Consider the following 162760-nt stretch of genomic DNA (forward strand, 5'->3'; position numbering starts at 1 on the left):
TCACCGTTGAGGGAGCGCAGACGGATGAAATCATAGATCGGCGTATCGGCGTTAATCATCAGGGACGACTGCTCTTTCTCGTTCGGGAAGCGCAGCTCGAAATGAACCACTTTGCTGCTCACCGTCCCGAGATGTTCCCAGGTTTTGGTCGCACCGAAGTAGTCGCTGCCGGAGAGGTCCCACTGGGAGAGTTGCAGGAAGTTTTTACGGATAAAGGTCCCCTGCCCCTGGCGCGTATAGACGAGTCCTTCCACTATTAGCTGGCGCATCGCCTGCTGGATGGTCATCCGGCTGGTGCTGAACTCCGCCGCCAGCGCAAACTGGTCTGGCAGCGGTTCATTGGCGGCATACTGCTGGCTGATAATGCGTTTCTTAATTTCCCGCGCGATGGTGATGTACTTCGCCGCCATGCCTTTTCCTTTTGATTAATCCGCTATCACACTGTTTTTCAACGCCACCCTCTCGGCAATCTTGAGGAAAGGCAGGTAGAAGAATACACCAAATACAATGATTGCCAACTGAACCACTACCGCCCGCCAGTCCCCTGCCGTCGCCAGCCAGGCGCTGAGTATCGGCGGCGTGGTCCACGGGATCATCACCACGCAGCGCGACATCAGCCCGAGCGTGGTGCAGAGCCAGGCGAAGTAAATTCCGATCGCCGGAAGCAACACAAACGGGATCATCAGCGGCAGGTTGAAGACAATCGGCAGACCGAAAATCACCGGCTCGTTGATGTTAAACAGCCCCGGCGCCAGCGACAGCCGCGCCACCTGTTTGGCCGATTTCTGGCGCGAGAAGATGAAGATGGCAATCAGCAGCGAAATAGTGCTGCCCGTCCCGCCAATCATCCCGAAGGTCGGGACAAAAATATTGTTGATGATATGCGGGATTGGCTGACCGTTGGCGAAGGCCAGCATGTTCTCATTGGTGTTGATTAACAGGAAAGGTTCCAGAATCACGCTGTTCACCACCGACTGGTGAATACCGAGCGTAAACAGGAAATTCCCGAAGCTGTAGATAAAAATGGTGCCGGGCAGACTGGTGTTAATCAGTCGGAGCGGCTGCTGGATGAAATGAGTGATCAGATGGATCAGATCCGTGTGCAGTACGTTCGCCAGCAGCGCCGCCACAATGGCGAAGAGCGAAAGCGTGATGATGGTTGGGATCAGCGCCGTAAAGGATTTGCTCACTGCAGGCGGGACGTTCTCGCCCAGCGAAATGTGCAGCGCTTTCAGGCGCGAAATCGCAATAAACACTTCCGTTGAGATCAGACCGATCAGCACCCCGGCAAAAATCCCCGTCGAGCCGATGTTACCGAACGTCAGCACCTGGGTGACGTTCACCGCAGTCTGGCTGCCGACGGGCACCAGTTGCAGCTGCATCGGCATCATAATGATAAAACTGCTCACGGCGATAACCACTGCCGAAACCGGGTTGTCGAAATCTTTGTTGCGCGCCAGCGACCAGGCAATCATTGGCGCCAGCAACAGCGCCGCAATGTTCAGCGTGCCGTTGATAATCGCCTCGCCCCACACCTTGAACTGGGTAAGGGTTTCCCCCTCCAGTACCCACGGAAACACCACGTTATTCACCAGTACCGCAAGACCGGCAAGAATGAAGATCGGCATCACCGTGGCGAAGGCATCGCGCAGGGAGCGTAAGTGCACCTGGTTGGCCAGGCGCGCGGAGAACTCAACAAATCTGTCGACAAACGACTGCATCGCAGGTGTAATTTTTGTATCAGACATAGCGGATATTTCCCATCAATCAGTCACAAAAACCGGTCCGGCAGCGTACGACTTACAGCTCGCTTCCGTTGCTATGAATAGCCTGTTTTAACCACGCATAGCTCTTTTTCGGCACGCGTTTCAGGTCCTTGAGATCGTGGTTCTCGCGGTTGACGTACACCACGCCGTAGCGTTTGCGCATGTCGCCCTGGGAGCTGAGAATGTCGATCAAACCCCAGCCGAGATAGCCAATCACCTGCGCACCGTCTTCGAAGATCGCTGCTTTCATCGCCTCGAAATGCTTGCGGTGATAGTCGATGCGGTAATCGTCTTCGATTTGATTCACGCCGTCCCAGGACTCAATGACCCCGATACCGTTTTCAATCGGGAACACCGGCATACGCCAGTCGTTGTAGTAGCGAGTGATGATGGTGCGAAAGCCAAGCGGGTCGATCTGCCAGTTCCATTCGGTGGCTTTCAGGAACGGATTGTTTTTCTCGCCGTGCGTCAGGTAGTAGTTGACCGGCGTGCCTTCCGGGATCGGATCGCTGTCGAGGGTTTTACTCGCGTAGTAGCTGAAGGCCATGAAGTCGTTTTTGGTGCGCGCCAATAGGGCCAAATCTTCCGCGCGATAAATATCGCCGAAGCCTTGCTGCTCAACCACCGCCATCACCGCCGGGCTGTAGCCTTGTCCTGCAAAGACGCGCAGCAGGTTCTGGTTGAGGAACTCGTCGTACTGCTGGGCGCAGAAGATGTCGCGCGGCTTGCAGGTTGCCGGGTAAATCAGCTGATGCGCCAGCATACCGCCCATCATTTGGCCCGGTTTCGCCTGATGCAGATACTCCGTCAGCGCCATGTGCGCCACCATCGTATGGTGCTGAACTTCATAAAGTTCACGCAGAGTTTGCTCGCCTTTCATGTAGCCTGAAACCCGGAACGCTTCCGGCATGTGGAAAATGTTCTGCTCGTTAAAGGTCAGCCAGTACTTCACGCGGTCGCCGTAGCAGTCGATCATCTTTTTGCCGTAGCGCACGAACGCATCCAGCACCCGGCGGTCGTTAAAGCCGTTGTACTCCTGGGCCAGCGCCAGCGGCATGTCGAAGTGATACAGGCAGACCATCGGCTCGATACCGCGCGCGATCAGATCGTCGATGAAACGATCGTAGAACGCGATGCCTTCTTCATTGAATTCGCCGTCACCCTGAGGGCAGACACGGCTCCAGGAGATCTGGAAGCGGTAGCAGTTCATGCCCAGATCCTGCATTAAATCGAAATCTTCTTTGTAGCGATGATAGGAGTCGGTGGCGACTTTCCAGTCGGAGGCATTTTCACCGGCTTCACGGATGTCGTACACCGACATCCCTTTTCCGCCCTCGTTCCACGCCCCCTCGGTCTGCATGCTGGACACCGAGTTACCCCATAAAAAGTTAGCTGGCAGTGATTGCTTCATGGTCTCTCCCTATATGACTAGTCATTTAAATTTCATGACTAGTCATATAGCTAAAGATGAAAAATCAAGCAAAGGGAAGGATCGTTTTTTGTGAGCGGGATAGAAATAAAAAAGCCGGATGGCGCTTCGCTTATCCGGCCTACGGGGGATCAAATTGAGGATGTTTTGTAGGCCGGATAAGCAAAGCGCATCCGACCAAGGGGGATCAAATTGAGGATGTTTTGTAGGCCGGGCAAGCAAAGCGCATCCGACCAAGGGGGATCAAATTGAGGATGTTTTGTAGGCCGGGCAAGCAAAGCGCCGCCCGGCGATGGAGGGTTAACCTTTCAGCTGTTTCTGGCGATATTCGCCCTGACGCTCCAGCATCCAGCCCGGATATTCCCGTGGCAGGGCGCTGACGGCGTCGAGCTGTTGCAGTTCATCCTCGCTTAAGCGAATCGCGGTCGCGGCGATATTATCGTCCAGCTGATCGACGCGTTTAGCGCCAATGATCACGCTGCTCACCACTTTTTGATGTAGCAGCCACGCCAGCGCGATCTGCGCCACCGACACGCCTTTGCTCTCAGCAATGGTGCGCATCACATCGACACAGTCGAACGCGCGATCTTTGTCCACCGGCGGGAAGTCAAACTCCAGCCGACGACCGCCCGCTTCGCTCTGACCGTCACGCCCGTATTTTCCGCTCAGTAAACCGCCGGCCAACGGGCTCCAGACCATCAGCCCGACGCCTTCACTTTGCATCATCGGCACCAGCTCACGTTCCAGATCGCGCCCGGCGATGGTGTAATACGCCTGCAGGGAAGCAAACCGCGCCAGCCCGAGACGCTCGGAAATCCCCAACGCTTTGGTGATTTGCCACGCCGCCCAGTTCGACACGCCGATGTAGCGCACGTGGCCGTGCTGCACCAGATTATCCAGGGCGTAGAGCGTCTCTTCGATCGGGGTTGCCGGGTCGAAACCGTGCAGTTGATAGAGATCGATATGATCGAGCTGCATGCGGCGCAGGCTCTCTTTGACGCTGTTAATGATGTGATAGCGCGAACTGCCGCGCGAATTGACGCCCGCCGTGCCGGTTTCGCCGAAGACTTTGGTAGCGACGACCACATTTTCACGCGGGATCTTAAGATTTTTCAGCGCCTGGCCGGTGATCTCCTCCGAGCGCCCTTCCGAATAAACGTTGGCGGTGTCGATAAAGTTAATTCCGGCATCCAACGCGCGACCAACCAGCTTTTCCGCATCGCTCTGCTGAAGCTGACCAATTTTCCCCCACATGCCGCCTTCACCGCCAAAGGTCATGGTGCCGAGGCACAGTTCAGAAACAAACAGACCGGTATTGCCCAGTTTTTGATAACGCATATGACGTTCCTCACAATGTTCGTTTGATGGGTGCCGGATAGTTATACTCCGCCCCTGCAAAACGCGAATGTGGCGTTTCTGTCTGTTTCTTGCCCAATCCTCTGAACGTTATCCGCGCGGGGCGTCGCCAAACACCGAATAATCCGGCAAATTCACCTGCTGATACGGCTCCCAGCCCCCGCCGAGCGCCTTGTAGAGCGCCACCAGATCGAGTGCACTTTGCACCTGGGCCTGCGCGCGCTGCTGCTGCGCCTGAGCCAGCTGGCGCTGGGCATCCAGCACATCGATAAAGCTGGCGATACCCTGGCGATAGCTGTCGCTCGCCAGATCAAAGGCGTTTTGCAGCGCATCGATGGTTTTGCCTAAACCGGCCTCACGCTGCTGATCCGTGCGATAGCTGACCAGCGCGTTTTCCACATCCCCCAGCGCGGTGAGTACCGTCTGACGATAGTCCAGCACCGCAGCGCCCTGCTGCGCACGCGCCACTTTGACGCTGGAGACCAGCCGTCCGCCCTGGAAAATCGGAATCGAAACCTGCGGTCCGACGCTGTAAAAATGGCTGCTCCAGTCCGTGAGCCAGTTGGTTTCACTGTTGCGCAGACCAAACTGCCCGGAGAGCGATACGCTAGGGAACAGCTCGGCGACGGACACACCAATTTGTGCCGTTGCCGCGTGAAGATTAGCCTCCGCCTCGCGCACATCCGGGCGACGGCGGGCGAGGGTTGACGGGATGCCCGTCGGCACAATCTCTGGCAACGCCGGGAGTGGCTGAACAGAACGCAGCTCGCTGTCGAGCGCACCCGGCGGTTTGCCAAGCAAAATAGCCAGCCCGTTCATCGCCTGACGCTCCTGGGCCTGATATTGCGGGAGCTGAGCTTCCAGATTGCCCAATTGTGCGCGGGCGTTTTCCACGTCCATCTGCGGCGACAGCCCACCGCGCTGGCGGCTCTCAGTGAGATCGAGAGTTTGCTGCGCGCTCTCAATTTGCGTATTGAGCGTCGCCATCACGCTTTGCGCGCCGCGCAGTTGCAGCCAGGCGCGCGCCACTTCCGCTTCCAGGGACACCAGCGCGTCGTTACGCTGCTCAATGGCCGCCCGCTGCTGCGCCTCTGCGCCTTCCACCTGACGTCGCACTTTGCCCCACAGGTCGAGCTCCCACTGAGCGTCAAAGCTGCCCTGATAGAGGTTCACCGGCTGGGTGAGCGGACCCAGCGCGCCTTTCAAATCGGGGTCGACGTTATCTATCTGATCGTAAACTCCGTGCGATTTCAGCTCTCCTTCCAGACCCAACTGCTGGCGGGTAGCCTGTAAGTTGCCGTTCACGGAAGGATAAAACGCCCCGCCCGCCTGGTTAATCTGCTCGCGGGCTCCAGCGATGCGCAGAACCGTTTGTTGCAGCGAGAGGTTTCCAGCAATCGCCCGTTCAATCAGGCTGTCGAGCTGCGCGGAGCCAAAGGTTTTCCACCAGCGCGGATTCACCGCCGTGCTCTCGGCTTTCGATTTCACTCCCGTATCGCCCGGATCGTTCCACTTCGCGGGCGTAGTCGGCGCGGGCGGCTGATAGTCCGGCCCCACGGCGCATCCGGCTAACAACAACACTAAAAACAGGGGGGACAAACGTGTGTAGATCATCAATGTGCTCCTGCACTGCCTTCGCTTTTCACCGGCGAGAGCAACAAACAAAACGGGATAAGCAGTAACGCAACCGCGCTCAGGATCGTGAAAACGTCCACGTAGGCCAGAAAACGCGACTGTTCAATCATGGTCTGGTACATGCGCCCGGTGGCAATATCCAGCGGATTGCCGACCTGAGTCGTGAAGTTCTGGATTGCCTGCGCCGACTCCCGCAGCGCCAGCTGGAATTGCTCGTTAAAGGGCGAGGCGTGATAGGCCAGATGCGCGCTATGCGTCTGGGCGCGCTCGGTGATGGCGGCGGTCGAGAGAGAAATCCCGATCGATCCCGCGACGTTACGGAACATGGTAAACAGCGCGGCGGCGTCGCCGTTGAGCTGCCTCGGTATCGAAATAAAAGCGATGGTGGTGAGCGGAACAAACAGGAACCCCAGCCCGAAAGACTGGGCGCTACGAAAGAGCACCAGTGTTTCGAAATCAATATCCGGCGTCAGGGTTCGCGACCAGAAGAACGATACCGCCAGACAGGCGAAACCAAAGGCGATGATCCAGCGCGTTTGCACGATGGGCATCAGTTTCAGCACCAGCGGGATGGTCAGGACAATCAGCACCGCGCCGGGCGAGAGCACCATCCCGGACCAGGTGGCGGTGTAGCCCAAATCCTGCTGCGCCAGCTGCGGGATCACCACCGAACTGCCGTACAAAATCATCGCCATGCCGCCCATCAGCAAACAAGCTACGGCAAAGTTTTTGTCCTTCATGCAGCGCAAATCCACCACCGGTTTTTTGGCGTAAAGGAGCCAGTAAATCGCGCCGATGATGCCAATAAGTGTCAGTACCGCGAAGGTACGGATAAAGTTCGAGTAGAACCAGTCATCGTCTTCGCCGCGATCGAGCATCACCTGCAGACAGCCAAGCCCGAGGGCGATCAGGCCAATCCCCGTCCAGTCGATAGACAGTTTCTCTTCGGATTTACGCTCCCACGGCGGATCTTCCAGTAACTGGTAAATCGCCAGCACCGTCATGATCCCGACCGGTATATTGATAAAAAAGACCCAGCGCCAGGAGTAGTTATCGGTGATCCAGCCACCGAGCGTTGGCCCCAGCACCGGAGCGACGATGATCGCAATCGACGACAGGCCAAAGGCTTTGCCGCGATCCTCGGGTTTGAAGTAGTCGAGCAGTACCGACTGCTGCGTCGGCTGAAGGCCACCGCCAAAAAAGCCCTGCATGATGCGAAACAGAATGATTTGCCACAGTTCCGTGGCAATGCCGCACAGGAAGGAGCAGATAGTGAACATCACAATGCAGATCAGGAAGAATTGCTTGCGGCCAAACACCCGGCTGAGAAACGCCGAGATGGGCAGCACAATCCCGTTGGCGACCAGATAGCTGGTGAGCACCCAGGTCGATTCATCGTAGCTGGCTGAGAGCGAACCGGCCACGTGCGGGAGCGCCACGTTGACAATAGTGGTGTCGAGGATCTCCATAAACACCGCGAAGGTGACAACAATCGCCACCGCCCACGGATTACTGGCGGGCCGCCAGTTTTCGTGGCTGTGATCCGTCATTCCAGGGTGACCTTCGGCTCAACGGAGAGGCCCAGTGGCAGAGGCATGTTCGGGTCCAGTCCTTTGTCGATGAGGATTTTGACCGGAACGCGTTGCACGATTTTGACAAAGTTGCCGGTGGCGTTTTCTGCCGGGAAGGCTGAGAAGCGCGCGCCGCTCCCCTGCTGGATACTGTCGATGTGACCTTCGAGTTCCATGTCCGGCCAGGCATCGACGGTGATCGCCACTTTGTTACCGGGGCGCATGCGTTCAAGCTGCGACTCTTTGAAGTTAGCCACCACCCAGATGTCCGGCGAGACCAGTGAAAAGAGCGCCGTGCCGGCCTGCACCAGGGTGCCCGTCTGAACGTTACGCTTAGTGACAAACCCATCGAACGGGGCGCGTACTTCGGTGTACGAGAGATTCAGGTTGGCGGTTTCGAGCTGGGCTTTTGCCTGATCGACTTGACGTTCACGCGCTTCGACGTTGGTCTCCTGCTGGCGGATCTGGAGTTGAACCTGCTCAGCAACTTCCAACTGAGCCTGCGCACTGGCAAGGCCAGCCTGCGCGCTACGCAGTTGGGCATTCGCGGAATCAATGCTTTGTTGGGTGGTCGCGCGCGGGTCGACACCGCGCTGGCGGCGATACTCGGCCTGCGCATTCGCCATATCTGCCTGCGCTTTCAGGACCTGAGCTTTCGCTTCGTCGCGCTGAGCAGGATATTGCACTTTCGACAGCGCCAGCTGCGCCTGCGCCTGATGAAGCTGCGCCACGGCCAGGCCCAACTGCGCCTGCGCCTGGTCGCGTTGAGCGGTGGTATCACGCGGATCGATAACCACCAGCAGATCGCCCTTCTTCACCCGCTGGTTGTCGCGCACGCGCAAATCTGTGACATAGCCCGCCGCTTTCGGGGCAATGGTCACCACGTCCGCATCGGTGAAGGCGTCATCGGTAGTCTCTTCATTACGGGTGAGAAACCACCACACCAGCGCCGCGACGACCATGACGACCACGACGATCCCAAGGATAATGAGCGGTTTTTTCCCAGGACCTTTGCGCTCTGGTTTTTCGTTTTGTTCTGAGGTTTCGTTTGTGTCTGCCATATGCCAACAACGTTCCTGTCAGTGAACGGCATCACATTTATGCCGTTCACTAAAGTTAGGACGTTGCTATACATTTGCCAGGAAAAGCTGACAATTAGCGCACTATATGAGAAGGAATAATCCGAAACCTACCGCAGCCGCCCAGACCAGCATTGGCAGGGACCAGAGATGGAATCGCCACCAGATCCGGCGGTTGTTTGCCATGCGCAGGGCGATCAGATTAGCGAGCGATCCCGGCAGTAAGCCGAATCCGCCTACGTTCACAGCCCAGGCCAGCAGCGCCGTCGGCGGGACGTAGTTGATCAGCAGAATGGTCGATGGGACATTGCTGATAAATTGCGACAGACCGATGGCTGTCAGCCACAGGCCGAGCGGTGACAATCCGCTGACGCTGTGCAGAGAACTCTGTAGCACAGGCAGTTGAATCAACAGATGTACATCGATAAACATCGCCATAAACACCAGTAGCAGCGTCCAGTCGACGCTGATCAGCACCCGGCGTGCCAGCAATAAAAAGCCACCTGCAACCAGCAACGCGCCCCACAGCGCCAGCTTCAGTTCGAGCGCCGTCAGGAAAACGAGATACAGGACCAGGCAGCCCCAGACCAGACGCGGATTCCACCCAGTAGCCTGCGTGCCGCTGTGGTAGTTGAGCGCTTTATTCGGAAATGCGAACCAACAGACCACCAGCAGGGAGAGCATCATGACCAGGGCCAGAGGTGCCATCTGCCAGGTGAACGCCGCAAATGACAGACCTGACCGTCCCCAGAGGAGAATATTTTGCGGATTGCCGATCGGCGTCAACAGCGATCCGGCGTTAACCGCCAGCGCCTCAAAGATAATCAGCCGGTTAACCGGAATTTCGCACAGCTTGCGTAACGTCAACGTCAGCGGCACGACGATAAACAGCGCCACGTCGTTGGTCAGAAAGGTTGAAAGCAGCGCAGCGGCCAGCACCATAAACAGCGACAGTTTTCGCTCAGTGGCAAAGCGGCGCACCATTTTGCGCCCGATAACGTCGAAATAACCGCTCTGTTCCACCCCTTTGGTGAGCATCATTAACCCGCTCAGGGTAATGATGGTGTGCCAGTCGATGGCTGCCGGCCAGGCTTTTGGCGCGAAGGGAACGAAGAAACTTAGTCCAGCGCCGATCAATAACAGAAGGTGGAAAAAGCGATCGCGGGCGAGCGCCCGCAGCCCCGGAATATTCATTCAGCTGGCGATCCAAACTTGAGGGTAAATTCGCGGAATTTCTCCAGCGTCTCTTCGCTAACGTGGTGTTCAATGCCTTCCGAATCGCGGCGGGCGATATCTTCACTCACGCCCAATACCAGCAAAAAGTTTTCGACTATCTGATGACGTTCGCGGCTCTCCTGCGCCAGTTTTTCGCCTTCTGGCGTCAGGAACACGCCGCGCCACGGGATCATTTCAATCAGTCCGACCGAGGCCAGGCGTTTTAACATTTTGGCGACAGTGGGCTGTGAAACCCCCAGACGTGCGGCCATATCTACCTGACGCGCTTCCCCGACCTCACGAAACAGATCGGAAATCAGCTCAACGTAGTCATCAATCAGCTCGCGACGGTGCGCCTCACGCACCTGACGAAACCCTTCAACATGCTCTTCAACATTCACCAGTTGCGTCTTTTTTTTTGTAGTTGGCTTACCTGCGCGACGGTTCATTGCACTTCCTCAGTGGGTTGACGCCCCTGGCGTCCTGTAACGAGAGCGCACAGTGTAAACCATCCCTCTACAAGCACAAAAAATTAACGAATTAGCCATAGCTATACAATATAGCCTGTGCTATATCTGTATGTAATGCAGTCACCCTTCACGGATCGAAGGGATCCGAAATCAGGAGGTCACATGAACGAATTCAAGAGGTGTATAAAAGTGTTTAGCCACTCTCCCTTTAAAGTACGGTTAATGCTGTTGAACATGCTGTGCGACATTTTTAACGGCAAACCACAGCAGAACGACAAACCAACCCACTAAGCGGCGTCGCGGTACGCCGCTTTCATTTTTCCGTCATCATTTCCCTGTACACTGGCCTTCAGGCCCCCAATTCCCGATCTTTTTTACGGATTTGTAATCCCTCTCGCAAAACATCTTCTTAGCAACTGTTGACCTAATTGCCGACTGGCTCTATCTTCTTGCAGCCCTGCACCAATTGCGGCTCGCTGAAGCGGACCCTTATTCCCTCTCCACGCACTGTCAGGCAGGCTTTGACCCTCGACGCCAGGGTGAGCACATGGCGTTTTCATGATAGTGACCTATGAATTTAACCCTGAAAGACACATTTATTACCCGCAGCCGGGCCTTAAGCCCGTGGACCGGATTCTACTTTCTACAATCACTGCTGATTAACTTTGCGCTGGGCTATCCTTTTAGCCTGCTGTACGCCGTGGCATTCACCTGCCTGCTGCATCTAATGTGGCGTAGTTCACCGCGCGCGCAAAAAGTGGTGGTGGGGATCTGCTCTGTGGTTGCTGCGATGTATTACCCGTTTGGTCAGGCTTACGGCGCGCCTAACTTCAACACCTTGCTGGCGCTGCACTCCACCAATATGGAAGAGTCGACGGAAATTCTGACCATCTTCCCGTGGTACAGCTACATCATTGGCCTGTTTATTTTTGCGCTCGGCGTCATTGCCGTGCGTCGTGCGCCACAAGAGAAAAAGCCGTGGAGCGTGACTGAAAATCTGTGCCTGATTTTCAGCGTCGTCGCCTTCTTTGTTGCGCCGGTGCAAAACCTGGCGTGGGGTGGCGTATTCAAGCTGAAAGACACCGGTTATCCAGTTTTCCGCTTCGTCAAAGATGTCGTGGTCAACAATAAAGAAGTGCTTGATGAGCAGACGCGCATGGCTGAGCTTTCGAATATGAAAGACACCTGGAACGTGCTCGCGGTAAAACCGAAATATCACACCTACGTAGTCGTGATTGGCGAGAGCGCGCGCCGCGATGCGCTGGGCGCATTTGGCGGCCACTGGAACAACACGCCGTTCGCCAGTTCAGTCAACGGTACGCTGTTTACAGATTACGTGGCGGCAAGCGGATCAACGCAAAAATCGCTCGGTCTGACGTTAAGCCGCGTGATGGATGGTAAACCGCAGTATCAGGATAACTTCGTCACTCTGGCGAACCGCGCTGGTTTTCAGACCTGGTGGTTCTCCAATCAGGGACAAATTGGTGAGTACGACACCGCCATTGCCAGTATTGCCAAGCGTGCGGATGAAGCACAATTCCTGAAAAATGGGGATTTTGAAGCGGATAAAAATACCAAAGACGAAGCCTTGCTCAAGATGACGTCGCAGGTATTTGCCAGCCAGCGCACTCAACCGCAGCTGATTGTTTTGCACCTGATGGGCTCACATCCACAGGCCTGCGATCGTACTCAGGGGAAATACGCGGAGTTCGTGCAGTCGAAAGAGACCTCTTGCTATCTCTATACCATGACGCAAACCGACGACTTGCTGAAAAAACTGTATACCCAGTTGCAAAACACCGGTGACAGTTTCTCGATGGTTTATTTCTCAGATCACGGGCTGGCGTTCAAAGAACGCGGGAAAGAGGTGCAGTACCTGGCGCATGATGATAAGTTCCAGCAAAACTTCCAGGTGCCGTTTATGGTGCTGTCCAGCGATGACAAAACCCATCGCATCATTAAGGCGCGTCGTTCGGCGAACGATTTCCTGAGCTTCTTCTCGCAGTGGACGGGGATTTCAGCGAAAGAGATTGCGAACAGTTACCCGTTCATTTCTAACAAGAAAGCACCGCCGGTTTACATTACCAACTTCAAGTTACAGAAGGTGGAATATACCCATCTGGGGACGGACATTTTCACTACAAAATAGCTGCCTGATGCAGAATAAAAAAAATCCGCCACAGTGGGCGGATTTTTTATTGGCTCACCGGAGTGATTAGAAGCGGTAACCCACGCCTGCGATCCAGGTGCCAACGTCAACGTTGCGGATGCGGCTCTGCTCATAGGAGAAGTCCAGAGCAACGTTTTCGATTGGGTTGAACTGCATACCTGCGCCGTAGGAGAAACCGTAGTCGCTGGTAGATGCAGTGCGGTTCAGACTCTGGTTTTCAGTCTGCTGGAATTTACCGTAGCCAACACCTACAACACCGTAGATGCTTGCCCAGTCGTTCAGGCGGTAAGCAGGACCAGCGGTCACACCGTAGTACTGAGCTTTGTTGTAAGCGCCATCTTCAGAACGATCTTTCTCGGTGTAAGTGAAAGAACCGATCACGCCCAGCGGGTTGTTGTCCTGCTCGTAGCGGTACTTCAGGTTGAAACCGTTAGCTTTGTTCACTACGCCCTGCATATCGCTCTGAGCGTAACCACCAGTAACAGTGGAAGTAGCAGCTACAGCGGTACCTGCGGAAACAGCCAGAACAGCGGCCAGTGCTGAAAGACATGCAATTTTTTTCATAACCACCTCAAATGTGCTTCAAGTAAATCCGTAAGTTTTAAATATATCAAAAAATCTTGTGAAACTCTTTGTGATTCATGATGTCTAACCAAGCCTTTGATGTAACAAAAAATTACAACGCACAGCTATCTCATTCAAAAAACACTAAATTTTCACATTAATACGCTGATTCTGCGCGTCAACCGCGCTACATTCATCCAGATTAATCCTAATCTGTTAGCTGATTAATCCATCAATGTTTACGTATTCTACGGATTTTCTGGTTTTTATTTTCAACAAAGCCTAAACCGTCACCCCTTATTTCAATTACACTGCGCCTTTTACTCCCTTTGACAAAAATTGACAGGAGAAAGGATGCCGGGGTTGTCTCGCAAGGCGCCAGTCTGGTTGCCCATCGTTGTAATACTCATCGCTATGCTGTCCATTCAGAGTGGCGCATCACTGGCAAAATCCCTTTTCCCGCTGGTCGGTGCGCCGGGCGTCACCGCGCTGCGTATCGCACTGGGCACCCTGATTCTGGTCGTCATCTTTAAGCCGTGGCGGCTGAGATTTAAAAAAGAGCAACGTCTGCCGCTGCTGTTCTACGGCCTCTCTTTGGGGGGAATGAACTATCTCTTCTACCTGTCGATTCAGACCGTTCCGCTGGGGATTGCGGTGGCGCTTGAATTTACCGGTCCGCTGGCCGTAGCGCTCTTTTCTTCCCGTCGCCCCGTAGACTTTGTCTGGGTCGCGCTGGCGGTATTGGGATTATGGTTCCTGCTGCCGCTTGGACAGAATATCTCTCATGTCGACTTAACCGGCGCGGCGCTGGCGCTGGGCGCGGGAGCCTGCTGGGCGGTGTATATCCTGACCGGACAACGAGCAGGTGAAGAGCATGGGCCGGCCACCGTCGCGCTCGGGTCACTCATCGCGGCGATTATCTTTGTACCTATCGGTATGGTGCAGGCGACAGAATCGATCTGGCAGTGGTCCATTTTACCGATCGGTCTGGCGGTGGCCGTCCTGTCGACAGCACTGCCCTACTCGCTGGAAATGATCGCCCTGACGCGTCTGCCGACCCGCATTTTTGGCACCCTGATGAGTATGGAGCCCGCGCTTGCAGCGATGTCGGGGATGGTTTTCCTTGGCGAAAGCCTGACGTTCACCCAGACGCTGGCGCTGTGTTCAATTATTGCCGCGTCGATGGGATCGACCCTCACAATGCGGCCTGAAACTAAAATCAAAAAAATCGACGTCAATTAATGCTCTTTATTCTGCATGGTCTATTCGGCCATGCAGAATAGAGGCCAACTTCTTCTTTTTGTTAATTCATTACATACTTTGTCATCAATCTGAAATATCACCCGACGCTCATAACGAGTTGAAGTAATTAAGACTCATCCGCAACGAATAAAATAATTTACAGCAATAACAGTAAGTTGTTTAACTCACATCTTTCTCGCTATTAAACCAATAGGCACAGCCAACCCTGCAGACTAAAAAAGCGGTGCTATACTTATTTCCGGTAATTACCTGGAACATAAAACATCAAGAGGATATGAGATTATGAGTACCGCTAAACTGGTTAAAACGAAGGCGTCTAATCTGCTTTATACCCGTAACGATGTCTCGGACAGCGATAAGAAAGCAACGATTGAGCTGCTGAATCGCCAGGTGATCCAGTTCATTGACCTGTCATTGATCACTAAACAGGCCCACTGGAATATGCGCGGCGCAAACTTTATTGCCGTTCATGAAATGCTGGATGGATTCCGAACTGCGTTAGTGACACACCTGGACACCATGGCAGAACGTGCCGTGCAGCTGGGCGGCGTTGCACTGGGTACCACGCAGGTGATTAACAGTAAAACTCCGCTGAAAAGCTACCCGCTGGACATTCACACCGTACAGGATCACCTGAAAGAACTGGCGGATCGTTATGCGGTTGTCGCCAACGACGTGCGTAAGGCAATCGGCGAAACCAAAGACGAAGACACCGCAGATATCTTAACAGCGGCCTCCCGCGACCTTGACCAATTCCTGTGGTTTATCGAATCTAACATCGAATAACCCATACGAATTACCAATCAAACCCTCGCCTCCCGGTGGGGGTTTTGCACGTTTATGGTGCACACTTTTGCGTGGTCTTTCTGCAAAAGTAAATTAGTTGTAATAATCACCTCACAAAATCGTTAACGAAAGATTGTTTTATCGCCGTTATTTGCGCTTAATAGCCACCCATCGGCCGAGCGGGTCAGGCTGCACCAAAGTTGCGCTCCATTATGGTGCAATTATCGCTGTCTGCACCGTTCCTTATGCAATGCATGACATCATCCTCTTTGCAAAACAATGAGTTGTAAAGTTGGCACGATTTTTTCATGTAGCCGTTTGTTCTCGCAGGGGATCGCCCCGTGGATATAAAAGGAAATGCTATGAAGTCTGTATTAAAAGTTTCACTGGCTGCACTTACCCTGGCTTTTGCCATGTCCTCTCACGCTGCAGATAAAAAATTGATCGTCGCCACCGACACCGCTTTCGTTCCGTTTGAATTCAAACAGGGCGACCAGTACGTAGGTTTTGACGTGGATCTGTGGGCGGCTATCGCGAAGGAACTTAAACTGGATTACACCCTGAAGCCTATGGACTTCAGCGGCATTGTCCCGGCACTGCAAACCAAAAACGTTGACGTGGCCCTGGCGGGTATCACCATCACTGACGCGCGTAAAAAAGCGATCGACTTCTCTGACGGCTACTACAAAAGCGGCCTGCTGGTGATGGTGAAAGCGGATAATAACGACGTAAAAAGCGTGAAAGACCTCGACGGTAAAGTGGTTGCAGTGAAGAGCGGCACCGGTTCTGTTGATTACGCAAAAGCAAACATCAAAACCAAAGACCTGCGCCAGTTCCCTAACATCGACAACGCGTATATGGAATTGGGCACCAACCGCGCTGATGCAGTCCTGCACGATACACCTAACATCCTGTACTTCATCAAAACCGCAGGGAACGGCAAATTCAAAGCCGTGGGTGACTCTTTAGAAGCACAGCAGTACGGTATTGCCTTCCCGAAAGGCAGCGACGACCTGCGTACTAAAGTGAACGGCGCGTTGAAAACACTGCGTGAAAATGGCACTTACAACGAAATCTATAAAAAATGGTTCGGTACTGAACCAAAATAATTATTCTTAAAATAAGAAGTACGCTCAGGGGCGACCTTTCGCCCCTGCTCTTTTAGAACCACGGTAACAGGAAATTATCATGCAGTTTGACTGGAGCGCCATCTGGCCTGCCATTCCTCTCTTGCTTGAAGGCGCCAAAATGACCCTGTGGATTTCGGTCCTCGGTCTGGTTGGCGGGTTGTTTATCGGCCTCGTGGCTGGTTTCGCTCGCACCTACGGCGGCTGGATTGCAAACCACATCGCACTGGTTTTCATCGAAGTGATCCGCGGGACGCCTATCGTCGTGCAGGTCATGTTCATCTACTTCGCCCTGCCAATGGCTTTCACCGATCTGCGTATTGACCCGTTCAGTGCCGCTGTGGTGACCATTATGATCAACTCCGGCGCCTACATCGCGGAAATCACGCGTGGCGCGGTATTGTCGATTCATAAAGGCTTTAGCGAAGCCGGTCTGGCTCTGGGCCTGTCTCGTCGCGAAACCATCCGCCACGTGATCCTGCCGCTGGCGCTGCGCCGTATGCTGCCACCGCTCGGTAACCAGTGGATCATCAGTATCAAAGATACTTCGCTGTTTATCGTTATCGGCGTGGCCGAATTGACCCGTCAGGGCCAGGAAATCATTGCCGGTAACTTCCGCGCACTGGAAATCTGGAGTGCCGTGGCGGTGGTTTATCTGATTATCACGCTGCTGCTGAGCTTTGTTCTGCGTCGCCTTGAAAGAAGGATGAAAATCCTGTGATTGAATTTAAAAACGTCTCCAAGCACTTTGGTCCAACCCAGGTGCTGCACAATATCGATCTGGACATTAAGCAGGGCGAAGTTGTGGTAATTATAGGCCCGTCAGGCTCCGGTAAATCAACCCTGCTGCGCTGCATCAACAAGCTCGAAGAGATCACCAGCGGCGATCTGATCGTCGACGGCCTGAAAGTCAACGACCCGAAAGTGGACGAGCGCCTGATTCGCCAGGAAGCAGGCATGGTGTTCCAGCAGTTTTATCTCTTCCCGCACCTGACGGCGCTGGAAAACGTGATGTTCGGCCCTCTGCGCGTGCGCGGAGCCAACAAAGCGTCGGCGGAGAAACTGGCAAAAGAGTTATTGGCGAAAGTTGGTCTTGCCGAGCGCTCTCACCACTACCCGTCTGAGCTGTCCGGCGGCCAGCAGCAGCGTGTGGCTATTGCCCGTGCGCTGGCAGTGAAACCGAAAATGATGCTATTCGATGAGCCTACCTCCGCGCTCGATCCGGAACTGCGCCACGAAGTATTAAAGGTTATGCAGGACCTGGCGGAAGAAGGGATGACAATGGTCATCGTGACCCACGAAATCGGTTTTGCCGAGAAAGTGGCCTCCCGACTGATCTTCATCGACAAAGGGCGTATTGCGGAAGATGGTAATCCGCAGGAGCTTATCGCCAACCCGCCGAGCCAGCGCTTGCAGGAATTCTTGCAACACGTTTCCTGATAATCTTTTCGCTTCACACCAGCCGGGCCGTTCAGTCGCCCGGCTATTTTATGCCGGATTGTTCCCAAAAACTTCCCTCCCCCGCCTGCCATCTATACTTATCATTTTGCTGAACATTTTCTTCACCGGAGGAAGCCGTGCCGTGGATCCTGCTCCTTTTGCTTTGCCTGTTTGGCGCTCCCGCGCAGGCGGTCACTATTCCGGGCGTCACGACGAATGCGTCTTCCTCTCAGCCAACTACCCCAGAACCTGACGTCGAGCAAAAGAAAGCGGCCTATGGCGCGTTGGCTGATGTGCTGGAGAATGACACCTCGCGCAAAGAACTGATCGACCAACTCCGTACTGTGGCAAAAACACCGCCTCAGGAGCCGGTTCCTGTTATCACACCGCCAGAGGTGGTGAGCGATAAAACCGTCCTGGAGAATGTAACCGACGTCAGCCGCCACTACGGTGAAGCGTTGTCCTCCCGCTTTGCTCAGCTCTATCGCAACCTGATTGGCTCCCCGCACAAACCCTTTAACCCGCAAACGTTCGGCAATGCAGCCAGCCATTTCATGATGCTGGCAGTCGCAATCTTTGCCTTTTATTGGCTAACTCGGCTGTGTGCGTGGCCGGTGTATCAAAAAATGGGGAAATGGGGACGGAAGAAAAACCGCGAAAAAAGCAGCTGGTTTCATCTGCCGCTGATGATTACCGGTGCCTTTGTGATTGATTTACTCTTACTGGCACTGACGCTATTTGTCGGTCAGATGCTGAGTGACAACCTCAACGGCGGCAACAAAACAATCGCGTTCCAGCAGAGTTTGTTCCTCAATGCGTTTGCCCTGATCGAATTTTTCAAAGCGCTCTTACGCCTGATATTTTGCCCCCGCGTCGCGGATTTGCGCCCGTTCACGATCAATGACGACAGCGCCAAATACTGGGCGCTGCGCCTCAGCATCCTGAGCGGTTTGATTGGTTATGGCCTGCTGGTCGCGGTGCCCATAATTTCCAATCAGGTGAATGTGCAGATGGGCGCGCTTGCCAACGTGCTGATTATGCTTTGCATTACCGTCTGGGCGTTGTATCTGATTTTCCGCAATAAAAAGGCTATTACCGACGGTCTGCTGCATCTGGCGGACCGTTCGTTGTCGTTCTTTAGCCTGTTCATCCGTGCCTTCGCGCTGGTATGGCACTGGCTGGCCAGCGCCTATTTTATTGTGCTGTGCTTCTTCTCACTGTTCGATCCCGGAAATAGCCTGAAGTTTATGATGGGCGCGACCCTGCACAGTCTGGCGATAATTGGGATCGCAGCGTTTGTCTCTGGGCTGCTTTCGCGCTGGATTTCGAAAACTATTACCCTTTCCCCGCAGGTCCAGCGAAATTATCCCGAGCTACAAAAACGGGTCAACGGCTGGATTTCGGCCTCGCTTAAAGTGGCAAGGATTTTAACCGTATGCATCGCCATCATGCTCCTGCTCAGCGCCTGGAGTCTGTTCGATTTCTGGAACTGGATGCACAATGGTGCAGGCGAGAAGACGGTGGACATTTTGATTCGAATCGCGCTGATTCTGTTCTTCTCGGCGATTGGCTGGACGTTACTGGCCAGCCTGATTGAGAACCGCCTGGTCTCCGATATTCATGGCCGCCCGCTCCCAAGTGCCCGTGCCCGCACGCTATTAACCCTGTTTCGCAATGCGCTGGCGGTGATTATCAGTACCATTACCATCATGATCGTGTTGTCTGAAATCGGAGTAAATATCGCCCCGCTTCTGGCCGGTGCAGGTGCGCTAGGTCTGGCGATCTCTTTCGGCTCGCAAACTCTGGTGAAAGATATTATTACCGGGATCTTTATTCAGTTCGAGAATGGTATGAACACGGGCGATCTGGTGACGATCGGGCCGTTAACCGGGACGGTCGAGCGCATGTCGATCCGGTCGGTCGGCGTACGCCAGGACACAGGCGCGTACCACATTATTCCGTGGTCATCGATTACCACCTTCGCTAACTTCGTGCGTGGGATTGGTTCAGTGGTGGCGAATTACGATGTAGACCGCCATGAAGATGCGGATAAAGCGAAGCAGGCGCTGAGAGCGGCAGTTGAAGAGCTGATGGAGATGGAAGAAATTCGTGGGCTGGTGATTGGCGAGCCATCGTTTGCCGGGATTGTCGGGCTGACCAACACCGCCTTTACCCTGCGCGTGTCGTTCACCACCCAACCGCTCAAGCAATGGACCGTACGTTTCGCCCTCGACAGCATGGTGAAAAAACATTTCGATATTGCTGACGTGCGACCGCCGGTGCAAACTTACCAGGTGCTGTCCCCGCCGGGATCATCACTGCCTGCACCGCAGGACCCTACATTGTAAGCCCGGCAAGCGCTGCGCCGCCGGGCAAAAGGTATCAGAACGGACGGCGGCGTTTCGCATCATCCATAAAAGACCATGCGATAAAGCGGCTCTGTTTCTGACCCTGAGCCATCTCTTTTTTCACTACTTTCACTGCGCCGACATTCGTCAATGCACGATACAGCGGCGGCAGGTTATCGCCGCGAGAGACCAGCGTTGTAAACCATTTCACCTGACGACCAAACTGCTGGCTCTCGGCGATCATTTTCTCGATAAAGGCCACTTCGCCACCTTCACACCACAGCTCGTGCTGCTGGCCACCAAAGTTCAGCGCGCCGTCTTCTGCCTGACCAAGGTTACGGCGTTTACGCTCGCTACCGGCGCGGGCAGTGGCTGCAGAATCATGGAACGGTGGATTGCACATCGTGGCATCAAAGTTTTCATTCTTATGAATGATGCCGTTGAAAATCATCGATGCGTCTTTCTGACGGCGTAAACGGATAGCGCGGGTTAAACCTTCGTTACCGTTAATGATTGCCTGTGCGCTGGCAAAAGCTTCCGGACCTGTTTCGCTACCGGTAAAGCGCCAGCCATATTCGTGCACGCCAATCAGGGGATAAATCAGATTTGCGCCGGTACCGATATCCAGCACCGAGGCCTGATTTGGGATCGCTCCATCACGGTCTTCCGCCAACAAATCGGCGAGATGATGGATGTAATCCGCGCGTCCAGGCACCGGTGGACAGAGAAAACCTTCCGGAATGTCCCACTGCGCAACGCCATAAAAATGGGCCAAAAGCGCCTTATTCAGCGCCTTTACCGCCAGCGGATCGGCAAAATTAACTGAGGGTTCACCCGCAGGGGTCTGCACGATAAATTCCTGCAGTTGGGGGCAGCTTTGACACAGGGCATTCATGTCGTAGCGGCTAAGATGGCGGTTTCGCGGGTGTAATCCCGGCTTTTGGGCAGTCATGGCATTCTCCTTTTCACAGCGGCGTAAGATACCCTCTGAGGGGCCAACGGTAAATAACTCTCTTGCCGCCACAACAAATCGCTAAAAATCAGCAACCTGTATGTCTATGATCTGTCAATAATTTGTCAATTTATATCGTTCAAAAAATAAGCAGATCACCATCAAATTTTTGCGCTAAATCACACTATTTAACCTTCTAAACTTAACCTGAATCACCCATTGTCATTCAGACTCAGAGGATGTGATTATGAAAAAAATCCTGACACTCATCGTGGTTGCTGGCGCACTTGCCGTCACCTCACTTCCCGCCTGGTCCGTGCAGTCACTGACGACCAATAGCGATACCAGCCAGCTTCGCCCTGCGGGAACTGTCTCCGTCACAGGCGCTGATAATCTTGACGATCTTCAACAGAAGCTCGGAGAGAAGGCTCGTAAAGAAGGTGCAAAAGGTTTTGTCGTTGATTCCGCCAGCGGCGACAACCGCATGTTTGGCACTGCAACCATCTACAAATAACGTCCCCGCCCACGATCTGCATCTGCCAAACAGATGCAGTTCTTAACACCCTCGCCTTGACTGACTATTTTTTAACCCCATATTGATAATACGTAGAATCAACTTCTCTGGAGGCAGGTATGGCATCCGGTTGGGCCAATGACGATGCAGTAAATGAACAGATCAACAGTACAATTGAAGATGCTGTTGCTCGCGTTCGCGGCGATTTACCCCAGGGTGAAAGTTTGCTTGAGTGCGAAGAGTGTGGTGAGGCGATTCCCGAGGCGCGACGCAAAGCCATGCCAGGCGTGCGCCTATGCATCACCTGCCAGCAGAATAAAGATTCAAAAAACACTTCACACTCAGGATATAATCGTAGAGGATCGAAAGACAGCCAGCTACGTTGACTCTTCTTTACCTAAACCGAAGCCGCAAGCGGTTACCTTTACGCTCACGCTTTTTTGAACATCGCGTGGCAAAAAGTGCCCTCTTCACTCCCTCTGTAAAGCGCAACGACAAGAACTGTAAAACCGTGCTCCGAATTTATTAATATTCAATAAGTTATTTGTCATTCAATTTTTTTGAGCAACGCTGTCAATTCTCTTCGATTTTATCTTTCGCGAAAAAACGTGATACTTATCACATCGACGGAACATCGTCCCCTTAACAGAATAACCTGCGAGAGATTAACTATGAAAACCATCAAATATGCTGTTGCCGCTGTTGCCCTGTCTGCCATGTCATTTGGCGCATTCGCTGCGGAATCTGTGACTTCTGCTCAGGCGCAGAACATGAATAAAATCGGTGTGGTGAGTGCTGAAGGCGCGACCACGCTGGACGGTCTGGAAGCAAAACTGGCTGAGAAAGCCTCTGCTGCGGGTGCAAGCGGATACACCATCACTTCTGCTAACACCAACAACAAACTCAGCGGTACTGCGGTTATCTACAAATAACCCACGGATTATGCTCTACGCTCGCTACACCCTCTGGCGAGTTGCTCCAACCCTCATTGACCCTGTTGTTGTTACCCTTTGTTTGCCCGTCCTTCTGGACGGGCTTTTTTTTGTCTAAAAACTCTGCGCCACGCGCGCAAGCCCTGCTGCTACAGAATCCACTTCCCCTGTTGCCAACAGACAACAGGCCATCTGTAGCTTCAATGAATGCGGTACCGGCTCGACACCAGCCAGACAGCGTTCGGTCCAGCGGGCCGTGGTTTCAGCATCTTTCGCCGTCGGGAGTAAGACCTCAGCGTCCAGGTCCTCACCGCGTTCTAACACAACGCGCGTGCCCTGTTTATCGATCAGCGTCAACTGCGGGCAGCGCTGTGGATTGGCATACGCTTCGCCTTCAGTTCCGTGCATCAACAGCCCTTTACCGCCAATATCCGCGAAGAAACTCGCCACACGGGTAACATACTCTGGGTGCGAAACGCTCGACAGACGCAGTGCGGCATCTTCTTCAAACGGTGTCGCCAGTTTAGCCAGCGTATGGGCACTGTTACGCACGCCCATCCGCCAGCGCATATCCAGCTGTTTTTCCAGTGGAGGACAAAGCGCACTCACCGGAATATAGACCGGCTGATGACCTTCGAGTTTGGCCTGTGCCTGGCCCGCATGGAGCGTCGGAGCGATACCCATTAATTCAAAAATGGTTTCTGTCAGCACGCGTGTGGGATCGGCGCTTACACCGTGAACAACAACCGGAAAGCCCAGTTTGTTCAGCAGCAGAGCCAACAGCGGCGTGAGGTTTGCCTGTTTGCGTGCGCCGTTATAGGTGGGGATAACAATCGGCATCGGCTTTGCGACGGGGGGTGTCAAACGGAACGTCTGCGCCTGCATCGCCTCGTAAAACCCGCGCATTTCCGCTTCGCCTTCGCCTTTAATCCGCAGCGCAATTAATATGCCGCCCAATTCCAGCTCCGGCACATCGCCATTCAGCATGTGGGTGTACAGCGCACGGGCCGTTTCCTGATCCAGATCGCGGGCATGATTTTTCCCGCGTCCTACCTCTTTGATAATTTTGCGATAATCCACGACATTTCTCCTGGCAACATCATAGACACACTATAGCCCTGAAGAAGCCATGACTGATAGTGTTGAACGCCTGCCCGGCTATTTTCTGCCGGGACTGCGCCGTCTCGCACCGGGCGTTTTTTTAAGCCCTGCCACGACTTTCGCAGGCCGTTTTGTCACTTCCGGCACCTCGGGTTGCTCGATCGGGAATATCGGTAACGCATTGAGCAGGCGCTGGCCGTAGTTTTTAGTCAGCAGCCGCCGGTCATAAATAACGATTTCGCCCCAGCATCCGTGGCTACGAATCAGTCGTCCTACCTGCTGAATCAGGTTGAATGACGCCGCGGGCAGGCTTTGCACTTCAAACGGATAGCGGTTGAGGCTTTTAAGCCACTCGCCTTCGGTAATTACTACCGGGCTGTCGATCGGCGGAAACGCAATTTTATGGATATGCACCTGCGTTAAATAGTCGCCTTTAAGATCCAGACCTTCGGCAAAAGATTGCAAGCCGACCAGCACGCTGCGCTCGCCGCCATCGATGCGTTTGCGGTGGGTTTCCACCAGTCTGTAACGCGGCTGATCGCCCTGTACCAGCAGCAATAAGCGCAGGTCTGTAACGTAAGTTAAAAAGAGCTGCATCGCGCGATTGCTGGCGAACAACACCAGCATCCCAGGATATTTTTTGCTCTCGACCTGCTCGCGGAAAAAGGCCGCCATTTCGGCAATATGCTGCTCTTCGTGCTCCATCAGCGGCTCGTGCTGCATCTTCGGGATCACCAGTTTTCCCTGTTCGCAGTGGTTAAACGGCGAATCCAGCGACACAAAACGATCGCCCGCTTTTTCTTTTAAGCCGCTCATTTCCTGCAAACGCGAGAAGCTATTCAAGGAACGCAACGTCGCGGAGGTGACGACCACGTGCGGCACGCTGCGCCAGATAAGCTTCTCCAGCTGATCGCTAACGCGAATGCCTACACAGTGAAAGTAGAGATGAATCTGCCCGTCTTTGGCGTCCCGCGTGGCCCATTTGGTGACAGGCGCGCCGGAGGCTTGCGCTAGCGACGCCAGTCGCCACAGTTTGCTTTGGCTTTCAAACATGCTCAAAGCGCGGTTCATCTGCAAAAGCACGCGATGCACACGCACCACGTCATGAGTACCGGTTTTTTCGCTGAGATCGTTGAGGAACATTTCTGCCAGCCCACGCAGCTTTTCCAGATGCTTCGCCAGCTGCTTGCAGATCTCCATGATCTCTTCCGGCAGTTCACCCATCGCAAAACGATGTTCGGCTTCCTGAGTCGCGGGCAGATAGAGATCGAGAATAGTGTTGAGCGAGGCAATCAACGCGTAAATTTCTTCACAGTGATCGCTCAGCCGTTCAGGCACCGCCAGCGGCGGCGTGGTTTTGGGGCGGAACTGTTCCATACAGGTGGCGATCAACTTACAGAACAGATCGAGCTGCAGGCGGAACCACGGGGCGGTGATTTCGGCGCTCATCTCCAGCGCATCGCGCGCCACGTCCGGTAAATGATGTCCTTCATCGAGGACCAGCAGCAGGTTTTTTGGGTCCGGCAGCACCGATTCGCTCTCAAGAGCCGCCATCACCAGCGCGTGGTTGGCCACCACCACTTCCGCTTCCTGAATCTCGCGGCGCGCCACGAAGAACGGGCATTCGCGGTAGTAGTGGCAATTGCGGTTCAGGCAGCTGGCTTTGTCGGTGCTCAGACGTCGCCACAGGTCGTCGCTGATGGCTTTATCCGTATGATCGCGCAGGCCATCCCATTTATAGCCATCGAGATCGACTTTAAGCTTTGCGCACAGCTCCTGCTCGGCTTTGTTGTTCGGCGTTAAATCATCATCGAGGAACGCCAGCAAATCCTGTTGAGTCGCTTCGGTGCTGGCAAGCCCCGCCAGGTTACGCGGGCAGACGTAACGCCCGCGCCCAAACGCGGCGGTGAAGCGCAGCTCAGGGATAATTTTGCGCAGCAGCGGCAGGTCTTTGCTGTAGATCTGATCCTGCAACGCGACGTTGGCGGTGCTGACCACCAGCGTTTTTTGCTCTTCACGTGCGATAGCGATGCCAGGAATTAAATAGGAGAGGGTTTTCCCGACGCCGGTCGGGGCTTCAATCGCCAGATGCCGTCCGTCGTCCCCGGCGAGCGTCTTCGCCACATCGGCAATCATCTGCCGCTGCGGGGCTCGGGGAATAAAGTCGGGGATCTGCTGTTGCAACGCCTTATACCAGGCGGCAATTTGCGCTTTGAGCGCAGCGGTTAAAGCCATCGGGGAACCTGAAATACTGTATAAACAGACACTATTGTGGCACGTTCGAGAGGTTGTCGCAAAAAGAAAAGCCCGGCTTTACGGCCGGGCTTCCAGATTACTGCGCTGAAGCAGGTTTACGCGGGCGGCGTCGGCGTTGGCCTTCACCTGCGGGTTTAGCTTCCCCGCTGCGCCACGGGTTTTCCCCGGCAGGTTTTGCATCACCGGTGCGACGCGGCGGTTTGCCTGCGGCTTTTGGTGCGCCACCTTCTGGACGGCGCGGCTGTTGGCTACGACCGCCAGCACCCTGTCCACGACCACCGCCACCACCGCGCTGCTGGCGACCGTTCTGAATCGGCTCCGCTTTGATGGAGGCATCCACTTCATAGCCTTCAAGGGCGATGCGTGGGATCTCTTTTTTCAGCAGACGTTCAATGTCGTGCAGCAGTTTGTGTTCATCGACGCAAACCAGAGAGAGCGCTTCACCGGTTGCCGCCGCACGGCCAGTACGGCCAATACGGTGAACGTAATCTTCCGGTACGTTTGGCAGCTCATAGTTCACGACGTGTGGAAGCTCTTCTATGTCGAGACCGCGCGCAGCGATATCGGTTGCCACCAGTACGCGAATGTCGCCCGATTTGAAATCAGCCAGTGCACGAGTACGCGCACCCTGACTCTTGTTGCCGTGGATGGCCGCACTGCGAATGCCATCTTTGTTCAGCTGTTCTGCCAGATGGTTCGCACCGTGTTTGGTACGGGTAAAGACCAGCACCTGCTGCCAGTTGCCTTCGCCAATCATCTGGGAGAGCAGTTCCCGCTTACGCTTCTTATCAACGAAGTGAACGTGCTGGGTGATTTGCTCAGAGGCGGTGTTGCGACGCGCCACTTCGATTTCCAGCGGGTTACGCAGCAGTTTTTCCGCCAGACCTTTAATCTCATCAGAGAAGGTCGCGGAGAACAGCAGGTTCTGACGACGCGCAGGCAGTTTAGCCAGCACGCGACGAATATCATGGATAAAACCCATATCCAGCATACGGTCTGCTTCATCCAGCACCAGGATTTCAACCTGATCCAGTTTGACCGCATTCTGATGTTCCAGATCCAGCAGACGGCCCGGCGTAGCGACTAAAACATCAACGCCGCTGCGCAGTTTCATCATCTGTGGGTTAATGCTCACCCCGCCGAAGACCACCAGCGAGCGGATGTCGAGGTAACGGCTGTATTCACGCACGTTCTCGCCGATTTGCGCAGCGAGTTCACGGGTTGGGGTCAGGATCAGCGCACGTACCGGGCGACGGCCTTTGGCGTGCGGTTCTTTCTGAACCAGACGCTGCAGCAGCGGCAGGGTGAAGCCTGCGGTTTTACCGGTGCCGGTCTGGGCACTGGCCATCAGGTCACGGCCTTCCAGCACCGCAGGGATCGCCTGCTGCTGGATTGGGGTTGGCTCAACGTAGCCCTGCTCTGCAACAGCGCGCAGAATTTCAGGGTTCAGGCCAAGGGTATCAAAAGACATAAAAACTCCGAACCGCCCCGACCGTCACAGGTGTAGTTTTCAGGGAGATAAGACGAAACGAGTAGGACAAAAACCACAATGTCGCGAAGCAGCGGAGTGTAGCAGGTTTTGTGACATGGCGCATAAAATATCCCTCTGCGATTCATCAGCGAAATATTGCTCCACCCGACTGGACAAGGTGAAAATTTAAACATAATCTTAATCAATCGATTGATTAATTTTTAATGACGCTATGAATCCAACTCCGACAACCACTAAAGGTGAACAGGCGAAAAGCCAGCTGATTGCCGCCGCGCTGGCCCAGTTCGGCGAGTACGGTCTGCACGCCACCACCCGCGATATCGCCGCGCAGGCCGGGCAAAACATCGCCGCTATCACCTACTATTTTGGCTCGAAGGAAGATTTGTACCTCGCCTGTGCCCAGTGGATCGCCGATTTCATTGGCAGCCGCTTTCGCGATCAGGTTGCCGCCGCCACCGCGCTGCTAAACGAGCCGTCACCGGATCGCGCCGCCATCCGCGCCTTGATCCTGAACGCCTGCAACAACATGATCGCCCTGCTCACCCATGACGATACGCTGAACCTGAGTAAGTTTATCTCACGCGAGCAACTCTCGCCCACCGCCGCCTACCAGCGAGTTCACGATCAGGTGATTGCCCCGATGCACACCCACCTGACGCAGCTGATCGCGGCTTACACCGGGCGCGACGCCAACGATACACAGACTATTTTGCATACCCATGCGCTGCTCGGCGAAGTCCTCGCTTTTCGACTGGGCCGGGAAACCATCCTGCTGCGCACGGGCTGGACACAATTTGATGAGGATAAATCCGCGCAGATAAGCCAGGTCATCACCTGTCATCTTGACCTGATCCTGCAAGGTTTAACGCAAAGGAGCCTGGAGTCATGAAAAAACCTGTCGTCGCCATACTGGCGGTGGTTGTTGTGCTGGCAGCCGGAATCGGCGGCTGGCTGTGGTATCAGAGCCAGCAGGATCGCGGTCTGACGCTCTACGGCAACGTAGATATTCGCACGCTGAATATGAGCTTCCGCGTCGGCGGGCGGCTGGAGACCCTTACCGTGGACGAAGGGGATACGATCAACGCCGGTCAGACGTTAGGCCAGCTGGATCAAGCCCCGTATAAAAATGCGCTGATGCAGGCCAAGGCCGCCGTATCAGTTGCCCAGGCGCAGTATGACCTGATGCTGGCGGGCTATCGCGATGAGGAAGTAGCGCAGGCCGCCGCCGCAGTGAAACAGGCGCAGGCCGCCTACGATTACGCGCAGAACTTCTACAACCGCCAGCAGGGGCTGTGGAAAAGCCGCACCATTTCCGCTAACGATCTGGAAAACGCCCGCTCCTCGCGCGATCAGGCTCAGGCAACGCTGAAATCGGCTCAGGATAAATTAAGTCAGTACCGCACCGGGAACCGTCCGCAGGATATCGCCCAGGCCAAAGCCAGTCTCGAACAGGCTCAGGCGCAGCTGGCGCAGGCCGAACTGGATCTGCACGACACCACGCTGGTCTCGCCGTCTAACGGGACGCTGATGACCCGCGCCGTCGAGCCCGGCAGCATGTTGAGCGCAGGCAGCACCGTGCTGACGCTCTCCCTCACCCGCCCGGTGTGGGTGCGCGCATACATTGATGAACCGAATCTGAATCAGGCCCAGCCGGGGCGCGAACTGCTGCTCTACACCGACGGGCGGCCCGATAAGCCGTACCACGGAAAAGTCGGGTTTGTCTCCCCGACCGCCGAATTCACACCAAAAACCGTTGAAACGCCAGACCTGCGCACCGACCTCGTCTATCGCCTGCGCATTATCGTCACTGATGCCGACGATGCTCTCCGTCAGGGCATGCCGATCACCGTGAAATTCAACGATGGGGACCGACATGAATGATGCGGTTATCCAGCTCAATAATCTGGTGAAACGCTTTGCGGGCATGGATAAACCCGCCGTCGCACCGCTGAACTGCACCCTGCAAAAAGGCTATGTGACCGGGTTGGTTGGCCCGGACGGCGCGGGTAAAACCACGCTGATGCGCATGCTTGCCGGGCTGCTGAAACCCGATGAAGGCACGGCCAGCGTGCTGGGACTCGACCCGATCAAAAACGACAGCGAGCTGCACGCGATGCTCGGTTATATGCCGCAGAAATTCGGCCTGTACGAAGATCTGACGGTGATGGAAAACCTGACGCTGTACGCCGATCTGCGCAGCGTGACCGGCGAAACCCGGGAGAAAACCTTTGCCCGGCTGCTGGAGTTTACCTCGCTCGGGCCGTTCACTGACCGGCTGGCGGGAAAGCTCTCCGGCGGCATGAAGCAAAAGCTGGGGCTGGCCTGCACGCTGGTCGGCGAGCCGAAAGTGCTGCTGCTGGATGAGCCCGGCGTCGGCGTCGACCCGATCTCGCGCCGTGAGCTGTGGCAGATGGTCCACGAACTGGCCGGGGACGGAATGCTGATCCTCTGGAGCACCTCTTATCTCGACGAGGCCGAACAGTGCCGCGACGTGCTGCTGATGAACGAAGGCGAGCTGCTGTATCAGGGTGAACCGACGGCGCTAACGCAGCAAATGGCCGGGCGCTGTTTCCTGCTGCACAGCCCTGATGAGACTAACCGCAAGCTATTGCAGCGCGTTCTTAGGCTTCCGCAGGTCAGCGACGGAATGATTCAGGGGCGTTCGGTGCGCGTGATCCTCAAAAAAGAGGCCACCGCCGACGATATCCGTCATGCACAGGGAATGCCGCAAATTGAGATTGAAGAGACCGCGCCGCGCTTCGAAGATGCCTTCATCGATCTTCTCGGCGGCGCGAGTACTTCCGAATCGCCGCTGGGCGCGATTTTGCACACAGTAGAAGGCACGCCTGGCGAAACGGTGATTGAAGCCAAATCCTTAACCAAGAAGTTCGGGGATTTCGCGGCGACAGATAACGTCAATTTTGCCGTCAAGCGTGGGGAGATATTCGGTCTGCTCGGACCGAACGGCGCCGGGAAATCCACTACCTTTAAAATGATGTGCGGCCTGCTGGTGCCGACATCTGGCAAAGCGCTGGTGCTGGATATGGATCTGAAAGTCAGCTCCGGCAAAGCGCGCCAGCACCTGGGCTACATGGCGCAGAAGTTTTCCCTCTACAGCAACTTGACCGTCGAGCAGAACCTGCGCTTTTTCTCCGGCGTTTACGGCCTGCGCGGACGGGAACAAAGCGAAAAGATTTCGCGCATGAGCGACGCTTTTGGTCTGACCCATATCGCCTCACACGCCACCGACGAACTGCCGCTCGGTTTTAAACAGCGTCTGGCCCTGGCCTGCTCGCTGATGCACGAGCCTGATATTCTGTTTCTCGATGAACCGACCTCAGGTGTTGATCCCCTCACCCGCCGCGAGTTTTGGCTCCACATCAACAGCATGGTTGAAAAAGGCGTCACCGTGATGGTCACCACCCACTTTATGGATGAGGCGGAATATTGCGATCGCATCGGGCTGGTCTATCGCGGCAAGCTCATTGCTCACGGCACACCGGACGATTTAAAAGCCCAGGCCGCCGACGAGCAGCAGCCCGATCCGACCATGGAACAGGCGTTTATCACCCTGATTAACGACTGGGATAAGGAGCACTCCCATGAGCATTAAGGCGATTTCCTGGCGTCGGGTACGCGCCCTGTGCATCAAAGAGACGCGGCAGATCGTGCGCGACCCGAGTAGCTGGCTGATTGCAGTGGTGATCCCGCTGTTGCTGCTGTTTATCTTCGGCTACGGCATTAACCTCGACTCCAGCAAGCTGCGGGTGGGGATTTTACTGGAGCAGCAGAGCGAGGAAGCGCTGGATTTCACCCACGCGATGACCGGCTCGCCCTATATCGACGCGACCATCAGCGATAACCGCCAGGAGCTGATTCAAAAGATGCAGGCCGGGAAGATTCGCGGGCTGGTGGTTATCCCCGTCGATTTTGCCGCCAATATGGCGCGCGCCAGTACCGATGCGCCGATTCAGGTGATCACTGACGGCAGTGAACCGAACACCGCGAACTTTGTGCAGGGATACGTCGAAGGGATCTGGCAGCTGTGGCAGATGCAGCGCGCGGAAGATCGTGGAGAAGAGTTTGAGCCGCTGATAGACGTGCAAACCCGCTACTGGTTTAACCCCGCCGCCATCAGTCAGCACTTTATCATTCCCGGCGCGATAACCATTATCATGACCGTGATCGGCGCGATCCTGACTTCGCTGGTGATTGCCCGCGAGTGGGAACGCGGCACGATGGAAGCCTTGCTCTCAACGGAAGTGACGCGCGTCGAATTGCTGTTGTGCAAGCTGATCCCTTACTACTTCCTCGGGATGCTGGCGATGCTGCTCTGTATGCTGGTGTCGGTGTTTATTCTTGGCGTGCCGTATCGTGGTTCGCTGATTTTGCTGTTCCTGATAACCAGCCTGTTTTTACTCAGCACGCTGGGCATGGGCCTGCTGATTTCGACCATCACCCGCAACCAGTTTAACGCCGCGCAGGTGGCGCTCAACGCTGCGTTTCTGCCGTCGATTATGCTGTCTGGGTTTATTTTCCAGATCGACAGCATGCCCGCCATTATCCGCGCGGTGACTTATATCATCCCGGCGCGCTACTTTGTGAACACGCTGCAAAGCCTGTTCCTGGCGGGGAATATTCCGTCGGTGTTGATGATTAATATTCTGTTTTTGATGGCGTCGGCGGTGATGTTTATCGGCCTGACGTGGATGAAAACAAAGCGGCGTTTAGATTAATACCGCTTTTTGTAGGTCGGGTAAGCGAAGCGCCACCCGACGCGAGGGCGACACCATGTTTCACCGTTTATGGACATTAATTCGCAAAGAGCTGCAATCCCTGCTGCGTGAGCCGCAAACCCGCGCAATCCTGATTCTACCAGTGCTGATTCAGGTGCTGCTGTTTCCGTTCGCCGCCACGCTGGAAGTGACCAACGCCACCATCGCCGTCTACAACGAAGACAACGGCAAACATTCCGTGGAGCTGACCCAGCGTTTTGCCCGCGCCAAAGCCTTTACCCACGTGCTGTTACTGAAAAGTCCGCAGGAGATCCAGCCGACTATCGACCAGCAAAAGGCGCTGCTGCTGGTGCGTTTCCCGGCAGACTTCTCGCGTAATCTGGATACCTTCCAGACCGCCCCGATGCAGTTGATTCTCGACGGACGCAACTCCAACAGTGCGCAAATTGCCGCCAACTATCTGCAACAGGTGGTAAAAAATTACCAGCAGGAGCTGATGGAAGGGAAACCCAAACCAAACAACAGCGAGCTGGTGGTGCGTAACTGGTACAACCCAAACCTGGATTACAAATGGTTCGTGGTGCCGTCGCTGATCGCCATGATCACCACCATCGGTGTGATGATCGTGACGTCGCTGTCCGTCGCCCGTGAACGCGAGCAAGGGACGCTGGATCAGCTGCTGGTTTCCCCGCTCGCCACCTGGCAAATTTTCGTCGGCAAAGCGGTGCCTGCGCTGATCGTCGCCACCTTCCAGGCCAGCATCGTGCTGGGGATTGGCATCTGGGCGTATCAAATTCCATTTGCCGGATCGCTGGGACTGTTTTACTTCACAATGCTGATTTACGGGCTGTCGCTGGTGGGATTCGGGCTGTTGATTTCCGCACTGTGCTCGACGCAGCAACAGGCGTTTATCGGCGTGTTTGTCTTTATGATGCCGGCGATTTTGCTCTCCGGGTATGTGTCGCCCGTGGAAAACATGCCTGTGTGGCTTCAGGATTTAACATGGGTGAATCCGATTCGGCACTTTACCGATATCACCAAGCAAATCTATCTGAAGGATGCGAGTCTGGATATTGTGTGGGGAAGTTTGTGGCCGCTACTGGTCATAGCGGCCACGACGGGCTCAGTGGCGTACGCGATGTTTAGACGCAATATCGCCTAATTTCTTCTCTTTGGTCAGTAACGAGACGACCGCAGGGCCTGCCAGAATCACCAGGCCCGCCAGGGCCAGCAGCAGGTTGTTTTGCAGCACGCGTGACAACAGCCACAGAACGATCAACGCTGCACCAAAATACCAGGTGGTGGTGAGCTCTTCGAGCACATCACCCACTTCACGCCAGCGCGCCTCATGGTGACGCTGTAAAAACAGCATCGACAGCACGGTCACGCCATACATTGCGCATAATCCCAGGCCGACGTGCACCAGCGTGCCGCTTTTCCAGCCCATGACCAGTACCGCCACGACCAGTAAATGCAACATTATCTGCCAGCAACTGAGGCCAGTTGCGACACGAACGCGTTGTTGCCACTTCATGGCTTCTCTCCTGAAGGATATTTCTCTGCTAGTTCAGAGTACCGCACTTTACGGAAAATTCCGTAACACCGCATCTTTTTGTGACGCCGACTACACTTTATTTTCATCAGGATAGTGACGCTGGCAGGAGCATATGACCCCACAATCGCGGCATTTTTCGCTAAAAATTTTGACGATTAACACACACAAAGGCTTCACGGCATTTAACCGCCGCTTCATATTACCCGAGCTGCGCGACGCGGTACGCACCGTCGGCGCGGACATTGTGTGCCTGCAAGAAGTGATGGGCGCGCACGATATTCACCCGCTGCACGTCGAGAACTGGCCGGATACCTCGCACTATGAATTTCTGGCCGATACCATGTGGAGCGATTATGCCTACGGGCGCAACGCGGTCTATCCAGAAGGTCATCACGGCAATGCCGTTTTGTCGCGTTTTCCCATCGAACATTATGAAAATCACGACGTTTCGGTGGGCGAAAGCGAAAAACGCGGGCTGCTTTACTGCCGGATAACCCCGCCCGATCTGGCCTTTCCGGTTCATGTAGGCTGTGTGCATTTGGGCTTGCGGGAAGCACACCGCCAGGCGCAATTAGCGATGATGACGCGCTGGGTAAATTCACTGCCGGAAAACGAACCGGTGGTAATAGCAGGCGATTTTAACGACTGGAGACAACGCGCCAACAGACCGCTAAAAACACGCGCCGGTCTGGATGAAATCTTCACCCGTGCGCATGGTCGCCCGGCACGCACCTTCCCGGTGAGCTTCCCTCTGCTGCGCCTGGACCGAATTTACGTCAAGAACGCCCACGCCAGCCAGCCGAGCGCGCTGGCGCTGCGCGGCTGGAGGCATCTTTCTGACCATGCCCCGTTAAGTGCGGAGATCCACTTATGAAATGTTCGTGGCGAGAAGGTAATCAGATAACCCTGCTGGAAAACGGCGACGAATATTATCCGGCGGTGTTTGCTGCGCTTGATGCGGCAGAGCAAAAAATCATTCTGGAAACCTTTATCTGGTTCGAAGACGGCGTGGGCCGCCAGCTGCACGAGGCGGTGCTGCGCGCGGCTCAGCGCGGAGTCAAAGTGGAAGTATTGCTCGACGGCTACGGCTCGCCCGATCTTAGCGACGCATTCGTCAACGAACTGACCGCCGCCGGCGTGGTGTTCCGCTATTACGATCCGCGCCCGCCGTTACTCGGAATGCGCACCAACGTCTTTCGCCGAATGCACCGCAAAATTGTGGTGGTGGATGGCACTGTCGCCTTCGTCGGCGGGATCAACTACTCCGATGAACATATGTCTGACTATGGCCCGGAGGCCAAGCAGGATTACGCAGTGAAAGTCGAAGGCCCGGTGGTGCAGGACATACTGCTGTTCGAACTGGAAAACCTGCCGGGACAGTCGGCGGTGCGCCGCTGGTGGAAACGCCGTCATCGCCCGGAAGAGAACCGCCAACCGGGCGAGGCTCAGGCGCTGTTTATCTGGCGCGACAACGATGAACATCGGGATGATATTGAACGCCACTATCTGAAAATGCTCGCCAATGCGAAGCACGAGGTGATCATCGCCAACGCCTATTTTTTCCCTGGTTACCGACTGCTGCACGCCATGCGCAATGCCGCGCGGCGTGGGGTTCGCGTCAAACTGATTGTGCAGGGCGAGCCGGATATGCCGATCGTCACCGTCGGCGCGCGGCTGCTGTACGACTATCTGGTCAAAGGTGGAGTACAAATTTACGAATATCGCCGCCGCCCGCTGCACGGCAAAGTGGCGCTGATGGACGATCACTGGGCGACCGTCGGCTCCAGTAATCTCGATCCCTTAAGCCTGTCGTTGAATCTGGAAGCCAATCTGATTATTCACGATCGCACCTTCAACCAGACCCTGCGCGACAACCTTACCGGCATTATCGCCAGCGACTGCGTGCGGGTGGATGATTCGATGGTACCGAAACGCACCTGGTGGAACCTGAGCAAAAGCGTGGTGGTGTTCCACTTCCTGCGCCACTTCCCGGCGTTGGTCGGCTGGCTACCCGCCCATACACCGAAGCTTGCCCAGGTGCCCGCTCCGGTTCAGCCGGAAATGGAAACCCAGGACCGCGTTGAAGCGGAAAACTCGGGGGTAAAACCCTAATGAGCAAATCACATCCTCGCTGGCGACTGGCGAAACGCATCCTCACCTGGCTGTTTTTCATTGCCGTCGCCGTGCTGCTGGTGGTTTATGCGCAAAAAATTGACTGGGAAGAGGTGTGGAAAGTTATCCGCAACTACAACCGGCTGGTGCTGCTTAGCGCGCTGGGTTTAGTGGTCGTCAGCTACCTGATCTACGGCTGTTACGACCTGTTGGGTCGCGCCTACTGTGGGCATAAACTGGCGAAGCGCCAGGTGATGCTGGTGTCGTTTATTTGCTATGCGTTTAATCTGACGCTCAGCACCTGGGTGGGCGGCATTGGGATGCGCTATCGCCTCTATTCGCGCCTTGGGCTACCGGGCAGCACTATCACGCGCATTTTCTCGCTGAGTATTACCACCAACTGGCTGGGGTATATTCTGCTCGGCGGGGTGATTTTCACCGTCGGCGTGGTGCAGCTCCCTGCCCACTGGTACATCGACGAGGCGACGCTGCGGATTCTAGGCTTCGTGCTGCTGCTGATTATCGCGGTCTATCTCTGGGCCTGCGCATTTGCGAAACGCCGCCATATGACCGTCAAAGGTCAAAAGCTGGTGCTACCGTCGTGGAAATTCGCCCTGCTTCAGATGGTAATTTCCAGCGCCAACTGGATGGTGATGGGCGCAATTATCTGGCTGTTGATTGGCGAAGAGGTGAACTATTTCTTCGTGCTCGGCGTGCTGCTGGTGAGCAGTATCGCCGGAGTGATTGTCCACATTCCAGCGGGAATTGGGGTGCTGGAAGCGGTGTTTATCGCCCTGCTGGCAGGCGAGCATGTTTCGCACGGTAAGATTATCGCCGCGCTGCTGGCCTACCGCATGCTGTATTACTTCCTGCCGCTGGCACTGGCGACAGTGGGGTATTTGATTCTGGAGAGTCGGGCGAAAAAGCTGCGGGCGAAAAACGAGAAGGCAATGGCGAAGTGACGAAAGTCGGGTGGCGCTGCGCTTACCCGACCTACAAATCGTTACCCTGGATTGGCGCTGTGCCTTCCCGACCTACGGATTGTAGGCCCGGTAAGCGCTAGCGCCACCGGGCAACGAGGTTAGCGACGGTTGCCGAAAATTCGCAGCAGCATCAGGAACAAGTTGATGAAATCCAGATACAGCGTCAGTGCGCCAAGAATCGCATATTTGCGCAGGTTCGAGCTGTCACGCACGTCAATCTGCTCGCCGATGTTTTTCAGTTTCTGCGTGTCATACGCCGTCAGGCCAACAAACACGATCACCCCGATATAGGTCACCGCCCACATCAGCGCTTCACTTTTCAGCCAGAAATTCACCAAAGATGCCAGCACAATACCAATCAGCGCCATAAACAGCATATTGCCGAAGCCGCTCAAATCACGTTTGGTGGTGTAGCCATACAGGCTCATGGCACCGAACATCCCGCCCGCGACCACAAAGGTGCTGGCGATGGACGAATAGGTGTAGACGATAAAAATGCTGGAAAGCGTTAGCCCAGTGAGCGCCGAATAGAGCATAAACAGCGTGGTCGCCATCCCTGCACTGAGCTTTTGCACCAGCCCGGAAAGCACAAACACCAGCGCCAGTTGGGCGATAATCAGCCCGAAGAAGGTGATTTTGCTGGAGAAGATAAACATCATCAAGGCGGGGGTATTCGCTGCGTACCACGCGATAAACGCGGTGAGCAGCAGGCCGCAGGTCATCCAGCCGTACACCTGCGCCATGTAGGTTTGCAGGCCGCTACGAGTCTGCTGAACGATTGAATCCGAACGTGGAAATCGGTCCATGATAACTCCTGATTAAGTGGGCATACCTTCTAAGATTAACACATCCACGCCAACCAGTTACCAGCGGCTGGCAGCCTGTTTGTCGCTGTCTCGTGATTCCACCCAGCGCTCCCCTTCAGGCGTGGCTTCTCGCTTCCAGAATGGCGCGCGGGTTTTGAGATAATCCATAATAAATTCACCGGCTTCGAACGCACTGCTGCGATGCGAACTGGTGACGCCAACGAAGACAATTTCCTCGCCGGGCCACATTTCGCCAATGCGGTGGATCACCGTGACGCGACCGAGAGGCCAGCGTTGACGCGCATCAACCACAATATCCGCCAGGGATTTTTCGGTCATTCCCGGATAATGCTCCAGGGTCAGCGCTTTTACGCTGTCGCCGAGATTATGATTGCGGACTTTGCCGGTAAAAGTCACCACAGCGCCATCTTCATCGCGCTCGGCAAGCCAACTGTATTCCGTGCCGACGTTAAAGCGCTCCGGCCCGACGACAATACGCGTGTCAGTCATGATTAACCCCCTGTGACCGGTGGGAAAAACGCCACTTCGTCACCGGCTTTGAGCGGGTGATTGAACTCCACCAGCGTCTGATTCACCGCCGCCAGCAGTTTGCCCTCTTCCAGCGCCAGCGCCCAGCGATCGCTTTGCGCCGCCAGGTGGGCGCGCAGGGCTTCTACATTTTCAAAAGGCATATCGAGGGTCAGGCTATCGGTATTGACCAGCTCGCGCACCTGAGCAAAAAAGAGCACGTTAATCATCGCTGTCCACCCTAAAATCGCCGGATTTGCCGCCGCTTTTTGCCAGCAGGCGTACCGGGCCAATCACCATATCTTTCTGTACCGCTTTGCACATATCGTAAATGGTCAGCGCCGCCACGGAGGCCGCCGTTAAGGCTTCCATTTCGACGCCCGTTTTACCGCTCAGGCGGCATAGCGTTTCGATACGTACGCGGCTGTGCTCCGGTTCGGCCTGCAGGTTCACTTCGACCTTGCTGAGCATCAGCGGATGACACAGGGGGATCAGATCCCAGGTGCGTTTTGCAGCCTGAATCCCGGCAATACGGGCGGTGGCGAAGACGTCGCCCTTGTGATGACTACCGTCGATAATCATCGCCAGCGTTTCCGGCAACATAGTCACGAAAGCTTCGGCACGCGCTTCGCGCACCGTTTCGGCCTTGGCGGAAACATCCACCATATGCGCTTCGCCAGCGGCGTTAATGTGGGTCAATTGCGACATAGCTTACTTCTTCAAATGAGGATGAAAATTACAGGGACGAGTGCGGGCGTCGAGCTGCGGGGCAATAATGTTTTCCCACGCGGTACGACAGGCTTTGGTGGAGCCAGGCATGGCAAAAATCAGCGTTTTGTTGGCGATCCCGGCCACTGCGCGGGACTGCAAAGTAGAGGTGCCAATCTCTTCAAAGGAGAGCATACGGAACACTTCGCCAAAGCCTTCAACTTCACGGTCAAACAGCGGGAGCAGCGCTTCTGGCGCCTGATCGCCTGCGGTAAAACCGGTGCCGCCGGTGATTAACACCACCTGCACCTCGTCGCTGGCGATCCACTGGGATACCTGGGCGCGAATGGCGTAACGGTTCTCTTTGACAATCGCTTTATCAACAATGCTGTGACCCGCCTCGTGCGCGGCGTCGCGCAGCCAGTGGCCGGAGGTGTCATCCTCTTCGCCACGGCGCTCAGAAACGGTAAGAATAGCAATACGCGTCGGAATAAATTCAGCGCTGACCTGACTCATTTTCTGGTTCCTTTTAAGCCGATTACCCGCCGATGTAGGACAGGTTTTGTGTAATCCCGGTGTCGCCCTGATGCAGGAAATGGGTCTGTTTTTTGTGCGTCAGAGCAGCAGAAATGCGCGCTTCAAGGGCATCCTGTTGGGCATCGTCTTCCAGCAAATCGCGAAGATCCACGCCGCCGTCGCCGAACAGGCACAGATGCAGTTTGCCAACAGACGACACGCGCAGACGGTTGCAGGTGGCACAGAAGTCTTTTTCATAGGGCATGATCAGCCCAATTTCCCCTTCGTAATCGGGGTGACAAAATACCTGCGCCGGACCGTCGCTGCGTTGGCGAATCTGATGGATCCAACCACGTTTTAGCAGTTCATCGCGCAGCACCATGCCTGAGATATGGTGACGGCGGAACAGGTTACTGCCCTCGCCGGTCTCCATCAGCTCAATAAAACGCAGTTGAATGCGGCGGGGTTTGACCCACGCGAGGAAAGTATCGAGCTGGTGATGGTTCACATCACGCATCAGAACGGTGTTGACTTTGACTTTGTCGAAACCGGCTTCAAACGCGGCGTCGATGCCCTCCATCACCTGACGAAATTTATCCTGTCCGGTGATGGCGTGAAACTGACGTGCGTCGAGACTGTCGACGCTGACATTGATAGCCGTCAGCCCGGCATCGCGCCACTGAGCGACATCGCGGGATAAGCGATAGCCATTGGTGGTGACGGCGATTTGACGAATGCTGGCGTTTTCGCGCACGGCGGCGATGATGTCGGGAAAATCACGACGCAGCGAGGGTTCCCCGCCCGTGAGACGCACTTTTTCCGTGCCGAGTTCAGAGAAGGCACGTGTAACGCGGCGCACTTCTTCGACGGAGAGGAATCCGTTATTGGTGACGCTGCCCGGTTTGTAGCCGTTCGGCAGGCAGTAGGTGCAACGAAAATTGCACACATCGGTGATCGACAGACGTAAATAGAAAAACTTACGCGCGAAAGCATCAGTGAGTTGAGAAGCCATGTACACCTTTCCAGTACGGGAGGCACAGTCATTTCTTTCTGTACCCTGGTAGCGTTTCCGCTACGGCCAGGGCGCCATATCATCAGACACAGGCGCCAGGGCTAGAGTGTATGTTTTCATATTCGAAAACGTGGATTATGCCGATAGTAGCGCGGAAATGGCACTTTCGCCATTCGCTGATTTCGCTATATAATTATATATATAACGACCAGATCGTGCACTTTCACTACAGAATACGTAAAAATCAAAGTTTCGCATTGATATACGTCATTTTGCGGGGGGGCGGGCATCGTCTTTTAGGGGTAGTTCGGTTACTGTTACGCAGATCGAATAGGATAAGGAATGTGTATGCGCAATCGCACTTTTGCGGATCTTGACCGTGTAGTCGCTCTCGGCGGAGGGCATGGGCTGGGCCGAGTCATGTCGTCGTTATCGTCGCTGGGTTCTAGGCTCACCGGTATCGTCACCACCACCGATAACGGGGGCTCTACAGGTCGTATTCGTCGCTCAGAAGGCGGTATCGCCTGGGGCGACATGCGCAACTGTCTTAACCAGTTAATTACCGAACAAAGCGTCGCTTCAGCCATGTTTGAGTATCGTTTTGGCGGTAATGGCGAACTTTCCGGACATAACCTCGGAAATCTGATGTTAAAGGCTTTAGATCACCTGAGCGTACGCCCGCTTGAGGCGATCAATTTAATCCGCAATCTGCTGAAAGTGGATGCATTCCTGATCCCTATGTCGGAACAACCGGTCGATTTGATGGCGATTGATACGGAAGGCCATGAAGTCTACGGGGAAGTGAATATTGATCAGCTGATTTTGCCGCCGCAGGAGCTAATGACCTACCCTTCCGTTCCCGCCACGCGTGAAGCGGTGGAAGCCATTAGCGAAGCGGATCTCATCCTCATCGGCCCTGGAAGTTTTTACACCAGCCTGATGCCTCTGCTGCTGGTGAAAGAGCTGGCGCAGGCGCTACGCAGGACGCCCGCGCCGATGGTGTATATCGGCAATCTGGGCAAAGAGCTCAGCCCCGCCGCAGCCAGCCTGTCGCTTGCCGATAAACTGAATCTGATGGAGCAGTACGTCGGTAAGAAAATTATCGACGGTGTGGTGGTTGGACCGAAGGTGGATGTTTCAGGGATGGAAGGCCGGGTGGTGGTGCAGGAAGAGCTAGAAGCGAGCGATATTAAATATCGCCACGACCGGCATCTGTTGCGCCTGGCGCTGGAGAAAGCGATTCAGGCGCTGGGGTAAGCTGGCTTCGCCCGGTGGCGCTGCGCTTACCGGGCCTACAAAGTGAGTGTAGCGAGCGTAGGCCGGGTAAGGCGAAGCCGCCACCCGGCAACAACGGCTACGAAGCCGCAATAAACAAATCACGCAGCTTATGCAACTGGTCGCGAAGTTGCGCCGCCTCTTCAAACTCCAGATTCTGCGCATGCTGCATCATCTGCCCTTCCAGCTCGTGGATTTTCTGCTGCAACGCTTTCGGCGTCAGCAGCACTTCAACCGGATCGGCCTCAACCGGATGACGCGCTTTGCCGCGTCCTTTGGTTTTCGCCAGACCCTGACCGAGCGCCAGAATATCCACCACCTTCTTGTTCAGACCCTGTGGCGTAATGCCGTTTTCTTCGTTGTACTGCTGCTGTTTCTCTCGACGGCGCTCCGTTTCGCTAATGGCTTTGGCCATCGATGCCGTGATTTTGTCACCGTACAGAATCGCTTTACCGTTGATGTTACGTGCCGCACGACCAATGGTCTGAATTAACGATCGCTCAGAACGCAGGAAGCCCTCTTTGTCGGCATCCAGAATCGCCACCAACGACACTTCCGGCATGTCGAGGCCTTCTCGCAGCAGGTTGATCCCCACCAGCACGTCAAACTCGCCGAGACGTAAATCGCGGATGATCTCCATACGCTCAACGGTATCAATATCCGAGTGCAGATAGCGCACGCGCTCACCGTGCTCTTCCAGGTATTCGGTTAGATCTTCTGCCATGCGTTTGGTCAGCGTGGTGACCAGAACACGTTCGTTGATGGATGCACGGGCGCGGATTTCCGACAGTAAATCGTCGACCTGAGTGCCAACAGGGCGCACCTCGATAATGGGGTCCAGCAGACCGGTTGGGCGCACCACCTGATCAACCACCTCGTCGCCCGATTTTTCCAGCTCGTAGTTGCCCGGTGTCGCCGACACGTAAATCGTCTGCGGAGCCAGCGCCTCGAACTCTTCAAACTTCATCGGGCGGTTATCGAGCGCCGACGGCAGGCGGAAACCATACTCCACCAGCGTCTCTTTACGCGCACGGTCACCGCGGTACATGCCGCCGATTTGCGGAATGGTGACGTGGGATTCATCCACCACCAGCAGGCCGTCCGCCGGGAGATAATCAAACAACGTTGGTGGCGCTTCGCCAGGACCCCGCCCGGAGAGATAGCGTGAGTAGTTTTCGATTCCCGAGCAATAGCCCAGCTCGTTCATCATCTCCAGATCGAACTGCGTGCGCTGGCTCAGGCGCTGTTCTTCAAGCAGTTTGTTGTTTTCCAGCAGAACTTTACGCCGGTCTGCCAGCTCAACTTTAATCTCTTCCATCGCCTGAATAATACGTTCGCGCGGCGTCACATAGTGAGTTTTTGGATAGATGGTAAAGCGCTGAATCACCGACTCAATGTGACCGGTCAGCGGATCAAACAATGACAGCCGCTCGACCTCTTCATCGAACAGTTCCACGCGCAGGGCCAGATCGTCAGATTCAGCCGGGAAGATATCAATCACTTCACCGCGCACCCGGAAAGTACCGCGCTGGAAGGCCTGATCGTTACGCGCATATTGCAGCTCGGTCAGACGACGCAAGATTGCACGTTGATCGATGATCATCCCGTTGGTCAGATGCAGCATCATCTTGAGGTAGAGATCCGGGTCGCCCAGACCGTAGATCGCGGAAACCGATGCCACTACAATCACGTCCCGGCGCTCCAGCAGCGCCTTGGTTGCCGACAGACGCATCTGCTCAATATGTTCGTTGACCGAGGCATCCTTCTCAATGAAGGTGTCTGAGCTTGGCACATAGGCTTCTGGCTGGTAGTAATCGTAGTAGGAGACGAAATACTCGACGGCGTTTTCCGGGAAAAATTCTTTCATCTCGCCATACAGCTGCGCCGCCAGAGTTTTGTTGGGAGCTAGCACCATCGTCGGGCGCTGCAAATCCGCAATCACGTTGGCGACGGTAAAGGTTTTACCCGAACCGGTCACGCCCAGCAGCGTCTGGTGCGCCAGCCCGTCTTCCAGCCCCTCTTTCAGGCGGCGGATCGCCTCCGGCTGATCGCCAGAGGGACGGAAGGCAGAATTCAATTTGAACAATTTACTCATGGGCGGCAACCTGATGACGGAAAAAACGGCAGGTGAGTAATTTTACTCGCGGCTGGCAAATTTGCCAGTAATAAATACTGGATGTAAAACCAGTAGCGTGCAAGGATATCTGGATTAGCATCCGCTTAATGAGCGCGAAACGGGGTGAAATTTAAGCTGCGACGAGATAAAACACCAGCCGTATGCGGTTATCCCCAGAACATTTCTCATTTTAACATTTGTCAAGCCAGGTAATGATAGTTTTATGGCAGCGCGTGACACTTTCATGACGCTGATTGCTTTTGTCTAACTATTTAATTAATAGAAGATATTTCTTAAAGCCGCGTTTCGCACCAATTCAGGCGCAGGCCGCGTATTCTCTCGCTTGCCTCAAGTTTTCTAACTCTAATGCACATGGTTATCCACAGGAATAGTGGATAACTGCTTCCAGCCCATACAGACCGCCACTCGCCAAATTCCCGGCTTTTCCCAAGGGCATGCCCATAAAAAATATTTATCGCTCTTTTTTGATGATTATCAGACCCACAGCGCATAACGACTGGTGAGATCTTAATCACAATTCAGTCATTCTGTGGCCTGTAGCCGCGCTTAACCTTTGTGAGCGTAATCTTAAAATCGCCGCTTATTTGACCTAACTTCAGTTTATGGCAGGGGTTTTGCACATTCCTGTGACGTCTTGTCCCTCACGCGTTACCAGGAGAGCATTATGTTAAGTCTGCGCGCTGTTAATCAGTTTTACGGAAGCCAACACACGCTGTGGAATGTGGATTTAGATTTGCCGCCGGGGATGTGCACGGGCGTTATTGGGCTGCCGGGCATGGGTAAAACGACGCTGATCAACTGCATCACCGGCCAGCTACCGATAGAAAGTGGCACCATTATCTGGCATGAAACCGGCTCACCGCCGTGCAATTTACACGCAGATGCACCTGAGCAGTGCGCGATGCCGGGCATTGGCTATGTTTCACAGGACAGGCGGATATTCTCGCAGCTGACGGTCGAGGAGAATCTGCATGTTGCGATGCGTGCCAAAGGCACACCGGATGCAGGCGCAAGTGCTGAGATTTACGACCTCTTTCCCCAGCTCTGGCCGCTGCGCCACGCCCGAGCAACGGGCATGTCGCCCGATGAACAATATCAATTGGCGCTGGCCAATGCGCTCATCAATCGCCCTCGCCTGCTGATTCTGGATGAGCCGCTGCACGGCACAGGAAATACCTTTGCCCACAAGTTGGGACAACTGCTGATGCGCCTGAGCCGGGAGCTGGGAATGACGGTGCTGTTAGCAGAACAACAGCTGTCGTTTATCCGCCGGGTGGCGGATCGTTTTTGCGTGCTGTATCGCGGACGTAACGTGGCCCAGGGCCACGTAAACGAACTGGATGAGGCGCTTATCGCGCACTGGATGTCGCGGGATGCAAGGCGCTGAGATCAAGATACTGCCCGGTCTCGGCGTGTTCTGCGCCTTCAGCCAGCCACGGAATTTCCCCGAGAAACGGCGCGGGAAGCACGCGCTGCAACGTAGCGAGATATTCCTGATGACGTTTTCCTGGCGCAACGACGTCGTTGGCAATCCAGCCCGCGAAGCGCAAACCGGCCTGTTGAATCGCCTGTGCGGTGAGCATCGCGTGATTGATGCAGCCCAGTTTGACGCCGACCACGAGGATCACCGGCAGCTGTTCGTCCTGCACCCAATCGGCGAACGTTTGATTATCTGAGAGCGGCGTAAACCAGCCGCCCGCCCCTTCAACCAGCACCCATTCCGCCTGCTGCTCCAGCGCCTTCAAGCCCGCAGAGAGCACCGGGAATTCAATTGGGCGCTGCTCGTCGGCGCTGATGATGTGGGGCGACGTCGGTTCCGCAAAGGTGTACGGATTCACCTCCTCGTAAGCCAGCGGAAGTGAGCTGTTGCATTGCAACGCCAGCGCGTCGGAATTGCGCAAGCCTTCCGCCGTCATCTCGCTGCCCGACGCGACAGGTTTGTATCCGGCAGTCATAAAACCCTGCATACGTGCGGCCTGCAACAGCGCCGAGCTGGCGACGGTTTTACCCACTTCGGTATCCGTTCCGGTGACAAAATAACGTTCACTCACGTTCGATAATCCCATGAAATAATTGATAAGAGAGCGGAAATTCACCCCGCTCGCGCGGCCACGTCAGTTCGAGTCGGTTAAGTTCGCCGCGCGTCAGCGGTTTGCGTGCCCGTCCGCTGTGCAGATGGGTGGCGCCAATTCCTTTCAGCGAGCGCATGGCGCTCAGCGCATCCGTGAATCCGAGCGTCACAATCTGCGTGGTGGCTCGAAAACGCCATCCTGCCATCGCACTTTCTACCTCGTTCTGCGATAAAAAACGGTTGGCGTGCGGCTGTTCATCCACCGCGCGCCACGCCTGATTCAGCTCCGGCAGTGAGTTATCCAGCAGCGTGGTAAACGCAACGATTCCTCCCGGTCGCGTCACCCGATACAGCTCGCGTAGCGCCTGCGGCAAACTGGCGCACCACTGCACCGCCAGATGGCTCCAGACCAGATCAAACTGCGCGTCAGGTAACGGAATCGCTTCGATATCCGCCACCAGATAATCATCCGCCGCCTGCTGATAGCGTGCCTGCTCCAGCATTTGCGCCGAGAGATCGAGCGCCGTCACGTGGCTGCCCGTCTCGCGCCAGGCGCGGCTGTTCGCACCGGGACCACAGCCCGCATCCAGTACGGCATTGAACCTCCCTGCGTCGAGAAAGGCTTTCAGCCCGTGAGCGCTGCGGCGCTGCAATTCATCATGTTGAGAGTAGCTCTGCGCCGCCCGCCCAAAGGCCGTGGCAATGGCCTGCTTATTCACCTGCGTCATGCAGCGCCTCCAGCAAATCATCGATATCCTGCGCGTGATGCGCGGCGGTCAAGGTTAGACGCAGACGCGCTGTACCCGCTGGAACCGTCGGCGGACGGATCGCCGTCACCCACATCCCCCGCTCGCGAAGCTGCTGCGCCAGCCGTAATGTGCGGCTGTTTTCACCGACAATCAGCGGCTGAATGGCGCTTTGCGATTGCGTCATCTGCCACGGCAGTTCGCCAACGCCAGCCCGGAAGCGCTGAATATGCGCCGCCAGAATTTGCCGACGCTGTTCACCCTCGTCGCTCCGAATCACGTTTAGCGCTTCCTGCAGCGCCACCGCCTGCGCAGGCGGCATACTGGTGCTGTAGATCAGATGGCGGGCAAATTGCAGCAAATAATCGGCCACCGAGTCACTGCACAGCACCGCCGCACCGCTGATGCCAAACCCTTTGCCAAAGGTCACAACTAGCAGCTCCGGTTTCACATCCTGGCTGGCGGCACTCCCGCGCCCTGCTTCGCCGAGCACGCCAATGCCGTGGGCATCATCCACCAGCAGCCAGGCATCGTGCCGCCGGGCGGCGGCGTGCAATTCACCCAGCGGTGCGCTGTCGCCGTCCATGCTGAACACCCCTTCGGTCACCACCAGCTGTTGCCCTTCGCAGGGTTTCTCCAGCAGCGCATCGAGCTGTTTCACGTCGTTGTGGGTAAACCGACGCAGCTGCGCCGGGCTGAGACTGGAGGCTTCCAGCAGCGAAGCGTGGCTCAGACGGTCGGCGACAATCCGATCCTCTTTACCCACCAGCGCGGCGATCAGTGCCTGATTAGCAGCAAAACCGGAGATAAACAGCAGCGCGCGCGAATAGCCGAGCCAGTCGGCAAGCTGCTCTTCCAGCGCCTGATGCGCGGTGGTGTAGCCCGTGACATGCCCCGATCCACCGCTTCCCACGCCATACCTATCTGCCCCCTGCTGCCAGGCGCGGACAATCGTCGGGTGCTGGCTTAAGCCCAGATAATCATTGCTGGAGAAATTGCAGAACTGGCGCTGGTCGCGAAGCAGAAAGCGCCCGCCGCCCTTGACGGCTGAGCGCGTGCGAAACGCGTCCGCCGCCCGGCGTTCGTCAAGGGCGGCATCGATACGATGTTGCCAGGTCATACGGTCGCGGCGTTGTAATACTGTTCGGTGTCGGCGTTGAAAAGCTGCTGTTCCAGCTCGTTATCGCCCGTCAGCACTTCGGTCTGATGCGGATTCAGCCCTAGCTTGCGGAACAGCTGAACGTCTTTGTCCTCTTCCGGGTTCGGCGTGGTCAGCAGTTTGCAGCCGTAGAAAATCGAGTTGGCGCCCGCCATAAAGCACATCGCCTGAGTCTGTTCATTCATCTGCTCGCGGCCTGCGGAAAGGCGCACGAACGAGGTTGGCATCATGATGCGCGCCACGGCGATAGTGCGGATAAAATCAAAGGCATCCACATCGTCGTTATCCGCCATCGGTGTACCTTTGACCTTGACCAGCATGTTGATCGGCACGCTTTCCGGCGGCGTCGGCAGATTCGCCAGCTGGAGCAGCAGGCCCGCGCGATCTTTCACCGTTTCGCCTAAGCCGACGATCCCCCCGGAGCAGACCTTAATCCCGGCATCTCGTACCTTGCCGAGGGTGTCCAGACGCTCCTGATAGGTACGGGTGGTGATGATGTTGCCGTAGAATTCCGGCGAGGTGTCGAGGTTGTGGTTGTAGTAGTCCAGCCCCGCCGCCGACAGGCGCTGCGCCTGGGTTTCGTTCAGTGTGCCGAGCGTCATACAGGCTTCAAGGCCCATCGCTTTCACGCCTTGCACCATCTGCTCGAGATACGGCATATCGCGGTCGTGCGGGTTTTTCCACGCTGCCCCCATGCAGAATCGGGTCGAACCGGCATTTTTCGCTTTACGCGCCGAGTCGAGAACCTGCTCAACTTCCATCAGACGCTCGGCTTCAAGCCCGGTTTTATAGCGCGCACTTTGCGGGCAATATTTGCAGTCTTCCGGGCAGGCACCGGTTTTGATCGACAGCAGCGTGCTGACCTGCACATGACGCGGATCGAAGTGCTGGCGGTGGATTTGCTGGGCTTCGAACATCAGTTCGAGGAAAGGTTTGTTAAATAATTCGGTGACTTGCGACATTGTCCAGCGCGGGTGATTAGCCATCGGGCTTCTCCAAAAGTTACACTTCATATTTCGCGCGGCCTCTTTGTTGGCTGCGCTTGCTCACTCCGGTCACATAGTTATCTATGCTCCCGGGGATTCGCTCGCTTGCCGCCGCGATGCCACACGAAATATTTCGTGTACTGTTAATTAACTGTGGGTTCGGTTTATACTCGTAAACCTAAAACTTTTCAAAATGGTTTACAAGTCGATTATGACCCAGGACGATCTCGCCTTCGACAAGCAGCATATCTGGCACCCCTACACCTCCATGACCCAGCCGTTACCCGTCTATCCGGTCGCCTCAGCGCGCGGGTGCGAACTGCATCTCGCCACCGGCGAAACGCTGGTCGACGGGATGTCCTCCTGGTGGGCGACCATCCACGGATACAACCATCCGCGCCTGAATGCGGCGATGAAAACGCAAATTGACCAGATGCCCCACGTGATGTTTGGCGGGATCACCCATCAGCCAGCGATTGACCTTTGCCGTCGTCTGGTGTCCATGACTCCGGCATCGCTGGAATGCGTTTTCCTCGCCGATTCGGGTTCGGTGGCGGTGGAAGTGGCGATGAAAATGGCGCTGCAGTACTGGCAGGCGAAAGGCGATCCGCGCCAGCGTTTCCTGACCTTCCGCAACGGCTATCACGGCGACACCTTTGGCGCGATGTCGGTCTGCGATCCGGATAACTCCATGCACAGCCTGTGGCAGGGCTATCTGCCGGAAAACCTGTTTGCTCCGGCCCCGCAGAGCCGTTTTGGCGGCGAGTGGAACGAGATGGATATGGTCGGCTTTGCCCGTCTGATGGCGGCCCATCGCCACGAGATCGCCGCTGTGATTCTGGAGCCAGTGGTCCAGGGCGCAGGCGGGATGCGCATGTACCACCCGGAATGGTTAAAACGTATTCGCAAGATGTGCGACCGCGAAGGCATCTTGCTCATCGCCGACGAAATCGCCACCGGGTTTGGTCGCACCGGTAAGCTGTTTGCCTGCGAACACGCGGACATTGCACCGGATATTTTGTGCCTCGGTAAAGCCCTGACGGGCGGCACCATGACGCTTTCCGCTACGCTGACCACGCGTCACGTCGCGGACACCATCAGCGACGGCGAAGCGGGTTGCTTTATGCACGGCCCGACGTTTATGGGTAATCCCCTGGCCTGCGCGGTCGCCAGCGAAAGTCTGGCCATTCTGGAAAGTGGCGAATGGCGGGCGCAGGTGGCGGCTATCGAATCACAACTCACGCACGAACTGGCAGGCGCGGCGGATTCTGAATTTGTCGCCGATGTGCGGGTGCTGGGGGCGATTGGCGTGGTCGAAACGACACATCCTGTCAACATGGCGGTGTTACAACGGTTCTTCGTCGAGCGCGGCGTGTGGGTGCGTCCGTTCGGCAAACTGATCTACCTGATGCCACCGTACATCATTACGCCTGCGCAGTTGCAGAAACTGACGGACGCGGTGATCGAAGCCGTTAACATTCCCGCACATTTTGCGATTTAACCCAACGCGTTAGCCTCGGTATGCTGTGGATGGTTTACACTTTTTGCACGGCTACCGAGGAGAAATCGCATGAAGATTATCAGTCAGGATCTGCGCGACGGCGAAAAATTGCCCGAACGCCACGTGTTCAATGGCATGGGTTATCAGGGCGATAATATTTCGCCGCACCTGGCCTGGGACGAGGTTCCGCCCGGAACCAAGAGTTTTGTCGTGACCTGCTACGACCCGGACGCGCCGACCGGTTCCGGCTGGTGGCACTGGATTGTCGCCAATCTCCCCGCCGACACGCGCGTGCTGCCGCAGGGTTCCGGCTCAGATTTGGTGGCCTTACCTGATGGGGCAGTTCAGACCCGCACCGATTTTGGTAAAGCGGGATACGGCGGCGCGGCACCACCGAAAGGCGAAACGCACCGGTATATTTTCACCGTGCATGCGCTGGACGTTGAGAAGATTGACGTAGATGAAGGCGCGAGCGGCGCGATGGTGGGCTTTAACGTGCATTTTCATACGCTGGGAAGTGCGTCGATTACGGCGATGTATATCTGATCGAGCGGGCTGGGCCCCTCACCCTAACCCTCTCCCCACGGGAGAGGGAAATGTACGGTGCGGTTTTCTCCCTCTCCCGTGGGAGAAGGAATTGTTCGGTGCGGTTTTCTCCCTCTCCCGTGGGAGAGGGAAATGCACGGTGCGGTTTTCTCCCTCTCCCGTGGGAGAGGGCCGGGGTGAGGGCATCAGACCGCACACACCGCTGGTAACAACCCCACCAGACTCCCCGCGTTTAACAGTTCCATCGCCTTATCAATATCCGGCGCAAAGAAACGGTCGTCGTCGTAGTGCGTGACATGCTCGCGCAAATTCTGCCGCGCCTGCTCCAGCAGCGGACTGGATTTTAGACCTTCGCGCAGATCGATTCCCTGCACTGCTGCCAGCCACTCGACCGCAATTACGCCGCGCGTGTTGTACGCCATCTCCCACAGACGACGCCCGGCGGCAGGCGCCATCGACACATGGTCTTCCTGATTGGCGGACGTCGGCAGGCTGTCGACGCTGTGCGGATGCGACAGCGCTTTGTTTTCGCTCGCCAGTGCCGCAGCGGTGACCTGGGCAATCATAAACCCGGAGTTGACCCCGCCGTTGCGCACCAGGAACGGCGGCAGCTGCGACATGTGTTTATCCATCATCAGCGCGATACGACGCTCGGACAACGCGCCAATTTCGGCAATCGCCAATGCCAGATTATCGGCGGCCATCGCCACCGGCTCGGCGTGGAAATTCCCGCCTGACACCACTTCGTTTTGCTCGGCAAAGACCAGCGGATTGTCAGAAACGGCGTTGGCTTCCACCAGCAGCACCTCGGCGGCCTGCCGGATTTGCGTCAGACACGCGCCCATCACCTGCGGCTGACAGCGCAGGGAGTACGGGTCCTGCACCTTATCGCAGTTATGATGTGAATCAGCAATTGCACTGGTATCAGTCAGCAGATGACGGTACATCGCCGCCGCGTCAATTTGCCCGCGCTGACCGCGAACCTCATGAATACGCGCGTCAAACGGACGGCGCGAGCCGAGTACCGCTTCGGTGGTCAGCGCGCCGCACACCACCGCCGAGGCAAACAGATCTTCGGCTTCGAACAGACCGCGCAACGCAAACGCCGTGGATGCCTGAGTGCCGTTCAGCAGCGCCAGCCCCTCTTTCGCGGCGAGCGTAATCGGCTCTAATCCGGCTTTTTGCAGCGCCTCTTTGGCTGGCAGCCATTGCCCCTGCCAGCGCGCTTTGCCCTCGCCCAACAGCAGAAGCGACATGTGCGCCAGCGGTGCCAAATCCCCCGATGCGCCGACGGAGCCTTTGGCCGGGATCCACGGATAGACCTGGGCGTTAACCAGGGCGATCAGCGCCTGAATCACGCTCAGGCGGATGCCAGAGAAACCGCGCGCCAGGCTATTAATTTTCAGCACCATCATCAGGCGCACGATCTCGTCATCCAGCGGTTCGCCCACGCCCGCCGCGTGAGACAGCACCAGCGAGCGCTGCAAGTTTTCCAGATCGTGGGTAGCGATACGGGTCTGGGCCAGCAGGCCGAAACCGGTGTTGATCCCATAGGCCGTGCGGTCTTCAGCGACAATGGCCTCGACGCAGGCGACGCTATCGTTGATCGCCTGATGCGCTTCTTCATCAAGCGTTAGCGTCACCGGCTGACGCCAGGCGCTGCGCAGATGAGCAAAGGTCAGCGCGCCGGGAGTAATAGTCAAAGCATTCATCAGTGTTTTCCTTGTGTGGCGGCGACCATCGGCAGGTTCAGTCCCTGCTCTTTCGCACAGTCGATTGCAATGTCATAGCCTGCATCAGCGTGGCGCATCACGCCGGTAGCCGGGTCGTTGTGCAGTACGCGGGCAATACGCGCGGCGGCTTCGTCGGTGCCATCGCAGACAATCACCATCCCCGCATGCTGCGAGAAGCCCATCCCCACGCCGCCGCCGTGGTGCAGTGACACCCAGGTCGCGCCGCTGGCGGTATTCAGTAAAGCGTTGAGTAACGGCCAGTCGGACACGGCGTCGGAGCCGTCCTGCATGGCCTCAGTTTCACGGTTCGGGCTGGCGACGGACCCGGAATCTAAGTGGTCGCGGCCAATGACAATCGGTGCGGAAACTTCCCCGCTGCGCACCATCTCGTTGAACGCCAGGCCGAGTTTTTGTCGCCACTCGAGGCCCACCCAGCAGATACGCGCAGGCAGCCCCTGGAAATTGATACGCTCGCGAGCCATATCCAGCCAGTGGTGCAGATGGGCGTCATCGGCGACGATCTCTTTCACTTTGGCATCGGTTTTGTAGATATCTTGCGGGTCGCCGGAGAGCGCCACCCAGCGGAACGGACCGATACCACGGCAGAACAGCGGACGGATATAGGCCGGGACAAAACCGGGGAAGTCGAAGGCGTTTTCCACGCCCATCTCTTTCGCCATCTGGCGAATGTTGTTCCCGTAATCGAAGGTCGGTACGCCCATCTTGCTGAACGCCAGCATTGCCGATACATGCTCCGCCATTGAGCGTTTGGCGGCCAGCACCGTCCCTTCCGGGTCGCTTTGGGATTTTTGCTGATACTCTTCCCACGTCCAGCCTTTCGGCAGATAGCCGTGGAGCGGATCGTGAGCGCTGGTCTGATCGGTCACCAGATCCGGGCGAACGCCGCGCGCCACCAGTTCCGGGACGATATCTGCCGCGTTGCCGCACAGGGCAATCGACATGGTTTTGCCTTCGGTGGTGTATTTCTGAATACGCGCCAGGGCGTCGTCGAGATTGTCGGCCTGTTCATCGACATAGCGGGTGCGCAGGCGGAAATCAATGCGGCTCTGCTGGCATTCGATGTTGAGGGAACACGCGCCCGCCAGCGTTGCCGCCAGCGGTTGTGCGCCGCCCATCCCGCCGAGCCCGGCGGTCAATACCCAGCGCCCTTTCAGGGAGCCGTTGTAATGCTGGCGTCCAGCTTCGACGAAGGTTTCGTAGGTGCCCTGCACGATGCCCTGGCTGCCAATGTAGATCCAGCTGCCCGCGGTCATCTGGCCGTACATCGCCAGCCCTTTGGCGTCCAGCTCGTTGAAGTGTTCCCAGGTGGCCCAGTGCGGGACGAGGTTCGAGTTGGCAATCAACACGCGCGGCGCATTCTTGTGGGTTTTGAACACCCCGACCGGTTTGCCGGATTGCACCAGCAGGGTTTCATCGATTTCGAGATTAGTGAGCGCTTCCACAATGGCGTCGTAGCATTCCCAGTTACGCGCTGCGCGGCCAATACCGCCGTACACCACCAGCTCGTGCGGGTTTTCGGCAACCTCAGGATCAAGGTTGTTCATCAACATGCGCAGCGGCGCTTCGGTGAGCCAGCTTTTGGCGGTGAGCGTGGTGCCGCGCGGAGCGCGGACATCCTGCTGGCGGTATTTACCTGACGACATTGTGTGGTCCTCATACGGGATGAAAGATACAAACAGATATACTTGTATAGACAACCCCGCACAAGGTCGGATTTAACAATAAAGATACAATTTTGTTATATTGTGTTAGCTATCACGCTTTGAAAACCTATGACATAAAGTGGCCTTGCAGCCGGTAGCGCGAACCGGGAAATAACAGCCTGGCGTGCGACACGATCTGCCCGGAAGACCAGGTGCGACGGCGGATCAGCAGGCACGGGTCGTGCTCTTTAATGCGCAGCAATTCGCACTCCTGCGGCGTGGCACGTACCGCTTCCACGATGTGTTCCCCCTCCGTCAGCGGCGCGACCTGCGACAGCCAGGCGTGAGGCGTGGTCTGGGTGTAATCCTGCTGGAGATAGTCGGGCACCCGGTCGGCGTTGACGCAGCGATCCTCAATTTGCACCGGGATGTCGTTCTCAAAATGCACCATCACCGAATGGAAAATCCGCGCTCCCTCTTTGACATTCAGCTCGACCGCCTGCTCGGCGCTGGCCTGGGTCTCCTCCAGGATTAACACTTCACAGTGATGCTGATGATTACGCGAGGCAATCTCATCGGCGATGCTGCGGATTTCAAACAGCGCCGACTGCCCTTTCGGCTCGGCCACAAAGGTCCCGACGCCCTGCAAGCGCACCAGCAGACCTTCGTCGGTGAGTTCGCGCAATGCGCGGTTAATGGTCATGCGGCTAAAGCCAAACTGCGCCACCAGCTCGGCCTCGGAGGGAATGCGGTCGTGCGGCTGCCAGACGCCGGTGGCGATTTTTTCGCTGATGGCCTGTTTCACCTTCTCATAGAAGGGGGCAGGCGTACCGGGCGGTTGATTCGGTGAGCGTGAAAACATCGTGATTCCTTAATAAGAGTTATGCCCACCAGTGAGCAATTTGCCACGCCAGACGCGCGGCAAGCCGTGCGCCCTGTCCGTCGCGGTCGTAGGTCGGGTTAAATTCGACTAAATCGACCGCCTGGAGTTTTCCGCTGCGACAGATTTCACCGATCACCGGGAGTAAATCCAGCGCCGGAACACCGAGCGCCGCCGGGGCTGAAACGGCAGGCATTTCCCCGGCGGGCAGGACATCCAGATCGATAGTCAGATAGACGCGTTCGGCTTGCGCCAGCACCTTTTCCAGCGTGGGTAACGCCGCACGGCGAAAATCGAGATCTTCCACCAGAGTGACGTTCAGACGGTCTGCTTCGTCCCACAGCGCCTGAGTATTTGCCGCCCGGCTGACGCCAAAGCAGGCGTACTGAAACTCGCGCTGTTGTGCTTCGCAGTACTGCGCCAGCTGGCGGAACGGTGTGCCTGACGTAGCGTGTTCAGCTTCACGTAGATCGAGATGGGCATCGAGATTAATAATCACAACGCGCTCCTGCGCAAACGCATCCAGTACCCCACGACCGTGCGCCCAGGCCGTTTCGTGCCCGCCGCCGAACACCAGCGTGCGCATCCCCGACTGCTGGCAGGTTTGCACCGCGTCACTTAGCGCACGCTGGGCAGCTTCAAGTTCATCGTCTTCAACGGTGATGGTGCCCATGTCGGTAATGCGCGCGTGCCCTTCCTGGCTTGCCATGTTCGCCAGCGCTTTACGCAGTACATCCGGGGCTTGTAGCGCTCCGGGCCTGCCGTGGTTGCGTTTCACACCGGCATCGCATTCGAATCCTAATAGCGCAATGCCTGAGTTTTTGGGCGCAAAACAGTCGGTATGCGCGATAGTCTGGAAGAGGCGCAGCGCGTTACTGGCCTCAGCGCTATCGTCGCGCCCCTGCCAGATGTGAGGCGAAGTGGGTCGCCACAGTTTCATGATACTTTCCCTCTAAACACGCGTTGATACAGCGGATTACGCCCCGGTTCGTAGACCATCTCCACCGGACGTTCGGCGTCCCAGACGATAAAATCAGCGACATATCCGGCCTTAAGCTGGCCGTGGGTAGCACCGCGCCCCAGCGCCTGTGCGGCGTGGCGGGTAACGCCCGCCCACGCCTCTTCCGGCGTAAGGCCAAACTGCACGCAGGCCATGTTCATCGCCAGATGCAGGCTGGCAAACGGGCTGGTGCCAGGGTTGTAATCCGTGGCGACGGCCATCGGTACGCCTTGTTTTCGCAGTTGTTCAACCGGCGGGCGCTGGCGTTCCTGTAAGAAGTAGTACGCGCCTGGCAGCAACACCGCCACCGTGCCGCTATGCGCCATCGCGCTTACGCCCGCGTCATCAAGATACTCAATATGATCGGCAGACCAGCCGTGATAGCGGCTGACTAACGCCGCGCCGCCCAGGTTAGACAGTTGCTCGACGTGGCCTTTAACGGGAATACCCAGCGCAGTGGCAGCCTGGAATACCCGCTCGGTTTGCGACGGCGTGAAGCCGACGTTTTCGCAAAACACGTCTACGGCTTCAAACAGGCCTTCACGCCAGAGAGCGGGCATGATCTGCTCGCACACCAGCGAAATGTACGCATCCGGATCCTGACGATATTCTTTCGGCACCGCATGGGCGGCGAGCAGCGTCGGGCTGATCTCCACCGGATGGTTTTGAGCAAGGGTTTGCGCCACGCGCAGCATTTTCTCTTCGCTCTGCGCGTTAAGTCCGTAACCCGATTTGATTTCAAGCGTGGTGACACCTTCTTGCATCAAACGGTGCAGGCGCTGTTCCGCTCGTTTCAGCAGCGTTTGCGTGTCACTTTCTCGCGTGGCGGAGACAGTGGAATTGATCCCCCCGCCCTGAGCGCTGATCGTTTGATATGAGACACCGTTGAGGCGTTGCTCCCACTCCCCGGCGCGGTCGCCGCCAAACACCAGATGGGTGTGGCAATCGATCAGACCAGGCGTAACCAGACGCCCGTCGAGATCAACCTGATGAGCGTGCGTTTTCGGCAGTTCCGAGTCAGGAACGACGGCGACAATCGTCTCGCCGCGCACAATCAGCGCCACCTTTTCACGCAGCCCGTAAGGTGCTGGCTCCTCAGGATTCAGGGTCGCCAGCCGTGCGTTACGCCAAAGGACATCGTCGGGATGAAGCTGCTGCATAGGAGTTCCGCTTGTCATGGGTTGTATAGACATTTATTTTCATTCGTTTGCCGGTGTCAACCCGCTTTACGGAAATTGTTATTTTTTTGTGACGACTTCCCCGCCGGATGCGGGTGAAATATGCAACTTTTTCGCTTTTCATCTTCCCGTTTCGCTCAACTTAGTATAAAAAAGCAGGCTATTTCGATCATCCCGTTAAGACTCGTGAAGCAAGGAGCTTTCCCTTGAACATTTCCAGGATTTCTCGTCTGGCGTTGGCACTCGCCTTTGGCGTGACGTTGTCCGCGTGCAGCTCAACCCCACCTGACCAGCTGCCATCCGAGCAGGCTGCGCCAGGCACGGCATCCCGCCCTATTCTGTCTGCGGGTGAAGCGAAGAACTTCAGCGCAGCACATTATTACTCTGCGATGGACCCGAACGCGGCTCCGTGGACGCCGTCTTCTATTAGCATTCCTGCACAACCAAACTTCGTGGTTGGCCCGGCAGGCACCCAGGGCGTGACGCATACCAGCATTCAGGCCGCCGTTGACGCCGCCATTACCAAACACAGCGCATCGCGCCAGTACATTGCGGTCCTGCCAGGCGACTATGAAGGGACCGTTTACGTTCCTGCCGCACCGGGCAGCATTACGATTTACGGTACCGGTGATAAAGCCATCGACGTGAAAATTGGTCTGGCGATTGACTCGGAAATCGACCGTAATACCTGGCGTCACCTGGTCAATCCAGCCGGTAAATATATGCCAGGCAAACCGGCGTGGTACATGTTCGACAACTGCCAGAGCAAGCAAACCGCCACAGTGGGCATGATGTGCTCAGCGGTATTCTGGTCACAGAACAACGGTTTGCAGCTGCAGAACCTGACCATCCAGAACACCCTGGGTGACAGCGTGGATGCGGGTAACCATCAGGCGGTTGCCCTGCGTACTGACGGCGATAAAGTGCAGATCAACAACGTGAACATTCTCGGTCGCCAGAACACCTTCTTCGTGACCAACAGCGGCGTGCAGAATGCCCTGCAGAATAACCGTCTGACCCGTACTCAGGTCACCAATAGCTATATCGAAGGTGATGTGGATATCGTCTCCGGTCGCGGTGCAGTGGTGTTTGATAACACCGAGTTCCGCGTGGTGAACTCCCGCACCCAGCAGGAAGGTTACGTGTTTGCGCCGGCAACCCTGTCCAACATGTTCTACGGCTTCCTGGCCGTGAACAGCCGCTTTACCGCATCCGGTGACGGCGTGGCGCAGCTTGGCCGTTCGCTGGATATCGACTCCGCCACTAACGGCCAGGTCGTCATCCGCGATAGCGTGATCAACGAAGGCTTCAACATGGCAAAACCGTGGGCCGATGCTGCAATCTCCAAACGTCCGTACTCCGGTAACACCGGCGCGATGGATGATAAAGGCAACGTGCAGCGTAACCTGAACGACGCTAACTTCAACCGCATGTGGGAATACAACAACCGCGGTGTGGGTAGCAAAGTGATGGCTGAGCCGAAGCAGTAACCCCGAACTCCGGGCATAAAAAAACCTCGCAAACGCGAGGTTTTTTGTTTTCTACGCCGCTTAGTGCGCGTTAACCACCACCCACATTGGGCCCTGGCCGACGGCATAGCGTCCTTTCTCTTCCAGCAGGCCCTGTTCGCCTTTGATTTCATACAGGGCGATGTGGTGGGATTTCTGCCCCGCCGCCACCAGGAATTTGCCGCTGTTGTCGATATTAAAGCCACGCGGCTGGGTTTCGGTCGGCTGGAAGCCTTCGATCGCCAGCACGCTGCCATCTTCCGAGACGCTGAAAATGGTGATTAGGCTGGAAGTACGATCGCAGGCGTACAGATGACGCCCGTCCGGGGTGATGTGAATATCCGCCGCCCAGCGGGTGTCGGTGAAATCAGACGGCATCATGTCCAGAGTCTGGACGCGCTCAATCTGGCCTTTCGGATCTTTCAGTTCCCACACGTCGACTGAGCTGTTCAGCTCGTTCACCACATAGGCATACTGCTGATTCGGATGGAATACCATGTGACGTGGGCCTGCGCCCTCAACGGTGGTAATTTCTGCCGGGGTCTGCGCGGCAAGATGACCGTCGTCGCTCAGGGTGAACAGGCAGATACGATCCTGTTTCAGCGCCGGAACCCAGAGGGTGCGGTTGTCCGGAGAGATATTCGCCGAGTGACAGCCTTCCAGCCCTTCAACCACGTCCACTGTCTCCTGCGGAACACCATCGACCAGACGCGTAACGCTCACGCAGCCGGAATTGTAAGAGCCGCTGAAGACGAACTGGCCTTTGCGATCGGTGGAGATGTGCGTCGGGCTGCCCGGCAGCGGTGCTTCAGCGATATACGTCAGGGCGCCATCGTCCGGCGCAATGCGGTAGGCCAGTACGCGAAACTCAGGGCGCACGCCGACATACAGGAAACGTTTATCCGGGCTGACAACCATCGGTTGCACCTGCCCCGGCACATCAACCACCTGCACCAGCGTGAGCGAGCCTTCCGCATTCAAACGCCAGACGTGGATCTGCTGGCTCTCAGGACTGGCGGTATAAACGGTTTGTTTCATGAATACTCCTCTCCACTGCGCGTAAATTTAACGGTGAATGCTGAATTTTAGTCTGACATTTTGTGGGTCACGCCTCTCGGTGTACCATCCTCTTAGATCTTAAATTCAATATTAACCCGGAAGAACAAATGACCTCGCGTGTGATTGCTCTGGATTTAGACGGTACGCTGTTAACCCCGCAAAAAACCCTGCTCCCCTCTTCGCTTGAAGCACTGAAACGTGCTCAGGAAGCGGGATATCAACTCATGATCGTTACCGGTCGACATCACGTTGCCATTCATCCTTTTTATCAGGCACTGGCGTTAGATACACCTGCAATTTGTTGTAATGGTACTTATTTGTATGATTATCATGCAAAAAAGGTTCTCCAGGCCGATCCGCTGCCTTCGACGCAGGCCCTGCAACTGATAGATTTGCTGGATGAACACGCCATTCACGGCCTGATGTATGTCGATGATGCGATGATGTATGAGCGCCCTACCGGACACGTAACCCGTACCAGCAATTGGGCGCTGTCCCTGCCCGAAGCGCAGCGTCCGGTCTTTACGCAGGTGTCATCTCTGCGCCAGGCCGCTGTGGATGTGAACGCCATCTGGAAATTTGCCCTCACCGACGAAGACACCACCAAACTGAACGCTTTCGCGAAACACGTCGAACAGACGCTGGGTCTGGAGTGCGAATGGTCGTGGCACGATCAGGTGGATATCGCCCGCAAAGGCAACAGCAAAGGCAAGCGCCTGACGCAGTTTGTTGAATCTCAGGGCGGGTCGATGAAAGACGTGATTGCCTTCGGGGATAATTACAACGATATCAGCATGCTGGAAGCTGCCGGAACCGGCGTGGCAATGGGCAATGCTGACGACGCCGTGAAAGCACGCGCCAACGTGGTGATTGGCGACAACACCACCGACAGCATAGCGCAGTATATTTATACCCATCTGCTGTGATCTAGGTGGTGATCGACACGCTCTTAATCTGCGCGTAAAGCCACAGGCCAGGTTTGATGCCCAGCTCATCCCTGGCCCACGGGCTGATGCGCGCCCACAGCTTTTTGCTCCCCACTTCCAGCTGCACTTCCACCTGCCCGTTATCGTCCAGACACTGCGCCACTTTGGCGCGCAGAATATTACGGATACTGGTTTGCAGCGGCGGCTGCAGCACCAGAGAAACGTCAGATGCCTGAATACGAATGCGCAGCGCGGATTGCAGCGGCTTGTCGATTTTATTGACCCACAGATGCTGATCGCCCAGCGCCAGCGCGGTCATGGCGTAGTGCGGATGGTGCTCCAGCACGCTGACCTTCAGAACGCTGCTCTGCTGCTCTTTCGGCAGCCACGGGTGCATCACGCTGCTGCCCCACACTTCCTCCAGCGGACCAAAGGCTTTGACGCTGCCGTTTTCAAGCACCAGCACGTTGTCCGCCAGGTGCAGAATTTCATCCAGCGAATGGCTGACGTAGAGCATCGGAATGTTTATCTCGCGCGCCAGACGCTGCAAATACGGCAGCAGCTCGCGTTTACGCGGTAAATCCAGCGAGGCCAGCGGTTCATCCAGCAACAGTAATTCCGGCGCGGTTAACAGCGCGCGCCCAATCGCCACACGCTGCTTTTCGCCGCCAGAAAGTGACGACGGAAGGCGTTCCAGCAATGGCTCAATACCGAGTAGATTGACCAGATTATCAAACTGTCCGGCCATACTTTTTGCCATGCCGTAGCGCAGATTGCCGCGCACTTTGTAGTGCGGGAACAGTCGCGCATCCTGGAATACATAGCCGATGCGCCGTTTTTCAGGCGCAAGGTAAATCTTCTTTTCAACGTCGTGCAGCACGCGATTGTTGAGCACTATGCGGCCCGTTTGCGGGCGCGTCAGCCCGCTGATGGCATTAATCAGCGAGGTTTTTCCCGCACCCGACACACCAAAAACAGCGGTGATGCCAGATGCAGGCAATGTTTCATTGAGCGTCAGGCAGTGGTTGCCCAGCGTCTGGCTAAAGTTAAGTTCAAGCATGATTATTTCCCCATCCGCTCGCGGCTCAGACGCGCCAGCCATTCAGAAACCAGCAGTGACACCAGCGCCAGCACGATGGAGATAATGCACAGCCGTGCGGCAGCGCCTTCACCGCCCGGTGTCTGAATCAGGGTATACATCGCCGACGGAATGGTGCGGGTTTCGCCGGGAATGTTAGACACGAAGGTAATGGTCGCGCCAAATTCGCCAAGCGAGCGGGCAAACGCCAGCACCGTGCCGACAATAATACCCGGCAGCGTGAGGGGTAGCGTGATGGTGAAGAACACGCGCCAGCGCCCGGCACCTAAGGTGCGCGCCGCCTGCTCCAGCTTGATGTCAACACCTTCCAGCGCCAGGCGAATGGCTCGCACCATCAGCGGGAACGACATCACCGCCGCTGCCAGTACCGCGCCGCGCCAGCTAAAGGCAAACGTCAGGCCGAACCAGTCATACAAATACTGGCCGATAAAACCGCGTCGCCCCATCGCAATCAGCAATAAGTAACCGACCACCACCGGCGGCAACACGAGAGGAAGATGGAGAACACTGTCGAGCAGAGCTTTGCCCGGAAACCGACAACGCACCAGTAACCAGGCAAAGAAGATCCCAAAGGGCAAACTAAAGGCAACTGCCAGGGAAGAGACTTTAAGGCTCAGCAGCACGGCCTGCCATTCAGGATCGGTCAATATCATTAGTGAGTCGTAAATCCGTAACGTTTAAAGATGGCTGACGCTTCAGGCCCTTTCAGATAATCGTAGAAGGCACTGACCGTCGCATTTTTATGTCCATCAACAATGGCTACCGGGTATTCCACTTTCTTGTGCGAGTCTTCCGGGAACGTACCGACGACTTTCACGCCTTTACCGGCAACCGCATCGGAGCCATAGACAATGCCCAGCGGTGCTTCGTTGCGCTCGACCAGCGCCAGTGCGCCACGCACATCTTCAGCCGGAGCCAGTTTTGGTGACAATGTATCCCACGCCCCCAGTTTTTGCAGCGCTTCTTTCGCGTAGATACCCGCCGGAACGTGGTCCGGATCGCCCACCGCCAGACGGCCCTCTTTCAGCAGGCTGGTCCAGTTGGTGTCTTTATTAATAGTGAACTCGCCCTGTGCGCTGGCTTTTGGCGCAACAACGACCAGGCTGTTACCCAGCAGAGTTTCGCGGGTTGCCGTATCAATAGATTTTTTCTCAACCGCGTAATCCATCCATTTCTGGTCGGCAGAAATAAACAGATCGGCAGGCGCACCGGCTTCAATCTGGCGAGCCAGCGTTGAAGAAGAGGCGAACGAAGAGACAACCTCAACATTTTTCTCTTTCTTGTACTGCGCCGCAATGTCCTGCATGGCGTTGGTCAGCGACGCCGCCGCAAAGACCGTGATTTTACCTTCGTCAGCCAGTGCATGTCCGGCGACGGAAAGTGTCAGTGTTGCCCCTGCGAAAAGGCGTAACCATGTACGTGCCATTTGTAGCTCCTGTGAGTGTCGTTATATATCTATAAATATAACGATAACTGTAAGGATAACCTAGCGTTAAATCGTACCGTCTAAGGGGTAAACAAACCTGATGCAAAGTTAACTATCGGCGGGAAAGGCAGAAACTTGAGGGCAAAACGCCCGGACTTGCCGGGCGTTTTGAAAGGAATCAATGCTGCTTTTTAGGCTGGTCTTTGTGACCAATGTTCGAAAAGAGGTTGAACACTTCACCCAGGCCGTAGATGGCGCCGAGGATGATGGCCATCACTACGGGTACCATGATCACGGCGAATACCAGACTTTTCAATAACTCTAACATGGTTTTCTCCAGACACTGTGAATGGCGTATTCTACCCTGGAAAGTCAGAAAAACATCCCCTTTTGTGCGGTAGACTTTGCGCTGTGGGGCAATTGGGTCACAATACGCTTTTTGCCAGGACACCGTCTTATGCAGGCCGAAATTCTCCTTACCCTTCGACTTCAGCAGAAGCTTTTCGCCGATCCGCGACGCATTGCCCTGCTTAAACAGATAGAACAAACCGGCTCAATTAGCCAGGGCGCGAAGAATGCTGGCATTAGCTATAAAAGTGCCTGGGACGCCATCAATGAGATGAATACCCTGAGCGAACAGACGCTGGTCGATCGCGCGACGGGCGGCAAAGGCGGTGGCGGCGCTATTCTGACTCGCTACGGCCAGCGCCTGATTCAGCTTTATGATCTGCTGGCACAAATCCAGCAGAAAGCCTTTGATGTCCTGAGCGATGACGATGCCCTTCCCCTCGATAGCCTGCTGGCGGCCATCTCCCGCTTCTCACTGCAAACCAGCGCACGAAACCAATGGTTTGGCACCGTGACGGCGCGCGACCATGATCAGGTGCAGCAGCATGTCGATATTTTGCTGGCCGACGGCACGACACGGCTCAAAGTGGCGATTACCGCGCAAAGCGGCGAGCGGCTGGGGCTGGACGAAGGCAAAGAGGTGCTGGTGTTGCTCAAAGCGCCGTGGGTGAATATCACGCAGGATGCAGAACAAGCCAAAGAGGCTGATAACCAGCTGCACGGTGCCATCAGCCACATTTCGCGCGGCGAAGAACAGTGCGAAGTGCTAATGACCCTGCCGGATGGACAAGTGCTCTGTGCCACAGTGCCACTGTCTGATGCAGAAGATTTGACCGAAGGCGCGAACGTCACCGCCTGGTTCAACGCTGACCGGGTAATTATCGCCACGTTGTGTTAAGTGCGTTGACAAAGATGACGGCAGTGAGTATTCCTGAACTCTATCGCTGCAAAAAATGGGATAACTCATGTCGTCATTGCAAATTTCGCAAGGCACGTTTCGTCTTAGCGACACAAAAACACTTTCTCTGCCTGATTTAACCTTACGCGCCGGTGAAAGCTGGGCGTTTGTCGGCTCCAACGGCAGCGGAAAATCTGCGCTGGCCCGCGCGTTGGCAGGTGAACTCACCCTGCTGAACGGCGAACGCCAGTGCAGTTTTACGCGCCTGACGCGCATCTCCTTCGAACAGCTGCAAAAACTGGTCAGCGACGAGTGGCAGCGCAATAACACCGATCTGCTCAGTCCCGGTGAGGACGACACCGGGCGGACCACCGCAGAAATCATTCAGGATGAGCGAAAAGACACGGCCCGCTGTCAGCAGTTAGCGGAACTTTTCGGCATTACCGGCCTGCTGGACAGGCGCTTCAAATACCTCTCTACCGGCGAAACGCGCAAAACCCTGCTGTGCCAAGCGCTGATGAGCGAGCCGGATCTGCTGATCCTCGACGAACCCTTTGACGGCCTGGACGTCCACTCCCGCGCGCAGCTGGCATCACTGTTAGCCACGCTCAATCAACAGGGTTATACCCTGGTGCTGGTGCTTAACCGCTTCGATGAAATCCCTGAGTTTGTGCAGTACGCAGGCGTGCTGGCGGATTGCTCTTTAACCGAAACCGGCGAGAAAGACACGCTTTTACAGCAGGCGCTGATTGCCCAACTGGCGCACAGCGAAAAACTCGACGGGATTGCACTTCCGGAACCCGACGCCCCTCCGGCACGGCATTTACTGGACAGCCACCAGCCGCGCATTGAGCTGAAAAATGGCAGCGTATCTTATAACGATCGCCCGATTCTCGATCGGCTAAGCTGGACGGTGAATCCGGGCGAACACTGGCAAATCACCGGTCCCAATGGCGCGGGGAAATCAACCCTGCTAAGCCTGATTACCGGCGATCATCCCCAGGGCTACAGCAATGATTTGAACCTGTTTGGCCGTCGGCGCGGCAGCGGGGAGACCATCTGGGATATTAAAAAGCATATCGGCTACGTCAGCAGCAGCCTGCACCTGGATTACCGCGTTAGCACCACGGTGCGTAACGTGATTTTGTCCGGATATTTCGATTCAATCGGCATTTATCAGGCGGTGTCCGACAAGCAGCACAAGCTGGCGCAACAGTGGCTGGATATTCTGGGGATGGATAAACGCGTGGCGGATGCACCGTTCCACAGTTTGTCGTGGGGGCAACAGCGTCTGGCGCTGATCGTGCGCGCGCTGGTGAAACACCCTACTTTGCTGATTCTGGACGAACCGTTGCAGGGACTCGATCCGCTGAATCGTCAGCTGATCCGCCGTTTTGTTGATGTGTTAATTAGCGAAGGCGAAACCCAGCTGCTGTTCGTCTCACATCACGCAGAGGATGCCCCGTCCTGCATCACGCACCGGCTGGAGTTTGTTCCTGAGGGTGAAGGCTATCGCTATCAGTTAGACCGCATTCGCTGAGCATCGTCTTAAAGGGGACTGCAGTCCCCTTTTTCAGATAACTGGCAGCAATACATCACTATCTCTTTGATTTACAATGCGCTGATTCGCTGTGAAATTGACTGTGTAATTCAGTGTAACCGATTCCACTATTTTATCCCATGTCACACTTTTCGCGTCTCTGTTATGCTATGGTTATTACATACCATAAGCCTAATGGAGCGAAATATGCGAGTTCTGGTAACGGGTGGTAGCGGTTACATTGGAAGTCATACCTGTGTGCAACTGCTGCAAAATGGCCACGATGTCATCATCCTCGACAACCTGTGTAACAGTAAGCGCAGCGTGCTGCCCGTCATTGAGCGCCTGAGCGGAAAACAGCCCACCTTTGTGGAAGGCGATATCCGCAACGAAGCGCTGATGACCGAAATCCTTCACGACCATGCCATCGATACGGTTATCCACTTCGCCGGTCTTAAAGCGGTCGGCGAGTCAGTCGCCAAACCCCTCGAATACTACGATAACAACGTCAACGGAACGCTGCGCCTGATTGCCGCCATGCGCGCTGCAAACGTGAAGAACTTCATCTTCAGTTCTTCTGCCACCGTGTACGGCGACCAGCCGAAAATCCCTTACGTCGAAAGCTTCCCGACCGGTACGCCGCAAAGCCCGTACGGCAAAAGTAAGCTGATGGTGGAACAGATTCTGGCTGACCTGCAAAAAGCACAGCCCGACTGGAGCATCGCCCTGCTGCGTTATTTCAACCCGGTTGGCGCCCATCCGTCAGGCGATATGGGTGAAGATCCGCAGGGTATCCCGAATAACCTGATGCCGTACATCGCTCAGGTGGCGGTAGGACGTCGTGACTCGCTGGCGATTTTTGGCAACGACTATCCGACCGAAGATGGGACTGGCGTGCGCGATTATATCCACGTGATGGACCTGGCCGATGGTCACGTCGCTGCGATGCAGCAGCTGGCGAATAAACCGGGCGTGCATATCTACAACCTCGGTGCAGGCGTGGGCAGCAGCGTACTTGATGTGGTTAACGCCTTCAGCAAAGCCTGCGGTAAACCAGTGGCATATCACTTCGCCCCGCGCCGCGATGGCGATCTTCCCGCGTACTGGGCCGATGCCACCAAAGCCGATAAAGAGCTGAACTGGCGCGTCACCCGCACGCTGGATGAAATGGCACAGGATACCTGGCACTGGCAGTCGCGCCATCCACAAGGCTATCCGGATTAAGGACCCGACATGACTCAATTCAACCCCGTCGATCATCCGCATCGGCGTTTTAACCCGTTAACCGGGCAATGGATTTTGGTGTCTCCGCATCGTGCGAAGCGTCCGTGGCAGGGTGCACAAGAGACGCCAGCCAAACAGACGCTACCGCAGCATGACCCGGATTGCTTCCTGTGTCCGGGCAATACCCGCGTCACTGGCGATAAAAACCCGGATTACAAAAGCACGTACGTGTTTACTAACGATTTTGCCGCGCTGATGACCGACACCCCGGACGCTCCGGAAAGTGAAGATCCGCTGATGCGCTGCGAAAGCGCGCGCGGTACCAGCCGCGTAATCTGCTTCTCGCCAGATCACAGCAAAACGCTGCCGGAACTGAGCCTGAGCGCCCTCACCGACGTGATCACCACCTGGCAACAGCAGACTGCCGAGCTGGGTCAGGATTATCCGTGGGTGCAGGTGTTTGAAAATAAAGGCGCGGCGATGGGCTGTTCTAACCCGCACCCGCACGGCCAGGTATGGGCGAACAGCTTCCTGCCGAATGAAGTCGAGCGTGAAGATCGTCTGCAAAAGGTTTATTACGACGAAAACCAGTCAGCGCTGCTGGCGGATTACGTTCAGCGCGAGATGGCAGACGGCAGCCGCACGGTCGTCGAAACTGAACACTGGCTGGCCGTGGTGCCGTATTGGGCGGCGTGGCCGTTTGAAACGCTGCTCCTGCCGAAAGCCCACGTTCTGCGTATCACCGACTTGAGCGACGCCCAGCGTGACGATCTGGCGCTGGCGCTGAAAAAACTGACCAGTCGCTATGACAATCTGTTCCAGTGCTCATTCCCTTATTCAATGGGCTGGCACGGCGCACCGTTTAACGGCGAAGAAAATCAGCACTGGCAGTTACACGCCCATTTTTATCCGCCGCTACTGCGTTCTGCGACGGTGCGTAAATTTATGGTGGGCTATGAGATGCTGGCTGAAACCCAGCGCGACCTGACGGCAGAACAGGCGGCAGAACGTCTGCGCGCTGTCAGCGATGTCCATTACCGCGAATCAGGAGTCTAATAAATGAATCTGAAAGATAAAACACAATCCCTGTTTGCTGAAAAATTCGGCTACCCTGCCACTCACGCGATTCAGGCTCCAGGCCGCGTCAATCTGATCGGTGAGCATACCGATTACAACGACGGTTTCGTTCTGCCTTGTGCAATTGATTATCAGACCGTGATCCGCTGCGCCAAACGCGACGACCGCAAGGTCCGCGTGATTGCGGCCGATTATGACAATCAAATCGATGAATTTTCTCTCGACGCACCGATTGTGGCCCACGACACCCAGCAGTGGTCCAACTATGTGCGCGGGGTGGTGAAACACCTGCAAAAGCGCAATAAAAACTTCGGCGGTGCGGATCTGGTCATTACCGGCAACGTCCCGCAGGGCGCGGGTTTAAGCTCCTCGGCCTCGCTGGAAGTGGCGGTCGGCACCGTTTTCCAGCAGCTGTATCATCTGCCGCTGGATGGCGCGCAGATTGCGCTGAACGGTCAGGAAGCCGAGAACCAGTTCGTCGGCTGTAACTGCGGAATCATGGACCAGTTGATCTCCGCTCTGGGCAAAAAAGAGCACGCGCTGCTGATCGATTGCCGCACGCTCGGCACCAAAGCCGTTTCCCTGCCAAAAGGCGCGGCGGTAGTGATCATCAACAGCAACTTCAAACGTACGCTGGTCGGCAGTGAGTACAATACCCGCCGCGAACAGTGCGAAACTGGCGCGCGCTTCTTCCAGCAGCCAAAACTGCGTGATGTCACGTTGAATGAATTCAATAAAGTGGCGCACGAGTTAGACCCGATTGTGGCCAAACGCGTTCGTCACGTTCTGACTGAAAACGCCCGTACTGTAGAAGCCGCTTCTGCGCTGGAAAAAGGCGATCTGAAACGCATCGGTGAACTGATGGCGGAATCCCACGCCTCCATGCGCGATGATTTTGAGATAACCGTCCCGCAGATCGATACCCTGGTGGAGATCGTGAAGGCGACTATCGGCGATAAAGGCGGCGTGCGCATGACCGGCGGCGGGTTCGGCGGCTGCATTGTCGCGCTGATCCCGGAAGAGCTGGTTCCTGCCGTTCAGGATGCCGTGGCGAAACAGTACGAAGCCAAAACGGGCATCAAAGAGACCTTCTACGTCTGCAAAGCCACCCAAGGAGCTGGACAGTGCTAAACGAAACGCCAACCCTCGCACCTGATGGTCTGTCGTATCGCATGCTAACCCTGCGTAACAGTGCAGGGATGGTAGTTACGGTCATGGACTGGGGTGCAACGCTACTTTCCGCCCGCGTCCCGATGCCCGACGGCAGCGTGCGCGAAACTCTGCTCGGCTGTGCATCGCCGGAACTTTATGTGAATCAGGCGGCGTATCTTGGCGCATCCGTTGGCCGCTACGCCAACCGTATCGCCAAAAGCCGTTTCTCTCTGGAAGGCAAAGATTATGTTCTTCTGCCAAGCCAGGGTGAAAACCAGCTGCACGGCGGGCCAGAAGGTTTCGACAAACGCCGCTGGCAAATTGTGCAGCAGAATGACTGCGAAGTGCTGTTTGCGCTGGAATCTGCCGATGGCGACCAGGGATTCCCTGGTAATCTTTCCGCCACTGCCCTCTTCCGCCTGACGGAAGATAACCGCATTTCAATTGAATATCGTGCAACGGTCGACCAGCCCTGCCCGGTCAATATGACCAACCACGCCTATTTCAATCTCGACGGTGAGCAGACAGACGTACGCAACCACAAGCTGCAAATCCTTGCCGATGAGTATCTTCCGGTCGATGAGATGGGCATTCCGTTTGAAGGGCTGAAGGCCGTTACGGGTACCAGCTTTGATTTCCGCAGCGCGAAAACCGTCGCCCAGGATTTCCTGAGTGACGATCATCAGCGCAAAGTCAAAGGCTACGACCATGCCTTCCTGCTACAAGCGAAGGGTGATGTGACTCAGCCTGCCGCACAGGTCTGGTCCGCCGATGAAAAGCTGCAAATGAATGTGTATACCACTGCGCCTGCGCTGCAGTTCTATTCCGGGAACTATCTCGGCGGCACGCCTGCTCGTGAGGAAGGTGATTACAGCGACTGGCAGGGAATGGCGCTTGAAAGCGAGTTTCTGCCGGACAGCCCGAACCATACCGAGTGGCCGCAGCCTGACTGCGTGCTCCGTCCGGGCCAGGAGTATGTGAGCGTGACTGAATATCAGTTTATTGCGCGCTGACACAATGTCAGGTGGCGCTTCGCTTACCTGACCTACGGTTTATGCAGGCCGCGTCATCCGGAAAATAACACTACGGCCCTCGTCCTCAGGGCTTTTTTTTGCCCGTCTTGCTGAAAATAGCGCCGATCGCAGACAAAATCATAACCCTCAATTCACAAGCATCTTACACTGAGACACTATTTTCGCTATGGTTAGGGTTAAGCGTTGCCGCCTGAGCGATCACGGCAATATAATGAGAATTGTTATCATTCTAATGGTTCTTTTGAGGAGAGAGATATGGCTGTAACTAAGCTGGTTCTGGTGCGCCACGGCGAAAGCCAGTGGAATAACGAAAACCGTTTCACCGGTTGGTATGATGTTGATCTGTCTGAGAAAGGGGTCAGCGAAGCAAAAGCTGCAGGTAAACTGCTGAAAGATGAAGGCTTCAGCTTCGATTTTGCTTATACCTCTGTGCTGAAACGTGCCATCCACACTCTGTGGAACGTGCTGGACGAACTGGACCAGGCCTGGCTGCCGGTTGAGAAATCCTGGAAACTGAACGAGCGTCACTACGGTGCGCTGCAGGGTCTGAACAAAGCCGAAACCGCTGAGAAGTACGGTGACGAGCAGGTTAAGCAATGGCGTCGTGGTTTTGCGGTGACTCCACCAGAACTGACTAAAGATGATGAGCGTTACCCAGGCCACGATCCGCGTTACGCGAAACTGACCGATGCAGAGCTGCCGCAGACTGAAAGCCTGGCGCTGACCATCGATCGCGTTGTGCCTTACTGGAACGACACCATTCTGCCACGCATCAAAAGCGGTGAGCGCGTGATCGTTGCGGCTCACGGTAACTCCCTGCGTGCGCTGGTGAAATACCTGGATAAAATGGGCGAAGACGAAATCCTCGAACTGAACATCCCAACGGGCGTGCCGCTGGTGTATGAGTTCGATGAAAACTTCAACCCAATCAAACGTTACTACCTGGGCAACGCTGACGAAATCGCAGCGAAAGCGGCGGCAGTAGCTAACCAGGGTAAAGCGAAGTAATTTTTCGCCAGACATAAAAAAAGCGTGGAGCAATCCACGCTTTTTTATTGCCTGCAAAAGAGTTACGCGCGGCGCGCTTTTACCGCATTCGCCAGTTGACGCAGGATCGCGTCGGTATCTTCCCAACCAATGCAGGCATCGGTAACGCTCTTACCGTATACCAGCGGCTCTCCGCTCTCCAGGTTCTGATTGCCTTCCACCAGATGGCTTTCAATCATCACGCCGATCACAGCTTTCTCGCCGTTTACCAGCTGCTGGCACACGTCCGCGCCCACTTCCATCTGCTTTTTAAACTGCTTGCTGGAGTTGGCATGGCTGAAATCGATCATCACGTTCGGTGACAGACCGGCTTTTTCGAGGCCCGATTTCACTTCGGCGACGTGTTTTGCGCTGTAGTTTGGTTCTTTACCGCCACGCAGAATGATATGGCAGTCGCCGTTCCCGCTGGTATTCACGATAGCCGAGTGGCCCCATTTGGTCACAGACAGGAAGCAGTGCGGCGCACCGGCAGCATTGATTGCATCAATGGCCACTTTCATGGTCCCGTCGGTGCCGTTTTTGAACCCGACCGGGCAAGACAGGCCGGATGCCAGCTCGCGGTGAACCTGAGATTCCGTGGTACGCGCACCAATCGCGCCCCAGCTCATCAAATCAGCCAGGTATTGCGGGGTGATCATATCCAAAAACTCGCCCGCTGCCGGTAAACCGCTGTCATTAATTTCCAGCAGCAGTTTGCGCGCGATGCGCAGGCCGTCGTTGATCTGGAAGCTATTGTCCATATGCGGATCGTTGATCAGCCCTTTCCAGCCCACGGTGGTACGCGGTTTTTCAAAATAGACGCGCATGACGATTTCCAGCTCGCCTTTTAGCTCCTCACGCAGCGTCAGCAGACGCGCAGCATATTCTTTCGCCGCCGCAGGATCGTGGATGGAGCAAGGCCCGATCACCACCAGCAGGCGATCGTCATTACCTTTCAGGATCTTGTGGATCGCTTTGCGGGCATGGGAAACCGTATTGGCGGCATTTTCAGTGGCGGGGAATTTTTCAAGGAGCGCTACAGGCGGTAATAACTCATTGATCTCTTTAATGCGTAAATCGTCGTTCTGATAATTCATGATCGTTCCGGCTCTGACATATTTTTATTAATGAATGCAATCCTTTCAATCTAACTTGTCAGCCTGGAAGTGTAAACGGGCTTTTACACTTCACACGGATAATTCCTGGAATTCCCCTAAAAAACGCGACAAAGTAGCGAATAACGAGATCTGCCCTAAACTTTTTAAATGTAACCACTCTATTTATGCATTTTAACGTGATTCCATTCTGACATAAGTTCAGTTACTGGAATCTTTGACCATTGAGCGAATACTTTCGCGTATGCACTGTTGGAAGAAGTTATCCAGCACATAACGACCAGAACAGGAGCAGCATGATGAAAATGACTAAACTGGCAACCCTTTTTCTGACCGCCACCTTAACCCTGGCAAGCGGGGCAGCACTGGCCGCAGACTCGGCGGGTTCCGACAGCAACGGCCAGGCTAACGCCGCTGCCGCTGCTGGCCAGGAAGCACCGGACGCCAAACAGAATTTGGCACCGAATAATGTTGATAACAACAACATCAATACCGGCAGCGGAACGAGCGGCGGTACTATGCTTCACCCGAACGGGACCGACTCGGGGACCATGAACCATGACGGTATGACCAAAGATGAAGTGCACAAAAATTCGATGTGTAAAGATGGGAAATGCCCGGATAAAAGCATCGATAGCGACACTAAAACCGACGGCACCACGCAGTAATATCAGCCCGATCGGATAAATGAAGGGGAGCGAAAGCTCCCCTTTCTTTTTTGTGCAAAATGTTAAAAAATCTACCCTTAGAATAATAAATCATCAGGACAGAGTTCATGGCGCACACGCATTCTCATTCGCACTCTTCGGGGGACGAAAACGCTAAACGTCTGATGCTGGCTTTCGGCATCACGGCTTCGTTTATGGTTATCGAGGTTGTCGGCGGACTTATTTCTGGTTCACTGGCCCTGCTGGCGGATGCGGGTCATATGCTCACTGACGCCGCCGCACTGCTGTTCGCGTTAATCGCCGTGCAATTTGCCCGCCGTCCACCTAATGCACGCCATACGTTTGGCTGGCTGCGCCTGACCACACTCGCCGCTTTCGTCAATGCCATTGCGCTGGTAGTGATTACTGTCTTAATCGTCTGGGAAGCCTTCCAGCGTTTCCGCCATCCGCAGCCTGTTGCCGGAATGACGATGATGGTGATTGCCGTCGCCGGGTTGCTGGCTAATATTCTTGCGTTCTGGATTTTGCATCGTGGCAGTAGCGAGAAAAACCTAAATGTACGTGCGGCGGCGCTGCACGTGCTGGGCGATCTGCTGGGATCAGTAGGTGCTATTGTCGCGGCACTGGTAATTATCTACACCGGCTGGACGCCTATCGACCCTATTCTGTCGGTACTGGTCTCGTGCCTGGTGCTGCGCAGCGCATGGGGATTATTAAAAGAGAGTGTGAACGAACTGCTGGAAGGCGCGCCGGTGTCACTGGATATTCCGGCGCTAAAACGCAAAATGTGCCGGGATATCCCGGAAGTGCGCGATGTACATCATGTTCACGTCTGGCTGGTCGGTGAGAAACCGGTGATGACCCTGCACGTACAGGTCATTCCGCCGCACGATCACGATGCTCTGCTGGGGCGTATCCAACATTTCCTGGAACATCATTACGAAATTTCACACGCCACCATCCAGATGGAGTATCAGACCTGCAACGGGTCGGACTGCCATCTCAATGAGACACAGTCCGACCATTCACACCATCACCACCATTAACTGGACAGCGCGTGGGAGCCACGCTGACGCGCGCTGTTAATCCACATCCGGCTGCCGTTCAGGGCGATAAAGGTGAGCAGGAGATATTCCAGCGACATGGCGTAGACGCCCTGCAACGCGAAAATCACCACGCTAATGACGTTGATGATCACCCACAACAGCCAGTTCTCTACGTACTTACGCGTCATCAGGATCATCGCGGCGATAGACAGCACCATCATGCTGGAATCCCAGAACGGGAAAGCATCTGGCTGAAGTTCAGGCATTGTGACGTTCAAACCCAGGCTGGACATCACCGACACCGCAATGCGGGTCAGGAAACCAAACACCGGGTTGATGAAGACTGTCATCAGACCAATCGCCACCACGCAAGCTACAAGCCAGGCGATAGCCTTTGGTAAAGGCAGCCAGCGAATCTGTAGCTCGGCTTCCTTCTCACTGTTTTGCCTCGACCAGGCGTACCAGCCGTAGATGTTCGCGGCGAAGAAAAACAGCTGCAACAGCAGGCTCGCATAGAGCTGAATCTGGAAAAAGATAATCGCAAACAGCGTGACGTTAATCAGGCCAAATGCATAGTTGCTTATCTTCTCCAGACTCGCCAGCCAGATGCAGAGCAACCCTGCCAGCGTACCGATGGCTTCAATCCATGACAGGTCGTAGCCGCCCGCCCCGATCGGTATGTGAACCAGGATGTTCTGCGTGCTAAAAAAATCCATCTTTTCCCCAGAGCGTAGTGATACGCGTTATCTCATCTCAGGAGCGTAGTGTAGCCGCAAAATCGAGCATGCGGTTAAGCGGAATTAACGCGCCCTCACGCAACGCAGCGTCGACATGGATTTCATGTGCCGCTCCGCCAGATTCCAGCCCTTCAGCAATCGCCTTGAGGCCATTCATAGCCATCCACGGACAGTGTGCGCAGCTACGGCAGGTGGCCCCTTCTCCGGCGGTCGGCGCTTCGAACAACTCTTTGTCCGGTACCGCCTGCTGCATTTTATAAAAGATGCCGCGATCGGTGGCGACAATCAGTTTCTGGTTCGGCAGGGTTTTCGCCGCATTAATCAGTTGACTGGTGGAGCCGACCGCATCTGCCATGTCGACCACCGACTGTGGAGATTCAGGATGCACCAGAATCGCCGCTTCAGGATAGAGGGCTTTCATGCGCGCCAACGCCTGAGTTTTGAACTCGTCGTGCACAATACACGCACCCTGCCAGCACAGCACGTCTGCGCCAGTTTGCTTCTGCACGTAATTGCCCAGATGCTTATCCGGTGCCCAGATGATTTTTTGCCCCAGACTGTCCAGATGCTCAATGAGTTCAACCGCGATGCTGGAAGTAACCACCCAGTCAGCGCGCGCTTTCACGGCAGCAGACGTGTTGGCGTACACGACGACCGTACGGTCTGGGTGGGCATCGCAAAACGCGCTGAATTCGTCGATCGGACAGCCTAAATCCAGAGAGCACTCCGCATTGAGCGTAGGCATCAGGATGGTTTTTTCCGGGCTGAGGATTTTCGCCGTCTCACCCATGAAGCGTACGCCCGCAACGAGCAGCGTTGAGGCAGGATGTTTCGCCCCAAAACGCGCCATCTCAAGAGAATCGGAGATACAGCCGCCGGTCTCTTCCGCCAGCTGCTGGATTTCGGGATCGGTATAGTAATGCGCGACCATCACCGCATCTCGCTCCTTCAACAGGCGCTTGATTTTTTCACGGTAAAACTCTTTTTCGTCCCGATTGAGTGGCACGGGTTTCGGCGGGAAAGGATAGATTGCGGCTTCAGGATCAAACATCACGCTCATCATTGCTTCTCGTTTTACTGGCTTAACAATAATGTCTCTCTTTTGCGTTCTGAACGAAAGATATGACAATTGTGTTTTGTATACTAAACAAGATAGCGCGTTGAGCGGAAAAAGTCACAATATTTGGATAGCAAAAAGGCGCCTTTAGGGCGCCTTTTTACATAGAGATTTAACATCAAGTCACAATGCTAAAATTGGTGGGTCGTGCAGGATTCGAACCTGCGACCAATTGATTAAAAGTCAACTGCTCTACCAACTGAGCTAACGACCCCTTTCGGGACTTGCAAATTGTATTCAGGCTGGTGGGGCGTGCAGGATTCGAACCTGCGACCAATTGATTAAAAGTCAACTGCTCTACCAACTGAGCTAACGCCCCTTCCGGGTGCTGCCTGAATTTTCACTTAAAACTGTAGTATTGGTGGGGCGTGCAGGATTCGAACCTGCGACCAATTGATTAAAAGTCAACTGCTCTACCAACTGAGCTAACGCCCCAAATGGTGGGTGATGACGGGCTCGAACCGCCGACCCCCTCCGTGTAAAGGAGGTGCTCTACCAACTGAGCTAATCACCCAACGCATACTACCGGGTACTACAGGAAAATCTTAAGTGGTGGGTCGTGCAGGATTCGAACCTGCGACCAATTGATTAAAAGTCAACTGCTCTACCAACTGAGCTAACGACCCACTTTTTTCGCGGCTTTCGGGCTGTTCGATATCCCTTGGCAACGGCGGCATATATTACTGATTTAAGAATTCAGCGCAACAAAAATTTCGACGAAGATCACTTAACTGCTTACGAATCAGGCAGCACGACCAGAAATAATGCGATTTCTGGTCATGCGACACTCAACCCATCGATCCAAGACGTTTTTGCGCTTGTTTTGCACCTTCGGTGCCAGGGTACTTCGTGACCACCTGCTGATAAACGGCCTTCGCTTTCGCGCTGTCGCCTTTATCCTGCATGATGACGCCGACCTTAAACATGGCATCAGGCGCTTTAGGTGATTTTGGGTAATTTTTCACCACGGAGGCAAAATAGAACGCAGCATCATCCTTTTTCCCCTTGTTGTAATTCAACTGACCGAGCCAGTAATTGGCATTCGGCTGATACGTTGAATCCGGGTACTTTTTCACGAAGTTCTGAAACGCCGCGATAGCATCGTCCTGACGCGATTTATCCTGTACCAGGGCAATGGCTGCGTTGTAGTCAGTATTCGCGTCACCGCTCTGTACAGGAGCACCTGTTGAGGCTGACGCATCTGCCGATGGCGCTGGAGTGGCTGTCGCCGCCCCGCTCTGATCGCCAGCCGCAGGTTGCGCCGCAGCACCACCGCTGCTCATGCCGTCGATCTGCAACAGGATCTGCTTCTGACGCTCGACAACCTGGTTCAACTGGTACTGACTTTCCTGAATCTGACCACGGAGAGAATCAATATCGTTTTGGTTATCGGAGAGTTGCTGCTGGAGTTGGGTTAAAAGCTGACTATGAGCGTTAGAAATACGCTCGAGTTGAGTGACGCGGTCTTCGACCGAGCCGGAGCCGACACTACTGATTGGTGCCTGAGCAAAAGCGGCCCAGGGGGCCGCTATTCCAACCAGTAACGACAGACTCAATAGTTGATGTCTGAAGTTACTGCTCATGCAATTCTCTTAGTAAACCAGTACGGCACGACGGTTTTTGGAGTAAGCCGCTTCGTCATGACCCAGTACTGCAGGTTTTTCTTTACCGTAAGAAACGATGGAGATCTGGTCAGCAGAAACGCCTTTACCCTGCAGGTACATCTTAACGGCGTTTGCACGACGCTCACCCAGGGAGATGTTGTACTCAGGAGTACCACGTTCGTCCGCATGACCTTCTACGGTGACTTTGTAAGATGGGTTGCTACGCAGGAAGTTTGCGTGCGCATCCAGCATCGCAGCGAAGTCAGAACGGATGTCATACTTGTCCAGATCGAAGTAAACAATGTTGTTCTGCTGCAGCTGCTGCATCTGAAGACGCGCTTGCTCTTCAGAAGACATGTTGCCGTTACCGTTAGCGTCCATACCAGTGCCGGCACCCATCATGCCTTCGCCGCTCTGGTCGTTGCTTGCATTCTTGTTGGAAGAACACGCCGCGATTGCCATTACAGGCAGAGCGATCATCAGCCCCTTCAGCACTTTGTTCAGTTGCATTTCTAAGATTCCTTTAGTAATCAATTAATTATTATTTACAGATACGGCGACCAGGCAGGTGATTTTACCTGTCCATCAGTTGCCGGAATACGCGCTTTGAAACGCCCATCTGTAGAAACCAGATTCAGCACAGATCCCATCCCCTGAGAAGAGCTGTAGATTACCATCGTGCCGTTAGGTGCCAGACTTGGCGTTTCATCCAGGAACGTTGACGATAAAACTTGCACGCCACCCGTTACCAGATCTTGTTTGGCAATGTGCTGCTGACCACCAGCAGAACTGACCATTACCATAAATTTACCATCACTGCTTACGTCAGAATCCTGGTTTTGTGAACCTTCCCAGGTGATGCGCTGCGGTGCACCGCCATTCACATTGACTTTGTATACCTGTGGGCGGCCCGCCTGGTCAGACGTGAACGCCAGATTCTGGCTGTCCGGGAACCAGGTTGGTTCAGTGTTGTTGCTACGACCATCAGTCACCTGACGGATCTGGCCGGAACCGATATCCATCACGTAGAGGTTCAGGCTGCCTGTTTTAGACAGAGCAAATGCCAGTTTAGAACCATCCGGTGAGAATGCAGGCGCACCGTTGTGACGTGGGAACGAAGCCACCTGACGCACAGCGCCGTTGGACAGCGTCTGGATAACCAGTGCTGAACGACCACTTTCGAAGGTCACGTAAGCCAGTTTAGAACCATCCGGTGACCATGCCGGAGACATCAGCGGCTGCGGTGAACGGTGTACGGTGAACTGGTTATAACCATCGTAGTCAGACACGCGCAGTTCATACGGGAACTGGCCGCCGTTAGTCTGAACAACATAAGCGATACGGGTACGGAAGGCACCTTTAATACCGGTCAGCTTCTCGAACACTTCATCACTCGCAGTGTGACCCGCGTAGCGAAGCCACTGCTTATTCACTTTATACGAGTTCTGCGCCAGAACGGTACCTGGCGCGCCACCAGTATCTACCAGTTGATACGCCACGGTGTAGCCACCGTCCGGATTCGGAGTCACCTGACCCACAACCACGGCATCAATACCCAGTGCAGACCAGGCAGCAGGCTGAACTTCCTGAGCGGTACCCGGCTGCTGCGGCAGACGAGAACGATCTAATGGATTGAATTTGCCGCTGTTACGCAAGTCAGCCGCAACAATGCCGCCAACATCTTCAGGTGCAGCGCCAGGGCCTGCCCACTGGAACGGAACAACGCCAATTGGACGCGCGGAGTCCACCCCTTGGGTGATCTCAATGCGTACCTCTGCGTGCAGCACAGCTGCCCACAGCATAAAGAAACTTACTGCAACACGTAATGCCTGCTTCATCATATCTCCCTTATCTGGGTAACCTTACCCACGATAATTTAGCAGAATGTTAACAAACTCAAATAGACAAAACTACCAGAACCCTGTGACTAAACCTGGTCTATTTTTCCCCGTTTGCACGGAGAAATTGTGACTTAAGGTTTAAAGTCCAGCGGCGCATTTTTAAAGACTTCATAGACGGCTTGCGAAGGTGGTTTTGGCATCTTCGCCTGACGTGCCGCTGCTAGCGCAGCAGTACACAGGGCCGGATCGCCACCTTCGGACTGAATATCAAGTAACATGCCATCCGGTGCCAGTTTTATCCGCAGCGTACACGTTTTACCGGCATAAGATGAAGCATCATAAAATCGACTTTCAATCGCTGATTTAATCTGCGAGGCATAGCCATTGATTTCAGCGCCTGAAGCGCCGTTATTCTTAGTGTTACCACTTCCTGCAGGCGACGCGTTACTTCCTTTCGCCCCGCCGCCCGTTTTCGGTGCATTCTTACCTGAACTCAGGTCACCGAAAAGGTCGTCAACATCTGATGCTGAAGCTTTCTCCGAGGCGGCTTTTTTGGCCGCGGCAGCTTTGGCGGCTGCTGCTTTATCGGCAGCAGCTTTCTTATCTGCAGCGGCTTTTTCTGCGGCAGCGGCTTTTTTGTCGGCCGCAGCCTTCTCAGCAGCGGCGGCTTTTTCAGCCGCGGCCTTCTCTGCTGCAGCCGCTTTCTTCGCAGCATCGGCAGCGGCTTTCTTCTCCGCCTCCTGAGCTGCTTTCTTCGCGGTTTCTGCTTCAGCTTTCTTCTGTGCATCAGCGGCCGCTTTCTTCGCCGCTTCTGCTTGTGCTTTTTTCTCTGCGTCAGCAGCCGCTTTCTTCACGGCTTCGGCTTCAGCGACTTTTTGTGCATCAGCTGCGGCTTTCTTCGCTGCGTCAGCGGCTTGTTTTGCCTGAGCATCAGCCTTCGCTTTGGCATCCGCTGCGGATTTTGCTGCCGCCTCTTCTGCCTGCTTTTGCTGCTCTTGCGCTTTTTGAGCGGCAGCTTCAGCCTGTTTCTGCTGATCCGCCTGCTCTTTCGCCGCTTCTTGCGCCTGCAAACGTTCTTTCTCGAGCTGCTTCAAACGCTCTTGCTCCGCGGCCTGTTTTTCACGCAGTTCCTCGGCTTGCTGTTGCGCCTGTTTGTCACGCTGCTCTTCAGCTCGTTTTGCACTCGCCTGCTGCTGTTGCTGACGATTATAGTTTTGCACTACCGCGCCGGGATCTACCATGACGGCGTCGATGGAAGAGCCCCCACCACCGCCGGCTGACGCGTCAATGTGCTCATCGAACGAACTCCAGATCAGCACTGCAAAAAGAATCACATGCAGCACTGCGGAGACAATTATCGCTCGCTTAAGCTTGTCGTTTTGTTCGGTTGCCTTTGACACTATCGGTTCCCAAAAACTGTGCAGATGATTAGATCGGTTGCGTCATCAAGCCTACCGACTTAACACCCGCGCTATGTAGCAAGTTCAGCGCTTTAATAATTTCATCGTAAGGCACATCTTTGGCGCCACCGATTAAGAAGACCGTTTTCGGATTTGACTCCAGGCGGCGCTGCGCTTCAGCAATAACCTGCTCTGGCGGCAGCTGATCCATACGATCTTTCTCAACCACAACGCTGTATTGCCCCACGCCGGAAACCTCAATAATGACCGGAGGATCGTCATTGCTGCTTACCGCTTGTGATTCTGTCGCATCCGGCAGATCAACTTCAACGCTCTGGGTAATGATCGGCGCTGTCGCCATAAAGATCAGCAGCAGCACCAGCAACACGTCCAGCAGCGGTACGATATTGATTTCGGACTTAAGTTCGCGACGATTTCGTCCACGCGCTCTGGCCATGGTTTACCCCTTGTTACTCTCGGTGCTGGTAAACGCCTGACGGTGCAGAATCGCCGTGAACTCTTCCATGAAGTTGTCGTAGTTCAGTTCCAGTTTGTTCACGCGCTGGTTCAGTCGGTTATAGGCCATAACCGCCGGAATAGCGGCGAACAGACCGATTGCGGTCGCGATCAGAGCTTCTGCGATACCCGGTGCAACCATTTGCAGCGTAGCCTGTTTAACCGCACCCAATGCGATAAAGGCGTGCATGATCCCCCACACGGTACCAAACAGACCGATATACGGGCTGATAGAACCTACCGTGCCAAGGAACGGGATGTGCGTTTCAAGGGATTCCAGTTCACGGTTCATCGAGATGCGCATAGCACGCGATGCCCCTTCAACGACTGCTTCAGGTGCATGATTGTTAGCACGATGCAGCCGAGCGAACTCTTTGAAACCGCTATAGAAAATTTGTTCGGAGCCTGAAAGGTTCTCACGACGTCCCTGGCTTTCTTGATATAAACGAGAAAGCTCGATACCCGACCAGAACTTGTCTTCAAAGGCTTCGGCTTCACGGCCAGCAGCGTTAAGAATACGGGTTCTCTGGATAATGATGGCCCAGGATGCGATTGAAAAACCAATCAAAATCAACATGATAAGTTTAACCAGAAGGCTAGCCTTCAGGAACAAATCAAGGATATTCATGTCAGTCACTGCTTAAACTCCGCGACAATAGACTTAGGAAGCGCACGAGGCTTCATGATGAGTGGATCAACACAAACAATCAGAACTTCTGCTTCGTTCAAAACTGTGTTCTCTGCGTTGACGATCCGCTGCGTGAAAACCAGTGAGGTTCCGCGCATTGATGTTATTTCCGTTTGGACTTCGAGCATATCGTCGAGTCTGGCGGGTGCAAAATACTCCAGCGTCATCTTGCGTACCACGAAGGCAACTCGCTCAGCCAACAAAACCTGTTGGCTAAAATGATGATGGCGCAGCATCTCAGTGCGTGCCCGTTCATAAAAAGCAACGTAGCTGGCGTGGTAGACCACACCCCCGGCATCGGTATCTTCGTAGTAGACCCTGACCGGCCATCGAAACAGCGTTGTATTCACTTTACATCCTGGTAATGCAACAAAAGTTTAGAGCTTTTAAACTTCGCTACTATACGCGCGGGAATGATGGTTTGGAATGGGGGAAAGTAAACGGAGAGTAAATTTTTATGGGCTCGGGTAAGCCCATAAGATTAACGGACAGTTCTTATTCAGCTAAAGAAAAAAACAAGTCCTGCGAGAAGCACTACATCAGCGATTAACGGGCAGAAAATACCTTGCCAGTGAATGGCTTTCGGGCGAAAGCCGACGCCGTGAATGACGCCTGCGCAAACGGCCCACATGATCAAGAAACCATGCCAGATTTCCAGTTCACTGGTCTTCGCTGCAAAACGCGACGGGTCCCAGAAAATGCAGCCTGCCAGCAGCAATGCCATCACTAAGGAAAGCGCCCTTAGCGGGCGCTTGTCCATTACCGCATAGATATACTTAATCATTCAGGCTGCCTCTTCGTTGGCTGCGTCTGCTCACCCCAGTCACTGACTTGTGTCAGCTCCTGTGGATTCTCAGTCTTGCCGCCTCGACGCAACCAGAATGCTGTCGTATATCGCTTTACGATAACATTCATCATCAGTGCTTTTCTTCACCGGTTTTGGTCGCTTCGATATGTTCAAGCGCCAGCGCGGTAATGACACCAAATGCACAGGCAAGAAGCGTCCCCAAAATCCATGCGAAATACCACATATTCAGCTCCTTACTTAGTACAGGGAATGAGTGTTGCTTTCGATGTCTTCTTTCGTGATACGACCGAACATTTTCCAGTAACACCAGGAGGTGTAGAGCAGGATAATCGGTACGAACACGCAAGCAACATACGTCATCAGGTTAAGCGTCAACTGACTTGACGTCGCATCCCACATGGTCAGGCTCGCATTCATCATGGTGCTGGATGGCATCACGAACGGGAACATCGCAATGCCCGCAGTCAGGATGATGCACGCTAGCGTCAGAGAGGAGAATACGAATGCCCACGCGCCTTTTTCCAGACGAGAGGTCAGCACAGTCAGCAGCGGCAACAACACGCCCAGAGCCGGGATAGCCCACAGCGCAGGAGTATTGTTGAAGTTGACCAGCCATGCACCAGCCTGACGCGCCACTTCTTTGGTCAGCGGGTTAGACGGCGCGGCATGGTTGATTGCAGACGTCACAACATAACCGTCGATACCGTAAACCACCCAAACGCCAGCTAACGCGAAGCAGACCAGCGTCACCAGAGCCGCAACCTGAGCGGTTGCGCGGGAACGCAGATGCAGTTCACCCACAGTACGCATCTGCAGATAAGTCGCACCCTGAGTGATAATCATCGCAACGCTCACCACACCTGCCAGCAGACCAAACGGATTCAGCAGCTGGAAGAAGTTACCGGTGTAGTACAGACGCATATATTCATCGAGGTGGAACGGAACGCCCTGCAACAAGTTGCCGAACGCTACGCCGATCACCAGCGGTGGCACGAAGCTACCGATGAAGATGCCCCAGTCCCACATGTTACGCCAGCGGGTGTCTTCAATCTTAGAACGGTAGTCAAAACCGACCGGACGGAAGAACAAGGACGCCAGTACCAGAATCATCGCGACATAGAAGCCGGAGAACGCAGCTGCGTAAACCATCGGCCAGGCGGCAAACAGTGCGCCGCCCGCGGTGATTAACCACACCTGGTTACCGTCCCAGTGCGGGGCGATGGAGTTGATCATGATTCGACGCTCGGTGTCATTACGACCGAGGAAACGGGTGAGCATGCCCACCCCCATGTCGAAACCGTCAGTGACTGCAAAACCAATCAGTAAAATACCGACCAGCAGCCACCAGATAAAACGCAATACTTCATAATCGATCATTTGACGACTCCTGTCTTAGCGTGCCGGCTGAGTAGTCACAGTGGACTGCTCGTAGTGATAGCGACCGGTTTTCAGGCTGCTCGGGCCGAGGCGTGCGAACTTGAACATCAGGAACAGTTCAGCCACCAGGAACAGGGTGTACAGACCGCAAATCAGCAGCATGGAGAAAATCAGATCCCCTGCAGTCAGCGACGAGTTAGCCACTGCCGTTGGCAGCACCTCACCTATCGCCCAAGGCTGACGGCCATACTCCGCAACAAACCAGCCGGATTCGATAGCAATCCACGGCAGTGGAATACCGTACATCGCAGTACGCAGCAGCCATTTTTTCTGACCGATACGGTTACGAATCACGGACCAGAAGGACGCCGCGATAATCAGCAGCATCAGGATGCCGCAACCAACCATGATACGGAAGGCGAAGTACAGCGGAGCCACGCGAGGAATAGAATCCTTGGTCGCCATCTGAATCTGTGCTTCAGTCGCATCAGAAACGTTCGGCGTATAGCGTTTGAGCAGCAAACCGTAACCCAGGTCTTTCTTCACGTCGTTGAACTGATCGCGAACAGCCTGATCGGTCGAGCCTGAACGCAGCTGTTCCAGCAGCGCGTAAGCTTTCATACCGTTACGGATACGTCCTTCGTGCTGCACCATCAGATCTTTCAGGCCCGTTACCTGCTTATCAACAGAACGGGTGGCGATGATACCCAGCGCGTAAGGGATCTGAATAGCAAAACGGTTTTCCTGTGCATCCTGGTCAGGAATACCAAACAGGGTAAACGCTGCCGGAGCCGGCTGAGTTTCCCATTCGGCTTCAATTGCAGCCAGTTTGGTTTTCTGCACGTCGCCCATTTCGTAACCGGATTCATCACCCAGAACAATAACAGACAGGATTGCCGCCATACCGAAGCTTGCCGCGATGGCAAAGGAGCGTTTGGCGAAAGCGAAGTCACGACCGCGCAGCATATAGTAGGAGCTGATGCCCAGCACGAACATTGCGCCGCAGACATAACCCGAGGCCACAGTGTGAACGAATTTCACCTGAGCAACCGGGTTCAGGACCAGCTCGGCAAAGCTGACCATCTCCATACGCATGGTTTCGAAGTTGAAATCAGACGCGATAGGGTTCTGCATCCAGCCGTTAGCGACCAGAATCCACAGTGCGGACAGGTTGGAGCCTAAGGCCACCAGCCAGGTCACTGCCATGTGCTGAACTTTACCCAGACGGTCCCAACCGAAGAAGAACAGACCTACAAAGGTGGATTCGAGGAAGAAGGCCATCAGACCTTCAATGGCCAGCGGCGCACCGAAGATATCCCCAACGTAGTGAGAATAGTAAGACCAGTTAGTCCCGAACTGGAACTCCATGGTCAGGCCGGTCGCCACGCCCAGCGCAAAGTTGATACCAAACAACTTGCCCCAGAACTTGGTCATATCTTTATAAATCTGTTTGCCGGAAAGGACGTAGACCGTTTCCATGATGGCCAGCAGGAACGCCATACCGAGCGTTAGTGGCACAAAAAGGAAGTGGTACATCGCGGTCAAGGCAAACTGTAAGCGCGACAGTTCGACTATATCTAACATCATGACTCCTTGCTCATCGCATGAAGACTCCGAGAGTGAATCCCTTAGAAAGGGTTCACACACATGCCCCAATACAAAGTTATCTGTTTCCCTTCTTCGTGACCTATTCTTCAAAAGAGGAAAAAGCCATGATGAAAAGTTACAAATACGTTAAGAAAAAACTCTAATTGATCCCGCAAATATAATACGCTGCAAAGCCCTTACAATAAACAGGTTTTTATTGAACGAGATTTACGTTTTACGACGTTGATCAATATATAGCGAATTTACACCTTTTCAGCCAATTTGATCGCGGACAATTTAGCGTCTTTTGGGGTGCATTTCCAAGCATTAAACATTGATTTAAATCAAAAACGCGTGATTCTGTTAAAGGTGTTTAAATGCATTAGCCATAGTAAATACAATGTTAATGATATGTAGATTTGATCACTGCAATGGTTAGCGAATGCGGAATGAGATATAAATAATAGTGATTTTTTTTAACGCTGCTTGTCGTCTCGCTTTATAAAGCTGACAAACATTTAAGGATAGCGGCTTAGACTTCTTTTTCCATTTCGGCAATAGCTCAGCCAAAAATAACATTTATTTTACCCGTCACCACCTTCTAATTAACACCACGCCGTGACTATACCGTTAACGAAATGATCACCGGAACGTGTCCGCCAATCTGTTCGAGTGAATTTTAGACAGATTTGATACTGCGGAAGGTGGCTGCTGCATACTCAAGCAGGCAGAAGAACCGATGTTCATCGCGCATTCCTGCCCGGCAGCTCCGCCAGGCAGGTTTTGCCGCTGCTTAGAGCGTAAACGTCATACCGATGCGGTAACGCGACTCGGCGATACCGTCTTCTCCTTCGTAAAAACCCTGTTTATCCAGGTAATCGTATTCCACATACGGGCTGAACCAGCTGTTCCATTTATAACGTAGCGTAACGGCATTTTCCGTTGCCGATGATTTATCATTCTTATATTTATAATCATCATTAACATGTTTATATATCGTTCCCTGATAGAGTACGCTCCACTGTGGATTAATTTTATAACCCAAATACAGATCCAGACGGTTAACGCTATCCCGATGAGACTCACCGCTGCCATTTACCGTTTCATAAGTATTATAGTCATAGCGATAACGTAAACTTGTATTTAAATCGGCAGTGATTTTATAATTCAGGCGTAAATAGGGCCGGATTTGTGTACCATTGCTGCTCCAGTGATAAATGCCTCCAGGTTGAAAACTCCATTGTTCCGTTAACGGAATCGTGTAATTAGACTCTATTTCATTATAATCTGACTTACTGTCACCCAATGAATGAGCACCGTCCGATTTATCCCCACCATTTGCACCTCTGCCGTTACTTTTATTATTTTTGTTATCGGTTTCGATACTTCCCCACCAGCCACTCTTCCAGCTCTGGCTGACCTTATAGCGCGATTCATATGAGTGACTACCCGCTCTGTAGCCGCCTCTGACGTCAAACGTCAGTGCCTGACAAACAAGCGGACACGCTGTAACACAAGACAGTAATAACCATTGCCATTTTTTCTGCATAATCCATCCCTTGATACTTTATAAGCTGAGATACGCAATATTTACTGCGTTATCACACCGACACCAAACCACAGGGAGGCATAATATTCATTAATTAAAATCGGTCACTCTCATTATTTTAAAAACAAGATCATCCACACACTTTTTATTGAAATAGTGTTTTGTTTTTATATTAGCGAAAAATAGATCATTTTGATAAATGGTTTGAATGAATTAATTCATGGTGTTTATATATTTTTCATATTAATTAATTTTTACCGTATTTAAAAATCTGTGAGCATCATCAAGCACGGGCAGATATATTTCCAATAGCATTAATTGAAATTGCATTTCATTTTTAAAACAACAAAATTTCAACATACTCAAGGAAGGCACCGTGAAGATAAAAAAACTACGCTGGTATATTATTTCACTCGTTATGCTCGGCACCATTATCAATTACCTCGCACGCAGCACGCTCGGCGTTGCTGCCCCGGAAATGATGAAAACATTGCATCTTTCGAGCGAGCAATACTCGTGGATCGTGTCAGTGTTTCCGTTTACCTACGCCATCGGCGGGATCGCCTGCGGTTTCATCATCGATAAGTTTGGCTTGCGCTTCAGCTTTAGCATACTGGCCATGCTGTGGTCACTGTGCAACATGTTAACCGCGCTTTTCAGCAGTTGGTTACCGATAGCCTGCCTGCGCGGCGGCCTCGGTTTAACCGAAGCGGCATTTAACCCGGCTGGTATGAAAGTGACCGCCGAATGGTTCCCGGCAAAAGAGCGAGGGCTGGCCTGCGGGATCTACAGCCTGGGGACGTCACTCGGCGCGATGCTCGCCCCGCCGCTCGTGGTTTGGGCCATCCTTAATTACAATTGGGAAATGTCGTTTGTGGTTACCGGCGGGATGGGGATTCTTTGGAGCATTTTGTGGCTGGTGTGCTATCGATCGCCGGAAAGCCATCCGGCGCTGCTCAAAGCGGAATATGACGAAGTTCAGGCGGACAACGGTCTGGTCCTGACGACGGAAAAAGCGACCCTCAGCTCGATGATCAAAGACAAAAATTTGTGGGCTATCTCTTTACCCCGCTTTATGGCTGACCCGGCCTGGGGAACCCTGCACTACTGGATGCCGCTGTATCTCGTCACCGTGCGTCATATGAATCTGAGTGAAATCGCTATGTTTGCCTGGCTTCCGTTCCTGACGGCAGATTTAGGCTGTCTGGCAGCCGGATACATCTCGAAGTTTCTTAACAATCGAGGCATTCACATTATCAATGCTAAACGCATCACCTTTTCCTTCGCGGCGTTGCTGATGCTGGCGATGGCGGCTGTCGGCTACGTCGAAAACGTCTATGCTGCCATCGCGCTGTTTTGCATTGCGGGCTTTGCCCATCAGTGCTTGTCCATCACCGTCATCAGCATGTCGTCCGACCTTTTCCCCAAACAAAAAGTCGCAACTGCCACTGGCTTTGCAGCCTTCACCGGCAGCATGGGAAACTTCGCATTTAGCCTTTTCCTCGGCGCGATGGTTGCCGTGGTTGGCTACAATGCTTTCTTTATTGGACTGGGTGTTTTCGATCTTATTGGCGCTGCGTTCCTGTGGTTGCTCATCAAAAATCCTGCAGCGGCATTCAAACCTGCTGTCGCCTGAACAAGGAAACGACAATGAAATATCAAACACTGTTCTTCGCTTGCCTGCTGTGTTCTGCACCGCTGTATGCCCAGTCCGCTGCTGATTCCTGCCTGACTTACGACTGCCAGCAGATGCAGGAGATAAAAACGAAGATCGCCCAGAATGACGCCACCTACACGCCAGCCATTCAGGCACTGATGAAAAAAGCCGATGCTGCCCTGTTGCATCCTCCGTACAGCGTAACGCAGAAAAAGCTGATCCCGGCCTCCGGCAATAAACACGATTACTACAGTTTTGGCCCTTACTGGTGGCCGAACCCGGATACCAAAGACCACCTCCCCTACGTGCGCGACGACGGTAATATCAATCCGTCTTCCAAAACCGATGATACGGACAGCGCGAGAATGGCCCATTTTTCCGATGACATCCGCGCGTTGGCCCTGGCGGCGTTCTACAGCGGCGACCCTAAATATGCGCAAAAGGCGAATGCTCAGCTGCAAACCTGGTTCTTGCACAAAGAAACCCGGATGAACCCGAATCTCAACTATGCCCAGGCGATTCCAGGCATCGTGAACGGACGGGGGATCGGCATTATCGACACCCGCGTACTGATTGATGTCGCCGACAGCATTGTGCTGTTACACAACGCGAAAACACTTTCGGATCAGGATTTCAAACGCTATCAGCGCTGGTACGCTGACTACACTCGCTGGCTGAAAACCAGTCAGAACGGGCATGAAGAATCGAACTGGTACAACAATCATGGAGCCTGGTACGACACCCAGGTTACCGCGTTCTCGCTTTTCACCGGAGATAAAAAACAGGCGACAGAGCAGATTGAGATCTTTAAGCATCGCCATCTGATCTCGCAGATCAACAGCAAAGGTGAAATCACGGCAGAGCTTGAGCGCACCCGCTCCTTCCATTATTCGAATTTTGCCCTCGCCGCCTATGGCCGAATGGGGCGTTACGGGGAGCAGACCGGAAATGACGTGTGGAATTTCCAGCTCGACAGCCGCACTACCAAAAGCGCGTTTGCCTTCATCAGCGAGCAAATGGGCAAATCGGCCAGCAGCTGGCCGTATCCGGAGCTGAACTACACCCCGGAGGAAGCCACCGGCCCGATGCTGGCTGCGGCGAGAGCCTATAAAGATGCCACCTTTACGCAGAGCGTCGCCCTTCTGAGCAAAGAGAATGCCGATAATATCAACTTCTTAATGCCCGGCTCTCCGCTGGTGAAATAATCGGGTACAGGTGCACAGTGAAACAATTTACCGCAGAACAACTTACCGCCGCCCGTCAAAATGTCACCCCGGCGATCCTCGCCGGGCTGATTGAGAGCAACCGCGACGTCATCAACAACGACACGCTGGTGCCCGAAACCGGATGCGCCACCTGGAACCACTACTTCTTCTGCCCTGAGCACAGCGTGCGCTTGCTGTGGAACCGGCACTCGCCCAACAAACATCGCTGCCCCGTGGACGAGGCCGTTTTTACCGGCGAACCCTACTACGGCGCCTGGTGGCGCTGGCTAAACGGATTGAATGCGAAAGCAAGCTACGAGCTTAGCGTTCTCTGGCTACTGACCGGTGAAATACGCTATCGGGATAAAGTGATCGATATTCTGATGCAGTATGCTAAGTACTATCCCGACTATCAGGAACACGGCGGTATTCCCTACAACGGTCCTGGAAAAGCCAATGCTCAGACGCTCTGTGAAGCGAATTGTCACGCCGATTTTGCTCGTGGGTTTGACCTGATTCGTTCTGAGCTCACGACCGAACAGAATGAGTTTATTGCTACGCGCCTGCTGCGTTGTGGAGCTGATTTTCTGATGCAGCATCGCAGCAATCAGATTCATAACCATGAGGTTAAAATCAGTGCCACCGTCGGCATCATTGGCGCCGTGCTGGAAGAGAATGCTTATCTGGAGTTTGCCGTTAACAGCCCCTACGGCCTGCGTTATCAGCTGGAGAACGCCCTGCTGCCGGGCGGATTATGGTTTGAAGGCTCGCTGCACTATCACTACTACGCCCTGGAAGCCTTTTTCGCCTTTGAGAAACTGGCGAAAAACAGCGAATTTAGCCTGCTGGATCAACCGTTCTATCCGCAGATGCTCAGCCTGCCGATGCAATTCCTGCTACCAGATATGACGCTGCCGAAAGTGAATGATTGCGTAAACGGCCAGGAGCAGCTCGGCCATGCGGATATCTATGAATTTGCGTATTTATATTATGGCAAAGAGGTGTACGGGCAGTTGCTCTCCTGTCTCTATCGCACCACGCCGCGCAATCATATCGACGCGTTGTTTTACGGCCAACCGCTGCCCGCTGACGCCCTGCAAGCCCCGACCGCCAGCGAACACCACCCCGGCGCAGGTTTTACCTTGATCCGAAACGCACCGGGCCGGGCAGTATGCATCAAACATGGCCCGTACGGTGGGGAGCACGATCATTACGATCGTCTGAACCTGATGGTTTTCAATCAGGGAAAAGCGTTGTTTCCCGATCTCGGCACGACGGGCTACGGCGCACCGCTGCACTACGGCTACTACAAAAACTCATTTTCACACAATACATTATGCGTGAACGGGTTGAACCAGCCACCCGCCGTCCCGCGCGTGCTTCGGTATGATGAAACACCTGCTGCTACGCACCTGATTACCGAAGTGGACTGGAAAACCCAGGCCGCCCTGCCCGACAGCAAAACGCGCGTGGAGTGGGATGAGGAATCCTACCGCGATGTCGTTTTCCGCCGCAGCGTACAGGTTACGGAAAACCTGCTGATCGACAGGTGGGATATCGAGAATCCTCATGCCCAGTGCGTGGATGCGATCTACCTGATTCGCGGTGAATCCCGGCCTGATATGCCGCAAACCGGGATCAGCTTGTGTTATCCCTACGTCCACCAGGCCACACAAATGCCGCTGAACGGTCAGACTGACTTACGCTATCAAGCTGATAAACCCGTGACAATCAGCTGTTTTTCGCTCAGCAATGCGCACGTCATTCAGGCCAAAGGACCGGACAACCCCTCGACGTCCGAACTGGAGTATCTGATTTTGCGCAGCCATGACCTACGGGTTTGCTGGGTGTTTGTGACGGATTTAAGCGGCGAAAGTGAAGTGAGTATCGAAGCGCGCGAAGGGGAAATCATCGTGACGGATAAAGGGCTACATAAGGATTACCTGGCATAACTGCAGCGAAGTGCAGAAAATGAATGAACTGGTGGCGACCCATCCATGCCGCTGTTGCTGGTGCGCTTCGCTTTCCTGCACGTCATTCGGCCACGTCTCGCGACGGGTGAGATTGAGGTTTAATCGCAGGTGAAGCGCAACCGTCTTTAGATGTTTTCAAACATATCGCCACTGTGTTTAACGTTACGACGGGCTGGCTGATTTTTGAGGAAGATGAACGTGGACCCCAGGATATACTGATGATGATATTTGAGGCGGTTAAGCAAAGCCTGAGCTAAAAAACGGCTAGCAAGTGGGACTTTAACCGCACGGCATGCCGCTTTAAAGACTTTCCGGACTCGTTATTATTCGCGACACCCAAGCCTGAACCTTAAAGGCGACTGAGGTGGGATTTGATAACGGGTTACGGTGACAGTGAGATTATCGGAAGGATACCTGACTATTATTGTGACAGCAGCGAAGTTCAGGCACTGCGGACGGAACTTTGTCAGGTTAAGGGGATGAAGGGGGCTGGTTGCTTAGTGGATTAGATGGAGTTAAAGAATAATTAAAACCGGAAAGGAATGATGACATTTCCGGCTATTATAATAATTTAATGTTTAGCATACATAAAACTCAAACTATAAATGATTTAACATATCTTGCACTTCGTATAAAAAAGCTTTGCATGCAGATTCTTCATCATCAAAATACTCAGGATCAGTCCTCCCCCCCTTCTCACTATAGAAAACAATCCACTTTCCATTTTCCATTATTAAACAAAGAGTTTCATTATTCACCTCATCAATTGAATAAGTGTTTTCTGGGATATTCAGTTTTTTAAAGGCATTTATAAGATCTAGCTTATCCACAGCAGTCAACTCCTTCTATCATTTTTTTAAGATGGCCTGAATCTAAATAGGATTGAACGCTATACTCTAATTTATATTGCGTCCCCATACCCATTTCCCCAAACCAAGGTGCAATTTTGCTTTCCGCCACATTTGGAATGTGTTTCATAACTTTGTAAACAGTATAAGGTCCTGAATCCGTTCCTGGCGGTAACGCTCTCATAGGATAATGCGTTCCAACTGGAGAAACATATTTTCCTCTAGGTAAACCATACCTATCAATAGTCGTACCAGGCTCTAAAGTTGTAGAGCTTACTGGGCCATGTGCACCATCGTTCGGTGGATAGTAAGTTACAGGTAAATTACTTAAGCCTAGCGGATCAATATATTTCAGCGGATTTGATGCATATCCATATGGGTTTAATCCACCAAATAACCCAATCGGGTCGGCCGAGATGTACTGCCCCGTCTCAGCATCATAGTACCGGAATCGGTTGTAATACAACCCGGATTCATCATCCTCGTATTGCCCCGGAAAGCGCAGACGACAGACAGGTGCGCCTTCTTTGTTGGCGCCCTCTTCCCGGCCCCACAACTGCTGCTTTCCCCGCCAGACAATCGTGCCGTCTTCGGCCATCAGCTCCTGAACGCGCCCGGTGATATCCGTCACCGCATAATGCAGTTGCCCCTTTTCATAGCGCGCCAGCGGCGTAAAACTGCCGGGGGCATATATCCAGCGAATCGCCTTTTCATCATCCGGCGTGCCGTCAGGGGACAGCGGGATTTCTTCCGTTAACTGGTCGCCATTCCAGTGAAAATCCATCCCCGGTTTATCGTGACTGGTGCACCGCTTGCTGATGCGCCGGCCGGACGGGTCGTATCTGTATTCCCACGTTCACCCTCCGGGGTTTCAAGCCCGGTGAGCTGGCTTTTCGCGTCCCAGCGGTAGCGCCACTGTTGCGGGCGGTAACCGCCTTTGTCGACCCGCTTTTCCACCAGACGGCCATTCACATCGTATTTCCAGGTGATGCCGTGTGCATTTATCACCCGGACAAACGTCCCTTCCTCCGGCATGCCTGTGTCCGGGTTGATGCGACTGGTCGTGTGTCGCCAGGCCTGGTGCTCCCGGGTCACCACCCGGCCATGCTGCTGTTGCTGGTGCGCCTCACTTTCCAGCACGTCATTCAGCCACGTCTGACGGCAGGTGAGATTGAGGTTTTTGTCGTAGGTGAAGCGTTCTTCACGCACCGGCGTGGTGCCGCTGCCGGTCCAGGTGGCGTGGCTTATCTGGTCGTTCGCCGTCAGGGTGTGGACAGCGGTGCCGCGCAGCGAGTCGGTTATCATTGTCAGGTTGTATGCGTGGTCATACAGCCACTCGCGCTGCAGGCTTTTATTGCGCTCGTAAGGCCCGGCGCGGTGGTCCCCGGCTTTTTGCTGTGCGAGCATCCCGGCCGGGCTGTAGTCCTGTTGCTGGTAATAACCGGCATCGCTGCGGCGCAATGTTTCCTGGCCGCGCAGGTCGTGCTCAAACGTGAGTGGAGCATAGTCGTTAAGCTGCCATGCCTTCAGCTCGCCCATTAACCCGCGGGTGAAGTGTTCAGTGAGCCCGCCTGTTGTCCGCCGCGTGACAAAATCACGTTGTTCATCGTAGCCGTATTCCGTGCGCCTGCCGTTGAGGGTTTCGGCGGTGATACGCCAGGCATCATCGTACTCATACGTGACGGTGGCATTGTCATTTTTCGCCTCGACCAGGCGGCACAGGGTGTCGTAGCGAAAAGTGGTGGTGCTGATAACGCGGGTACTGTCGCCGTGGGTGACGTCTTCATTGGTGAGCTGGTCAGTCACATTGTAACGGCGGCTAAGACAGGTACTGTCCGGGAAGATAGTGCTGATACAACGACCCGCGGCATCGTACGTGTAGCGCAGTGTGCGGCCGGTGAAGTCAGTTTCTGCGATAAGCTGCCCGGCTTTATCGTATTCCAGCCGGTAGAGTTCACCTGCGGCGCTGATGATGCTGGTTAAGCGGGTAAGTTTGTCGTAGCGGCATTCCAGCCGCTCACCGTCCGGGCGGATGACGGCCGTCAGGACATCAAAAGCTCCATATTCATAGCGGGTGGTTCTGCCTTCGCCATCGGTGACACTTTCCGGCAGCTTTTCGCTGTTCTGGCGCATCAGCTCGCGCACGCCATCAGGGCGGTTGATTTCTTCCACACTGCCCTTCGGCCCGGCATGATTCTGGCTGTGGCGGAACCGGGTGGTGAAGCCCAGCGGGTCCTGAACGCTCAGCAGGCGCCCGAGAAAATCGGTCTCTGTGTGGGTGACGCCGCCATCGGGGGTCACGGTTTCCTGCACCTGATGCAGGGCATTATGATGCCATACCCAGGTGGCACCGCCTGGCAGGATGTGGGCCAGCAGGTCACCCTGCTCGCTGTGGCTGAACTGCTGCCTGCGGCCCTGAGGGTCAGTGAGGGTGACCACGCTGCCGTGGTCGTCATAGTCCCATACCCAGGTCTGGTCGCCTGGTGTGGTGAGGCTCGTTAACTGGCCATCATCATTGTACTCATACCAGAGACTGTACCCGCCGGGCAGGGCAACCTGACGAATATCGCCGTTACGGTGATAGTCATATTTTGTGGTGCGCCCGAGCGCGTCAGTACGGGACTGAAGCCGGGTGTTGTCCCAGACAGAGTGCTCTTCACGCCCCAGCGGGTCGATACTGCGGGTAACCAGGCCATCTTTGTTATACCAGAAGCGGGTTTCACCGCCTTCGGCATCGAGGTAGGTGGTACAGTGCCCTGCATCGTCGTAGACAAAGCGGTCATCGTAATAGCCTTCTGTCGACAGGGTGCTGATGGCGCGGCCCTGCGCGTCATAACCGATATCCACGCAGGTTTTATCCGTGTCCCGCCAGCGGGTCATAAAGCCGTCGGGTGTGTATTCATGCCACAAATGAGTGAACTGGAAGGTGTCACATTCGGCGAGAAAACCGTGCTCATCATACTGGCAGGTGACCAGGCGCTGGCGCTGCGGGGACACGAGGTCAATGCTCATCAGCTGCTGTTGCTGCCAGCCAAGTGCGAGCGTATAGCCATCGCTGTGACAAATATCCGTCAGCAAACCATCGGTGCGAATGAAGTCAATCTGATTGCCGTAACGATCATGGAGGGCGGAGAGCAGCCAGATGCCATTATCCGCCGGGGAAAAGAGTTGCGTTTGCTGTGAACGACGGTCGAAAACTTCCAGCCCGTCATGCAGTGTGCCGGAAAGCCGGTAGCGGGGCTGGCGGTCATTCACCGTATCACGGAACACTCCATCCTGCGGGACAGGAAAATACAGCACCACGCCTTCAGCGTCGGTAACGTGCAGATTATCACCGTGTATGCTCAGGGAGCACGACCACTCATCCGTCCATTTGGGGCCAAAGATGCCACCGCCTTTTGCCTGTGAGCGATAAAAGCGGGAAAGTGACAACGGGACTGAGCCTGGCAAAGAGAGGACACTGAAATGCTGGAGAAAATCGCCGGTTCCGGCGTCGACAGGTTCACCAGGTTTGGTGCACAACCCGCTAAAAACGCCGTCTCCTTCACCTTCCGGTGCTCTGGTTTTCCCCTTGATGTTGGCACCGTCCATCTCTGCAACCCCAGCGGTGTTTAGGGCAAACTCCATAACCACACTTTGCAGTGCAATCATCAGCGCCCTGTTTTGAGGGGTATCTGCTGCATTAAAGGTGTCAAGGGCTTCCCCACCGATTTGTTCTGCCGCGTTCCGTACAGCTTCCGGAGTGGTGTTGTAGTAACCGGATGCATAGAGCATTGCACCAATTTGCTGGCTGTTCATCACACCGTCAGGGGTATGGTCAGTCGTAAAATCCTTAACTGCCGCTTTAATTGCCTTTGCAGTGTCCGCCATTGCCTGCGCTTCCTGACGCCCGGAGTCCGCCTGATATGCATATAGATTTAACAGCTTATCCATGAAACCTTGTTCATTGGCGGTCTCAGGTATCACTGCCGGATCGGCCTGGCTGGCTGGCACGCTGGCGGCAGGAGGCTGGCCCAGAATAATCCCCGTCGTATTCCTGGCATTCATCCAGAACTTATCAAAGTGCCGGAGAACCGGTTGCCCGCTCACGTAAAAGGTGGTGCTGAACTCCAGTGGCTCGCAGATATCGCCCACCGTGCCACTTTTAATTCCTTTCGCCACACCCGGTTCATCACCTTTGGTTTTAGGAATGAAACTCTGATTCAGGATCAGCACCGGACGGTCGTTAGCCAGCACAGAGGGTACCGTCAGTACTGAGCTCACCATGTCGGCGGTGACTGGATAGGGAACGGGGGGCGTCGCCGGCCCCATCGGGGTTTTGCAGACATCCGGCGTAGTGCTAACCACCGTCCACAGCATGTCCTGACGTGCTATGTAATTCAGCGCCATGGTTATTCTCCTGCCATGCTGTAACGTGCTTCCGTCACCCGCACTGGCGAACCCACTGGCACCAGATAACGCCAGGTCTGCGCTACCGTGAGAGCACCGGTATCAATATGTAATGTGTCGACCCACATCATCTGCGGTACACATTCACCGGTATTCATCCGCAGCAGAATCCCGGCCCGGCTTGCGGGTAGCGTGAAGATGATATCGCCGTCAGGATGCAGTCCCTGGAGGGTGAGTGTTTTCATGACGACAACGCGATGACTCTCGTTATGCTTGTCGTCCATTGCATATTCCATCACTGAAAACGGCGTCAGATTACGAAATTCCATTTTTCACCCAAGGTGCATTTATCTCTTGGGTAAAATGTAATTCTGCTTAGGGATTAACAATAACTTTCTAAGAAATCATCGATGTTTAGGATTAAAACCCGTGTTAATAATCAAACACTTAATATATAGCGCTTCAAATATTCACTTTAAAAATATCAGGCATAAAAAAGGCCGCTTTTCAGCGGCCAACCATGTCGAAACGGACATTTATTATGTCAAAGCTCCCCTCATGGGGAGCAGAGAGGATTACTTGATGATAGCGCTCAGTGCTTCGCCGATATCGGCCAGGCTACGAACGGTTTTGACGCCTGCGGCTTCCAGCGCTGCGAACTTCTCATCCGCTGTGCCTTTACCACCGGCAATGATGGCGCCTGCGTGGCCCATACGTTTGCCTTTTGGCGCAGTCACACCGGCGATGTAACCAACAACCGGTTTGGTGACGTGGTCTTTGATGTAAGCAGCGGCTTCTTCTTCAGCGCTGCCGCCGATTTCACCGATCATCACGATCGCTTCAGTCTGCGGATCTTCCTGGAACAGTTTCAGGATATCGATGAAGTTAGAGCCAGGGATCGGGTCACCGCCGATGCCCACACAGGTGGACTGGCCGAAACCGTAGTCGGTAGTCTGCTTAACCGCTTCATAGGTCAGGGTACCGGAGCGAGACACGATGCCCACTTTGCCTGGCTTGTGAATGTGGCCTGGCATGATGCCGATTTTGCATTCGCCTGGGGTGATCACGCCCGGGCAGTTTGGCCCGATCATGCGCACGCCTGCTTCGTCCAGCTTCACTTTTACAGTCAGCATATCCAGGGTCGGGATGCCTTCGGTAATGGTGATGATCAGTTTGATGCCTGCGTCGATCGCTTCCAGAATGGAATCTTTGCAGAACGGAGCTGGAACGTAGATAACAGTCGCCGTTGCGCCTGTTGCTTCTACTGCTTCACGCACGGTGTTGAACACCGGCAGGCCCAGATGCGTGGTGCCGCCTTTGCCTGGCGTCACACCGCCAACCATCTGCGTACCGTAAGCAATCGCTTGTTCGGAGTGGAAAGTCCCCTGGCTACCGGTGAAGCCCTGGCAGATAACTTTAGTGTTCTTATCAATCAAAACGGACATTATTTCCCCTCCACTGCGGCAACAACCTGCTGAGCTGCATCCGTCAGACTTTTCGCTGCAATAATATTCAGGCCACTGTCAGCCAGTTTTTTCGCGCCGAGTTCAGCGTTGTTCCCTTCCAGACGAACCACAACCGGGACGTTCACGCCCACTTCTTCTACCGCACCGATGATGCCGTCAGCGATCAGGTCGCAACGCACGATACCGCCGAAGATGTTAACCAGAACGGCTTTCACGTTGTCGTCAGAGAGGATGATTTTGAACGCTTCGGTCACGCGCTCTTTGGTCGCGCCGCCGCCCACGTCAAGGAAGTTAGCCGGCTCGCCGCCGTGCAGTTTAACGATGTCCATGGTGCCCATTGCCAGGCCCGCACCGTTAACCATGCAGCCGATGTTGCCATCCAGCGCCACGTAGTTCAGTTCCCACTGTGCAGCCTGCGCTTCACGCGGATCTTCCTGAGACTGATCGCGCATTTCGCGCAGATCGGACTGGCGGAACAATGCGTTGCCGTCAGCGCCCAGTTTACCGTCGAGGCAGATCAGGTCGCCCTGAGTGGTGATCACCAGCGGGTTAATTTCGATCAGCGCCAGATCGCGCTCAAGGAAGATGTTTGCCAGGCCCATGAAGATCTTGGTGAACTGTTGAACCAGTTTACCTTCCAGACCCAGTTTGAACGCCAGCTCGCGACCCTGGTAAGGCATAGGGCCTGCCAGCGGATCGATAGCCACTTTGTGGATCAGGTGCGGGGTTTCTTCCGCCACTTTTTCGATTTCCACGCCGCCTTCGGTAGACGCCATGAACACCACGCGACGGGAGCTACGGTCTACAACCGCGCCGAGGTACAATTCTTTTGCGATGTCAGTCGCCGCTTCCACCAGGATCTGGTTAACCGGCTGGCCGTTCGCGTCTGTCTGGTAGGTCACCAGGCGTTTGCCCAGCCAGTGTTCAGCAAAGGCGCGAATCTCTTCTTTGCTCTTAACAACTTTCACACCGCCCGCTTTACCACGGCCACCAGCGTGAACCTGACACTTAACTACCCAAGGGCCGGAACCAATTTTAGATGCGGCTTCTTCAGCTTCACGTGGGGTAGTACAGGCATAACCCACCGGAGCCGGTAAGCCATACCGGGCAAACAGCTGTTTGGCCTGATATTCATGTAAGTTCATGTGTTCTATCCATCCTTCAGGTAATCGTTATTTCAATCCTATAGGCCGGTCGCGCAGCGCGTATCCGGCCTACAGTGCAGGTGAGGCTAAAACTACTACACGTCCAGCAGCAGACGCGTTGGATCTTCCAGCAGCTCTTTAATTGCCACCAGATAACCCACAGATTCACGACCATCAATCAGACGGTGATCGTAAGAGAGCGCCAGATACATCATTGGCAGGATCTCGACTTTACCGTCAACCGCCATTGGGCGGTCTTTGATGGCATGCATACCCAGAATCGCGCTCTGCGGCGGGTTGATGATTGGGGTAGACATCAGGGAACCGAATACACCACCGTTGGTGATGGTGAAGTTACCGCCGGTCAGGTCTTCAACGGTCAATTTACCGTCACGGCCTTTCAGCGCCAGCTCTTTGATTTTCTTCTCGATATCCGCCATGCCCAGGGTATCAACGTCACGCAGAACCGGGGTCACCAGGCCGCGCGGCGTGGAAACCGCCATGCTGACGTCGAAGTAGTTGTGGTAAACCACATCTTCGCCATCGATAGAAGCATTCACTTCCGGATAACGTTTCAGCGCTTCAACGACCGCTTTCACGTAGAAGGACATAAAGCCCAGACGGATACCGTGACGTTTTTCAAACGCGTCACCGTACTGCTTACGCAGGTCCATGATTGGCTTCATGTTGACTTCGTTGAAGGTGGTCAGCATCGCGGTGGAGTTTTTCGCTTCCAGCAGACGCTCAGCCACACGCTTACGCAGGCGAGTCATCGGCACGCGTTTTTCACTGCGTGCGCCAAGCGCAGGCTGTGCTGCCGCAGGGGCTGCAGCCGCCGGTGCTTTGGCTTCTTCTTTAGCAGGCGCTTTTGCCAGATGTTTTTCCACATCTTCACGGGTCAGACGACCGCCAACACCGGTGCCTTTAATGGCGCTGGCTTCGAGATTGTGTTCACCCAGCAGGCGACGGATCGCCGGGCTGAGCGCATCGTTGGTTTGTTCTTCCAGAGACGCTTGCTGACGCTGAGCCGGAGTGGACTCTTTGCTTTCAGACTTAGCGCTGGACTCTTTACCCGCGCTGTTGCCTTCACGCAGGCGACCGAGGATCTGACGAGAAGTCACGGTGGTGCCTTCGTCTTCCAGCACTGCATCCAGAATGCCATCCGCCGATGCCGGTACTTCCAGTACCACTTTGTCAGTTTCGATTTCTACCAGCACTTCATCGCGCTTAACGCTATCGCCCGGTTTTTTATGCCAGGTCGCTACCGTTGCGTCAGCGACGGATTCAGGCAGGTCGGGAACAAGAATATCTACGCTACTCATTATGTATCCTTAAATTATTCGACGTTCAGCGCGTCATTCACCAGATCTTGCTGTTGCTTCTGGTGAACGGACATATACCCTACCGCCGGAGAGGCGGAGGCCGGGCGACCTGCGTAACGCAGGGCGGACCCAAATGGAATCACATCACGGAAATGATGCTGGCTGCAGTACCATGCGCCCTGGTTAAGCGGCTCTTCCTGGCACCAGACAAAATCATGCACGTGTGCGTACGGTTTCAACGCTTCCTGCACCGACTGATGCGGGAACGGATAAAGCTGCTCGATACGCACGATGGCGACATCTTTCTGATCTTTCTTGCGGCGCTGTTCCAGCAGGTCGAAATAAACCTTACCAGAACACATCACTACGCGCTTCACGCCTTGCGGATCGAGATCATCAATCTCACCAATCGCAGGCTGGAAGGTGCCGTTCGCCAGCTCATCGAGGCTGGACACCGCCAGTGGATGACGCAGCAGCGATTTCGGTGACATCACCACCAGCGGACGACGCATCCCGCGCAGCGCCTGACGACGCAGCATGTGGTAAACCTGAGCCGGGGTAGATGGCACGCACACCTGCATGTTCTGCTCGGCGCAGAGCTGCAGATAACGTTCCAGACGCGCGGAGGAGTGCTCCGGGCCCTGCCCTTCGTAGCCGTGTGGCAGGAGCATCACCAGGCCACACATACGGCCCCATTTCTGCTCGCCGGAGCTGATGAACTGGTCGATAACCACCTGTGCGCCGTTGGCGAAGTCACCGAACTGCGCTTCCCAGATGGTCAGGGTGCGTGGTTCTGCAGTGGCATAGCCGTATTCGAACGCCAGAACCGCTTCTTCAGACAGCACGGAGTCCCAGACCTTGAACTGGCCCTGACCGTTGTGCACGTGCTGCAGCGGAGTGTAAGTGGAACCGTTGGTCTGGTTGTGAATCACTGCGTGGCGGTGGAAGAAGGTCCCACGGCCCGCATCTTCACCGGACAGACGCACCGGAATGCCTTCGTCAACCAACGTTGCGTAGGCCAGGTTTTCTGCGCCGCCCCAGTCGAACAGTTTCTCGCCTGCCGCCATTGACTGACGGTCGGAGTAAATTTTCTGCACGCGGGACTGCATCTCGATGGCTTCTGGCACGGTGCTGATGCGTTTTGCCAGCTCCTGCAGACGCTTCATCTCGACCTTGTTCGGGTAGCTCTCATCCCACTCGTGGTTGAGGTACGGCGACCAGGTAAAGGAGTGCATGTTCATCGGACGCAGCTCTTTCACCACGCACTCGCCGGCATCCAGCGCATCGCGGTAAAGGTTAACCAGCTCGGTGGCATCTTCGAGGGTCGCGATTTTGTCCGCTTCCAGTTTGTCGGCGTAGATTTTACGCGGCGTCGGATGCTTTTTGATTTTCTGGTACATCAGCGGCTGGGTTGCACTCGGCTCGTCCGCTTCGTTATGGCCGTGACGGCGATAGCAGAACAGGTCGATGAACACATCGCGTTTAAAGGTGTTACGGAAGTCCAGCGCCAGACGTGTCACGAAAGCGACCGCTTCCGGGTCATCGGCGTTCACGTGGAAGATCGGCGCCTGCACCATTTTACCGATGTCAGTACAGTACGGCGTGGAGCGCGCATCCAGCGGGTTAGAGGTCGTGAAGCCCACCTGGTTATTGATGACGATGCGAACGGTACCGCCCACTTCGTAACCACGCGCTTTGGACATGTTCAGGGTTTCCTGAACGACGCCCTGGCCGGTGACCGCCGCATCACCGTGAATGGTGATTGGCAGTACTTTATTGCTGCTTGGTTCGTCCAGTCTGTCCAGACGCGCACGCACGGAACCGATAACCACCGGGCTGACGATTTCGAGGTGCGACGGGTTAAACGCCAGCGCCAGGTGAACCAGACCGCCGTTGGTTTCGATATCCGATGAGAAGCCCATGTGGTACTTCACGTCACCGGTACCGAGATGTTCTTTATGTTTGCCCGCGAATTCGTCGAACAGGTCCTGCGGTTTTTTACCCAGCACGTTAACCAGTACGTTCAGACGACCACGGTGCGCCATACCCAGCACCACTTCACGGGTGCCGCTGTTGCCCGCATGACGAATCAGCTCTTTCAGCATTGGCACTAAGGCATCGCCGCCTTCAAGGGAGAAGCGTTTTGCCCCCGGGAATTTTGCACCGAGGTAACGTTCCAGGCCTTCTGCTGCGGTCAGTTCGCTCAGGAAGCGTTTTTTCTCTTCAACGCTAAAGCTGGCGTGGCCGGTCACCGATTCGATGCGCTGCTGGATCCAGCGTTTTTCGTCTGTGGAGGTGATGTGCATGTACTCTGCACCGATGGAGCCACAATAGGTTTGTTTGAGCGCCTCAAGCAGCTCTCCCAGCTTCATCGTGTCTTTGCCGCTGGCAAAGGAGCCGACGTTAAAGCTTTCCTGGAAATCCGCCTCGGTCAGATCGTGGTACGCCGGATCGAGATCCGCCACACGGTCTTGTTTCCACAGTCCCAGCGGGTCGAGGTTCGCATGCTGGTGACCACGGAAGCGATAAGCATTGATGAGCTGCAGGACTTTTACCTGCTTCACATTGGTGTCAGGGTCAGAGATCGAGGAAGAGTAACGTGAGGCATCCTTCGCCAGACGACGGAAATAATCACGTGTTTTGGAATGGAATTGATCCGGTTTGACCCCAGTGCCAGGTAACTGCTGGAACATGGAACGCCAGTTAGCGTCCACTGAGTCAGGATCGGTTAAGAAGTCTTCATAGAGCTGTTCGATCCAGCTTTGGTTTGCACCAGAGAGGAAAGAAGAGTCCAGCCAGGCTTTCATTGCGCCGTTCTGCATCGTGATCCCTTAAGCATTTTTATGCTTATTTCGCCGTAGAAACTACCACGCACACCTCGTGTACGTGCCGGGGTTCACCTGCGAGCTCTTGTCTCAGCTTGGCTCGCGAAGGAACCTTTAGAAACTGTCCGAGGGTTTCCCCTCACCCCGCCCCTCTCCCTAAGGGAGAGGGAGAAGGCGGGTCCGGCAGTTTTTAAAGGTTTCCTGCTATCTATCTTTGCTTTGCCCGGTGGCGCTCCGCTTACCGGGCCTACTGTTACGTAGGCCGGATAAGCGAAGCGCCATCCGGCGGTATTACTTAGGCACTGCGCTGCAACAGCATCGACTTAATATGGCCGATGGCGCGCGTCGGGTTCAGCCCCTTAGGACATACACTGACGCAGTTCATGATGCTATGGCAGCGGAATACGCTGAAAGCATCACTCAACCCTTCCAGGCGGCTGTCGGTTTCGGTATCGCGGCTGTCAATCAGGAAGCGATACGCGGCCAGCAGGCCAGCCGGGCCGATAAACTTGTCCGGGTTCCACCAGAACGACGGGCAAGAGGTCGAACAGCATGCACAGAGAATACATTCGTACAGGCCATCGAGTTTTTCACGCTGCTCTGGCGACTGTAAATGCTCGCGAGCGGGTGGATTCTGCCCATTATTCAACAAGTAAGGCTTAATCTTCTCATATTGTGCATAGAATTGCCCCATGTCCACCACCAAATCGCGAACGACCGGCAGGCCAGGCAGAGGACGGATCACAATTTTTTGTCCTGCACGCTGCAACGCCGAAATCGGGGTGATACAGGCCAGGCCATTTTTGCCGTTCATGTTCACGCCGTCGGAGCCACACACCCCTTCACGGCAGGAACGACGAAACGACAGTGTCGGATCTTTTTCTTTCAGCTGCATTAACGCATCAAGCAGCATCATGTCGCGACCTTCTTCCGCTTCCAGGGTGTAATCCTGCATATGCGGAGCGTCATCAACATCCGGGTTATAACGATAAACTGAGAATTCGAGTTTCATTATCCTGTCTCCGCATTAATAGGTACGAATCTTCGGCGGGAACGCCGGACGCAGTTTCGGTTCCATGTTGACTTCACGTCGCGTCATGGATTCCGACTCTGGCAGATACAGGGAATGGCACAGCCAGTTTTCGTCGTCACGATCCGGGAAGTCGAAGCGGCTATGCGCGCCACGGCTTTCGGTGCGGTAGTTTGCGGAGACCGCCGTTGCGTAAGCAGTTTCCATCAGGTTATCAAGCTCAAGGCACTCGACGCGCTGGGTGTTGAACTCGCTGGAAGTGTCGTCCAGACGGGCATTTTTGAGACGCTCGCGGATCACTTTCAGCTGCTCAAGCCCTTTGGCCATCGCATCGCCTTCGCGGAATACCGAGAAGTTGTGCTGCATACATTCTTGCAGCGCTTTGCGGATTTCCACCGGATCTTCGCCGTCGCGGTTGCCATTCCAGCGATTGAGACGCTCAAGGGACGCTTCAATGTTAGCTTCAGTCGCATCGCGCAGATCGCCTTGTTCAGCGATAGATTCTTGCAGATGCAGGCCAACCGCACGACCAAACACCACCAGGTCGAGCAGCGAGTTGCCGCCAAGACGGTTTGCACCGTGGACCGATACGCAGGCAATTTCGCCAACGGCGAACAGGCCAGGAATCACCACGTCTTCGCCCTGCTCGTTTACGGTCAGCGCCTGACCGGTCACTTTGGTCGGAATACCGCCCATCATGTAGTGGCAGGTTGGGATAACCGGAATTGGCTCTTTGACAGGGTCGACGTGCGCGAAGGTGCGCGACAGCTCCAGGATGCCCGGCAGGCGGGATTCCAGAACTTCTTTACCCAGGTGATCCAGTTTCAGTTTCGCGTGCGGGCCCCACGGACCATCGCAGCCGCGACCTTCACGGATTTCGATCATGATAGAACGCGCCACCACGTCACGACCCGCCAGGTCTTTTGCATTCGGGGCATAACGCTCCATGAAGCGTTCACCGTGTTTGTTCAGCAGATAGCCACCTTCACCACGACAGCCTTCTGTCACCAGAACGCCAGCACCGGCGATACCGGTCGGGTGGAACTGCCACATTTCCATGTCCTGCACAGGCACACCTGCGCGGATTGCCATGCCTACGCCGTCGCCGGTGTTAATGTGGGCGTTGGTGGTGGACTGGTAAATACGGCCTGCTCCGCCGGTCGCCAGCACCGTTGCGCGAGCTTTGAAGTAAACCACTTCACCGGTTTCGATGCACAGGGCGGTACACCCGACCACTGCGCCATCTTCGTTTTTCACCAGATCCAGCGCATACCACTCGGAGAAAATGGTGGTGTGGTTTTTCAGGTTCTGCTGATAGAGAGTGTGCAGCAGTGCGTGGCCGGTACGGTCAGCCGCTGCCGCAGTACGTGCCGCCTGCTCGCCGCCGAAGTTTTTCGACTGGCCGCCAAACGGACGCTGATAAATAGTGCCATCTTCCAGACGGGAGAACGGCAGGCCCATGTGGTCCAGCTCAAGAATCGCTTCCGGGCCGGTCTTACACATATATTCGATGGCGTCCTGGTCACCGATATAATCGGAGCCTTTCACCGTGTCATACATATGCCATTCCCAGTTATCTTCATGGGTATTACCGAGCGCCACGGTGATACCACCTTGCGCAGATACGGTATGGGAACGGGTTGGGAACACTTTAGAGAGCAGCGCACAGGTCTGGCCGCTCTGGGAAATTTGTAGCGCCGCGCGCATACCTGCGCCACCGGCACCAATCACAACAGCATCAAATTCTCTGACTGGCAGTTTCATCACACACCCCACACCACAACAAATCCATAAATAACGTAAACCACCAGCGCGACAACAATCAGCAACTGCAACGGCAGGCGAATCGCGAGAGGTTTAACGTAATCGGTCAACACCTGCCACATGCCAATCCAGGCATGAATAAGGATCGAGAACAGAGCCAGCAGGGTGAACACTTTGGTGAAGGCAGATCCGAAGAACCCGCTCCAGATCTCCCACGTCAGTTCGCCGCTGGTCGCGAAGAAACCGATCATGTAGATGATGTAAAGGGTGAGGACGATGGCGGTAGCGCGGACCAGAATGAAGTCATGTACGCCGTTGCGTCCTAATGCGGAGGCGTTGCTTACCATACGAGGACTCCTGCAAGAATTGAAAGCACGACAGTAATCACAAATGAAATATTGGCGGAACGTTTCCCTACTTCGAGGGTTTCTTCCAGATAGCCAAAGTCCATCAGCATATGGCGAACGCCCACAACAACGTGGTACGCCAGTGCAGTCAGAATGCCCCACATGATAAATTTCACGAAGAAGCTGTTCATGATGGCCGAGGCCTGGAGGAATCCTTCAGGAGAAGAGAGGCTGGTACCCAGTAACCACAGCAGAATACCCACTGCCACGAACGTAATCACACCGGAGACACGGTGGAGAATGGACGCTATTGCCGTTACAGGGAATCGGATCGTTTTGAGATCCAGATTGACAGGTCTTTGTTTTTTCACATTTCTTATCATGAATAACGCCCACATGCTGTTCTTATAATTCCCTTTGGACTTCGGATTACAGGAAGGCATTAAGGCCGGGTAAGCGGCACAGCCAACGCACTTGTAACCTGAAAGACGACGGGATTTCCTTCCTCCGGTCTGCGCGCGGGTCAAGCAGCGTCCTTATCTATAACTTCGCGTCATGCTAAACATTGCTTCCAAATGCTAAAACGACACGTTACAACGCTGGGTGGCTCGGGATTGCAGGGTGTTCCGGAGACCTGGCGGCAGTATAGGTCGTTCACAAAACCATTACAATTAACCTACATACAGTTTGTCGGGTTTTATGCGGAACAGTGATCAGAGTCACGATAACAACATTATTTTAAATTTTAATCATCGGATTTGACAAAGATTAAACATTATTGTTACAAACGATAGCAGAAAAGGCATATAATGCGCAAAAGTTATGAGGTCTCTCTTTCACCTGAGATTTAGTTATGTAACAGTGTGATGGTATTGACCGAAGTTATCAGGACAGTTATTAGTGGTATACAGGTTTGAATAATTCGGACTGCGAAGACACTGATTTGCTGTTATTTCTCTGATTTTTCATTCGTTTACCTGCAAGGCGCCATAGCTCTGTACCCTGGTTTCTCCTCGCGAGCTGAGCGGCAAGCCAAATAACAAACTGGTAACGATGTGATAAACAGCTGAATGCAAATCCGGTAAACCGTAGTCTTAAGCATAAGGCGCTAAGGAGACCGTAAATGGCTGATACAAAGGCAAAGCTCACTCTAAACGGTGACACTGCTATTGAACTGGATGTGCTAAAAGGCACGCTCGGTCAGGATGTTATTGATATCCGTACACTGGGTTCTAAAGGAGTATTCACCTTTGACCCTGGCTTCACCTCTACCGCATCTTGCGAATCCAAAATCACCTTTATCGACGGTGACGAAGGTATCCTGCTCCATCGCGGTTTCCCCATCGATCAGTTAGCCACCGAATCCAACTATCTGGAAGTGTGCTACATCCTGTTAAACGGCGAAAAACCGACGCAGGAACAGTACGATGAGTTCAGAACTACCGTCACCCGCCACACCATGATTCATGAGCAAATCACCCGTCTGTTCCATGCGTTCCGTCGTGATTCCCATCCGATGGCCGTGATGTGTGGGATCACCGGCGCGCTGGCGGCGTTCTACCATGATTCCCTGGACGTGAATAACCCACGTCACCGCGATATCGCAGCGTTCCGTCTGCTGTCCAAAATGCCCACTATGGCGGCGATGTGTTACAAATATTCCATCGGCCAGCCGTTTGTTTATCCGCGTAACGACCTCTCCTATTCAGGCAATTTCCTGAACATGATGTTCTCGACACCGTGCGAAACCTACGAGGTGAACCCGGTGCTTGAGCGCGCAATGGACCGTATTCTGATCCTGCACGCTGACCACGAACAGAACGCATCGACCTCTACCGTCCGTACCGCAGGCTCTTCAGGCGCGAACCCGTTCGCCTGTATCGCAGCCGGTATCGCCTCCCTGTGGGGACCGGCGCACGGTGGCGCTAACGAAGCGGCACTGAAGATGCTGGAAGAGATCAGCTCCGTTGAGCACATTCCTGAATTCGTGCGTCGTGCGAAAGACAAAAATGACTCCTTCCGCCTGATGGGCTTCGGTCACCGTGTTTACAAAAACTATGACCCGCGCGCTACCGTAATGCGTGAAACCTGCCACGAAGTGCTGAAAGAGCTGGGTACTAAAGATGATCTGCTGGAAGTGGCGATGGAGCTGGAACATATCGCGCTGAACGACCCGTACTTCATCGAGAAAAAACTGTACCCGAACGTCGATTTCTACTCTGGCATTATTCTGAAAGCGATGGGCATTCCGTCTTCCATGTTCACTGTGATCTTCGCGATGGCGCGTACTGTCGGCTGGATTGCACACTGGAACGAAATGCACAGCGAAGGTATGAAAATCGCGCGTCCACGTCAGCTGTACACCGGCTACGAGCAGCGTGATTTCAAGACTGAAGTAAAGAATAAGTAACAATTAGCCCGGCCATATGCCGGGCTAATGTACGAATGAAGGCCGGGTAAGGCGTAGCCGCCACCCGGCTTTTTTGTTTCTGCGCAAGCCTGTTGCCCTCACCCCAACCCTCTCCCGCAAGGAGAGGGAGATTTATTCCTGGTATTTTGGGCATCTGCATGTAGGCCGGGTAAGGCGCAGCCGCCACCCGGCTTTTTTGTTTCTGCGCCAGCTTGTTTCCCTCACCCAAACCCTCTCCCGCAGGGAGAGGGAGATTTATTCCTGGTATTTTGGGCATCTGCATGTAGGCCGGGTAAGGCGCAGCCGCCACCCGGCTTTTTCTATTTCTGACACGCCGGGCACCAGTAAAACGGTCTCGACGATAACATCGTTCGCTCAATCGCCCCGCCGCACCGCTCGCACGGCTTCCCTTCGCGATGAAACACCTTAAAACGGAACAACGCCCCGTGATGTTTATTATCATCCACCACACCGCGCGTGTTGTAGGAAAGACGTGGAATCTCCAGCAACGCGTGGGACAAAGCATCAAGCTGAACCTCGTTAAGCTGCGAGGCTTTACGTTGTCCTGCCAGCCCGACTTCCCACAAAATTTCAACGCGTAAATAGTTACCTAAACCGGCGAGAAACGCCTGGTCGAGCAGCAGCCCGGAGAACTGGCGATTGCGAAATGCGGGCGACAATAGCCGGGCTTTCACCGCTTCTGGCGTCAGGCTCATATCCAGCACATCCGGTCCAACGCGTTGCAGGAACGGGTGAGTGAGCAATTGCTCCGGCGTTAACATCTCAATATCCGACGCGCTATAGAGCAAAATGGCTTTATCCGCCGTTTGCAGCCTGACGCGCAGTACCCGATTGGTTTGTGGTTGCTCACCCGCATTAATCACTCGCCAGACGCCATAAAGCTGGTTGTGGCTATATAACGTCAGGTTATGATTGAAATGAGTCAGCAAGGCTTTGCCTCGCGTCTCGATCTGCGTCACGGTTTGGCCGATCAGCTGAGCTTCATAGGGTTTTAACTGAGGGAAAGCAAACCACGCATCGGTCAGTGGTTTGCCCTTAATCGCCGCCTCCAGGCTATCCGCCGCGCGGCGGATCTCCGGACCTTCTGGCATTTAAGCTCCTTGGTTAGTGCGTCGCGCCGCCCACGATTTTGACGTCAGCCGTCTGGCGCAATGCCACTTCAATCGCCACGATCAGCGCCGCTTTTACCGTCTGCGCCGCCATGCTTGGTGCGCCCGCATGAGCTGCGGCCTGTTCAGGCAGGTAAGGGATATGGATAAACCCGCCCTTCACCTCCGCGTTTTCGCTGATTTTATGCAGCAATCCGTACATCACGTGGTTGCAGACAAACGTCCCCGCCGTCTGCGACACCGACGCCGGAATGCCTCTCTCGCGCATCGCCGCCACCGTCGCCTTGATCGGCAGGGAACTAAACCACGCCGCCGGGCCGCCCGGCACAATGGCGACATCAATCGGCTGCTGACCGCGATTATCCGGGATACGCGCATCATCCACATTAATCGCAACACGCTCGACGGTCACATCCACACGCCCGCCCGCCTGCCCGACCGCAATGACCACCGCCGGATTGAGCTCGTCGATGGCGGCGTTGAGCACGCTTAATGATTCGCCAAACACGCAGGGAAGCTGGCGCGTCACCACGCGACAGCGGTCAATAATACTCCCCTCAAGCTGACTGACCACTTCCCACGAAGGGTTAACGGTCTCGCCGCCAAAGGGCTCAAAACCGGTGACTAATACATAACGCATCGTCTCTCCTTACAGGAACATCAGGAAGTACAACAGGAACACGTTGGCAATCAGGAGCAGCACGCCGGTTGGCACCTGCGCTTTGATTACCGCGTTTTTATCCGGCAGCTCCAGCAGCGCAGCGGGTACGATATTGAAGTTCGCCGCCATCGGCGTCATCAGCGTGCCACAGTAGCCGGAGAACATCCCAATCGCCGCCATCACCGCCGGATTACCACCGTGCTGGAGCACCAGAATCGGGATGCCGATCCCCGCCGTCACAATCGGGAACGCCGCGAACGCATTGCCCATTACCATGGTTAACAACGCCATGCCGATTGCGTACACCGCCACGGCGATAAAGCGGCTGTCCACCGCCAGATACGTTTTGGTCAGCCAGGAGATCCCGTCGCCCACACCCGCGGCGGTAAACAGCAGGCCCAGCGTCGCCAGAATCTGCGGCAGAATGAACGCCCAGCCGATGGAATCCAGCAGACGACGCGCCTCCTGCAACGGCTGATGCACTTTTTCGTGCGTCATTTTGACCGCCATCGCCAGACCAATCAGCGATCCGGCAGTCATTGAGAATAACGTCACCAGCGTCGAGTGATTGCCCGGCCCGAACAAGGTTTCCTGCAATCCAGGCACATGGTTGAACATCAGCACGCCTACCACGGTCACCACCGGAATGGCTAACGCCGGATAAAACAGTCGGTTACCGAGACGTTTGGCGCTAACTTCGCGCTCTTCGGGTTTGCGCTGATGATAGCTGCCCAGTTTCACGCCACCAAAACCGGCGATCAGCGCCAGGCCGACGACCGCCACACCAACAGCGATGTGCACGGTGCGCTTATCGCCCACCAGCTGATACGTCCAGTCACCGAGCAGGAAAATCAGACCATAAACGCCCCAGAACAGGCCAGTGGTGATACGGCGCGGGTTGGCTTTATCACGAAATGACATCACTGCGACGATCAGCAGGATCAGCCCCGCCAGCCAGTAGAGATAGCTTTGTTGAAAATTCATGATGCATCTCCCTGTGCGTGTGCCGATTTGCCCAGCTCGCGCTCAAGATGCTTGTCCAGGCGCCACAGGCGAGTCGCGTGGATGATAAACGCGCAGATCGCCGTCGGAATCCCCCACAGGGCAATGTGCAGCGGCTCGGTCTGAATGCCCCCGGACTCCAGCATAAAGTTATGCATGAAGATAATCGCCCCGAAGGCGACAAAGATGTCTTCGCCGAAGAACAGCCCGACGTTGTCCGTCGCCGCCGACATCGCCCTCAGGCGATAGCGGACCGTACCCGGCAGCTCACCGTATTTTTTCTCTGCCGCACCTTCCGCCATCGGGGCCAGTAACGGTCGCACCATTTGCGGATGCCCGCCCAGACTGGTCAGCCCCATTGCCGCCGATGCCTCACGCACGAAGAGATAAACGATCAGTAATCGCCCCGCCGTCGCGCTGTGGATTTTGGCAATCCACGCCTGAGCCCGCTCTTTCAGCCCGTGTCTTTCCAGCAGGCCGATAACGGCTAACGGAATCAGGAGGATATAGGGCAGGTTACGAGTATTGAGGAACCCTTCACCCAACTTTTCGAGGATGGTGGCGATCGGCATATGCGCCGCCACGCCGGTGACGATCCCGGCGACAATCACCACCAGCACCGGATTAAAACGTAAGATAAACCCGACCACGATCACCGCAATACCGATGAGTGGCCAGAGCGATAGCGTCTCTGCCATTTTTTCTGTCCTGTTGTTATGTTGTGTTTGCGTTTATTTTTTGTGCGTTATGCACTGATTTTAATATTATTTAACTCAAATTCTTTGCGCAAGCGACGGGCAAATTCCAGCGCGTGTTCCCCGTCACCGTGCAGGCAAACGGTTTGCGCACGCACGCTTGCCCATTCGCCGCTGATACTTTTCACCCTGCCGTGCTGCACCATTTCCAGCGTTTGCGCCAGAGCCTGTTCCTCATTATCAATCAGCGCACCCGGCTCGCTGCGCGGCACCAGACTGCCGTCAGCGCGATAACCACGATCGGCAAATACTTCTTCACGGGTAGCGAGTCCGTAACGCTCTCCGGCGCGAATTAATTCGCTCCCCGCCAACCCAACCAGAATCAAATTGCTGTCGACGGCATGTATCGCGCGGGCGATGGCATCAGCCAGCACCGCGTCTTTCGCCGCCTGGTTATAGAGCATCCCGTGCGGTTTGACGTGGCAAAGTTGCCCTCCTTCGGCGCGGACGATCGTTGCAAGTGCACCAATCTGGTACAGCATCTGGGCGTAAACCGTTTCCGGCGGCAGACTCATGGCCGTACGCCCGAAGTTTTCCCGATCGGGAAAGCTCGGATGCGCGCCAATCGCCACGCCATTTTTTAACGCCTCGCGCACGCTCTCAAGCATGGTTTGTGCATCACCGGCGTGAAATCCGCAGGCGATATTGGCCGATGAAACCAGCGTCAGCAGTTCGGCATCGGCTCCGCAGCCTTCGCCCAGATCTGCATTTAAATCAACGACGATCATTCAACCTCCATGCCAGTTGTTCGATAAATTGTTTCTGCACACGACGTGCTTCGAGCGCCTCTTCAAGCGTACAGGGAACAAAGTGGATCGGTTGGCCGAGGGGAATTTGCGCCAGATGGTACATGTCCGCCTCAATAATGCAGGCGATACGCGGATAACCGCCGGTGGTCTGGGCGTCATTCATCAGCACAATCGGCTGGCCGTTGTGCGGCACCTGAATCACGCCAGGTAACAGGCCGTGCGAGACCATTTCGCGATCGGTGGTGCGCGCCAGCTGCTGGCCTTGCAAGCGGTAGCCCATGCGATTACTCTGCGGGCTAAGCTGCCAGGGCAAACGCCAGAAGGCATCCTGCGAGGCCTGATCAAATTCGTGATATTCCGGCCCCGGCAAGGCGCGAATGCGGTTGCTCCACAGCAGTTGTTTGACGCCCTGTGCTTCAGCGAATTCGCGCTTGCTCTCGCCGAGCGGCAAGCTGTCGCCGTCTTTCAGCAGTCGTCCTTCAAATCCACCCATGCCGGTTTTGAGATCGGTGCTGAACGAATTCATCACTTCCGGCACATCAATCCCACCGCTGACCGCCAGATAGCTACGCATACCGCGCAGGGGACGATTAAGCGTCAGGCGCTGTCCGGCTTTTACCTGCAAACGCCAGCCGGTCCAGACCGCCGCACCGTCAAGCGTCGCGTCACAGCCCGCGCCCGTCAGGGCAAACCAGCCGTCGCGTTCAAACTCAACGCTGCACTGTCCGAGGGTGATTTCCAGCGCTGCGGCATTCGGATCGTTACCCACCAGCAGGTTGGCAATCTGCAACGCGGGTTTATCCAGCGCGCCGCAATAGCTGATTCCGGACTGTCGCAGACCCATTCGTCCACCATCCTGCACCGAGGTGTATAACCCCGCGCGAATCACCTTCAACATACCCCCTCCTTCTGCGGCACAAACCGCACGGTATCGCCCGGACGCAACAGCACCGGTTCTTCGCGTTTGGGATCAAACAGCGGCAGGCTGGTGTGGCCAATAAGCTGCCAGCCGCCCGGTGAGGCCAGCGGATAAATACCGGTTTGCGGCCCGCCAATCCCCACAGAACCCGCCGGCACTAACAGGCGCGGCTCCCCGCGACGCGGCGTGACAAGCTGTTCCGGCAAGCCGCCCAGATAGGGAAAACCTGGCTGGAAGCCTAAGAACCACACCACATAATCCACGGAGGAATGCAGCTCGACGACCTGCTTTTCAGATAACGCCGCATGACGCGCCACTTCGCCCAGATCCGGCCCCGCATCGTTGCCGTAGACTACCGGGATTTCAATAAAGCGCGATTCCGGCTCCAGCGCTTCGCTCTCTTCCCACCAGCGTTGCAGACGCTCGATGGCGTCCAGCGCCACCGACTGCGGATTACGCAACACCACGGTAATGTTGTTCATCCCCGGAATGGCTTCCACCACTTCCGGTATTTCAGCCAGTCGCTGTGTTAAGCGCCAGATTCGCTTTTGCGTAGTGATCGTCACCGGAGGTTCAAGCTCCAGCACCACCGCCGTTTCGCCTAATAAATAACAACGCGCTCGTTGCACTTACGCACCTCTCATCAGGCAGGATTCGGGATATCGATGAAGGTCACATCGAGATCGGTATTTTCTGTTAACCACTCGCTCAGGGCGCGAATACCACCGCGTTCAGTGGCGTGATGCCCCGCAGCGTAGAAATGCAGACCTTGCTCGCGGGCAGAGTGAATGGTCTGCTCGGACACTTCTCCGGTAATAAAGGCGTCCACGCCAAAGCGCGCGGCGTTGTCGATAAAGCCCTGACCGCCGCCGGTACACCACGCCACGCGTCTCACCAGATCCGGGCCAGTATCGCCACACCACAGAGGACGACGGCCCAAACGAGCCTCAATCCAGGATGCAAATTCCAGGCCTGGAACCGGCATCGAAAGCTCCCCCCACGGCACCAGCGCTTCGATTTCGCCCATCACGTTGATACCCAGTAGTTGGGCGAGCTGGACGTTATTGCCCAGCTCCGGGTGCGCATCCAGCGGCAGATGCCAGCCGTACAGGTTGATGTCGTTCGCCAGCAGCGTTTTAAGGCGGTTACGCTTCATGCCGCGAATGATCGGCGCTTCGTTTTTCCAGAAATAACCGTGATGCACGATCACCGCATCCGCCTGCAGACGCACCGCTTCATCCAGCAGCGCCTGGCTTGCCGTGACGCCGGTGACAATTTTTTGCACCGTTTCACGCCCTTCCACCTGCAGGCCGTTGGGACCGTAGTCGCTGAAGCTGGCGCTGTTCAGCTTTTCATTGATTAAGGTTTCCAATTCGCTGTTTTTCATCATCACTCTCTTACGCTTTGCGGGCAGCCTCATAGGCCGCCAGTGTGGCGACTCGCGCCTGTTTATGGTCAACAACCGGGCGCGGATAATCGAGGGTTTCGCCCGTTTTATCCGCCCACGCCCAGGGTTCATGAATCGATTTGCCCGGCACATCGGTCAATTCCGGCAGCCACTGGCGGATAAACTCGCCGGTCGCGTCAAATCGTTGTCCCTGGGTTGTCGGGTTAAAAATACGAAAATACGGCGCGGCGTCGGTTCCGGTCGAGGCCGCCCACTGCCAGCCGCCGTTGTTAGCCGCCAGATCGCCGTCGATCAGCTGCGAAATAAAATATCGCTCCCCGACGCGCCAGTCGATCAGCAGGTCTTTCACCAGGAAGCTGGCGACGATCATTCGCAGGCGGTTGTGCATCCACCCCGTTTCGTTGAGCTGCCGCATCGCCGCATCGACAATTGGATAGCCCGTCTGGCCGTTTTGCCATGCCTGTAGCAGTGCGTCATCCTGCTGCCACTGCACCTTATCCGTCCAGCGGATGAAGGGCCGATGTTTACATAAATCAGGATGATACGTCATTAGGTGACGGTAAAATTCGCGCCAGATAAGCTCGTTAAGCCATACCGCGCCCGCCCCGCCCTCCAACGCCTGTGGCTGTTCGGCCAGCAGGCGATGCAGGCACTGGCGCGGCGAAAGTACACCCAGCGCCAGACACGCCGATAACCGGCTCGTCCCTTCGACGGCAGGGAAATCGCGCTGTTCTTCGTATTCGGCGGCCTGCTGTTTGCAGAAGTGGCGTAATTGCGCAATGGCGGCTTTTTCGGTCGCGGGGAAGTGTTTCGCGTCGAAATCAGTCTGGGGGTAATCGAAATGAAGATCAGCGGAAACAGTCAGTGCGTTCTCTCTGGCAGCAGGTGCGGCGACACATTCCGGCAGCCCTTCTTTCAGCCGCTTAATGTAGGCATTTTTGAACGGGGTAAAGACTTTATACATCTCGTGATTGCCGGTCATTACACTGCCGGGGGCTAACATCACGCTGTCGTCAAATCCCTGACACACCACCGTATCCAGCATTTTTTCCAGCTGTCGGTCGCGCTGCTGTTCGTTGAATTCGTACTGATAATTATAAAAAAGATGGGTGACGTGATGCTCTTCGCAGAGCTGCTGCACTTTGTCGCTCTGCGCGGCAAAATCGCTCACCTCGTCATAAATGAGCGGAATGCCTTTCTGCGCCAGCCCCTGTTGCAGTTCATTGAGATGCGCGCGCAGGTACGCAGCTTGTCGCGGAGCCATGCCGTGTTCCCGCCACTGTTCGGGCGTGGCGATAAACAGGGCCAGCACGCGGACGTTGGGTGAACGACAGGCCGCAGCAAGAGCGATGTTGTCATGAAGGCGCAGATCCGCGCGAAACCAGACCAGATGCGTGGTCATAACACTCCTGAATAATTGTCCATAACCTAAGCGTTCTATAATGTTGAAGTTATGTTACGGGGGCAAGTGTAAGATTGCACGGAGCTGATTTGCGGAAAGTTACAGACACAAAAAAACCGCCACATCTCTGTGGAGGTCTCAGATAGCGTGCGGGAACGTGGCGGCGGCTATCTTACATCCGAAATCCTACCTTTTATAAAGTTATTAATATGGCAATCCCCGCTTATGATTTATGTTCCGATATGGAAGGGACGAAATGGTATGAGCGACATAATTTATCTGAAATTATGCGGCGAACAGCAGGGAGATATTTCGGCTGATTGCGGAACGCAAGCCTCAATAGGCAATCGGTTTCAATTGGGACATGAGAATGAAATATTCGCATTCAGTTTGTCCAACGGAATTACGGGTACGAGTAAAGGGGCTAATTTTAAGGCACTTAATTTTTGCAAGTTAATAGACAAAAGTAGCCCATTACTGATGACGGCCATCACGAATAACGAAAAACTTCAGTTAGAATTTAATCTTTACCGAATAAGTCGATACGGAATGTGGGAAAAGTATTTCTACATCGAATTACGTGGGGCTTCGATATCTGCTATTAACGTTAGTATCTCGAACAACAACCTTGATACAGAAGCGATCACGGTGCGTTATGATTACATCCGATGCAAGCACCTAACGGCGAATACAGAATTTAGCTACTTGGCACTTCCTGCGGATTACAATAGCTTGTTTAACCACACTGCGCAGACCGAAAAACCGCTTCAAACCATTAACAGCAAGGCCGCTGGTCAATTACTTGCAGCAGGGGGGATTTATAACGGGAATATTGAAGGATTTGGCAAAGCTGCCGAGCAACTCGGGGGCGACGCGCAAGCAGGTTACAAGCAGGTGATGGATAACAGAGGTTTGATTGTTGCAGGTGCTTCTCTTGCCGCTATTCTGACGATGGGCAAAATAAAGTTTCCAGAATTAGGGGAACCTGGAGAGTTAGAAGGGCTTGAGCGTTTTGGAGCGAGAGGGACATACACCGGCAGGGAATTTGAACCTGCACTTGCTGGAGGGCCGATAGAGAATCTTTCGACCGAAGGTGCAATTATCGATCAAGCAGGCATAGCAACCATTGAAAAACATCTTTCCAGATTTGCCGCTGATCCTGCAAATGATGTAATGGTAGAACGATTAAAGCGTATAGAACGCGGAGAAATCCCGCCTGAACAGATAGACTTGAACTACTACACGCATGAATGCCGTGAATTTGAACGCTATTGCATTTTGGGGTGGGAAACGGGAGAGCCTGAAGGTGTTGAAGGATATAAACTATGGAACCATGTCCACACCGCGACACTAGAAGACTTTAAACTCAAAGGCGAACTTGAAGATTTGTACCACCCGGAGGCCCTGGAATGATAACTACTATCGAATTAAATGTACTGAAAGTATTGGCGAGCAAAGATTATAAATGGACGTGGATGTCGTTGGATAGAACACTTCACGCGAAAAACATCCCCGGCTTTTGTTACGTGGTTGACATAGTTAATTCCTTAGAGAGCAAGGGGCTTGTTAATTTTGAGGATAGTGGGCATCCATCAATGCCTTACTATCGCGTATCAGAAAAAGGCCATCAATTACTGAGCGACGTTAACGAGAGTCAGGTAGATTAACCGGCCGGTGCCACAAACAACAAAGCCCCTAATCCGGGGCTTTATTGTTTGCTGTGTGAAATCTTATCTTAGTAAAAATCGCAGGTCGCTTTTTCGGCCTGATCCATCCATACCGGTTTCTCGCTGGTTTTCGCCCAGACGCGGTGCAGATAGCTGTAAAAACGGGCACGGTCTTTCCAGAACAACATCACTGGCAGCGCCACAATCCCGGCCACTACGGCGAAGGTGCGACGTAAAAAGACTACATGTGCTGGAAACTCTTTATACAGATCCATGATTTTCTCCCCTATAGCTGGCCGGAAACGTTATCCGGAAAATTCAAAAGTGGTTATCTGGCTAAAATAGTACCGCTTTGTTTGTAATTTTACCACTCATCCGACCACTTATTTTCGTCCGTTTAGTGAATATTTACATTCCACCTGTAATTAAGTTACATAAAAGTTAACAGGATACTTATCATTAGTTAAATCAGGGTTTTGTCATTTTTATACTTTTTTTACACCCACCCCGCTGATTTTTGCGAAATCTTTGCGCCATAAATCCTACCTTTTGCACAAAGACAAATGTCACCCGGAGGTGAATTGTGAGTGCAGGTCTGATTGCTGGCATCGTGCTGGTGTTCCTGTTGTTGGGCTATCTGATTTATGCCCTGATTAATGCGGAGGCCTTCTGATGGTGGCCCAGGCATTTTTACTGATCGCCAGCTTCCTGCTGGTGCTTTTCTTGCTCGCAAGGCCACTGGGAACCTGGCTGGCGCGGATGATTAACGGCGGCGCACTGCCTGCGGTTGGGGGCGTCGAAAAAGGAGTCTGGCGCGTTCTCGGTATAAACACCGAGGAGATGAACTGGCGTCAGTATCTGGTCGCCCTTTTGCTGCTGAATATCGTCGGGCTGGCGGCGCTGTTTGCGATGCTGATGTTGCAGGGCATCCTGCCGCTGAATCCGCAGCAATTGCCGGGCCTGTCCTGGCATCTGGCGCTGAACACTGCGGTCAGTTTTGTCAGCAACACCAACTGGCAGTCGTATGCCGGGGAAACCACACTGAGTTATTTCAGTCAGATGGTCGGGTTAACGGTGCAGAACTTCCTCTCTGCCGCCAGCGGTATCGCGGTGATCTTCGCCCTGACCCGCGCCTTTGCCCGTCAAAAAATTAACACGCTGGGTAACGCCTGGGTTGATCTCACGCGCATCACCCTGTGGGTGCTGCTGCCGATTTCTCTGCTGATCGCCCTGTTCTTTATTCAGCAAGGGACGTTGCAAAACCTCCTGCCCTACTCGTCTTACACCTCGCTGGAAGGGGTGAAACAGATGCTGCCGATGGGACCGGTGGCGTCACAAGAGGCGATCAAAATGCTCGGGACCAACGGCGGTGGCTTCTTTAATGCCAACTCGTCGCATCCGTTCGAAAACCCGACCGCGCTGACTAACGTCGTACAGATGCTGGCTATCTTCCTGATCCCCACCGCGCTGTGCTTTGCGTTCGGTGATGCGGTGAGCGATCGCCGTCAGGGCCGAACCTTGCTGTGGGCGATGTCCATTATCTTCGTGGTCTGCGCGGCGCTGGTGATGTGGGCGGAGTGGCACGGTAACAGCCACTTCCTGCAGCTGGGTGCTGATAGCAGTATCAATATGGAAGGCAAAGAGAGCCGCTTCGGTATTCTCGCCAGCAGTCTGTATGCGGTGGTCACAACGGCGGCCTCCTGCGGGGCGGTGAATGCCATGCATGACTCTTTCACCGCACTGGGCGGGATGATCCCGATGTGGCTGATGCAGATCGGCGAAGTGGTCTTCGGCGGCGTCGGGTCCGGTCTGTACGGCATGTTGCTGTTCGTCCTGCTGGCAGTGTTTATCGCCGGGCTGATGATTGGCCGCACGCCGGAGTATCTGGGTAAAAAAATCGACGTGCGCGAGATGAAACTGACCGCCCTCGCCATCCTGGTCACACCGGCTCTCGTCCTGATCGGTACCGCGCTGGCGCTGATGACTGAAGCCGGACGCAGCGGCATCTTCAACCCAGGCATCCACGGTTTTAGTGAAGTGCTGTACGCCGTCTCGTCTGCCGCCAACAACAACGGCAGCGCCTTTGCCGGGTTGAGCGCCAACTCACCGTTCTGGAACTGCCTGCTGGCGTTCTGCATGTTCTTCGGTCGTTTTGGGGTCATCGTGCCGGTGCTGGCTATCGCCGGGTCGCTGGTGAGTAAAAAAATTCAGCCCACCTCAACCGGTACGCTACCGACACACGGCGCGCTGTTTATTGGCCTGCTGATTGGTACCGTCCTGCTGGTCGGTGCATTGACCTTTATCCCCGCCCTCGCGTTAGGCCCGGTCGCGGAACATCTTTCTTTACGCTAACTGAGCGGAGATATCAGTCATGAGTCGTAAACAACTGGCCCTCTTAGAACCGACCCTGGTTCGCCAGGCGTTGATGGATGCGGTGAAAAAACTTAGCCCGCGCGTGCAGTGGCATAACCCGGTGATGTTTATCGTCTGGATTGGCAGCGTGGTCACCACTGCGTTAGCCATCGCCATGAGCACCGGACACCTGACGGGCGATGCCTTCTTTACCGGCGCGATCAGCCTGTGGCTGTGGTTTACCGTGCTGTTTGCCAACTTTGCCGAAGCACTGGCGGAGGGCCGCAGCAAGGCGCAGGCCAACAGCCTGAAAGGGGTCAAAAAGACCGCCTTCGCCCGCAAACTGCGTGAGCCGAAATATGGCGCGCAGATGGATCACGTCCCGGCAGATGAACTGCGCAAAGGCGACGTGGTGCTGGTGGAAGCCGGGGACATCATTCCGTGTGACGGCGAAGTGCTTGAAGGTGGCGCGTCGGTGGACGAAAGCGCCATCACCGGGGAATCTGCGCCAGTGATCCGCGAGTCCGGTGGCGATTTTGCCTCGGTCACCGGCGGGACGCGCATTCTCTCCGACTGGCTGGTGATCCAGTGCAGCGTTAACCCTGGCGAAACTTTCCTCGACCGGATGATCGCGATGGTCGAAGGCGCGCAGCGTCGCAAAACGCCGAACGAAATCGCGCTGACCATTTTACTGGTGGCCCTGACCATCGTCTTCCTGCTGGCAACCGCCACCCTGTGGCCGTTCTCCGCCTACGGCGGCGCAGCAGTGAGCGTCACGGTACTGGTGGCTCTGCTGGTCTGCCTGATCCCCACCACCATCGGCGGCCTGCTGTCGGCGATTGGCGTGGCCGGGATGAGCCGGATGCTCGGCGCGAACGTGATCGCTACCAGCGGCCGTGCGGTCGAAGCGGCGGGCGACGTGGATGTGCTGCTGTTGGATAAAACCGGGACCATCACTCTAGGGAACCGTCAGGCGTCGGATTTCCTGCCTGCTCCGGGCGTCGATGAAAAAACGCTGGCCGACGCGGCGCAGCTCTCCTCGCTGGCGGATGAAACACCGGAAGGGCGCAGCATCGTGATTCTGGCGAAACAGCGCTTCAATCTGCGTCAGCGCGACGTACAAAGCCTGCACGCCACCTTTGTGCCCTTCACGGCGCAGACGCGGATGAGCGGGATTAACATCCAGGACCGCATGATTCGTAAAGGCTCGGTGGATGCCATTCGTCGCCACATCGAGGCAAACAATGGCCACTTCCCGCCGCAGGTTGATCAGCTGGTCGAAAGCGTGGCACGTCAGGGTGCTACGCCGCTGGTGGTCGCCGAAGGGGCGAACGTTCTCGGGGTGATTGCACTGAAGGACATCGTCAAAGGCGGCATTAAAGAACGCTTTGCTCAGCTGCGCAAAATGGGGATCAAAACGGTGATGATCACCGGGGATAACTCCCTGACCGCCGCCGCGATTGCCGCCGAAGCGGGGGTGGATGATTTCCTCTCTGAAGCGACGCCGGAAGCAAAACTGGCGCTGATCCGTCAGTACCAGGCGGAAGGCCGTCTGGTGGCGATGACCGGCGACGGCACTAACGACGCTCCGGCGCTGGCTCAGGCCGATGTGGCGGTGGCGATGAACTCCGGGACTCAGGCCGCGAAGGAAGCAGGTAACATGGTCGATTTGGATTCTAACCCGACCAAGCTGATCGAAGTGGTCCACATCGGGAAACAGATGCTGATGACGCGTGGGTCGCTCACCACCTTCAGTATCGCCAACGATGTGGCGAAATACTTCGCCATTATCCCGGCGGCGTTTGCAGCGACCTATCCGCAGTTGAACGCCCTGAACGTAATGCACCTGCACTCCCCGGCCTCGGCAATTCTCAGCGCCGTCATTTTTAACGCCCTGATTATTGTCTTCCTGATCCCACTGGCGCTGAAAGGGGTGAGCTATAAACCGCTGACCGCCGCCGCCATGTTGCGCCGCAACCTGTGGATTTACGGTCTTGGCGGATTAGTGGTGCCGTTTATCGGGATCAAAATTATCGACCTGTTACTGACCGCGTTCGGGCTGGTTTAAGAGAGAAATCAAATGACTATGTTACGTCCCGCTATACTTCTGTTTATTCTGCTGTCTCTTGTCACCGGCGGGCTGTATCCGCTGGTGACCACCGCGCTGGGCCAGTGGTGGTTTAAGGATCAGGCAAACGGCTCGCTGATACTGCAAAACGGTGAGAACCGTGGTTCGCGCCTGATTGGGCAGAACTTTACCGACGCGGGCTACTTCCAGGGACGTCCTTCCGCCACCGCAGAAAGCCCGTATAATCCAATGGCTTCGGGCGGCAGCAACCTGGCCGGGAGTAACCCGGAGCTGGATAAAGCCGTGAGCGAGCGCGTTAGCGCCCTGCGCGCTGCCAATCCGCAGGCAAGCGCAAGCGTGCCGGTTGAGCTGGTTACCGCATCCGCCAGCGGACTGGATTACAGCCTGACACCTGCCGCCGTGGCGTGGCAAATTCCACGCGTCGTTGCCGCACGCGGGCTGACCACCGAACAGGTCACAAAACTGGTGGCCGAACACACGCAAAAACCGCTGGTCAGCTTTCTTGGCATGCCGGTCGTAAACATTGTTGAGCTGAATATGTCGCTGGACGCGTTAAGGAAAAACTAAATGACCGACGAGCCCCTGCGTCCGAATCCGGACAGGCTGCTTGAACAGACCGCTGAAGCGCATCGCGGCAAATTAAAAGTGTTTTTCGGCGCCTGTGCGGGCGTCGGGAAAACCTACGCCATGCTGACAGAAGCGCAGCGTTTACGGGCCCAGGGGCTGGATATTCTGATTGGCGTGGTGGAAACCCACGGACGCAAGGAGACAGCGGCGCTGCTGGAGGGGCTGGCGACACAGCCCGCTCGGCGCATCAACCACCGCAGCCGCCTGGTCACCGAGTTTGATCTCGACGCCGCCCTTGCCCGCCGTCCCGCCCTGATTCTGATGGACGAACTGGCGCACAGCAATGCGCCAGGCTCTCGTCACCCCAAGCGCTGGCAGGATGTTGAAGAGCTGCTGGAAGCGGGTATCGACGTCTTTACCACCGTTAACGTGCAACATCTGGAAAGCCTGAATGATGTGGTCAGCGGCGTCACTGGCATCCAGGTACGCGAAACCGTCCCCGATCCCTTTTTTGATTCCGCCGATGAAGTGGTGCTGGTCGACCTGCCCCCGGACGATCTGCGCCAGCGTCTGCACGAAGGCAAAGTTTATATCGCCGGGCAGGCCGAACGTGCCATCGAACATTTTTTCCGCAAAGGGAACCTGATTGCCCTGCGCGAACTGGCACTGCGGCGCACCGCCGACCGGGTGGACGATCAGATGCGCGCCTGGCGAGATCGACAGGGGCAGGATCGGGTCTGGCACACCCGCGACGCTGTTTTGTTGTGCATTGGGCATAACAGCGGCAATGAGAAACTGGTGCGCACTGCCGCCCGGCTGGCGGCAAAATTTGGCAGCGCCTGGCATGCAGTTTATGTTGAGACGCCGCACCTGCACGCCCTGCCAGAGAATCAGCGGCGCGCGATCCTCAGCGCCCTGCGTCTGGCGCAGGAGTTGGGTGCGGAAACCGCCACTCTGTCCGATCCGGCAGAAGATAAAGCCATTCTACGCTACGCCCGCGAGCACAATCTCGGCAAAATCGTCATTGGTCGCCGCCAGAACCGCCGCTGGTTCAGCCGCGAATCCTTTGCCGATAAACTGGCAAAACGCGCGCCGGATCTGGATCTGGTGATTGTCGCGCTTGATGAAAAACCCGCTCCCCTGCCCGGTCGCACCCCTGATGCGCGCACCTTTGGTGACAAATGGCGCATCCAGCTCAGAGGCTGTCTGGTGGCGACGGTGCTGTGCGCTTTAATTACCATTGTCGCCAGCCAGTGGCTGATTGCCTTTGACGCCGCCAACCTGGTGATGATCTATCTGCTCGGCGTAGTGGTAGTGGCATTGCTGTACGGGCGTTGGCCGTCGGTACTCGCCACGGTGATTAACGTCGCCAGCTTTGACCTCTTCTTCATCGCCCCGCGCGGGACGCTCGCCGTGTCGGATGTGCAGTACATTTTGACCTTCGCGGTGATGCTCACCGTCGGGCTGGTGATCGGTAATCTCACCGCCGGCGTGCGCTATCAGGCGCGTATCGCCCGCTACCGAGAACAGCGCACCCGGCACTTGTATGAGATGTCGAAATCACTGGCGGTCGGGCGCACGCCGCTGGATATCGTCCAGACTAGCGAGCAGTTTATTCGTTCCACCTTCCAGGCCAGCAGCCTGATTTTGCTTCCGGACGAGCACGGAAAATTACGCCCGCTGACCTCCGCCACTGGCATGACCCCCTGGGATGAAGCCATTGCTCGCTGGAGTTTTGATAAAGGTCTGCCTGCGGGAGCCGGCACGGACACCCTGCCCGGTGTACCGTATCTGATTTTGCCCCTGCGCAGCGCCGACAAAACGCTCGGGCTGGTGATTGTTGAGCCGTCGAATTTACGCCAGTTGATGATCCCGGAACAGCAGCGTCTGCTGGAGACCTTTACCCTGCTGGTCGCCAGCGCCCTGGAGCGTCTGGCGTTGACCACCAGCGAAGAACAGGCGCGGCTGGCGAGCGAGCGCGAGAGCATTCGTAACTCTCTGCTGGCGGCGCTGTCGCACGATCTGCGCACTCCGCTCACCGTGCTATTTGGTCAGTCGGAGATCCTGACGCTGGATCTGGCGGCGGAAAATTCCCCGCACGCACTGCAGGCCAGCGAAATCCGCCAGCACGTGCTGAACACCACCCGGCTGGTCAATAATTTGCTCGACATGGCGCGCATTCAGTCCGGCGGATTTAACCTGAAAAAAGAGTGGCTGACGCTGGAAGAGGTGGTCGGCAGTGCGTTGAAAATGCTGGAGCCGGGCCTGGGCGGGCGGCATATTACCCTCGATATGCCAGAACCGCTGACGCTGATCCACGTCGACGGGCCGCTGTTTGAACGGGTGCTGATCAACTTGCTGGAGAACGCTGCGAAATACGCCGGTGCAAAAGCGGAAATTGGCCTCAATGCGGGCGTCTACCATCAGGCACTCCGCCTCGAGGTGTGGGACGACGGGCCGGGAATTCCGGCGGGTCAGGAAGCCGCTATATTTGAGAAGTTTGCACGCGGGAATAAAGAGTCGGCGATACCCGGCGTCGGGCTGGGGCTGGCAATTTGCCAGGCGATTGTTGACGTTCACGGCGGGACCATTACCGCCCATAACCGCCCGGAAGGCGGGGCCTGTTTTTGTGTTACACTTCCGCTAGATGTCCCACCAGAACTTGATGAATTACCAGAGGATTTGTGATTAACGTCCTGATTGTCGAAGATGAACTCGCTATTAGTCGTTTCGTGCGCGCTGCGCTGGAAGGCGACGGCTTGCGCGTGTATGACGCCGGGACATTACAGCGGGGGCTTATCGAAGCCGCCACCCGCAAACCCGATCTGGTTATCCTTGATCTCGGCCTGCCCGACGGTGACGGCCTCGATTTTATCCGCGAAGTGCGCCAGTGGAGCCAGATGCCGATCATTGTGCTCTCGGCGCGCGCCGAAGAGACGGACAAAATTGCAGCGCTTGACGCCGGGGCCGACGACTATCTCAGTAAGCCGTTTGGTATTGGCGAACTTCAGGCGCGACTGCGCGTAGCATTGCGCCGCCACAGTGCGACCACGCCTTCCGACCCGGTGTATACCTTTGCGGATATTCAGGTCGATCTGCCTGCACGTCGCATCCTGCGCGGCGCAGAAGAGATCCATCTCACCCCAATTGAGTTTCGCCTGCTGGCGGTGCTCCTCAACAATCACGGCAAAGTCCTGACCCAACGCCAGCTGTTGAACCAAGTTTGGGGACCGAACGCCGTCGAGCATAGTCACTATTTACGCATATATATGGGCCACCTTCGTCAGAAGCTGGAGATGGACCCCGCACGCCCCCGCCATTTATTAACTGAAACCGGTATCGGTTATCGGTTCATGCTTTGAATATTTATTCAGAATTAACTCAATTCAATTAATACAACTTAATGTTACGTATTTAATTATTAAGTGGACGCATATATATGCTCCCTTTAAAATAAACAAACACATCAGAAATACATTGTATTAACATTATTAATACAAACCAGCATTATGCACTGCTCTATTCATGCAAAACGAATATTTATTTCTGATATGATCGGTTATTGGTGATCTTCTTCACGGTTTGCTGCCTTTTCATGGATAAAATGGCCTTGCTTTCAATTACTGAAAGGAAATGTACTCATGGAAAACAACAATCGTTTAATGCCTCATATTAGGCGGACAACACATATTATGATGTTCGCCCACCGCAATAGCTTTGATTTTCATTTCTTCAACGCCCGGTAGTCCTTCGACCCAGGGCGCGTCTGCTTACAGGTTATCCTGAAAACTCCTGACTTACAGGCACTTGCCTGTGGGCGCTGCGCTCCTTTCCCTTAAATCCGCTTTTTTCCGTCACCGGACGGCGTGGATTTATTTCATCTAAAAGCAATTAACTGATTTTTTATCAGCGGCCCCTCTTTGCTTTTTTTTTCCGGAATATTTCGATTTCATTTTTATACGAAGTCGAAGGACAAATATTGCCTAAAATAAAGAGATAATTATGAAGATGTTAAAAATCGCGGCCAGCCGCGCTTGCCCGGACTGCTTTACAACCACACGTGAAATGACTGATGTCACAGCGACGGATTATATTGATGTTGCAGCCGTTGTTCTGGCCGTTGGCGATATATTTAATGGCACCATAGAAGAAATAGAAGCCACCGGATTTGAGATTCCGGTATTTATCGCCACTCACAAAGAAGAGATTGTCCCAGCAGAATATTTACCGCGCATTCAGGGTGTTTTTGAGTGCAACGACACCAGCAACGATTTCTACGGGCGTCAGCTTGAAGCGGCTGCCCTGAAGTATGAAACCCAGCTGCGCCCGCCGTTCTTCCGTGCGCTGGTCGATTACGTTAAACAAGGCAATAGCGCCTTTGACTGCCCAGGGCATCAGGGGGGCCAGTTCTTCCGCCGTCACCCGGCCGGGAATCAATTCGTTGATTTCTTCGGTGAGACGCTGTTCCGCTCTGACCTGTGTAATGCCGACGTGGCAATGGGCGATCTGCTCATTCACGAAGGTGCGCCGTGCACGGCACAAAAACATGCGGCCAAAGTGTTTAACGCCGACAAAACCTACTTCGTGCTGAACGGAACATCATCGTCCAATAAAGTGGTGCTGAATGCCCTGTTGACGCCAGGCGACCTGGTGCTGTTCGACCGCAACAACCACAAATCCAATCACCACGGCGCACTGTTGCAGGCGGGAGCCACGCCGGTTTATCTGGAAACCGCGCGCAACCCGTACGGCTTTATCGGCGGGATAGATGCGCATTGCTTCGAAGAGAACTATCTGCGTGAACTGGTGGCTGAAGTGGCACCGGGCCGCACCCGCGATCAGCGCCCGTTCCGCCTGGCGGTGATCCAGCTTGGCACTTATGACGGCACCATCTATAACGCTCGTCAGGTTGTCGATAAAATTGGTCATCTGTGTGACTACATTCTGTTTGACTCCGCGTGGGTCGGCTACGAGCAATTTATTCCGATGATGGCGGATTGTTCCCCGCTGCTGCTGGAACTGAACGAGAACGATCCGGGGATCCTGGTTACCCAGTCGGTGCATAAACAGCAGGCCGGGTTCTCTCAGACTTCGCAAATTCACAAGAAAGACAGCCACATCAAAGGCCAGCAGCGCTACGTTCCACACAAACGCCTGAACAATGCCTTTATGATGCACGCCTCCACCAGCCCGTTTTATCCGTTGTTTGCCGCTCTGGACATCAACGCCCGGATGCACGAAGGCCAAAGCGGACGCAACATGTGGATGGACTGCGTGGTGAATGGCATCGAAGCCCGCAAATTGATCCTGCAAAACTGTCAGTTTATCCGCCCGTTTGTGCCAGATATGGTCGACGGAAAACCGTGGGAAAGCTGGCCGACGGCGGAGATTTCCTCTGACCTGCGCTTCTTCCACTTTGTACCGGGAGAAAACTGGCATGCGTTTGAAGGCTACGCTGAACATCAGTATTTTATCGATCCGTGCAAATTGCTGCTGACCACGCCGGGCATCAACGCCCGTACCGGTGAGTATGAAGATTTCGGCGTACCGGCCACAATCCTCGCCAACTTCCTGCGTGAAAACGGCGTAGTGCCGGAGAAATGCGACCTCAACTCAATCTTGTTCCTGCTGACCCCTGCTGAGGATATGGGTAAGTTGCAGCAACTGATTGCCCAACTGGTGCGTTTCGAGAAATTGCTGGAAACCGACGCGCCGCTCAAAGAAGTATTGCCGTCACTCTACAAACAGCATCCTGAACGTTACGCCGGTTATTCCCTGCGCCAGATTTGCCAGGAGATGCACGATCTCTACGCCCGCCACAACGTGAAACAGCTGCAAAAAGAGATGTTCCGCAAGGCGCATTTCCCGCCTGTGAAGATGAATCCACAGGAGGCGAATTACGCCTATCTGCGCGGCGAAGTGGAGCTGGTTTCCCTGCGTGATGCCGAAGGTCGTATTGCGGCGGAAGGGGCGCTCCCTTACCCACCGGGCGTGCTGTGCGTGGTCCCTGGCGAAGTGTGGGGCGATTCAGTGCTGCATTACTTCACCGCGCTGGAAGAAGGGATCAACCTTCTGCCGGGCTTTGCGCCTGAGCTACAGGGCGTTTACGTCGAAGAGTGTGATGGTCGTAAACAGGTCCGCTGTTATGTCATTAAGCAGCCAACCGCACAGCCCACGCTGCTGAAAGGGGAAAAACTATGAGTAAGAAATCCAACAAGATGGGTGTGGTGCAGCTCACCGTATTGACGATGGTGAATATGATGGGCTCCGGCATCATCATGCTGCCGACCAAACTGGCGGAGGTCGGGACGATCTCCATTATCTCCTGGCTGGTGACAGCCGTCGGCTCGATGGCGCTGGCGTGGGCCTTTGCCAAATGCGGGATGTTCAGCCGCAAGTCCGGCGGGATGGGCGGTTACGCGGAGTATGCCTTCGGTAAGTCGGGCAACTTTATGGCCAACTACACTTACGGTGTGTCACTGCTGATTGCCAACGTGGCGATTGCCATATCGGCGGTCGGTTACGGTACGGAACTCTTCGGCGTCGCACTGACGCCGGTGCAGATTGGACTGGCGACCATCGGCGTGCTGTGGCTGTGTACCGTGGCTAACTTTGGCGGCGCACGCATTACCGGGCAGATCAGCAGCGTCACCGTCTGGGGCGTGATCATCCCGGTGGTGGGTCTGTGCATTATCGGCTGGTTCTGGTTTAGCCCGACGCTGTACGCAAACTCCTGGAACCCACATCACGTGCCGTTCTTTACGGCGGTCGGGTCGTCTATCGCCATGACGCTGTGGGCGTTCCTGGGGCTGGAATCGGCGTGTGCCAACGCTGAAGTCGTTGAGAATCCGGAACGCAATGTGCCGATCGCGGTGCTGGGCGGGACGTTGGGCGCAGCGGTAATTTATATCATCTCCACTAACGTGATTGCCGGGATCGTGCCAAACATGGATCTGGCGAACTCTACCGCACCGTTTGGCCTGGCGTTTGCGCAGATGTTCACCCCGGAAGTCGGGAAAGTGATCATGGGCCTGATGGTAATGTCTTGCTGCGGTTCGCTGCTCGGCTGGCAGTTCACCATTGCGCAGGTGTTTAAATCGTCCGCTGACTCCGGTTATTTCCCAAAAATCTTCTCCCGCGTCAGCAAAGCAGATGCGCCGGTTCAGGGCATGTTAGCGATTGTGATTTTCCAGAGCGGTTTGTCGCTGATGACCATTAGCCCGTCGCTGAACAGCCAGTTCAACGTGCTGGTTAACCTGGCGGTAGTGACGAATATCATTCCGTACATTCTGTCGATGGCGGCGCTGGTGATCATTCAGAAAATGGCGAATGTCGATCCGCGCAAAGCCAAAATCGCCAATTTCGTCGCGTTGGTTGGGGCGATTTACAGTTTCTATGCGCTCTATTCGTCCGGGCAGGAAGCGATGCTGTACGGCGCGATGGTGACGTTTATGGGCTGGACGCTGTACGGGCTGGTGTCGCCGCGGTTTGAGTTGAAGAATAAGCACAGTTAAAAAAGGTAAAAGCAAAACGGCAACCCGAAGGTTGCCGTTTTTAGTGTTTTCTCCCTCTCCCTGTGGGAGAGGGTTGGGGTGAGGGCATCAGACCGCAGAGCAGTTTTGTAGGCCGGGTAAGGCGGAGCCGCCACCCGGCAAACAGACCGCAGAGTTATGCGTTCTTCAGCACTTCACTCACAATCTCTACCGCTTCTTTCTCAATCAGCTTACGGTGTTCGTCGCCGAGGAAGCTTTCGCAGTAAATTTTGTACGCATCTTCCGTACCGGAAGGACGCGCAGCAAACCAGCCGTTCGCCGTCATCACTTTCAGGCCACCGATAGACGCACCGTTACCCGGTGCCGCCGTCAGACGCGCGGTGATCGGGTCACCCGCCAGCGTATCCGCGCTCACCATCTCTGGAGAAAGCTTAGACAGCGCCGCTTTCTGCGCAGAAGTTGCACTGGCCTGAATACGATTGTAGCTCGGCGCACCAAAGCGAGCGGCCAGCTCGTTGTAGTGCTCCTGCGGGTTCTTACCGGTGACCGCGGTGATTTCCGCTGCCAGCAGGCACATGATGATGCCGTCTTTATCCGTGGACCACGGCGTACCGTCGAAACGCAGGAATGACGCGCCCGCGCTCTCTTCGCCGCCAAAGCCAAAGCTGCCATCGTGCAAACCATCAACGAACCACTTGAAGCCCACCGGCACTTCTACCAGTTTACGGCCCAGATCGTTCACCACGCGGTCAATCATCGCGGAAGAGACCAGCGTTTTACCGACGGCCACCTCTTTGCCCCACTGTGGACGATGCTGGAACAGATAGTTGATCGCAACGGCCAGGTAGTGGTTCGGATTCATCAGGCCCGCAGGGGTGACAATACCGTGACGGTCGTAGTCGGGGTCGTTAGCAAACGCCAGATCGAACTTGTCACGCAGGGCCAGCAGACCGGCCATCGCACACTCGGAGGAGCAGTCCATACGGATGGCGCCGTCTTTGTCGAGGTGCATAAAGCGGAAGGTCTGATCAACCTGATCGTTAACGATGGTCAGATCCAGCTTGTAGAATTCGGCAATGCGCTTCCAGTATTCGATACCGGAGCCGCCGAGCGGGTCCACGCCCAGCTTCAGGCCCGCTTTTTGAATCGCGGCGATATCAACGATATCGGCCAGCCCTTCGATAAACGGCTGAACCAGATCCACTTCTTTCACATGACCGGAAGCCATCGCGGCATCCAGAGAAATACGTTTTACACCTTTCAGACCATCAGCCAACAGCGCATTGGCGCGGTCTTCGACGACTTTGGTGACATTGGTATCAGCCGGGCCACCGTTTGGCGGATTGTATTTGATACCACCGTCGTCCGGCGGGTTGTGCGAAGGGGTGATGACGATACCGTCAGCCTGCGCGCCGCCTTTTTTGTTGTGCACCAGAATGGCGTTCGAGACCGCAGGCGTTGGGGTATAGCCGTTGTCTTCCTGCACGATAACGTCAACGCCGTTCGCGGCCAGCACTTCCAGCACGGAAATGAATGCCGGTTCGGACAGCGCATGAGTGTCTTTACCGACATAGCACGGACCGGTCACGCCATTTTTGGCGCGTTCTTCCGCGATGGCCTGGGCAATGGCCAGAATATGCGGTTCGTTAAAGCTGTGGCGCGCCGCGCTGCCACGGTGGCCAGACGTCCCAAACTTCACTGCGTGTTCTGCGTTACCCACTTCTGGCTTCAGTACATAGTACTGAGCGGTAAGCTGAGCGACGTTAATCAAATCGCTTTGTTGTGCAGGCTGACCCGCACGATCGTGATTTGCCATTGCCTGGTCCTTCCTGTGCAAGGGTTAAATGGTACCGCAAACCTTTTCAATCAATTCCGCCGGGAATTGCATCGACTGCATGATGTGTTCGACCATGCTGCATTTGCGTCCGGTATTGGTATTGGTGATCACCCAGTACGGCGTACCAGGGACATGTTTAGGCTTGGTTTGATTGCCGTTTGCAATCAGCGTTTGCTCGTCGATCGCGAAGTAGACGCGGGTACGGCCATGAAGCGAATCGGTGGCTTCAGCAAACGCTTTGTTATCCAGTGAATAGAGTGTAGACAGCACCAGCATAAAGCGGTTAACCGCTTTTTTCTGCTCGGCGTATTCATCGGAAAGCAGCAGTTCACGCACCGCGCGCACTTTATCTTTCACCGGGGCGACGGCTTTAACTTCAGCAACCGCATTTGGCTGACGAACCTCTTTAGAAACCGGAGTTGCAGGCTGTGAGGCGGCGGAAAATTTCAGCATACGCCGTAAAATGTCGGACGCACTCTCGCCAATATGTCGCGTGTGGCTGGCAATATACTGATAGAGCTCATCATCAACTTCGATTGTTTTCATCTTAATCCAGTGCAATATCTTATCTGAATACAAGTCGTTGGGATTATAAGGGCTAATCCCAACCGCGAATAGGGTCAAGCCCGGCCAGCGGCAAAAAGTCAGATTAAACTGGAACCTTGCAGCCGGGCGGCAGAATGGTCAACATAATACCCTAACCTGACACCTGTAAAAAAAGAACTTTGCCATGAAATTGAATAGCCGAGCGCAATCTGCACAATCGCCGAACAATAATTCCCCCATCGTACTGGTTCATGGCCTGTTTGGCAGTCTCGATAACCTGGGCGTGCTGGCGCGCGATCTGGTGGCCGACCACGATATCCTGCAGGTGGATATGCGCAACCACGGGCTTTCCGATCGCAGCCCGGAGATGACCTACAGCGTGATGGCGCAGGATCTGCTGGAAACGCTCGATGCGAACAGTATTGAAAAGGCGACGCTGATTGGCCATTCGATGGGTGGCAAAGCGGTGATGGCGCTGACGGCGCTGGCGCCTGAGCGTATCGATCAGTTGGTAGTGATTGATGTCGCGCCGGTGGATTATGACGTGCGCCGTCACGACGAAATTTTTGCCGCCATTAATGCCGTGACCGATGCTGGCGTGTCGACTCGCCAGCAAGCCGCTGCGGAAATGCGCGAGCATCTTGATGAAGAAGGCGTGGTGCAGTTTCTGCTGAAATCATTCGTCGATGGCGCATGGCGTTTTAATGTGCCGGTGCTGTGGGACCAGTATTCGGATATTGTCGGCTGGCAGAAGGTTCCGGCCTGGCCGCACCCTACCCTGTTCATTCGCGGGGGCAATTCTCCGTATGTGACCGACGCGTATCGCGACGCCCTGTTGGCGCAATTCCCACAGGCGCGTGCGCATGTGATTGCCGGAGCCGGGCACTGGGTTCACGCCGAAAAACCAGAAGCGGTGCTGCGAGCAATACGCCGCTATCTCTCTGATAACGCGATTTGATTAAAAAGCCAGCGACTGATTGCCCGCAGGCTACCAGTCGTTGGCGTGCAGGTTGACGTCATGTATGATGTCGCGCTCATCGCCCCGGCAATAGCAGGGCTGCTTGTTTTCCCCCGAAGTCTCTGAATCATGGCCAAAGAACAAACGGACCGCACGACATTAGATCTGTTCGCGACTGAACGTCGACCGGGACGACCAAAAACCAATCCGCTTTCGCGTGATGAACAGTTGCGCATCAATAAGCGCAATCAGCTGAAACGCGACAAGAGTCGTGGGCTTAAACGCGTCGAGCTAAAACTCAACGCGGAGGCTGTCGACGCCTTAACGGAGCTGGCCGATGCGCGCGAGATCAGCCGCAGTGAGCTGATTGAAGAGATGCTGATGGCACAACTTCAGGCATGGCGCAGCACCAGGTGATCGTCCGAAAATCCACCCAATAGTCCTTTTCATGTAGCACAGAGTGCAGTCCCGCGTGATAGCTGTTTCCGCAGACTTCCCTGTTCTGCTATGATTGCCCTTATCCGTGGACAAATTGCGCCACCATACCATTAAGTTTCAAGAGGTTATTTCACTCATGGCAATCATCGGCATTTTTTTCGGCAGCGATACCGGTAATACCGAAAACATCGCAAAAAACATTCAAAAACAGCTTGGTAAAGACGTTGCCGACGTGCATGACATTGCTAAGAGCAGCAAGGAAGATCTCGAAGGCTACGATATTCTGCTGCTCGGCATTCCGACCTGGTACTACGGCGAAGCGCAGTGTGACTGGGATGATTTCTTCCCGACGCTGGAAGAAGTCGATTTCAACGGCAAGCTCGTGGCCCTGTTTGGCTGCGGCGACCAGGAAGACTACGCGGAATACTTCTGTGATGCGCTGGGGACTATTCGCGACATCATTGAACCACGCGGTGCCGCGATCGTCGGCCACTGGCCAACGGCGGGCTATCATTTCGAAGCCTCTAAAGGCCTGGCGGACGACGATCACTTTGTCGGACTGGCGATTGACGAAGACCGTCAGCCAGAATTGACCGCAGAGCGCGTCGACAAGTGGGTAAAACAGATCCGCGAAGAACTGCACCTCGACGATATTCTGAACGCCTGATCAAATCTGTGAGGCATGGCGATTTACGCCATGCCTCATTGATAGATAATTCCAATCAAAATAATTGCTACAAATTTTTAACTTTTGTGTTCATACCTGTACAATGTCCCAGGGTTACAGTGGATGCCATCGAACAAGTTTGTTGGTGATACCACGTTTTTATAAGCATACTTTGCTTGAGACTTGCAGTTTTCATTTAGGCATGGCAGTTCTATAATGAGACGCATTATCCCAACTGCATTTTCTTTCATTTCCTCTAAAGAAGTGAACCGTTTAGCAACAGGACAGATTCCGCATGACTGACAACAATACCGCATTAAAGAAGGCTGGCCTGAAAGTGACGCTTCCTCGTTTAAAAATCCTGGAAGTTCTGCAAGGACCGGACAACCATCACGTCAGTGCGGAAGACTTATACAAACGTCTGATCGACATGGGCGAAGAGATTGGACTGGCGACCGTATACCGCGTTCTGAACCAGTTCGATGACGCCGGAATTGTCACCCGCCACAATTTTGAAGGCGGTAAATCCGTTTTCGAACTGACGCAGCAGCATCACCACGATCACCTGATTTGCCTCGACTGCGGCAAGGTGATTGAGTTTAGCGATGACTCTATCGAAGCACGTCAGCGTGAAATTGCCACTCGTCATGGCATCCGTCTGACCAACCATAGCCTGTATCTGTATGGTCACTGTGCTGAAGGCGATTGCCGCGAAAACGAGCACGCTCACGATACAAAATAATCGTGTTTTCATACTCTGAGCCAACCTGACGGTTGGCTTTTTTTTGCCGGAAATAAATGCAAAAACGCCCGGCGAGCTTTCGCTGCCGGGCGTTAATCAACGCGAATTACTGCGCGTTATTGTTGCGAATCTCCTGCCAGAGCTGACCGCAATCGGCTTTCACCGCTTCGCCATTACCCGTCTTACGCGCCTGGATACAGGCCTGGTAATCCATCACGCGGACGTTTTCCTGCGTGGCGAATTGCTCATGTGCCTTCTCTTTCTTCAGCACCGTCAACACGCTCTGACAGGCCTGGATTTTTTCCGGCGAGCCTTCAGCGGTATTGATACAGGTGCTGTAAGCCTCTTTGAGACGAGAATCTTCTTTGGGGGCCTGAGGCTGAGCGCACGCAGCCAGTCCTGATGCCAGTACTGCGACAATGACTAATTTCTTCAACATGTCGGTCTCCATTCCGGCGGGAATGTCCCGCCGGACAGTTCATCAGAAGATGGTAAATGGCGCGATAACCATGAATTTCACGTCACGCTCATCCTGGAAGATGTTGCCGTAACCACCTGCATAGCTTGGAATGTCGGAATGGTTGTCATACTGCGTGAAGTGCAGTTTGAACATGGTGCCTTTAGCGCGACCGTCCTGCAGGGTGTACATCGCATCGAGACTGTAAGAAGACTCTTTCAGGCGATAGTTAGGATCGTAGTAAGCGTCTGGCGTCGCCATGTCACCCGGCTTCGCATCCCATGCGTAAGCGTAGGAAGCACCCACTGCCCAGCCCGGAAGATTCCAGTTTTTCAGGTCATACATCGCACCGAAGAAGAGTGCTTTTTCGCCGTCGGCGTTGAAGTCAGAGCGGTTATCCCACCAGATATCCAGACGACCGTTGGACGATGCATAGGTTGGCGTCATACGCTGAAGGAAGTAGCCCTGCTGCCCTTCGGCTTTGACGTAAGTCCCTTCGAGGCGTAAATCCACCTGCCCGATTTTGTAGCCAAAAGTCAGCGCCTGCAGCCATGCGGTGCCGTCATACAGATCGTTCACGCTGCCATCGCTGACTTTGTCGCGTGTGCCGTAGAACTGGTAGCTGGTGGTCAATGGGCCACCAACGATATCAAATTTGTAGCTGGCTTTGGCGAAGTACTGATCGACATAACCTTCAGCCTGACCAAACGCCGCTTCCAGCACGAGATCGTTTTTGAAGTCATATTTCGCGCCGAGAGAGTGGAGATATTCCACGCGGGTCTTTTTATCGTTTTGGTAGAACTTGTCCATCTCGATGTGCCACGGCGCTTTGTACTCGTTGGTCCACATGTAGGAGAAGCTCAACGCGCCCGCATCGCCGTAATCAAAGTTTGCCCCAGCTTCAGCACCCTGATAGGTACCCGGCATAAAGCTCCAGTGTGGTGCTAACAGCGTCTGGCCGGTTGGCTGAATGTAACCGCCACGCGCCCATACTGGTCCGTATTTGAATTTCGCGGCCGCTTTATACAGGCTGATCCCGCTCTTATCGCCAGACCAGTCTTCTTTGTAGGCTTTATTACTGGAGGAGAACGCGATTTCGTTCGGGTGCGCGCTATCGCCGTTTTCCGCCATTTCGATAGCGGTGAACGCAGCAATATCCAGACCGAACATATCAGCGGCATAACCCGACTGGAAATCCAGGTTGGCGTTCCAGGTGGAGTGAGAAAGGTTTACTTTGTATTTGTCGCCATCGGTGACGTCTTTACGGTCACGTTCACGTTGCCAGTAATAGATACCGCCCGTGAGTGTCGAATCATCGATAAAGCCTGCTGCCTGAGCCTGCGGAGCTGCAATAAAGCCCGACATTGCTGTCACACCGGCGATAGCCAGCGCCAGCGCACTACGTTTGCCACTGAACGTACGCATAGATTGTTCCTCTTTGACGAATAAAAGCGCCTTAAACGGCGAAAAATCTAAAAGACCTAATGGTCAGGGGTAGTCAGAAATACCCTCGAATTAACTACCGCCTTTAGACTATTTTTCGCGACGCGAATTATCAATGCTTTTCAGTGAGCAAAATGCAGGATTATGACGAAGTGCACATAATTGGTAGCGATTTGAAACATATCGCTTCCGACAAGGCTTAAGCGGAAAAAATCGGTAAAATTCAGTAGGTAAACTTATTTGATAGCGCTTACATCTCTTTATTCGACTTAATTCAAGTTACTCGAAACTTTATTAAAAAAAATAAGTAGCAGCTCATTGACGCACTATTTTTACGTCAAAAATATTCACTTCAAGTAATCGCATGATCGATAAGCAAAAAAAACGCCGCGTTAAGCGGCGTTTGTCTCTCATTGACCAGGCTTACTCGCCAGCTTTGGCCCAGGTATCACGCAGACCAACGGTACGGTTAAATACCAGTTTGGTAGCGGTTGCATAACGGCTGTCAAGGCAGAAGTAACCTTCGCGCTCGAACTGATACGCTTTACCCGCTTCGGCTGTTTTCAGGGAAGGTTCTGCATAACCCTGCTTGATAACCAATGATTCCTGGTTGATGGTCGCCAGGAAATCTTCCGCCGCGCCAGGGTTCGGAATGCTGAACAGACGATCGTACAGACGAATTTCGACCGGCAGCGCGTGTGCTGCGCTCACCCAGTGAATCACGCCTTTCACTTTGCGTCCGTCGGCAGGGTCTTTGCTCAGGGTCTCTGCGTCGTAGCTGCAGAAGATAGTGGTGATGTTGCCTTCGGCGTCTTTCTCAACGCGCTCAGCTTTAATCACGTACGCATTGCGCAGGCGAACTTCTTTTCCCAGCACCAGACGTTTGTACTGCTTGTTCGCTTCTTCGCGGAAGTCAGCGCGATCGATCCAGATCTCAGCGCTGAACGGCACTTCACGGCTGCCCATTTCCGGTTTGTTCGGATGGTTCGGCATGGTGACCTGCTCGCTTTCGCCCTGCGGGTAGTTTTCGATAACCAGTTTAACCGGATCGATAACTGCCATAGCGCGCGGCGCGTTTTCGTTCAGATCTTCGCGAATGCAGGATTCCAGAGACGCCATCTCAATGGTGTTGTCCTGCTTGGTCACGCCGATACGTTTGATGAACTCGCGAATAGCCGCTGCGGTATAGCCACGACGACGCAGACCAGAGATAGTCGGCATACGCGGGTCATCCCAGCCTTCAACGTGCTTGTCGGTCACCAGCAGGTTCAGCTTACGCTTGGACATCACGGTGTATTCCAGATTCAGACGAGAGAATTCGTACTGACGCGGATGCACAGGGATGGTGATGTTATCCAGAACCCAATCGTACAGACGACGGTTGTCCTGGAACTCCAGCGTACACAGAGAATGCGTAATGCCTTCCAGCGCATCGCTGATGCAGTGGGTGAAGTCGTACATCGGGTAGATGCACCACTTGTTGCCAGTCTGGTGGTGCTCGGCAAATTTAATGCGATACAGCACCGGATCGCGCATCACGATGAACGGTGATGCCATGTCGATTTTGGCACGCAGACAGGCTTTGCCTTCTTCGAAGCCACCTGCACGCATTTTCTCGAACAGCGCGAGGTTTTCTTCGACGCTGCGATCGCGGAACGGGCTGTTTTTACCCGGCGCCGTCAGCGAGCCACGGTATTCGCGGATTTCGTCAGCAGACAGCTCGTCAACGTAGGCCAGGCCTTTGTTGATAAGCTCTACGGCGTACGCGTGCAGCTGATCGAAATAGTCCGAGGAGTAGCAGATATCGCCAGACCAGCTGAAGCCTAACCATTGCACGTCGTTCTTAATGGACTCAACGTATTCGATGTCTTCTTTAACAGGGTTAGTGTCATCGAAACGCAGGTTGCATTGGCCCTGGTAGTCTTGCGCAATGCCGAAGTTCAGGCAGATGGATTTCGCATGACCGATATGCAGGTAGCCGTTTGGCTCCGGCGGGAAACGGGTATGAACTGTGGTGTGCTTACCACTGGCCAGATCTTCATCGATGATCTGGCGAATAAAGTTACTCGGGCGGGCTTCAGCCTCACTCATCGTGGATTCCTCAAAGCGTCAACAACGTATAACGGGATATGATCTTATAAGCCGGACGTAGTGACAACCTTTAGTTATGCAAAAAATGGCTTTGAAGTGAATATTGGGGAGGATTGCTGCAAAAAAAAGCGGCGGAGGATTACCCCCGCCGCTTAAGGCATGACTCTACTCAGGAGCGATTACTTGCCTTTAATCTCGTACAGTGGCGTTTGACCGGCAACGACCTGACCTTTCGCCTGGAGAACCAGACCGCTAAAGTCGTCGATGTTGCTGCAAACAACCGGGCTAATCATGGAGCGCGCATTGGCGTTCAGGAAGTCCAGATCCATTTCCAGAATCGGCTGACCTGCCACCACTTCGGCACCCTCTTCAACCAGACGCGTGAAGCCTTGACCACCCAGGGCAACGGTGTCGATACCCATGTGGACCACGATCTCAGCACCCTTCTCAGTTTCGAGGCAGAACGCATGGTTGGTGTTGAAGATTTTCACGATGGTGCCGGCTGCTGGAGAAACCACGGTTTTTTCCGTTGGTTTCACTGCTACGCCGTCACCGACCGCTTTGCTGGCGAATGCTTCATCAGGAACCTGTTCCAGGGCAACGACTTCACCGGTGACTGGAGAAACCAGCGCCGCGATGGTGGTAGCGTTAGGAACCGCCTGAGGTTTAGCCGCAACAGGTGCAGCGGCGACAGGAGCAGCTTCAGAAGCCGCTACCGGACCGGTGGTTTTCATGGCGTTAGCGATTTTTTCCGCCACGAAGCCTACGATAATCTGCACGCTGGTTTTGTTCAGACGAATCACACCAGATGCACCCAGGCGTTTTGCCAGCGCTTCGTTAACCAGAGAAGAATCTTTCACGTTGAGGCGCAGACGCGTGATACAGGCGTCGATGCCGGTCAGGTTGTCAGAACCACCAACAGCGGCGATGTACTGACGCGCCAGGCCTGCAACGTCCTGCTCTTTATCACCACTCACATTCACGTCCTGGCCATCAGCTTCGCTACCGGCAACAGCCAGCTCGCGACCCGGAGTCATCAGGTTGAATTTGGTGATAGTGAAGCGGAACACCACGTAGTAAATCACGAAGAACACCAGACCCTGAGGGATCAGCATCCACCAGTGAGTCGCCAGCGGGTTACGGGACGACAGCACCATATCCACCAGACCCGCACTGAAGCCGAAGCCTGCAATCCAGTGCATCGATGCAGCGATGAACACGGAGATACCGGTCAACACAGCGTGGATCACGTACAGAACCGGCGCCACGAACATGAAGGAGAATTCCAGCGGCTCGGTGATACCGGTGAAGAAGGCCGCGAATGCGCCCGCCATCATGATACCCAGAACTTTCGCTTTGTTCTCTGGACGTGCGCAGTGGTAGATGGCCAGCGCCGCACCCGGCAGACCGAACATCATAATCGGGAAGAAGCCCGCCTGATAACGACCGGTAATACCGACAATGCCTTTACCTGTTTCGATGGACTGTGCGCCGCCGAGGAAGTTAGGGATATCGTTAATACCTGCAACGTCAAACCAGAACACGGAGTTCAGGGCGTGGTGCAGACCGACCGGAATCAACAGACGGTTGAAGAAGGCGTAAATACCTGCGCCCGCAGAACCGAGTTTCTGAATGTGCTCACCGAAGTTTACCAGACCGTCGAAGATAACCGGCCAGACGTACATCAGGATGAACGCCACAGCGATCATGACGAAGGAGGTCAGAATCGGCACCAGACGACGGCCGCTGAAGAACGACAGCGCCTTCGGCAGCTCAACGCCGCTGAAGCGGTTGTACAGTTCTGCAGAGATGATACCCACGAGGATACCGACGAACTGGTTGCTGATCTTACCGAACGCAGCAGGCACCTGGTCCACTGGGATCTTCTGAATCATGGCAACCGCTGCCGGAGAACAGAGTGTGGTCAACACCAGGAAGCCCACAAAACCGGTTAATGCTGCTGCACCGTCTTTATCTTTGGACATACCGTAAGCGACACCAATCGCAAACAGTACAGACATATTGTCGATGATCGCGGAACCGGACTTGATGAACAGCGCCGCAAGTGCGTTATCACCACCCCAGCTTACTGGGTCAATCCAGTAGCCCACACCCATCAGAATTGCTGCCGCTGGCAGCGTGGCAACCGGCACCATCAGTGCGCGGCCAACCTTTTGTAAATAACCTAGAATACTCACTTGTGCTTCCCCCTATGAGACCCCGTTTAAGGCACGTTCTCAGCTGTTTTTTATTGTGTCACTAACTTATCGATACAGTTGATGAATCACTGGCATTCTGAGTGTGTGAGAAATTAATTCGTATCGCAAATTAAATGCATACTTTTTGTGAGTTTTGTCACCAAATTCCGTTATTAACCCTCCCTTTTGCTGGCTAACAGTGAAAACTTATTTTATCATTCAAAAAATCAAGTCGGATTGACCCCTGCCCTGCGTGATCCAGGTTACGCTTATTTAAGGTCAAGGCGCGCCATCCGCCCACTTTTTTTAACTTTAACTTTAGAGGTGAACAATGAGACTGATTCCCCTGGCTACAGCTGAACAAGTCGGTAAATGGGCTGCACGCCATATCGTTAACCGTATCAACGCGTTCAAACCTACTGCCGATCGTCCTTTCGTTCTCGGCCTGCCAACCGGTGGCACCCCGCTGACCGCGTATAAGGCTCTGGTCGAAATGCATAAATCAGGCCAGGTTAGCTTTAAACATGTTGTGACCTTCAACATGGACGAATACGTAGGCTTAGCGAAGGAGCATCCGGAGAGCTACCATAGCTTCATGCACCGCAATTTCTTTGATCACGTTGATATTCAACCTGAAAATATTAACCTGCTGAATGGCAACGCGCCTGATATTGACGCAGAATGCCGTCAGTACGAAGAAAAAATCCGCTCTTATGGCAAAATTAACCTGTTCATGGGCGGCGTGGGTAATGACGGTCATATCGCGTTCAACGAACCGGCTTCTTCACTGGCCTCTCGTACCCGTATTAAAACCCTGACCCATGACACCCGCGTGGCAAACTCTCGCTTCTTCGACGGCGACGTAAATCAGGTGCCAAAATACGCCCTGACCGTTGGCGTGGGCACCCTGCTGGATGCCGAAGAAGTGATGATTCTGGTGCTGGGCAACGTGAAAGCGCAGGCGCTGCAAGCCGCCGTTGAAGGCAACGTGAACCACATGTGGACCATCAGCTGCCTGCAGCTGCATCCTAAAGCGGTGGTGGTATGCGACGAGCCATCTACGATGGAACTGAAAGTGAAGACGCTGAAATACTTCAACGAGTTAGAAGCTGAAAACATTAAAGGTCTGTAATTGACTAGCCGCCTCTTCCCAAAGAGGCGGTTGAATTTTTAAACCGGGGGTCTTATGTACGCTTTAACCCACGGTCGGATTTATACCGGCCATGAAATTCTGGATGACCATGCGATTGTTATCGCCAATGGCCTGATTGAACGTGTCTGCCCGCAGGCTGAACTGCCGCCGGAGATCGAACAGCGCTCACTCAATGGAGCAATCATCTCCCCCGGTTTTATCGACGTCCAGCTGAACGGCTGCGGCGGCGTGCAGTTCAACGACTCGCCAGAGGCGGTCACTGTTGAAACGCTGGAGATCATGCAGAAAGCCAATGAGAAATCGGGCTGCACCAGCTATCTGCCAACACTCATTACCTCCGACGACGAATTAATGAAGCAAGGTATCCGCGTGATGCGTGAATACCTGGCGAAATATCCGCATCAGGCGCTGGGTCTGCACCTTGAAGGTCCGTGGCTGAACATCGTCAAGAAAGGCACGCATAACCCGAATTACGTGCGCAAGCCGGACGCCGAGCTGGTCGATTTCATGTGCGCCAACGCGGACGTGATCACCAAAGTAACGCTGGCGCCTGAAATGACCGGGCCAGAAGTGATAAGTCAACTGGCAGCCGCGGGTATCGTGGTTTCTGCGGGTCATTCCAACGCCACGCTCGCCGAAGCCAAAACCGGTTTCCGTGCAGGTATTACCTTTGCAACGCACCTTTATAACGCGATGCCGTACATTACCGGTCGTGAACCAGGGCTGGTCGGTGCGATTCTTGATGAGCCAGACGTTTACTGTGGCATTATCGCTGATGGCCTGCATGTGGATTACACCAATATCCGCAACGCGAAACGCCTCAAGGGCGATAAGCTGTGCCTGGTGACTGATGCCACGGCGCCAGCAGGGGCAAACATTGAGCAGTTCATTTTTGCTGGTAAAACAATATACTACCGCAATGGACTGTGCGTGGATGAGAACGGAACGCTGAGCGGCTCGGCGCTGACGATGATCGAAGGGGTACGTAACCTGGTTGAACATTGCGGTATTGCGCTGGATGAAGTGCTGCGTATGGCAACACTCTACCCGGCTCGCGCTATCGGCGTGGATAAAGAGCTGGGCGGTATCGCACCGGGCATGGTGGCCAACCTCACCGCCTTCACACGCGATTATAAAATTATTAAGACCATCGTTAATGGTAACGAGGTCGTCACTGAGTAAGTAAAAGTATGACATCTGGCGGACAAGCTCAAATTGGTAATGTTGACCTCGTTAAACAACTTAACAGTGCGGCGGTGTATCGCCTGATTGACCAGCATGGTCCAATCTCGCGCATACAGATTGCCGAACAGAGCCAGCTTGCACCCGCCAGCGTGACTAAAATCACGCGTCAGCTTATTGAGCGCGGCTTGATTAAAGAAGTCGATCAGCAGGCCTCCACCGGGGGCCGCCGCGCCATCTCTATCATTACTGAAACCCGCAATTTCCACGCCATTGGCGTGCGCCTGGGTCGTCATGACACCACGCTCACTCTGTATGATTTGAGCAGCAAAGTAGTGGCAGAAGAACACTATCCCCTGCCGGAACGCACGCAAGAAACGCTGGAACACGCCCTGCTGAATACCATTGCGCAGTTTATTGAAAGCTGCCAGCGTAAAATCCGCGAGCTGATCGCCATCTCGGTTATCCTGCCTGGCCTGGTCGACCCGGAAAGCGGCGTGATTCGTTATATGCCGCATATTCAGGTTGAAAACTGGGGGCTGGTCGGTGCGCTGGAAAAACGTTTCAACGTCACCTGTTATGTCGGGCACGATATCCGCAGCCTGGCGCTGGCGGAGCACTACTTTGGTGCGAGTCAGGATTGCGAAGACTCTATTCTGGTGCGCGTACACCGAGGAACAGGTGCCGGGATTATCTCCAACGGACGCATTTTTATTGGCCGTAACGGCAACGTCGGTGAGATTGGACACATTCAGGTAGACCCGCTTGGCGAGCGCTGCCACTGCGGCAATTTTGGTTGTCTGGAAACGGTCGCCGCCAATGCTGCGATTGAACATCGTGTGCGCCATTTGCTTGAACAGGGCTATCAAAGCCGCATCACGCTGGAAGACTGCAAGATCAACACCATCTGCAAAGCCGCCAACAAAGGCGACGCCCTCGCCTGCGAAGTGATTGAGCAAGTGGGCCGTCATTTGGGCAAAACCATCGCCATTGCCATCAACCTGTTTAACCCGCAGAAAGTGGTGATCGCCGGTGAGATCACCGAGGCTGAGAAAGTGCTGCTTCCGGCGATCGAAGGCTGCATTAATACTCAGGCGCTGAAAGCCTTCCGTCAGAATCTGCCGGTGGTGCGCTCGACGCTCGATCATCGCTCCGCCATTGGCGCTTTTGCGCTGGTGAAACGCGCCATGCTTAACGGTCTGCTGCTCCAGCGTTTGCTGGAAAGCTAAGAGCGCTTTATAGTGACGCCTTCTTTTTTTGAGATGCCAGGTAGTTCATGACCATTCAGAATGTGATTTGTGATATTGACGGCGTGCTGATGCACGATAACGTTGCGGTGCCCGGTGCCGCTGAGTTTCTGAACCGTATTCTGGAAAAAGGAATGCCGCTGGTTCTGCTGACCAACTATCCGTCGCAGACCGGGCAGGATCTGGCCAACCGCTTTGCCACCGCGGGCGTCGACGTGCCGGACAGCGTGTTTTACACCTCCGCGATGGCGACCGCCGACTTCCTGAAACGTCAGGAAGGGAAAAAAGCGTACGTGGTCGGGGAAGGCGCGCTGATCCACGAGCTGTATAAAGCAGGCTTTACCATCACCGATGTGAATCCTGATTTTGTGATTGTCGGCGAGACCCGCTCCTTTAACTGGGAAATGATGCACAAAGCGGCCTACTTCGTGGCTAACGGCGCGCGCTTTATTGCCACCAACCCGGACACTCATGGCCGTGGCTACTACCCGGCGTGCGGTGCGCTCTGTGCCGGTATCGAGAAAATATCTGGCCGCAAACCCTTTGTAGTGGGCAAACCGAGCCCGTGGATTGTCCGCGCGGCGCTCAACAAAATGCAGGCCCACTCCGAGCACACGGTGATTGTCGGCGATAATCTGCGCACCGATATTCTGGCCGGTTTCCAGGCCGGGCTTGAAACGATCCTTGTGCTCTCGGGTGTGTCGACGCTCGACGACATCGACGCCATGCCGTTCCGACCGAGCTGGATTTATCCGTCGGTGGCTGAAATCGACGTTATCTGACAAAAAACCACGCCCTCGAGCGTGGTTTTTCATTTTTAAGCCGCAAAAACATCACCTAATCTAACAAAAATCGTCATTCATTGAATAATCGTCAATAAAACTGCTCTCGACATACTCTTTTTTCAACATTCGGCAATAGCTATTGCGTTATTTTCTTTTCCGTCCGTAAAAGTGTTGCGCGAACACCCTGTTTTGCGGCATTTTCATAAGCAAGCAACATCACACTGCAACAGGGTTAACGGAGAAGGTTATGTGTTCAATTTTTGGCGTACTGGATATTAAAACTGACGCGGGCGAACTGCGTAAAAAGGCACTGGAGCTTTCTCGCCTGATGCGCCATCGCGGCCCAGACTGGTCCGGCGTGTACGCAAGCGATAAAGCCATTTTAGCTCACGAACGTCTGTCGATTGTCGACGTCAACGCCGGTGCCCAGCCGCTGTATAACGAGAAAAAAACGCACGCGCTGGCCGTTAACGGTGAAATCTACAACCATCAGGCGCTGCGCGCAGAGTATGGCGACCGCTACGCCTTCCAGACCGGTTCCGACTGCGAAGTGATCCTTGCCCTGTATCAGGAAAAAGGGCCTGAGTTCCTCGACGATCTGCAGGGCATGTTTGCCTTCGCGATGTACGATAGCGAAAAAGACGCCTACCTGATCGGCCGCGATCATCTCGGTATTATTCCGCTGTACATGGGCCACGACGAACACGGTAACTTCTACGTTGCCTCTGAAATGAAAGCCCTGGTCCCGGTTTGCCGCACCATTAAAGAGTTCCCGGCCGGCAGCTATCTGTGGAGCAAAGACGGCGAAATTCGCCATTACTATCAGCGTGACTGGTTTGATTTTGACGCAGTGAAAGACAACGTCACCGACAAAAACGAACTGCGTCAGGCGCTGGAAGACTCCGTCAAAAGCCACCTGATGTCAGATGTGCCGTACGGTGTGCTGCTTTCTGGTGGGCTGGATTCCTCCGTTATCTCTGCCATCACCAAGAAATTCGCCGCACGTCGCGTGGAAGACGGTGAACGCTCTGAGGCCTGGTGGCCGCAACTGCACTCCTTCGCCGTAGGCCTCGAAGGTGCGCCGGATCTGAAAGCCGCGCAGGAAGTGGCAAACCATCTGGGCACCGTGCACCATGAAATTCACTTCACCGTGCAGGAAGGTCTGGATGCGATTCGCGACGTTATCTATCACATCGAAACTTACGATGTGACCACCATTCGCGCCTCGACGCCGATGTATCTGATGTCGCGTAAAATCAAAGCGATGGGCATTAAAATGGTGCTGTCGGGCGAAGGTTCTGACGAAGTGTTTGGCGGATACCTGTATTTCCATAAAGCGCCAAACGCCAAAGAGCTGCACGAAGAGACGGTGCGTAAACTGCAGGCGCTGCACATGTTTGACTGTGCTCGTGCGAACAAAGCGATGTCTGCGTGGGGCGTTGAAGCCCGCGTGCCGTTCCTGGATAAATCGTTCCTCGACGTGGCGATGCGCATCAACCCGCAGGATAAAATGTGCGGCAACGGGAAAATGGAAAAACATATTCTGCGTGAATGTTTTGAATCTTACCTGCCAGCAAGCGTCGCATGGCGTCAGAAAGAGCAGTTCTCTGATGGCGTGGGCTACAGCTGGATCGATACCCTGAAAGAAGTGGCGGCGAAGCAAGTGACCGATCAACAGCTGGAAACCGCCAGCTTCCGCTTCCCGTACAACACGCCAGGCTCGAAAGAAGCATATTTGTACCGTGAAATTTTCGAAGAGCTGTTCCCGGTACCGAGCGCTGCGGAATGTGTTCCTGGCGGCCCGTCAGTGGCCTGCTCCTCGGCGAAAGCCATCGAATGGGATGAATCGTTCAAATCCATGAACGATCCATCAGGACGCGCGGTGGGTGTTCACCAGTCAGCGTATAAGTAATCGCAGAGATCGCATGAAGGCCCTTCGGGGCCTTTTTTATTGCTCACGTTTTGCTGAACAAAAGCGATTAATAACCAATAATTGCCGATTATTCGGCCACGCTGTTCGCAACCTAACCAAACAGTCACAATCCAGCGATTTTCATTGAAAAAGATATTGACGCTGCAAGGCTCAATACGCATAATGCGCCCCGCAACGCCGATAAGGTAACGCGAAAAAAAGATGGCTACGTAGCTCAGTTGGTTAGAGCACATCACTCATAATGATGGGGTCACAGGTTCGAATCCCGTCGTAGCCACCATCTTTTTTGCGGGAGTGGCGAAATTGGTAGACGCACCAGATTTAGGTTCTGGCGCCGCAAGGTGTGCGAGTTCAAGTCTCGCCTCCCGCACCATTTCCAGGTCAGCGTTGTACGGATGGGGTATCGCCAAGCGGTAAGGCACCGGTTTTTGATACCGGCATTCCCTGGTTCGAATCCAGGTACCCCAGCCATATTCTTCGATTTAGCGGTTCTCCGCATTATTGGGGTATCGCCAAGCGGTAAGGCACCGGTTTTTGATACCGGCATTCCCTGGTTCGAATCCAGGTACCCCAGCCATCGAAGAAAGCAGTTTGGCTACGTAGCTCAGTTGGTTAGAGCACATCACTCATAATGATGGGGTCACAGGTTCGAATCCCGTCGTAGCCACCAAATTAGAAATTTATCGATTATTTCGGTAAACTAGGAAAAATTGTTGGGGTATCGCCAAGCGGTAAGGCTCTGGTTTCTGATACCAGCATTCCGAGGTTCGAATCCTCGTACCCCAGCCACTTTCAAAAAGTCGTTAGATGTTTAACGCACCCTGTTGGGGTATCGCCAAGCGGTAAGGCTCTGGTTTCTGATACCAGCATTCCGAGGTTCGAATCCTCGTACCCCAGCCACTTAACAGCAAAAAAGCCCGCTCTGCGGGCTTTTTTGTTTTTGTGCTTTGTTCGGTGCGGCTTGTTTCCCTCATCCTGGCCCTCTCCCAAAAGGAGAGGGGAAAAGCTGCCTAGAGTCCGAGCGCATACTTCAATGCCTGACGTTTCAGGCCGCCTGCGCGTTCTGCTGCCATCAGGCCGATATTGCGCAGAACACGCACCGGTGCGAGATCGTTGCTGAACCCCGCGTAAAACAGATCCATCCCCGACTGCATCAGGAAATTATCCGCCATGCGCCGCGTCTGGTAGCGCTTAAGTACAGCGGCACTCGCCCAGGGTTCCGCATGGCCGCGCGCGCTGCTCATCACCGACAACAACGCTTCCACGTCACGATAGCCCAGGTTCACACCCTGCCCCGCCAGTGGATGAATGGTATGCGCCGCATCCCCCACCAGCGCCAGCCCTTCGCGCGCGTATTGCAGGGCATGGCGACGGGTCAACGGGAATCCACCCGCCGCCACCGGAGTGACTTTGCCAAGACGCGCCGGGAAGTGTTTCTCGATTTCACGCTGTAACTGCTCCATCGACAAACTCTGTAACTGGCGAATACGCGCCGGAGTGTCGTACCACACCAGCGACGCCCAGCGGTCAAACAGCGGTAAGAAGGCGTGCGGACCGTTGGGGGTAAAATGCTGCCAGGTGCTGTCGCCCGGATCGTTTTCGCACTTAACGGTAATCAGCATGCAGGATTGTTGATACTGCCATGCATGAATGCCAATCCCGGCCATCTGCCGCACCTGTGAATTTGCACCATCAGCACCAACCACCAGCTTTACAGCCAGCTCATCACCGTTATCCAGCGCCAGCACATATCCGCCCTCATGGCGATGCAGTGCTTTCAGGGAATCCGGCACCCGCAGCGTCACGTTGTCGTGCGCCTCCAGCGCCTGCCAGAGCGCTAACTGCAGCACGTTATTTTCCACCATGTAACCCAACAGCGGCAGCTTGAGCTCTGAGGCGTCAAACTTCACGTGTGCGTTTTCCCACTCCCATGTCTCCAGACGGCGATACGGATGGGCGCGCATCGCCAGGATCGCCTCCCATACACCCAGACCGCGCAGCAGATCGACCGACGCGGCACTGATCGCCGAGATCCGCACATCCGGCTGCTGAGCATCATCAAACGCGGGCGGCGCAGCCTGCTCGATAACCGTTACCTGAAATCCCTGTTGTGCCAGTCCGAGCGCCAGTGCGCCGCCGACCATCCCACCGCCGACCACGGCGATTTCGGTTTTCTGGAGTGTCATGGTCAATAATCCTTTCTAAGAGAATCCCTTAAGTTTACCGGATTTTTTCGCCCTTGAGGCAGCCAACCTTCATACTGGTCACAACCCCACCAAACCATTACAATACGCGGCTTGCAATCCTGAGCCTGAGCAAGTCGATGACTAAAAAACTCCATATAAAAACCTGGGGCTGTCAGATGAACGAATACGATTCATCGAAGATGGCCGATCTGCTGAATGCCACCCACGGGTATCAACTGACTGAAGTGGCAGAGGAAGCCGATGTCCTGCTGCTTAACACCTGCTCAATCCGTGAAAAAGCGCAGGAAAAAGTCTTCCACCTGTTAGGTCGCTGGAAACTCCTCAAAAAGAAAAATCCGGACCTGATTATCGGCGTCGGCGGCTGCGTGGCCTCACAAGAAGGCAAAATGATTCGCCAACGCGCGCATTATGTCGATATCGTGTTTGGCCCGCAGACCCTGCACCGCCTGCCGGAGATGATCAACTCGGTTCGCGGCGATCGCAGCCCGGTGGTTGACGTCAGTTTCCCGGAAATCGAGAAATTTGATCGTCTGCCCGAGCCGCGCGCCGACGGCCCAAGCGCGTTCGTCTCCATCATGGAAGGCTGCAACAAATACTGCACCTACTGCGTCGTGCCTTATACACGCGGTGAAGAGGTCAGCCGCCCGTGCGACGATATTCTGTTCGAAGTGGCCCAGCTTGCCGCCCAGGGCGTGCGTGAAGTGAATCTGCTCGGTCAGAACGTGAACGCATGGCGTGGCGAAAACTACGACGGTTCTACTGGCACGTTCGCCGAGTTGCTGCGTCTGGTGGCTGCTATCGATGGTATCGACCGCGTCCGTTTCACCACCAGCCATCCGATTGAATTTACCGATGACATCATCGATGTCTATCGCGATACGCCTGAACTGGTGAGCTTCCTGCATCTGCCGGTGCAGTGCGGTTCCGACCGCGTGCTGAATCTGATGGGTCGTACCCATACGGTGCTGGAATACAAAGCGATTATCCGCAAACTGCGTGAAGCGCGCCCGGATATCCAGATAAGCTCCGATTTTATCGTCGGCTTCCCTGGCGAAACCACCGATGATTTCGCCCGCACCATGAAGCTGATTGGTGAAGTGAATTTTGATACCAGCTTTAGCTTCATCTTCTCTGCGCGTCCAGGCACGCCTGCCGCCGATATGGTGGACGATGTGCCGGAAGAAGAGAAAAAGCAGCGTCTGTATATTCTGCAGGAGCGTATCAACCAGCAAGTGACCGCCTGGAGCCGCCGTATGCTCGGCACCACGCAGCGTATCCTGGTGGAAGGCACCTCGCGTAAAAGTCTGATGCAGCTGTCAGGGCGCACCGAGAACAACCGCGTGGTGAACTTCGAAGGTACGCCAGATATGATCGGTAAGTTTGTTGATATCGAGATTGAGGAAGTGCTGACCAACTCCATGCGCGGCAAACTGGTGCGCACCGAAGCGGAAATGGGGCTGCGCGTGGCCGAAACGCCGGAGTCCGTTATCGCCCGTACCCGTAAAGAGAATGATTTAGGTGTCGGTGTTTACCAGCCTTAATTCCTTCAGGCCTGTCGCTCTGGCAGGCCTTGTATTTCCCCTCGGCGTCCCCAATATGCAAGCATAAGCTTGCGCCTTTTTTCTGTGGCGTAAATAATTTCTTGTAAGACGACACTCAAATTAAGAGGAACAGTTTGAATACAGAAACGCGTGAACTTACCCTTGAGCCAGCAGACAACGCTCGCCTGCTGAGTCTGTGCGGGCCGTTTGATGACAACATCAAACAACTGGAGCGACGTCTGGGTATCGAAATCAATCGTCGCGATAACCATTTCAAACTTACCGGACGCGCCATCTGCGTCAACGCCGCTGCCGATATTCTGCGCAGCCTGTATGTCGATACCGCCCCGATGCGCGGCGAGACTCAGGACATTGAGCCTGAACATATCCACCTCGCCATCAAAGAAGCGCGCGTGCTGGAGCAGAGCGCCGACAGCGTGCCTGACTACGGTAAAGCCATCAATATCAAAACCAAGCGTGGCGTCATCAAGCCGCGAACACCAAATCAGGCGCAGTACATCGCCAATATTCTCGACCACGACATCACCTTCGGCGTGGGCCCGGCGGGTACAGGTAAAACTTATCTGGCCGTCGCCGCTGCTGTCGATGCGCTGGAGCGCCAGGATATTCGTCGTATCCTGCTGACCCGCCCGGCGGTAGAAGCCGGTGAAAAGCTGGGCTTCCTGCCTGGCGATTTAAGTCAGAAAGTGGACCCGTATCTGCGCCCGCTGTATGACGCTCTGTTTGAAATGCTCGGCTTTGAGAAAGTCGAAAAGCTGATCGAACGTAACGTCATCGAAGTAGCGCCGCTCGCCTACATGCGCGGGCGCACGTTAAACGACGCGTTCATCATTCTCGACGAGAGCCAGAACACCACCATCGAACAGATGAAGATGTTCCTGACGCGTATTGGCTTTAACTCGAAAGCGGTCATTACTGGCGATATCACTCAGATCGACCTGCCGCGCAGTACTAAATCCGGTCTGCGTCACGCCATCGAAGTGCTGGCGGAAGTAGACGAAATCAGCTTCAACTTCTTCAACAGCGAAGATGTCGTGCGCCATCCAGTGGTCGCCCGCATCGTTAACGCCTATGAAGCATGGGAAGAAGCAGAACAAAAACGTAAAGCAGAACAGGCCGCGGAACGTAAACGCGAAGCCCAGGAGCAAGAACACAAATGAGTCAGGTAATTCTCGATTTACAGCTGGCCTGTGATGACAATTCCGGTTTACCGGAAGAAAGTCAGTTTCAAACATGGCTGGATGCGGTGATTCCGCAGTTTCAGGAAGAGTCAGAAGTCACGATTCGCCTGGTTGACGAAGCGGAAAGCCACGAGCTGAACCTGACCTATCGCGGGAAAGATAAGCCGACCAACGTGCTCTCTTTCCCGTTTGAAGCACCGCCGGGCATCGAAATGCCGCTGCTGGGTGACCTGATCATCTGCCGCCAGGTGGTTGAACAGGAAGCGAAAGAGCAACAAAAGCCGCTCGACGCACACTGGGCGCACATGGTTATCCACGGCAGTCTGCATCTGCTTGGCTATGATCATATTGAAGACGAAGAAGCGGAAGAGATGGAATCCCTCGAGACAGAGATAATGCTTGCTCTGGGCTATGAGGATCCGTACATTGCCGAGAAAGAATAGTCAGTTAAGCATCTTGCGACACTGACCGACCATGCCGTCGCACAAGGAACATTGCGGCGGCGAGCTTGACACTCACAAGAGAACCCTAAACTTACGCCATGAGCGACGACAATTCACACAGTAGCGACACGACAACCAGCAAGAAGGGATTTTTCTCCCTCATTCTGAGCCAGCTTTTCCACGGTGAACCGAAAAACCGTGATGAACTCCTGGAGCTGATTCGTGATTCCGGGCAGAACGATCTTATCGACGAAGATACGCGCGAAATGCTCGAAGGGGTCATGGACATCGCCGACCAGCGCGTTCGCGATATTATGATCCCCCGCTCGCAGATGATTACCCTGAAACGCAACCAGACTCTGGACGAGTGCCTCGATGTGATCATCGAATCGGCCCACTCGCGTTTCCCGGTAATTAGCGAGGACAAAGATCACATCGAAGGGATTCTGATGGCGAAAGATCTGCTGCCGTTTATGCGCAGCGATGCCGACGCTTTCAGCATGGAAAAAGTGTTACGCCAGGCGGTGGTGGTTCCGGAAAGCAAGCGCGTTGACCGCATGCTCAAAGAGTTCCGCTCCCAGCGCTACCACATGGCGATTGTTATCGATGAATTTGGCGGTGTTTCCGGCCTTGTGACTATCGAAGATATTCTCGAACTGATCGTCGGTGAAATCGAAGATGAGTACGACGAAGAAGACGATATCGAATTCCGTCAGCTGAGCCGCCACACCTGGACGGTGCGCGCTTTGGCGTCCATTGAAGAGTTCAACGAGACCTTTGGCACCCACTTCAGCGATGAAGAGGTGGACACCATTGGCGGGCTGGTGATGCAGGCCTTTGGCCATCTCCCGGCGCGTGGCGAGTCCGTTGACATCGATGGTTACCAGTTCAAGGTCGCTATGGCCGACAGCCGACGTATTATTCAGGTTCACGTCAGAATGCCGGACGACTCCCCGGTGCCAAAACTGGAAGATTAATGTAAATGGCATTTGCCCCATTACTTGAGCGCCAGCGCGTCCGTTTGCTGCTGGCGCTGTTGCTCGGAGCCAGCGGAACGCTGGCTTTTTCTCCTTATGATATCTGGCCTGCTGCCCTTCTCTCTTTGATGGGGCTGCAAGGGCTGACGCTGAATCGTCGCCCGGTTCAGGCTGCGGCTATCGGCTACTTCTGGGGTCTGGGCCTGTTTGGTTCCGGCATTAACTGGGTGTACGTCAGCATCGCGCAGTTTGGCGGAATGCCTGGCCCGGTGAACGTCTTCCTGGTGGTGCTGCTGGCAGCGTATCTCTCGCTGTATACGGGTCTGTTTGCGGGCATTCTGTCGCGCCTGTGGCCGAAAACCACCTGGCTGCGCGTCGCTATTGCCGCTCCCGTGGTCTGGCAAATTACCGAATTCCTGCGCGGCTGGGTGCTAACCGGCTTCCCGTGGCTGCAGTTCGGCTACAGCCAGATTGATGGCCCGCTGAAAGGCCTGGCCCCGGTGATGGGTGTGGAGGCGATCAACTTCCTGCTGATGGTGGTGAGCGGCCTGCTGGTGTTGGCGCTGGTTCAGCGAAACTGGAAACCGCTGGTAGCCGCCGTTGTACTGTTCGCCCTTCCCTTCCCGCTGCGCTTTATCCAGTGGTTTACCCTGGAGCCGGAACGCGCGACGCAGGTGTCGATGGTGCAGGGAGACATTGCACAATCGCTGAAATGGGATGAGAACCAGCTGGTTAATACGCTGAAAATCTATCTTGATGCGACGCAAAAAGAGATGGGTAAATCCAGCCTGATCATCTGGCCGGAGTCTGCGATTCCGGATCTGGAAATCAATCAGCAGCGTTTCCTGAGCATGATGGACGATCTCCTGCGCGCCAAAAACAGCACGCTGATCACCGGGATTGTCGATGCGCGTCTGAACCAGCAGAACCGTTACGACACTTACAACACCATTATCACGCTCGGAAAAGACAATCCGTACAGCTACGAATCGGCGAATCGCTACAACAAAAATCACCTTGTTCCTTTTGGTGAGTTTGTACCGCTGGAATCGATTCTGCGCCCGCTGGCACCGTTCTTCGACTTGCCGATGTCGTCCTTTAGCCGGGGTTCCTACGTTCAGCCGCAGCTTCATGCGCACGGTTTTGCACTGACGCCGGCGATCTGCTACGAAATCATCCTGGGCGAGCAGGTGCGCGATAACTTCCGTCCGGATACGGATTATCTGCTGACCATCTCCAACGACGCCTGGTTTGGTAAGTCGATCGGCCCGTGGCAGCACTTCCAGATGGCACGCATGCGCTCGCTTGAGCTGGCACGTCCGCTGCTGCGCAGCACCAACAACGGGATTACGGCGGTGATTGGTCCGAAAGGCGAAATCCAGGCGATGCTCCCGCAGTTCACCCGCGCGGTGTTGACCACCAAAGTCACGCCAACGACCGGCCTGACGCCATATGCCCGCACCGGCAACTGGCCGCTGTGGATCCTGACCGCGCTGTTTGGTTTTGGCGCACTGCTGATGAGCCTTCGTCAGCGTCGTAGATAGTCCTTTCTGCCCGGCGGCGCTTCGCTTGCCGGGCCTACAAAACCCATCCCTGTAGGCCGGGTAAGGCGCAGCCGCCACTCGGCAAATCCCCTCTCAAATTCTATTTCTGGCACGCCTATTGCTTTGTTAAATCACAGATTCAGTGGTTTGGCTTAACGTGCAACTTTGTCGCACCATCGCAGTTCATCGGTAGCACCCAAACGGTGCAACGAGATATTTTTGCCTCTGAATGGTGCGGCGCGCTTCGCAAAAATAAACAATAACGCAGCAAAATCTTTACATTAAGCCAGACTAAATGTTAACAAGCTTGCATAACACTGCACTCGCATCGCGCGAGATATAACAACATCACAATGGGTATCAATGCGTCATTGGCGCAGATAATAAAGGAGTTGGGTATGCAATTACGTAAACTGGCCACAGCAATGCTGGTAATGGGCGTGTCCGCAGGCGTCGTTCACGCTGAAGACGCACCGGCTGCCGGGAGCACTCTCGACAAGATTGCCAAAAATGGCGTGATCGTGGTCGGCCACCGTGAATCTTCCGTCCCGTTCTCATACTACGACAACACGCAAAAAGTCGTAGGCTACTCTCAGGACTACTCCAACGCGATCGTAGAAGCGGTCAAGAAGAAGCTCAACAAACCTGACCTGCAGGTGAAGCTGATTCCAATTACGTCGCAAAACCGTATTCCCCTGCTGCAAAACGGCACCTTCGATTTTGAGTGTGGCTCCACCACTAACAACCTCGAACGTCAGAAACAAGCGGCCTTCTCCGACACCATCTTCGTGGTTGGTACGCGTCTGCTGACCAAAAAAGGCGGCGAGATTAAAGACTTCGCAGACCTGAAAGGCAAAGCGGTCGTTGTGACTTCCGGTACCACCTCTGAAGTGCTGCTGCACAAGCTGAACGACGAGAAGAAACTGGATATGCGCATCATCAGCGCCAAAGACCACGGTGACTCTTTCCGTACTCTGGAAAGCGGCCGCGCGGTGGCATTTATGATGGATGACGCACTGCTGGCGGGTGAACGTGCGAAAGCGAAGAAACCAGACAACTGGGAAATCGTCGGCACGGCGCAGTCGAAAGAAGCGTACGGCTGTATGCTGCGTAAAGACGACGCAGGCTTCAAAAAACTGATCGATGACACCATCGCTCAGGTACAGACCTCCGGCGAAGCGGAAAAATGGTTCGATAAGTGGTTCAAGAATCCGATTCCACCAAAAAATCTCAACATGAACTTTGAACTGTCTGACGACATGAAAGCCCTGTTCAAAGAACCTAACGACAAAGCACTTAACTAATTAGAACCATTAAGGGGCGGGATCTCCTGCCCTCTCGATTGTCGGGAAGCGCGGACAGACTATACGTTGAGTGGTCGTTCCCCACTCAGCGCGAACATTGAGCTTCTCACCAATCTTCGAGGGTAGCGCTGCTACCCTTTTTTTTCTGGAGTTTATTATGTCAATAGACTGGAACTGGGGCATTTTTCTGCAACAGGCCCCGTTCGGCAACACCACCTATTTAGGCTGGCTGTGGAGCGGCTTTCAGGTCACCGTCGCGTTATCGATAACGGCCTGGATTATCGCGTTTCTGGTCGGTTCGCTGTTCGGTATTTTACGTACCGTTCCCAACCGTTTTCTCTCTATGCTCGGCACGCTGTACGTCGAACTGTTCCGTAACGTTCCGTTAATCGTGCAGTTCTTTACCTGGTATCTGGTCGTTCCTGAACTGCTGCCGGAAAATCTCGGCATGTGGTTTAAATCGGAGCTGGACCCGAACATTCAGTTCTTTGTCTCCTCGATGCTGTGCCTTGGGCTGTTCACTGCTGCGCGCGTGTGCGAGCAGGTGCGTGCCGCGATTCAGTCTCTGCCGCGCGGGCAAAAAAACGCCGCGCTGGCAATGGGCCTGACGCTGCCGCAAAGCTACCGCTACGTGCTGCTGCCGAACGCCTATCGCGTGATCGTTCCGCCGATGACCTCCGAGATGATGAACCTGGTGAAAAACTCGGCCATCGCCTCCACTATCGGTCTGGTCGATATGGCGGCGCAGGCGGGCAAGCTGCTGGATTACTCCGCACACGCATGGGAATCCTTCACTGCCATCACCGTGGCCTACGTGCTGATTAACGCATTCATCATGCTGGTGATGAACCTGGTTGAACGTAAAACTCGCCTGCCGGGCAATCTGGGGGGTAAATAATGTACGAGTTTGACTGGAGTTCCATTGTTCCTGCCATGCCCTATCTGCTTGATGGGCTGGTCATCACCTTAAAAATCACCGCCATTGCTATCGTCATTGGTATTGTCTGGGGCACGATCCTCGCCGTCATGCGCCTGTCGAGCTTCAAGCCTTTCGCCTGGTTCGCGACCGCCTACGTCAACGTTTTCCGCTCCATTCCGCTGGTGATGGTGCTGCTGTGGTTTTATCTGATTGTTCCAGGCCTGCTGCAAAACGTACTGGGACTTTCGCCTAAAACGGATATCCGCCTGATCTCGGCGATGGTGGCATTCTCGATGTTTGAGGCCGCTTACTATTCAGAAATTATTCGCGCGGGTATTCAGAGTATCTCCCGCGGACAATCGAGCGCGGCGTTGGCGCTAGGCATGACCCACTGGCAGTCGATGAAGCTCATTATTCTGCCACAGGCGTTTCGCGCTATGGTCCCGCTGCTGCTGACGCAGGGTATCGTTCTCTTCCAGGATACATCGCTGGTGTATGTGCTGAGTCTGGCGGACTTCTTCCGCACCGCCTCCACTATCGGTGAGCGTGACGGTACGCAGGTCGAGATGATCCTGTTCGCAGGGGCAGTTTATTTTGCAATTAGTTTAAGCGCGTCGCTGTTGGTGACCTGGCTGAAGAAAAGGACGGTCTCATGATTTCCCTGAAAAATGTTTCTAAATGGTATGGGCACTTTCAGGTGCTGACCGACTGCTCAACCGAAGTGAAAAAAGGCGAGGTGGTCGTTGTGTGCGGCCCTTCCGGCTCCGGTAAATCGACGCTGATTAAAACCGTCAATGGCCTTGAACCCGTGCAGCAAGGCGAGATCGTGGTCGATGGCACCAAAGTGAACGACAAAAAAACCGATCTGGCAAAGCTGCGTTCCCACGTTGGGATGGTGTTCCAGCACTTCGAGCTGTTCCCGCACCTGTCGATTATTGAAAACCTGACGCTGGCGCAGGTAAAAGTGCTGAAACGCGACAAAAAAGCCTCGCGTGATAAGGGCTTAAAACTGCTGGAACGCGTTGGGCTGTCGGCTCATGCTGATAAATTCCCGGCGCAGCTTTCCGGTGGCCAGCAGCAGCGCGTGGCGATTGCGCGTGCGCTCTGTATGGACCCGATTGCTATGCTGTTCGATGAGCCAACTTCCGCGCTCGACCCAGAAATGATCAACGAAGTGCTGGACGTTATGGTTGAACTGGCGCACGAAGGGATGACCATGATGGTGGTGACGCACGAAATGGGCTTCGCCCGCAAAGTCGCCAACCGCGTGATCTTTATGGACGAAGGCAAAATTGTCGAAGATTCGCCGAAAGAAGATTTCTTCGCCAACCCGCAGTCCGACCGCGCCAAAGACTTCCTCGCCAAAATCCTGCATTAATCAATACGGTGCGTAATCTTCGGATTGCGCACCACTTCACGCTTTACGTCTCTGCTTCTCGTCTGCTTCATCTTGCGGCGTTAACCTTGTCACAAAATAACGCCAAAAATGGAGTTTGCTATGCCACAGCCAATTATTCTCGATTGCGATCCCGGTCATGATGACGCCATCGCTCTGGTCCTTGCCCTCGCGTCACCGGAATTAGACCTCAAAGCGGTCACCTCTTCTGCCGGCAACCAGACGCCGGATAAAACCCTGCGTAACGTTTTGCGCATGTTAACGCTGCTTAAACGTACGGATATTCCGGTGGCGGGCGGTGCGGTAAAACCGTTGATGCGCGATCTGATCATCGCCGATAACGTTCACGGCGAAAGCGGCCTGGATGGCCCGGCGCTGCCTGAACCGGGCTTTAAACCGCAGGATTGCACTGCCGTTGAGCTGATGGCGAAAGTGCTGCGCGACAGCCGCGAGCCGGTGACGCTGGTGGCAACGGGCCCGCAAACTAACGTCGCGCTGCTGCTCAACAGCCACCCGGAACTGCACGCGAAGATCGCGCGGATCGTGATCATGGGCGGTGCGATGGGGCTGGGGAACTGGACGCCAGCGGCGGAGTTCAACATTTTCGTCGACCCGGAAGCCGCAGAGATTGTCTTCCAGTCGGGCATACCGATTGTGATGGCCGGTCTGGATGTCACCCACCGGGCGCAGATCATGGCGGAAGATATTGAGCGTTTTCGCGCCATCGGCAATCCTGTCGCGACCACCGTCGCCGAGCTGCTCGACTTCTTTATGGAATACCATAAAACCGAGAAATGGGGATTCCAGGGCGCGCCGCTGCACGATCCCTGCACTGTCGCCTGGCTGCTAAAACCGGAGATTTTTACCACGGTGAATCGCTGGGTCGGCGTAGAGACGCAGGGGAAATATACCCAGGGGATGACGGTCGTGGATTACTACTCCCTGACCGGCAATACGCCAAATACCACGCTGATGGTGGATGTCGACCGGGAAGCGTTTGTAGATTTAATCGCAGAACGGTTGAAGTTTTATAACTAGTGCGGTCTGGTGCCCTCTCCCACAGGGAGAGGGCGAAAACCACGCCGATCTGATCCCCTCGCCCTGTACGGTCCGGGGACATCATGAACACTTGTTCGGGGACATGGTAGACACTTACAACTAAGGCATACGAACCCGTTTTTGGAGTCGCTTATGCCCTGGGATGCGAGAGATACCATGTCATTACGTACCGAGTTTGTTCTGTTCGCCTCGCAAGACGGGGCGAACATCCGTTCTCTTTGCCGTCACTACGGCATTTCGCCCGCTAC

148 protein-coding genes, 12 tRNA genes, 1 pseudogene and 1 riboswitch (1 of these 162 only partly in view) are annotated in these 162760 nt (G+C 54.8%); of the genes and pseudogenes, 76 read left to right on the top strand and 85 right to left on the bottom strand.

Annotated features, from left to right (window positions below; translation table 11 throughout):
* The 9 genes from C3708_RS05960 to mntR form a co-directional block, all read right to left on the bottom strand.
* Nucleotides 1–410, bottom strand: the 5' portion of a protein-coding gene (locus C3708_RS05960; protein ID WP_103948755.1) for a GntR family transcriptional regulator. The gene continues 307 nt to the left of window position 1, outside the view; 410 of the gene's 717 nt are visible here — the first part of the coding sequence; it begins with the start codon at nucleotides 408–410; the stop codon falls past the left edge of the window.
* A 15-nt stretch (nucleotides 411–425) separates the two neighbouring features.
* The gene (locus C3708_RS05965; protein WP_103946927.1) at nucleotides 426–1748 is read right to left on the bottom strand and encodes a PTS sugar transporter subunit IIC; all 1323 of its coding nucleotides are present in this window, start codon (nucleotides 1746–1748) and stop codon (nucleotides 426–428) included.
* A gap of 52 nt (nucleotides 1749–1800) precedes the next feature.
* Nucleotides 1801–3177: a glycoside hydrolase family 1 protein gene (locus tag C3708_RS05970; RefSeq protein WP_095281354.1), complete on the bottom strand. Its 1377-nt coding sequence runs from the start codon at nucleotides 3175–3177 to the stop codon at nucleotides 1801–1803.
* A gap of 318 nt (nucleotides 3178–3495) precedes the next feature.
* Nucleotides 3496–4533: an aldo/keto reductase gene (locus C3708_RS05975; protein ID WP_103948756.1), complete on the bottom strand. Its 1038-nt coding sequence runs from the start codon at nucleotides 4531–4533 to the stop codon at nucleotides 3496–3498.
* A gap of 108 nt (nucleotides 4534–4641) precedes the next feature.
* A complete protein-coding gene (locus tag C3708_RS05980; RefSeq protein WP_095281352.1) occupies nucleotides 4642–6165 on the bottom strand; it encodes an efflux transporter outer membrane subunit in 1524 nt (507 codons plus the stop codon).
* Complete coding sequence (locus C3708_RS05985; RefSeq protein ID WP_103948757.1) at nucleotides 6165–7736, bottom strand: DHA2 family efflux MFS transporter permease subunit; 1572 nt, start codon at nucleotides 7734–7736, stop codon at nucleotides 6165–6167. The genes C3708_RS05980 and C3708_RS05985 overlap by 1 nt, the downstream gene beginning before the upstream one ends.
* A complete protein-coding gene (locus C3708_RS05990; protein ID WP_103948758.1) occupies nucleotides 7733–8818 on the bottom strand; it encodes an HlyD family secretion protein in 1086 nt (361 codons plus the stop codon). Before C3708_RS05990 ends, C3708_RS05985 begins: the two co-directional genes overlap by 4 nt.
* Nucleotides 8819–8920: 102 nt before the next feature.
* Nucleotides 8921–10030, bottom strand: a complete 1110-nt coding sequence (locus C3708_RS05995) for an anion transporter (RefSeq protein ID WP_103946931.1) — start codon at nucleotides 10028–10030, stop codon at nucleotides 8921–8923.
* Nucleotides 10027–10500 carry a manganese-binding transcriptional regulator MntR gene (mntR, locus tag C3708_RS06000; protein ID WP_095281348.1) on the bottom strand — a complete coding sequence of 158 codons (474 nt, stop codon included), beginning with the start codon at nucleotides 10498–10500 and terminating at the stop codon, nucleotides 10027–10029. Before mntR ends, C3708_RS05995 begins: the two co-directional genes overlap by 4 nt.
* Nucleotides 10501–10683: 183 nt before the next feature.
* Here mntR and mntS point away from each other — a divergent pair, with 183 nt between their 5' ends.
* On the top strand, nucleotides 10684–10812 hold the full coding sequence (gene mntS / locus C3708_RS06005; RefSeq protein ID WP_095281347.1) for a manganase accumulation protein MntS: 129 nt from the start codon (nucleotides 10684–10686) through the stop codon (nucleotides 10810–10812).
* Between the two features lie 280 nt (nucleotides 10813–11092).
* Nucleotides 11093–12670, top strand: coding sequence for a phosphoethanolamine transferase (locus C3708_RS06010; RefSeq protein WP_095281346.1), 1578 nt, complete (start codon nucleotides 11093–11095; stop codon nucleotides 12668–12670).
* Nucleotides 12671–12736: 66 nt separating this feature from the next.
* Here C3708_RS06010 and ompX read toward each other — a convergent pair whose 3' ends face one another.
* Complete coding sequence (ompX, locus tag C3708_RS06020) at nucleotides 12737–13255, bottom strand: outer membrane protein OmpX (protein WP_095281345.1); 519 nt, start codon at nucleotides 13253–13255, stop codon at nucleotides 12737–12739.
* 354 nt (nucleotides 13256–13609) lie between these two features.
* On the opposite strand from ompX, the gene rhtA reads away from it, so the two are divergent.
* The 6 genes from rhtA (at nucleotide 13610) to ybiO (ending at nucleotide 20219) form a co-directional block, all read left to right on the top strand.
* Nucleotides 13610–14497 carry a threonine/homoserine exporter RhtA gene (gene rhtA, locus C3708_RS06025; RefSeq protein WP_095281344.1) on the top strand — a complete coding sequence of 296 codons (888 nt, stop codon included), beginning with the start codon at nucleotides 13610–13612 and terminating at the stop codon, nucleotides 14495–14497.
* A 303-nt stretch (nucleotides 14498–14800) separates the two neighbouring features.
* The gene (gene dps / locus C3708_RS06030; RefSeq protein WP_095281343.1) at nucleotides 14801–15304 is read left to right on the top strand and encodes a DNA starvation/stationary phase protection protein Dps; all 504 of its coding nucleotides are present in this window, start codon (nucleotides 14801–14803) and stop codon (nucleotides 15302–15304) included.
* Nucleotides 15305–15666: 362 nt separating this feature from the next.
* A complete protein-coding gene (gene glnH, locus C3708_RS06035; RefSeq protein WP_095281342.1) occupies nucleotides 15667–16413 on the top strand; it encodes a glutamine ABC transporter substrate-binding protein GlnH in 747 nt (248 codons plus the stop codon).
* Nucleotides 16414–16492: 79 nt separating this feature from the next.
* Entirely contained in the window at nucleotides 16493–17152 is a 660-nt protein-coding gene (glnP, locus tag C3708_RS06040; protein ID WP_095281341.1) for a glutamine ABC transporter permease GlnP, read from the top strand.
* Nucleotides 17149–17871: a glutamine ABC transporter ATP-binding protein GlnQ gene (gene glnQ / locus C3708_RS06045; protein ID WP_103946933.1), complete on the top strand. Its 723-nt coding sequence runs from the start codon at nucleotides 17149–17151 to the stop codon at nucleotides 17869–17871. The genes glnP and glnQ overlap by 4 nt, the downstream gene beginning before the upstream one ends.
* 137 nt (nucleotides 17872–18008) lie before the next feature.
* Nucleotides 18009–20219: a mechanosensitive channel protein gene (gene ybiO / locus C3708_RS06050; RefSeq protein ID WP_103946934.1), complete on the top strand. Its 2211-nt coding sequence runs from the start codon at nucleotides 18009–18011 to the stop codon at nucleotides 20217–20219.
* Between the two features lie 34 nt (nucleotides 20220–20253).
* Here the strand turns inward: ybiO and rlmF are convergent, their stop codons facing one another.
* The gene (rlmF, locus tag C3708_RS06055) at nucleotides 20254–21171 is read right to left on the bottom strand and encodes a 23S rRNA (adenine(1618)-N(6))-methyltransferase RlmF (RefSeq protein ID WP_158251356.1); all 918 of its coding nucleotides are present in this window, start codon (nucleotides 21169–21171) and stop codon (nucleotides 20254–20256) included.
* A 247-nt stretch (nucleotides 21172–21418) separates the two neighbouring features.
* On the opposite strand from rlmF, the gene mcbA reads away from it, so the two are divergent.
* The 3 genes from mcbA (at nucleotide 21419) to ybiJ (ending at nucleotide 22617) form a co-directional block, all read left to right on the top strand.
* On the top strand, nucleotides 21419–21685 hold the full coding sequence (gene mcbA / locus C3708_RS06060; RefSeq protein WP_095281337.1) for a DUF1471 family periplasmic protein McbA: 267 nt from the start codon (nucleotides 21419–21421) through the stop codon (nucleotides 21683–21685).
* Between the two features lie 119 nt (nucleotides 21686–21804).
* Nucleotides 21805–22071 carry a DksA/TraR family C4-type zinc finger protein gene (locus C3708_RS06065; RefSeq protein ID WP_095281336.1) on the top strand — a complete coding sequence of 89 codons (267 nt, stop codon included), beginning with the start codon at nucleotides 21805–21807 and terminating at the stop codon, nucleotides 22069–22071.
* A gap of 285 nt (nucleotides 22072–22356) precedes the next feature.
* The gene (gene ybiJ, locus C3708_RS06070; RefSeq protein ID WP_095281335.1) at nucleotides 22357–22617 is read left to right on the top strand and encodes a DUF1471 family protein YbiJ; all 261 of its coding nucleotides are present in this window, start codon (nucleotides 22357–22359) and stop codon (nucleotides 22615–22617) included.
* Between the two features lie 114 nt (nucleotides 22618–22731).
* Here the strand turns inward: ybiJ and ybiB are convergent, their stop codons facing one another.
* The 3 genes from ybiB to rhlE all read right to left on the bottom strand — a co-directional run bounded on the left by ybiB (nucleotide 22732) and on the right by rhlE (nucleotide 27445).
* Complete coding sequence (gene ybiB, locus C3708_RS06075) at nucleotides 22732–23697, bottom strand: DNA-binding protein YbiB (protein ID WP_103948760.1); 966 nt, start codon at nucleotides 23695–23697, stop codon at nucleotides 22732–22734.
* 78 nt (nucleotides 23698–23775) lie between these two features.
* Complete coding sequence (gene dinG / locus C3708_RS06080) at nucleotides 23776–25953, bottom strand: ATP-dependent DNA helicase DinG (RefSeq protein ID WP_095281333.1); 2178 nt, start codon at nucleotides 25951–25953, stop codon at nucleotides 23776–23778.
* A gap of 97 nt (nucleotides 25954–26050) precedes the next feature.
* Entirely contained in the window at nucleotides 26051–27445 is a 1395-nt protein-coding gene (gene rhlE / locus C3708_RS06085; protein ID WP_095281332.1) for an ATP-dependent RNA helicase RhlE, read from the bottom strand.
* A 232-nt stretch (nucleotides 27446–27677) separates the two neighbouring features.
* On the opposite strand from rhlE, the gene cecR reads away from it, so the two are divergent.
* The 5 genes from cecR to C3708_RS06110 are packed head-to-tail and all read left to right on the top strand — an operon-like array spanning nucleotide 27678 to nucleotide 33364.
* Nucleotides 27678–28355, top strand: coding sequence for a transcriptional regulator CecR (gene cecR, locus C3708_RS06090; RefSeq protein WP_095281331.1), 678 nt, complete (start codon nucleotides 27678–27680; stop codon nucleotides 28353–28355).
* Nucleotides 28352–29347, top strand: a complete 996-nt coding sequence (gene hlyD, locus C3708_RS06095; RefSeq protein WP_103948761.1) for a secretion protein HlyD — start codon at nucleotides 28352–28354, stop codon at nucleotides 29345–29347. The genes cecR and hlyD overlap by 4 nt, the downstream gene beginning before the upstream one ends.
* Complete coding sequence (locus tag C3708_RS06100; RefSeq protein WP_103948762.1) at nucleotides 29340–31079, top strand: ATP-binding cassette domain-containing protein; 1740 nt, start codon at nucleotides 29340–29342, stop codon at nucleotides 31077–31079. Before hlyD ends, C3708_RS06100 begins: the two co-directional genes overlap by 8 nt.
* Nucleotides 31069–32202 carry an ABC transporter permease gene (locus C3708_RS06105; protein ID WP_095281328.1) on the top strand — a complete coding sequence of 378 codons (1134 nt, stop codon included), beginning with the start codon at nucleotides 31069–31071 and terminating at the stop codon, nucleotides 32200–32202. The genes C3708_RS06100 and C3708_RS06105 overlap by 11 nt, the downstream gene beginning before the upstream one ends.
* A gap of 55 nt (nucleotides 32203–32257) precedes the next feature.
* The gene (locus C3708_RS06110) at nucleotides 32258–33364 is read left to right on the top strand and encodes an ABC transporter permease (protein WP_095281327.1); all 1107 of its coding nucleotides are present in this window, start codon (nucleotides 32258–32260) and stop codon (nucleotides 33362–33364) included.
* On the opposite strand, the gene C3708_RS06115 is transcribed toward C3708_RS06110, so the two are convergent.
* A complete protein-coding gene (locus C3708_RS06115; RefSeq protein WP_095281326.1) occupies nucleotides 33326–33736 on the bottom strand; it encodes a YbhQ family protein in 411 nt (136 codons plus the stop codon). The two genes, C3708_RS06110 and C3708_RS06115, sit on opposite strands and share 39 nt — an antisense overlap.
* 133 nt (nucleotides 33737–33869) lie before the next feature.
* Between C3708_RS06115 and C3708_RS06120 the strand changes: the two genes are divergently transcribed.
* From C3708_RS06120 to C3708_RS06130, 3 genes are read left to right on the top strand one after another with little or no spacing between them, the layout of a single operon-like run.
* Nucleotides 33870–34631: an endonuclease/exonuclease/phosphatase family protein gene (locus C3708_RS06120; RefSeq protein WP_095281325.1), complete on the top strand. Its 762-nt coding sequence runs from the start codon at nucleotides 33870–33872 to the stop codon at nucleotides 34629–34631.
* Nucleotides 34628–35869: a cardiolipin synthase ClsB gene (clsB, locus tag C3708_RS06125; protein WP_103948763.1), complete on the top strand. Its 1242-nt coding sequence runs from the start codon at nucleotides 34628–34630 to the stop codon at nucleotides 35867–35869. Before C3708_RS06120 ends, clsB begins: the two co-directional genes overlap by 4 nt.
* Complete coding sequence (locus C3708_RS06130; RefSeq protein ID WP_095281323.1) at nucleotides 35869–36831, top strand: YbhN family protein; 963 nt, start codon at nucleotides 35869–35871, stop codon at nucleotides 36829–36831. The genes clsB and C3708_RS06130 overlap by 1 nt, the downstream gene beginning before the upstream one ends.
* A 119-nt stretch (nucleotides 36832–36950) precedes the next feature.
* Here C3708_RS06130 and C3708_RS06135 read toward each other — a convergent pair whose 3' ends face one another.
* From C3708_RS06135 to moaA, 6 genes are all read right to left on the bottom strand, one after another.
* Entirely contained in the window at nucleotides 36951–37658 is a 708-nt protein-coding gene (locus C3708_RS06135) for a Bax inhibitor-1/YccA family protein (RefSeq protein WP_095281322.1), read from the bottom strand.
* A gap of 57 nt (nucleotides 37659–37715) precedes the next feature.
* Complete coding sequence (gene moaE / locus C3708_RS06140; protein ID WP_095281321.1) at nucleotides 37716–38168, bottom strand: molybdopterin synthase catalytic subunit MoaE; 453 nt, start codon at nucleotides 38166–38168, stop codon at nucleotides 37716–37718.
* Between the two features lie 2 nt (nucleotides 38169–38170).
* Nucleotides 38171–38416 (bottom strand): molybdopterin synthase sulfur carrier subunit, encoded by a 246-nt coding sequence (moaD, locus tag C3708_RS06145; RefSeq protein WP_103948764.1) that lies wholly within the window; start codon nucleotides 38414–38416, stop codon nucleotides 38171–38173.
* Nucleotides 38409–38894 carry a cyclic pyranopterin monophosphate synthase MoaC gene (gene moaC, locus C3708_RS06150; protein WP_103948765.1) on the bottom strand — a complete coding sequence of 162 codons (486 nt, stop codon included), beginning with the start codon at nucleotides 38892–38894 and terminating at the stop codon, nucleotides 38409–38411. The genes moaD and moaC overlap by 8 nt, the downstream gene beginning before the upstream one ends.
* A gap of 3 nt (nucleotides 38895–38897) precedes the next feature.
* Nucleotides 38898–39410 carry a molybdenum cofactor biosynthesis protein B gene (gene moaB, locus C3708_RS06155; RefSeq protein WP_095281318.1) on the bottom strand — a complete coding sequence of 171 codons (513 nt, stop codon included), beginning with the start codon at nucleotides 39408–39410 and terminating at the stop codon, nucleotides 38898–38900.
* Between the two features lie 22 nt (nucleotides 39411–39432).
* Nucleotides 39433–40422 carry a GTP 3',8-cyclase MoaA gene (gene moaA, locus C3708_RS06160; RefSeq protein ID WP_103948766.1) on the bottom strand — a complete coding sequence of 330 codons (990 nt, stop codon included), beginning with the start codon at nucleotides 40420–40422 and terminating at the stop codon, nucleotides 39433–39435.
* A riboswitch (molybdenum cofactor riboswitch) is annotated at nucleotides 40410–40543 on the bottom strand. It overlaps the preceding gene by 13 nt.
* Before the next feature lie 227 nt (nucleotides 40544–40770).
* Between moaA and yvcK the strand changes: the two genes are divergently transcribed.
* Nucleotides 40771–41679: a uridine diphosphate-N-acetylglucosamine-binding protein YvcK gene (gene yvcK, locus C3708_RS06170; protein ID WP_095281316.1), complete on the top strand. Its 909-nt coding sequence runs from the start codon at nucleotides 40771–40773 to the stop codon at nucleotides 41677–41679.
* 97 nt (nucleotides 41680–41776) lie between these two features.
* Here yvcK and uvrB read toward each other — a convergent pair whose 3' ends face one another.
* A complete protein-coding gene (gene uvrB, locus C3708_RS06175) occupies nucleotides 41777–43792 on the bottom strand; it encodes an excinuclease ABC subunit UvrB (protein WP_103946947.1) in 2016 nt (671 codons plus the stop codon).
* Nucleotides 43793–44498: 706 nt separating this feature from the next.
* Between uvrB and C3708_RS06180 the strand changes: the two genes are divergently transcribed.
* Entirely contained in the window at nucleotides 44499–45221 is a 723-nt protein-coding gene (locus tag C3708_RS06180; protein WP_103948767.1) for an ABC transporter ATP-binding protein, read from the top strand.
* Here the strand turns inward: C3708_RS06180 and bioD are convergent.
* From bioD to bioB, 4 genes are read right to left on the bottom strand one after another with little or no spacing between them, the layout of a single operon-like run.
* Nucleotides 45184–45885, bottom strand: coding sequence for a dethiobiotin synthase (gene bioD / locus C3708_RS06185; protein WP_103948768.1), 702 nt, complete (start codon nucleotides 45883–45885; stop codon nucleotides 45184–45186). The two genes, C3708_RS06180 and bioD, sit on opposite strands and share 38 nt — an antisense overlap.
* Nucleotides 45878–46633, bottom strand: a complete 756-nt coding sequence (bioC, locus tag C3708_RS06190; protein ID WP_103948769.1) for a malonyl-ACP O-methyltransferase BioC — start codon at nucleotides 46631–46633, stop codon at nucleotides 45878–45880. Before bioC ends, bioD begins: the two co-directional genes overlap by 8 nt.
* A complete protein-coding gene (bioF, locus tag C3708_RS06195) occupies nucleotides 46617–47771 on the bottom strand; it encodes an 8-amino-7-oxononanoate synthase (protein ID WP_103948770.1) in 1155 nt (384 codons plus the stop codon). The genes bioC and bioF overlap by 17 nt, the downstream gene beginning before the upstream one ends.
* A complete protein-coding gene (gene bioB / locus C3708_RS06200) occupies nucleotides 47768–48796 on the bottom strand; it encodes a biotin synthase BioB (protein ID WP_095281310.1) in 1029 nt (342 codons plus the stop codon). Before bioB ends, bioF begins: the two co-directional genes overlap by 4 nt.
* A gap of 193 nt (nucleotides 48797–48989) precedes the next feature.
* On the opposite strand from bioB, the gene bioA reads away from it, so the two are divergent.
* Both bioA and C3708_RS06210 read left to right on the top strand, forming a co-directional pair.
* On the top strand, nucleotides 48990–50297 hold the full coding sequence (bioA, locus tag C3708_RS06205; protein WP_103948771.1) for an adenosylmethionine--8-amino-7-oxononanoate transaminase: 1308 nt from the start codon (nucleotides 48990–48992) through the stop codon (nucleotides 50295–50297).
* Nucleotides 50298–50366: 69 nt separating this feature from the next.
* Nucleotides 50367–50843, top strand: coding sequence for a kinase inhibitor (locus C3708_RS06210; RefSeq protein ID WP_103946952.1), 477 nt, complete (start codon nucleotides 50367–50369; stop codon nucleotides 50841–50843).
* Between the two features lie 185 nt (nucleotides 50844–51028).
* Here the strand turns inward: C3708_RS06210 and hutH are convergent, their stop codons facing one another.
* The 5 genes from hutH to hutI all read right to left on the bottom strand — a co-directional run bounded on the left by hutH (nucleotide 51029) and on the right by hutI (nucleotide 57280).
* Nucleotides 51029–52555 carry a histidine ammonia-lyase gene (gene hutH / locus C3708_RS06215; protein WP_103948772.1) on the bottom strand — a complete coding sequence of 509 codons (1527 nt, stop codon included), beginning with the start codon at nucleotides 52553–52555 and terminating at the stop codon, nucleotides 51029–51031.
* A complete protein-coding gene (gene hutU / locus C3708_RS06220; protein ID WP_103948773.1) occupies nucleotides 52555–54240 on the bottom strand; it encodes a urocanate hydratase in 1686 nt (561 codons plus the stop codon). Before hutU ends, hutH begins: the two co-directional genes overlap by 1 nt.
* A 127-nt stretch (nucleotides 54241–54367) precedes the next feature.
* Nucleotides 54368–55102 carry a histidine utilization repressor gene (locus C3708_RS06225; protein ID WP_103946955.1) on the bottom strand — a complete coding sequence of 245 codons (735 nt, stop codon included), beginning with the start codon at nucleotides 55100–55102 and terminating at the stop codon, nucleotides 54368–54370.
* A gap of 19 nt (nucleotides 55103–55121) precedes the next feature.
* The gene (gene hutG, locus C3708_RS06230) at nucleotides 55122–56060 is read right to left on the bottom strand and encodes a formimidoylglutamase (protein WP_103948774.1); all 939 of its coding nucleotides are present in this window, start codon (nucleotides 56058–56060) and stop codon (nucleotides 55122–55124) included.
* Nucleotides 56057–57280 carry an imidazolonepropionase gene (hutI, locus tag C3708_RS06235; protein ID WP_103948775.1) on the bottom strand — a complete coding sequence of 408 codons (1224 nt, stop codon included), beginning with the start codon at nucleotides 57278–57280 and terminating at the stop codon, nucleotides 56057–56059. Before hutI ends, hutG begins: the two co-directional genes overlap by 4 nt.
* 224 nt (nucleotides 57281–57504) lie before the next feature.
* Here hutI and C3708_RS06240 point away from each other — a divergent pair, with 224 nt between their 5' ends.
* On the top strand, nucleotides 57505–58788 hold the full coding sequence (locus tag C3708_RS06240) for a putative acyl-CoA thioester hydrolase (RefSeq protein ID WP_095281305.1): 1284 nt from the start codon (nucleotides 57505–57507) through the stop codon (nucleotides 58786–58788).
* A gap of 60 nt (nucleotides 58789–58848) precedes the next feature.
* On the opposite strand, the gene pgl is transcribed toward C3708_RS06240, so the two are convergent.
* Nucleotides 58849–59844: a 6-phosphogluconolactonase gene (pgl, locus tag C3708_RS06245; RefSeq protein WP_103948776.1), complete on the bottom strand. Its 996-nt coding sequence runs from the start codon at nucleotides 59842–59844 to the stop codon at nucleotides 58849–58851.
* Nucleotides 59845–59972: 128 nt separating this feature from the next.
* Between pgl and C3708_RS06250 the strand changes: the two genes are divergently transcribed.
* A complete protein-coding gene (locus C3708_RS06250) occupies nucleotides 59973–60791 on the top strand; it encodes a pyridoxal phosphatase (RefSeq protein WP_095281303.1) in 819 nt (272 codons plus the stop codon).
* Nucleotide 60792: 1 nt separating this feature from the next.
* Here C3708_RS06250 and modC read toward each other — a convergent pair whose 3' ends face one another.
* The 4 genes from modC to C3708_RS06270 form a co-directional block, all read right to left on the bottom strand.
* Nucleotides 60793–61851, bottom strand: a complete 1059-nt coding sequence (gene modC / locus C3708_RS06255) for a molybdenum ABC transporter ATP-binding protein ModC (RefSeq protein WP_103946961.1) — start codon at nucleotides 61849–61851, stop codon at nucleotides 60793–60795.
* A gap of 2 nt (nucleotides 61852–61853) precedes the next feature.
* Nucleotides 61854–62543 carry a molybdate ABC transporter permease subunit gene (gene modB, locus C3708_RS06260; RefSeq protein ID WP_095281301.1) on the bottom strand — a complete coding sequence of 230 codons (690 nt, stop codon included), beginning with the start codon at nucleotides 62541–62543 and terminating at the stop codon, nucleotides 61854–61856.
* On the bottom strand, nucleotides 62543–63316 hold the full coding sequence (gene modA / locus C3708_RS06265) for a molybdate ABC transporter substrate-binding protein (protein ID WP_095281300.1): 774 nt from the start codon (nucleotides 63314–63316) through the stop codon (nucleotides 62543–62545). Before modA ends, modB begins: the two co-directional genes overlap by 1 nt.
* Nucleotides 63317–63494: 178 nt before the next feature.
* Entirely contained in the window at nucleotides 63495–63644 is a 150-nt protein-coding gene (locus C3708_RS06270; protein ID WP_032638956.1) for an AcrZ family multidrug efflux pump-associated protein, read from the bottom strand.
* 129 nt (nucleotides 63645–63773) lie between these two features.
* Here C3708_RS06270 and modE point away from each other — a divergent pair, with 129 nt between their 5' ends.
* From modE to gpmA, 7 genes are all read left to right on the top strand, one after another.
* Nucleotides 63774–64562, top strand: a complete 789-nt coding sequence (gene modE, locus C3708_RS06275) for a molybdenum-dependent transcriptional regulator (protein WP_095281299.1) — start codon at nucleotides 63774–63776, stop codon at nucleotides 64560–64562.
* A gap of 67 nt (nucleotides 64563–64629) precedes the next feature.
* Nucleotides 64630–66102, top strand: coding sequence for a molybdate ABC transporter ATP-binding protein ModF (gene modF / locus C3708_RS06280; RefSeq protein ID WP_103948777.1), 1473 nt, complete (start codon nucleotides 64630–64632; stop codon nucleotides 66100–66102).
* A gap of 207 nt (nucleotides 66103–66309) precedes the next feature.
* On the top strand, nucleotides 66310–67326 hold the full coding sequence (gene galE, locus C3708_RS06285; protein ID WP_103946963.1) for a UDP-glucose 4-epimerase GalE: 1017 nt from the start codon (nucleotides 66310–66312) through the stop codon (nucleotides 67324–67326).
* Between the two features lie 9 nt (nucleotides 67327–67335).
* Nucleotides 67336–68382: a galactose-1-phosphate uridylyltransferase gene (galT, locus tag C3708_RS06290; protein ID WP_103948778.1), complete on the top strand. Its 1047-nt coding sequence runs from the start codon at nucleotides 67336–67338 to the stop codon at nucleotides 68380–68382.
* 3 nt (nucleotides 68383–68385) lie between these two features.
* Nucleotides 68386–69534 (top strand): galactokinase, encoded by a 1149-nt coding sequence (galK, locus tag C3708_RS06295; RefSeq protein WP_103948779.1) that lies wholly within the window; start codon nucleotides 68386–68388, stop codon nucleotides 69532–69534.
* Entirely contained in the window at nucleotides 69528–70568 is a 1041-nt protein-coding gene (galM, locus tag C3708_RS06300) for a galactose-1-epimerase (protein WP_103948780.1), read from the top strand. The genes galK and galM overlap by 7 nt, the downstream gene beginning before the upstream one ends.
* Before the next feature lie 276 nt (nucleotides 70569–70844).
* A complete protein-coding gene (gene gpmA / locus C3708_RS06305) occupies nucleotides 70845–71597 on the top strand; it encodes a 2,3-diphosphoglycerate-dependent phosphoglycerate mutase (protein ID WP_102105244.1) in 753 nt (250 codons plus the stop codon).
* Between the two features lie 62 nt (nucleotides 71598–71659).
* Here the strand turns inward: gpmA and aroG are convergent, their stop codons facing one another.
* Nucleotides 71660–72712, bottom strand: a complete 1053-nt coding sequence (gene aroG / locus C3708_RS06310) for a 3-deoxy-7-phosphoheptulonate synthase AroG (protein WP_103948781.1) — start codon at nucleotides 72710–72712, stop codon at nucleotides 71660–71662.
* A 317-nt stretch (nucleotides 72713–73029) separates the two neighbouring features.
* On the opposite strand from aroG, the gene C3708_RS06315 reads away from it, so the two are divergent.
* Both C3708_RS06315 and zitB read left to right on the top strand, forming a co-directional pair.
* A complete protein-coding gene (locus C3708_RS06315; protein ID WP_095281291.1) occupies nucleotides 73030–73398 on the top strand; it encodes a protein YbgS in 369 nt (122 codons plus the stop codon).
* Nucleotides 73399–73505: 107 nt separating this feature from the next.
* Nucleotides 73506–74444 carry a CDF family zinc transporter ZitB gene (gene zitB / locus C3708_RS06320; protein WP_103946966.1) on the top strand — a complete coding sequence of 313 codons (939 nt, stop codon included), beginning with the start codon at nucleotides 73506–73508 and terminating at the stop codon, nucleotides 74442–74444.
* On the opposite strand, the gene pnuC is transcribed toward zitB, so the two are convergent.
* The 19 genes from pnuC to C3708_RS06420 form a co-directional block, all read right to left on the bottom strand.
* Nucleotides 74441–75160 carry a nicotinamide riboside transporter PnuC gene (gene pnuC, locus C3708_RS06325; RefSeq protein ID WP_103948782.1) on the bottom strand — a complete coding sequence of 240 codons (720 nt, stop codon included), beginning with the start codon at nucleotides 75158–75160 and terminating at the stop codon, nucleotides 74441–74443. The genes zitB and pnuC overlap by 4 nt on opposite strands.
* A gap of 37 nt (nucleotides 75161–75197) precedes the next feature.
* Nucleotides 75198–76241, bottom strand: coding sequence for a quinolinate synthase NadA (gene nadA / locus C3708_RS06330; RefSeq protein ID WP_103948783.1), 1044 nt, complete (start codon nucleotides 76239–76241; stop codon nucleotides 75198–75200).
* Between the two features lie 195 nt (nucleotides 76242–76436).
* Nucleotides 76437–76512: transfer RNA gene (locus tag C3708_RS06335), tRNA-Lys, on the bottom strand.
* 29 nt (nucleotides 76513–76541) lie between these two features.
* Nucleotides 76542–76617, bottom strand: a tRNA-Lys gene (locus C3708_RS06340).
* Between the two features lie 40 nt (nucleotides 76618–76657).
* A tRNA-Lys gene (locus C3708_RS06345) sits at nucleotides 76658–76733 on the bottom strand.
* A 3-nt stretch (nucleotides 76734–76736) separates the two neighbouring features.
* Nucleotides 76737–76812: transfer RNA gene (locus C3708_RS06350), tRNA-Val, on the bottom strand.
* Between the two features lie 36 nt (nucleotides 76813–76848).
* A tRNA-Lys gene (locus C3708_RS06355) sits at nucleotides 76849–76924 on the bottom strand.
* A gap of 162 nt (nucleotides 76925–77086) precedes the next feature.
* Entirely contained in the window at nucleotides 77087–77881 is a 795-nt protein-coding gene (gene cpoB / locus C3708_RS06360; RefSeq protein WP_095281287.1) for a cell division protein CpoB, read from the bottom strand.
* A gap of 9 nt (nucleotides 77882–77890) precedes the next feature.
* The gene (pal, locus tag C3708_RS06365; protein ID WP_003858578.1) at nucleotides 77891–78412 is read right to left on the bottom strand and encodes a peptidoglycan-associated lipoprotein Pal; all 522 of its coding nucleotides are present in this window, start codon (nucleotides 78410–78412) and stop codon (nucleotides 77891–77893) included.
* Between the two features lie 35 nt (nucleotides 78413–78447).
* Nucleotides 78448–79740: a Tol-Pal system beta propeller repeat protein TolB gene (tolB, locus tag C3708_RS06370; protein ID WP_095281286.1), complete on the bottom strand. Its 1293-nt coding sequence runs from the start codon at nucleotides 79738–79740 to the stop codon at nucleotides 78448–78450.
* A 134-nt stretch (nucleotides 79741–79874) separates the two neighbouring features.
* Entirely contained in the window at nucleotides 79875–81143 is a 1269-nt protein-coding gene (gene tolA / locus C3708_RS06375) for a cell envelope integrity protein TolA (RefSeq protein WP_095281285.1), read from the bottom strand.
* Nucleotides 81144–81171: 28 nt separating this feature from the next.
* Entirely contained in the window at nucleotides 81172–81600 is a 429-nt protein-coding gene (gene tolR, locus C3708_RS06380) for a colicin uptake protein TolR (RefSeq protein WP_095281284.1), read from the bottom strand.
* Nucleotides 81601–81603: 3 nt separating this feature from the next.
* Nucleotides 81604–82296 carry a Tol-Pal system protein TolQ gene (gene tolQ, locus C3708_RS06385; protein WP_095281283.1) on the bottom strand — a complete coding sequence of 231 codons (693 nt, stop codon included), beginning with the start codon at nucleotides 82294–82296 and terminating at the stop codon, nucleotides 81604–81606.
* Nucleotides 82293–82697 (bottom strand): tol-pal system-associated acyl-CoA thioesterase, encoded by a 405-nt coding sequence (gene ybgC, locus C3708_RS06390; RefSeq protein ID WP_032617092.1) that lies wholly within the window; start codon nucleotides 82695–82697, stop codon nucleotides 82293–82295. Before ybgC ends, tolQ begins: the two co-directional genes overlap by 4 nt.
* Nucleotides 82698–82846: 149 nt before the next feature.
* Nucleotides 82847–83131, bottom strand: coding sequence for a cyd operon protein YbgE (gene ybgE, locus C3708_RS06395; RefSeq protein WP_095281282.1), 285 nt, complete (start codon nucleotides 83129–83131; stop codon nucleotides 82847–82849).
* A gap of 133 nt (nucleotides 83132–83264) precedes the next feature.
* Nucleotides 83265–83378, bottom strand: coding sequence for a cytochrome bd-I oxidase subunit CydX (cydX, locus tag C3708_RS06405; protein ID WP_095281280.1), 114 nt, complete (start codon nucleotides 83376–83378; stop codon nucleotides 83265–83267).
* Nucleotides 83379–83392: 14 nt separating this feature from the next.
* Nucleotides 83393–84532, bottom strand: coding sequence for a cytochrome d ubiquinol oxidase subunit II (gene cydB, locus C3708_RS06410; protein WP_095281279.1), 1140 nt, complete (start codon nucleotides 84530–84532; stop codon nucleotides 83393–83395).
* Between the two features lie 15 nt (nucleotides 84533–84547).
* A complete protein-coding gene (cydA, locus tag C3708_RS06415; RefSeq protein ID WP_095281278.1) occupies nucleotides 84548–86116 on the bottom strand; it encodes a cytochrome ubiquinol oxidase subunit I in 1569 nt (522 codons plus the stop codon).
* A gap of 796 nt (nucleotides 86117–86912) precedes the next feature.
* Nucleotides 86913–87668: an oligogalacturonate-specific porin KdgM family protein gene (locus C3708_RS06420; protein ID WP_095281277.1), complete on the bottom strand. Its 756-nt coding sequence runs from the start codon at nucleotides 87666–87668 to the stop codon at nucleotides 86913–86915.
* A 376-nt stretch (nucleotides 87669–88044) separates the two neighbouring features.
* Here C3708_RS06420 and C3708_RS06425 point away from each other — a divergent pair, with 376 nt between their 5' ends.
* Genes C3708_RS06425 through C3708_RS06435 form a run of 3 tightly spaced genes read left to right on the top strand, consistent with a single transcriptional unit; the run spans nucleotide 88045 to nucleotide 92482 of the window.
* Complete coding sequence (locus tag C3708_RS06425; protein WP_199184152.1) at nucleotides 88045–89304, top strand: MFS transporter; 1260 nt, start codon at nucleotides 88045–88047, stop codon at nucleotides 89302–89304.
* 14 nt (nucleotides 89305–89318) lie between these two features.
* Entirely contained in the window at nucleotides 89319–90530 is a 1212-nt protein-coding gene (locus C3708_RS06430; RefSeq protein ID WP_103948784.1) for an alginate lyase family protein, read from the top strand.
* A gap of 17 nt (nucleotides 90531–90547) precedes the next feature.
* A complete protein-coding gene (locus C3708_RS06435) occupies nucleotides 90548–92482 on the top strand; it encodes a heparinase II/III family protein (RefSeq protein ID WP_103948785.1) in 1935 nt (644 codons plus the stop codon).
* A 620-nt stretch (nucleotides 92483–93102) separates the two neighbouring features.
* Here the strand turns inward: C3708_RS06435 and C3708_RS06445 are convergent.
* From C3708_RS06445 to sdhC, 12 genes are all read right to left on the bottom strand, one after another.
* A complete protein-coding gene (locus C3708_RS06445) occupies nucleotides 93103–93333 on the bottom strand; it encodes a hypothetical protein (RefSeq protein WP_103948786.1) in 231 nt (76 codons plus the stop codon).
* Nucleotides 93326–94135: a glycohydrolase toxin TNT-related protein gene (locus C3708_RS24000; RefSeq protein WP_165790666.1), complete on the bottom strand. Its 810-nt coding sequence runs from the start codon at nucleotides 94133–94135 to the stop codon at nucleotides 93326–93328. Before C3708_RS24000 ends, C3708_RS06445 begins: the two co-directional genes overlap by 8 nt.
* Nucleotides 94105–97740, bottom strand: coding sequence for a PAAR-like domain-containing protein (locus tag C3708_RS06450; RefSeq protein WP_165790667.1), 3636 nt, complete (start codon nucleotides 97738–97740; stop codon nucleotides 94105–94107). Before C3708_RS06450 ends, C3708_RS24000 begins: the two co-directional genes overlap by 31 nt.
* 2 nt (nucleotides 97741–97742) lie before the next feature.
* Complete coding sequence (locus C3708_RS06455; RefSeq protein WP_112174218.1) at nucleotides 97743–98069, bottom strand: DUF2169 domain-containing protein; 327 nt, start codon at nucleotides 98067–98069, stop codon at nucleotides 97743–97745.
* Between the two features lie 246 nt (nucleotides 98070–98315).
* A complete protein-coding gene (gene sucD / locus C3708_RS06460) occupies nucleotides 98316–99185 on the bottom strand; it encodes a succinate--CoA ligase subunit alpha (RefSeq protein WP_095281274.1) in 870 nt (289 codons plus the stop codon).
* On the bottom strand, nucleotides 99185–100351 hold the full coding sequence (gene sucC / locus C3708_RS06465) for an ADP-forming succinate--CoA ligase subunit beta (protein ID WP_023310791.1): 1167 nt from the start codon (nucleotides 100349–100351) through the stop codon (nucleotides 99185–99187). Before sucC ends, sucD begins: the two co-directional genes overlap by 1 nt.
* 95 nt (nucleotides 100352–100446) lie before the next feature.
* Nucleotides 100447–101673, bottom strand: a complete 1227-nt coding sequence (gene odhB / locus C3708_RS06470) for a 2-oxoglutarate dehydrogenase complex dihydrolipoyllysine-residue succinyltransferase (protein ID WP_103948364.1) — start codon at nucleotides 101671–101673, stop codon at nucleotides 100447–100449.
* Between the two features lie 14 nt (nucleotides 101674–101687).
* Entirely contained in the window at nucleotides 101688–104495 is a 2808-nt protein-coding gene (gene sucA, locus C3708_RS06475) for a 2-oxoglutarate dehydrogenase E1 component (protein ID WP_095281272.1), read from the bottom strand.
* Between the two features lie 298 nt (nucleotides 104496–104793).
* Nucleotides 104794–105510 (bottom strand): succinate dehydrogenase iron-sulfur subunit, encoded by a 717-nt coding sequence (locus tag C3708_RS06480; protein ID WP_103948365.1) that lies wholly within the window; start codon nucleotides 105508–105510, stop codon nucleotides 104794–104796.
* Between the two features lie 15 nt (nucleotides 105511–105525).
* The gene (gene sdhA, locus C3708_RS06485) at nucleotides 105526–107292 is read right to left on the bottom strand and encodes a succinate dehydrogenase flavoprotein subunit (RefSeq protein WP_095281270.1); all 1767 of its coding nucleotides are present in this window, start codon (nucleotides 107290–107292) and stop codon (nucleotides 105526–105528) included.
* A complete protein-coding gene (gene sdhD, locus C3708_RS06490) occupies nucleotides 107292–107639 on the bottom strand; it encodes a succinate dehydrogenase membrane anchor subunit (protein ID WP_095281269.1) in 348 nt (115 codons plus the stop codon). The genes sdhA and sdhD overlap by 1 nt, the downstream gene beginning before the upstream one ends.
* Nucleotides 107633–108037: a succinate dehydrogenase cytochrome b556 subunit gene (sdhC, locus tag C3708_RS06495; RefSeq protein WP_165790660.1), complete on the bottom strand. Its 405-nt coding sequence runs from the start codon at nucleotides 108035–108037 to the stop codon at nucleotides 107633–107635. The genes sdhD and sdhC overlap by 7 nt, the downstream gene beginning before the upstream one ends.
* Before the next feature lie 725 nt (nucleotides 108038–108762).
* Between sdhC and C3708_RS06505 the strand changes: the two genes are divergently transcribed.
* The gene (locus tag C3708_RS06505) at nucleotides 108763–110049 is read left to right on the top strand and encodes a citrate synthase (protein ID WP_095281267.1); all 1287 of its coding nucleotides are present in this window, start codon (nucleotides 108763–108765) and stop codon (nucleotides 110047–110049) included.
* 320 nt (nucleotides 110050–110369) lie between these two features.
* Here the strand turns inward: C3708_RS06505 and nei are convergent, their stop codons facing one another.
* From nei to phrB, 9 genes are read right to left on the bottom strand one after another with little or no spacing between them, the layout of a single operon-like run.
* A complete protein-coding gene (gene nei, locus C3708_RS06515; RefSeq protein WP_103948788.1) occupies nucleotides 110370–111161 on the bottom strand; it encodes an endonuclease VIII in 792 nt (263 codons plus the stop codon).
* 13 nt (nucleotides 111162–111174) lie between these two features.
* Nucleotides 111175–111819, bottom strand: a complete 645-nt coding sequence (gene pcp / locus C3708_RS06520) for a pyroglutamyl-peptidase I (protein WP_103948789.1) — start codon at nucleotides 111817–111819, stop codon at nucleotides 111175–111177.
* Nucleotides 111820–111828: 9 nt separating this feature from the next.
* Nucleotides 111829–112824, bottom strand: a complete 996-nt coding sequence (locus tag C3708_RS06525; RefSeq protein ID WP_095281263.1) for a DUF979 domain-containing protein — start codon at nucleotides 112822–112824, stop codon at nucleotides 111829–111831.
* A complete protein-coding gene (locus C3708_RS06530; protein ID WP_095281262.1) occupies nucleotides 112821–113540 on the bottom strand; it encodes a DUF969 domain-containing protein in 720 nt (239 codons plus the stop codon). Before C3708_RS06530 ends, C3708_RS06525 begins: the two co-directional genes overlap by 4 nt.
* A gap of 47 nt (nucleotides 113541–113587) precedes the next feature.
* On the bottom strand, nucleotides 113588–114322 hold the full coding sequence (pxpA, locus tag C3708_RS06535) for a 5-oxoprolinase subunit PxpA (RefSeq protein WP_103948820.1): 735 nt from the start codon (nucleotides 114320–114322) through the stop codon (nucleotides 113588–113590).
* Nucleotides 114312–115244 carry a 5-oxoprolinase subunit PxpC gene (pxpC, locus tag C3708_RS06540; protein ID WP_103948790.1) on the bottom strand — a complete coding sequence of 311 codons (933 nt, stop codon included), beginning with the start codon at nucleotides 115242–115244 and terminating at the stop codon, nucleotides 114312–114314. Before pxpC ends, pxpA begins: the two co-directional genes overlap by 11 nt.
* Nucleotides 115238–115894, bottom strand: coding sequence for a 5-oxoprolinase subunit PxpB (gene pxpB / locus C3708_RS06545; RefSeq protein WP_095281260.1), 657 nt, complete (start codon nucleotides 115892–115894; stop codon nucleotides 115238–115240). The genes pxpC and pxpB overlap by 7 nt, the downstream gene beginning before the upstream one ends.
* A gap of 14 nt (nucleotides 115895–115908) precedes the next feature.
* On the bottom strand, nucleotides 115909–116652 hold the full coding sequence (locus C3708_RS06550; protein WP_103948791.1) for a type 2 GTP cyclohydrolase I: 744 nt from the start codon (nucleotides 116650–116652) through the stop codon (nucleotides 115909–115911).
* 10 nt (nucleotides 116653–116662) lie between these two features.
* Entirely contained in the window at nucleotides 116663–118075 is a 1413-nt protein-coding gene (gene phrB, locus C3708_RS06555) for a deoxyribodipyrimidine photo-lyase (RefSeq protein WP_103948792.1), read from the bottom strand.
* A 261-nt stretch (nucleotides 118076–118336) separates the two neighbouring features.
* Here phrB and tssD point away from each other — a divergent pair, with 261 nt between their 5' ends.
* Nucleotides 118337–119488, top strand: coding sequence for a type VI secretion system tube protein TssD (gene tssD, locus C3708_RS06560; RefSeq protein WP_103948793.1), 1152 nt, complete (start codon nucleotides 118337–118339; stop codon nucleotides 119486–119488).
* Entirely contained in the window at nucleotides 119485–119742 is a 258-nt protein-coding gene (locus C3708_RS06565) for a MarR family transcriptional regulator (RefSeq protein ID WP_103948794.1), read from the top strand. The genes tssD and C3708_RS06565 overlap by 4 nt, the downstream gene beginning before the upstream one ends.
* 68 nt (nucleotides 119743–119810) lie before the next feature.
* Here C3708_RS06565 and C3708_RS06570 read toward each other — a convergent pair whose 3' ends face one another.
* On the bottom strand, nucleotides 119811–120017 hold the full coding sequence (locus C3708_RS06570) for a YbfA family protein (RefSeq protein ID WP_095281257.1): 207 nt from the start codon (nucleotides 120015–120017) through the stop codon (nucleotides 119811–119813).
* A 308-nt stretch (nucleotides 120018–120325) separates the two neighbouring features.
* On the opposite strand from C3708_RS06570, the gene kdpF reads away from it, so the two are divergent.
* The 9 genes from kdpF to potE all read left to right on the top strand — a co-directional run bounded on the left by kdpF (nucleotide 120326) and on the right by potE (nucleotide 132264).
* The gene (gene kdpF, locus C3708_RS06575) at nucleotides 120326–120415 is read left to right on the top strand and encodes a K(+)-transporting ATPase subunit F (protein WP_003858638.1); all 90 of its coding nucleotides are present in this window, start codon (nucleotides 120326–120328) and stop codon (nucleotides 120413–120415) included.
* On the top strand, nucleotides 120415–122094 hold the full coding sequence (kdpA, locus tag C3708_RS06580; RefSeq protein WP_103948795.1) for a potassium-transporting ATPase subunit KdpA: 1680 nt from the start codon (nucleotides 120415–120417) through the stop codon (nucleotides 122092–122094). The genes kdpF and kdpA overlap by 1 nt, the downstream gene beginning before the upstream one ends.
* A 19-nt stretch (nucleotides 122095–122113) precedes the next feature.
* Nucleotides 122114–124162 carry a potassium-transporting ATPase subunit KdpB gene (gene kdpB, locus C3708_RS06585; RefSeq protein WP_103948796.1) on the top strand — a complete coding sequence of 683 codons (2049 nt, stop codon included), beginning with the start codon at nucleotides 122114–122116 and terminating at the stop codon, nucleotides 124160–124162.
* Between the two features lie 12 nt (nucleotides 124163–124174).
* Nucleotides 124175–124750: a potassium-transporting ATPase subunit KdpC gene (gene kdpC / locus C3708_RS06590; RefSeq protein WP_103948797.1), complete on the top strand. Its 576-nt coding sequence runs from the start codon at nucleotides 124175–124177 to the stop codon at nucleotides 124748–124750.
* Nucleotides 124751–127438 (top strand): two-component system sensor histidine kinase KdpD, encoded by a 2688-nt coding sequence (gene kdpD, locus C3708_RS06595; RefSeq protein ID WP_095281253.1) that lies wholly within the window; start codon nucleotides 124751–124753, stop codon nucleotides 127436–127438.
* A complete protein-coding gene (gene kdpE / locus C3708_RS06600) occupies nucleotides 127435–128112 on the top strand; it encodes a two-component system response regulator KdpE (RefSeq protein WP_103948798.1) in 678 nt (225 codons plus the stop codon). The genes kdpD and kdpE overlap by 4 nt, the downstream gene beginning before the upstream one ends.
* Nucleotides 128113–128391: 279 nt before the next feature.
* Nucleotides 128392–128496 (top strand): leader peptide SpeFL, encoded by a 105-nt coding sequence (gene speFL, locus C3708_RS23550; protein WP_106875989.1) that lies wholly within the window; start codon nucleotides 128392–128394, stop codon nucleotides 128494–128496.
* A 256-nt stretch (nucleotides 128497–128752) separates the two neighbouring features.
* A complete protein-coding gene (gene speF / locus C3708_RS06605) occupies nucleotides 128753–130951 on the top strand; it encodes an ornithine decarboxylase SpeF (protein WP_103948799.1) in 2199 nt (732 codons plus the stop codon).
* The gene (gene potE, locus C3708_RS06610) at nucleotides 130948–132264 is read left to right on the top strand and encodes a putrescine-ornithine antiporter (RefSeq protein ID WP_095281250.1); all 1317 of its coding nucleotides are present in this window, start codon (nucleotides 130948–130950) and stop codon (nucleotides 132262–132264) included. The genes speF and potE overlap by 4 nt, the downstream gene beginning before the upstream one ends.
* A 154-nt stretch (nucleotides 132265–132418) precedes the next feature.
* Here the strand turns inward: potE and pgm are convergent, their stop codons facing one another.
* Both pgm and seqA read right to left on the bottom strand, forming a co-directional pair.
* Nucleotides 132419–134059, bottom strand: a complete 1641-nt coding sequence (gene pgm / locus C3708_RS06615; protein WP_103946666.1) for a phosphoglucomutase (alpha-D-glucose-1,6-bisphosphate-dependent) — start codon at nucleotides 134057–134059, stop codon at nucleotides 132419–132421.
* A gap of 24 nt (nucleotides 134060–134083) precedes the next feature.
* Nucleotides 134084–134626 (bottom strand): replication initiation negative regulator SeqA, encoded by a 543-nt coding sequence (gene seqA, locus C3708_RS06620; RefSeq protein WP_095281248.1) that lies wholly within the window; start codon nucleotides 134624–134626, stop codon nucleotides 134084–134086.
* Nucleotides 134627–134810: 184 nt separating this feature from the next.
* Here seqA and ybfF point away from each other — a divergent pair, with 184 nt between their 5' ends.
* The 4 genes from ybfF (at nucleotide 134811) to fur (ending at nucleotide 137431) form a co-directional block, all read left to right on the top strand.
* Entirely contained in the window at nucleotides 134811–135584 is a 774-nt protein-coding gene (ybfF, locus tag C3708_RS06625; RefSeq protein WP_103948800.1) for an esterase, read from the top strand.
* 129 nt (nucleotides 135585–135713) lie between these two features.
* Complete coding sequence (ybfE, locus tag C3708_RS06630) at nucleotides 135714–136001, top strand: LexA regulated protein (protein WP_095281246.1); 288 nt, start codon at nucleotides 135714–135716, stop codon at nucleotides 135999–136001.
* Nucleotides 136002–136158: 157 nt separating this feature from the next.
* Nucleotides 136159–136689, top strand: coding sequence for a flavodoxin FldA (gene fldA / locus C3708_RS06635; protein WP_059178645.1), 531 nt, complete (start codon nucleotides 136159–136161; stop codon nucleotides 136687–136689).
* A 295-nt stretch (nucleotides 136690–136984) separates the two neighbouring features.
* The gene (gene fur, locus C3708_RS06645; RefSeq protein WP_064325325.1) at nucleotides 136985–137431 is read left to right on the top strand and encodes a ferric iron uptake transcriptional regulator; all 447 of its coding nucleotides are present in this window, start codon (nucleotides 136985–136987) and stop codon (nucleotides 137429–137431) included.
* Between the two features lie 106 nt (nucleotides 137432–137537).
* Here the strand turns inward: fur and chiQ are convergent, their stop codons facing one another.
* The 4 genes from chiQ to nagE form a co-directional block, all read right to left on the bottom strand.
* Nucleotides 137538–137870, bottom strand: coding sequence for a ChiQ/YbfN family lipoprotein (gene chiQ, locus C3708_RS06650; protein WP_174348722.1), 333 nt, complete (start codon nucleotides 137868–137870; stop codon nucleotides 137538–137540).
* A gap of 42 nt (nucleotides 137871–137912) precedes the next feature.
* Complete coding sequence (gene chiP, locus C3708_RS06655) at nucleotides 137913–139313, bottom strand: chitoporin (protein WP_095281245.1); 1401 nt, start codon at nucleotides 139311–139313, stop codon at nucleotides 137913–137915.
* Between the two features lie 441 nt (nucleotides 139314–139754).
* The gene (gene glnS, locus C3708_RS06660; RefSeq protein WP_103946670.1) at nucleotides 139755–141422 is read right to left on the bottom strand and encodes a glutamine--tRNA ligase; all 1668 of its coding nucleotides are present in this window, start codon (nucleotides 141420–141422) and stop codon (nucleotides 139755–139757) included.
* A 179-nt stretch (nucleotides 141423–141601) separates the two neighbouring features.
* On the bottom strand, nucleotides 141602–143620 hold the full coding sequence (nagE, locus tag C3708_RS06665) for an N-acetylglucosamine-specific PTS transporter subunit IIBC (protein WP_095281243.1): 2019 nt from the start codon (nucleotides 143618–143620) through the stop codon (nucleotides 141602–141604).
* A 331-nt stretch (nucleotides 143621–143951) separates the two neighbouring features.
* Between nagE and nagB the strand changes: the two genes are divergently transcribed.
* From nagB to C3708_RS06725, 12 genes are all read left to right on the top strand, one after another.
* Nucleotides 143952–144752 (top strand): glucosamine-6-phosphate deaminase, encoded by an 801-nt coding sequence (nagB, locus tag C3708_RS06670; protein ID WP_095281242.1) that lies wholly within the window; start codon nucleotides 143952–143954, stop codon nucleotides 144750–144752.
* A gap of 54 nt (nucleotides 144753–144806) precedes the next feature.
* Nucleotides 144807–145955: an N-acetylglucosamine-6-phosphate deacetylase gene (nagA, locus tag C3708_RS06675; protein ID WP_095281241.1), complete on the top strand. Its 1149-nt coding sequence runs from the start codon at nucleotides 144807–144809 to the stop codon at nucleotides 145953–145955.
* An 8-nt stretch (nucleotides 145956–145963) separates the two neighbouring features.
* Entirely contained in the window at nucleotides 145964–147184 is a 1221-nt protein-coding gene (locus C3708_RS06680) for an N-acetylglucosamine repressor (protein ID WP_095281240.1), read from the top strand.
* 47 nt (nucleotides 147185–147231) lie between these two features.
* Nucleotides 147232–147984 carry a ribonucleotide monophosphatase NagD gene (gene nagD, locus C3708_RS06685; RefSeq protein WP_095281239.1) on the top strand — a complete coding sequence of 251 codons (753 nt, stop codon included), beginning with the start codon at nucleotides 147232–147234 and terminating at the stop codon, nucleotides 147982–147984.
* Nucleotides 147985–148234: 250 nt separating this feature from the next.
* Nucleotides 148235–149899: an asparagine synthase B gene (asnB, locus tag C3708_RS06690; RefSeq protein ID WP_103948801.1), complete on the top strand. Its 1665-nt coding sequence runs from the start codon at nucleotides 148235–148237 to the stop codon at nucleotides 149897–149899.
* A gap of 224 nt (nucleotides 149900–150123) precedes the next feature.
* Nucleotides 150124–150200, top strand: a tRNA-Met gene (locus C3708_RS06695).
* A gap of 8 nt (nucleotides 150201–150208) precedes the next feature.
* Nucleotides 150209–150293, top strand: a tRNA-Leu gene (locus tag C3708_RS06700).
* Between the two features lie 23 nt (nucleotides 150294–150316).
* Nucleotides 150317–150391 (top strand) — tRNA-Gln (locus C3708_RS06705).
* A gap of 31 nt (nucleotides 150392–150422) precedes the next feature.
* Nucleotides 150423–150497: transfer RNA gene (locus tag C3708_RS06710), tRNA-Gln, on the top strand.
* A gap of 16 nt (nucleotides 150498–150513) precedes the next feature.
* Nucleotides 150514–150590: transfer RNA gene (locus C3708_RS06715), tRNA-Met, on the top strand.
* 44 nt (nucleotides 150591–150634) lie between these two features.
* A tRNA-Gln gene (locus C3708_RS06720) sits at nucleotides 150635–150709 on the top strand.
* A gap of 36 nt (nucleotides 150710–150745) precedes the next feature.
* Nucleotides 150746–150820: transfer RNA gene (locus C3708_RS06725), tRNA-Gln, on the top strand.
* Nucleotides 150821–150930: 110 nt separating this feature from the next.
* On the opposite strand, the gene ubiF is transcribed toward C3708_RS06725, so the two are convergent.
* Nucleotides 150931–152106, bottom strand: coding sequence for a 3-demethoxyubiquinol 3-hydroxylase (gene ubiF, locus C3708_RS06730; RefSeq protein ID WP_103948802.1), 1176 nt, complete (start codon nucleotides 152104–152106; stop codon nucleotides 150931–150933).
* Between the two features lie 137 nt (nucleotides 152107–152243).
* Here ubiF and miaB point away from each other — a divergent pair, with 137 nt between their 5' ends.
* The 11 genes and pseudogenes from miaB to C3708_RS06785 all read left to right on the top strand — a co-directional run.
* A complete protein-coding gene (gene miaB, locus C3708_RS06735) occupies nucleotides 152244–153668 on the top strand; it encodes a tRNA (N6-isopentenyl adenosine(37)-C2)-methylthiotransferase MiaB (RefSeq protein ID WP_103946674.1) in 1425 nt (474 codons plus the stop codon).
* Nucleotides 153669–153802: 134 nt separating this feature from the next.
* On the top strand, nucleotides 153803–154849 hold the full coding sequence (locus C3708_RS06740; RefSeq protein ID WP_165790668.1) for a PhoH family protein: 1047 nt from the start codon (nucleotides 153803–153805) through the stop codon (nucleotides 154847–154849).
* Nucleotides 154846–155313: an rRNA maturation RNase YbeY gene (gene ybeY / locus C3708_RS06745; protein ID WP_095281234.1), complete on the top strand. Its 468-nt coding sequence runs from the start codon at nucleotides 154846–154848 to the stop codon at nucleotides 155311–155313. Before C3708_RS06740 ends, ybeY begins: the two co-directional genes overlap by 4 nt.
* A gap of 98 nt (nucleotides 155314–155411) precedes the next feature.
* Nucleotides 155412–156290: a CNNM family magnesium/cobalt transport protein CorC gene (gene corC, locus C3708_RS06750; protein WP_095281233.1), complete on the top strand. Its 879-nt coding sequence runs from the start codon at nucleotides 155412–155414 to the stop codon at nucleotides 156288–156290.
* A 5-nt stretch (nucleotides 156291–156295) separates the two neighbouring features.
* A complete protein-coding gene (lnt, locus tag C3708_RS06755; protein WP_095281232.1) occupies nucleotides 156296–157834 on the top strand; it encodes an apolipoprotein N-acyltransferase in 1539 nt (512 codons plus the stop codon).
* Nucleotides 157835–158232: 398 nt separating this feature from the next.
* Entirely contained in the window at nucleotides 158233–159138 is a 906-nt protein-coding gene (locus C3708_RS06760; protein WP_133159637.1) for an amino acid ABC transporter substrate-binding protein, read from the top strand.
* 157 nt (nucleotides 159139–159295) lie between these two features.
* The gene (locus C3708_RS06765; RefSeq protein ID WP_095281231.1) at nucleotides 159296–160036 is read left to right on the top strand and encodes an amino acid ABC transporter permease; all 741 of its coding nucleotides are present in this window, start codon (nucleotides 159296–159298) and stop codon (nucleotides 160034–160036) included.
* Nucleotides 160036–160713, top strand: a complete 678-nt coding sequence (gene gltK, locus C3708_RS06770) for a glutamate/aspartate ABC transporter permease GltK (protein ID WP_095281230.1) — start codon at nucleotides 160036–160038, stop codon at nucleotides 160711–160713. The genes C3708_RS06765 and gltK overlap by 1 nt, the downstream gene beginning before the upstream one ends.
* Entirely contained in the window at nucleotides 160710–161435 is a 726-nt protein-coding gene (locus C3708_RS06775) for an amino acid ABC transporter ATP-binding protein (RefSeq protein WP_095281229.1), read from the top strand. Before gltK ends, C3708_RS06775 begins: the two co-directional genes overlap by 4 nt.
* A gap of 120 nt (nucleotides 161436–161555) precedes the next feature.
* Nucleotides 161556–162491 (top strand): pyrimidine-specific ribonucleoside hydrolase RihA, encoded by a 936-nt coding sequence (gene rihA, locus C3708_RS06780; protein ID WP_103948804.1) that lies wholly within the window; start codon nucleotides 161556–161558, stop codon nucleotides 162489–162491.
* A gap of 141 nt (nucleotides 162492–162632) precedes the next feature.
* Nucleotides 162633–162760, top strand: a pseudogene (locus tag C3708_RS06785) (IS481 family transposase); the annotation flags it as partial.

It is taken from the genome of Lelliottia sp. 7254-16 (genome assembly GCF_002922995.1).
In the GTDB taxonomy this organism is placed as follows: domain Bacteria; phylum Pseudomonadota; class Gammaproteobacteria; order Enterobacterales; family Enterobacteriaceae; genus Enterobacter; species Enterobacter jeotgali.

Bases quoted from the DNA above. Each gene is read 5' to 3' on its own strand.
- moaD (WP_103948764.1), bottom strand. From the start codon at position 38,416: ATGATTAACGTGCTCTTTTTTGCTCAGGTGCGCGAGCTGGTCAATACC.
- C3708_RS05980 (WP_095281352.1), bottom strand. From the start codon at position 6,165: ATGATCTACACACGTTTGTCCCCCCTGTTTTTAGTGTTGTTGTTAGCC.
- hutG (WP_103948774.1), bottom strand. From the start codon at position 56,060: ATGAAACTGTGGCGACCCACTTCGCCTCACATCTGGCAGGGGCGCGAC.
- glnS (WP_103946670.1), bottom strand. From the start codon at position 141,422: ATGAGTGAGGCTGAAGCCCGCCCGAGTAACTTTATTCGCCAGATCATC.
- potE (WP_095281250.1), top strand. From the start codon at position 130,948: ATGAGTAAGAAATCCAACAAGATGGGTGTGGTGCAGCTCACCGTATTG.
- nagA (WP_095281241.1), top strand. From the start codon at position 144,807: ATGTACGCTTTAACCCACGGTCGGATTTATACCGGCCATGAAATTCTG.
- C3708_RS06530 (WP_095281262.1), bottom strand. From the start codon at position 113,540: ATGGCAGAGACGCTATCGCTCTGGCCACTCATCGGTATTGCGGTGATC.
- C3708_RS05985 (WP_103948757.1), bottom strand. From the start codon at position 7,736: ATGACGGATCACAGCCACGAAAACTGGCGGCCCGCCAGTAATCCGTGG.
- C3708_RS06315 (WP_095281291.1), top strand. From the start codon at position 73,030: ATGAAAATGACTAAACTGGCAACCCTTTTTCTGACCGCCACCTTAACC.
- C3708_RS24000 (WP_165790666.1), bottom strand. From the start codon at position 94,135: ATGGATTTTCACTGGAATGGCGACCAGTTAACGGAAGAAATCCCGCTG.
- rhtA (WP_095281344.1), top strand. From the start codon at position 13,610: ATGCCGGGGTTGTCTCGCAAGGCGCCAGTCTGGTTGCCCATCGTTGTA.
- pxpC (WP_103948790.1), bottom strand. From the start codon at position 115,244: ATGTTGAAGGTGATTCGCGCGGGGTTATACACCTCGGTGCAGGATGGT.
- sucA (WP_095281272.1), bottom strand. From the start codon at position 104,495: ATGCAGAACGGCGCAATGAAAGCCTGGCTGGACTCTTCTTTCCTCTCT.
- glnP (WP_095281341.1), top strand. From the start codon at position 16,493: ATGCAGTTTGACTGGAGCGCCATCTGGCCTGCCATTCCTCTCTTGCTT.
- C3708_RS06570 (WP_095281257.1), bottom strand. From the start codon at position 120,017: ATGGATCTGTATAAAGAGTTTCCAGCACATGTAGTCTTTTTACGTCGC.
- galE (WP_103946963.1), top strand. From the start codon at position 66,310: ATGCGAGTTCTGGTAACGGGTGGTAGCGGTTACATTGGAAGTCATACC.
- C3708_RS06565 (WP_103948794.1), top strand. From the start codon at position 119,485: ATGATAACTACTATCGAATTAAATGTACTGAAAGTATTGGCGAGCAAA.
- chiQ (WP_174348722.1), bottom strand. From the start codon at position 137,870: ATGTTGAAGAAATTAGTCATTGTCGCAGTACTGGCATCAGGACTGGCT.
- C3708_RS06210 (WP_103946952.1), top strand. From the start codon at position 50,367: ATGAAGATTATCAGTCAGGATCTGCGCGACGGCGAAAAATTGCCCGAA.
- odhB (WP_103948364.1), bottom strand. From the start codon at position 101,673: ATGAGTAGCGTAGATATTCTTGTTCCCGACCTGCCTGAATCCGTCGCT.
- dps (WP_095281343.1), top strand. From the start codon at position 14,801: ATGAGTACCGCTAAACTGGTTAAAACGAAGGCGTCTAATCTGCTTTAT.
- nagB (WP_095281242.1), top strand. From the start codon at position 143,952: ATGAGACTGATTCCCCTGGCTACAGCTGAACAAGTCGGTAAATGGGCT.
- cydX (WP_095281280.1), bottom strand. From the start codon at position 83,378: ATGTGGTATTTCGCATGGATTTTGGGGACGCTTCTTGCCTGTGCATTT.
- galK (WP_103948779.1), top strand. From the start codon at position 68,386: ATGAATCTGAAAGATAAAACACAATCCCTGTTTGCTGAAAAATTCGGC.
- mcbA (WP_095281337.1), top strand. From the start codon at position 21,419: ATGAAAAAAATCCTGACACTCATCGTGGTTGCTGGCGCACTTGCCGTC.
- C3708_RS06775 (WP_095281229.1), top strand. From the start codon at position 160,710: ATGATTTCCCTGAAAAATGTTTCTAAATGGTATGGGCACTTTCAGGTG.
- C3708_RS06450 (WP_165790667.1), bottom strand. From the start codon at position 97,740: ATGGCGCTGAATTACATAGCACGTCAGGACATGCTGTGGACGGTGGTT.
- ybfF (WP_103948800.1), top strand. From the start codon at position 134,811: ATGAAATTGAATAGCCGAGCGCAATCTGCACAATCGCCGAACAATAAT.
- zitB (WP_103946966.1), top strand. From the start codon at position 73,506: ATGGCGCACACGCATTCTCATTCGCACTCTTCGGGGGACGAAAACGCT.
- moaE (WP_095281321.1), bottom strand. From the start codon at position 38,168: ATGACTGACACGCGTATTGTCGTCGGGCCGGAGCGCTTTAACGTCGGC.
- hlyD (WP_103948761.1), top strand. From the start codon at position 28,352: ATGAAAAAACCTGTCGTCGCCATACTGGCGGTGGTTGTTGTGCTGGCA.
- bioA (WP_103948771.1), top strand. From the start codon at position 48,990: ATGGTTTACAAGTCGATTATGACCCAGGACGATCTCGCCTTCGACAAG.
- C3708_RS06480 (WP_103948365.1), bottom strand. From the start codon at position 105,510: ATGAAACTCGAATTCTCAGTTTATCGTTATAACCCGGATGTTGATGAC.
- sdhA (WP_095281270.1), bottom strand. From the start codon at position 107,292: ATGAAACTGCCAGTCAGAGAATTTGATGCTGTTGTGATTGGTGCCGGT.
- mntR (WP_095281348.1), bottom strand. From the start codon at position 10,500: ATGAACCGTCGCGCAGGTAAGCCAACTACAAAAAAAAAGACGCAACTG.
- C3708_RS06010 (WP_095281346.1), top strand. From the start codon at position 11,093: ATGAATTTAACCCTGAAAGACACATTTATTACCCGCAGCCGGGCCTTA.
- fur (WP_064325325.1), top strand. From the start codon at position 136,985: ATGACTGACAACAATACCGCATTAAAGAAGGCTGGCCTGAAAGTGACG.
- C3708_RS06760 (WP_133159637.1), top strand. From the start codon at position 158,233: ATGCAATTACGTAAACTGGCCACAGCAATGCTGGTAATGGGCGTGTCC.
- modF (WP_103948777.1), top strand. From the start codon at position 64,630: ATGTCGTCATTGCAAATTTCGCAAGGCACGTTTCGTCTTAGCGACACA.
- ybiJ (WP_095281335.1), top strand. From the start codon at position 22,357: ATGAAAACCATCAAATATGCTGTTGCCGCTGTTGCCCTGTCTGCCATG.
- C3708_RS06115 (WP_095281326.1), bottom strand. From the start codon at position 33,736: ATGAAGTGGCAACAACGCGTTCGTGTCGCAACTGGCCTCAGTTGCTGG.
- C3708_RS06130 (WP_095281323.1), top strand. From the start codon at position 35,869: ATGAGCAAATCACATCCTCGCTGGCGACTGGCGAAACGCATCCTCACC.
- kdpD (WP_095281253.1), top strand. From the start codon at position 124,751: ATGACCGACGAGCCCCTGCGTCCGAATCCGGACAGGCTGCTTGAACAG.
- hutH (WP_103948772.1), bottom strand. From the start codon at position 52,555: ATGAATGCTTTGACTATTACTCCCGGCGCGCTGACCTTTGCTCATCTG.
- rlmF (WP_158251356.1), bottom strand. From the start codon at position 21,171: ATGACTGCCCAAAAGCCGGGATTACACCCGCGAAACCGCCATCTTAGC.
- C3708_RS06135 (WP_095281322.1), bottom strand. From the start codon at position 37,658: ATGGACCGATTTCCACGTTCGGATTCAATCGTTCAGCAGACTCGTAGC.
- phrB (WP_103948792.1), bottom strand. From the start codon at position 118,075: ATGACCACGCATCTGGTCTGGTTTCGCGCGGATCTGCGCCTTCATGAC.
- C3708_RS06270 (WP_032638956.1), bottom strand. From the start codon at position 63,644: ATGTTAGAGTTATTGAAAAGTCTGGTATTCGCCGTGATCATGGTACCC.
- C3708_RS06550 (WP_103948791.1), bottom strand. From the start codon at position 116,652: ATGAAAAACAGCGAATTGGAAACCTTAATCAATGAAAAGCTGAACAGC.
- cpoB (WP_095281287.1), bottom strand. From the start codon at position 77,881: ATGAGCAGTAACTTCAGACATCAACTATTGAGTCTGTCGTTACTGGTT.
- glnH (WP_095281342.1), top strand. From the start codon at position 15,667: ATGAAGTCTGTATTAAAAGTTTCACTGGCTGCACTTACCCTGGCTTTT.
- clsB (WP_103948763.1), top strand. From the start codon at position 34,628: ATGAAATGTTCGTGGCGAGAAGGTAATCAGATAACCCTGCTGGAAAAC.
- aroG (WP_103948781.1), bottom strand. From the start codon at position 72,712: ATGAATTATCAGAACGACGATTTACGCATTAAAGAGATCAATGAGTTA.
- tssD (WP_103948793.1), top strand. From the start codon at position 118,337: ATGAGCGACATAATTTATCTGAAATTATGCGGCGAACAGCAGGGAGAT.
- chiP (WP_095281245.1), bottom strand. From the start codon at position 139,313: ATGCGTACGTTCAGTGGCAAACGTAGTGCGCTGGCGCTGGCTATCGCC.
- C3708_RS06455 (WP_112174218.1), bottom strand. From the start codon at position 98,069: ATGGAATTTCGTAATCTGACGCCGTTTTCAGTGATGGAATATGCAATG.
- C3708_RS05970 (WP_095281354.1), bottom strand. From the start codon at position 3,177: ATGAAGCAATCACTGCCAGCTAACTTTTTATGGGGTAACTCGGTGTCC.
- C3708_RS06225 (WP_103946955.1), bottom strand. From the start codon at position 55,102: ATGTTTTCACGCTCACCGAATCAACCGCCCGGTACGCCTGCCCCCTTC.
- pnuC (WP_103948782.1), bottom strand. From the start codon at position 75,160: ATGGATTTTTTTAGCACGCAGAACATCCTGGTTCACATACCGATCGGG.
- speF (WP_103948799.1), top strand. From the start codon at position 128,753: ATGAAGATGTTAAAAATCGCGGCCAGCCGCGCTTGCCCGGACTGCTTT.
- C3708_RS06420 (WP_095281277.1), bottom strand. From the start codon at position 87,668: ATGCAGAAAAAATGGCAATGGTTATTACTGTCTTGTGTTACAGCGTGT.
- yvcK (WP_095281316.1), top strand. From the start codon at position 40,771: ATGCGCAATCGCACTTTTGCGGATCTTGACCGTGTAGTCGCTCTCGGC.
- nei (WP_103948788.1), bottom strand. From the start codon at position 111,161: ATGCCAGAAGGTCCGGAGATCCGCCGCGCGGCGGATAGCCTGGAGGCG.
- C3708_RS05995 (WP_103946931.1), bottom strand. From the start codon at position 10,030: ATGAATATTCCGGGGCTGCGGGCGCTCGCCCGCGATCGCTTTTTCCAC.
- moaB (WP_095281318.1), bottom strand. From the start codon at position 39,410: ATGAGTCAGGTCAGCGCTGAATTTATTCCGACGCGTATTGCTATTCTT.
- C3708_RS06680 (WP_095281240.1), top strand. From the start codon at position 145,964: ATGACATCTGGCGGACAAGCTCAAATTGGTAATGTTGACCTCGTTAAA.
- C3708_RS06765 (WP_095281231.1), top strand. From the start codon at position 159,296: ATGTCAATAGACTGGAACTGGGGCATTTTTCTGCAACAGGCCCCGTTC.
- moaA (WP_103948766.1), bottom strand. From the start codon at position 40,422: ATGGCTTCTCAACTCACTGATGCTTTCGCGCGTAAGTTTTTCTATTTA.
- C3708_RS06430 (WP_103948784.1), top strand. From the start codon at position 89,319: ATGAAATATCAAACACTGTTCTTCGCTTGCCTGCTGTGTTCTGCACCG.
- C3708_RS06250 (WP_095281303.1), top strand. From the start codon at position 59,973: ATGACCTCGCGTGTGATTGCTCTGGATTTAGACGGTACGCTGTTAACC.
- C3708_RS06110 (WP_095281327.1), top strand. From the start codon at position 32,258: ATGTTTCACCGTTTATGGACATTAATTCGCAAAGAGCTGCAATCCCTG.
- kdpC (WP_103948797.1), top strand. From the start codon at position 124,175: ATGACTATGTTACGTCCCGCTATACTTCTGTTTATTCTGCTGTCTCTT.
- nadA (WP_103948783.1), bottom strand. From the start codon at position 76,241: ATGAGCGTGATGTTTGATCCTGAAGCCGCAATCTATCCTTTCCCGCCG.
- ubiF (WP_103948802.1), bottom strand. From the start codon at position 152,106: ATGACACTCCAGAAAACCGAAATCGCCGTGGTCGGCGGTGGGATGGTC.
- C3708_RS06525 (WP_095281263.1), bottom strand. From the start codon at position 112,824: ATGAATTTTCAACAAAGCTATCTCTACTGGCTGGCGGGGCTGATCCTG.
- tolB (WP_095281286.1), bottom strand. From the start codon at position 79,740: ATGAAGCAGGCATTACGTGTTGCAGTAAGTTTCTTTATGCTGTGGGCA.
- pal (WP_003858578.1), bottom strand. From the start codon at position 78,412: ATGCAACTGAACAAAGTGCTGAAGGGGCTGATGATCGCTCTGCCTGTA.
- modB (WP_095281301.1), bottom strand. From the start codon at position 62,543: ATGATATTGACCGATCCTGAATGGCAGGCCGTGCTGCTGAGCCTTAAA.
- asnB (WP_103948801.1), top strand. From the start codon at position 148,235: ATGTGTTCAATTTTTGGCGTACTGGATATTAAAACTGACGCGGGCGAA.
- cecR (WP_095281331.1), top strand. From the start codon at position 27,678: ATGAATCCAACTCCGACAACCACTAAAGGTGAACAGGCGAAAAGCCAG.
- galT (WP_103948778.1), top strand. From the start codon at position 67,336: ATGACTCAATTCAACCCCGTCGATCATCCGCATCGGCGTTTTAACCCG.
- ompX (WP_095281345.1), bottom strand. From the start codon at position 13,255: ATGAAAAAAATTGCATGTCTTTCAGCACTGGCCGCTGTTCTGGCTGTT.
- modC (WP_103946961.1), bottom strand. From the start codon at position 61,851: ATGCTTGAACTTAACTTTAGCCAGACGCTGGGCAACCACTGCCTGACG.
- moaC (WP_103948765.1), bottom strand. From the start codon at position 38,894: ATGTCGCAATTGACCCACATTAACGCCGCTGGCGAAGCGCATATGGTG.
- sucD (WP_095281274.1), bottom strand. From the start codon at position 99,185: ATGTCCGTTTTGATTGATAAGAACACTAAAGTTATCTGCCAGGGCTTC.
- C3708_RS05965 (WP_103946927.1), bottom strand. From the start codon at position 1,748: ATGTCTGATACAAAAATTACACCTGCGATGCAGTCGTTTGTCGACAGA.
- modE (WP_095281299.1), top strand. From the start codon at position 63,774: ATGCAGGCCGAAATTCTCCTTACCCTTCGACTTCAGCAGAAGCTTTTC.
- ybeY (WP_095281234.1), top strand. From the start codon at position 154,846: ATGAGTCAGGTAATTCTCGATTTACAGCTGGCCTGTGATGACAATTCC.
- sdhC (WP_165790660.1), bottom strand. From the start codon at position 108,037: ATGTGGGCGTTATTCATGATAAGAAATGTGAAAAAACAAAGACCTGTC.
- bioF (WP_103948770.1), bottom strand. From the start codon at position 47,771: ATGACCTGGCAACATCGTATCGATGCCGCCCTTGACGAACGCCGGGCG.
- fldA (WP_059178645.1), top strand. From the start codon at position 136,159: ATGGCAATCATCGGCATTTTTTTCGGCAGCGATACCGGTAATACCGAA.
- rhlE (WP_095281332.1), bottom strand. From the start codon at position 27,445: ATGTCTTTTGATACCCTTGGCCTGAACCCTGAAATTCTGCGCGCTGTT.
- uvrB (WP_103946947.1), bottom strand. From the start codon at position 43,792: ATGAGTAAATTGTTCAAATTGAATTCTGCCTTCCGTCCCTCTGGCGAT.
- C3708_RS06100 (WP_103948762.1), top strand. From the start codon at position 29,340: ATGAATGATGCGGTTATCCAGCTCAATAATCTGGTGAAACGCTTTGCG.
- pcp (WP_103948789.1), bottom strand. From the start codon at position 111,819: ATGCGTTATGTATTAGTCACCGGTTTTGAGCCCTTTGGCGGCGAGACC.
- tolR (WP_095281284.1), bottom strand. From the start codon at position 81,600: ATGGCCAGAGCGCGTGGACGAAATCGTCGCGAACTTAAGTCCGAAATC.
- C3708_RS06505 (WP_095281267.1), top strand. From the start codon at position 108,763: ATGGCTGATACAAAGGCAAAGCTCACTCTAAACGGTGACACTGCTATT.
- cydB (WP_095281279.1), bottom strand. From the start codon at position 84,532: ATGATCGATTATGAAGTATTGCGTTTTATCTGGTGGCTGCTGGTCGGT.
- C3708_RS05990 (WP_103948758.1), bottom strand. From the start codon at position 8,818: ATGGCAGACACAAACGAAACCTCAGAACAAAACGAAAAACCAGAGCGC.
- cydA (WP_095281278.1), bottom strand. From the start codon at position 86,116: ATGTTAGATATAGTCGAACTGTCGCGCTTACAGTTTGCCTTGACCGCG.
- pgm (WP_103946666.1), bottom strand. From the start codon at position 134,059: ATGGCAAATCACGATCGTGCGGGTCAGCCTGCACAACAAAGCGATTTG.
- sucC (WP_023310791.1), bottom strand. From the start codon at position 100,351: ATGAACTTACATGAATATCAGGCCAAACAGCTGTTTGCCCGGTATGGC.
- gpmA (WP_102105244.1), top strand. From the start codon at position 70,845: ATGGCTGTAACTAAGCTGGTTCTGGTGCGCCACGGCGAAAGCCAGTGG.
- ybfE (WP_095281246.1), top strand. From the start codon at position 135,714: ATGGCCAAAGAACAAACGGACCGCACGACATTAGATCTGTTCGCGACT.
- hutU (WP_103948773.1), bottom strand. From the start codon at position 54,240: ATGTCGTCAGGTAAATACCGCCAGCAGGATGTCCGCGCTCCGCGCGGC.
- gltK (WP_095281230.1), top strand. From the start codon at position 160,036: ATGTACGAGTTTGACTGGAGTTCCATTGTTCCTGCCATGCCCTATCTG.
- nagD (WP_095281239.1), top strand. From the start codon at position 147,232: ATGACCATTCAGAATGTGATTTGTGATATTGACGGCGTGCTGATGCAC.
- hutI (WP_103948775.1), bottom strand. From the start codon at position 57,280: ATGCAGCAGCTTCATCCCGACGATGTCCTTTGGCGTAACGCACGGCTG.
- C3708_RS05975 (WP_103948756.1), bottom strand. From the start codon at position 4,533: ATGCGTTATCAAAAACTGGGCAATACCGGTCTGTTTGTTTCTGAACTG.
- kdpA (WP_103948795.1), top strand. From the start codon at position 120,415: ATGGTGGCCCAGGCATTTTTACTGATCGCCAGCTTCCTGCTGGTGCTT.
- rihA (WP_103948804.1), top strand. From the start codon at position 161,556: ATGCCACAGCCAATTATTCTCGATTGCGATCCCGGTCATGATGACGCC.
- sdhD (WP_095281269.1), bottom strand. From the start codon at position 107,639: ATGGTAAGCAACGCCTCCGCATTAGGACGCAACGGCGTACATGACTTC.
- modA (WP_095281300.1), bottom strand. From the start codon at position 63,316: ATGGCACGTACATGGTTACGCCTTTTCGCAGGGGCAACACTGACACTT.
- miaB (WP_103946674.1), top strand. From the start codon at position 152,244: ATGACTAAAAAACTCCATATAAAAACCTGGGGCTGTCAGATGAACGAA.
- C3708_RS06065 (WP_095281336.1), top strand. From the start codon at position 21,805: ATGGCATCCGGTTGGGCCAATGACGATGCAGTAAATGAACAGATCAAC.
- seqA (WP_095281248.1), bottom strand. From the start codon at position 134,626: ATGAAAACAATCGAAGTTGATGATGAGCTCTATCAGTATATTGCCAGC.
- pgl (WP_103948776.1), bottom strand. From the start codon at position 59,844: ATGAAACAAACCGTTTATACCGCCAGTCCTGAGAGCCAGCAGATCCAC.
- bioC (WP_103948769.1), bottom strand. From the start codon at position 46,633: ATGACGCAGGTGAATAAGCAGGCCATTGCCACGGCCTTTGGGCGGGCG.
- kdpB (WP_103948796.1), top strand. From the start codon at position 122,114: ATGAGTCGTAAACAACTGGCCCTCTTAGAACCGACCCTGGTTCGCCAG.
- C3708_RS06105 (WP_095281328.1), top strand. From the start codon at position 31,069: ATGAGCATTAAGGCGATTTCCTGGCGTCGGGTACGCGCCCTGTGCATC.
- speFL (WP_106875989.1), top strand. From the start codon at position 128,392: ATGGAAAACAACAATCGTTTAATGCCTCATATTAGGCGGACAACACAT.
- lnt (WP_095281232.1), top strand. From the start codon at position 156,296: ATGGCATTTGCCCCATTACTTGAGCGCCAGCGCGTCCGTTTGCTGCTG.
- ybgE (WP_095281282.1), bottom strand. From the start codon at position 83,131: ATGATTAAGTATATCTATGCGGTAATGGACAAGCGCCCGCTAAGGGCG.
- bioB (WP_095281310.1), bottom strand. From the start codon at position 48,796: ATGGCTAATCACCCGCGCTGGACAATGTCGCAAGTCACCGAATTATTT.
- corC (WP_095281233.1), top strand. From the start codon at position 155,412: ATGAGCGACGACAATTCACACAGTAGCGACACGACAACCAGCAAGAAG.
- C3708_RS06180 (WP_103948767.1), top strand. From the start codon at position 44,499: ATGTTAAGTCTGCGCGCTGTTAATCAGTTTTACGGAAGCCAACACACG.
- dinG (WP_095281333.1), bottom strand. From the start codon at position 25,953: ATGGCTTTAACCGCTGCGCTCAAAGCGCAAATTGCCGCCTGGTATAAG.
- mntS (WP_095281347.1), top strand. From the start codon at position 10,684: ATGAACGAATTCAAGAGGTGTATAAAAGTGTTTAGCCACTCTCCCTTT.
- C3708_RS06120 (WP_095281325.1), top strand. From the start codon at position 33,870: ATGACCCCACAATCGCGGCATTTTTCGCTAAAAATTTTGACGATTAAC.